A 228,660-nucleotide genomic window follows, 5' to 3' on the forward strand; every position below is an offset into this window, starting at 1 on the left:
TCTGCCTCGCCCGCCGCCGAGCCGACGTCCTGTTCGCCATGCTCCGCGACGGCACCTTCTACGACCCCCAACCCGCCCCGACCCCTTGACCAAAGTCATAGGGGCACCCCCCCGCACGAACGCCGCGTTCGCCGCGCGCATCCGGGCCAGGTGGTCCGGCTTCAGGCGCCCGCCTGGTCGGGCCTCGCGCTCATCGTCACAGGCCTCTGCCTGCACGCCCCGCACTGGACCCCGCCGGAACCCCCGGCTGCGGCTACCGCTTGGGCCAGTGCCACGCCGGCTCGTCCAGAAGCCCCTGCCCCTCGACCACCGTCTGCCCGAACTCCTTGACCAGTTCGATGACTTCGGCCCCGCGCGAGAGTTCGGCGGCCAGCGGGCGGGCGTGGGTGACGACCACGATCTGGGAGTGCTTGGTGGCCGTACGGATCAGGTCGGCGAGCGGGGCGAGCAGGTCGGGGTGCAGGCTCGTTGAGGACGAGCAGCTCGGGCGGGCGCGGGGTGAGCAGCGCCGCGACCCACAGCAGATAGCGCAGGGTGCCGTCGGAGAGTTCGGCGGCGGCGAGGGGGCGGAGCAGTCCGTGCTGGCGCAGCTGGAGTTCGAAGCGGGTGCCGAGCAGGCCGATCTCGACGCGGCTGCCGGGGAACGCGGCGTCCACCGCCTCGTCCAGCGCGTCGCGGTCGCCGATCTCGCGGATCGTCTGGAGCGCGGCCGCCAGGTCGGCGCCGTCGGCGCTCAGCACCGGGGTGCGGGTGCCGACCTGGGCGCTGCGGGCGGGGGCGTGCGCGTCGGTGCGTACGTGGTCGTAGAAGCGCCAGGCGCGGATCTGCTCGCGCACGGCGAGCACGTCGGGGGCGCGCTGCGGGTCGGCGAGCTCGCCGAGCATCGAGTCGTACGGACGGAGCGCGCCGTGCGAACGGTGCCAGGTGCCGTCGGCGGCCCGCACCTTGACGGCGGCGCCCCTGCGCTCCGACAGCAGCGCGGTCGGGCGCAGCACCGGGCCGCTCCAGATCGCCTCCGACTTGATCTCGGGGTCGAGGTTGAACAGGGAGCGGTTGTCGTCCGGGGCGGGGTGGCCGAAGTCGACGGCGTACCCGTACTCGTCGCCCGCGAAGCCGAGGCGCAGGCTGACGGGCTCGCTGCGCACCGTGCCCTGGAGCGGGTGCAGGCCCTCGCGGACCGCGCGGCCCGTCTTCTCGGGACCGGCCCACAGCGTGGAGGGCAGCCCGCCCTCGTGGGCGAGCGCGGCCACGGCGCCGCCCCGGGCCGAGTCGCCGAGCAGCCGCAGCGCCCGGTAGAGGGAGGACTTGCCGGTGCCGTTGGACCCGGTCACGACGTTGAGGCGCCCGAGCGGCACGACGAGCCTTCGCAGGGACCGGTAGTTCTCGACGGCGAGGGTGCGGATCATGCGGTCGAGCCTAAGGAGGGCGGTCCGGGTCCGCCTCCCCGGGCCGCCGCGAAGGCAAGCGGCCGCATGCGAACGGCCCCGGAGGCAGTCATCGCCTCCGGGGCCGTGGCACCACAGCCGGGCCGGGATCAGATCGTCGCGGTGTCGATCACGAACCGGTAGCGCACGTCGCTCGCCAGCACGCGCTCGTACGCCTCGTTGATCTGGTCGGCGCGGATCAGCTCGATCTCGGCGCCCAGGCTGTGCTCGGCGCAGAAGTCGAGCATTTCCTGGGTCTCGGCGATGGAGCCGATCATCGAACCGGCGAGGATCTTGTTGCCGCCGATGAGGCCGAACATGTTGAGCGAGTTCGGCTCCTCGGGGGCACCCACGTTGACGAACGCGCCGCCGGTCTTCAGGAGCGAGAGGTACGCGCCCAGGTCGAGCGGCGCGGACACGGTGGAGACGATCAGGTCGAGGGAGCCCGCGAGCTGCTTGAAGGTGTCCTCGTCGCTGGTCGCGTAGTAGTGGTCGGCGCCCAGCCCCAGGCCGTCGTCCTTCTTGCGCAGCGTCTGGCTGAGCACGGTCACCTCGGCGCCGAGCGCGTGCGCGATCTTCACGCCCATGTGGCCGAGGCCGCCGAGCCCGAGGATGGCGACCTTCTTGCCGGGGCCGGCCTGCCAGCGCTTGAGCGGCGAGTACAGGGTGATGCCGGCGCAGAGCAGCGGGGCCGCGACGTCCAGCGGGATGCTGTCGGGGATGCGCAGGGTGTGGTCGGCGTCCACGACGATGTGCGTGGAGTAGCCGCCGTAGGCGGGCTTGCCGTCCCGGCCGATCGCGTTGTACGTCGAGACGCCGTCCTGGCAGAACTGGTTCTGCCCCGAGAGGCAGGCCTCGCACGTGCCGCAGGAGTCGACGAAGCAGCCGACGCCCGCACGGTCTCCGGCCTGGAACTTGGTGACGGCGGAGCCGACCTCGGTGATCACGCCGGCGATCTCGTGGCCGGGCACCATCGGGAAGATGGCCTCGCCCCAGCCCTCGTTCGCCTGGTGGATGTCGGAGTGGCAGATACCGGCGTACTTGATCTCGATGAGCACGTCGTTCGGTCCCACCGGACGGCGCTCGATGGTGGTGCGCTCCAGGGGAGCCTTGGCGGCGGGGGCGGCGTAGGCGGCGACGGTGGTCATTGCCGTTCTCCTCAGATCTTTGGGGTACGCGGTCCAGCGTGCCCCTTCTCCCGCCCGCCACCCAGGCCCCTGTTCTGCCTACGTCCAGCGTGCGTACCACCGACAGGGTCAGGCTCCCGGTCGTACGACCAGGCCGGTGACCTCGGATACTGGGTGTCATGGACCAGCGCGCCGAACTCAGCGAATTCCTCCGCTCCCGCCGGGCCCGGCTGAAGCCCGAGGACGTGGGGATGCCCGACCACGGGCGCCACCGCAGGGTGCCCGGCCTGCGCCGGGAGGAGCTGGCCCAGCTGGCCGGGGTGTCGGTGGCGTACTACACGCGCCTGGAGCAGGGCAACGCGCAGAACGTGTCGGTGGAGGTCCTGGAGGCGATCGGGCGTGCGCTGCGCCTGACCGACACCGAGCAGAACCATCTGACCCACCTCGCCAAGGGCAAGGCGAAGAAGAAGCGCGCCTCGGCCGCGCGGGCGCACGAGTTCCGTCCGGCGCTGCAGGAGCTGATGGACGCGATGGAGGGCGTGCCCGCGTACCTCGTCGGGCCGCGCCTGGACATCCTCGGCTGGAACCGGATGGCGGCCGCCCTGCTCGGCGACCTGTCCCAACTGCCGCCGCAGGAACGGAACTTGGCGCGCCACGTGTTCCTTGACCCGGCTTCGCGTTCGCTGTACGTCGACTGGCACGCCAAGGCCGTCGACGTGGTGAGCGTGCTGCGGCTGTGCGCGGGCTGCTATCCCGACGACCCGCAACTGACCGCGCTGATCGGCGAGTTGTCGGTCAAGAGCGAGGAGTTCCGCTCGATGTGGGCGGCGCACACCGTCGCCGAGAAGGGGCACGGCGTGAAGCGGCTGCGCCACCCGGTGGTGGGTGAGCTGACGCTGGCGTACGAGACGCTGAAGCTGCCGGACGCGCACGACCTGTCGCTGGTCACCTACCACGCGGAGCCGGGCTCGAAGTCGGCGGAGTCGCTGCGGCTGCTCGGCAGCTGGAGCGCCGAGCAGCCGGTACGAACCTGAAAGGCCCTCGGGTCAGACGGCGGAGCCGGCCTTCCACTGGGCCCAGTTCATGTTCCAGCCGTTGAGGCCGTTGTCGGGCTGGACGGTCTTGTCGTGGGAGTTCTTCATGATGACGACGTCGCCGGTGATCGAGTTGTTGTAGAACCAGGCGGCCATGGTGCCGTCGTCGCCCGCGCCCTTGACGTCGGCCAGGCCGACGCAGCCGTGACTGGTGTTGGCGCTGCCGAAGATGGACTTGGCGCCCCAGTAGTTGCCGTGGATGAAAGTGCCGGACGCGGACAGGCGCATGGCGTGCGGCACGTCCTTGATGTCGTACTCGCCCTTGCCGTCGTCATCGGTGAAGCCGACCGTGGCACCGTTCATGCGGGTCTGCTTGTACTTCTCGGAGATCACCATCTGGCCGTTGTACGTCGGGTGCTCGGGCGAGCCCGCGGAGATCGGGATGGTCTTCACGACCTTGCCGTCCTGGGTGACGGTCATGGTGTGGGTGTTGGCGTCGACGGTGGAGACCTGGTTGCGGCCGATCTTGAAGGTGACCGTCTTCTCCTGGACGCCGGTGATGCCGTTGGAGCCCTCGACGCCGTCCAGGTCCATCTTCATGGTGACGGTCGAGTTCTCCTTCCAGTACTGCTCGGGCCGGAAGTCGAGGCGCTGCGAGCCGAACCAGTGCCCGACGACCTCCTGGCCGCTGCTGGACGAGACCGTGATCTTGGCCTGGACGTCCTTCTTGTTGGTGATCGCCTTGTCGAAGTTGACCGACACCGGCATGCCGACGCCGACGGTGGATCCGTCCTCGGGCGTGAAGTTGCCTATGAAGCTGTTCTTCGGGGAGACGGTGGTGAAGGAGGCGTTCTCGTGCGCCTGGCGCCCCTTGGCGTCCGCCGCGGTCGCCGTGATCTTGTACGTCGCCGAACGCTTCAGGGCCTTCTCGGGCGCCCAGCTCAGGCCGTCGGCGGATATCTTTCCGGCGACCTTGGCGCCGTCGGCGGAGGTCAGCGTCACATCGGTCAGCTTGCCGTCGGCGACGGTGACCTTGGTGTCGCTGTTGATGCCGACGTTGTCCGCGCCGTTCTTGGGCGCGATGGTGATCTTGGCGTCCGAGGTGTCCTTCTCGGCCGCCTTGTCCGCCGCCGCCTGAGCAGACGACGAGCTGTCGGCCTTGGCGTTCGTGCCGCCGCCGTCGTTGCACGCAGAAAGGACCAGTACGCCGCCGAGCACCGCGCACGCCGCCGCGAGACCCTGCTTGCGGCGCTTACTCTCCGTCTTCACACGCTTCTCCATCGTCGCCTCGTCCCCCAAGCCATCACGACTAGAACATCAGACTGCCTGGCGCAGTTCCGCAGTGGGGGTGAATGTGGGGCACACCACGCACCGGCGGACGGGTCGGGGCGGGACGGTACAAGATCACCAAAAGGTCGTTCCCGTACACCTCGCGCCCGCCCGCCCCGCCTCCTCAGCGGCCGTCAGTCCTCGTCATTGCCGTCCTCCTCGTCCAGGTCCCATTCCTCGTCGTCGGGGTCGTAGCCGACCCGCTCGCTGCTCCAGGAGGCCTGGACCAGCTCCGCACCCGGCAGCGCCTCCACGAGGTCCACGGGATCCACGAGGTAGGCGAGTGCCTCCGCTCCGTCTTCCCGTACAGCCGCCTCGGCATGCGCACGTTCCTCGGGCCGCATCGCCGGATCCTCGGCGATGCGCTCCAGGGCGGCCTCCGCCAACTGCCCGGCGTCCTCGATCTCCAGGACCAAATCGACGCGGAGGCGCACATACCGTGATGTCTCTTCTTCGCTCATGCGGGGAGCGTAGGGCTCGAGCGGACCGCGACTTTCCCACGACCCGCTGCTTTCACTAGCATCAGCGCATCCCGCCAATTCGAGGTACTCGCAAGGGGATCGCTCACTTGTCCGTCGCTCGTCGCCCCCTGCTCACCGCCACCGCGGCGGGCACCCTGCTCTGCGCCCTCTGGTTCGTCCCGTCCGCCAACGCGACGGACGAACAGCACCCTTCGACGCCCCCCGCGCACTCCGAGTTCCGGGCCGCCCCCGCCCCAGCCGAAGGCCCCCTCGCGCTGGCCGACACCGGCGGCGCGAACACCTCGCCCTACCTGGTCGGCGGCACGCTGTTCCTGGGACTGGGGGCGGGGTTCGTGACGTACTCGGTCCGCAGATCGAGGACCTGCTGACCTGACTGTGGGTGCCTCAACTTCCGCCGTACGTGCGGAAGTCGGGATCTCTTCCCTTACGGCAAGGGCCGCCCGGGATACGAGATCCAGGGCGGCCCTTGCCGTAGGAGCGGGGGTGGGTCAGGCGAGCGGACCCGTCACCGGCTCGACGGCGGCGACGAGCTTGCCTTCGCGCACGAAGGCGTCGGCGGCGGCCAGGTCGGGGGCGAGGAAGCGGTCCGGGCCGGGGCCCTGGACGCCGGCCGCGCGAACCGCGGTGATGGCGGCCTGCGAGGCCGGCGCGGGGGTGAGGCCCTTGCGCAGCTCGATGCCGCGGGTCGCCGCGTACATCTCGACGGCGATGATGCGGGTCAGGTTGTCGACGGCGGTACGCAGCTTGCGGGCCGCCGACCAGCCCATGGAGACGTGGTCCTCCTGCATGGCGGAGGACGGGATGGAGTCGGCGGATGCGGGCACCGCGAGCCGCTTCATCTCGCTGACCAGGGCGGCCTGCGTGTACTGGGCGATCATGAGCCCGGAGTCGACACCGGCGTCGTCCGCGAGGAACGGCGGCAGGCCGTGGCTGCGGTTCTTGTCGAGGAGACGGTCGGTGCGGCGCTCGGAGATGGAGCCGAGGTCGGCGGCGGCGATCGCGAGGAAGTCCAGGACGTAGGCGACCGGGGCGCCGTGGAAGTTGCCGTTGGACTCGACGCGGCCGTCCGGCAGCACCACCGGGTTGTCGACGGCGGAGGCCAGCTCGCGCTCGGCGACGGTCAGGGCGTACGCGATGGTGTCGCGGCCGGCGCCGTTGACCTGCGGGGCGCAGCGCACCGAGTACGCGTCCTGGACGCGCGGCGCCTCCTCCTCCTGGAAGTGCCCGGTCAGGCCCGAACCCTTGAGCACGGCCAGCATGTTGGCGGCGGAGGCGCCCTGGCCGGGGTGCGGCCGGATGGCGTGCAGCTCGGGCGCCAGGACCTTGTCGGTGCCGAGGAGCGCTTCGAGGGTGAGGGCCGCGGTGATGTCGGCGGAGGTGTAGAGCTTCTTCAGGTCGGCGATGGCCATGCACAGCATGCCGAGCATGCCGTCGGTGCCGTTGAGGAGGGCGAGGCCCTCCTTCTCGCGCAGCTCGACCGGCTCGATGCCGGCCGCGGCGAGCAGCTCACCGGCGGGCTTCACGACGCCGTCGGGGCCCTCGGCGTCACCCTCGCCCATCAGGGTCAGGGCGCAGTGCGAGAGCGGCGCGAGGTCGCCGGAGCAGCCGAGCGAGCCGTACTCGTGGACGACCGGGGTGATGCCCGCATTGAGCACGTCGGCCATGGTCTGCGCGACGGAGGGGCGGACGCCGGTGTGGCCGGAGGCGACGGTCTTCAGGCGCAGGAACATCAGGGCGCGCACGACCTCGCGCTCCACGCGCGGGCCCATGCCGGCGGCGTGCGAGCGCACGATGTTGCGCTGGAGCTGGGCGCGGAGCTCGGGGCTGATGTGCCGGGAGGCCAGGGCACCGAAGCCGGTGGAGACGCCGTACACCGGCTCCGGCTTGGCGGCCAGCGCGTCGACGATCTCGCGCGCCTTGGCCAGCGCGTCGAGCGCCCCGGCGGAGAGCTCGACCTTCGCGTTGCCGCGGGCCACGGCGATGACGTCCTCGGGGGTGGTCCCGGAGGTCCCCACCACGACAGTGTGCATATCCATATTCAGCACCCTACGGATTGAATCTCGTCATGTCACTAGCAGAGGAGGAGGTGGCTCCTTACCGGATCGGACAGCCCTGAGCCCCACGGACGGCCCGCACCCGACCGACCGCACGCGGAAGTGCTCAAACCCCACCGGCGGGACGGCACCGGTCGGGCCGGGAGCGCCAGGGGCGCGGGGAACTGCGCGCCCAGCCACCCACGGTCCGCACCCGACCGCCCGCACGCGGAAGCCCTCAGCTCCGGCCACGGAACCTCCGCCGGTCATGCGGGGCAGAAGGCGGGGCGTCCGCCAGGCGCAGGACCGCTCCGTCCCGGCCCGCCACCACTGGCTTCGCCGAGCGCGCGGCCTTCGCGCGGTACTGGGCCGCGTCCGCGAGGCGGAACAGGCGGCGGGCCGAGCGCATCGGGCCGATGGGGTCGCCCGTCGAGGCCACTCCGCACGCGACCCCCTCGCCCAGCTCCAACTCCCCTGCCCGCAGGCAGAGTTCATCGCTCACGGCCACGACCTCGTCGGCGGAGGGGCCCACCGACAGCAGGCAGAACTCGTCGCCTCCCAGCCGCGCGGCCAGCGCACCCGGCAGCATCGCCCCGCACAGCGACAAGACCGACCCGAAGCGTTCCAGGAGCCGGTCGCCCACCGCATGGCCCAGCGTGTCGTTGACCCGCTTCAGCCCGTTCAGGTCGCAGACCACAAGGCTGACGACCGCGCCGTCGGCCCGGTGCCGCTCGACCGCCTCGTCGAGGCGCATGTCGACCGCGCGGCGGTTGGCGAGCCCGGTGAGCGGGTCGGTGAAGGCCAGGCGGCGCACCTCTTCGAGGCGCTCGGTCTGGACAAGACCGGCGGCGACCACGGAGGCGAGCACCGTGGCGAAGTCCGCGTCGGCCGCATCGAAGACGGGCGCCCCGACGGGCCGCGCCACGTACAACTCGCCCCATGCCCGCCCGTGCATCACGATCGGGGCGACCACGCAGCAGCCCCGGCCGCGCCGGCGCAGCGCCGCGACCCTCCCCCAGCTACCGCTGGGAGGTCCCCCCGCATGTCCGTACCCAGCCCCGCCCCCGGGAGGATCGGCGGCCGTCTCGACCCAGGCGTTGGGCTCGCCGCCGCCGGCCCAGCGCTCGTGCAGGAACTCGGTGATCTCGGGGAACTGGTGCACCGGATACGTCTCGTCCTCGGGGAACTCCTCCTCCCCGTGGGCCCGTTCGCCCTCGTTCACCAGCACCCGAAGGAGCCCCAGCTCGCGCTCCCACACCGAGAGCGCGGTGAAGTTCCCGCCGAGCGCGTCCCGCGCGCCGAGCGCCGCGGCGCGCCAGGACTCCCGCGGCGTGTGCGCCGCGGCCATGGCCTGCGCCAGCGAAACCACGGCCCGCAGCCGGGCATCCTGTCCACCCATTCATCCAGCTTAGGGAGGTTTGGGAGGTTTTGGCCCTTGGAATGTCGGCGCGCATACGCCGTCGCACACACGCCGCCACCGGGGGATCACTCCCCGGGCCACACCGGCTTCCGCTTCTCGTTGAACGCGGCCACGCCCTCCGCGCGGTCACCCGAGAACGCCACCGACCGCCACGCCGCGTCCTCGACCTCCAGGCCGGCCCGCAGGTCGAGTCCCTGGCCGAGCCGCATGGCCCGCTTCGCCGCGCGCAGCCCGACGGGCGAGTTGGCCGCCATCCGCCCGGCGAGCGCGAGCGCCTCCGTACGGGCGTCGTCGGCCAGTACGTCGACGAGCCCCAACTCCCTTGCCTCCGCGGCCTCGACGCGGCGCGCGGTGAAGACCAGCTCGGCGGCGCGGGCCGCGCCGACCCTGCGCGGCAGGAGCTGCGTACCGCCGCCGCCGGGGATGACGCCGACCGACACCTCGGGCAGCCCGACCACGGCGGTCGCGTCGGCCACGATCACGTCGCAGGCGAGCGCCAGCTCGAAGCCGCCGCCGAGCGCGAAGCCGTGCACGGCGGCGACCGTCGGCATGGGCAGTTCGAGCACGCCGGTGTAGGCGGCCCGGGCGGTGGGGCGCTGGCGGACGAGCTCGGCGTCGCTGAAGGAATTGCGCTCCTTCAGGTCCGCGCCGACGCAGAACGCCCGCTCGTTCGTGGAGGTCACCACGGTGACCCGGGCGTCCGGGTCGGCGCCGAGCGCCTCGCAGGCGGCGGCGATGGAACGGGCCATCTCCGTCGACACCGCGTTCATGGCCTTGGGCCGGTCGAGCACCAGCTCGGCGACGTACCCCTCGCGCCGTACGACGACGAACTCCCCGAACCGCTGCTCAGCCATGGAAACCCCTCCGTTAACGAACGTTACGTCGGGGCCGATCCTAGGCTTCGCGGCGGTGCAGGAGCCAGGGCTCCACGACTCCGAGGCCGCGCACCGGGCGCTGCCACATCGGCTGGAGCTGGAAGCGGTACTTCGCGACGGGGGCCGGTTCCTCGCCCTCCTTCTCGGCGGCCAGCGCGTCCTGGGCGGCCTGCGCCTCGGAGACGGGCGCGTCTCCGGTACGGGCCAGCTCCTCGGCGAACGCCCCGTCGACCAGGACGGCGTCCTTGGGGGCTATCGAGGTGAGCCGGCTCGCGAGGTTCACGGTCGTACCGAACACATCGCCCATGCGGGTCGTGACGGTGCCGAACGCGATGCCCACGCGCAGGGCGGGCATCGTCTCGTCGCCGGCCATGGTCTCGATGAGCCGCAGCGATATCTCGGCGGCCGTGCCCGCGTCGTCGGCGGCGAACAGGACCTCGTCGCCCAGCGTCTTGATGAGCCGCCCGCCGTGCGCCGCGACCAGGTCGGCGGCGGTCGTCTCGAAGGCCTCGACGAGCTCGCCGAGCTCCTCCTCCTCCAGCCGCCGGGTGAGCCGGGTGAAACCGACGAGGTCGGCGAAGCCCACCGCGAGGCGGCGGTCCACCATCTCCTCGTCGTCGGCGGCCTGCACGACACGCCCGGTCGCGGCGGCGAGCTGGCGCCGCCACACGTACACCAGGAACTCTTCGAGCTCGGGCAGCAGCAGCTCGACCAGCGGGTACGTGACTTCCGTACGGGTCATGCCGGGCTCGGGCGGCTCGGTGAGACCCTCCAGAAAAGAATCGATCTGCCATTCGGCCAGCCGGGCGGTGGTCTGCCCCGTGGAGCGCGCGACCTGCACCGCCATGGGCTCGCTGAGCAGCCCCGCCTCGACGAGTCCGGCGAGCCGGCGCAGGGCCAGCACATCGGCCTCGGTGAGCGCCTTGGCCTGCCCGATGTCGGCGAACCCCATGGCCCGCCAGAACCGGGACGCCAGCTCCATGGAGACGCCCGCGGTACGGGCCGCCTGGAAGGGCGTGTAGCGCCGGTCGGCACCGAGGATGAGCTGTTCGAGCCGGATGGCGAGCGGGTCGTCGGTGGGCTCGGCGGTGTGGTCGACGGCGTGGTGCGGCGTCGGATACGCGGAGGACGGGGGGTCCGAAGGGGTGCCGGAGGCGCCGCCGGAGCTGCCGCCGGTACCGGTACCGGCGCCCGCACCGGACCGTGTCTCGTCGACGGTCACCGGCCGCCTCCTGCCCGTTGCCTGCGCACTGCCCTGCCGATCTGTCGCTGGATCGGGCTCAACGATACGGCAGGTGTGCCGTAGCTCACGTCCCGGGAGCGACCACTCCACCCGCCTAGGGTGCGGCCGGCCGCAGGTGGACGATGTCTCCCGCCGCCACCGGGCGCTGCACGCCCTCCGCCGTGGCAAGGACCAGCCGTCCGTCGCCGTCCACCGCCACCGCCTCGCCCTCGACCGACTGGCCGCCGGGCAGCTCCGCCCGCACCGTGCGGCCCAGTGTCGCGCAGGCCGCCGCGTACGCCTCCTGGAGGCCGGTTGCCGCCGGGTCGCCCGATGCCGCGCGCCACGAGCCGTACCACTGCTCAAGGGAGCGCAGGACCGCGCGCAGCAGGGTGTCGCGGTCCGTGGAGACGGCTCCGGCGAGCGCGAGGGAGCCCGCGCCGGGAACGGGGAGTTCGTCGGCGCGCAGGGTCACGTTGAGGCCGATGCCGACGACGACGCCGTCCGCGCCGGCCCGCTCGGCGAGGATCCCGCCCGCCTTGCGCTCGTCCCCGTCCACAGTGACAAGGAGGTCGTTGGGCCACTTCAGCGCGGTGTCGACGCCCGCCGCCTTCGCGAGCCCCGTCGACACGGCGACGCCGGTGAGCAGCGGCAGCCACCCCCACCGCTCGACCGGCACCGACGCGCCCGGCTTCAGGAGTACGGAGAAGAAGAGCCCGGAGCGGGCCGGCGCCGACCAGCGCCGGTCCAGGCGCCCGCGCCCCGCGGTCTGCTCCTCGGCGACCAGGACCGCGCCCTCGCCGAGCTCGTCCGCCTTCCCCGCGAGGTCGGAGTTGGTGGAGCCGGTCGCGGTGACCACGTCCAGGGAGGTCCACAGCGCGTCCGGCCGCAGCAGGGCGCGGCGCAGCGCGGTGGCGTTCAGGGGCGGCCGGTCGAGGTCGGACCAGCGGCTGTCGGAAGCGTCCGGGGGTGTCATGCAGCCAGGTTAGGCCGCAATTGCAAGGCGCCCCGGGTGTGGCAAACGCCGCACTGCCGAACCGTATCGGCGCCACTACCCTACGAGTCAGTAGCCAGCCTACGAGTCAACAGCCAGCCACCCCGTGACCAGGCAGGGAGCCGCATCCCGATGTCCGAGCCGGAAAACGCCCAGAGCGACGCCACCGTCGACATCCACACCACCGCCGGAAAGCTGGCGGATCTGCAGCGCCGCATCGACGAGGCGACCCACGCCGGCTCCGCGCGCGCGATCGAAAAGCAGCACGCCAAGGGCAAGTTGACGGCCCGTGAGCGGGTCGACCTGCTCATGGACGAGGGCTCGTTCGTCGAGCTGGACGAGTTCGCCCGGCACCGCTCGACCAACTTCGGCATCGAGAAGAACCGCCCGTACGGGGACGGCGTGGTCACCGGGTACGGGACCGTCGACGGCCGCCCGGTGTGCGTCTACTCGCAGGACTTCACCATCTTCGGCGGCTCGCTGGGCGAGGTCTACGGCGAGAAGATCGTCAAGGTGATGGACTTCGCGCTGAAGACCGGCTGCCCGGTCATCGGCATCAACGACGGCGGCGGCGCGCGCATCCAGGAAGGCGTGGTCGCGCTCGGCCTGTTCGCCGAGATCTTCCGCCGCAACGTGCACGCCTCGGGCGTCGTCCCGCAGATCTCCCTGATCGTCGGCCCGTGCGCGGGCGGCGCGGTGTACTCCCCCGCGATCACCGACTTCACGGTGATGGTCGACCAGACCTCGCACATGTTCATCACCGGGCCCGACGTCATCAAGACCGTCACCGGCGAAGACGTCGGCTTCGAGGAGCTCGGCGGCGCGCGCACGCACAACACGACCTCGGGCGTGGCGCACCACATGGCGGGCGACGAGAAGGACGCGATCGAGTACGTCAAGTCCCTGCTGTCCTACCTGCCGTCCAACAACCTGAGCGAGCCCCCGGCCTTCCCCGAGGAGGCCGACCTGGAGACCACGGACGAGGACCGCGAGCTCGACACCCTCATCCCGGACTCCGCGAACCAGCCGTACGACATGCACACCGCCATCGAGCACGTCCTGGACGACGGCGAGTTCCTGGAGACGCAGGCCCTGTTCGCGCCGAACATCGTCACCGGCTTCGGCCGCGTCGAGGGCTTCCCGGTCGGCATCGTCGCCAACCAGCCGATGCAGTTCGCGGGCTGCCTCGACATCAACGCCTCCGAGAAGGCCGCGCGCTTCGTGCGCACCTGCGACGCGTTCAACGTCCCGGTCCTGACCTTCGTCGACGTCCCCGGCTTCCTTCCCGGGGTCGACCAGGAGTACGGCGGCATCATCCGGCGCGGCGCCAAGCTGATCTACGCGTACGCCGAGGCGACGGTCCCGCTGATCACCGTCATCACCCGCAAGGCGTTCGGCGGCGCGTACGACGTCATGGGCTCCAAGCACCTGGGCGCCGACCTCAACCTGGCCTGGCCGACCGCGCAGATCGCGGTCATGGGCGCGCAGGGCGCGGTGAACATCCTGCACCGCCGCACGATCGCGGCCGCCTCCGACCAGGAGTCGACCCGGGCCGAACTGATCGCGGACTACGAGGACACGCTCCTCAACCCGTACATCGCGGCCGAGCGGGGCTACGTCGACGCGGTGATCATGCCGTCGGAGACCCGCGCCCACATCGTGAAGGGCCTGCGTCAGCTGCGTACGAAGCGGGAATCCCTCCCTCCGAAGAAGCACGGCAACATCCCCCTCTAGGCCCTGGTAAGGAGCCGCTGTGATCAAGGTCGTACGGGGCAACCCGACCCCGGAGGAGCTGGCCGCCGCACTCGCGGTGGTCCAGGCGCGCGCCGCGGCGACGGCTTCGTCCGCGTCCACCGCGGCGCGGACACCGGAGGGGTGGTCCGACCCCGCGCGGATCGCCGGGCGCGCCCTGCCCCGACCCGGGGCTCGTACGTGGGCCCGCACGTACTGGCCGGCGTGAGCGGTCGGCCGGGCTGAGGGGTGCGGGGTTTCCGACGGCGGCCCGTCTGCGGCCTTTCGCGCAGTTCCCCGCACCCCTGAAACCCACCTTCGGCCGCGGACCGCGCGTGGCTGATCGCGCAGTTCCCCGCGCCCCTGCAGGGCGCCCAGCGCTGTCGGTGCCGGGGGCATTTCAGCCTGTCATGGGGGTCCCCCTGGCCCTTAAGGCCTTGGGGGAGTTCGAGGACGAGCGCCGAACAGGCGCGAACGGGGGTGCGGGGGCTCCGCCCCCGCGGGGGTCTGGGGCGCAGCCCCAGGAACCGAACCACCCAACCCCCTGCACGGGCGGGTGGGAAGACGCCCGGGGTCTGGGGCGAAGCCCCAGGGGGTGGTCAGAGGAGCTTGGCCAGCACCTCTGCCATCGCCCGGTACCCCGCGTCGTTGGGGTGCAGCGTGTCCCCCGAGTCGTAAGCCGGTGCGAGCCGATCGGGGTCGGCCTTCGAGGCCAGCGCCTTGTCGAAGTCCGCCACCGCGTCGAACGCACCAGACGTACGGATCCACTCGTTCACCTCGTCACTGACCCGCGCCGAGTGCTCACCCCAGTGGTCCGACCCCTTGAGCGGCAGCAGCGTCGCGCCGACCGCCTTCAGCCCCCTGCTGTGCGCCTGGCGGATCAACTCCCGGTAGCCGTCGATGAGTTGGGCACTGGAGACTACCGGCGCCGGCTTGTACGTGGGCTGCGGTTTCGGCCCCTTCTGGGCCTCGCTGAACCCGATGTCGTTGACGCCTTCGAGGACGACGACCGTCGAGACGCCGGGCTGGTCGAGCACGTCCCGCCCGAAGCGCGCGGCGGACCGCTCCCCGTACCAGGCCGAGTCGTTGAGTACGAGGTTGCCGCCGATGCCCGCGTTGAGGACGGGCCGGCCGGTGCGTTCGGCCAGCGCGTCGGAGTAGCGGCGGTTGGCGCCCGTGGTCGAGCCGAAGCCGTCCGTGATGGAGTCCCCGAACAGGGCGACGCCGTCACGCCTCGCCCCGCCGCCGACCTCGACGCCGGAGAGGTAGTACCAGGACCGACTGGTCGCGGTGAAGGCGCGGCCCGACGGGTCCGCCCGGTGGTCGCCCTCGGCCCGGTAGGTGTCGGCGAAGCCCTGCGCGTGGAAGGTGGCGGGCCCGGTCGTTCCGGCGAAGTAGAGGGTGACGGTCACCGAATCGAGCCGCTCCAGGCCGAGTCGGGCCGCGTCGCTGCGCAGCTCACCGTGCGCCGGGACGCTCACGGACTTCCTGCCGCCGAAGGTCAACTCCCTTACGGAGCCCGGCTGTACGTCCGCACGCTGCCCGGCCTTGGCGACGGTGGCCCCGGTGAGGGCGAGCGGTGAGGTGCCGTACGCGTTGGACAGCCGGATGCGGAGCCGGTCGCCGCCCTCGGTGACCCGCACGACCTGGCGGACGCTCTGGTGCGAGAAGCCCTCCTGCGACCAGTTGGGGGTGAACCCGGTCGAGGGGAGCTGGGGCGACGCGGCCCACGCCGCACCCCACGCGACGGGCCGGGCGGAGGACGGCTGCGCCCCGGCGAGCAGCGCGAGCGCGGCAGCACCGGCGGCCAGCGGGACACCGCCCCGGCGGACCCCCCTGCCGATCCCGACCCCGCCGACCCCGCCCTTGTCGATCCTGGACCTGTTCATGGCGATCTCCCCTGTTCACGACGGACCAACCGCAACCCTTAATGGTTCACTGGTTCCGTTAACTCGGGACAGTAACAGCCCTCGCTTGCTAATGGAACCCGTGGACCGTTTACGGAGCGGGTGGGGGTCGGCCGGTGCGTGCCGCGCATGAACGGGAGATGAAGTACCGGTCCGCAATTGGTCAATTGACACGGGGCATCTTGAGTACCCGTACTCAGGCGCTCCAACAGCCCTGGTCCCACTATCGATTACATGCTGTGGTCAGACCCGGAGAACGAGCCGCCCAAGGAACTGCGCGACGCCCAGGCCATGATGCGCCGGGCGGGCCTGTTCCTCGCCCTGGCCATGGTGATCGCCATGCTCGTGGCCGGCCTGCACTGAGGGGCCGGGGCCGAGTCCGGGCGCCTACGATGGCGCCCATGACTGCTCAGCGCCGCCTCGTCCTCGCCTCCCAATCGCCCGCCCGGCTCGGGCTGCTCCGCCAGGCCGGGCTCGCGCCCGAGGTGATCGTCAGCGGCGTCGACGAGGACGCCCTGACCGCACCCAGCCCCGCCGAGCTCGCCCTCGTACTCGCCGAGGCGAAGGCGGACGCGGTGGCCGGCCGCCCCGAGGCCGCCGACGCGCTGGTCATCGGCTGCGACTCGGTGCTCGAACTCGACGGCCAGGCGCTCGGCAAGCCCGCCGACGCCGAGGACGCGACGGCCCGCTGGAAGTCGATGCGCGGCCGCTCCGGCGTGCTGCAGACCGGGCACTGCGTGATCGACACGGCGACCGGCGAGCGTGCCTCGGCGACCGCGTCGACGGTCGTACGATTCGGCGAGCCCACCGACGCGGAGATCGCGGCGTACGTGGCGAGCGGCGAACCGCTCTACGTGGCAGGGGCGTTCACGCTCGACGGCCGCTCGGCGCCCTTCGTCGACTCGATCGAGGGCGACCACGGAAACGTCATCGGGCTCTCGCTGCCCCTGCTGCGCAAGCTGCTCGCCGAGCTCGGCGTCTCGATCACCGACCTCTGGGTGTAGCGCCGGGGTCAGGCGGCGGCCGGGGCTCCGCCGGGGGCCCCGCCATCCTTGGGCTCGGGCTCGGGGCGCTCCTTCACGTACGCCAGGAGTACGAAGACGAGCAGCGCGAGCACCACCATCAGGTACCCGAAGGCGGCCCAGCCGACCAGGCCGACGGTGAGCGCGCCGAGCACGCCGTGCACCACCGCGCAGGCGATCACCGCGATACGGGCGAAGCGGCCCGGGGCGCGGTCGCGGATGCCGATGGTCAGCAGGACGATGCCGCAGGCCGCGAGGAAGATCCCGAACAGCGCGCCCGCGACCCACGCTCCGGTGGATATCGCGTCCGGATCGAGCCCGGCCATGGACATGTGCTGGTTGTCGGCGACCTTGCCCAGCACCCAGTTGACGAGCACGACGGCGCAGGCCTCGGCGAAGAGAATGAGCGCGGCCACGATGGCGATCGGTCGACGCAGCACGCGCGACACCCCCCTGTTACCCCTAGTACGGCGATGATCCGCACGCTACTAACCGGTAAGGGGTCGTACAAGAGTCTGGACAACAACGGTGGCCGACCCTGGGTGAAGTGCCTCGCCCCGCGAGGGCCGGGTCGCAAAGAATCATTCGGCCATTCGTAGGGACTCCACAAAGAAACCCGGCGACCTGAGGGCCTCGGAGACAGAGACCTTGACCACACCGCACCGCTACTGTGCGGTACGGGAGCCCGGCGTACCGTGGTGCGACAAGGGATTTCGCGACTTGAGCGTGCCTCGAATCACACTCCGTGTGGGCAAGCTCACCATTGGGGATGGGTCGTAAGCCAGTGTGCGGCTTCCCTAAACTCAGCTTGTTTCAAGGAGGGAGCCATCGTGCGCAAGGTGCTCATCGCCAACCGTGGCGAAATCGCTGTCCGTGTTGCCCGGGCCTGCCGGGATGCCGGGATCGCGAGCGTAGCCGTCTACGCCGATCCGGACCGGGATGCGCTGCATGTCCGGGCGGCGGACGAGGCGTTCGCTCTGGGCGGTGACACTCCGGCGGCCAGTTATCTGGACATCGCCAAGGTGCTCGCGGCCGCGGCCGATTCGGGAGCGGACGCGGTCCACCCGGGCTACGGATTTCTCTCCGAGAACGCCGAGTTCGCCCAGGCGGTCCTCGACGCGGGTCTGACCTGGATCGGTCCGCCCCCGCAGGCCATCCGTGACCTCGGCGACAAGGTGGCGGCCCGTCACATCGCCCAGCGCGCCGGTGCCCCGCTCGTCGCGGGCACCCCGGACCCGGTCTCGGGCTCGGACGAGGTCGTCGCGTTCGCCGAGCAGCACGGCCTGCCCATCGCGATCAAGGCTGCCTTCGGCGGCGGCGGCCGCGGCCTGAAGGTCGCCCGCACCCTCGAAGAGGTCCCCGAGCTGTACGACTCCGCGGTGCGCGAGGCCGTCGCGGCGTTCGGCCGGGGCGAGTGCTTCGTCGAGCGCTACCTCGACAAGCCCCGCCACGTCGAGACCCAGTGCCTGGCCGACACCCACGGCAACGTGGTCGTCGTCTCCACCCGTGACTGCTCGCTCCAGCGCCGCCACCAGAAGCTGGTCGAGGAGGCCCCTGCGCCGTTCCTGACCGAGGCGCAGAACGCGGAGCTGTACGCCGCGTCCAAGGCCATCCTCAAGGAGGCCGGCTACGTCGGCGCGGGCACCGTCGAGTTCCTGGTCGGCACCGACGGCACGATCTCCTTCCTGGAGGTCAACACCCGCCTGCAGGTCGAGCACCCGGTCACCGAAGAGGTCACCGGCATCGACCTGGTCCGCGAGATGTTCCGCATCGCCGACGGCGAGGCGCTCGGCTACGACGACCCGGCCGTGCGCGGGCACTCCTTCGAGTTCCGCATCAACGGCGAGGACCCGGGCCGCGGCTTCCTGCCCGCGCCGGGCACGGTGACCGTGTTCGCACCGCCGACCGGTCCCGGTGTCCGTCTGGACGCGGGTGTCGAGTCCGGCAGCGTGATCGGCCCGGCCTGGGACTCGCTCCTGGCCAAGCTGATCGTGACCGGCGCGACCCGTGAGCAGGCGCTGCAGCGTGCCGCGCGTGCGCTGGCGGAGTTCAACGTCGAGGGCATGGCCACCGCGATCCCCTTCCACCGCGCGGTGGTCGCGGACCCGGCGTTCACCGCGGACCCGTTCCGTATCCACACCCGATGGATCGAGACCGAGTTCGTCAACGAGATCCCGGCGTTCACGGCTCCGGCCGACGCAGAGACGGACGAGGAGCCGGGCCGCGAGACGGTCGTCGTCGAGGTCGGCGGCAAGCGTCTGGAAGTCTCCCTGCCCTCCTCGCTCGGCATGACGCTGGCCCGCACCGCCGCGGCCGGCGGCGCCAAGCCCAAGCGCCGCGCCGCGAAGAAGGCCGGTTCGGCTGCCTCCGGCGACACCCTGGCCTCGCCCATGCAGGGCACGATCGTCAAGGTCGCGGTCGAGGAGGGCCAGCAGGTCAACGAGGGCGACCTCGTCGTCGTCCTGGAGGCCATGAAGATGGAGCAGCCGCTGAACGCACACCGCTCCGGCACGATCAAGGGACTCTCGGCGGAGGTCGGCGCGTCCGTCTCCTCCGGCGCGATGATCTGCGAGATCAAGGACTGACGCACAGCGTCCCAGGGAGCCCCGGCCACCTTTTCGGCCGGGGCTCCTGCGTTTCCCCCACCCCGCCCCGCCTCTGGTTGAGCCGGGTTTCCTGGGGCTCCGCCCCAGGCCCCGTTCGCGCCTTGAGGGCGCTCGTCCTCAATCGCCGGACAGGCTGAGATGCTCCGGTGCCGGCCGGCATGGGCGCTGCTAGGGGTCTCGGGAAGGGGTGGGGGCCTCGGGGTCCGGGGCGGAGCACCGGCACAGCTGACCGCCCGCCCCCGGGCGGGCACGGGTGGCATGCTGGGGGCATGGATGGGAAAACGGGGGTTGGGGTTCGGCCCCTCAGGGCCGATGCGCGGCGCAACCACGACCGCCTGCTCGCCGTAGCCCGCACCGCCTTCGCGGAACGCGGCACGGACACCTCCCTGGAGGACGTGGCCCGCAGGGCCGGCGTGGGCATCGGCACCCTGTACCGGCACTTCCCCACCCGCCACGCCCTGCTGAGCGCGGTGTTCCAGAGCGAGGTGGACGTACTCCTCGACCGCTCAAGGGAGTTGCTGGACGCCGAGCAGCCCTGCACCGCGCTCATCGAGTGGCTGCGCGCCATCATCACGCACGCCGGGGTGTACCGGGGCCTGGCCCGCGCCCTCATGTCGGCCTCGGGCGACGCGAGTTCGGCCCTGGCCAGGTGCAGCGAGCCGATGCGGAAGGCGGGCGACGCCCTGCTCGTACGGGCCAGGGAAGCCGGTTCCGTACGAGCCGACGTCACCATCGCCGACCTCATGCAGCTGACCAACGCGATCGCCCTGGCGGCCGAACAGTCCCCGGACGACCCCGAGTTGGCGGACCGCCTGCTCGCCCTGACCTACCGGGGCCTGAAGGGGTAGAAGGCCCCCCGCCTCAGCGCCGCCGCAGATCCGCGACCCGTGCCCGCTCCCCCGGCCCCTGCGGCTCGCCCATGGACGCCGCGCTGCGCAACTGCGGGCCCGCACCGGGGCCGTGGCTGCGGCGCTGGCCGGGGAGCGGCATGTCGCGGCGCGGGGGACGGCCGGGGGTGGACTCGCCGCCCGTGCCCACGGGGCCGGCCACGGCGATCTGCACGCCCTGGTCGGCAAGGGCCTGCAACTCGGTGGCGGCACGGTCGTCGTGGCCCGGCGGCTCGTCGGTGACCAGGCGCGTGATCACGTCGGTCGGCACCGTCTGGAACATCGTGTCGGTGCCGAGTTTGGTGTGGTCGGCCAGGACCACGACCTCCGCGGCGGCCTGGACGAGGGCCCGGTCGACGGACGCCGAGAGCATGTTGGAGGTGGACAGGCCGCGTTCGGCCGTGAGTCCACTCCCCGACAGGAAGGCGCGGGAGACGCGAAGGCCCTGGAGGGACTGCTCGGCGCCACTGCCCACCAGGGCGTAGTTGGAGCCGCGCAGGGTGCCTCCGGTCATGACCACTTCGACCCGGTTGGCGTGCGCCAACGCCTGTGCCACCAAAAGGGAGTTGGTGACGACGGTCAGGCCGGGGACCCGTGCGAGCCGGCGGGCCAGCTCCTGCGTGGTCGTCCCCGCGCCGACCACAATGGCCTCGCCCTCTTCGACGAGGCTGGCGGCGAGGTCGGCGATGGCCGTCTTCTCCGCGGTCGCTAGATGGGATTTCTGCGGGAAGCCGGATTCGCGGGTGAACCCGCCCGGCAGCACCGCACCGCCGTGCCGACGGTCGAGGAGTCCTTCTGCCTCCAGCGCCCGCACGTCCCGCCGTACGGTCACTTCGGAGGTCTGGACGACGCGGGCGAGCTCACGGAGCGATACCGCCCCGTTGGCGCGCACCATTTCGAGGATCAATTGGCGACGTTCTGCAGCGAACACGAAACTGACAGTAACCTGGGCGGCCGAATATTCTCAGCAGTTTGCGCCGAACAACAGAAGATGCACTCAAAGGGGGTCATCGAGTGGTATACGTCCGGACCGGTACTCACAGGCCTCGCGCCGCCCTCGACAACCCCCTGTCCCACCAGGGAAGTTACGCCTCTCCGGCCTTCTTCCGGGTGTGCAGCTGACGGGCCACCTCGGCGATCGAGCCCGACAGCGACGGGTACACAGTGAACGCATTCGCGATCTGCTCGACCGTCAGATTGTTGTCGACCGCGATCGAGATCGGATGGATCAGTTCACTCGCGCGCGGTGCGACGACACAACCGCCCACGATGATGCCGGTGCCCGGCCGGCAGAAGATCTTGACGAAGCCGTCCCGGATGCCCTGCATCTTGGCGCGCGGGTTGCGAAGGAGCGGCAGTTTGACGACGCGGGCCTCGATCTTGCCCGCGTCGACGTCGGCCTGCGTGTAGCCGACGGTGGCGATCTCCGGGTCGGTGAAGACGTTGGAGGAGACCGTCTTCAGGTTGAGCGGGGCCACCGCGTCGCCCAGGAAGTGGTACATCGCGATGCGGCCCTGCATCGCGGCGACCGAGGCGAGCGCGAAGATGCCGGTCACGTCGCCGGCCGCGTACACGCCGGGGGCGGAGGTGCGCGAGACCTTGTCGGTCCAGATGTGGCCGGACTCCTTGAGGCGTACGCCCGACTCCTCCAGACCCATGTTCGCGGTGTTGGGGATCGCGCCGACGGCCATCAGGCAGTGGGTGCCGCTGATGACCCGGCCGTCGGAGAGGGTGACCTCGACGCGGTCGCCGACGCGCTTGGCGGACTCGGCGCGCGAGCGGGCCATGACGTTCATGCCGCGGCGGCGGAACACGTCCTCCAGGACGGCGGCCGCGTCCGGGTCCTCGCCCGGCAGCACCCGGTCGCGGGAGGAGACGAGGGTGACCTTGGAGCCGAGCGCCTGGTAGGCGCCCGCGAACTCGGCGCCGGTGACGCCGGAACCGACCACGATGAGCTCCTCGGGGAGCTCGTCCAGGTCGTACACCTGCGTCCAGTTGAGGATCCGCTCGCCGTCGGGCTGGGCGTCGGGCAGCTCGCGCGGGCTGCCGCCGGTGGCGATCAGGACGGCCTCGGCGGTGAGCATCTCCTCGGTGCCGTCGGCGGCCGTGACGATCACGTCGCGCGTGCCGTCGATGCCCTGGGGGCCCGCGAGCCGGCCGCGGCCGCGCATGACGCGGGCGCCGGCCCGGGTCACCGAGGCGGTGATGTCGTGGGACTGGGCGAGCGCGAGGCGCTTGACGCGCCGGTTGACCTTGCCGAGGTCCACGCCGACGACCCGGGCGGACTGCTCCTCGGGGGGCGTGTCGTCGGCGACGAGGATGCCCAACTCCTCGTACGAAGAGTCGAAGGTGGTCATCACCTCGGCCGTCGCGATCAGGGTCTTCGACGGCACGCAGTCGGTCAGCACCGACGCCCCGCCCAGACCGTCGCAGTCCACGACGGTCACCTCCGCACCGAGCTGGGCGCCCACCAGGGCCGCCTCGTATCCGCCCGGTCCGCCACCGATGATCACGATCCGCGTCACGAAAAAGTCCGCCTCGTAGTGTCGATCCCGGCCTGCCTGCCCGCCCGGCCGGGGGTCCGGGGCGGGGCCCCGGGGGAACGCAGTACGTACCTCATTGTCCCGCACGCTTCAAGTGTCCTCGCCCCGGGGGCGCCATTCGGCCGCCGTGGCGGGATCCGCCGCGGCCCGGATGCGGGCGGGCCGCACGAAGTACCCCCACGGGCCACTGTCGTACCCTCGACACCATGTCGCTCTACGCCGCGTACGCCGGCAACCTGGATCCGCGGCTGATGACCCGCCGCGCCCCGCACTCACCGTTGCGCGGCACCGGCTGGCTCAACGGCTGGCGCCTGACGTTCGGCGGGGAGCAGATGGGCTGGGAGGGCGCCCTCGCGACGATCGTCGAGGCACCCCGCTCGCAGGTCTTCGTCGCCCTGTACGACATCGCGCCGCTCGACGAGGAGTCGATGGACCGGTGGGAGGGGGTCGGGCTCGACATCTACCGCCGGATGCGGGTACGGGTGCACACGCTGGACGGCGAGGAAGCGGCCTGGCTGTACGTCCTGAACGGGTACGAGGGCGGTCTGCCCTCGGCTCGGTACCTGGGCGAGCTCGCCGACGCGGCCGAGTCCGCGGGCGCGCCGCACGACTATGTGATGGAACTCCGCAAGCGGCCCTGCTGAGTCCGGCCCGGAGCCCGGCCCCCTTGAAGACCAAGGTCAGGGCCGGGCTTCGCGCCTTTGCGGCGCGATGGCCGCTGCCGCTTTCGTGCGAAGCCACAAAGGGATCGGACAGGTCCGTTATCCTGCACATCTACGCGCGTAGGACTTCAGCGGTTACGCTCGTGCGCGTAATTCTTCTTTACCGGGGGAAATCCCCCGGACCCGGCCGGACAGTCACCGGGCGGGACGACGTTCCTTCGCGAGGCGAGAGACTCAGTGAACGCATCTGCCACCCCGGACCTGCTCCAGGACCCCCACGCCGCCGCCGACGCCGCCGCCGCGCGTCTGCGCGAGCTCACCGGCGCCGAGACCCACGACGTCGCCCTGGTGATGGGCTCCGGCTGGGCGCCGGCCGTCGACGCCCTCGGCGCCCCCGAGGCCGAGTTCCCCGTGACCGAGCTGCCGGGCTTCCCGCCGCCGGCCGTCGAGGGACACGGCGGCAAGATCCGCTCGTACAAGATCGGTGACAAGCGCGCGCTGGTCTTCCTCGGCCGTACGCACTTCTACGAGGGCCGCGGCGTCGCCGCCGTCTCGCACGGTGTGCGCACCGCCGTCGCCGCCGGCTGCAAGACCGTCGTGCTGACCAACGGCTGCGGCGGTCTGCGCGAGGGCATGCGCCCGGGCCAGCCGGTCCTGATCAGCGACCACCTCAACCTGACGGCCACCTCGCCGATCATCGGCGCCAACTTCGTGGACCTCACCGACCTGTACTCGCCGCGTCTGCGCGCGCTGTGCAAGGAGGTCGACGAGACGCTGGAAGAGGGCGTCTACGTCCAGTTCCCCGGCCCGCACTACGAGACCCCGGCCGAGATCAACATGGTCCGCGTGCTGGGCGGCGACCTGGTCGGCATGTCGACCGTGCTCGAAGCCATCGCCGCCCGCGAGGCCGGCGCGGAGGTCCTCGGGATCTCGCTCGTCACCAACCTCGCCGCCGGTCTCACCGGTGAGCCGCTCAACCACGAAGAGGTGCTCCAGGCGGGCCGCGACTCCGCGGCGCGCATGGGCGAGCTGCTCACCCGGGTACTCGACCGCATCTGATCCCCTTTTCGCGAAAGGCTGACAACGTGACGCAGGACCTGATCGCGCGGGCCCAGGCCTGGCTGGCCGAGGACCCCGACAGCGAGACGCGCGAGGAGCTCGCGAAGCTCATCGAGAGCGCGGACGCCGAGGAATTGGCCGCGCGGTTCAGCGGCACGCTGCAGTTCGGCACCGCCGGGCTGCGCGGCGAGCTGGGCGCCGGGCCGATGCGGATGAACCGTTCGGTCGTCATCCGGGCCGCCGCCGGGCTCGCCGCGTACCTGAAGGCGAAGGGCCAGGGCGACGGGCTCGTCGTCATCGGGTACGACGCCCGCTACAAGTCCGCGGACTTCGCGCGGGACACGGCGGCCGTCATGGTGGGCGCCGGGCTCAGGGCGACCGTCCTGCCCCGGCCGCTGCCGACGCCCGTACTCGCCTACGCCATAAGGCACTTGGGCGCCGTGGCCGGTGTCGAGGTGACGGCCAGTCACAACCCGCCGCGGGACAACGGCTACAAGGTCTACCTCGGTGACGGCTCGCAGATCGTGCCGCCCGCCGACGCGGAGATCGCCGCCGAGATCGACGCGGTCGTCTCGCTGAACGACGTACCGCGCCCCGAGAGCGGCTGGGAGGTGCTCGGGGACGAGGTCCTGGACGCCTATCTGGCGCGTACGGACGCGGTGTTGACCCCCGGGTCGCCGCGCACCGCGAACGTCGTCTACACGGCGATGCACGGCGTCGGCAAGGACGTGCTGCTCGCCGCGTTCGCGCGGGCCGGGTTCCCCGAGCCGGTGCTGGTGGCCGAACAGGCCGAGCCCGACCCGGCGTTCCCGACCGTGGCCTTCCCGAACCCGGAGGAGCCGGGCGCGATGGACCTGGCGTTCGCCACGGCCCGCCGCGCCGACCCCGACATCGTGATCGCCAACGACCCGGACGCCGACCGCTGCGCGGCCGCGGTCAAGGACCGGGACGGCGAGTGGCGGATGCTGCGCGGCGACGAGGTCGGCGCGCTGCTCGCCGCCCACCTGGTCACCAAGGGCGTCTCGGGTGTGTTCGCCGAGTCGATCGTGTCGTCCTCGCTGCTCGGCCGCATCGCCGAGGCCGCGGGGCTCGGCTACGAGGAGACGCTCACCGGGTTCAAGTGGATCGCCCGCGTGGACGGTCTGCGCTACGGCTACGAGGAGGCGCTCGGCTACTGCGTCGACCCCGAGGGCGTGCGCGACAAGGACGGCATCACGGCCGCGCTGCTGGTCGCCGAGCTCGCCTCCGTCCTGAAGGAGCAGGGCCGCACGGTCCTGGACCTCCTGGACGACCTGGCGCTTGCGCACGGCCTGCACGCCACCGACCAGCTGTCGGTGCGCGTCGAGGACCTCACCGTGATCTCGGACGCGATGGCGCGCCTGCGCGAGCAGCCGCCGACCGCGCTCGCGGGCCTGGCGGTCACCAAGGCCGAGGACCTCACCGAGGGGACCGAGGCCCTGCCGCCCACCGACGGTCTGCGCTACTACCTGGAGGGCGCCCGGGTGATCGTCCGCCCGAGCGGCACCGAGCCGAAGCTCAAGTGCTACCTGGAGGTCGTGGTCCCGGTCGGCTCCGCCGACGATCTTGACTCGGCCCGCGCCAAGGGCGCCGAGCTGCTCGCCGGCATCAAGAAGGACCTCGCGGCGGCCGCCGGCATCTGACGGACGGCACGCGACGGAGTGGGGCGGTGGTCGATCGACCACCGCCCCACTCCCGCTTTCGGGTGATTTCACACGGCGGTTGACGCAGCGGTGCGGCATCCGGCGGGGACTTGCGAGAAAGGGTGGCCCGTACCTCTCGCCGTGCCCGAGCCAAGGAGCCGTCGCCGTGTCACCGACCGCACCGCCACCGGCGTCGACCACGGTCCGTCGCCGTCCCGTCCCCGCCGCACGCCGGCACCCGGCCCGGCGCGGCACGGGCGGCCGGCCGCCGGCCGGGGAACGGGCACGGACCGCCCTCGGGTACGCCGGGCCCGCGCTGCTCGGCTATCTCGCGGTCCGCCTCTTCGGGATGCTCGTCCTCGCGAAGTGGGCGCACGTGCGCCACCACGGGATCTGGCCGACGCTCGCCACGTCCTGGGACTCCAACTGGTACCTCGGCATCGCCGACCACGGCTACGTCCACGCGCTGCACGCCGAGCAGCTGAACAACCTGGCCTTCTTCCCGCTGTACCCGTGCCTGGTGAAGGCGGTCGCGGCCGTCACGCCGGGCTCGCGGGCCAGCGTCGGTCTGCTGCTCGCGATCGGGTTCTCGCTGGTCGCCGCGTGCGGGGTGTTCGCGGTCGGCGACCGCCTGCACGGCCGCCGCACGGGCTCCCTGCTCACGGTCCTGTGGGCGGCGCTGCCGGTCGGCGTGGTCCAGTGGATGGGCTACACCGAGTCCCTGTTCACCGCGCTCACGGCGTGGGCGCTGTACTGCGTGCTGGCCCGGCGCTGGGTCTGGGCGGGCTCACTGGCGGCGCTGGCGGGCCTGACCCGCCCCACCGGCATCGCGATCGCGGCCGCCGTCTCACTGACCGCCCTCGTGGCCCTCGTACGCGCCCGCAGGCTCGACCGGCGCCTGGTGCTCGGCGGACTGCTCGCGCCGACCGGCTGGTGCGGCTACGTGGCCTGGGTGGGGCTGCGGCTCGGCCGCTGGGACGGCTATTTCGCGGTGCAGAAGGTCTGGGACAACGAGTGGGACGGCGGCATCGGCACCCTGCGCGACATGCGGTCCCTCCTCGTGTACGCGAACCGGCCGCCGCTGTTCCTGGTCCTGGTCACGCTGATCCTGATCCTGTCCGGCGCGCTGTACCTGCTCTCGCTCGCCGACCGCCAGCCGCCGGCCCTGCTGGTCTTCACGGGCGCGCTGCTCGTGGTCGTCCTCGGCAGCGGCGGCGTCTACTTCCCGCGGGCCCGGTTCCTGGTCCCCGGCTTTCCGCTGCTGCTGCCGGTCGCGCTGGCGCTGGCGCGGGCCCGCCGCACGGTCACCGTCCTGGTGCTCGGCGCGGCCACCCTGTCGTCGGCGTGGCTGGGCGCGTACATGCTCCTGGTGTGGCCGGGCCCGCCGTGAGCGGGGTCAGCCGATGGCGAGCAGGACGACGAACAGCACCGCACCGGCGACCGCCGGCGCGATCACCTCGTACGCCCAGCGGACAACGACCTCGCCCTGTGCGCTCTCGCGCAGGGCGCCCTGTTCGGCGAGGTCGCGCAGGTCCCGGATGGACTGGTCGGCGGGCGCCATGCGCGTCTTGGCAACGCTGACGTCGGCCGTGACCGGGACGCCGATCTGCCCGTCGACCGTCGCGTCCCGCACCTGGCGGCGGGCCGCCCGCTTGCGCTGGCGCAGCGAGACGGGGATCGCCCACAGCTGGTACTTGCCGCCCGCCTGGTCGAAGACCTCGCTGGAGTACCCGGCCCGTACGTCCGCCACGGACGCCCAGGGCAGCGTGATCGTACGGAACGGGTTGCGCACCAGGAGCCGGTCGGCGCCCGCGAACACGGCGGGGCGGAAGCTGAAGGCGACGATCAACGGCACCGCGCAGAGCAGCACGGCGAGCGCCAGCCAGGGGGCGTTGCCGTGGCCCTGGACCACGGCGTCGACGCCGAGCCAGATACCGATCGCAAGCAGCAGCGCGCCGCCGGCGATACCGGCGGGTGAGCGGTAGGTCCGGTCGGCGTAGGCCGGCTCGGCGGGCGGCGTGGGGCTCGTCATGGCCCGATTCTGCCTCAGAGCCAGGGCCCCGGTTCGCTCAGGCCACCAGATCCGCGTACAGGATGATGTTGTCGGGGCGGTGCCCGCCGGTCAGCTCGCCGCCGCAGGTGATGACGCGCAGCTCGGGGCGGTCGGTGTTGCCGTACACCTTCTGGGTCGGGAAGGCCGACTTGTCGACCTGTTCCAGCGCGCGGACCTTGAACTCGGCGGTCTTCCCGTCGGCGCGGGCCACCGAGACGAGGTCGCCGACCTTGACCTTGGAGACGTTCTTCAGGACGGCCGGGCCCTTGACGGTGTCGAAGTGCCCGATGAGTACGGCGGGCCCGGTCTGGCCCGGGGTGACCCCCTTGTCGTACCAGCCGATCTTGTCGGCGTCGGCGACGGAGGGCACCTCGACGGTGCCGTCGGCGGCGAGCCCGAGGTCGAGGACGGGGCCGGCGTCGACCCCGGCCGCCGGGATCCTCACCCGCACCGGCTTGGAGGCGGGCAGCGCGGTGGCTGCCCCGGGGGCGGCGGGGGCGCTGGAGGCGGCGGAGACGGTCGGGGGCGGGGTGGGCTCGGCGGGGCCGGAGCCGCAGCCCGCGGCCGAGACTCCGAAGGCGAGGACGAACAGGGCTGCGGCGGCCGAACGGGTCGCACGGGTGCGGGACATGGGGCGCTCCGGGAGGGCCATGGGGAGGGCGGGCCGCCGGTGGGGCGGCCCGCCCGGGGTGGTCAGATACGGGCGGCGTTGCGGCGACGCAGCACCACGTACCCGCCCGCTGCGACCACGGCGAGGCCCGCGCCGCCCGCGATCAGCGCGGTGTCGTCACCACCGCCCTGCTTGATGTCGGCGCCGGCCGCGACGGCCCCCTTGGGCACGACGGTGGTCTGGCCGCCGTTCTGCGTGGGCGCGTTGACCGGGGTCTTGGCCGCGGTGCCGCTCGCGCAACCGGCCGGGAGCTTGGGGAAGTCGGTGTAGGCGTACGGGGTGTCGCCGCCCTGGGTGCGCTGGCCGAGCTTGGGGGCGGCGGTGTTCGCGCCGTCCACGCGGATGCCCTGGCCGCTGACGGGGTGGGCGCGGTCCACGGTGGCGAACACCTTGAGACCGCTGTCGCGCAGGGACGCCTTCGCGCCCTCGGGGCCGTTGGTGAGCTTCACCGACATCCCGGCGTGGAAGACGCTGGGCACGACCTCGGTCACGGTGCAGCCGGAGCGGCCGTTGATGTACTCCGAATTCACCTTGCCCGTCGAGGAGTTGAGGGTCACGTGCATGCCGTGCACGAACGCGTCGACGTCCTCGCCCTCGGTCTCCATGATCTTGACGACCTTGCCGTTGGTGAGGAACTCGGCACGGTAGTGGTTCGTCGCGAACCGGTGCACCGCAAGGGTCTCGCCGTTGACCAGCTTGTACGTGGCGTCACCGGGGTCGGTGCAGGTCTTGGGCAGCGCCGGGAAGTTCTGCGACGTCCAGGGGGCGTCACCGCCCTGGCTGCGCTGGAAGAAGACCGCCTTGCCGCCCTTGGCCTCTTCGAGCTTGATGCCGTCGCTGAGGTCGGTGGGGTGGGCGCGGTCGACGCTCGCGACGACCTTCCCCTGGTCATTGCGCAGCTCCGCCTTCGGGCCGTTCGCCAGGTCGTTGGTGAGCGTGACGAACATGTACGGCTGGACCGAGGCGACGTCCTTGGTGACGTGGCACGTGCCGGAGGCCGCGGGGGCCGGGGCCGACGTGGCCGCGAAGGCGGCGGCCGGGGTGAGGAAGGCTCCGGCGAGGGCGGCGGTGGCGATCGCGGCGCGGAGCGAGGTGCGGGCGTAGGTCGACATGAACGACTCCATGAAGCAGGGCGGCCGAGCGGCCGGAGAAGGAAGGAGAAGGAGAGGTTGCATGCCGCCTCCTCTGCCGGGTGGGGCCGTTGAGGCTGGGCGGGGCTGCGAAAGAAAATCTATGCAGCACCTGTGCGAGAAGCGTCCGCTCCATGTCACAGGCGCGTGACAGAGCTCACCCCCGCTCACCTGAGCCCCGGGGGCTGTACAGGCAGCTACGCGCGTAGATATGCTCATCTGGTGACCATGCCCACCAATGCACCTGCAGCTGCCTTCGCCGACGCGACCGCGTCCGACGGCGCGCTGCGCCGCTTCCTCCACGGGCTCCCCGGCATCGACCCGGTGGGCCTGGAAGCTCGCGCCGCGTCCCTCGGCACCCGTTCGATCAAGACCTCGGCCAAGGCGTACGCCATCGACCTGGCCATTTCGATGATCGACCTGACGACGCTGGAAGGCGCGGACACCCCGGGCAAGGTCCGGGCGCTCGCCGCCAAGGCCGTCCACCCCGATCCGACCGACCGCACCACCCCGCACACCGCCGCCGTCTGCGTCTATCCGGACATGGTGGCGACCGCCAAGGAGGTGCTGAAGGGCTCGGACGTCAAGGTCGCGTCCGTCGCCACCGCCTTCCCGGCGGGCCGCGCGGCGCTGCCGGTCAAGCTCGCGGACGTACGGGACGCGGTCGCGGCCGGCGCCGACGAGATCGACATGGTGATCGACCGGGGCGCGTTCCTGGCCGGTCACTACCTCAAGGTGTACGAGGAGATCGCGGCCGTCCGCGCCGAGTGCGGCGACAAGGCCCGCCTCAAGGTCATCTTCGAGACCGGTGAACTGTCGACGTACGACAACATCCGCCGCGCCAGCTGGCTCGGCATGATGGGCGGCGCCGACTTCATCAAGACGTCGACGGGCAAGGTGGCCGTGAACGCCACGCCGCCCAACACTCTGGTGCTGCTCGAAGCCGTACGCGACTTCCGCGCCCAGACCGGGATCCAGGTCGGCGTGAAGCCGGCCGGCGGCATCCGCTCCACCAAGGACGCGGTGAAGTTCCTGGTCCTGGTCAACGAGACCGTGGGCGGGGACTGGCTGGACAACCACTGGTTCCGCTTCGGCGCCTCCTCGCTGCTCAACGACCTGCTGATGCAGCGTCAGAAGCTGGCGACCGGCCGCTACTCCGGCCCCGACTACGTGACGGTGGACTGAGACCATGGACATGAAGACACAGACATCTGTTTTTGACTACGCGCCGGCGCCCGAGTCGCGCTCGGTCGTCGACATCGCCCCCTCCTACGGCCTGTTCATCGACGGCGAGTTCACCGAGGCCGCCGACGGCAAGGTCTTCAAGACCGTCTCGCCGTCCACCGAGGAGGTCCTGTCCGAGGTCGCCCAGGCGGGCGCCGAGGACGTGGACCGGGCAGTGAAGGCCGCCCGCAAGGCGTTCGGGAAGTGGTCGGCGCTGCCCGGCTCCGAGCGCGCCAAGTACCTGTTCCGCATCGCCCGGATCATCCAGGAGCGCAGCCGCGAGCTGGCCGTCCTGGAGACCCTGGACAACGGAAAGCCGATCAAGGAGACCCGCGACGCGGACCTCCCGCTGGTCGCCGCGCACTTCTTCTACTACGCGGGCTGGGCCGACAAGCTCGACCACGCCGGGTACGGAGCGAACCCGCGCCCGCTGGGCGTCGCGGGCCAGGTCATCCCGTGGAACTTCCCGCTCCTGATGCTGGCGTGGAAGATCGCCCCGGCGCTGGCCACGGGCAACACGGTCGTCCTGAAGCCGGCCGAGACCACTCCCCTGTCGGCTCTGTTCTTCGCGGACATCTGCCGCCAGGCGGGCCTGCCCAAGGGCGTCGTCAACATCCTCACCGGGTACGGCGACGCGGGCGCGGCCCTCGTCGAGCACCCGGACGTGAACAAGGTCGCCTTCACCGGCTCGACCGCCGTCGGCAAGGCGATCGCCCGCTCGGTGGCCGGCACCTCCAAGAAGGTCACCCTGGAGCTGGGCGGCAAGGGCGCCAACATCGTCTTCGACGACGCCCCCATCGACCAGGCCGTCGAGGGCATCGTCTCCGGCATCTTCTTCAACCAGGGCCAGGTCTGCTGCGCGGGCTCGCGCCTCCTGGTCCAGGAGTCGATCCAGGACGAGCTGCTCGACTCGCTCAAGCGCCGCCTGTCCACGCTGCGCCTGGGCGACCCGCTGGACAAGAACACCGACATCGGCGCCATCAACTCGGCCGAGCAGCTGGCGCGCATCACCGCGCTCACCGAGACGGGCGAGGCGGAGGGCGCCGAGCGCTGGACCGCGCCGTGCGACCTGCCCTCGGCGGGTTACTGGTTCGCCCCGACGCTGTTCACCAACGTCACCCAGGCGCACACCATCGCCCGCGACGAGATCTTCGGCCCGGTCCTGTCCGTGCTGAGCTTCCGCACGCCGGACGAGGCCGTCGCCAAGGCCAACAACAGCCAGTACGGCCTCTCCGCCGGCATCTGGACGGAGAAGGGCTCGCGCATCCTCGCGGTCGCGAACAAGCTCCGCGCCGGTGTCGTCTGGGCCAACACGTTCAACAAGTTCGACCCGACCTCGCCGTTCGGCGGCTACAAGGAGTCGGGCTTCGGCCGCGAGGGCGGCCGGCACGGTCTGGAGGGTTACCTCGATGTCTGAGAAGTCGTCTGAGAAGTCCGAGCCGACGCGTCTCGGCGTCTTCAAGACCTACAAGCTGTACGTGGGCGGGAAGTTCCCGCGTTCCGAGAGCGGCCGGGTGTACGAAGTGGTCGACAGCAAGGGCAAGTGGCTGGCCAACGCGCCCCTCTCCTCCCGCAAGGACGCGCGGGACGCGGTCGTCGCGGCCCGCAAGGCGTTCGGCGGCTGGGCCGGCGCGACCGCGTACAACCGGGGCCAGATCCTCTACCGCATCGCCGAGATGCTGGAGGGCCGCAAGGACCAGTTCGTGCGGGAGGTCGCCGAGGCCGAGGGCCTGTCGAAGTCGAAGGCCGCCGCCGTCGTGGACGCGGCCATCGACCGCTGGGTCTGGTACGCGGGCTGGACGGACAAGATCGGCCAGGTCGTGGGCGGGGCGAACCCGGTCGCGGGCCCGTTCTTCAACCTCTCCACCCCCGAGCCGACCGGCGTCGTCACGGTCCTCGCGCCCCAGGAGTCGTCGTTCCTGGGCCTGGTCTCGGTCATCGCCCCTGTCATCGCGACCGGCAACACCGTCATCGTGATCGCCTCCGAGAAGGCACCGCTTCCGGCGCTCTCGCTCGGTGAGGTGCTCGCCACCTCCGACCTGCCGGGCGGCGTGGTCAACGTCCTGTCCGGCAAGACGGCCGAGATCGCGGCGCCGCTGGCCGCGCACCAGGACGTCAACGCGATCGACCTGACGGGCGCGGGTTCCGACCTCGCGCGCGACCTGGAGATCGCGGCGGCGGACAACCTCAAGCGCGTCGTGCGCCCCAAGGCCGTGGACTTCTCCGCGGACCCGGGCACCGACCGCCTGACCGCGTTCCTGGAGACCAAGACGGTCTGGCACCCGACGGGTTCGCTGGGCGCGTCCGGCTCCGCGTACTGAGCCGACTTGCCCGAGGCCCCCGCCAGTTGGACCGGCGGGGGCCTCGGGCATCTCTCGCGCCGGATACGGACGCGCGGGCTCAGCCGGGCAGCAACCCCGCGGCCTGGCCGGCGACGGGGAGGTCCTTGAGGGCTCCGCCACTCGTCACCGGGCTCGTCGCCATCTCCGTCGAGACGGGCTGGAAGTCCGCGACCTGGGTGCCCACGCCGTTGTTCAGCGGGTCGACCCCGGTGTTGGCCAGCGGGTCGAGCCGCAGCGACTTCGCGGGAGCGATCGCGTAGCCGACCGCCCCGGCCGCGCCCTGCGCGCCCGCCGCGAGGTCGTTGGCCATCGCGCTCTGCCCCGTCGCGGGAGCCTCGGCCACGGGCGCCGCCTGCGCCGCCGAACCCGCGCCGGCCAGGGCCGCGCCGGCCGCGGTGACGGTGAGCCCGGCCCGCAGCAGGGCGCGGTGGCGCAGGGTCCTGGCGGCCTTTGCGGCCTCGTGATGTCCCATGGGATCCCACTCACTCTCGTACGGAAGGTGCGTAATCGCGCGGGCACGAAGCGTAGTTGAGATGTGATGCTCGATACCAACGGCCTCCCCGAGGGGTACCACTCCCGGGTGCATGGCCCACACTGGTGTCCCGTGAGTTCATCTGCCATTCCGACGCGCGTCGTCCTGCTGTCGGGGCCCTCCGGCTCCGGCAAGTCGTCCCTCGCCGCCCGCACGGACCTGCCCGTGCTGCGCCTCGACGACTTCTACAAAGAAGGTGACGACCCGACCCTGCCGCTGGTGGCGGGCAGTGCGGACATCGACTGGGACTCCCCGCTGTCCTGGGACGCGGACGCCGCGGTCCGCGCCATCACCGAACTGTGCCGTACGGGGCGCACCGCCGTGCCGGTCTACTCGATCGCGACGAGTTCCATCACCGGCACCACCGCACTCGGCATCGACCGCACTCCGCTGTTCATCGCGGAGGGCATCTTCGCCGCCGACATCGTGACCCGCTGCCAGGAGCTCGGGGTGCTCGCGGACGCGATCTGCCTGCGCGGGCGGCCCTCCACGACCTTCCGCCGCAGGCTGCTTCGCGACCTGAAGGAGGGCCGCAAGTCGGTGGCGTTCCTGCTGCGCCGCGGCTGGCGTCTGATGCGCGCAGAGCGCGCGATCGTCGCCCGCCAGACCGCGCTGGGCGCCCACCCCTGCGGCAAGGAGGAAGCCCTCGGCCGCATCGCGGGCGCGGCGGCCGGCCGGTGCCGCACGGCGGCCGTGGCATAGCCGAACGCGCGCGAACAAAATGAAGCGGCGGGGCCGATTGGCCCCGCCGCTTCCCCCGTTACCCCGTTACCCCCGTGAGTGGCCCCCGTGTCCCCCGCGGACCACCCGCGTCCCTCCCCCAGACCTTCAGGCCACCAGCTCGCCGAAGGACTCCTCCTCGTCACGGCCGAAGCTGAGGACCTCGTCCTCGCGCAGCCGGCGCAGCGAGCGCCAGATGCTGGACTTCACCGTGCCGACACTGATGTCGAGGATGTCCGCGATCTCCGGATCCGTACGACCCTCGTAGTAGCGCAGGACCAGCATCGTGCGCTGCAGTTCGGGCAGGCGGGCCAGCGCCTGCCAGAGCACCGCGCGCAGTTCCGTGCCGCGCATCGCGTCCGTGTCGCCGGCCGTCTCCGGCAGCTCCTCGGTCGGGTACTCGTTGAGCTTGCGCCGCCGCCAGGCGCTGATGTGCAGATTGGTCATCGTGCGGCGCAGATAGCCGCCGACCGCCGCCTTGTCGCTGATGCGGTCCCAGGCGCGGTAGGTGGAGAACAGCGCGCTCTGCAGCAGGTCCTCCGCCTCGTAGCGGTCGCCCGTCAGGTGGTAGGCGGTTGCGTACAGGGAGGCGCGGCGTTCCTGTACGTAGGCGGTGAACTCCGCCTCCGACAGGCTCTTCCGCTCCCCCGTGACCTCCCGGTACGCCGCCTCCCCGCTCCCCTGCGGCTTGTTCCCCGCGGCCGCAACCGCGGGGCTGTCAATCACCGTCATGTACGACGAGTGCTGACGCCCGGCGCCGCGAGCGCACCCCCGCCCGCTCACGGCGCCGGACTTCTCGGTGCTCCGTACGACGTCGTGGAGACGCGTCACAACTGCGCTGGAGTTGGTGCTGTGCAGTGCGTTCATCTCGCGCCCCCCGTCGGTGGAGTCTTTTTCTTCGGCGTGCTTGGTTACGAGGAAGAGCTTGCCCGGGCCACTTCATCGAGCTGTCTGCCGAGTGTCACAGGCCTGTCACAGCGACCTGTGAACGCGTTGTGGCGGGCCGGGGGCCGGACGGGGGTCGTGCTCCTCTCCCCCATGGGCCAGAATGACCTCTGTGCCTTTCCTGTTGCTGATCGAGGACGACGACGCCATCCGCACGGCCCTCGAACTCTCCCTGTCACGCCAGGGCCACCGTGTGGCCACCGCGGCGACGGGAGAGGACGGCCTGAAACTGCTGCGCGAGCAGCGGCCGGACCTGATCGTGCTGGACGTGATGCTGCCCGGGATCGACGGCTTCGAGGTGTGCCGCCGGATCCGGCGCACCGACCAGCTGCCGATCATTTTGCTGACCGCGCGCAACGACGACATCGACGTGGTGGTGGGCCTGGAGTCCGGCGCCGACGACTATGTGGTCAAGCCGGTCCAGGGGCGGGTCCTCGACGCCCGGATCCGGGCCGTCCTGCGGCGCGGCGAGCGGGAGTCCACCGACTCGGCGGCGTTCGGCAACGTGGTGATCGACCGGGCCGCGATGACGGTCACCAAGAACGGCGAGGACCTTCAACTCACGCCCACCGAGCTGCGGTTGCTCCTCGAACTGAGCCGCCGGCCGGGCCAGGCGCTCTCCCGCCAGCAGCTGCTCCGCCTCGTGTGGGAGCACGACTACCTGGGCGACTCCCGGCTCGTCGACGCCTGTGTGCAGCGGCTGCGCGCCAAGGTCGAGGACGTGCCGTCCTCGCCGACGCTGATCCGTACCGTCCGTGGCGTGGGCTACCGCCTGGACACCCCCTCGTGAACCCGTCGCACCACCCCCGTACCCCCGATAAGCAGGGCAAGTGAAGCGAGCGATACTCGCCGGTCTGCGCTGGACCAGTCTGCGGCTGCGCCTCGTCGTGGTGTTCGCGCTCGTGGCGCTGACCGCGGCCGTCTCCGCGTCCGGCATCGCGTACTGGCTCAACCGCGAGGCCGTGCTGGTCCGTACACAGGACTCGGCGCTCAACGACTTCCGTCAGGGCATGCAGAACCGGGCGGCCTCGTTGCCGCTGCAGCCGGTCGAGCACGACCTGCAGGTGGCCGCCAAGCAGATGGCGGACAGCAGCAACTCCCGTTACAACGTGCTGCTCGTGGCCGAGCGCGCCCCCGGCAAGCCGATCATCGGGGCGTCGAACGTGGACGGCTTCACGCTCGACGACGTACCCAAGTCGCTGCAGGAAGCGGTCGACAAGAAGCAGAAGGTGACGGGGACCAACGCCTACCCGTACCACCTGTTCTGGCAGCGGATCACGCTGCACGGGCACCCGTACCTGGTCGGCGGCACGAAGATCATCGGGGCCGGGCCGACCGGCTACATGCTGGCCCCGCTCGACCAGGAGCGGCGCGACCTCAACTCCCTCGCCTGGTCGCTCGGCATCGCCACCTTCCTCGCGCTGCTCGCCTCGGCGCTGCTCGCGCAGGCGGCCGCCACCACCGTGCTGCGGCCGGTGCAGCGGCTCGGGGACGCGGCGCGCAGGCTCGGCGAGGGCAAGCTCGACACCCGCCTCAGGGTCTCCGGCACGGACGAACTCGCCGATCTGTCCAGGACGTTCAACCGGACGGCCGAGGCCCTGGAGAAGAAGGTCACGGACATGAGCGCGCGCGAGGAGGCGAGCCGCCGCTTCGTGGCCGACATGTCGCACGAGCTGCGTACGCCGCTGACCGCGCTCACCGCCGTCGCCGAGGTCCTCGACGAGGAGGAGGACAGCCTCGACCCGATGATCGCGCCCGCGGTGCGGCTCGTGGTCTCCGAGACCCGGCGCCTGAACATCCTGGTCGAGAACCTGATGGAGGTCACCCGCTTCGACGCGGGCACCGCCCGGCTCGTCCTGGACGACGTGGACATCGCCGACCAGATCACCGCGTGCATCGACACCCGGGCCTGGCTGGACGCCGTCGAACTCGACGCCGAGCGCGGCATCATGGCCCGCCTCGACCCGCGCCGCCTCGACGTCGTGCTCGCCAACCTGATCGGCAACGCCCTCAAGCACGGCGGCTCGCCGGTGCGGGTCTCGGTGCGCGTCGAGGGCGACGAGCTGGTGATCGCGGTACGCGACCACGGGCCCGGCATCCCCGAGGAGGTGCTGCCGCACGTCTTCGACCGGTTCTACAAGGCCAGCGCCTCGCGTCCGCGCTCGGAGGGCAGCGGGCTCGGCCTGTCCATCGCGATGGAGAACGCGCACATCCACGGCGGCGACATCAGTGCCGCCAACTCCCCCGAAGGCGGCGCCGTGTTCGTGCTGCGGCTTCCGCTGGACGCCACCCCGCCCGCCACCGCCGAGACGCCGGAAGGAGGCGCTGAGCAGTGAGAGGACGACGTCGCCGGGCAGCCGCCGCGCTGGCCGGGCTGCTCGCGCTGGGCACCGCGGCCACCGGCTGCGGCATCCGGCCCACCTCGGTGCCCGTCGACGCGGGCCCGGCGCCGTCCCGGGTGCCGTGCGAGGTGCCGGACGGCGCGGTCGCCCCGCAGTTCGAGGGAGTCACCGTGCAGGTCTATCTGGTGTGCGGGGCGCAGTTGGTCACCGCCCAGCGCTCGGTGCGGATCCCGGAGAACAAGGGTGCCGAGGACCGGCTCCGCTTCGCGCAGGCGCTGCTCGACGAGCTCATCGCGCAGCCGTCGGGCGACGAGAAGGACGCCGGGTTCACCACGGAGGTCAAGGGACCGCTCACCGTCACGGCGGCGCACAAGAACGACCCGCCGGGCGCGCTGCGCCTCAGCCGCAACCCGGAGGACCTCTCGGCGCTCGCGCTGTCGCAGGTGGTCTGCACGTACGCGGAGAACACCCCGACGGCGCCCGGCTCCCAGCAGGTGGTCCTCGGCGGCCCCGGCGAGGACCCGGCGCGCCGCTACACCTGCACCTCGGAGATGAAGTCCCGGCCGGACAGCGCGGCCACCCTCGGCGACATCCCCCGCCCCACCCGCACGTAGCGGGTGCCCGGTGGGCCGGGCCGCGGGCGGGCAGCCGGAATCACCCGTCCGCGGCGGAACCGTTCCCGCCGCGGCCCGCGTCTTGGGGGGCGTGCAGCAGCGTCATGGTCAAGGCGGCAGCGCCGTCATCCGGTTCCGCGTGGTGGGGTTCGTCCTCCTCCTCGCGCATCTGCTGCTCGTGGCGTGGACCTCGCTGCGGCCACGGGACGTGATGTGGGTGACGGCCACCAATCTGACGCCGTTCGCCGGCATCAAGGCCGACCTCGCGCTCGGGCCCCTCGAAGCGGCCCACCAGATCGGCGAGGGCCTGCTGCTTCTCGCCCCGCTGGGGGTGCTGCTCCCGATGGTCGGCGGCCGCCTCCAGGTCTCCCCGCTCGCCTCCCTGGTACGCACCGTGCTCACCGGCGCCCTGATCTCGCTCGGCATCGCCCTGCTGCAGACGGCCGTGCCCGGCCAGGTCCCCGATGTGGACTCGCTGCTCCTGAACACCACCGGCATCGCCCTCGCCCACCTCGCGGTGGTGCCGGCGTGGCGGCGGGGCCTCCGCCGCAGGAACCAGCACGAGCGGCCCGCAGCCGTCCTTCGGGAGGAGTCCCCTCAGGGGCGGACCCCGACGATTCCCAGGGTCGGGATCGCCCCTTAGCCCGATGGTTTGCCCGCATTGCGGGCGGGAGCATGGAGACATCGCAAGGGAGCCCACCAAGAAGCGGCTCCCCCACTCCAGCTCCGAAGGAGCCTGCCATGAGCGCCCCTCTTGTCCGCCCGACCGAAGGCCGCCGGATCGGCGGAGTGTGCGCAGCGCTGGCCCGGCGCTTCGGCACCTCCGCGACCACGATGCGCGTGATCTTCCTCGTCTCGTGCCTGCTCCCGGGACCCCAGTTCCTGATCTACCTGGCGATGTGGGCCCTGATCCCCTCCGAGAAGTCCCCGCGCGCCGCCTGGTAGTCCTCGTAGCCGGAGTCTGCGTCCGGACCTCTCAGCCCTCGACGGTCCGGGCCAGCTTGTCGAGCTGCCGGTCGGCGACCTCGTGCGGCACGGTCACCGTCGCGGGCGCCCGCCCGGACACGTTGATCGCCATGAACCGCACGATGGTGACGCCCTGGCGCACCACGACGATGTGCACGGGTGCAGGCGCCCCCTGGACAAGCGCGGATGCCCTCCAGCCGACCGACTCGTCGCCCTTCACCGCGTACGGCACGGCACGCACATCCCGGTACGCAGCCCTGCGGCCGTCGAGGACCGTGCTGAATTCGTTGCCGCAGCGGGCCAGGGCCGTCCTCAGCTCCGTGATCAGGCGCTTCGCGTCCGGTGCGGAGTACGCGGACAGCGAGGCCGATACCGCGAGGCCCGGGGTGTTCCGCGAGCCGAGGCCGCGGCTCACCGTCGCGCGGGCCCGGTCGTCGGGCGCCTCGCCCATCACCTCGGCGAGCGGCGCGCACGCGGCGCGGTCGGCGATCGGGGCGTCCCGGGCGGCGTCGGGCGAGCGATCGCCGGAGACCTCGTATCCGGGCACGTCGCCCGGCTCAAGTGCGGCTCGCTGCAAGGCAGTCGGCGTCCGGTCCCGGCCGCTCACGGATTCGACCGGGCCGTCCGGAGGTCCGGCGCAGGCGGCGCCGAGCAGCGCGGTCAGGGTGAGCACCGCCGCACGGGCGTATGCCTTCGGACGCATGATCACGACCCTACTCACACACCACCGGGGCGCACACCCGGCTCACGGGTGTGCGCCCCGGCAGGGCGCGAGGCCTGCTCAGCCGGTGAGGCCACCGGGCAGGGTGGCGGCGCCGGAGAGGTTGCTCGCCACGGGGCCGGCCGGCATGCCGCCGAGCAGGGTGCCCACCGGGTCGCTGCTCTCCTGCTGCTGAACGGCCGGCGCCGCCTTCTTGGAGCTGGCTGCGGGCATCGCCTTGCCGACCGTGCCGACCGGGGTCCCCGTGGTGACGGTCGACAGCGATCCCAGGTTCGGAAGCGAGGGGACGGCGGAGGCCGTCCCGGCGGCAGCGGCGGCAAAGGCGGCACCGAGGGCAACGACAGCGAGCGTCTTGGCAGACTGCTTCATCAGAAATATGTCCTTGGGGTGGGAAAGGTGAGCGACTCGCCAAGCTAGTCAGCCGAACACCTGGGCCGCAAACACAGCAAAACGGCCGTGAGTTCACACTCACGGCCGTTTTCCTATACCTAAGATCAGCCGCCCGCGACCGCAGAACCACTGGTCGTGGCGGTCTGCTGGAACAGCCATTCGGACTTCAGCTCGGCATATCCGGGCTTGATCACGTCATTGATCATGGCCAGTCGTTCATCGAAAGGAATGAATGCTGATTTCATCGCATTGACCGTGAACCACTGCATGTCCTCCAGCGTGTAGCCGAACGAATTCGTCAGGTGCTCGAATTCCTGGCTCATGCTGGTGCCCGACATCAGCCGGTTGTCGGTGTTCACGGTGGTCCGGAAGTGCAGCTTGCGGAGCAGCCCGATGGGGTGGTCCGCGTAGGAGGTCGCGGCGCCGGTCTGGAGGTTCGAGGTCGGGCACATCTCCAGCGGGATCCGCTTGTCACGCACGTACGAGGCGAGGCGGCCGAGCTTCACGCTGCCGTCGTCGGCGACCTCGATGTCGTCGATGATGCGCACCCCGTGGCCGAGCCGATCGGCGCCGCACCACTGGAGCGCCTGCCAGATCGACGGCAGGCCGAAGGCCTCGCCCGCGTGGATGGTGAAGTGGTTGTTCTCGCGCTTGAGGTACTCGAAGGCGTCGAGGTGGCGGGTGGGCGGGAAGCCGGCCTCGGCGCCCGCGATGTCGAAGCCGACGACGCCCGAGTCCCGGTAGGAGTTGGCGAGTTCGGCGATCTCCAGGGCGCGGGCCGCGTGCCGCATCGCGGTGAGCAGCGCGCCCACCCGGATGCGGTGGCCGTTCGCGCGGGCCCGCCGCTCGCCCTCGCGGAAGCCCGCGTTGACGGCCTCGACGACCTCTTCGAGGGTGAGGCCCTGCTCCAGGTGCTGCTCGGGCGCGTAGCGAACCTCGGCGTAGACGACGCCGTCCTCGGCGAGGTCCTCGGCGCACTCGGCGGCGACGCGGTACAGCGCGTCGCGGGTCTGCATGACGGCGCAGGTGTGCGCGAAGGTCTCCAAGTACCGTTCCAGGGAGCCCGAGTCGGCGGCCTCGCGGAACCAGATGCCGAGCTTGTCGGCCTCGGTCTCGGGCAGTCCCGTATATCCGGTCGCTTCGGCGATGTCGATGATGGTCCCGGGTCGAAGACCCCCGTCGAGGTGGTCGTGGAGCAGCACCTTCGGGGCACGGCTGATCTGATCCGGGGTGGGTACGGATGCGGTCTGGCTCGTCATCTGCGCACTCTAGCCCCTACGCGCGTAGATCACCGGGCGTACGAACGCCGTCGATACGTAACAGTGACCGTGCAGACGGGTGGAGTACACCCGGGCTTCTGAGACTGTTCTGCCATGGCACAGCAAGCGATTCCCCTGCCTGCTGCCCGGCTGGGACGGGCCGTCGGCGCGAGGGGCCCCGGCGCGACGGTCAGCGGTGTGGTCCTCGTGCTCCCGGACGGCGACCCCGTCTCGGCACGCCGGCCCTCCCCCATCGCGTACGCGGCAGCCCTGCCACTGGCCCGCAGGCTGGCCCGGGACGGGCGCGAGGAGGGCCTGGTGGCGCACGCCGTGCACTATCGCGGCCAGGGCTGGAACGGCGGCGACGCCCGGCTCGCCACGGACGCCGACTGGGCCGCGGACGAGGTCGTACGGCGCTACGGAGACGTGCCGGTGTGCCTGGCCGGGCACGGCATGGGCGGCCGGGCGGCGCTGCGCGCGGCGGGCCATCCGGCGGTCAACTCGGTTCTGGCGCTCGCCCCTTGGATCCCCGAGGACGACGTGGCGGCCGAGCTGGAGCCGGTGAAGCAGCTGGTGGGCCGGCGCGTGATGATCGTGCACGGCACCAATGACGCGCGCACCGACCCGGAGCTGTCCTATCGCCTTGCCGAGCGCGTCAAGAAGGCCAACCGCGACACCTGCCGCTTCGAGGTCCACTCCGACGGCCACGCGCTGCGCCAGCACCGCCCCGAAGTCCACGCGCTGGCCGTCGACTTCGTCTTCGGCACGCTGTTCTCGCGCCCGTACACCCGCCCGGTCACGGACGCGTTCGCGGCGCCGCCTCCGCTGGGCCTGCGCATGCCGCTGGCCGCGGGCTTCGGCAAGTCACTCGGCAAGTCCCGCAAAAAATAAGGGAGTCACCCGGATTCGTACCAGCTACTCGGGGATCAGCTTGCCCCGGCGGGACAGCAGGAAGGACTTGAAGGCGGCCACCGGCGGGGCGTCCGGGTGGCCGTCCAGCCAGGCGACCCCGATCTCGCGCACCGCACGCGGGGCGGTGACGGTCAGTTCGACGACGCCCGGCCGGGCGACCGCGGGCGGCGGGAGCAGTGCCACGCCGAGCCCGGCCGCGACCAGTCCGCGCAGCGTCTCGGCCTCCTCGCCCTCGAAGGCGATGCGCGGCGCGAACCCCGCCTCCGCGCACAGGTCGTCGGTGATGCGACGCAGGCCGTAGCCCGGTTCCAGGGTCACGAAGGTCTCGTCGGCGGCCTCCGCGAGCCGCACGCGTTTGCGGCCTGCGAGCCGGTGGTCGTCCGGCACCACCAGGCGCAGCCGCTGCTCGTCCAGGCGCCGGGCCGCCAGGTCGGGCGCGTCCGGCACGGGCGAGGTCAGACACAGGTCGAGCTCCCCGGCCCGCAGCCGCTCGATCATCGCCTCGCCGTAGTTCTGTACGAGGGTGAAGCGGATGCGGGGGTGGTCGACCCGGAAGGCCCGGATGAGGCCCGGCACGGTTTCGGAGCCCATGGTGTGCAGGAAGCCGAAGGCGACCCTGCCGGCCGCCGGGTCGGCGTCCGCGCGCACCGACTCGGCGGCCCGGCCGACCTCGGCCAGCGCCCGCTCGGCGGAGCCGAGGAAGGTGCGGCCCGCGGCGGTCAGCGAGACGGTGCGGCCCTTGCGCGCGAACAGGGCGACGCCCAGGTCCTCTTCGAGGCGGACCATGGCGCGCGAGAGGGTCGACTGGGGCACGCCGAGCTCGTGCGCGGCGCGGGTGACGTGCTCGTGCCGGGCCACTCCCGCGAAGTAGGCGAGGCGCGGCGCCAATGCCATCGCCATGTCTTCTTCGTAACTGTTCAATGACACGCGCGCCCCTGACCTCGCTTGATGCATGAGTGGATCGATTGTCGCCCATCTGTGCATTGGACGCATAAATGCAGGCAGGCCTACGGTCTCCGTATGCCTCCTGCCAGTACCGGGGCGTCCACCACCGTGGGCGCCTCCACCTCGCCTTCCCCGCTCCAGCTCACCCCGGGCGCCGCCGGTTACCGCCGGATGAGCTTCGCGCTCTTCGCCGCCGGTGTCGCCACCTTCGCCCTCCTCTACTCCACCCAGGCCCTGCTGCCGCTGATCTCCGCGGACCTCGGGGCCACGGCGAGCGCGGCCAGCTGGACGGTGTCGGCGGCCACCGGCGCGCTCGCCCTGTTCGTGCTGCCGCTGAGCGCGCTGTCCGAGCGGTTCGGGCGGACCCGGATGATGACGGTGTCCCTGGCGATCGCGGTCGCGGTGGGCCTGCTCGTCCCGTTCGCGCCCAACGTGGGCTGGCTGGTGGCGCTGCGCGCGGTGCAGGGCGCGGCGATCGCGGGGCTTCCCGCGTCGGCGATGGCGTACCTGGCGGAGGAAGTGAAGCCGAAGGCGCTGGTCGCGGCGATCGGCCTGTTCGTCGCGGGCAACTCGATCGGCGGCATGAGCGGACGCATCCTGACCGGCTGGGTGGCGCAGGCCTGGGGCTGGCGCGCGGCGCTGCTCTCGGTGGGCGCGCTGGCCGCGGTGTGCGCGGTGGCGTTCCGCCTGCTGCTCCCCAAGGCCCGTAACTTCACGCCGGGTTCGCTGAACCCGCGCGCCCTGGCCGGTACGGTGCGCGGCCACCTCGCCGACCCGCTCCTGGTGCGCCTGTACGCGATCGGCGCACTGTTCATGACGGTGTTCGGCGCGGTCTACACGGTGATCGGCTACCGGCTCACGGCGGCGCCCTTCAACCTGCCCCAGGGCCTGATCGGCTCGATCTTCCTGGTCTACCTGGTCGGTACGGTCTCCTCGGCCGCGGCCGGCAAGCTGGTGGCCCGGGTGGGCCGCCGGGGCGCCCTGTACCTGGCGGTCTCCACGACGGCGGCGGGCCTGCTGCTCTCGCTCGCGAGCTCCCTGCCCGCGATCCTGGCGGGCCTGGTCCTGATCACGGCGGGCTTCTTCGCGGGCCACGCGGTCGCCTCGTCCTCGGTGAGCCACACCGCCAAGCACGGCCGCGCGCAGGCGTCCGCGCTCTACCAGTCCGCCTACTACCTGGGCTCCAGCGCGGGCGGCACGCTCGGCGCGGTCGCCTTCCACGCGGCGGGCTGGCCGGCCACGGTGCTGCTCGGCATCCTGGCGGTCCTCGGCGTCGTATCGGTCACCCTGTACGGCTCGCACGCGGCCCGCGCCGAGCGCCGCACCCACCGTCTGCACCTGGTCCACGCACGCCACTGACCTGCGCTTTCGTCGGTTCACGCGCGATTGTCAGTGGGGTCGGGTAGCTTCCGAAGTGCTGGTATTTGCGCGGCACGACACGGGGTGGACCGATGAGTGATCTGGCAGCGGCGGATCTGGACGTACGCCTCGAAGGGCACCGCAGGGAGCTGACGGGGTACTGCTACCGGATGCTCGGCTCGGCCTTCGAGGCGGAGGACGCGGTGCAGGACACGCTGGTGCGGGCGTGGCGCAGCATCGACAAGTTCGAGGGCCGCGCCTCACTGCGCTCGTGGCTGTACCGCATCGCGACGAACGTGTGCCTGGACATGCTGACCGCGGGCAGCAAACGGGCCCGCCCCATGGACCTGACGGCGGCGACGCCGGTCGCGGGCGCCCAGCTCAACTCCCGCCCGGAGGTGACCTGGTTGGAGCCGGTGCCGGACGGGCGGGTGCTGCCGACGACCGAGGACCCGGCGGAGGCGGCGCTGGCCCGCGAGTCGGTGCGGCTCGCGTTCGTGGCCGCGCTCCAGCATCTGCCGCCCAAGCAGCGGGCGGTGCTGATCCTGCGCGAGGTGCTCGCGTGGAAGGCGAGCGAGGTCGCCGAGCTGCTCGACACGAGCGTCGCCTCGGTCAACTCGGCGTTGCAGCGCGCCCGTTCAACGCTCGCCGAAGCAGAGCCGAAGCAGTCGGACGCGGCCGATCCCCTCGACGAGGAGCAGCAAAAGCTCCTGGACCGGTACGTGGCGGCCTTCGAGGGCTACGACATGACGGCCCTGACCGCCCTGCTCCACGAGGACGCCACGCTGTCGATGCCGCCGTACGACCTGTGGCTGCGCGGCCACGACGACATCGTGGGCTGGATGCTGGGCGTGGGCGAAGTCTGCCGGGGCTCCCGCCTGCTCCCCACGGTGGCGAACGGAACGCCCGCCTTCGCGCACTACCACCCGGACCACGAGAAGGGCGGGTTCACGCCCTGGGCCCTGATGGTGATCGAGACGAGCGGCGGCAAGGTCTCCGGCATCTGCTCGTTCCTGGACACGGAGCGGTGGTTCCCGCTGTTCGATCTGCCCGCCCGCCTGGACGAGGAGGGCCACCCGGTCCCGGCGCCCTGAGGGGCTCAGTCGACCCCCAGCCCCGCCAGCTCCAGCAGAGCCACGAGCCCCGCCCCCGCATTCCGCATCCGGACGCGGCCCCCGGCCCGCCGGGCGGTGAGCCGCAGCCGGGCCACGGCTTCCACGGCGGCCAGATCCGCCCGGCCCAGTGCGGCGAGGTCGCACACCACCTCGTCGACCCCGGCCCCGTAGAGCGCGCGCAGCCGCTCGCACAGGAGCGGGACGTCGGCGAAGGTGAGGGGGGCGGGGACGACGAGGACGGGGTGTTCGGCGGAGTCGGGGGCTTCCAGGCTCATGCTGGTGAGACCGGCGTGATCGGCGGAACTCATCGGTGGGCCGCCCCGTCGGCTCGGCCTAACGCCCGGGGAAGCCTGCCGTCTCGATCGTCAGGCCGAAGGGCGCGGGCAGCTTGATCGCCTCGCCGAACTTTCCTCCCGCGAGCGTTCGGTAGACATCGCCCTTCGGCTCGCCGTACAGCATCACGGTGGGCCCGCCGGGCGCCCAGCGGTCGATCAACAGGTAGAGCGGTACGCCAGCCTGTGCGTATCCGGCGACCTTCGTGATGCGGTCATGGCTCGCGTTGGACTGTGAGGTGATCTCGACTACCAACTCGGCCACGTCGGCAGGGATGAAGTTCCTGCCGACGGTCAGCGCATCTCTGGGAACCACCAACAGGTCCGGGACGTACATTCCGTGCCGGGACGGGATCGCGACCGCAAGCGTTTGGTAGATGCCCCAGTCCGTAGGGATCACGGGGTAGAGCTGCCGCTGAACAGTGTCAGCGATGTCGTTGTGCTCGATCGATGGCGTTGGTGACAAAGTGACGACCCCCTCGATGATCTCCACCTTGGAGCCCTCGGGTGCATCCGTCTCCTCCCAGAGGCGGACAAGATCGTCCCAGCCCTGGCCGGGCTCGTGGCCAACCGTGAGTGCGCTCACGGCGGTCTCCTTGCGTCGGTTCGTCACGACTCCAGCATGCCGAACGGGACCGGAGGGGGTCCACCGATCCCGTTCACCCGTACGAGGCCACTCCCTGAGCAGGCCCAGCTCAGGCGATGCGCTCCAGCACGATCTGGTTCGCCGTGAACCCCGTACCGGCGGGCGCCACGTCGTACGAACCCGCCACCGATTCCAGCGCGTACTCGAACTTCTCCGGCGTGTCCGTGTGCAGGGTCATCAGGGGCTGGCCCGCGGTCACCGTGTCGCCGGGCTTCGCGTGGAGCTCCACGCCCGCGCCCGCCTGGACCGGGTCCTCCTTGCGGGCGCGGCCGGCGCCCAGGCGCCAGGCGGCGACGCCGATGTCGTACGCGTCGAGGCGGGTCAGGACGCCCGAGGACGGGGCGGTGATCACGTGCTGCTCGCGGGCGACCGGCAGGGTCGCGTCCGGGTCGCCGCCCTGGGCCGCGATCATCCGGCGCCACACGTCCATCGCGGAGCCGTCCGCGAGGGCCTTCGCCGGGTCGGCGTCCTTGATGCCCGCCGCGTCCAGCATCTCGCGGGCGAGCGCGATGGTGAGCTCGACGACGTCGGCGGGGCCGCCGCCCGCAAGGACCTCGACGGATTCCCGGACCTCGAGGGCGTTGCCCGCGGTCAGGCCGAGCGGGGTGGACATGTCGGTGAGCAGCGCGACCGTCTTCACGCCGCTGTCCGTGCCCAACGCGACCATCGTGGAGGCCAGTTCCCGGGCGTCCTCGATGTTCTTCATAAACGCTCCGGTGCCGACCTTCACGTCCAGGACCAGCGAGCCGGTGCCTTCCGCGATCTTCTTCGACATGATCGAGGAGGCGATCAGGGGGATCGCCTCCACCGTGCCCGTCACGTCGCGCAGGGCGTACAGCTTCTTGTCGGCGGGAGCCAGGCCGTCGCCCGCCGCGCAGATGACCGCGCCCGTGGTGTCCAGGACGTTCAGCATCTCCTCGTTGGACAGCAGCGCCCGCCAGCCGGGGATCGACTCCAGCTTGTCGAGGGTGCCGCCGGTGTGGCCGAGGCCCCGGCCCGAGAGCTGCGGCACGGCCGCGCCGCACGCGGCGACCAGCGGGGCGAGCGGCAGGGTGATCTTGTCGCCGACGCCGCCGGTGGAGTGCTTGTCGGCGGTGGGGCGCGAGAGCGAGTCGAAGTTCATGCGCTCGCCGGAGGCGATCATGGCCGCGGTCCAGCGGGCGATCTCGGTGCGGTTCATGCCGTTGAGGAGGATCGCCATGGCAAGGGCGGACATCTGCTCGTCGGCGACCTCGCCGCGCGTGTACGCGTCGATGACCCAGTCGATCTGCTCGGGAGACAGCTCGCCCCGGTCTCGCTTGGTGCGGATGACGGAGATGACGTCCATGGCATTCCTTCCGGCTTGGTGCACGTTGGTACGAACGCGACTCTACGCGCATAGAGGGGAGTTGAAAGTGCGGCCCCGCACCAGGGTGCGGGGCCGCGGGGTTACTTCAGGTGGTCCGGGCCGAAGGCCTGGGGCAGCATGTCCGCCATCGTGAGGACACCCTGCGGGGTCTCCAACAGGAGCTCCGGGCCGCCGAATTCGAAGAGCAGCTGGCGGCAGCGGCCGCACGGCACCAGCACGTCGCCGTGGCCGTCCACGCAGGTGAAGTGCGTCAGGCGGCCGCCGCCCGAGAGCTGGAGCGCCGAGACCAGCCCGCACTCGGCGCACAGGCCGATGCCGTACGAGGCGTTCTCGACGTTGCAGCCGGTCACGGTGCGTCCGTCGTCGACCAGGGCCGCCGCGCCGACCGGGTAGCCCGAGTACGGCGCGTACGCGCGGGACATGGCCTCGCGCGCGGCCGCGCGCAGCGCCTCCCAGTCGGGCGTCGGCGTCACTTGCCCTGGCCCTTCCGGTAGCGCATGCCGTCCGCCTTGGGCATCCGCAGACGCTGGGCGGAGAGCGACAGGACGAGCAGCGTCACGACGTAAGGGGTCGCGCCGACGAAGTCGCCGGGCACGTCGTCGGTCAGCAGGTACCAGACCAGGATGGCCACGGCCACCACCGCGCTGATCGCGGCCTGGAGCATCGCCTTCTTGTACGCCTTCCAGCCCGCCAGCGCCGCGAGGAGGACGACGAGCAGGAGCAGCAGGGCGTGCACGGTGGTGCCGCCGTTGCGCAGCTGGAGCGCGTCGGAGAAGCCGAACAGGCCCGCGCCCATGGCGAGTCCGCCCGGACGCCAGTTACCGAAGATCATCGCGGCGAGACCGATGTAACCACGGCCGCCGGTCTGGCCCTCCAGGTAGATGTGCGAGGTGACCAGGGCGAGGAACGCGCCGCCGAGACCGGCGAGGCCGCCGGAGACGGCGACCGCCGCGTACTTGTAGGAGTACACGTTCACGCCGAGGGACTCGGCCGCGATCGGGTTCTCGCCGCAGGAGCGCAGACGCAGCCCGAAGGCGGTCTTCCACAGGATCCACCAGGTGCCGACGAACAGCAGCACGGCGATGACGGTGACCCAGGAGACCTCGGTGACCAGGCCGCCGAGGATGCCTGCGAGGTCGGAGACGAGGAACCAGTGGTGGTTCTGGATCGACTCCAGGCCGGAGGACAGGCCCGGGATGGTGAAGCTGGGCAGCGCGTCGGCGGGCGGCGACTGCTTGGGGTTGCCGCCCTTGACCTGGGCCTCGCCGTTGTTGAAGAACAGCTTGGCCAGGTACTGCGTCACGCCGAGCGCGAGCAGGTTGATCGCGACACCGGAGACGATGTGGTCGACGCCGAAGGTGATGGTGGCGATCGCGTGGAGGAGGCCGCCGAGGACACCGAAGCCGACGCCCGCGATCAGTCCGAGCCAGGGGCTCGACTGCCAGCCGACCCACCCGGCCCCGAAGGTGCCGAGGATCATCATGCCTTCGAGGCCGATGTTGACCACGCCGGCCCGCTCGGACCACAGACCGGCCAGGCCCGCGAGCCCGATCGGCACGGCGAGACCGAGCGCGGCGCTGATCTGGCCCTCGCTGGTGAGCTGGTCGGCGCCGGTGATGATGCGTACGGCGGAGACGAGGATCAGCGCGCCCGCGATGATCATCAGGACCTGCGCGAGGGAGAACTTGCGCTTGGCGTTGCCCCGCTTGACCCCGGCCGGAGGCGGTGGGGTGGTGGTCGTGTCGGTCGTGACGCTCATGCCGTCACCTCCGTCTCGGTCTTGGCGGCCTGGGCCGCGAGCTCGGCGCCGACGCGCTGCTGCTGGCGCTTGAGGCCGTAACGGCGCACGAGTTCGTAGGCGATCACGACGCACAGGACGATGACGCCCTGGATGACGCCGAGGATCTCCTTGTCGTAACCGATGAATTCCAGATGGTTGGTGGTGCGCTCCAGGAAGCCCCACAGCAGGGCGGCGAGGCCGATGCCGATCGGGTTGTTGCGGCCGAGCAGCGCGATCGCGATGCCCGTGAAGCCGAGCCCGGTGGGGAAGCTGTTGTCGAACTGGTGGGTGTCGTTGAGCAGGGTGGGCATGCCCACCAGGCCGGCCACCAGACCGGAGATGATCATGCTGGTGATGATCATCTTCTTGACGTTGGCGCCGCTCGCGGCGGCGGCCGACTCGGACTGGCCGACGGCGCGCAGGTCGAAGCCGAAGCGGGTGCGGCCGAGCGTGAACCAGTACGCGATGCCGGCGAGCACGGCGACGACGATGAAGCCCCACAGCTGTCCGGCCGGGCCCATGTCGATGGTGAAGAACCACGCCGAGTCGGGCAGCGGCTTGGTCGAGACGAGCGTGCCGGCCGAGTCGAGCTGGCCGAGCCGGCCGGGCTGGATGAGGTAGGCGATGATCGCGGTCGCGATGGCGTTCAGCATGATGGTCGAGATGACCTCGCTGACGCCCCGGGTGACCTTCAGGATGCCCGCGACCGCCGACCACATCGCGCCGACGAGCATGGCGACGACGATGATGACCGGGATCTGCACGATGCCGGGCAGGCTCATCGCGCCGCCGACCACCGCGGCGAGGAAGGCCGCCAGACGGTACTGGCCGTCGACGCCGATGTTGAACAGGTTCATCCGGAAGCCGACGGCCACGGCGATGCCCGCCAGGTAGTACGTCGTCGCCTTGTTGAGGATGTAGACCTGGCTGTCGCTGGCCGAGCCGTACGACAGCATGTCGTTGAAGGCCGGGAACGGGTTCTTGCCGGTGGCGAGGATGACCAGGGCGGTGACGACAAGGGCCGCGACGAGCGCGAGCACGGGGGCCGCGGCCGCGAGGAGCAGCTTCTCCTTGTCGATGCGGGAGGTGAACTTCTTCATCGGTCCTCTCCCCCAGTGTTCTCGTGGTGCTCCAGGTGGCCGGTGGCGGCACCGGTCATGGCGGAACCCAGTTCTTCGGGGGTGATCGTGGCGGGGTCTGCGTCGGCGACCAGACGGCCCCGGTACATCACCCGCAGGGTGTCGGACAGGCCGATCAGCTCGTCCAGGTCGGCGGAGATCAGGAGCACCGCGAGGCCCTCACGGCGGGCCTCCCGGATCTGGTCCCAGATCTGCGCCTGGGCGCCGACGTCCACGCCCCGGGTGGGGTGCGCGGCGATCAGCAGCTTGGGGTGGTGGCTCATCTCGCGGCCGACGATCAGCTTCTGCTGGTTGCCGCCGGACAGGGACGCCGCGGTGACCTCGATGCCGGGGGTGCGCACGTCGTACTCGCGCACGATCCGCTCGGTGTCACTGCGGGCGGCCTTGTTGTCGAGGAGGGGGCCCTTGGAGTTGGGCTTCTCGGTGACGTGGCCGAGGATGCGGTTCTCCCAGAGCGGGGCCTCCAGGAGCAGGCCGTGGCGGTGGCGGTCCTCGGGGATGTACCCGATGCCGTCCTCGCGGCGCTTGCGCGTCGGGGCCGTCGAGATGTCGGTGGTGTCCAGGGTGATGACACCGCCGTCGGGGATGCGCATGCCCATGATGGCCTCGACGAGCTCGGCCTGGCCGTTGCCCTCGACGCCCGCGATGCCGAGGACTTCGCCCTTGTGGATCGTGAAGGAGACCGAGGAGAGCACCTCGCGGACCACGCCGTCGGGGTCGGTGGCCGCCAGGCTCAGGTCGGCGACCTGGAGCATGGGGACCGTGGTGACCGTCGACTCGCGGGTCTCGGGCGAGGGCAGCTCGCTGCCCACCATCAGCTCGGCGAGCTGCTTGGTGGTGGTCGTACGGGGGTCGGCGGTGCCCACCGTGGTGCCGCGCCGGATCACCGTGATCTCGTCGGCGACCGAGAGCACCTCGCCGAGCTTGTGCGAGATGAAGATGACGGTCAGGCCCTCGGCCTTGAGCTCGCGCAGGTTGTCGAAGAGCGCCTCGACCTCCTGCGGGACCAGGACCGCGGTCGGCTCGTCGAGGATGAGGGTGCGCGCGCCGCGGTAGAGGACCTTGAGGATCTCCACGCGCTGGCGGTCGGCGACACCGAGGTCCTCGACCAGGACGTCCGGGCGGACCCCGAGGCCGTACGCGTCCGAGATCTCCTTGATCTTGTTGCGGGCCTTGGCGCCGATGCCGTACAGCTTCTCGCCGCCGAGGACGACGTTCTCCAGGACGGTCAGGTTGTCGGCCAGCATGAAGTGCTGGTGGACCATGCCGATGCCGAGCGCGATGGCGTCGGCCGGGCTGGAGAAGGAGGCCTCGGCGCCGTCGATGGTGATGGTGCCCTCGTCCGGCTTCTGCATGCCGTAGAGGATCTTCATCAGGGTCGACTTGCCGGCGCCGTTCTCACCGCACAGGGCGTGCACGGTGCCCTTGCGGACGGTGATGTCGATGTCCTTGTTGGCGACGACACCCGGGAATCGTTTGGTGATGCCGCGCAGTTCGACGGCGGGAGGGCTGGACGCGTTGATGGCGCACTCTCCTCGTGGGCAGGAGCAGGGGGGCGGGGAGCTTCCGGAGAAGCCTGGAAGCGCACTGACGTACGGCCGGGCTCCCGGCGTAGTAGTTCAGCACACTCCTGGCGCGCCAACTCCGGCCTACGCGCGTAGAGTTGACACTTCGTTACGGCCCGGCGGGCAGGGTGGTCCCTGCTCACCGGGCCGGTTGCGACAAGGGCGGCCGGAGGCCGCCGCGGGTCACGGGGTCGTCTTGACCTTGATGGAGCCGTCGACGATCTTCTTCTTGGCCGCGTCGAGCTGCGGCTGGATGTCGGTGATGAAGCCGCCACTGGTGGCGAGCGAGACACCGTTCTTGGCCAGCGGGTAGCTGTTGGTGCCGACCAGCGGCTTGCCGTCCTTGACCGACTTGATCAGGTCGTAGACGCCGATGTCGACGTTCTTGACGACCGAGGTCAGGATCGAGTTCTTGTACTTGTCGAGCGAGGCCTGCTGGTACTGGTCGGAGTCGACACCGATCGCCCAGGCGCCCTTCTTGCCCGCGACGGCCTCGATCGCACCGGTGCCGGAGGAGCCGGCGGCGGTGTAGATCACGTCGGCGCCGTTGTCGAGCATGCCCTGCGCGGCTTCCTTGCCCTTGTCGGGGCTGGCGAAGCCGGAGGTGTCCGAGCCGTGCGACAGGTACTGGTTGTCGACCTTGACGTCCGCCTTGGTGTCCTTGACGCCCTGGTTGAAGCCCGCTTCGAACTTCTTGATCAGGGGGACGTCCACACCGCCGATGAAGCCGACGTGGCCCGTCTTGGTCTTCAGCGCCGCCGCGACACCGGCGAGGTAGGAGCCCTGCTCCTCGGTGAAGACGATGTTGTCGACGTTCTTGGGGCCCTCGACGACGGAGTCGACGATGCCGAAGGTCGTGTTCGGGAACTTCGCCGCGACCTGCTTCATCGAGTTCGCGTACGCGAAGCCGATGCCGATCACGGGGTTGTAGCCGCCCGACGCCAGGTCGCTCAGTTTCTGGACGCGGTCGGCCTCGGTGTCGGTCGTCTTGGCGGTCAGCTCCTTGACGGAGCCGCCGAACTCGGACTTGGCCTTGTCGATGCCGCGCGCGGCGGAGTCGTTGAACGAGTGGTCACCACGGCCGCCGACGTCGTACGCGACACCGATCTTGACGCCCTTGCCGCCGGCAGACGACGAGGAGGTGCCCGAGTCCTTCTGGGAGGACGTGGAGCCACAGGCGGTGGCGGAAAGCGCGAGCGCGGCGGTGGCGATACCGGCCGCAGCGATCTTGGATACCCGGCGCAAGAGGAGGTCCCTTCAAACCTGAACCGAGGCGCCCCTACCGGCGCTGGTTTCGCGTCGGATCGTAACGCGCGTAGATGTCGCGTAAAGCCCTGTTCGGAAGCCGTTATCGAATCGCCGCGAACAGGGGATGAAGTGTCCGGTTACGAGCGGTTGCCGTCCAGCAGCGCTGCGGCGGTGAAGAGTTCCACACCGACCTTGATGGCGGCTTCGTCCGCGTCGAAATCACCCCGATGGAGGTCAAGCCGGGCATTCGAGCCCGGTGTACGGACCCCGAGGCGGGCCATCGCCCCTGGTACGTGCTCCAGGTACCACGAAAAGTCCTCGCCACCCAGTGACTGCTCCGTGTCCTCGATCGCATACGGTCCCCGGCGCGCCGCCATCGCGTCCCGGAGCAGCTCCGTGATGACCGGATCGTTGACGACCGGGGGCACTCCGCGGACGTAGTTGATCTCCGATTTGGCGCCGTGCAGGGTGGCCACTTCGTCGATCGCGGCGTGTACGAGGTCGGGCGCGTCGCGCCACGCCGCGAGGTCCAGGCAGCGCACGGTTCCGGCCAGCTCGGCGTGCATCGGGATGACGTTGCAGGCGTGGCCGGCCTCGATGCGGCCCCAGGTGAGGGCGAGACCCGCGCGGGCGTCGATGCGGCGGGCGAGCAGCGCGGGCACGTCGGCGGCGACCCGCGCGACGGCGGTCACCAGGTCGGTCGTCAGGTGCGGGCGCGCGGTGTGGCCGCCCGGCCCGTCCAGGGACACCTCCAGGCGGTCGCAGGCGGAGGTGATGGCGCCGTGGCGAAGCCCGATGCGCCCCGCGTCGACGCGCGGGTCGCAGTGGACGGCGATGATGCGGCCCACGCCGTCCAGGACACCCGCCACGATCGCGTCCGCGGCGCCGCCGGGCAGCACCTCCTCGGCGGGCTGGAAGAGCAGCCGTACGGGGGCGGGGAGGCGGCCCTGGCGGTGCAGCTCGGCGAGGACGAGGCCCGCGCCGAGGACGGTCGTGGTGTGCACGTCGTGGCCGCAGGCGTGGGCACGGTCGGGCACGGTCGAGCGGTAGGGCACGCCCGCCTTGGCGTCGGGAATGGGCAGGGCGTCGATGTCCGCGCGGATGGCGAGCATGGGATGCGCACCGTCCCAGCTGCCGATGTCACACATGAGCCCCGTGCCGGATGGCAGTACGCGTGGTTCGAGGCCGGCCGCTTCGAGGCGGGCCCGGATCGCGGCGGTGGTCCGGAACTCCTGGTTTCCGAGTTCGGGGTGCATGTGCAAGTCCCGGCGGAAGGCGATGAGTTCGGCACACAGGGCCTCGCTCAGCTCGCCGGGCAGCGGTGCTTCGCCGGGCAGATCGGCTTCGGACGACTCACGGGACATCAACTGGTTCACCCGTTGAGGGTAGGCCTCGTCAAGGGTCAACTCGCCCGTGATCAACAAAAGTTCAGCCGCATAGGGGAAAGAAAGCTGGTCACAAGGCGCATGTCGATCGTGACAACTGGGTAAAGTAATTCGTCCTTCTGCCCGATGCCCTGGAACGGGCGTTCCCCTGAAGGAGGAGAGCCCCCTCTCCCCAGGGTAGGAGAACCGGGTAGGGGACCAGGGTAGGAGACGGCGGGCCCGGGCCGGGCCGCTGTTGGGTCCCCCCTAGGCCGCCACCGTCGCGAGACCATGGGCTTTGCGTGCCGTCCCCGTCACCCCGTCGAGGAAGCCCTGGGCGCGCGGCGAGGCGCTGTCCGTGAGCCACTTAGGGTCTATGTCGCACACCACGACGGACACCCCCGTGCCCGCGAGCGCGAGCGGCAGGGTGTGGACGACGGTGGAGGGGAAGCTCAGGATCGTCCGGCCCACCGGCCCCCGCCGCGCTATGAGTTCGAGCGGCAGGTCGGGGCGTACGACCTCCAGGCCGGTGCGGGCGTGCAGGGTGTGCAGCTTCTCGGCGGACTCCCGGCGGTGCGCGAAATAGCGCGTCACGCCGTGCGTACGGGCCAGGAGGCCGACCGCCGCGAGGTAGCTCTCGGGGTCGACGACGCCGGTCTCCACGAGTGAAGTCCCCACCAGGTCGGCGCCCTTGGTCAGGCGCGGCGGCCCGAATCCCGCGCGGGTCCAGCCGAACGTGTTGGGGGTGACGGTGATGCCCTCGGGCGCCTCTATGGGCATCGCGCTGAACACTTCGACGCCGCGGCGCCGCGCCGGGGTGAGCCGGCGGCGGGCCGCCGCGGACACCGGCGCGAACAGCAGGTCGCGCGCCCCGGACCGGCTGCCCCGCCGGTGCCAGCGCACCAGCCGTTCGCCACGGGCGAGTTGGGAGACGAACTCCATGGTGGCCGTCCCGTCGTCGACGACCACCAGGTCGCGCGCCCGGGAGACGGTGAGAAGGAGCTGGACGTAGCGCGAGAACGGGTCGCCCATGACGATCCGGTCGGCCCGCCGCAGCATCGGGGTGAGCCCGCCTATCGTGTGCAGCGGAGCCGTGAGCCCGCCCCGGGCCTCCTCCCAGCGCACCCGCATCCCCGCGTCGCGGGCGAGTTCGGCCATCCGGCGCAGCTGGCCGCGCGACATGGGGTCGGTCGGCGAGAGCACCACGACGGTCAGACCCGACAGGTCCGGCGCCCCGGAGCGCTGCTGCGCGGGCACGCCGTCGAGCAGCGGGCCCGGCGAATGGGCCCACTCCAGGACGTTGAGCAGCTGGACCGGGCTCTCCACGAAGGCGACGGTGGCGGAGGTGTCCCGAGGCACGGCGGGCCCGCCCCCTCAGACCGTGGCCGGAGCGCGGTCCGCAGGGGTGTTCTCGCTCTCGGCGGCCTCCGCCTGGGCGACGACACCGGCGACGCGGCGCAGCTTCTTCATGGGGGCGAGCTCGGACTCGTAGACCTTCTTGACGCCGTCGCCGAGCGCGGCCTCGATGGTGCGGATGTCGCGGACCAGGCGGGTGAGGCCGCCGGGCTCGACGGAGGCGGCCTGGTCGGAGCCCCACATGGCGCGGTCGAGGGTGATGTGGCGCTCGACGAAGGCGGCGCCGAGGGCGACCGCGGCGAGCGTGGTCTGGAGGCCGGTCTCGTGGCCGCTGTACCCGATGGGCACGTTCGGGTACTCGGCCATCAGGCTGTTGATCACGCGCAGGTTGAGCTCCTCGGCCTTGGCCGGGTAGGTCGAAGTGGCGTGGCACAGCAGGATGTTGTCGCTGCCGAGCACCTCGACCGCGTGCCGGATCTGCTTCGGCGTGGACATGCCGGTCGAGAGGATCACGGTGCGCCCGGTGGAGCGCAGGGCGCGAAGGAGCTCGTCGTCGGTGAGCGAGGCGGAGGCCACCTTGTGGGCCGGCACGTCGAACTTCTCCAGGAAGGCGACGGCCTCGGTGTCCCACGGCGAGGCGAACCAGTCGATGCCGCGCTTCTTGCAGTGCGCGTCGATGGTGCGGTACTCGTCCTCGCCGAACTCCACCCGGTGGCGGTAGTCGATGTACGTCATCCGGCCCCAGGGGGTGTCCCGCTCGATGTCCCACTGGTCGCGCGGGGTGCAGATCTCCGGGGTGCGCTTCTGGAACTTGACCGCGTCGCAGCCGGCGTCGGCGGCGGCGTCGATCAGGGCGACCGCCTTGTCCAGGTCGCCGTTGTGGTTGATGCCGATCTCGCCGGTGATGTACACGGGGTGGCCCGGACCTGCGGTGCGGCTGCCGAGGGTGCGCAGACGGTTGCTCATGAGGGCGTTCCTTAGCTAAGCGGGGGTGTGGTGGGGCTGTGGGGTGTGGTCGAGCTCGGGTCCGAGGAGCCAGGCGGCGATCTCGCGGATCGCTCCTTCGCCGCCGGGGGTGCGGGTGACGGCACGCGCCGCGGCGCGCACCGAGTCGTGGGCGCTGCCGACGGCCACGGGCCAGCCGGCGAGCGCGAAGCAGGGCAGGTCGTTGACGTCGTTGCCGGCGTAGAGCACGCGGGCCGGATCGATCCCGTTCTCCTCGCACCACTGCTTGAGGGCGAGGTCCTTGCGGTCGATGCCGTGCAGGACGGGGACCTGGAGCTTGCGGGCGCGGGCGGCGACGACGGGGTTCTGCTCGGTGGACAGGACGAGCAGCTTCAGACCGGCCCGGCGCAGCGCGGCGATGCCAAGGCCGTCGCCCCGGTGCACGGCGACGAGTTCGCGGCCCTCGGCGTCGACGAGGACCTTGTCGTCGGTCTGGGTGCCGTCGAAGTCGAGGACGACCGCGTCGACGTCGTCGCAGGTGGGGGTGGGCAGCCGGTCGAGGACCGGGGCGAGCGCACGGGCCCGCTCCAGGTCGTGCGGCTCGTCGATCTCCAGGACCCGGGCGGGGTCGGTGCGCACGAGCGCGGTGCGGCCGAAGAAGCGGTGCTTGTACGTACGGAAGCCTTCGGCGTCCATCGCGTACGCGGCGCCGGTCTCCAGGAAGTCCTGCGGGCGGTCCTGGCGGCGCGGCCGGAACGACTTGTCGTGGCCCATGCCCTGCCCGCCGCCCACCTCGTCCTCGCGCCACAGGAAGCCGTGGAAGGGGGCGACGGTGACGGCGGTCTCGGCGCCGTCCTCGACGACCGCGGCGGCGACGCCCTCGACGTCCTCGCGGGTGAGGAACGGGCTGGTGCACTGCACGAGCAGCACCACGTCGGTGTCGGGGTGGGCGTCCAGGGTGTGCAGGACGGCCGCCTCGCTGGAGGCGGTGTCGCCCGAGATCCCGGCCGGGCGGACGACCACGTCGGCCCCGGCCGAGCGGGCGGCGGCCGCGATCGCCGGGTCGTCGGTGGAGACGACGACGTCGGTGACGAGGCGCGCCGAGCGGCAGGCGAGCACGGCCCGCACGACGAGCGGGACGCCGGCGACGGAGGCCAGGTTCTTGCCGGGCACGCCCTTGGAGCCGCCCCGGGCGGGGATGACGGCGAGGACCTTCGGGGGCGTACTCGCAGAGGGCGTCGGGGACGTCGTCGCGGGTCCCGGTGAGATGGCCATCAGAGTTCTCCCATCCGGCGGATCACGGGCGCGACCCGCTGTACGCCGTGGCGGTAGGCGCCGCGGGCCGCGTCGCGCACGGCGTCCCGGACCAGCCGGCGCAGGCCGGTCGGCTCGTTCGCGGGGGCCGCGCCCGGCAGCGGGGTGCCGTCGGGGGCGAGGTGGTGGCGGGCGAGGATGCCCGGGAGGTAGCCGGGCGCGGTGGCGGCGGTGTAGTACGGGGCGATCGGCGGCAGGCTTTCCTTCGAAAGCAACTCGCTCATTCGCTCCCGTACGTGATCGAAAGCGCGGTGGTACGCCTCGCCCGGGGCCACGCCCTGGGCGGCGAGCCAGCCGGCATCGGGCGTGGGGCGGTGGCCGGCGTCGAGCCGGTCCCAGGAGGCGAGGCAGCCGGAGCCGAGGAAGTGGTGGTTTCCGAGGGCCTCGCGTACGCCGAGGTCGGTGAGGACGGCTGTCGGCACCGAGCGGTGCAGGGACTCCAGGGCAGCGGTCGAGGACACGGTCACCAGGAGGTCGGTGCGGTCCAGGATCTCGCCCATGTTCCCGTACGCAAGGCTGAAGTTGGGCGGTAGGTCCATGCCCTTGGCGAGCTTCTGGAAGGGGTGTTCCTCGATGTGCGTGGTGTGCTCGCCGGGCTTGGAGCGGAGCTTGAGGACGACCTCGCGCCCGGGGTGGCGCCGGGCGTGGTCGACGAGGCGGCGCAATAGGTACTGCCGGTCGGCGCGGCTCTCCGGGACGGAGGGCTGGGCGGCGAAGACGACCGTGTCGCGGCCGGGCTCCTCCTGATACGCGGCTCCGCCCAGGAAGGGCAGCGCGGCCTCGGTGACGGCACAGGCGTCGGCGCCCACCCCCTCGTACACCGCGCGGAAGCGCTCGGCGTCGTGGCGCGAGTTGGCGAGCACGACGTCCGCGCCGTGTCGCAGGAGCAGGCCGTCGGCGAGCTTCTCGTAGACGACGCCGACGTAGCCGGTGACGATCACGGGCCGCCGAGTGTGCCCGGGCCGACGGGCGGCGAGCCCGTGCAGCGCGGCCTGGGCTGCGCCGCCGACGAGCGCGAGCACGACGACGTCGTATGCCCGCTCATCGTCAAACTTCACTGCTATGTCAAGAAATTGAGCCATCGTCACTTCGCGCAGGGCGTCCGGTGACACCCCCACCTCGGCGAGCTGGCGAGGGGTGGGGGTGGCGCGGCCGCGCAGCAGGAAGCCGTCGAGCTCGGGCGCGGCGGGACGGGATGCGGCCCAGTCGCCCTCGGGCACCCGTTCGGCGAGGCGGCGCGCGGTGAGCGCACCCCATTTCCACCGGGTGTCCGAATCCGCGAGAACCGCGATCCGCAGCCGTGAATCGGTACGTGATGGCACGCCGTAGAAACTAGAAAGCCGCGCCGATTCGCGGCCCAACTCAACTGCAACAACTGGTTAACAGCGCAACTACGAAAGGAGTGCGGGACGGGCCGACGGGCCGGTTAACAGTCCCGCCATTCTTCGTTCACCCGGCATCTCTGTGCCGGACAGGACGAATGACGGGCGGCGCCATAGCGTCACCGCCGTGGTCAAGCTCTCCGTCATCGTGCCGTTCTACAACGTGCGCGCCTACGCACCCGACACCCTGAGAAGTCTGCGCGCGAACGCCCGCGACGACTTCGAGTTCCTGCTGGTCGACGACTGCTCGTCGGACGGCACGATCGAGCTGCTCGAACGCGCCGAGCGCGAGCTGCCGGGGGCGGTGCTGCTGAGACACGAACGCAACGGCGGCCTGGCCACGGCACGCAATACGGGCCTCGACGCGGCCGGCGGCGAGTACCTGACGTACCTGGACGGCGACGACTGGCTGACTCCCGGCTACTTCGCCCAACTCCTCTCCTGCATAGAGGAGTTGGGATGCGACTTCATCCGCACCGACCACGTCCAGGTGACCGGCCAGGAGCGTACGGTGCACCGCGTTCCGCACGGCCGGCGCGGCGAGGTGATGTCCCCGCGGGACGCGATCCTGCCCGCCACCCGCTCGACGTCGGTGGACTACGCGTACGCGTGGGCCGGGATGTACCACCGCAGGCTCGCCGAGCGCGGTCTGCTGCACTTCACCGACGGGCTGCGCACCGCCGAGGACCGGCCGTGGATCTGGCGGCTGCACCGCGAGGCGGAGTCGTTCGCGGTGACGGGCCAACTGGGCGTTTTCTACCGACGGGGAGTCGCCTCCTCCCTGACCCAAATCGGCGATGTGCGACAACTCGATTTCATCCGCGCATTCGATCAAGTAATCGAGGAAACGGCGAAGGACCCGAATGCGGCCGAACTGCTGCCGAAAGCCGTGCGGACGTACTGCGCGATCATTTCCCACCATATGAGCAGCATCGAAAGGTTCGAACCTGCCGTGGCGAGAAAACTGCGGGCCATGAGCGCGGCCGCCCTGAGGCGCATGCCGCAGGACCACCTCAAGGACGCGCTGAACTCGATGGACTCCCGCCGCGCCGCCCGCCTGCGCCGCCTGCGCCACCGCCCGGCCACGTCTTCGGCAGGGGCTGCCGCCTGATGCGTACGACTCAGATCTTCGCGGCGTCCACGTTGTACGGGGTGGCCACGCTGGCCGCCGCGATCGACAGCGGGTGCTTCCCCCCGGCGGACCGGCGGCTGCTGCTGATCAGCAACAACGCGCCCGCGCCGGAGATCTCGCCCGCGCTCGACACCATGCCGGGCTTCGCGCAGCTGCGCGGCCGCTTCGACGGGGTGCTCTCCTGGAACGACACGATCGCCCCGTTCCACCCGGGCGGCTGGTCCCCTCGCCCGGACGATGTCCCGTTGTGGGAACGCCAGTTGAGGGTCCTGTGGAACCTGTCGGACGACCGGATCGAGCTCGCCCTGGAGTCCATCCAGGTGAACCCGGCCCAGGCGGTGGCCCAGATCTTCCCCGACGCACCGCTGACGGTGTACGCGGACGGCCTGATGACGTACGGCCCGACCCGCAACAAGCTCGACCCGCTGATCGGCACGCGCGTACGACGCGTACTCCACCTGGACCTGGTCCCGGACCTCACCCCGCTGCTGCTCGGGGAGTTCGGGGTGCCGAGCGAGACGGTACCGACGGCGGCGTTCGTGAAGACGGTGGGTGAACTCGCGGCGGCCGAGGCCGAGTTCGGGCCGGACTCGGACGGTTCCGAACCCGTGGCGCTGCTCCTCGGCCAGTATCTGTCCGCCCTTTCCATACTCACTCCCGCGCAGGAGGAGGAGCTCCATCTGCGGATGCTGCGGGGGGCGGCGGCGCGGGGGCACGGCCGGATCGTCTTCAAGCCGCATCCTTCGGCGCCGCCGGCGTGGTCGCGCGAGCTGGCCCGCGAGGCGGAGTCGCTCGGCGTCCAACTCACCGTCCTTGAGCGCCCGTTGCTGGCCGAGGTGCTGTACGAGCGGCTCTCCCCCGCACTGGTGGTGGGCTGCTTCTCCACAGCCCTGCTCACGGCATCGACGTTCTACGGCATCCCGGTCGCGCGGGTCGGCACGGAGCTGCTGCTCGACCGGCTCGCCCCCTACCAGAACAGCAACCGGGTGCCGGTGACCATCGCGGACGCGCTGCTCCCGCCGCTGGAGCCGGGCCCGGCGCCCGAGGTGGACCTGGCGGGGCTGCTCCCTGCCGTGGGGTACGCGATGCAGCCGGAACTCCGGCCGGACCTGCGGGATGCGGCCGAGCGGTACCTCGCGGGGTCCCTGGACGCGCACACCTGGCGGTACTTCAAGCGCCGCCGCTTGACGGCGCTCGGCCTGCCGGGGGCGATCCCGTCCCAACTGGGCTTCATCCCGCGCAACGCGACGGTGCGGCGGGTGGCTCGGCGGGTGCGGGGGGTTGTGCGGAGGGGGGCGTAGGGGGGTCTCCCACCCCGCCCGTACGCGCGGGGTTGACCGACTCGGGCCTCCCGGGGGCTGCGCCCCGGACCCCCTGCGGGGACTTCGTCCCCTGCACCCCTCCCGGGGGCTCCCCCCCGGACCCCCGTTCGCGCCTTGAGGGCGCTCGTCCTCAAACGCCGGACAGGCCAGGAGTGGGCTGCTGCGGTCCGTGGTCGCCTGCGGGCTGGAGATGCCGGTGCCGGCCGAGGTCCGTACTGCCAGGGGCGCGGGGAACTGCGCGAGCAGCCACCCACGACCCGCAGCCGAACCACCACCCACAGCGGGGGCGGTGGGGCCCGCCCCTCAGCGAAACGGCGTGGGCACCGGCCCGGCACCGGCGACAGGGCCTACGACAGGGGCCAGGCGGCACGCCAAGTTCACCGGCCACGGGGCGAGCATCTCGCGCGAGAGCGCCATGGCCTCCGGCTTTTACTGGACGTTCCGTACGGATTTCCGAGACCCCCTCAAGGAGAATCGTCACACCGCCCCGATTGGCGACTCCCCGAAATCACACGAGGTGCCCCGCACAACACGCCCCCGACCCCGCCCACCACAAAAATTTAAATACCCGAACACCCCCAACGCCAACGCACAGCAAATTCACAGAATTGTGACGCGAAAAGGGGTGCGGGGCCTCCCCGAAGTTTCGGAGGGAAGCCCCGCACCCCTTTTGGCGACCTCTTTAAGGAGGCCTCGCGAACTCTTTGCCCGGCCCGGCGGGATCAGTGACGTTCGCAGACCTTGCGCGCCTTGTGCCAGGTCTTCGTCCAGTACCCGGGGTGGACCCTGCCGTGCCGGTCGCGCGTGGCCTTGTGCCAGGTTTTCGTCCAATACCCCTTGACCACGTGGCACCTCTCCTTGCCAACGTGCGCCGCGGTCACGACCGTGTGCGACGGTGCGGCTTCCGCGACACCGACCGAGGAGAAAGCCACTCCTGCGGTGAGCGCGGCAGTAGCAGCGCCGAGAGCGATCACTCGCTTGAAACCTGCAATCATGACTCCACCTTTCTGCTTAGTAGAACCATCCGACGAGCTGGACAACGACAGTTTTATCACCGATGCCCCGACGGAATGCGAGTAGCGCTCGGGCGCGCGGGAGCGTGAAGAGGTGGCGAGTTAAATCCCGCACGCCCCGGAAAGGCGCCCCCCTTTATCTCACCCTGGCATTGATGACATGTCCAATTCCAGAGGTCGGTACGCGAGCGATTTCAGCGACACCTCCGCGGAAAATGAGGAGGCCGAGGTGCGCCCCGTCCGGAGGTCCGGGGGCGAAGCCCCCGAGAGGGGTGCAGGGGACGAAGTCCCCGCAGGGGCCCGGGGCGCAGCCCCAGGAGGCCCGAGTCGGTCAACCCCGGGCAATGGGCGGGCGGGTGGGCAGACTCACCCCCGAGAGGAGTACACCGCCTCGATCCCCGCCACCACCACCCCCAACCCCTCCTCGAACCGCTCGTCGAACCCCTCGAACATCTCCGCCCCCGCCGCCGCGGCCAGCGGATACGCCGCGAGCAGTGCCGCCCGCTCCGCCACATCGATGCCCGGGCCCCGCTCGCCCGGCCGCGGGTCCGTGCCCTGCTCCTCCTCGACGAAGCCCATCGTGTAGTGGTACGTCGTCATCGCGGCCCGTACCGCGTCGCGGAACGCGAAGCCCGCGTCCAGCATCACGCCGAGGTACACCTCCATGGACTCCGCATGGTCGGTGCCGGTGAAGCGCGCACCCCCGTACACCTTCGCCCCGTCCCGGTACGAGAGCAGCATCGCGCGCAGGGCGCGGTTGAAGGCGCATACCCCCTCCTGCCAGCTGTCGGAGTCCGCGCCGGGCACGCCGTCGGCGGTCATGCGCCGGTGCATGACCGTCGCCATCTCGTCGACCAGGTCCTGCTTGTTCTTGAAGTGCCAGTACAGCGCCGGGGCCTTGACGTCGAGCTCCTTCGCGATGGCGCGCAGGGTGAGCCCGTCCAGGCCCAGCTCGTTCAGGAGCCGCAGCGCGGTGTCGGTGACCTGCGCCCGGTCGATCTTCGTCGTAGCCACCTTGACAACTTAACACCGTTAAGCCCATGCTTCCGAACATGGAACTTAACGCCGTTAAGGAGCCCGCCCCGGCCACCCCTCCCGAGACATCGGCCACCGCCTCCGAGGCTCCGGCCACCCCCCTCCCGACAGCCGGCGCGGCCGCCACCACCGATGTCCTCATCGTGGGCGCGGGCCCCACCGGCCTCACCCTCGCCATCGACCTCGCCCGCCGCGGCGTCCCCGCCCTGCTCGTCGAGAAGGCGGACCGGCTCTTCCCGGGCTCGCGCGGCAAGGGCGTCCAGCCCCGCACCCTGGAGCTGCTCGACGACCTCGGCCTGGCCGAGACCGTGCTGCGGGCCGGCCGCGACTACCCGCGCATGCGCGACTGGGTCGGCCCGGACGGCACCGAGCGCGGCCGCGAGTGGGACATGATCGAGCGCGCCCGGCCCACCGAGCAGGAGCCCTACGCCAACGCCCTGCTGCTGGGCCAGGCCCGCCTCCAGGAGCTGCTGCACGCGCACCTCAAGAGCCTCGGCGGCGATGTCGCCTTCAGCACCGAGGTGACCGCGGCCACCCAGGACACCGACGGTGTCACCGCGTTCCTCGCCGACGGCCGCACCGTCCGCGCCCGCTATCTCGTGGCCGGCGACGGCGGCCGCTCCGGCATCCGGCGCGCGCTCGGCATCGCCATGGAGGGCGAGAGCGTCGACCCCAAGCCGATGCTCGTCGCGGACCTGACCCTCACCGACGACGCCATCGTCGACGACCTCAACTGGCATGTGTGGACGCTCAGTCCGGACGGTGGCGCCGTGCTCTGCCCGCTGCCCGGCGAGCCCAACCTCTTCCAGCTGATCGCCCAGTACTCCGACGAGAACGCCGTCCCGGACACCAGCGACGCCGGGGTCCGCAAACTCGTCGCCGCCCGCACCGCGGTCACCGAGGAACAGATCACCGAGGTGCGCTGGGCCTCAGACTTCCGCCCTCGCGCGGCCCTTGCCGACCGCTACCGCGAGGGCCGGATCTTCCTCGCGGGCGACGCCGCCCACATCCACTCCCCGGCCGGCGGCCAGGGCCTCAACACCAGCGTCCAGGACGCGTACAACCTGGGCTGGAAGCTCGCCCAGGTGCTCCGTCACGGCGCCCCGGACACCCTGCTCGACACGTACGAACAGGAGCGCCGCCCCATCGCCGCCGACGTGCTCGGCATGAGCACGCGGCTGCACCGCACGGCCATCCTCGGCGAGAACAGCCAGCGCCGCTCCGAGGTCCGCCAGCTCGGCCTCGGCTACCGCGGCGGCCCGCTCTCCACCGGCCGCGCGGGCGCCCTGGAAGCCGGCGACCGCGCCCCCGACGGCAGGCTGCCCGACGGCCGGATCTTCGACCTGCTGCGCGGCCCGCACTTCACCCTGCTCGCCTTCGACACCCCCGCCCCCGCCCTCACCGGGGACCTGGTGCGGGTGCACGAACTGGGCGCGTACGAGGCGTACGGACGCGGGCTCTTCCTGGTCCGCCCCGACGGTTACGTCGGCTGGGCGGGCGAGGACGCCACCGGTCTCGACGACTACCTCGCCTCGATCGGCGCGGCCGAACGCCCTTGACCTCAAGTCCGGTTGAGCTTCTACGGTCCTGAGCCATGGACAACGACACGCTGACCACCCCGGGGGCCGACGCATTCACCCCCACCCACGACGACGCCGGGCTCGCCGCCCAGCCCATCGGCTACTGGAGCTGGGCCGCGAGCAACGCGGTGGTGACCCGCATCCGCGGCATGCTCGCCGAGCAGGGCCTCACCCAGCCCCAGTGGTGGATCCTCAACCAGACGACCACGCCCCGCCCGCGCGCCGAGGTGGTGACCATGCTCCAGGGCTACCTGGAGGTGGGCTCCACAGCCATCGCGGACGGCATCGACGAGCTCGTCGCCCGCGGACTGCTCACCCAGGACGTCGACGAACACCTCGAACTCACCGGCGCAGGACGGGAGTTGCGGGAGCGCACCGCCGCCCGTCAGGGCGAGATGCGCGAGCTGATCCACGCCGGGATCACGGACGAGGAGTACGTACGCACCCTCAAGGTCCTCCAGCGCATGATCCACAACGTGGACGGCAAGGCCTGGCACCACTGAGCCGCCCTCCCTGTCGCGCACGTCCCTCCAGCTCTCCTCCGACCGCCAAATCGACGCCCAGGCAAACCCGTCCCGGCACCAGATGAACGTGCCGCGTCGGGCAGCGGAACTCCACCGCCGCGGCCCCGTCTCCGGGCCGCGGCGGCCCTACTCTGTCGACGCCGAGGCCCGCCGGGCCGCAGCGGAACGCCGGGAAGAGGAGCGCCGTGACCAACACCCTGCCGCGGGTACGAAGCACCGGCGGCGGTCAGCCGCAGCGGACGGCGGAGCGCGCCCCGGTGGCGGCTCCGGTCTCCCGGCTCCGCGCGCTCGACGGGCTGCGCCTGGTCGCCGCCCTCATGGTCGCGCTGTACCACTACGGCGGCCGTTCCGGCGACATCAGCAAGGGCTGGGGCGCCTCCCCCAAGAAACTGTTCCCCGCCACCCACGAGTGGTTCTCGTACGGCTGCCTCGGCGTGCAGATCTTCTTCATCATCAGCGGCTTCGTGATCTGCATGAGCGGCTGGGGCCGCCCGCTGCGCTCGTTCTTCGCCTCGCGCGTGGCCCGGCTCTACCCCGCGTACTGGGCGGCTCTGATCATCATCACCGCGGTGTTCGCGCTGCCCTGGGTCGTCTACAGGACGGTCACGCCCAGCGAGTTCATGGTGAACCTGACGATGCTTCAGATGCCGGTCGGGGTGCACCGCGTGCTCGGGGTGTGCTGGACGCTCTGGGCCGAGCTCCGCTTCTACGCCCTGTTCGCCGTGTGTGTCGTCCTGCCCGGCGCGACCCGCCGCCGCGTCGTGCTGTTCTGCGCGGGCTGGACGCTGGCGGCGGCGCTCACCGCCACGGCCGAACAGCCGTTCCTGAGCGCCGTGTTCATGCCCGAGTACGCGCCCTTCTTCATCGGCGGCATGGGCCTGTACCTGCTGCATCGCAACCGCCGGGACGTCACCGCCTGGGGCATCGTCGCGGTGAGCTGGGCCATCGGCCAGCACTACGCGGTCGCGGGCCTGTGGCACAAGCCGAACCCGGCGGCATTCTCCAACCGGCACGCCTCGGTGATCATCGCCATCATCACGCTGGGCTTCCTGCTGGTCGGCGCGATCGCACTCGGCTACTTCCGCTGGGCGAACTGGAGCTGGCTCACCGTGGCGGGCGCGCTCACGTACCCGTTCTACCTGGTCCACGAACACCTGGGCTGGGTGGTGGTGGGCGTACTGCACCGGTCCCTGCACATCCCGGCCCCGGCCACCTTCGCCCTGACCATCGCGGCGATGCTGGCCCTTGCGTGGCTGCTGAACCGCTATGTGGAACGCTGGGCGACACCGATGCTGCGAAGGGCCCTCACGACCCGCGCTGCAACACCTTGACCGACCCGGCTGCTCAGTCGCCGTCCCCGTCGAGCAGGACATTCACGGGCAGCTCCAGGCTCACGCCCACGGACTGCGGCACGATCACGTTCTGGCCCCGCTCGTAGCGGGAGCGGGTCCGGTAGGAATCGCCGACCGGGTCCGTGAGGACGAGAACCTCGCCGTGCTTGCGGTCGGCGATGACGTAGACCGGAATGCCTGCCTCGGCGTACGTCTCCGCCTTGGTGGCCAGATCGTTGCCCCAGTTGGACGACGTCACTTCGAGAACGAGGCGGAAGACGTTCTGGGCGTAGCAGTTCTTCGTGACCAGGGCGTCCTTGTAGTCGGCATCGACGACGGCCCAGTCCGGCTCGGCGTAGTCGTCGGGGCCCGTACCGAGCCACACGCCGATGCCCTGGAGCGACTTCAGACCCGCGTCCCGGCCCCCTGCCTGCCGGAACAGGTAGGCGATCTCGTCCAGAGCCTCTTGATGCGGACCGTCGGGCGGTGGTGTCACGACGATGCTCCCCTTGAGGACCTCCACGCGATGTCCGGGCAGCGCTTCCGAGAGCCGGTCGGCGGCTTCGCCGATCGTCATCTCGTTCAGTATTACGGCCACGGCATCCTCCATTCGGGAGACCACTCTCCACCGAGAGTAACCGGAGACATCCCGCTTTTGCCTGCGGTCACCCGCTCGAGGGACCGCGTCTCGACCAGCCACTCGGAAGGCCTCGTCACACCCCGCTGAGCGACAGCTTCACCGCGAAGCCCAGGAACAGCGCGCCCGCCGCCGACGCCGCGCCCGCCGAGAGGCGCTTGCGGCGGCGGAAGGCGGCTGCCAGGCGCGTGCCGCTGAATATCAGCATCGACAGGTACAGGAAGCTGCCGAGCTGGAGCAGTGCGCCGAGGAGCAGGAAAGACAGGGCGGGGTAGGCGTAGCCGGGCTGCACGAACTGCACGAAGAACGAGATCATGAACAGGATCGCCTTCGGGTTGAACAGGCTCAGCATCAGCGCCCGGCGGTAGGGCCGCTCGCCCGCGGCTTCCGGGGACGCTGCCGCCCGGTCCTCCGGCTGCTCGTGCCGGGAGCGCCACATCGCCACCGCCTGGCGCAGCATGCCTATCGCCAGCCAGCTCAGATAGCCGGCGCCCGCGTACTTGACGGCCGCGAACAGCAGCGGCGTCGCCTGCAGCAGCGAGGCCGCGCCGAGCGCGGACAGCGTCATGAGCACCGTGTCGCCGGTGAAGATCCCCGCGGCGGCCGCGTACCCGGTCCGCACCCCGCGGCGGGCCGCGACGGACAGCACGTACAGCGAATTGGGGCCCGGCAACAGGATGATCAGCACCAGGCCGGCGAGGTAGGTCGGAAGATCGGTCACACCCAGCATGGAGCCGAGTGTCGCACGCGGGTACGACACTCGGCCGGGGTGTCCCACCAAGCGGAATGCCTCGTTCAGGCGGCTGCGTCAGAACGCGTCCGTGGACACGCAAGCCCGCACGGCTGCGTCAGAACGCGTCCGTGGGCACATACGTCCCCCACACTTCGCGCAGCGCGTTGCAGACCTCGCCCACCGTGGCGCGGGCCTTCAGCGCGTCCTTCATCGGGTACAGGACGTTGTCCTCGCCCGCGGCCGCCTTCTTCAGCCCGGCCAGCGCCGCGTCCACCGCGGCCTGGTCGCGCTCGGCGCGCAGGGCCGCGAGGCGGGCCGCCTGCTGGGCCTCGATCGCCGGGTCGACGCGCAGCGGCTCGTACGGGTCCTCGGTCTCGACCTGGAAGCGGTTGACGCCGACCACGACGCGCTCGCCGGAGTCCGTCTCCTGGGCGATGCGGTAGGCGGAACGCTCGATCTCGCTCTTCTGGAAGCCGTGCTCGATCGCGTTGACCGCACCGCCCAACTCCTCGACGCGCTCCATGAGTTCGACGGCCGCCGCCTCCACGTCGTCGGTCATCTTCTCGACGACGTACGACCCGGCGAAGGGGTCGACGGTGGCGGTCACGTCGGTCTCGTACGCGAGGACCTGCTGGGTGCGCAGGGCCAGGCGCGCGCTCTTGTCCGTCGGCAGGGCGATCGCCTCGTCGAAGGAGTTGGTGTGCAGCGACTGGGTGCCGCCGAGCACGGCGGCGAGGCCCTGGACGGCGACGCGCACCAGGTTGACCTCGGGCTGCTGCGCGGTGAGCTGCACGCCCGCGGTCTGCGTGTGGAAGCGCAGCATGAGCGACTTGGGGTTCTTCGCGCCGAACTCGTCCCGCATCACCCGCGCCCAAATGCGCCTGGCCGCACGGAACTTGGCGACCTCTTCGAGGATCGTCGTCCGGGACACGAAGAAGAAGGAGAGGCGCGGCGCGAAGTCGTCGACGTCCATCCCGGCGGCGACCGCGGTGCGTACGTACTCGATGCCGTCGGCCAGCGTGAACGCGATCTCCTGCGCGGGCGAGGCGCCGGCCTCGGCCATGTGGTAGCCGGAGATCGAGATGGTGTTCCACTTGGGGATCTCGGCCTTGCAGTACTTGAAGATGTCGGCGATCAGTCGCAGCGAGGGCTTCGGCGGGAAGATGTAGGTGCCGCGCGCGATGTACTCCTTGAGCACGTCGTTCTGGATCGTGCCGGTGAGCTTGTCGGCGGCGACTCCCTGTTCCTCTCCGACCAGTTGGTACATCAGGAGCAGCAGCGCGGCCGGAGCGTTGATCGTCATCGACGTCGACACCTGGTCGAGCGGGATGCCGCCGAACAGGATGCGCATGTCGTCGACGGAGTCGATGGCGACCCCCACCTTGCCGACCTCACCGGAGGCGATCGCGGCGTCGGAGTCGTGGCCCATCTGGGTCGGCAGGTCGAAGGCGACGGAGAGGCCCATGGTGCCGTTGGCGATGAGCTGCTTGTAGCGGGCGTTGGACTCGACGGCGGTGCCGAAGCCGGCGTACTGCCGCATCGTCCACGGCCGGCCGGTGTACATCGACGGGTACACACCGCGGGTGAACGGGTACGCGCCGGGCTCGCCCAGCTTCTCGGCGGGATCCCATCCGGCGAGGGTGTCCGGTCCGTAGACCGGCTCGATGGGCAGCCCGGATTCCGACTCGCGCGCCATGTGCTGTGCCTCCCGCTAGAGCTTTCCTACTCACTGGTACCCGCCCTCGCGACGGACTGTAGCGGTGGGCGTGCGGCGGGTGGAGAGGCGCACGCTGGGAGCTTGCTCACAGGTTCCGTGATACGACCAGCTGCTTTTGCAACCGTTCGGCGCGGGAATCTGTCTTTGGGGACACCAGAGAATCAGGGGGGCGACCCATGCGCCGGAACCACCAGAGCACTCTCATAGCCAGAACCCTCGCCGCGGCCGCCGTCATCGCGGTGGCCGTCGGATGCAGTCCGCAGAGCTCCAAGGCGGCCGACGCGGGCGCTCCCGCGACGCCCGGCTCGCCGCAGCCCGCGTCATCGGCACCGGCCTCGTCATCCCCCTCCGCCTCCACCGACGACAAGCCGGCCGGCTCGCCCGCTCCCACCGGATCGGCCACCACCGCGGCCAAGCCCGCGCCCAAGGTCCTGATGTCGAACGGCGCCAAGGGCGACCAGGTCAAGGAGCTCCATGCCAGGCTCGCCCAGATCGGCTGGTTCGACGACACCCCGACGGGCACCTACGGGGCCGCGACAACGACGGCCGTCAAGGGCTTCCAGGGCAGGCGCGGGCTCGCCGATACGGGCACGACGGACAGCGTGACCTGGGACAGGCTCGTCGCGATGACGACGAAGCCGACGGCCGAGGAACTGGCCGGCCAGACCGTCAACAAGCCCGCCGCCAAGCTCGATCCGCGCTGCATGACAGGCCGCGTGATGTGCATCAGCAAGACCAGCCGCACGCTGTCCTGGGTGGTCAACGGCAAGGTGCAGTCGACGATGGACGTGCGCTTCGGCTCGCAGTACACGCCGACCCGCGAGGGCGTCTTCAAGGTCTTCGAGAAGAGCCGCAACCACGTCTCGACGATCTATCACACGGCCATGCCGTACGCGATGTTCTTCAGCGGCGGCCAGGCGGTGCACTACTCGTCGGACTTCGCGGCGCGCGGCTACAACGGCGCCTCGCACGGCTGCGTCAACGTCCGGGACAAGGGCAAGATCGCGGCGCTCTTCGACGCGGTGCACATCGGCGACAAGGTCGTCGTCTACTGGTAGCCGCCAGGCCCCTGGTAGGGGCCGGGTCCAGGAAGGGAGGGCGCGGGCGGGACCGGGGGAACGTGTCCCGCCCGCGCCATTCGCGCAGAGCCGTGGGTACGGGGGGAACCCCGGCTCATCTGCGCCGCCGATGACCAGTCGGCTCACTCAGTACTGCGTCACCGTCTCAAAAAACGTTACTGCCGGTTCTGACCTGCGCTTCGGAACGCGGTTTCGAACCCCGCGCGAGCGGGTTTCAGTGCGGTACGGCCGGGGTGGGCATGCCCGGCTTGAGCCAGTCCAGGAGGTGGCTGGGCGGGGTGATCACGGAGCTCTGCTTGCCGCCGCCCCCGCCGCCGTTCTTGCCGGAGCCGTCGCCCTTCCCCTTGCCTTTGCCGTTGTCGCCCGGGGCCCCGTCACCCGCACCGCCGGGCTTGCCGCCCTTGCCGTCGAGCAGCAGATCGCAGAACGCCTTCACCGCGGCCGGGCCGTGCGCCGCGGACTCCAGGCTGCGGCGCTTGGCCTGGTCGATCTTGCCCGAGCGGTAGTCGCGGCAGTCGTCGGCCGTTTGGGCCAGCCACTGGCCGCTGCCATCGTTGTCGCCGCCCGGGCCGCCGGGCTGCGGGCTGCCGTTCTCGCCGGTGTCACCGCTGCCGCCCGCGGCCGAGCCGTCGGGGCTCGCCGAGTGCGAGGAGTCGCCGGGCGTGCCAGGGCCGGTGGACGGCCCGTGCCGGTCGGGCGTCGGGGAGCCCGGGGGCAGCGAGTGCGAGGGCGAGGTGGCGATCGGGCCCGGGGTCACGTCGGCGGAGACGGTCGAGGCGGGCGTGGGGTCCTGCTCGTCGAACGCGAAAGGCCCCGGCAGTACGCCGGTGCCCGCGGCGACGGCGACCCCGCCGAGCGCGCAGCAGGCCAGCGCGGCCGCGAGGCCGAGCCGCACCGGGGCGAAGCGTCTGCGCCGGGGCGCCGGATGCACCTCGGCGACGCGTCCGACCCGTACGACACCGAGGGCTTCCGCGTCGGCGGCGCCTTCGGTGCGGGCCTTGCGGAAGGCGGCCAGGGCGGCCGCCTCGCCGGGGAGTTCGGTGGTGGCCGGCTCGTTGTGGGCGAGGGAACGCAGCAGGGCCGAGAGCCGTTCGGCCTCGGCGCGGGCCCGCTCGTCACCGGGCTCGACCCCTTCGCCGCGCAGCAGTCGCTCGGCGGCATCCCCGTCAAGCCACTCGTCAGCCATCACATGTCCTTCTGCGTCCGGGCGCGCGATTGCGTCACACCGCGTTCCGGCGCACGCTGCGACGGCACGGCACCCAGCTCCTCCACATCCTGGGCCACGTCCCCCGGGGGGCCGTCCGCGCCGAGCAGTTCAGCAAGCCGCTTCAGGCCCCGGTGCGCGGCGGTCCGCACCGCGCCGGGCCGTTTGCCCAGGGTCTGCGCCGCGCTCTTCGCGTCCAGACCGACCACGACGCGCAGCACCACGGCCTCGGCCTGGTCCTGCGGGAGCTGGGCGATGAGCGCCATCGTACGTCCGGTGCCGAGCGCCTCCATCGCCTCGTCCGCGGTGTCCGACGCGGCGGCGTGCGAGGCCAGCTCGCTCTCGTCGCCGCCGACGGCGGGCCTGCGGCCGCGCATGCGGATGTGGTCGAGCGCCCGGTTGCGGGCGATGCGGGCGGCCCAGCCGCGGAACCGGTCGGCGTCGCCCGTGAAGCGTTCCAGGTCACGGGCGATCTGGAGCCAGGCCTCGGAGGCCACGTCCTCGGTGTCGGGTTCGCCGACCAGCGTGCGGACATAGGCGAGCAGGCGCGGGTGCACAGCACGATAGACAGCACGGAAGGCTTCCTCGTCCCCGTCCTGCGCCCTGAGCACCGCGGCGGTCAGCTCCGCGTCGTCCCCCAGCAATCCTTGCACCCTGTCTTGGCTGGCTTGTCCTGATGTCACCGCTGGTCACCACTGTCGCGTCCCCAAACGCGAATCAGCACGCTACGGCCTCGGCGCCCCATAAGTCCATGACTTGTACAACCTGCAACAACCCGCTGACACAGCGGGGTGTGACAGAAAACGCACGCTCGGCGCTGAAGCAAGTACGGGGTCGCCACAACGACCCCGCCGGAAGACGGCCGGGGCCTCTCCTGTGGGGGGTGGCGGCCCCGGTCGTCCTCCGCACCCCGCGTCCGGACCGGCATCTCAGCCGAGCCGGTCGGCCAGGGCCTTGAATTCCTCCCAGTCCATCGCCGGCGTTCGCGTGTCCCACAGCTTCTGGGCCGTCGCCCGCAGCGGCAGCCGGATGCCGCGCGCCACCTGCTCCTCGGTCTGCGCGCCCGGGTTGTCCGACCAGACGGCGAAGCGCCCGCCCAGGATCTGCCCGGCGTACTTGGCGTCCACGGGCTTGGTGCCGCGCACCACCGACGGCGTCCACTCCTCGTAGATCCGCTTGCCCGTCGGATACTTGTAGCTCCCCGGCTCGCCCAGGACGTAGTACAGGTACTCGTCGTTGAGGTTGACCAGCGGGCGCCCCTCGGCGAGGTACTCCTCCGGCGCGCGCTCCCCGGCCTCCTTGCCGGTCCAGTACTCGACCTCGCGGCCCTGGTCGGCGGCCACCTTGCCGCCGGGGAAGAACCCGTCGTTCCACGCCTTGAAGGTGCGGCCCGGGCCGGCCGAACGGAGCGCCGCCGCACGGTCGTTGAGCCAGCCCGTCGCCAGGTCCTCGATGTCCGCCTTCGGCCCGTACTTCGCGCGGGCGGCCGCCACGAGAGAGGGAAAGACGGTTTCGGGGGTGGTCGGCGCCTTCACCGCGAGCGCCTGGTACTCGTCGCCGCCCAGGTGCCAGTACGCCCCGGGGAACAGGTCGGCGTACTCGCGCAGCAGATCGTCCACGATGCGCCCCGACTCGGGGTTGGCGATGTCGATGGCACCCCTGACCGGCTTGCCGTCCTTGTCGCGCAGCTGGAGACCGGGGTGGGCGGCGAGCACCGCGCCGAGGTGGCCCGGCGAGTCGATCTCGGGGACCACCGTGATGTGCAGCTTGGTGGCCAGCGCCACGATCCGCTGCACCTCGCGCTTGCTGAGGTGGTCGCGCGAGACGACCTCGGGGTGACTGGAGGACTCGATGCGGAAGCCCTGGTCGTCGGAGAAGTGCAGGCCGAGCTGATTGAGCTTCAGGTCGGCCATCTGCCGCAGCTGGTCCTCGATCCAGGCCGCGCTGTAGTGCTTGCGCGCGATGTCGAGGTTGAGCCCGCGCTGCGGCTTGTCCGGCCGGTCCTCGACGACGCCCTCGGGCATCACCCCGCCGCCCTTGAGCGCCTGCTTGAGGGTGCGGGTGCCGTAGAACACCCCGGCGTCGTCCGGCCCGGTGATCCGCACCCGGCGGTCCCGGGTGGTCAGCGTGTACGACTCGGGCGCGGCCTTCTGGCCCTTGGCCGGCGGGGCCAGCGCCAGCTCGATGTCGCCCTCGCGCGGCTGCCCGCCGGTCGCGTAGTCGACGCCGAGCTCCTGCGCGAGCAGCTTGCCCTCGTCGGTGAGGCTCTCGCTGCCGACGGCCACGATCACCCGCGACGAGTCGACCGGCCGGAAGCCGGGGCCGCGCGCGGGCCGGTGTTCGCGTACCGACGGGATGGTGCGGGGCAGCGAGGAGATCGGGTAGATCGGCGACGGCGAGGGCAGCACCGAGGAGGCGCGCTTGTTGTCGGCCGGGCCGCCGTGTCCTCCGTGGGTGTCGTCGTCCGGCCAGACGGCGATGATCAGCGCGAGCACCGCGATGCCCGCGAGGGCCACCTTCAGCACCAGCGCCCGTCGGCCGCGCGGCCGGTGCAGCCAGGCCGGACGGGACCGCGGCGCACGCGGCTGGGAGGCGCGCGCCTCGGACGACGGCGAGGACGACCGCTCCGGGTCGCCGGGCCCCGGCATCCGGGCCCGTGACATCCTGAAACGCGACATCACTCAGAAACCTCCCGTCCAACGACAGTAAGGGCGAATCCGGGCAGCCCGGATACCGCACCGACAACTGGGGTGAAGGTACGCCGAAGTGCCCGGGTGATCGTCCACCGTGCACGCAGCGGCTTGCCCGTCCGGGTGAAATTCGCGCAACCGTCGCACGGCCTTTGCTCCACGTGGATAGCGTGGCGGCACTCCCACCTCCCTTGCCACTCCAGTCTCCGTGCTCCGCAGCCCGTCCTGTTCCGTACTACCCGTCCCGCGCAGTGTTTCGAGGAGCCCACGCTGTCCAGCGATTCCCACGCCGGCCCCCGGAAGCGACCGCCGACACTCCATCACACTCCTCGTGCCCAGGGGCGGGCGGCCATACCGAATCAGGTGCGGGGCACATCCGTTCCGGCGGCCCCACCTCGGCCCGGCGGCCTCGACGGTTTCAACCGCGCTCCCCAGGGCTCCGCCGAAGCGGACCTGCTCGCCTGCTGCGCGAGCCGTCGCTGGGCCACCCGGATCGCCGCCCACCGCCCCTACCCCGACCTCGACGCGCTGCTGGCCGCGGCCGACGAGGCCAGCTACGACCTGAGCGGCAACGACCTCGCAGAAGCCCTGGCCGACGAGTCCTCGCCCGGCCTGCACGACAGCGCACCGCAGTCCGCGCACACCGCGCTGCGGGCGGCGCACGCCGCGTACGAGAGCAGTTTCGGGCACGCCTTCGTGATCTGCCTCGACGGGTTCAGCCCGACCGAGCATCTCAACCAGGTGCTGAGCGGGATCCGGCTGCGGATGAACAACGACCCGGACGAGGAGCGCTCGATCGCCGCCGACGAGCTGCGCCGGCTCGCCCGCGCCCGACTCGCCCATCTTGTGGCCGACCATCCCGAACACCTCATGGCCAACCAGCCCGAATCCGACACCCCCGGCCCCGCACACCGCGTTCTCTAGGCCGTACGAGCCTGTTTGATTGCCTGTTTGATCACACCTATGGACCCGGCGCAAGGGAACCGACATCACGTCGCTACGATGACCGGGGCCGGTGGACCGTACCCGGCCGGGTCAGACCGACACTGAAGCCGGCCGGCCCTACACACCGCTCCCGGAGGGTTCTTCCGTGCCGGCTGGAACGCTGTACCGCGGCCGGGAAGGAATGTGGTCCTGGGTGGCTCATCGAGTCACCGGCGTCCTCATTTTCTTCTTCCTGTTCGTACACGTCCTCGACACCGCTCTCGTGCGTGTCTCCCCCGAGGCGTACGACAAAGTCGTGGCGACTTACAAGACGCCCATCGTCGCGTGCCTGGAGTACGGCCTCGTGGCCGCCATCCTGTTCCACGCGCTCAACGGCCTGCGCATCATCGCCGTGGACTTCTGGTCCAAGGGCCCGCGTCTCCAGAAGCAGATGCTCTGGACCGTCGTGGTCATCTGGCTCGTGCTGATGGTGGGCGCGCTCTACCCGGTGCTCGGCCATGCCGCTCGTGAACTGTTCGGGAGCTGAGGACTGAGATGTCTGCCGAAACCTCTTCCGCTGCCGCGATCGGGGAAGTCGAGGGCGTGAGCCTGTACGACACCGATCACCCGGCCCCGCTCATCGAGGCCCCGCGCAAGCGCACCAAGAAGACCCCGAAGTCGACCCGTACGAACTTCGAGCTCTACGGCTGGCTGTTCATGCGGCTGTCCGGCATCGTGCTGGTCGTCCTGGTCCTCGGTCACCTGCTGATCCAGCTCGTCCTGGACGGCGGCGTCTCCAAGATCGGCTTCGCCTTCGTGGCGGGCCGCTGGGCGTCCCCGTTCTGGCAGATCTGGGACCTGACCATGCTGTGGCTGGCCATGCTGCACGGCGCCAACGGCCTGCGCACCGTCATCAACGACTACGCGCAGCGGGACAACACCCGCTTCTGGCTGAAGATGCTGCTCTACACCGCCACGGTGTTCACCGTCCTGCTGGGCACGCTGGTGATCTTCACCTTCGACCCGAACATCCGCTAGGCCACGGGCTGAGGGACTGAGGAATTCTCTGATGAAGATCCACAAGTACGACACCGTCATCGTCGGCGCCGGCGGCGCCGGCATGCGCGCGGCCATCGAGTCGACGAAGCGCAGCCGCACCGCCGTGCTGACGAAGCTCTACCCCACCCGCTCCCACACGGGCGCCGCGCAGGGCGGCATGGCCGCCGCGCTCGCCAACGTGGAGGAGGACAACTGGGAGTGGCACACCTTCGACACGATCAAGGGCGGCGACTACCTGGTCGACCAGGACGCCGCCGAGATCCTGGCGAAGGAGGCCATCGACGCCGTCCTCGACCTGGAGAAGATGGGCCTGCCCTTCGGCCGCACGCCCGCCGGTGAGATCGACCAGCGCCGTTTCGGCGGTCACTCCCGCAACCACGGCGAGGCCCCTGTCCGCCGTGCCTGCTACTCGGGCGACCGCACCGGCCACATGATCCTCCAGACCCTCTACCAGAACTGCATCAAGGAGGGTGTGGAGTTCTTCAACGAGTTCTACGTCCTCGATCAGCTCATCGTGGAGGAGGACGGCGTCAAGAAGTCCGCGGGCGTCGTCGCCTACGAGCTGGCCACCGGTGAGATCCACGTCTTCCAGGCCAAGTCGGTCATCTACGCCTCCGGCGGCACCGGCAAGTTCTTCAAGGTGACGTCCAACGCGCACACCCTGACCGGCGACGGCCAGGCCGCGTGCTACCGCCGCGGGCTGCCCCTGGAGGACATGGAGTTCTTCCAGTTCCACCCGACGGGCATCTGGCGCATGGGCATCCTCCTGACGGAGGGCGCCCGCGGTGAGGGCGGCATCCTCCGCAACAAGGACGGCGAGCGCTTCATGGAGAAGTACGCGCCGGTCATGAAGGATCTCGCGTCCCGTGACGTCGTGTCCCGCTCCATCTACACCGAGATCCGCGAAGGCCGTGGCTGCGGTCCCGAGGGCGACCACGTCTACCTGGACCTGACGCACCTCCCGCCGGAGCAGCTCGACGCCAAGCTCCCGGACATCACGGAGTTCGCGCGTACGTACCTGGGCATCGAGCCGTACACGGACCCGATCCCGATCCAGCCCACCGCGCACTACGCCATGGGCGGCATCCCGACGAACGTCGAGGGTGAGGTCCTGAGCGACAACACCACCGTCGTCCCGGGCCTGTACGCGGCCGGCGAGGTCGCGTGTGTGTCGGTGCACGGCGCCAACCGCCTGGGCACCAACTCGCTGCTCGACATCAACGTGTTCGGCAAGCGCGCCGGCATCGCGGCCGCCGAGTACGCGCACACCGCGGACTACGTCGAGCTTCCGGAGAACCCGGCGGCGCAGGTCCAGGCTCAGGTCGAGAACCTGCTGTCGGCGACCGGCACCGAGCGCGTCTCGGTCATCCGCAAGGAGCTGCAGGAGACCATGGACGCCAACGTCATGGTCTTCCGCACCGAGCAGACGATCAAGACGGCGGTCGAGAAGATCGCCGAGCTGCGTGAGCGCTACAAGAACGTGTCCGTCCAGGACAAGGGCAAGCGGTTCAACACCGACCTCCTGGAGGCCATCGAGCTGGGCAACCTGCTCGACCTGGCCGAGGTCATGGCTGTCTCCGCCCTGGCGCGCAAGGAGTCCCGCGGCGGTCACTACCGCGAGGACTACCCGAACCGCGACGACGTCAACTTCATGCGCCACACCATGGCGTACCGCGAGGTCGCGGACGGCGGCAAGGACTCGATCCGCCTCGACTACAAGCCCGTCGTCCAGACCCGCTACCAGCCGATGGAGCGTAAGTACTGATGGCAACCCCGACGATGGACAAGCTCGCGGCGCTGGAGGCGGACAACGGTTCGCACCTGATCACCGTCACCTTCCGCATCCGCCGCTTCAACCCGGAGATCTCCGAGGAAGCGACGTGGGAGGACTTCCAGCTGGAGATCGACCCGAAGGAGCGTGTGCTCGACGGTCTCCACAAGATCAAGTGGGAGATGGACGGTTCGCTGACCTTCCGCCGCTCCTGCGCCCACGGCATCTGCGGTTCCGACGCCATGCGCATCAACGGCAAGAACCGCCTCGCCTGCAAGACGCTGATCAAGGACATCAACCCGTCCAAGCCCATCACCATCGAGGCCATCAAGGGCCTCACGGTCCAGAAGGACCTGGTCGTGGACATGGAGCCGTTCTTCCAGGCGTACCGCGACGTGATGCCCTTCCTCATCACGAAGGGCAACGAGCCGACGCGCGAGCGTCTGCAGTCGCCGGAGGACCGCGAGCGCTTCGACGACACGACGAAGTGCATCCTGTGCGCGGCCTGCACCTCCTCCTGCCCGGTCTTCTGGAACGACGGCCAGTACTTCGGCCCGGCCGCGATCGTGAACGCGCACCGCTTCATCTTCGACAGCCGTGACGAGGCGGGCGAGCAGCGCCTGGAGATCCTCAACGACAAGGACGGCGTGTGGCGTTGCCGCACCACGTTCAACTGCACGGACGCGTGCCCCCGAGGCATCGAGGTCACGAAGGCCATCCAGGAAGTGAAGCGCGCGCTGATCACGCGGCGGTTCTAGCTTTCTGTACGGCTCGTACGTACATGCTGGGGCCCCGCCCCCGGAAGTTCGCTTCTGGGGGCGGGGCCTTTTGCGTTGCTACTTTCCGGTGGGCAGCCGGATCGTACGGACGAGCGGGGCGCCCTCGTACAGGTCCGGATCCACGGTCAGTACCGGGCAGCCCTCCGGCCACTCCACCGAGGGGCGAGCCAGATGGACGGCGTGCGCGAGGCGCCAGTCGAGCCCGCTGCGGACCAGTGCCCCCACGGTGGACGCACCCGCGAAGTCCAGCGCCACGATGTCCACGGCCTCCAGGGCTCCCAGATGCTCGGCGACCCCTTCACGTTGCGAATCCGCCGCCGCGAGGCAGAGTGCGGGGATGTAGACGTGCCGGGTCGCAGCGTGCTCCGTGTTCGACACGAACTGCGAGGCCAGGCGGTTGCCCGCCCCGAGGGCGAGGAGGGCCGACTCGTCGTAGACGACAGCCATGCTGGCGCTCACAGGCTGTCCACCTCGCGCCCGGCCTCCAGGTCCTGCCAGACCTTCTCGGCCCGGTCGTGGTCCGTCTGCGTGAGCTTCACACCGAAGTGCTTCTCGCAGTACGCCTTGGTGGCCTCGTAGCGGGCTGCCAGCTCCTCCTTGGTCGGAGTCGCCCCGGCCAGCTCGCCGAGCAGGTCGCGCATGGTCATCCCACGTTCACGGGCGAGCACCATGAGGCGGTCGCGGACGGCAGGGTCAACCTTGATCGTGGTGTCGGCCATGACGACAGTATACCTCCGGTATACCGAGGTGGGCCTCTCAAGCTGAAGAGTCACGACATGCCTTTCCTTGAGGAACCGGCCTGGAGAGCTCCGGGCCGGAAGTTCTACCCCGCTACGGCCGTCACCCTCAGGGATGAATTCCGGTACGGGGAAGTGGAGTTGGCGACAGGGGGGCGCCTACGTCCTCCCACTCCGCGGAGAAGCCCCCGCACCAGGGAGAAGAGGAGGTCGGGGCGATGTGTCAGCGCGGCCGCGGCGCGCCAGGAGGTGGCGCGGGTCGCGCCTGAGCACGTTGCCGAAGACGGAAGGGGCCCGTGTGGGCGCTGTACGGTAAAAGCGCATGAGGAGGTAGGTCCTTGTGTCGGCCCCCGGGTGTTCGCGCACCGCGGGGGCTTTCCATGTTCCACTGGCCGCTGTTCGCGGTGTCGGCGACTGTACAGCCACGCTGAGTTAGCGGCGCAAGTCCCAACTCCCGCCCCGAACAGGGCGGTTAACCCCCTCGAACACGCGGTCTGACCTGCGGCTCGCCCAGCCGGGCAGGCGTCAGGGCCGGCGCCTCGCAGTTCACCCGCCCGGGTGAAGAAGTCCCCGTTGCGTAACCTTCGGAACAGAGCGCTACGACGTCGGCAGCACCGGCGAGACCGGGCGCTCGAAGAACGTCTCCAGGGACACCGTCGCCTGCGTGCCGCTCACGCCGTCGATCGCGTACAACCGGCGCAGGACGTCCTGGAGTTGTTCGGTCGTCGATGTGCGCACCTTCACCAGGACCGAGGCACTGCCCGCGATCACGTGGGCCTCCTGGATTTCGGGGATGGCCGCGAAGGCCGCCGCCGAGTCGCCCATCCATGACGTCGAGTCGACCATGACGAAGGCGAGTACGCCCTGGCCGAGCGCCGCGGGGTCCACCTCGACCGTCGTGCGCCGGATCACGCCGCGCTCGCGCAGCTTGCGTACGCGTTCGTGTGCGGCGCCGGCCGAGAGGCCGACCTCTTTGCCCAGTGCCGCGTACGCCGTGGTCGCGTCCTGCTGGAGCAGGGCGATCAGCCTGCGGTCGATCTCGTCCACGTTTCCCATGGCGAGACCATATCCCGTTCTGACATAGTCACTATCGATCGAATGTCATTCAATATCGATGTGTCAGGGGGAGATTGTGTCCGATCAGTTCCGTACACCGCTGTACGAGATCCTGGACGAGCGGTTCCGTACCGGGCGATGTGCCGTCGGGGACGACCGGCTCGAAGTGCTCTACGACAACTGCCGCTGGGCCGAGGGGCCGCTCTATCTGCCGGCCTGGCGGCAGTTCGTCTGGAGCGACATTCCCAACGACCGGATGCTGCGCTGGGACGAACACACCGGCGCCGTCTCCCTCTTCCGCTCCCCCGCCGGACATCCCAACGGCAACACGCTCGACCGCGAGGGGCGCCTCATCACCTGCGAGCAGGGCAACCGCCGGGTCACCCGTACCGAGCCCGACGGGCGGATCACCGTGATCGCCGACCGCTTCGAGGGCAAGCGGTTCAACAGCCCCAACGACGCGGTCGTCCACTCGGACGGATCCATCTGGTTCTCCGACCCCGACTTCGGCATCACCAGCGACTACGAGGGCATCCGCGCCGAACCCGAGATCGGCGGCTGCCACGTCTACCGCGCCGACCCCTCGACGGGCGAGGTGCGGCTCGTCGCGGACGGGTTCGAGGCGCCCAACGGGCTCGTCTTCTCATCCGACGAGAGCCAGTTGTACGTGTCCGACACGCGGGGCGGGTGCGTTCGGGTCTTCGATGTGCTGGAGGGCGGGGTGCTCTCCACCGGCAGGGTTTTCGCCGAGGCGTCCGACGGGGTGAGCCGGTTCGACAACCTGCGGTTCGACGACGGCGGGCGGCTCTGGGCGGCCGCCATGGCGGGCGGGGTGCACTGTTACGACCCCGACGGCACGCTCATCGGCCGGCTCCTCGTCCCCGAGCCCGTCTCCAACATCGCCTTCGGCGGACCCAAGAACAATCGGCTCTTCATCACCGCCAATACGTCTCTCTATTCGGCGGTGATGGGGGTTACCGGACTGCCGCGTGTGAGGGGTTGAGGGTTCCGTCCCCTCGGGGCCGGAACCCTGCGGGATCGGCCCGGGGCTGTCCGATTAGGCTCTTGCCGTGCCAGCAGAGAACGCGCCCGAAGAGACGGACCCCGATGCGGCCGGGTCCCGCCCCGCGAAGGGCGAGCAGACCCGCACACTCATCCTGGAGACCGCGATGCGGCTGTTCCAGGAACGGGGGTACGACAAGACCACGATGCGGGCCATCGCGCAGGAGGCCGGGGTCTCGGTCGGCAACGCGTACTACTACTTCGCCGGCAAGGAACATCTGATCCAGGGCTTCTACGACCGGATCGCGGCCGAGCACCAGGCGGCGGTGCGGGACGTCCTGGACACCGAGACCGACCTGGAGGCCCGGCTCGCCGGGGTGCTGCGGGTCTGGCTGGACATCGCCTCGCCGTACCACGAGTTCGCGGCGCAGTTCTTCAAGAACGCGGCGGATCCGGACAGCCCGCTCAGCCCCTTCTCCTCGGAGTCGGAGCATGCGCGGGAGGCGGCGATCTCCGTGCACCGGGAGGTGCTGGCGGGCACGAAGACGAAGGTGCCGGCCGAACTCGTGGATGTGCTGCCGGAGTTGATGTGGCTGTCGCAGATGGGGCTCGTCCTGTACTGGGTCTTCGACCGGTCTCCCGGGCGGGAGCGGAGCTATCGCCTCGCGGGGCGGGGAGCGAAGCTGACCACCCGGGGGGTGGCGCTGGCCCGTTTCCGGGTGCTTCGGCCGCTGGTCCATGAGGTGCATGAGCTGTTCACGGACTTCCTGCCGGGCATGTCCCAGGCGGCGGCCTCCCGAAAGCGGGGCTAGCCCCTCGCCCCGGCCCGACGGCGTGCGCCGGGGCTCCGCCCCTGACAGCATCGATCCTGGCCCGCGCTGGCACCTTCAGCTCGTCCGGTCCTCTTGCGCGCCGGCCGTACAGGCATACCCAGCCTGTACGGCGCTTGAGGACGAGCGCCGTTCGGGCGCGAACGGGGGTGCGGGGGCGGAGCCCCGGTGGGGGTGGGGTGTTACAGGCCCAGGGCCAGTTTCACCTCTCCGGCCACGCCCACCACATCCCCCGCCGGAGACACCTCGTACCCCGGATGCGTCCGCACCCACTTGTCCTCCAGCGCGTACCAGTCGACCGGCGTCGGCGGCCGCCCCGTTGTGAGGGAGGTCGACAGGGTGGCGAAGTACGTGCGCCAGCGCAGGGTGTACAGGCCGCCCACCAGGCCGGACCACTCCCGGTTCGCATAGTCGCGCAGCCCGCCGCCGTTCGCCGCCCCGCGCGGCCCCCACACCGTGAGCAGCGACACCGCGTCGTACGCGAGCTGGTCCTTCTCCGACGCCGTCGCCCCCCACGACCGCGCGTCCGCGACCCAGCGGCCCAGCAGATGACCCCGGTCGGTCGCCACCACCCGCTCAAGCAGGGCCAGGCAGCGGAACCACTCCCCCGTCAGCCCGTCGAACCGCTCCTTGTTCTTCGACTCGTACGCCTCCCGGATCTGCGGGAGCAGGACCCTGGAGCGGTTGGACAGGGTCTGGCGCGTTACGTCCATCAGGTCGTAGCGGTAGGCGGTCGTGCTGCGCAAAGGTGGTGCCACCGCCAGCAACGCCGGCAGTGCGGCGTCGAACTCGTCCGCGTCGTAACGGAGTTGCTGCGGCGACCACGAGGCCGCCGACTTCACCGTCAGGCTCGGGCGGGCGCCGAACAAACCGTCCGCCCCCTCGCTCCACGAGTCCTCCCGTGTCGTGCCGTACGCCGTGCGGCGAAGGACGTCCCACGCCTGCGCCGCGTGCGAGTCGGCGGCGCCGTAGCGGTACGTCGGCCATTGCCCGAACCACGTCTCCAGGTCCAGCGGGCCGTCCGTCCAGGGCAGGTCGGAGAAGAGGGCGAAGGCGGCCGGGTTGTTGTCCGCGCCCTCCGGCATCAGTGCGATGCCGTCGAGTGCGCTGTCCGGTTTGGTACGCCAGCTCTCGTACAGGGAAGCCCAGTCGGGGGTGTTGGCGCCCATCGCCGTATGGCCGCCGAAGTTCCAGATGGAGCCGAACGCGTACGGCGCGCCCTCCCAGGACTGTTCGCGGTCGGTGACGGACGGGAAGCGGTCGGACAGGCCGTCGACGATGAACAGCTTCGTCTTGTCGACCGCTTCGATGATTTCGCGGTGCGGGTTCTCCTGCCAGCCGAGCAGGTTCCAGATCGCCCCGGGGTGGGCGGTGCGCAGCGCCTTCTCGACGGCCTTGGCGGCCGGGCCGATGGGGACGTCGCCCGGGGTGCCGCCCTCGTGCAGCAGGTCCATCTTGTACATGGAGGTCGCGCCGAGCAGTTCGGTCTGTACGCGGTAGAACGTGGCCGCGATGCGGGCGAAGTGGTCGGAGCGCGGGTCGAGCCAGTCGGGACGGTTGAAGCCCACCCAGGTGCCCTGCGGTACGACGTGCGCGCCCGGGTTGCGGGTGGCGAAGCTGGGCGGGACCGTACCGAAGTAGCCGGGCAGCACCGGGGTCATGCCGAGTTCGCGCAGCCGGTTGACGATGCGGGCCGCCAACTTGGCGCGCTGGTCCATCAGTTGCCCGGACACCGGGCCGCCGAAGCCCGACATGTTCTGGAGCAGCCACCACGGCTGATGGGAAGGACCCGGGATCCACGATCTCAACTCGGCGTCCGCGTAACCGTGCTGGAGGAAGGTGCGGTGGTAGACGGAGTCCGCGCCGAGGTAGACGAGCACCTCGTTGTAGCCGTGCAGGGCCAGGACGTCGAGCTCGCGCTCCCAGTACGTCCAGTCGTGATAGGTGCCGGTGTAGCCGTCGTTGGTGTCGTTGAAGACGAAGCGGTGGGTGACGTTGGCCGTTCTCTCGATGGGCTCGGGCACGGCCGGGAGCCGGTCCGGCAGCCGGGTCTGTTCGCCCGCCCAGGAGATGTGGGCGTGCGCGACCTGTCTCAAGTACGTGTGGAATCCGGTGAGTTGGACGGCCGGGGTGCTGCCCTCGACGAGGATCCGGCCGGCCCCGCCCGAGACGCGGAAGCGGTCGCGGCCGGCCGCGCGCGGCACCGTACGGAAGGTGACCTGGTCGCGGTGGCCGGGCAGCAGCCGGGCCAGCGCCCGCGCGGCGGGTCCCTTGGCGGCCGCGGCCCCGGCCTCGGCGGCGAACCCGGCCTCGGTGCCCGCCCCGAGGGCGAGGGCCGATCCGGCGAGTGAGCTCAGGAGCGTACGACGGGAAAGGCGCATCCCCCGACGGAAGCAGCGTGTCCCGGCGGGGTCAATGGAGCAGAACCGGTGACTCCTTGGACAAAAGCCCTTTGGGTGAACTGCTTCATTTCAAACCCCGCCGACGCCATGGGTTCCAACCCGCCACTTCCGGTTCCCCGGTTCGAACCCGCCGCTTCCAGCACTCCCTTCCGGCAGGCCTCAGATCCAGCCCAGTTCCCACAGCCGCCACACGCCCGTACCGTCCGACAGGTACTGCGAGCCGCTGACGTCCTTGCTGCCCAGGACGTAGTTCTTGCCCTGCCACAGCGGGATCAGCGGGACGTCCTCGGCGACCTTCTCCTGGAGCGCCTTGAAGTCGTCGGCGGCCCGGCCGCGGTCGGTGAACTCCTGGGTGCGCTGGATGATCCGGTCGGTCTCCTTGTCGGAGTAGCCGTTGTGGAGGCTGTTGCCGGTGCCGACGAGCGGCTGGCCGAAGTTGTCCGGGTCGGGGAAGTCGGCGAGCCAGCCGGCCGTGTACGAGTCGTACTTGCCCACGGCGTAGTTCTGCTGCATCGTCGTCCAGTCCGGCTCGGCGATCAGGTCGACCTCGAACAGGCCGTCCCGCTCCAGCTGCTTCTTGAGCTGCTCGGCCTCCGCGCCGTTCGCGCCCAGCTTGCGGTACGCCATGGTGAAGCGGACCGGAAGCTGCTCGCCCTTCAGGAGCGCCTTCGCCCTGACCGGGTCCGGCTTCGGGTAGGCGTCGAAGAACGCGGTGCTGTGCCCGGTGAAGCCCTGCGGGATCAGCGAGAAAAGCGGGTCTACGGTGCCGCTGTAGACGGCGTTGGCGAGCGCCTCGCGGTCGACGAGGGCGGCCGCGGCCTCGCGCACCTTGGTCTTGGAGACCGGGCTCGGCGACTTCAGGTTGAAGTTGAGCTCGCGGATGTCGTAGCCCGGCGAGGTCGTGATGCGCAGGTCGGACCCGGGCGAGAGCTTGGCGAGCACCTCGGGCGGCATCTCGCGGTGGGTGACGTCGACCTGCTTGGCCTGCCAGGCGGCGTTCAGCTGGTCGGCCTCGGCGAAGTAGCGGACCGTGACGGGCAGCCCCTGCTTGGTGACCGCGCCCTTGTACCCGGGGTTGGGTTCCAGGCGCGCGCTGACCGGCTTCCCGTCGGAGTCCTTCTTGTACTCCTTGAGCAGGTACGGCCCGGAGCCGATCACCGAGTTCTCCTTGCGCAGCCCGTTCGCCGGGTACTGGCTGCTGTCGACGATCGAGCCCGCGCCGGTGGCGAGCTTGGAGGGGAAGGTGGCGTCCTTGCTCTTCAGGTTGAAGGTGACCGTGTCCCCCTCGGCCTGCACCGAGCCGAGCATCGAGAACAGCGGGGCGGGGCCCAGCTTGTCGGCGATCTTCAGCATCCGGTCGAAGGAGAACTTCACGTCCTCGGCCGTCATCCTGCGCCCGCTGGAGAAGCTGACGTCGTCGCGCATCACACAGCGGTACGTCTGGAGCTTCTGCCCGACGAAGGTGCAGCTCTTCGCGGCGTCCGGGACCGGGGTCGTGCTGCCCTGCTTGAAGGTGAGCAGCGACTGGTAGACGTTGTTGTAGATCGCCCAGGAGCCGGCGTCATAGGCGCCCGCCGGGTCGAGCGAGGTGATCACGTCGGTGGTGCCGACGACGATGGGGTCCTTCTTCGCCGTGTCGGACGGCAGCAGCTGCCATCCGCCCACTCCGGCGACCACTACAGCCGCACCTGTCACCACAATCCGCATACGGATCGACCGCATCGCCGTGCTCTCCTCGGAACGCCCCACCCCTGGTCGGCGCACGGAGCCAGCACGCTGCGCCTGTGATGACGCTCACCCAATCACACGACCTTCACATTGTGGAAGGGTCAACCTTCCACTCACAGCTACTTGCCGGCGGGCGTGACGGAGCTCTCGGCGGCGGCCGCCTGTTCACCCCTCAGGTGGCGCAGCGAACGGAACCCGATGGCTCCCACGCCCGTCCCCAGGAGAAACGAGGTGACGGCGAGCGTCAGGTGGACCCAGAAGTAGGCGGTCGGGTCCCCGGCGGCGTCGAAGGCGAGCCCGCTGCCGTCCTTCCACAGGTTCTTCACGAAAGTGGTCCAGATGACCCAGCTCCACGCGCCGAAGGCGAGCAGGAACCAGGAGAGAGGGCGGCTGAGTTTCATGCGTCCAGTATCGGCGTCGGCCGCCGGGCACCTCCGGCCGGGTGGGAGCTCCCGGCGGGTCATCCATACGATGATCGGATCGGTGGCCGCAGCCTGTACGTTCTCGAGCGTGTCTGCCGTGAACGTTTCCCAGAGGACCGCGTCCCCGAGTCCCGCGTCCGAGAACACCGCGTTTGAGAAGAGCGGGCTCGAGAAGAGCGCGTCAAGCCCTCTCGGATCGCGTCTTCGCGTGTCCGGGCGGCCCGCCTCGCTCGCGCTGTCCCTCGCCGTGGCCTCGGCCGCCGTGCTGCCCGCCCTCGCCGCGGGCCCCGCCGCCGCGCTGCCCCGGGACGACAAACCCTCCCCGACCGCCACGCCCGGCGCCCCGGGCAAGCCCAACAGCGACCCGCCGCCCGCGGACATGTCGAAGGTCGGCGGCGACCAGCTGGGCCAGGCCGGCACCCAGGTGCGGCTCGGCGCCGGCGCGCCCGTGCTGCCCAAGGACGTGACCGCCCGGTCCTGGATCGTCGCGGACGCCGAGAGCGGGCAGGTGCTCGCCTCGCACAACGCGCACTGGCGGCTGCCGCCCGCCTCCACCCTGAAGATGCTGTTCGCGGACACTGTGCTGCCCAAGTTCCCCCGCGACCAGCAGCACACCGTCACCCCGGACGACCTCGCCGGAATGGGCCCGGGCAGCAGCCTGGTCGGGGTGAAGCCGAACCTGTCGTACTCGGTGCACGACCTGTGGCTCGGGGTCTTCCTGCGCTCGGGCAACGACGCCGTGCACGTGCTCGCCTCGATGAACGGCGGCGTGCCCAAGACCGTCCAGGACATGCAGGCGCAGGCCGACGAGCTCCAGGCCCTGGACACCCGGGTCGTCTCGCCGGACGGCTACGACATGCCGGGCCAGGTCTCCAGCGCGTACGACCTGACGCTGTTCGCCCGCTCGGGGCTGCAGAACAAGGACTTCCGCGAGTACTGCTCGACGGCGACCGCGAAGTTCCCCGGCGCCGAGGGCAAGGACAAGAAGCGCGAGACGCTCGAGATCCAGAACACCAACCGGCTGCTCACCGGCGACTTCGGGCTCGCCCCGTACAAGGGCATCGCGGGCGTCAAGAACGGCAACACCACCAACGCGGGCTCGACCTTCACCGGGGTCGCGGAGCGGGGCGGCAAGGTGCTGCTCGTCACCGTCATGAACCCCGCGTCGGGGGAGAGCCAGGCCGTCTACAAGGAGGCGGCCCGACTGCTCGACTGGGGGTTCGCGGCGAACGGGAAGGTCACCCCGGTCGGCGAGCTGGTCCCGCCGAAGTCGGCGACGGCCGGCACCGGGACCGGGTCGGGCAACGCTCAGGGCAGCGCGAAGAACCGGACCGGGCAGGCCGCCCCCGCCAAGGGCGAGAGCGGCGGGATCGGTGTCGCCCTCGGCGTCGCGGGCGGCGCGCTGGTCCTCGTCGCGGGTGCGATCTTCCTGCTCAACCGGCGCTGGCCGATTCGGAAGCGGTGAGAGCCGGTCTCAACCCCGTCCGGACCCGGACGGGGTTGAGACGCAGGATCCGTCCTCCGGGTCGTCCTCCTTGGCCGGGGTGGCCGTCCAGGCCGCGCAGAACAGGAGCAGCTTCGCCGTGAAGTTGATCCAGAGCAGCAGCGCGATGGGCACCCCGAAGGCCCCGTACATGCTCTTGGCGGCGACGCCCTTCATATAGCCGCCGAGCAGCATCTTCAGGAACTCGAAGCCGACCGCGCCGAGCAGGGCGGCCACCATCAGGCGGCGGCGCGGCGGGTTCACCCCGGGCAGCAGCGTCAGGACGTACAGCAGGAGCAGGAAGTCGGCGAGGACGGCGACGACGATCGCCGCGATGCGCAGCAGCACCCCGCCCGCGGCGCTCTGGTCGATGCCGAGCCGGCCGGCGGTCCAGCCGATCGCGGTGGAGCCGATGGAGGACGCGGCCCAGGAGGCGAGGCCCGCGCCGCCGAGGCCGAGCAGGATGCCGCCGTCCTTGAGCTTGCGCAGGATCGGGTTCTCGCCCTCGTCGGCCTCCTCCATCTCCCACACCGCGCGCAGACAGCCGCGCATCTGCGAGATCCAGCCGATTCCGGTGAGGAGCAGCAGGGCGCCCGCGACGACGCCGACCGTGCCCGCGTTGTCGATGAGCCCCTGGAGGTCGAGCTGGTCGGAGATGCCCGGAACCTGTTCGGCGATGGTGTTCTGGAGCTTGTGCACCTGCCCGGTGGACAGCAGCGCGGCCGCGACGGCGGCGCCGACGGTCAGCAGCGGGAAGACCGCGAGGAAGCTGATGAAGGTGATGGCGGCGGCCAGCCTGGACCAGTAGACCCGGTCGAGCCGCTCGTACGAACGCCAGGCGTGCGTCCGCATGAGCCGGGCGATCCAGGGCCCGACAACGGGAAGTTTCTTCAGCCAGTCCATGACGTACGACTACCCTCTCCGGTACGGAAAACGAGGGTCCTTGTACCCCAGAACCGCAGGCAGGTGGCTAGGGCCATGCCGAAAACCGCACCCGAAAGGGTGTCGGCGCGGGGCGAGGTGAAGCCGAGGCCGTAGTGCGAGACGGCGATGCAGAGCAGCTGCACGAGGGCGCCCGCGATGTTCACCGCGAAGAACACGGCGTACTCGCGCCAGCCGACCCGGCGCCCGCGGTAGGTGCCGAAAGCGTTGCCGAGGTAGGCGACCGTACAACCGGCCACAAAGGAAAGGGACTTGGCCGCGATCGGGTCCCAGCCGAGCCCGGAGCGCAGCCACACGAACAGGCCGAGGTCGGCGGCGTACGCGCAGACCCCGGCCAACGCGAAGCCGATCACCTCGGACCTGGCGACCCTCACAGATCGGCCACCGCGAGCGCGTACATCGTGATCCAGGCCAGGCCGATGACCGCGAGCGCGCGGTCGCGCAGGACGACATCCTCGGGCGCCCCCGCGCTCCCCCGGTCGGCGAAGACGGCGTAGCGCAGGATCGCCCCGATGAAGGGGACCATCGACAGCTGCCGCCAGGGCAGCAGCGATCCATTCGACACGCCGCCGCTCTCCAGCGCCCACATGCAGTACGCGAGGACCGCGACACCGGCGGCGAGCTGCCACACGAAGCGCAGATAGCCGGTGGTGTACGCGTTCAGGAGCGAGCGGGTGGCGGCCCCGTGCCCCTCCATCTGGAGGGCCTCGGAGTACCGCTTGGCGGAGACCATGAACAGCGCGCCGAACCCGGCGGTGATCAGGAACCAGCGGGACAGCGGAATGCCGAGCGCGACCCCGCCGGTCATCGCCCGCATCAGGAACCCGGTGGTGACCACCACGAGGTCGACGACCAGGACGTGCTTCAGCTTGACGCAGTACGCGAGTTGCATGACGACGTACGCGGTGAGCAGCGTGGCCGTCATCGCGTTGCAGGTCAGCGCGGCGGCCAGCGGGGCGAACACGGCGAGGATCCCGCCGGCCGCGTAGGCGACCCCGACGGGCACCCGGCCGGCGGCGACCGGGCGGTGGCACTTGTCGGGGTGGGCGCGGTCGGCCTCGGCGTCACGGGCGTCGTTGATGAGGTAGACGGCGGAGGCGGAGGCCGTGAACAGGACGAAGACCATGGAGAGTTGGGCGATGACGTGCGGGCTGGTCAGCCGTCCGGCGGCGGCGGGGGCGGCCACCACGAGCAGGTTCTTGACCCACTGGCGGGGCCGCGCGGTGCGCACCAGACCGCCGGGCAGTGCGAGCAGGCGCCGGGCGGCCGAGACCGGCCCCGCCCCGTCGAGGAGTGCCGTGCCGGGCTCGGTCATCGGCGCCCCCTTTCGAGCGGTTCGCGCATCCAGGCCGCGCCGGCCCGCGCGGTGACACCGCCGAGCAGGGCGCCCGCCGCGATGTCGCTCGGGTAGTGCACCCCGGCGACCATGCGGGACACGCACATCGCGGCGGCCAGCGGCGGCACGAGGCGCGCCCCGGCGGGCCGCAGCGCCCCGTACGCGACGGCGGCCGCGACCGCGGAGCTGGCGTGCGAGCTGGGGAAGGAGTGCCGCCCGGCGGTACGCACCAGGGGATCGGCCGCCGGGAGTTGCGGTCGGGGCCTGCGCACGACGCGCTTCGCCCCCATGCTGGCCAGGTGGGCGGCGGCGACCAGGGCGGTGCCGCGCAGCCAGGAGCCGCGCCGGTCCCGGTCGACGGCGGCCGCGGCGAGCCCGGCCGCGAGCCACAGCGCGGCGTGCTCACCGGCCCGGGACAGCGCCCGGGCGGCGGCGGCCACCCGCGGATCCGTGCCGCAGTCGCGCAGTGCGGCCAGGAGCCGCTGGTCGGCGTCGGTGCACGACGACTTCTGCATCTGCCACCCCTCTTCCGTGACGTCGGCCCGCCAACTGGCCGTAGGCCACGGGCGACTCTCCTGCGCGGGGGACGGCGATTCTTGGACGAATGAGCTTGACACTCAGATAATCACCCATTTCGGTTAGCGGTTTATCGGCTGCATAGATACGAGGAAGACCTCACAGGGGCGGAGGAGGTTCTGACAAAAGGGATGCTGTAGGCGATACCGTCGCATTCATGTCTGCCGACACGTCACCCGACACCGTGCCCGCACCTCCCGGCCCGCCGACGTCCGTGAGCGGCTGGGGCCGCACCGCCCCCACGACGGCGCGGCTGCTGCACCCCCGGAGTTACGAGGAGGCGGCCGCCGCCGTGCGGGCGTGCGGGGCACGCGGCGCGATCGCCCGCGGGCTGGGCCGGGCGTACGGGGACGCGGCACAGAACGCGGGCGGCGCCGTCCTCGACATGACCGGCCTCGACCGCATCCGCACCGTCGACGCCGAGGCGGGCGTCGTCGTCTGCGACGCGGGGGTGAGCCTGCACCGCCTGATGGAGGTGCTGCTGCCGCTCGGCTGGTTCGTGCCGGTGACACCGGGCACGCGCTACGTCACGGTCGGCGGGGCGATCGGCGCCGACGTCCACGGCAAGAACCACCACGTCTCGGGCTCCTTCGCCCGCCATGTGCGCGAGCTGGAACTGCTCACCGCGGACGGCACGGTACGGACCGTCACGCCGGGCAGCGAGCTGTTCGACGCGACGGCCGGCGGGATGGGCCTGACGGGCGTGATCCTGCGCGCGACGGTCCAACTCCTGCCCGTACGAACCTCGTTGATGGCGGTGGACACCGAACGAGCCGTCGATCTGGACGACTTGATGACCCGCCTCCAGTCGGGGGACCACCGCTACCGGTACTCGGTGGCGTGGATCGACCTCCTCGCGCGGGGCGCCAGGACCGGGCGTTCGGTGCTGACGCGCGGTGAGCACGCGCCGCTCGACATGCTGCCGCCCCGCGCCCGCCGCACCCCGCTCGTCTTCCGGCCGCGCCGGCTTCCGCCCGCCCCCGCCTTCCTGCCGGAGGGGCTGCTCGGCCGCGCCTCCGTCTCGGCGTTCAACGAACTCTGGTACCGCCGGGCGCCCAGGCACCGTACGGGCGAACTCCAGCGCATCTCGACGTTCTTCCACCCACTGGACGGGGTGCCGCACTGGAACCGCGTGTACGGGCGGGGCGGCTTCGTGCAGTACCAGTTCGTCGTCGGGTACGGGCACGAGGAAACCCTGCGTGCCATCGTCCACCGCATCTCGCGGCACGGCTGCCCCTCCTTCCTCGCCGTCCTCAAACGCTTCGGCGAGGCCGACCCCGGCTGGCTCTCCTTCCCCCTGCCCGGCTGGACCCTGGCCCTCGACATCCCCGCGAACCTGCCGGGCCTCGGCGCCCTCCTCGACGAACTGGACGAGGAGGTGGCGGGCGCGGGCGGCCGGGTCTACCTGGCGAAGGACGCGCGGATGCGGCCTGAGGTGGTGGAGCGGATGTACCCGAAGCTGCCCCGATTCCGTTCCCTGCGGCGGGAGTTGGACCCGGAGGGAGTCTTCCGTTCGGACATGAGCCGACGCCTGGGCCTGTGAGCCTCTACGGGCCGCTCGGCCCCCTCCCCCTCAGTCACATCTGGCCCTGCCGGGCCGCCCGACACCTTACGGAGCCCTGATGAAGGACGCATTCGGTACCCCGCAGTCCCTGCTCGTGCTCGGCGGCACGTCCGAGATCGGGCTTGCCACCGCCCGGCGCCTGGTGGCCCGCCGCACCCGTACGGTCTGGCTCGCGGGCCGGCCCTCCCCCGCCCTGGAGGCGGCGGCGGCCGAGCTGCGGAAGCTGGGCCCGGACGTCCACACCCTCGCCTTCGACGCGCTCGACTCCGAGGCGCACGAGGTCGCCCTCGGCAAGGTGTTCGCCGAGGGGGACGTCGACATGGTGCTGCTCGCGTTCGGGGTGCTCGGCGACCAGTCCCGCGACGAGGGCGAGCCGCTCGCCGCGGTGCGGGTCGCCCAGACCAACTACACCGGCGCGGTCTCGGCGGGCCTGATCTGCGCGAAGGCCCTCCAGACGCAGGGCCACGGCTCGCTGGTCGTGCTGTCCTCGGTGGCCGGCGAACGCGCCCGCCGCAGCAACTTCATCTACGGGTCGAGCAAGGCGGGGCTCGACGCGTTCGCCCAGGGTCTGGGGGACGCGCTGCACGGCACGGGGGTGCACGTCATGGTCGTACGCCCCGGCTTCGTCCGTACGAAGATGACGGCGGGGCTGTCCGAGGCGCCCCTGGCCACGACCCCCGAGGCGGTCGCCCTGGCCATCGAGGCGGGGTTGCGGCGGCGGGCGGAGGTGGTGTGGGTGCCGGGGGTTCTGCGGGTGGTGATGTCGGCGCTGAGGCACGCCCCGCGCGAGGTATTCCGCCGCCTCCCGGTATGACCCGGTGTCGCTTGCCCTTCCGCCCACCCGTGACGGGGGTGGAAAAGTCGGGCTCCTGGGGCTGCGCCCCAGACTCCCGCGGGGGCTCCGCCCCCTGCACCCCCGTTCGCTCCTGAACGGCGCTCGTCCTCGAACTCCCCCAAGGCCTCAAGGGCCAGGGGACCCCCATGACAGGCTAAATGCCCGGTGCGGGCCGACAAGAACGGTGCTGGGGGCGCGGGGAACTGCGCGACCGGCCACCCACAGCCCGCAGGCGGGAGGAGGGGCCACCGGGGTCGGGCGGAGCCCCGGGGCACGTCGGCGGGTCAGCGCAGCGAGGGGTGGTCCAGGGTCGTGGCCTGGGCCGGGACGGACAGGGCTCCCAGGCCGAAGGGGTAGTCGTGGAGCTTGCGCCAGACCCCGTCCGGGCCCTGCTCGTAGAGGGCGAACCCCTCGCACACCCAGGACGCCGAGAACCCCGACAGGGACTCGTACGCCAGATCCATCGCCGCCTCGGAAATACCGTGCGCCACCGTCACGTGGGGGTGGTAGGGGAACTGGAGCTCGCGCACCAGCGGCCCCGCCTCGTCCCGTACCCGCTGCTGGAGCCACGCACAGTCGCCCGCACCCTCGACCACCTTGACGAAGACGACCGGGGACAGGGGCCGGAACGTCCCGGTGCCCTCGAGCCGCATCGCGAACGCCCGGCCCGCCGCCGCGACGGCGGCCAGGTGCGCCTCGATCTCCGGCAGGCACTCCGCCTCGACCTCGTGCGGCGGAAGCAGGGTGACGTGTGTGGGGATGCCGTGCGCGGCGGGATCCCCGAAGCCCGCGCGCCGCTCCTGGAGCAGGCTGCCGTACGGCTCCGGGACCGCGATCGAAACGCCGAGCGTTACGGTCCCCACGTCGTTCTCCTCATGGTCTCGGTCGGATGCTGTCTGCTGTGCAGTGTGAGTGTGACGGGATTGCCGTCGGCTGACCAGAGCCCCTCGGCAGGGCTCCGGCCGGGCCGTCCGGTTCAGTGCTTGGCGGGCAGCAGGCCGACCCTGTCGTACGCCGCCGCCAGCGTCTCGGCAGCCACCGCGCGGGCCTTCTCGGCGCCCTTGGCGAGCAGCGAGTCCAGCGTCTCGGGGTCGTCCAGGTACTGCTGCGTACGCGTGCGGAACGGCGTGACGAACTCCACCATCACCTCGGCGAGGTCCGTCTTGAGCGCCCCGTACATCTTGCCCTCGTACTCGGCCTCGAGGTCGGCGATCGTCTTGCCGGTGAGCGTGGAGTAGATGGACAGCAGGTTGGAGACACCGGGCTTGTTCTCGGTGTCGTACTTGATCACCGTGTCCGTGTCGGTGACCGCGCTCTTGACCTTCTTGGCCGTCGTCTTCGGGTCGTCGAGCAGGTTGATGAGGCCCTTCGGCGTCGACGCCGACTTGCTCATCTTGATCGACGGGTCCTGGAGGTCGTAGATCTTCGCCGTCTCCTTGAGGATGTACGGCGCCGGGACGGTGAACGTCTCGCCGAACCGGCCGTTGAAACGGTCGGCCAGGTCGCGGGTGAGCTCGATGTGCTGGCGCTGGTCCTCGCCGACCGGGACCTCGTTGGCCTGGTAGAGCAGGATGTCGGCGACCTGGAGGATCGGGTACGTGAAGAGGCCGACGGTCGCGTTGCCCGCGCCCTGCTTGGCCGACTTGTCCTTGAACTGCGTCATCCGGCTGGCCTCGCCGAAGCCGGCCAGGCAGTTCATGATCCAGGCGAGCTGGGCGTGCTCGGGGACGTGGCTCTGGACGAACAGCGTGCAGCGCTCGGGGTCGAGACCGGCGGCAAGGAGCTGGGCCGCGGCGAGCCGGGTGTTGGCGCGCAGCTCGGCCGGGTCCTGCGGAACGGTGATCGCGTGGAGGTCCACGACCATGTAGAACGCGTCGTGGGACTCCTGCAGCGCCACCCACTGGCGGACCGCGCCGAGGTAGTTGCCGAGGTGGAACGAGCCTGCGGTGGGCTGGATTCCGGAGAGCACGCGGGGACGAGTCGAGGGCATGCTCACCATTCTCTCAGGTGCGCGGGGTCGGCCGGAAACCCCGCGCTTGTGACCGGCCCCACAGCGTGACCCACCCCCATCTCAGATACAGGGGCTCCGCCCCCGGGCCCCGCTCCTCAAACGCCGGAGAGGCTGAGTGGGCTGCTCTCGACTGCGGACCGTGCGTGGTTGCTCGCTCCCTCAAGTTCTCGGCTTCGCTCGAACAGGGGAGTCCCCCATCGCGGCGGAGCCGCACATGTCACAGCCCCGGGCCCCTAACAGCGCCCATGCCGGCCGGCACCGGAGCGCTTCAGCCCGTCCGGCGATTGAGGACGAGCGCCCTTCAGGCGCGAACGGGGTCTGGGGCAGAGCCCCAGGACCACCGACTGGCCGCAGCCGAACGACACCCCCGGAGGGTCTCGGGAAGGGGCGGGGTGGGGATCAATCCAAGGGCAGGCCGGGCGCCGGGTACGCCGACAGCAGGTCCGCCACCTCCGCCCGGATCGTCGACAGGGCCGCCTCGTCGCCGGCGCGCGCCGCCGTCACCCCCCGGTCGATCCACTCCGCCACCAGCGGCATGTGCGAGACGTCCAGCCCCCGCGACGTCAGCGAAGGCGTACCGATGCGGATCCCGGAGGGGTCGAAGGGCTTCCGGGGGTCGTACGGGACCGTGTTGTAGTTGACCACCAGACCCGCCCGGTCGAGCGCCTTCGCCGCCACCTTCCCCGGCACGTCCTTCGGCGTGAGATCCATCAGGATCAGATGGTTGTCCGTGCCGCCCGACACGAGGTCGAAGCCCTGGGCGAGCAGCGCCTCCGCGAGGGCCCGCGCATTGGCCACCACCTGGTGCGCGTACGCGCAGAACGCCGGCTGCGCCGCCTCGTGCAGGGCGACGGCGATCGCCGCGGTGGTCTGGTTGTGCGGGCCGCCCTGGAGCCCGGGGAAGACCGCCTTGTCGAGGGCCTTCGCGTGCGATTCCCGGGACATCAGCATCGCGCCCCGCGGACCCCTGAGAGTTTTGTGGGTGGTGGTCGAGATGACGTCCGCGTACGGGACCGGGGACGGGTGGGCGCCACCAGCGATCAGGCCCGCGATGTGCGCGACGTCCGCGACGAGCACCGCGCCCGCCTCCCGCGCGATCTCCGCGAACGCGGCGAAGTCGATCGTGCGGGGCAGCGCCGTACCGCCGCAGAAGATCAGCTTCGGGCGCTCCTTGAGGGCGATGTCGCGCACCTCGTCGAAGTCGATCAGGCCGGTGTCGGCGCGCACCCCGTACTGCACGCCCCGGAACCACTTGCCGGTTGCCGAGACGCCCCAGCCGTGTGTGAGGTGGCCGCCCATCGGCAGGGCCATGCCCATCACGGTGTCGCCGGGCTCGGCGAACGCGAGGTACACAGCGAGGTTGGCGGGCGAGCCCGAGTACGGCTGGACGTTGGCGTGCTCGACGCCGAACAGGGCCTTGGCGCGGTCGACGGCCAGCCGCTCGACCTTGTCGATGTTCTGCTGGCCCTCGTAGTAGCGGCGGCCCGCGTAGCCCTCGCTGTACTTGTTCTGCAGTACCGTCCCCGAGGCCTCAAGGACCGCCGTCGAGACGTAGTTCTCGCTGGGGATCAGGCGCAGGGTGTCCGACTGGAGCCGTTCCTCGGCGGCGACGAGCGCGGCCAGCTCCGGGTCGGTGGCAAGCAGGGCGGGGTGGGAAAGGGGAAGGCTCATGGCGTCCTCCGGGGTCCGTTGACAGGTTCCCGGGGTGCCCAGGCGGGCGGCACCTCGTGCGGCAGGCCGCGCACGGCTCCCCCGGGGTCGCTTCCCCGCTCGCCAGTCGCCGTGCGTACCGAACACCCTACCGGCCACCTCCGACGGCAAGGTTTCTTCGTCCGGCATCCGAGCGACGATAGAAGAGGGCACCACCAACGCCCCATGCCGCATGACGATCGGAGAACCCGTGTCGACACACGCCGTGACCGAAGACGCCATCCGTTCCGCCGAGGCACACAGTGCGCACAACTACCATCCCCTGCCCGTCGTCGTCGCCTCCGCCGAGGGCGCCTGGATGACGGACGTCGAGGGGCGGCGCTATCTCGACATGCTGGCCGGCTACTCGGCGCTCAACTTCGGCCACGGCAACCGCCGGCTCATCGACGCGGCGAAGGCCCAGCTGGACCGTGTGACCCTGACGTCGAGGGCGTTCCACCACGACCGCTTCGCCCAGTTCTGTACGGAGCTCGCCGAGTTGTGCGGCAAGGACATGGTGCTGCCCATGAACACCGGGGCGGAGGCGGTGGAGACCGCCGTGAAGACCGCCCGCAAGTGGGGCTACAAGGTCAAGGGCGTACCGGACGGGCAGGCGAAGATCGTGGTCGCCCGGGACAACTTCCACGGCCGTACGACCACGATCGTCAGCTTCTCCACCGACCCGGAGGCCCGCGCGGACTACGGCCCGTACACGCCGGGCTTCGAGATCGTCCCGTACGGCGATCTCGACGCGATGCGGGCGGCGGTCACCGACAACACCGTGGCCGTGCTCCTGGAGCCCATCCAGGGTGAGGCCGGCGTGCTCGTCCCGCCGGCCGGATACCTTTCGGGCGTCCGGGAGTTGACCCGCGAGCGGAACGTGCTGTTCATGGCGGACGAGATCCAGTCCGGGTTCGGCCGCACCGGGAAGACGTTCGCGTGCGAGCACGAGGGCGTGGTGCCGGACGTGTACATCCTGGGCAAGGCGCTCGGCGGTGGCGTGGTCCCGGTGTCGGCGGTCGCCGCGTCGTCGGAAGTGCTCGGCGTGTTCCGGCCGGGCGAGCACGGCTCGACGTTCGGCGGGAACCCGCTGGCCTGCGCGGTCGCCCTGGAGGTCATCGCGATGCTGCGCACCGGGGAGTACCAGCAGCGCGCCACCGAGCTCGGCGACCATCTGCACCACGAGCTCGGCCTGCTGACCGGCGCGGGCGCGGTCGAGGCGGTCCGCGGGCGCGGGCTGTGGGCGGGCGTCGACATCAATCCGTCGTACGGAACGGGCCGGGAGATCTCGGAGAAGCTGATGGACCGCGGGGTCCTGGTCAAGGACACCCACGGCTCGACGATCCGGATCGCCCCGCCCCTGGTCATCAGCAAGGAGGATCTGGACTGGGGCCTCGACCAGCTGCGCGCGGTCCTGGCGGAGCGATAGCCGCCAACTCCCTTATGCGGATGGGCAGTCGGATCCCGAGCAGAAGGCGCTGAGCGCGGTCTTCAGGGTCTGCTCCTGCTCGGGCCACGCCTCGGCGGGAGCCGCGGAGAGTACGGCGTAGTGCTGGCCGCCGGGCGTCAGGAACGCGTAGTCCACCACCTGGCGCCGGTGGCCGAGCTGCTGGTTGTCGTACGCGTAGACGAGCCGCGCGGCCTGCCGGGCGACCCCGGGCACGCTCGCGTCGTTGCCGAGGCCGATCTCCTGGTACCCGGGGTTCTTCGCCAGCTCCCCCGAGGTCTGCTTCAGCGCGTCGTACGGGCTCAGGCCCGCCTCGGAGACGAGGTACACCTGGATGAGGCGGGTGCGGTCGGCGGAGTTGTAGAAGACCCCCTTGGGCCCCTGGTCCTCGCGGGTCCAGCCCTGCGGTACGTACAGCCTGAACCCCTTCGGATCCTGGGCGAGTTGGAACCCGGCGGGCACGGTGGCGCCGGGCGAGGCGGATGCCGGGGCGGAGGGGCTGCCCGTGTCGTCGCCGGTACGGTCCGGAGTACCGGAGGGCTCGCCGGAGGCGGACGGGCTCGCCTCGACCTTCGGGTGGTGCGTCCCGCCGCGGGCGAGGAGCCAGCCGCCGCCCGCGCCGGCCACCACGACGAAGACCATCGCCGCCACGACGACGGCGACGGGCACGCGCCGACGGGCACGCGGCTCGGGGAGCGCGGGTGGGACCGGGTGCGCGCCGTCGTACGGGTCGTAGGGGCCGGGGACCGGGGGCGACGCCTGCGGGACCGGCGGAGGTACGGGCGGTGGAGGCACGGGCGGGGGCGGTGGAGCCGCCGGGGAAGCGGCGTCCCGTACCGTCTCCCACTTCTGGGTGGCCGCGTTCCAGCGGACCTCGTCGCGACCGCCGCTCACCGGGGCCTCACATCCCGATCAGGTCGCGGACCCGCTGGACCAGCGTCTCGCCCGAGGCGAGGAGGCCCGTGAGGGCGGTGGCGCCGGTGAGCAGCTCGCCGAGGCGGGCGAGGCGGCCCGGGGTCGCCTGCCCTTCGGCGCGGATCTCGTCCTCCGCCCCGGCGAGTTCGGCGTCCAGGGCGCGGGTCTGGTCGTTGCGCACGAGCTGGGCGAGTCCGGCCCTGAACTCGACGATGGCGTCGAGGAGTTGGAGGTGGGCGTCGTCGGGTGCGGCCGGGCGGTAGACGCTGGACACCTTGTTGTGGTCGCCGACCGAGACGGACCCGGTCACCCCGCTGATGTGCACGGATCGCTGGTTCCGCTGCGTATTGCCGTCATCCGGTGTGGTCATCTCAGCCCTCGTTCCTGACGGTGTTGTGGTCGCCGACGCTGATCGCTCCCCGGGAGTTCTCGATCATGACGCCGCCCTGGGCGACGTTGACGATCTTCTGCTCGAACTGCCCGGTGTCGTACCCGGCTTCGTACAGGGCGCTGCGCACGCCGCTGGTCACCCGGTCCTCGATGGACTTCACGTAACGCCGGTAGTCCATCGCCTGGAAGAGGGAGGCCTCGGGCGCCGCGGCCAGTTCGCGCACCGAGCGGGCGGGGCCGTCGGGCAGCGCGCGGCCGTGTCCGCCGGTGAGGCGGTGCCAGGTGGAGCCGATCGCGCGGCCCACCACGTGCAGCGAGCGGAACGCGGAGCCCGGGGTGCGCACGAGCGCCCAGGCCGCCTTGCCCGGCGGGGTGCGGCAGTTGAAGTCGTGGGCCGCACGGTCGGCGCGGAAGAAGTCCTCGCGCAGCGGGGGCAGGACGTGCGGCGCGATCTCCAGGACCAGCATGCCGCCCTGGGTGTGGACGCGTACGAACACGGTCGTGACGAGGTGTTCCTCCCAGCCGCCGACCCGGATCCGCAGGAAGTGCCTGCGCGCCTCGCCGCCCTCCTCCAGGGCGGCGGCGCGGTGCTGCTCGAAGTCGCCGTCGCGGTAGGGGGCGTGGGCGCGCGAGGGGAGCCCTTCGACGGGCAGGAAGACGTACTCGGTGACTTCGAGCTGGCGCAGCCGGTCGCGTACGGCTAGGGCCTCGGCGGCCACCGTCGGCGCGGGGATGCGGAGCTGGGCGATGAGGGGTTCGACGATGCGCAGGATCTCGGCGTTGCTCACCCGGGCCGGACGCCGGTCGCCGAGCGACTTGCGCGGGCGCAGCTGGATGGTGACCGACCAGGGTTCGAACGGGTCGCCCGCGCCGCGGAAGGGGGCGTCGGCGCGGTAGACCGCGAGGGGCGCGTGCTGCTCGACGCGGATCATCGCGGCGAGGCGCTTGAGCCGCCCGTTGTCGTTGTTCTGCGCGGGGTCGGCGGCGAAGTCCTGGAAGCCTTCGGGCGACAGCTCGCCCGCCATGATCCGGGCGAACTGGAGCCGCTGGAGGGCGACGCAGAGTGCGAGCACCGCGATGCAGCCGACGACGCCCCAGGCGAGCCCGGGGCTGAAGCCCTGGCTCGCGGCGTCGAAGGCGCCGCCGCCGAGCAGCCGGGCGGGGCCGGTGACAGCGGTGGGCACGGAGTTGGCACCCTCGAAGCCGCCGCCGAAGGCGTCGTACCCGCCGACGCCGCTGCTCCCGTACCGGTACGCGCCGTTGCGCACATCGGAGTCGAACCCGCCGAACAGCGAGATCACCAGGACGACGCCGAACAGCGCCAGGAGCACCCGCGCCCACCACCGCAGGAGGAACGCGGGGACGGTGCGGTACCAGGGGGCTGGGCTTGCGGTGCCTCGGATGAGGCGGGCGATGCCGAGCTGGAGGCAGGGGCCGAGGATCAGGAGGAGGGCGGCCTGGGTGACGACCACGCCGAGTACCCAGACCACCAGGATGCCGAGCGCCCAGGCGATCTCCAGGTTCCGGGCGCGCAGCGCGTGCGCGAGGACACGGGCGGCGTCGAAGCCGAGGGAGGGGGCGGTGACGCGCTCCTCGTGGACGTACAGCTCGTCGATGACGGCGTCGCGGTACTCCTCGTCGAGGTAGGTGCCGGCGGCCATGAGGCGGCTGGCCTCGCTGAGCGAGGGGTGCACCGGCGGGAGCCCGCCGGGCTGTCCCGTCGCCTGCGCCTGCTGCGGCACCTGAGCCTGCGTCATGTCCTGCTCCCCCGAAGAACGATCGACGTACGCCACATTCCTTCAACTTGCTTCACAAGAAGGGAAGTTGCGGGCGCAGCCAGGGTGGACATGGTAGCGACGCGATGCAGCGCGCGCCGCCCTGTTCACACCCTCCCCACGGGTTCTCGCGAGGCACGCGGGAGGGGCACAGGGAGCGCGAAGGGGGCGCATCGGGGGCGGCGGCCCGGCCTTGGGGGCCACGAGCGCGGGGCCGACCGGAAGCAACGGCCGCCATTGACAAGGGAGTTGGTCTGGACCAATGATGCCGGTCATGCCGAGACCCCGCATCGCCCGTCGCCACGCTCGTCGCGCCGCCCTCGCCGTCCTCGCACCCGTGCTGCTGCTCATCGGCCTCGCCGGGCCCGCGCGGGCGGACGACGCCTGGCCCGAGCCGGTGCCCGTCGTCTCCCATGTCGACACGACGGACCCGGTCGTCTTCATCACCATCGACGACGGCTGGAACCACGACCCGGCCGCACAGAAACTCCTCCTGGACCGCCAGGTCCCGGCATCCCTGTTCCTGCTGCCGGGGGCGTACGCGTACGACCCCGGGTACTTCCGCACACTGCTCGACCACGGGCCGGCCGCCGTCGAGAACCACACGGTGAACCACCCCGACCTGACGACGCTGCCGCAGGCGGGTCAGAAATCCGAACTGTGCGGCGCGCGCGAGCAGGCCCTCGCCCGGTTCGGCCTCGCACCACGGCTGGCCCGGCCGCCGTACGGCACGTACGACGCGACGACTCGGCGGGTGGCCCGGGAGTGCGGGGCGAAGGCGCTGGTCACCTGGACGTACGACTTCACGACGTGGTCCGGGGCGACCCCGCCGACCCCCTCGCTGCGGGCGGGGGACATCGTGCTGCTGCACTTCAACGACACGGTGTACACGGACTTGGCGCGGGCGCTGGCCGCGGCGGACGGGGCAGGGTTGCGGGTGGCTCCGCTGCGGGCCTACGTGCCCGAGTAGCGTCCTGGAGCCGGGACCCGGGCAGGGGCAGGGGAGCCGAACCGGGTCAGCGGATCACGTGCGGGACGAACCTCGCGTACTCGTCCGTCACCGGCCCCGCCGACTCCCGGATGCCAAGCCCCGCCGGCTCGGACTCCACCACCCACGCCCCCAGCACCACCCGGTTCCCCGAGAAGTCCGGCAGCGGGGCCAGCTCCTGGTAGCAGCAGGGCTCTTCGGGCCGGGCCGGGGCGGACCCCCGGGGGTGCAGCGTGACGCCCGCGCCCTCTCGGCCGAGCAAGGGCTTAGCGACGTAACCCCGGCCGGAAGCCAGGTCCCGCGGCCCGTCCAGGTACGCCGGAAGCAGGTTCGGGTGCCCCGGGTACAGCTCCCACAGCACCGCGAGCAGCGCCTTGTTGGAGAGCAGCATCTTCCACGCCGGCTCGATCCAGCACGTCGTCCCCGTGCCGCCCCCGTTGTCGAGCGTGTCGAGGACCTGCGGCCCGAACGCGTCCGAGGCCAGCCACTCCCACGGGTACAGCTTGAAGCAGGCCCGGATGAAGCGGAGGCGGTCGTCAACGAAGCGGCCGGTGATGCTGTCCCAGCCGATCGACTCGACCGACAGCGCCTCCGTGTCGAGGCCCGCCTGCTCGGCCGTCTCGCGCAGATAGGCGACCGTCATGAGGTCCTCGCCGAGCTCGTCGGTGTCGGAGTGGGCGAAGTGCACGGGCCCGGGCGGCAGCAGCGGAGCCTGCCGCTTCCACGCCTCGACGAGGCGCTCGTGCAGCGAGTTCCACTGGTCGGCGCCGGGGAAGCGGTCCTCCATCCAGAACCACTGCGCGCTCGCCGCCTCGACCAGCGAGGTCGGGGTGTCCGCGTTGTACTCCAGCATTTTCGCCGGGCCGGTCCCGTCGTACCGCAGGTCGAACCGGCCGTATATGGAAGGGAGTTCGGCCCGGCGCCGCCACGACTCGGCGACCAGGTCGGCCAGCCGGCCGTCCATGATGCCCAGGTCCGCGAAACGGCCCCTCTCGACGATGTGGGCCGCCGCGGCCAGGCACATGTCGTGCAGTTCCTCGACGGTCTCCTCCAGCGCCTCGACCTCGGGCAGCGTGAAGGAGTAGTACGCGCTCTCGTCCCAGTACGGACGCAGCGAGTCGTCGGGGTAGCGGGTCAGCGGGTAGATCAGGCCCTGTTCCTCGACGGTGCGCTGCCAGTCCGGGCGCGGCTCTGTGCAATGCCGTTCCATGCTCCGGCCCCTCAACCGCCGCTGGAGTCGCCGTGGCCGCCGAACCCGCCGCGCGAGACGCCAGACTTGTCGAAGGAGCCGCCGGAGACCTTGCCGCTGCGGCTGGACCCGCCGTAGTAGTACTGACCGGTGCCACCGCTCTTGCACTCGTACTTCGGCAGTTCCTTGTACGTGACCGGATTGACGCAGCGCCGGTCCGGTTCGTCGCTGCACGCGGTGAGCGTGGCGGCGAGCACTCCCATCCCGCCGAGCACCACCGTCGCGGACCTGAACCTTCGCATCGCGGATCTCCCCCCGTTCTCGTACCGACTTCGCTGTGGGACGCGTTCCGGCCACACACTAGTTCCCGGCCATCGGCGACCTGCCCCCGGGCTTTCCCCGCCCGCCGGGCCTGCGGCTACAGTCCCCCCTGTGTTCTTCGGGATGATCTGCGCCCTTGCGTCCGCGGTCTGCTTCGGTACGGCCACCGTCCTCCAGGCCGCCGCGACGCGCGCCGCCGAGCCGAGTACGGGGGCGGGCGCCGGTTCCGGTGTCGACGCGGCGCTGCTCCTGCGCGCCGTACGCCAGTGGCGCTATGTCGCCGGTCTCGCGCTCGACGGCCTCGGCTTCGTCTTCCAGATCCTCGCGCTGCGCTCGGTGCCGATCTACGCGGTGGGCGCGGCGCTCGCCGCCTCGCTCGCGGTGACGGCGGTGGTCGCGGCCCGCATCCTCAAGGTCCGGCTCTCCGGTACGGAGTGGGCGGCGGTCGGGGTGGTCTGCGCGGGCCTCGCCATGCTCGGCCTGTCGTCCGGCGCGGAGGGCAAGGAAGCGGGCCCGGCCTCCCTGCACTGGTGGCTGCTCGGCGTGGCCGCCGCAGTACTGCTCGCGGGCGCGGTCGGGGGCCGGCTGCCGAACCGCGCCCGGGCCCTGGTCCTCGGGCTCGGCGCGGGCTGTGGTTTCGGCGTGGTCGAGGTCGCGGTCCGGCTCATCGACGACCCCTTCGACCTGACGAATCCCGCGCTTTACGCCCTGCTGCTCGGCGGCGGCGCCGCGTTCCTGCTGCTCACCTCGGCGCTTTCGCGCGGCTCGGTCACCACGGCGACGGCGGGCATGGTCATCGGCGAGACCATCGGCCCGGCCCTGGTCGGCGTGGCCTGGCTCGGCGACCGCACCCGGGACGGACTCGGCTGGCTGACCGTCACCGGCTTCGCGGTGGCGGTGGCGGGAGCACTCGCCCTGGCCCGCTTCGGCGAGGCCCCGGAGCCGGAGCCCTCGCTCCAGGACGTACGGGACCACTGAAACCGGCCCCGCTTCCACCAGCTCCGGCCGGGCGGCCCAGCCCCCTCTACGGCAGCACGTTGCACAGCGCGTCCAGCGCCCCCGTCCACCCCGAGTCCGACGGCGTCCCGTACCCCACCACCAACGCGTCCCGCTCCGGGGCGAGTTCGGGGTGGCGGTAGCGGGAGAGGCCTTCCAAGGCCAGGCCCTGCCAGGTGGCGGCCCGGATGATGGAGCGCTCGGTGCCGGGCGGGAGTTCGACCAGCGCGTGCAGCCCGGCCGCGATGCCGCTGACCCGCGCCTCGGGGGCGCGCTCGGCGAGCGCGGTCACCAACTGGTCGCGGCGGCGCCGGTAGTGGAGCCGCATGCCGCGCACATGACGGTCGTACGCGCCGGACCGGATGAACTCGGCGAGCGTCAGCTGGTCCAGCGAGCCGTTCGCCCACTCCCCGCCCTTGGCCTGGACGACCTCGTCCACGAGGTGTCCGGGCAGCACCATCCAGCCCAGGCGCAGGCCCGGCGCGAGGGACTTGCTCGCGGTGCCGAGGTAGACGACGTGCTCGGGGTCGAGGCCCTGGAGCGCGCCGACCGCCTTGCGGTCGTAGCGGAACTCCCCGTCGTAGTCGTCCTCCAGGATCAGCCCGCCCGTGGTGCGCGCCCAGTCGACGGCCGCCGCCCGCCGGTCGGGCAGCAGCGGCACCCCGATCGGGAACTGGTGCGCGGCCGTCATCAGCACCGCCCCCACCCCCTTCATCGCCCCCAACTCCTCCGTACGGGTGCCCAGTTGATCGAGAGGCAGCGCCGGGGTGCGCAGGCCCGCGTCGGTCAGCACCTTCCAGTGGAAGTCGAGGCCGTACGACTCGACCGCCGCCTCCCGCACCCGGCGGGTCCGCAGCACCTTCGCCATCAGCATCAGGCCGTGCAGGAATCCGGAGCAGACGACGATGCGGTCCGGCGAGGCGTACACGCCGCGTGCCCGGGCCAGATAGTCCGCCAGGACCGTGCGCAGCTCGACGCGGCCGCGCGGATCGCCGAGGCCGAAGGCCTCGTGCGGGGCGTCGGTGAGCGCCCGGCGGGCCGCCTTGAGCCACTCGGCGCGCGGAAAGGAGGCGACGTCGGGCGAGCCCGGCATCAGGTTGTACGTGGGCTTGCGGCGGGTCGGCAGGCGCCGGGTGTGGCTCCGGTCGGGGCGGGCCACGGCACGCTGGGCCACCGTCGTCCCGGAGCCCTGGCGCGCGGTGAGCCAGCCCTCGGCGACCAGTTCGGCATAGGCGTCGGCGACCGTGTTGCGGGCGATCCCGAGATCGGCGGCGAGCGAGCGCGAGGACGGCAGCCGGGTGCCGGGGGTGAGCCGTCCGCCGCGTACGGCTTCGCGCAGCGCGTCCGTGAGGCCCGAGCGCAGGCCCGCGCCGCCCACGTCGATGTGCAGATCGACACCGAGAGTTTCCGGAGAAGTGGCCCAGGATTTCACCATGGGAATGGACCATACCTGGGTGCCACACGCCCCGTACCTTCGTTCCATGACCACGAACGAGACCAAGTCGTACGCACCCGAGCAGCCCCCGCGCCTCCAGTGGGCCAAGGCCGCGCCCGAGGTCTACAAGGCCATGATCAAGCTGACCGCCGCCGCCGAGCGCGGGCTCGACCCGGTGATCGCCGAGCTGGTCAAGATCCGCGCCTCGCAGCTCAACCACTGCGCCCTGTGCCTCGACATGCACACCAAGGACGCGATCGCGGCCGGCGAGTCGGTGGAGCGGATCGTGCAGCTCAGCGCCTGGGAGGAGTCGGCGCACTTCTACACGGAGAAGGAGCTCGCCGCGATCGAGCTGACCGAGGCGATCACGGTCCTCACCGACGGCTTCGTACCGGACGAGGTGTACGACAAGGCCGCCGAGCACTTCGAGGAGACCGAGCTCGCGCAGCTCATCGCGACCATCACCATGATCAACGCCTGGAACCGCTTCGGCGTGACCACCCGCGGCGCGGCCGGCCACTACACCCCGGGAATGTACAAGTGAGCCCAGGCGCAAGGGAGTTCCAGGTCCCCAAGGACGTCTACCTGAGCCTCGCGGAGCTCAGCGCGGCCGCCAAGCGGGGCCTGGGCGACCCGGTCCTCGCCGAGCTGGTGATGATCCGCGCGTCCCAGCTCAACCACTGCGCCTTCTGCCTGGACATGCACCTCGCGGCCGCCCGCAAGGCCGGCGAGGCTGAGGAGCGGCTCGGGCTTCTGGCGGCGTGGGAGGAGGCCGGCGACCTGTTCACCCGGCAGGAGCGCGCCGCCCTCGCCCTCACCGAGGCGGTCACCCTCCTCACCGCCGGTTTCGTACCCGACACGGTGTACGAGAAGGCCGCCGAGCACTTCACCGAGACCCAACTCGCCCATCTCATCGCGGCGATCACCGTCATCAACAGCTGGAACCGCCTGATGGTGACCCGCCGCACGGCACCCGGAGAAACCGAATGGCACAGCTGAACCCTGCCGCCGCCTTCCGCGCCCTGCACCAGGGGCGCACCCCCGGCGATCCGCTGATCCTGCCGGGACCCTGGGACGCGGCCAGCGCCCGGGTCTTCGAGGAGGCGGGCTTCCCTGCCCTGGCCACGCCGAGCGCGGGGGTCTCGGCGTCACTGGGGTACGAGGACGGTTCGACGCCGGCGGACGAGATGTTCGCCGCCGTCACCCGGATCGTGCGATCCGTGTCGGTCCCCGTCTCGGCGGACGTCGAGGGCGGCTACGGCCTCGACCCCAAGGAGCTGGTGGACCGGCTCCTGGAGACGGGCGCGGTCGGCTGCAACCTGGAGGACTCCGCCCAGGGCGCGCTCAAGGACCCGGCCCGGCACGCCGACTGGCTGGCCGAGGTGCGCGCGGAGGCGGGCGACCGGCTGTTCATCAACGCCCGCGTCGACACGTACATCCGCGGGCTGCCCGAGCTGGACGCGACGATCGCGCGGGCCCGGGCGTACGTGGCCGCGGGCGCGGACGGCGTCTACCCCTTCGCAGCCCCGGCCGAGCACCTGCCGGAGATCGCGAAGGCGGTGCCGGTTCCGGTGAACATGGCGGTCCTGCCGGACGCCCCGGGACCGCGCCGCCTCGGCGAACTGGGCGCGGGCCGCATCACGTTCGGCCCCGGCCTCCAGATCCGCGCGACGAACGCGCTGCGGGACATCGCCCGCCAGGTGCGCGAGCTGTAGCCGCCGTACGCAGATGAGGGTGCTCCTGGCCTTGCTCGGGCCGGGGGCACCCTCATGTGCGTACCGGCTACTCGTCGTCCGGCTCGTCCTGGGCGCGCAGGCCCGCCACCCACATCGGCATCAGCCAGTGCACGACCAGGATGCCGAGGAGTGCCGGTAGAGCCACTGCCTCCAGGTTCCCGCCCGCGAGCCGGTACCCGCCTACGGCTGCGACGGTGGCGAACAGCAGCCCGGTGGTGATCCGGTGGGCGCGGGCCAGGACCTCGCTGCGCTCGGCGCGCTGGCGCTCGTCCAGGGCCCGGCGGCGCAGTTCGAGCAGACCGCGCGTCGAGGAATTGATGGCGCCGGTGGCCAAGCACCACGGCAGCAGCAGAGCGACCAGCAGGCAAGCCGCGACTATCGAAGCGTCGAGCAGGGCCGCTAGAAAGGCCGCCACGTACGCGGCGGTCAGTGCGATGTGGCCGACGACCAGCACCCTCCTGCGGCCCGCGGTCGCGTACAGCGGCGCCGCCGCGCGCCGGTTCATGGTCTGCTGCATCCACCGGTCGTAACGCGTCAGCTGTGCGTTCATCACTGGTTCCTCCCGTAGGCCTCGTCGGTGAGCGGGCGGAAGGGCTTCAGGGAGAACAGCGCCTCCACCGGAAGCCCGAAGTACTCCGCGATCTTCAACGCCAGGTCGAGGCTCGGGTTGTACTGCCCGCGCTCGATGTAGCCGATGGTCTGGTAGTGGGCGCCCACTGCCTCGGCCAGGCTCTGTCGCGACACCTTCCGCTCGGCACGCACCATCGCCAACCTGTTGTGCACCTGCTCGCTCATGTATAAGAAGTACTACATTGATGAGTAGAAGCACAACGAGCGGGGAGTCTTCATGTTGGGGCGCAAAGAGCTTTCGGTCCTGGTCCTTCGCGACGCGAACCACATCGCGCAGGAGCTGCGGGAGGCGCTGACCAGTGCGGGCGAGGCGGAGCGGCCCGGCCTTGAGGCTGCCCTGCGGATCGCCGAGCGGGCGGCCGCCGTGCCGGACCGCGAGCTGCGCGCCCGCTGGGTGCGCGAGCAGCGGGCCTCGGTCGGCTACACGGGTCCGGACGACGAGTCGGTGCACGCCGTCAAGGCGCTGCGCCAGGCACAGCCGGGGCTCGGCCTGCGGTCCGCCGTACAGCTGACGAAGGACGCGGCGGCGAAGTAGCGGGAAACGGGCGAAGCCCCGGCAGTGGCTGCCGGGGCTCCGTCGAAACGCGTGCTGCTGGGCTCAGATGAGGCCGAGCTCGCGGACCGCGTCGCGCTCCTCGGCGAGCTCCTTGACGGAGGCGTCGATGCGCTTGCGGGAGAACTCGTTGATGTCCAGGCCCTGGACGATCGAGTACTTGCCGTCCTTCACGGTGACCGGGAAGGAGGAGATGAGGCCCTCGGGGACGCCGTAGGAGCCGTCCGACGGGATGCCCATGGAGGTCCAGTCGCCCTCGGCGGTGCCGTTGACCCAGGTGTGCACGTGGTCGATGGCAGCGTTGGCGGCCGAGGCGGCCGAGGACGCGCCACGGGCCTCGATGATCGCCGCGCCGCGCTTGGCGACGGTCGGGATGAACTCGTCGGCCAGCCACTGCTCGTCGTTGACGACCTCGGCCGCGTTCTTGCCGGCGATCTCCGCGTGGAAGATGTCGGGGTACTGGGTCGCCGAGTGGTTGCCCCAGATGGTCAGGCGCTTGATGTCGGAGACCGTGGTGCCGGTCTTCTTCGCCAGCTGCGAAATCGCCCGGTTGTGGTCCAGACGGGTCATGGCGGTGAAGCGCTCGGCCGGTACGTCCGGGGCCGAGGCCTGCGCGATGAGCGCGTTGGTGTTGGCCGGGTTGCCGACGACGAGGACCTTGATGTCGTCCGCGGCGTTGTCGTTGATGGCCTTGCCCTGCGGCTTGAAGATGCCACCGTTGGCGGACAGCAGGTCGCCGCGCTCCATGCCCTTGGTGCGCGGGCGGGCGCCGACGAGCAGGGCCACGTTGGCACCGTCGAAGGCGACGTTCGCGTCGTCCGTGATGGTGATGTTGCGGAGCAGCGGGAAGGCGCAGTCGTCGAGCTCCATGGCGGTGCCCTCGGCGGCCTTCAGGGCCGGGGTGATCTCCAGGAGGCGCAGGTTGACCGGCACGTCCGGGCCGAGCAGGTGACCGGAGGCGATGCGGAAGAGCAGCGCGTAGCCGATCTGGCCGGCCGCGCCGGTGACGGTGACATTCACGGGAGTGCGGGTCATGGCGATCTCCGTTAGAAACAGCGGGTGGTGGGGTGGTTGCCCCTCGTTTCCGGGCACCCCGTACGCCGGAAACCTGACGTGCGACCGTCTGAATCTTGACGTGAAGAGATGTCCAGCGGTCAGGCTATCCGACCCTGGGCGTCCCACACCCCCGTACACCTGTGGGACGCCTCACGCTGATCGATCATTGACCGGTAGTGGCCGTTCCCGCCTTGCCCGTGGCGCCCGCGGCGGCCTTTCCGGCGGCGCAGCCGCTCTTCCCGCTCTTCAGCGTGGCGCACGCCTTCGCGGCCGCCGGGCCGCTGACGGCGAGCATCTTGGTGTACGTGTCGCGGTACGCGTCCGCCACCACCGCCTCCCCCGCCGTGCCGCCCGAGCTGATCTGCACCCGGTCCCCCGGGGCGACCTGCTTGAGGCGGGCCCAGGCCGCCCCGCACGTCCTGCTGTAGCGCACCTCGACGACCGCGACGCCGACCTTGGCGCTCCCTACCGTCTGGACCAACTTGTCGGTGCAGCCCATCACTTCGGGGTCCTGACCGGTGCAGGAGGCGGCCACGCACTTGACCCCGGCGGGCAGCACGGGCGCCGGCGCGGAGTGGGTCGGGGTGGGCTTGGCCTGCTGCTTGCCGTCGCTCTTGCCGAGGTCGGTGAGGAGCACGGCGGACGTGATGACGAGCAGCGCGCCGACCACCCCGGCCAGGAACATGACGATCCGGCGCCGGTGGTGGCCCGGGGCGGCGGGCGGCTTGGGGGCCCACTGCTTCGCCTGTTTCGGCCGCCGGTCGGTGAGCCCCGCGCTGGGCGTGTGGGCGCGCACCCCTCCCGGCGGCTCGGCCGGCCCGAACTCACCCAGCGCGGCCCGCGCCTGGGCGACCTGCGTGGCCCCCATGGTGCGGTCGTGCCGCTGCTCGGAGCGGCTCCAGGCCCGCTCGGCCAGCTCCCACATGGTGGTCAGATGGACGGGGTGGGTGCCGGTCACCTCGGCGAGCGCGAGGACGGCGGCCTTGGGGGCGAGGAGGCGGCCGCCGAGATACCGCTCCCAGGACGTCTTGCTGTACCCGGTCCGGTCGGCTATGGCGGCGACGCTGAGCCCGCTGCGGTCCACCAGCCTGCGCAGCTGGCTCGCGAACTCCCGCACCTGCGGGTCGAGTTCCTCCGGCAGCGCCTTCCAGCGAGGCATCGCTTCCCCCAATTTCCGTCACTACCCCCAGGGATGCACGGGCCCAGGATGTCAGTTCCCGCAGTGGTGCGCACCGGGACGAAGGAGGTGACTGATGCGTCCACAGCGGTACGGCCAGCGGCGCCCGCACCCGGAAGGTGAGCGGCAGCCCGGCGAGTGCGACAAGCAGATGTCCCCAGGCGTCCAGCGGATCCCAGCCCCGGCTCCCGGACTCCTTGCCGAGCACCGCGGAGGCCCCGGTGAGGGCCGGGCGGCAGGCCTCTACTGCCGCTGCTCCAGGGGGATTTCAACCCGGCGAGGGACGACCGGGGGCCGCACCGGCCGTAGGTTTTCCAGCAGCGGGACGGCGGCGCCCCGCACTCGCCGGGGGAGAGTGCGGGGCGGCTCGGTCCTTCGCCCTACCTGACCGTGAAGTGAACCGCGTCCTCGAGGAACGGCACGTTCAGCCACGGACGGGGCTGGGCCATCAGGGACAGCAGCACGATGGCAAGGCCGAGAACCCCGTACGTGGTGATGTCCGTGAAGCGGGACCGGACGGCCAGCATGCCGACCGACGGCAGCGTCCAGCGCAGGGCCGCGCCCGCCAGGAGAGCGGCGCCGATGATGACGAGCCCGACCCGGAAGGCCTGGCCGAACGGTTCGGTCGCCACCATGAGGAGCCCGAGGCCGACCGCGACCAGAACGGAGAGCAGCGGCCACTGGCGGGCGGGTGCGGACGCGTCCCCGGGTGCGGCACGGCCGCCGCCCTCGGGGCGCGCGGTGTCCCGTGTGACGGACGGGAACCGTCGCGAGCCGCCCTTGCGGGGCCGCGCCGGGGGCATGTCCGCGGCGGACTCGCCCGCGGCCGACGGCTCCGCGTCCTTGGACGGCTCGGGACTCGTACCAGCACCCATGGGCCTCAGGCCTTTCCGGTCAGCCCGCGTCGGCGGCGAGCTCGGCCGCCTCGACGACGTTGACGAGCAGCTGGGCACGGGTCATCGGGCCGACGCCGCCCGGGTTCGGCGAGAGCCAGCCGGCGACCTCGGCGACGCCCGGGTGCACATCGCCGACGATCTTGCCGCTCTCGTCGCGGCTGACGCCGACGTCGAGCACGGCCGCGCCCGGCTTCACGTCCTCCGGCTTGATGAGGTGCGGGACCCCGGCCGCGGCGATGACGATGTCGGCCTGCTTGAGGTGCGTCGACAGGTCACGGGTGCCGGTGTGGCACTGGGTGACCGTCGCGTTCTCGGAGCGGCGGGTGAGCAGCAGCGGCATGGAGCGCCCGATGGTGACACCGCGTCCGACCACGACGACCTCGGCCCCGTTGATCTCCACACCGTGCTTGCGGAGCAACTGGATGATGCCGTACGGAGTGCAGGGCAGCGGGCCGGGCTCGTTGAGGACGAGGCGCCCGAGGTTCATCGGGTGCAGACCGTCGGCGTCCTTGGCCGGGTCCATCAGCGCCAGGATGCGGTTCTCGTCGATGCCCTTGGGCAGCGGCAGCTGGACGATGTAGCCGGTGCACGCGGGGTCCTCGTTCAACTCCCGCACCACCGCCTCGATCTCGTCCTGCGTCGCGGTCGCGGGCAGCTCGCGCTGGATGGAGGCGATGCCGACCTGTGCGCAGTCGCGGTGCTTGCCCGCGACGTACTTCTGGCTGCCGGGGTCCTCCCCGACGAGTACGGTCCCCAGGCCGGGCGTGACGCCCCGTTCCTTCAGGGCCGCCACACGGACGGCCAGTTCGGATTTGATCGCTGCGGCGGTGGCCTTGCCATCGAGAATCTGGGCGGTCATGTTTCCCATTCTTTCAGGGCGACGCTTGATCGCCCAAGTTGCACTTGCACAACACATCCAGCAACCGGCTGGACAAACTTATGTCTCGTTTAGAACGATGATCCGCGCAGTGCCGCGGGCAGTGCCGGGGGGCAAACCGCTCAGAACAGCTATTCCTCCGCTCGGGCCGCGTCGTCCCCGCAACACCAACGGAGGAAAATCCGTCATGAGCTTCGGCGACCCGAACAACCCCTACGGGCAGCAGCCCCAGCAGCCCCCGCAGGGCGGCAACCCGTACGGCCAGCAGCAGGGCCAGCCCGGCTACGGCTACCCGCAGGGCCAGCAGGGGGTGCCGCAGGGCGTGCCGCCGCAGCAGGGCTACGGTTACCCCCAGGCCCCCGGCCAGGCGCCACAGGGCTACGGTTACCCGCAGGCGCCCGGCATCCCCGGTGGACAGGCCCCCGAGGGCTACGCCAATGTGCCGGGCTTGGGTGTCGTCGAGGTCGGCAGCTACGGCGCCCGCTTCGGCGCCCGTCTGCTCGACATGATCTTCGCGTACATCGTGGTGATCATCCTCAACCTGATCATCCTCGGGTCCGCCTTCGGCACCGGCACCAAGAGCAGCGGTGTCGCCGTGGGCGCGATGCTCGGTTCGATCATCGTGTCGTTCCTGACGTTCATCTTCTACGACGTCATCTTCGTCTCCACGATGGGCACCACCCCGGGCAAGAAGATCCTCGGCATGCGGATCGTCAACTCCCGCACCGGCCAGAAGCCCAACTTCGGTGCCGCCCTGGTTCGTTGGGGCTTCCCCATCGGCCTCGGCTACATCACGTGCTTCCTCGGCTACGTGCTGATCGTCATCTCGCCCTTCTTCGACAACACCGGGCAGCTGCGCGGCTGGCACGACAAGGCCGCCAACACCCTGGTCATCAAGGGCTGATCACCCGGACCAGCACCCCGGGCCGCGCTCCTTCCGAGGGGCGCGGCCCTTCGCGTGTGCGGGGTCGGTGCGGGGTCAGTGGAAGAAGTGGCGCGTTCCGGTGAAGTACATCGTCACGCCCGCCTTCTTCGCCGCCTCGACCACCAGCTCGTCGCGGACCGAGCCGCCGGGCTGGACCACGGCCTTGACCCCGGCGTTCGCCAGGATCTCGAAGCCGTCGGGGAACGGGAAGAACGCGTCGGAGGCGGCGTACGAGCCCCGCGCGCGCTCCTCGCCGGCCCGCTCGACGGCGAGCTTCGCGGAGTCGACCCGGTTGACCTGGCCCATGCCGACACCGACCGAGGCGCCGTCCTTGGCGAGCAGGATCGCGTTGGACTTGACCGCGCGGCAGGCGATCCAGGCGAAGGCGAGTTCCTTCAACTCGGCCTCGGACAGGGCCGCTCCGCTGGCCAGCGTCCAGTTCGCGGGGTCGTCGCCCTCGGCCTGGAAGACGTCGGTCTGCTGGAGCACCGCGCCGCCGGAGACCGCCTTGAGGTCACCGGGCTGGTGCGGGGTGCCGTCCACCTTGAGCACCCGGATGTTCTTCTTGCGGGCCAGCACCTCGACGGCGCCGTCCTCGTAGTCCGGGGCCGCGATGACCTCGGTGAAGATCTCGGCGACCTGCTCGGCCATCGCCACCGTCACCGGCCGGTTGACGGCGATGACGCCGCCGAACGCGGAGAGCGGGTCGCACTCGTGGGCCTTGCGGTGGGCCGTGGCGAGGTCGGCGTCGACCGCGATGCCGCACGGGTTGGCGTGCTTGATGATCGCGACGCAGGGCTCGTCGTGGTCGTAGGCGGCGCGGCGCGCGGCCTCGGTGTCCACGTAGTTGTTGAAGGACATCTCCTTGCCGTGCAGCTGCTCGGCGTTGGCGAGCCCGCCCGGCTGTCCGTCGGTGTAGAGGGCCGCGGCCTGGTGCGGGTTCTCGCCGTAGCGCAGGGTCGACTTGCGCTCCCAGGTGCCGCCGAGGAACTCGGGCAGCGCGGCGTCGCCCTCCTCGGGCGCGTACACATTGGTCATCCAGGACGCCACGGCCACGTCGTACGCGGCGGTGTGCTGGAACGCTTCCGCCGCCAGGCGCTTGCGGGCGGTGAGGTCGAAGCCGCCGTTCTTGACGGCGTCGAGCACGGCCGCGTACCGCTGCGGGCTGGTGACGACGGCGACCGAGGGGTGGTTCTTGGCGGCGGCGCGGACCATCGAGGGCCCGCCGATGTCGATCTGCTCGACGCACTCGTCGGGGCTCGCGCCGGAGGCGACGGTCTCCTTGAACGGGTACAGGTTGACGACGACCAGCTCGAAGGGGCGCACGCCGAGCTCGTCGAGCTGCGCGCGGTGCGCGTCCAGGCGCAGGTCGGCGAGGATGCCCGCGTGCACCTTCGGGTGCAGCGTCTTGACCCGGCCGTCCAGGCACTCGGGGAACCCGGTGAGCTCCTCGACCTTGGTGACCGGCACCCCGGCGGCGGCGATCTTCGCGGCGGTCGACCCGGTGGACACCAGCTCGACCCCGGCCGCGTGCAGCCCTTGCGCCAGCTCCTCAAGACCCGTCTTGTCGTAGACGCTGACCAGCGCCCGCCGGATGGGCTTGACGGTGTCCGTACTAACCGAGTTCACCGATCTGAACCTTTCGTCCCTCAATGCGGTAGCCGTTACGGGCCAGGCGCCCCACGACATCGACGAGCAGCGCTCGCTCGACTTCCTTGATCCGCTCGTGCAGAGCGGCTTCATCGTCCTCGTCCCGGATCTCGACCACGCCCTGGGCGATGATCGGGCCGGTGTCGACGCCGTCGTCGACGAAGTGGACGGTGCACCCGGTGACCCTGGCGCCGTACGCGAGCGCGTCGCGGACGCCGTGGGCTCCGGGAAAACTGGGCAGAAGCGCGGGGTGGGTGTTGACCACACGCCCCCCGAACCGGGCGAGGAATTCCTTCCCCACGATCTTCATGAACCCGGCCGAGACGACCAGGTCCGGCGCGTACGCGGCGGTCGCCTCCGCCAGCGCGGCGTCCCACTCCGCGCGCGAGCCGTGGTCCTTGACCCGGCACACGAAGGTCGGGATCCCGGCCCGCTCGGCGCGCTCCAGCCCGGCGATGGAATCCCGGTCGGCGCCGACGGCCACGATCTGGGCGCCGTATCCGTGCGGATCGTCGGCGATGGCGTCGAGCAGGGCCTGCAGATTCGTGCCGGACCCGGACACCAGGACCACAAGGCGGGCAGGGCGGTGCGTTTCGGGCGGTGAAGGGGACGCGGAGGGGGGCGGGGAGGCCACAGCGGGGCTCTTTCTCGCGGTCGTACGTCTTTGTGTGGTCGTACGAACGAATCGTGCCCCTCGATACGGGGAACTCTACGAAAGCGCCGACCGTCAGCAACGATACCGGCACACCGGACGGCCCCCACGGGACGGGGGCCGGACCGCCAGGTAGCGTCTGGGAGGACGCCGCGAGACGAGACCTGTCTCACTTACTTGTTTCACTTACATGCGAGATGTGACCCCCTGGCCCGACCGGCCGGTCGCGGGTCCGAGGGGAAGACGTTCACCAGATGCCGGACCGACGCCACCAGCTGTTCGCAGCCCGCCAGTCCTCCACCCCCGGCTCCCCTCACTCGACGGACCCGGGGAACTCGGGGCCGCAGGGCACGGGAAGCGGCACGGGAGCGGGCCCCGCCGACGACAACCCCTTCGCCCCGCCGCCCGAGGGCCGCCCCGACCAGCCCTGGCAGCCGCGTCGCCCGGAATCGGGCGAGGGCCATGACCACCAGCAGGGTTCGCCCTGGGGCAGCCAGTGGAGCAACCAGCAGCCCGGCCGCGCGCCCGGCGGCTTCGGCCAGCGCCCCGAGCGTCCGGAGGGCGGCCCGGGCCAGAACCCGCCGCCGCCCGGCCCGCGCTGGGACCCCACGGACCCGGCCCAGCGCCGCGCCCGCTACGCGCTGCTCTCCGGGATGTGGGCGTTCTTCTTCGCCCTGTTCGACATGCCGGAGATCTCCCTCCTCCTGGGGGCGCTCGGCCTGTACTGGGCGATCAGCTCCCTGCGCGCCAAGCCGAAGCCCCCTCAGGCGCCGTCCGCCACGTCCCCGGCTCCCGCCGCTCCCGCCGTCCCGGCCCCGCCGCAGGGCAGGCCGCAGATGACGGCGGCGGTGACGGGCCTGGTCACGGCGGTCCTGGCGCTGACGGTGGTGGCGTCGACCTACACGATGCAGATCGTCTACCGCGACTACTACACGTGCGTGGACGACGCCCTGACCAAGTCGGGCCAGTTGGCCTGCAACGACCTCCTCCCGGAGAAGCTGGTCCCGCTGTTCGGGGTGAAGGAGTAGCCCTGGGCTCACTCGGGCTCGGTGCGGCCCGAGCCCGGGGATTCGGTGTCGCGTACGGGGTCGGGCTTCGGGGTGGGGTCCGCGAGCGGTCCTCCCGGTACCGGCCCGGCCCCGAGATCCCGCCCCTCCGGCGTACGAGAAGCGGGGCCCCACGTGCCGGGTTCCGGTGCCGGGTCCACCGGCAGCCCCAGATACCGGCGCAGCTCGGCGTCGACCTCCGCTACCGTCCCGGCATCAAACCCCGTTCGGGGCGGGAGGCCTGCGGGCCTGGGTGCCGGGTTCGTGGGCAGGGGGAGGTCCGGCGGAAGTCCGGGACCACTTCTCGGCGCTGACCCGGCGTCAGCATCCAGCCCCTCCGGCGGGCGGGGACCGGAGCCCGGGGTGGGCCCCCAGGTGCCGAGCCCCCGTGCCGGGTCGGCCGGCAGCGCACGATCCGGTCGCAGTCCGGGATCGTCTTCCGGTGCTGACGCCGCATCAAGACCCAATTCCTCCGGCAGGCGAGGAGTGAGGCCGGGGGCCGGGCCCCAGTCGCCCGGCCCCCGCACCGGGTCCGCCGGCAGCCCGAGGTACCGGCGCAGTTCGGCGTCCGCTTCGGGTACCGACGCGGTCCCGCCCCCCAGCCCCTCGGGCGTTCGCGGAGCGGGGTCCGCGGTGGCGCCCGGGTTCGGGAACGGGCGGGGCGGGGAAGAAGGCGCTCCGGCCCCCGCCAGGGACGTGTCCGCCATCAGCCCGCCCGACGCCTCCTTCAGCGCGGCCCACCGCGCCTCCCGGGCCCCGTCCTCGTGCCACAGCCCGGCCCCGTCCACCGGCGTGAAGTCGTAGTCGTAGTCGGTCCCGCCCCCCTGGGTGGCCGGCGCCGCAACCGCCTTGCGCCGACGCGGCAGCCGCGGCAGCCGTGCGAGCACCCCCGCCATCCGGTCCCGCACGGTGCGCCGCTCGGCGGAAACCCACCTCCGGCACCCCCTCAGGATCACCGCGCCGGGCACCCCCACACCCGTCGCCCACAGCAGCGCCGCGCACCCGGCACGCCACCAGACCGGCCCCAGCGCGGCCAGCGCCCCCGTGCCCAGCGGCCCGCCCGCCATCGCCGCGAGCAGCGCGAACGCGCACCCGCACAACACCGCCCCGAGCAGGGCGGCCCGCGCGGTCTCCCGACGCCCCCACCCTTCGGCGGCGGCCACCCGCGAGGTGAACCCGGCCAGCACCAGCCCCGCCGCCAGCGGCACCACCGCCGCGGCCCAGTTCCACCAGGACCCGTGCCCGCCGGTCGGCACCGCCGCGAGCAGCGGGAAGTGCGGCAGCGCGGGCGTACCCACCACGCCCAGCGGGCTCGCCACCGCCCCCGTACCGACAGCGAAGCCGGGACCGAGGCCGTACGAGGCGCCCCACACCGCCGCGTTCGGCACCAGCGCGACGCCGAGCAGCAGCAGCGCGAACCGCCCCGAGGAGTCCTCCGCGAGCCGCAGGAACGCGTCCTGGGCGACGCCGAGGTGCCAGACGAGCCCGGCCCCCGCGAGCAGTGCGCCGCCGCCGAGCAGCGCGGAGGTGGCGGCCCCGGCGGCCCGCGCGGCAACACTCGTACGAGCGGCCAGGAGCATGCGCCGTACCCACGCCGGAACACGGTCCGGGAGCGGCCCGAGCGGGCGGCCGTGCGCGGTCCAGACGCCGGCCCCGACCGCGAGCGCCACAGTGAGCGGCAGGTGCAGCATCGCGCTGAGCGGGGCTGCGGGCAGCGGTCCGGTGACCGCATACAGCACGGCGGCGACCGCGATCGCGAGGTATCCGCCGGTCACGCCCCAGAACACGGTCCGCGCGGAGGGCAGCGGCCCGAGGCTGCCGTCCTCGTACGCCTCGTCCTCGTCGGGCAGCCGCACGTCTCGGGCCGCGCGGTGGGCGAGCCAGATCGGCAGCACCGTCAGGAGCAGCGGAACCAGGCCCACCGGGGCCGGTGTGCCGCTCAGGGTTGCGGGCCTGACCAGCTGCGCGCCATGGGCGAGCAGCCACAGGGAGGCGGCCGTGCGCAGGGCGCCGCCGAGCCCGTTGTCGGGGTAGGGGGAGCAGATCCACAGCATCATCACGAGCACGGCCAGGGCGCCGAGCCCGAGCCCCGCCGCGATCGCGCCGCGCAGCAGACAGGTGGCGAGTACGGAGGGGCGCGCCTGGGCGGAAGACAACGGCAGGCTGCGGTCGGTCACTTGGGTCACCCGGGCCATGCTGCCAACGACACGCGCTTTCTGCGCGTAACCGGCGAATGGCCGATGTGTCGCTCAATATACGGTTATGTACTTTTTCACCCGGGGCGATTCGAGCTGCGTCGCCAAGGGTGCAACAGCCGCTACGGCCTTCGCGGGGAGCCCTGGGAGCCCTTCATGACACAGAGCACGGCCGATACCAATGACACCGGTGCCAGGCCTCCCCTGCCCACCCCCAAGGAACGGCGCCGCCTGCGGGAGGCGAAGGACCTGAGCGAGGCGCAGATCGCGACGGCCATCGGCGTCACGCGGGCGACCGTGCGCTCCTGGGAGACCGGCCGCACCACGCCGCGCGGCCGCAAGGGCGACACCTACGCCCGGCTGCTCGCCGGCATCGAGGCGGAGATGGCGGCGGTGGCCGGCGAGGACGACCGCGCCCCGGGCGACGACGGAAAGGACTCCGGCTCCGGCGGGCACGACACGGCCCGTCCGGCCGTCGCCGCCCGGGCCAAGGCGGTGAAGGGGACCAAACAGCCCGCGAAGCCGCACGCGGCGAAGACCCGCCCCGAGCCGGCCGCGAAGAAGGCCGCGAAACCCCCCACCACCCCGCACGCCCGCCACGAGCACACGGCCCCGGCCCCCGCTCCGGCCGCCTCCGTGCCCGGCCCCGCCGAAGAGGCGCTGAAGTCCGGCGCGCCGACCGGGGGCGCCGCCCACGCCTTGCCGGAGCAGCCGCCCGAGCCGGAGACCGCCGAGCCCGAGGGCGAACACGAAGCACCCGCCCCGCCGGCCGACCCGGACCCGAACCCGGGCGCGGACCCGGATCAGACCACCCCATCGGTCCCGCGCACGCCCGCCGAGGCGTTCGACGCGCTGTACTGCTCCACCGCCTCCGGCCTCGCCCGGCAGGCCTACCTGCTCACCGGGCGGACCCGGCTTTCGCGCGAATCGGTGGAGCGCGCCTTCCATCTGGCCTGGGAGAACTGGCCCGAGGTCGCCACCGACCGTGACCCGGCGGGGTGGGTGCGCGCGGCGGCGTACGAATACGCGATGGCCCCCTGGCACCGCTTCCGGCGCGCCCACAAGCACCCCGACCAGCCGCCCACCGAGCCCGAACGCCGGGCTCTGCTCGACGCGCTGCTCGATCTGCCGCCCGCCTACCGGCGCACGGTGCTCCTGTACGACGGCCTCGGGCTCGATCTGCCGGAGACCGCCGCCGAGACGGAGGCCAGCACCCCGGCCGCCGCGAGCCGCCTCCTTACGGCGCGGAACGCCATCGCCCGCCGGGTGCCCGCGGCGGCCGGGGCCACGACGCCGGAGGCCCTCTCGTCCGTACTGCGCGAACGCATCGCCGACCTCGCGGCCGCCGGGCCCGCCTCGGTCACCGCGCTGCCGTCCGCTCCGGTCGTACGCAAGGGGAGCGAGCGGCGCCGCCGGTTCTGGACCCGGGCCGCGATCGCCTTCACCACGCTGATCGTCGGGGCGACGATGTTCACCGTGGCGACGGTGCCGCAATTCCACGTGCTTCCGGTGCCGCCCGGCGAGCGCGTCTCCGGCGTCCCTGCGGTCAGCGGCCCGCAACGGCTGACCGGCGAGGACATCGAACTGCGCGACAAACTGCGCACGGCACCGGCCCGCGGCCCGTACCGCCTGGTCCCGGACATCGGCTGACGGCCCGTTCCCGGGTACGCACGAGGGCCCGCACCCCCCGAGGAGTGCGGGCCCTTCATGCGTACCCGAGGAGCTGGGCTCCGCGAGACGGTGCTCAGCCGGCGAGGATGGCGCGCGCCAGCTTGGCGGTCTCGGTCGGCGTCTTGCCGACCTTGACGCCGGCGGCCTCAAGGGCCTCCTTCTTCGCCTGGGCGGTGCCGGAGGAGCCGGAGACGATGGCGCCGGCGTGGCCCATGGTCTTGCCCTCGGGCGCGGTGAAGCCCGCGACGTAGCCGACGACCGGCTTGGTGACGTTGGCCTTGATGTAGTCGGCCGCACGCTCCTCGGCGTCGCCGCCGATCTCGCCGATCATCACGATCAGGTCGGTGTCGGGGTCGGCCTCGAACGCGGCGAGCGCGTCGATGTGCGTGGTGCCGATGACCGGGTCGCCACCGATGCCGACGGCGGACGAGAAGCCGATGTCGCGCAGCTCGTACATCATCTGGTAGGTCAGCGTGCCGGACTTCGACACCAAGCCGATACGGCCCGGCTTGGTGATGTCGCCCGGGATGATGCCGGCGTTGGACTGGCCCGGCGTGATCAGACCGGGGCAGTTCGGGCCGATGATGCGGGTCTTGTTGCCCTTGGAGTTCGCGTACGCCCAGAAGGCGGCCGAGTCGTGCACGGCGATGCCCTCGGTGATGACCACGGCGAGGGGGATCTCGGCGTCGATGGCCTCGACGACGGCGGCCTTGGCGAAGGCCGGCGGCACGAAGAGGACGGAGACGTCGGCGCCCGTCTTCTCCATCGCTTCCTTGACGGAACCGAAGACCGGGACCTCGGTGCCGTCGAAGTCGACGGAGGTGCCGGCCTTGCGGGGGTTCACGCCACCGACGATGTTGGTGCCGTCGGCCAGCATGAGCTTGGTGTGCTTCATGCCCGTGGCGCCGGTCATGCCCTGGACGATGACCTTGCTGTCCTTGGTGAGGAAGATAGCCATGGTGGTGTCTTAACCTCTTCCCTTACTTCGCAGCCGCGAGCTCGGCGGCCTTGTCGGCCGCGCCGTCCATGGTGTCCACACGCTGCACCAGCGGGTGGTTGGCGTCGCTGAGGATCTTGCGACCCAGCTCCGCGTTGTTGCCGTCGAGACGGACGACCAGCGGCTTGGTGACCTCTTCGCCCTTCTCGGCGAGCAGGGCCAGCGCCTGGACGATGCCGTTGGCGACCTCGTCGCAGGCGGTGATGCCACCGAAGACGTTGACGAACACGGACTTGACGTCCGCGTCGCCGAGGATGATCTCCAGGCCGTTCGCCATCACCTGGGCGGACGCGCCGCCGCCGATGTCGAGGAAGTTGGCCGGCTTCACGCCGCCGTGGGCCTCACCGGCGTACGCGACGACGTCCAGGGTGCTCATGACGAGACCCGCGCCGTTGCCGATGATGCCGACCTCGCCGTCGAGCTTCACGTAGTTGAGGTTCTTGGCCTTGGCGGCCGCCTCGAGGGGGTTGGCCGCGGCCTTGTCCTCAAGAGCCTCGTGGTCGGGCTGACGGAACTCGGCGTTCTCGTCCAGCGACACCTTGCCGTCGAGGGCCAGGATGCGGCCGTCCTTGGTCTTGACCAGCGGGTTGACCTCGACGAGGAGCGCGTCCTCGGCGACGAAGGTCTTCCACAGGGTCACCATGGCCTCGGCGACGCCCTCGGCCACGTCGGCCGGGAACTTCGCGAGGGCCACGATCTCGCGGGCCTTCTCGATGTCGACGCCGTCGACGGCGTTGACCGGGACCTTCGCGAGGGCCTCGGGGGTCTTCTCCGCGACCTCCTCGATGTCCATGCCGCCCTGCACCGACGCCATGGCGAGGAAGGTGCGGTTGGTGCGGTCGAGGAGGTACGAGACGTAGTACTCCGCCTCGATCTCCGGGGACAGCTCGGCGATCATCACCTTGTGGACCGTGTGGCCCTTGATGTCCATGCCGAGGATGTCGGTGGCGCGGGCGACGGCCTCGTCCGCGTCGGCGGCCAGCTTCACGCCGCCGGCCTTGCCGCGGCCACCGACCTTCACCTGCGCCTTGACGACCGACTTGCCGCCGAGACGCTCAGTGGCCTCGCGCGCCGCCTCAGGCGTGTCGATCACTTCACCGGCCAGCACCGGTACACCGTGCTTGGCGAAGAGGTCCCTCGCCTGGTACTCGAACAGGTCCACGCGCGTCCGTCCCTTTTCAGTGGTATCGCGGTTCCGTTGTCTGCTGGGCGTGCCGCGAAGGGCAACGTGACGGCGCTGTCACTGAGGGAGGCGTACACGGTGTCCGAGCACGCGGCATGTCCGTCTCGCAGGTTATCTCTGCAGGACGTAGGTCCCTAAATCACAGATCACACCTGGGCGGTGATACCTGTCACAGATCACCTGCTCAGGGCGCGCCCAGGCGGGGCCCCGCTCACGCCTCGGGTATCGGGAGCGGCCGCCGCTCGATCGCCGCGGCCATCACCTCGGGGAACAGGTCCGGGGTGCAGGCGAAGGCGGGGGCGCCCAGCGCGGCCAGGGCCGCGGCGTGCTCGCGGTCGTAGGCCGGGGCGCCTTCGTCGGAGAGTGCGAGCAGGGCCACGAACTGCACGCCCGACGCCTTCATGGCGGCGACCCGCTTCAGCATCTCGTCCCGTATCCCGCCCTCGTAAAGATCGCTGATGAGAACGACCACGGTGTCGGCAGGGCGGGTGATCTGCGACTGGCAGTAGGCGAGCGCCCGGTTGATGTCGGTGCCTCCGCCCAGCTGGGTGCCGAACAGCACGTCGACGGGATCGTCGAGCTGATCGGTCAGATCGACGACAGCCGTGTCGAAGACGACCAGTCGGGTGGCGATCGAGCGCATCGAGGCAAGAACAGCACCGAAGACGGAGGCATAGACGACAGAGGCCGCCATCGAGCCGGACTGGTCGATGCACAGCACGACGTCCTTCTTCACGCCCCGCGCCGCGCGCCCGTAGCCGACCAGCCGCTCGGGCACGACGGTGTTGTACTTGGGCAGGTAGTTCTTGAGGTTGGCCCTGATGGTGCGGTCCCAGTCGATGTCGCGGTGGCGGGGCCGGCTGATGCGGGCGCTGCGGTCGAGGGCGCCGGTGAGGGTGGCCCGGGTGCGGGTGGCGAGCCGCTTCTCCAGGTCCTCGACGACCTTGCGCACCACCGCGCGGGCGGTCTCCCGGGTGCTCTCGGGCATCGCCTTGTTGAGCGAGAGCAGGGTGCCGACAAGGTGGACGTCGGCCTCGACGGCCTCCAGCATCTCCGGCTCCAGGAGGAGCGTGGCGAGCCCGAGCCGCTCGATGGCGTCGCGCTGCATGACCTGCACGACCGAGCTCGGGAAGTACGTACGGATGTCGCCGAGCCAGCGCGCGACGGACGGCGCGGACGCCCCGAGCCCGGCACCGCGGTCCTTGCCCCCGCTCCTGGCGCCGCCGTAGAGCGCGCCGAGCGCCCCGTCCATGGCGGCGTCCTGCCCGGCCAGGGCGCACCCTGTCCCCTCGGCGCCGGGCTCCCCACCGAGCACGAGCCGCCAGCGCCGCAGCCGCTCGTCAGCACTTGGTTGCATGCTGGTCATCAATTCCCCATCCCCACAAGGCAGTTGAAGTAACCAAGGCCATCAGGTCAGGCAAAGCTGTCCGATCTACAGAGGTCTCTGGAACCATGGCGACCCAGCAACAGAGCCACCAACGGGAGTACGGCATCGGCGCGCGCGGCATCGAGCCCGGCCCCGAATCCGGGCACGCCGGCGTCACCGGGTCCGGTCCGCACGCCGGGTCCGCGCCGCACCAGCTCCCCGAGCGTGCGCCGCACGCCCGCTTCGTAGGCGGCGAACGTCCTGCGCAGCAGGGGCAGTACGTCGGTGAACGCGTCCGGCGCCACACTCGTCAGCCAGCCGTCGACCAGGCCGAGCAGCCGCTCGTCGTGCACCAGGAGCATGCCGCCCCCGCCGACGAACCCCTCGATCCAGGCGGCCGCGTCGGCGGGCGGCGTACCCGGCGAGAGCGCGAGCCCCATGTGGCGGGCGGCGTCCTCACCGGCTATCCGCCCGTCGTCGAGCAGCAGCCGCACCGCGCGGCCCCGAATGAGCCCGGGAACGGTGTCCCGCGAGGCGAGCCGGCCGAGCACTCCGCACCAGCGCTCACGGAGGCGGTCCGGATCCGGCAGGAGACCCATAGCGGCATGGACGGCATCCAGATGAGTGCGCATCTCGGCGGCACCGTCCCCGTCCAGACCGGCGCAGGCGGGCGGCAGCCCGACGCAGATGCGCTCGGCGAGGCCGGCCGCGACCTCGGCGAGCCCGGCGGTCGTGGTGCCGCGCACGTCGCCGTAGCGCAGCGTGCGGGCGAGGGCGGGCAGGGCCTGGGCGAGATGGGCGACGTCGGTGTCGAGCGCGGCCCGGTCGGCAAGGGCGCGCATCACCACAGGCAGCGCGTCCGGCAGCTCGGCAAGCAGACAGAGCTCGGCAAGCGAGGTGATGGCGCCCAAAGCGGTCGCCCCCGCCGCATCCGACTCGGCCTTGGCCGTGGCGGCACCCGAGACGGTGGTGCCCCACACCCCTGCCTCGGCGACCCGCACCGACAGCTCGGGCTCCCAGCGCAGCCGCCAGCTCTCCCGGAAGGTGCCGGTGGAGCGGGACTGGGCCGGCTCGCCCCAGCCGATGCCGAGCAGCCGCAGCCGGTGCAGCAGCCGGCTGCGCCCGGCATCGGTCTCCTTGCGCAGGTCGAGCTCCAACTCCCGCTCCAGCGCCTCCGGTTTGAGCCGCAGGCCGCGCTGGGTGCGCACGAGATCGCGCTGGAGTGGCACGGCGGGCGCGGCGTCGGGCACCTCGCCGAGCGCCTCCCCCACGACGAGCCGCTCCCGGATCAGGCCGAGCGGCACGTCGGAGCCCTCGCACATCACGGCCCTTACGGCGTCGGTCGTCTCGGCGAGGCCGGGCAGCGGGCGGCCGCGCATCGCGGCGAGCGTCCCGGCGAGCCGGACGGCCTCGATGACATGGGCGGAGGAGACCTGGCGGTCCTCGGCGCGGAGCAGCCCGGCGACCTTGGTCATCCAGCGCTCGACGGGCCGGTCGGGGGCGCTGAACAGGTGCCCGTACCAGCCGGGCGAGTCGATGCCCGCGCCGTACCCGCTGCGCCGGGCGAGCCGACGGTGCGTCCAGGGCACCCAGGTCAGCTCGGTCTTGACCTTGGGCAGCCCCTTGAGGAGGGCGCGGTCGGCGGCCGCGGTGAACTTCCCGGCCAGCGCCGGCACGTGCCAGGCCCCGCAGACAACAGCAACCTGATCCCCGAACTCCCTTACAGCAGAACGCATTTGGGTCCGCATATAAGCCTCGCGAACCAGATCCACCGCATGACCACCATCGCCGTAGGCCTCGCGCAGCACGGCCATGGCCTCGCCAAGGGCAGCGAAGGGCGCCCGGGGATCGGCCGCGGCGTCGCGGTGCTCGACGACGTCCTCCCACCAGCGCTCGGGATCGTCGTACCCGGCGGCCTCGGCAAGCGAGCCGAGGGGATCGACCCGAGGCCCGCCCTCCTCCTCGGCCGACTCCACGGCTAGCGAATGAGAAGCAGGCAGATCAATGAACCGAACCTGCGCCCCGTGCTCCAGACCCCACCGAAGGGCGACCCACTCCGGCGAGAACTCGGCCATGGGCCAGAAGGCGGACCGCGCCGGGTCGTCGACGACATGGGCGAGCAGCGCGACGGGCGGCCGCATGGCCTCATCGGCAGCAAGGCCGAGCAGAGCATCCCCTTCGGGCGGCCCCTCGACGAGCACGGCCCGCGGCCGGGCGGCCTCCAACGCGGCCCGCACGGCACGCGCAGACCCGGGCCCGTGATGACGCACGCCAAGCAGCAGGGGCCCGGTCATGCAGACACCTCGCGGCAGGCGCGGTAGAAGTCCTTCCAGCCGTCCCGTTCGCGGACCACGGTCTCCAGGTACTCCTGCCAGATGACGCGGTCGGCAGCGGGATCGCGTACGACAGAACCAAGAACGCCGGCAGCCACGTCACTCGCCCTGAGCACGCCGTCGCCGAAGTGGGCGGCGAGCGCGAGGCCGCCGGTGACCACGGAGATCGCCTCGGCCGTGGAAAGCGTCCCCGAAGGGGATTTGAGCTTGGTGCGCCCGTCAGCAGTCACACCCTCCCGCAGCTCACGAAAGACGGTGACAACCCGATGGATCTCCGCCATGCCGTCGGGCACGGAGGGCAGGTCGAGCGAGCGGCCGAGCTGGTCGACACGGCGCGAGACGATGTCGACCTCGTCCTCCGCGGTGGCGGGCAGCGGCAGCACCACCGTGTTGAAACGCCGCCGCAACGCGCTGGACAGCTCATTCACACCGCGATCGCGGTCATTGGCGGTGGCGATCAGATTGAAACCCCGCACGGCCTGGGTCTCGGCGCCCAACTCCGGGATGGGCAGTGTCTTTTCGGACAGGATCGTGATCAGCGTGTCCTGTACGTCCGCGGGAATGCGGGTCAGTTCCTCGACCCGGGCGGTCATGCCCTGCGCCATGGCCCGCATGACGGGGCTGGGCACGAGAGCGTCGCGGCTCGGCCCGTGGGCGAGCAGCTGCGCGTAGTTCCACCCGTACCGAATGGCTTCCTCCGGAGTGCCCGCAGTGCCCTGCACCAACAAGGTGGAGTCACCGCTGACAGCGGCAGCGAGGTGCTCGGACACCCAGGTCTTGGCGGTGCCGGGGACGCCGAGCAGGAGCAGCGCGCGGTCGGTGGCGAGGGTGGTGACGGCGACTTCGACGATGCGGCGCGGGCCGACGTACTTCGGCGTGATCACGGTGCCGTCCGAAAGGACCCCGCCGAGGAGATAGGTGGCGACCGCCCAGGGCGAGAGCCGCCAACGGACCGGGCGGGGCCGGTCGTCGACGGCGGCCAGCGCCGCGAGTTCACCCGCGAAGGCGTGCTCGGCGTGCGGCCGCAGGGCCTCTTCCGCAACGCACTCCGCACGGGATTGACGATTCTCGGACTCGGTTTCGGACACGGTCATGGCTCCCCCTCCAGATCGTTCGAGACGTTCGATCGGCTTGTGGTCACAACCGTGCACCACGCCACTGACAATGGCCGCCCAGCACTGAATCGCCGCAGGTCAGTGCCGATTGTCAGTGGTCGCCCGTACCTTCGGGGACATGACTCAGCAGGGGGCGCGCTGGACGTCGGAGCAGGTGCTCGCACTGGCACCTGACGAGGCGTCACGCAAGGCGGGAAGCAGGCTCGGCACGGCCGGGCCGTGGTCGGAGAGCGGGTGCGACGGCGCGGGGGCGGTGTGGGGCCTGTGCAAGGGCAGCGGAAGCAAGCCGTACCGGACGGTGATCGACACAAGTGGCCCGGGATACAAGTGCAGTTGCCCGAGCCGGAAGTTCCCGTGCAAACACGCGATAGGCCTGCTGCTCCTCTGGTCGACCGACGAACAGCCGATGCCGGCCGGAGCGGCGCCGGACTGGGCGGAGCAGTGGCTGAAGGGAAGGCGGTCGAAGGGGTCGGACCAGAGTCCAACAGATCCAAACGTCACGCCGGTTGACGAACGGGCGACCAGACGGAGAGCCGAGAAGCGAGCGGACCGGATCACCACCGGAGCCACGGAACTGGAGCAACGTCTGGCGGATCTGCTGAGTGGTGGCCTTGCGGCAGCGGAGCGTCCCGGGTACGGCCTGTGGGAGGAGACGGCCGCCCGCATGGTCGACGCCCAGGCCCCCGGACTGGCCGCACGGGTCAGGGAGTTGGGCGCGATACCGAGTTCGGGCCCCGGCTGGCCGACGCGACTGCTCGAAGAGTGCGCACTGCTGCACCTCCTGGACCGCGCCTGGCTCGGCCGGGAAGGACTGCCGGACGCTCTGGCCGCGACGGTCCGTTCACGCGTGGGCGCGCCCACGGCCCCCCAAGGCCCGGCGATCCGGGACAACTGGCAGGTCCTCGCCCAGTACGACACGGGGGACGCGAAGCTCACGACGCGCCGGATCTGGCTGTACGGAAAGGAGTCGGGCCGCTCGGCACTGGTCCTGGACTTCGGTGCGGCCGGCCGGGCCCCGGGGATCGCACTGCCGGTCGGCCAGACGATGGACGCCGACCTGACGCCGTACCCGGGCCAGCTGAGGGCAGCCCTGGGAGAGCGGTACACCGCACCGTCCGGGCCCGACGACCCGCCTCCGGGCGTCACGGTGACAGAAGCAGTGGAGCGCTACGGCCGAGCCCTCCTGAACGACCCCTGGCTGGACGCGTACCCGGTAACCCTGGCAGGAGCGATACCAACCCCACCCCAGAACAACGAAACAAGCTGGGAACTAACCGACGCCAAGGAGGAGTTGGCCCTCCCGATATCTCAGTGCGCGGCAGCGCGCCCGGCCCTGTGGAAGCTGATGGCGCTGTCCGAAGGCGCCCCGACAACGATCTTCGGCGAATGCGGCCACAGGGGCTTCACCCCGCTGGCTGCGTGGCAGGCGGGCACAAGGGAACTCGTGGCACTGACCTGACGTATTGGGGTGTCTGAACGGCGACCGAGGCATCACGGGCGGGCGCGTGTCCGACCGGGGGGACGTGGTGGGGTGCCCCCGCAAGGAGGAGCGCCGGTTCTGGGGGGATGTTCGGTGGGCGGAACTGCGCGACGTATGAGGAGGTACCCCGCCGCACTCACGCCCCCCACCCCCGGCAGTGCGCTCCATACCGGCGATGCCGCAGCCCCGGCCCACGACATATGCCCGCACGGCCGACCGAAGGGCGGCGCCACCCCCACAGGCCGCCCCCCCTGCCGACCCCAGGGCGGCGCAGCCCCATCGAGCCGCCCGACGAGGCGAAACCAAGCGAAACGAAGCCATGGAAAGGGGACTGGATGTCCGGCTCTACTAGCTCCTGGGAGGAGCTGGTGACCTCGGCGCTCCTTGGCACCGACCGGCGCCCGGCAGTCGGCAGGCCCGAGGAACTTCTCGATGCCGCCGCGACGCAGACCGTGCGACGCAGGGCGGGGCTGGTTCCGGCGCGCGCGGGAGTACGTCCGCAGGCCGCGCCACGCGACGAGCGGCCCGAACTGCCGGAGGCGGCCCGGCGGCGGCTTGCGATGCTGCTCGCCGACCGTTCGGCGCCCGCGCATGCCGGGGGCAGGCGCGGGAGTGCCCCCGATCTGGGCGAGCTGCTCCCGCAGTGGCTGGCCATCGCCAACGAGCGGGGCCTGCGCGCACCGTCCGAGCTGCTGCCCACGCTCCTCGACGCGGCCCGGGCCCGCACCGACCTGCGCCCCCAAACCCTGACGTTCGCGGGCCCGCGCGGGCTGTGGCTGGCCCGGCTCAACCCGGAGTGGCGCTTCGCACTGCGCGGCGCGTCGGGCAGCGCGGCGCTGCCCGACCCCGGGGACTCCGAATCCGTACAACTCCTGTGGGAAGAAGGCCTGTTCGCGGAGCGGGTGGCGCTGCTCGCGGCGGTACGAGCCTACGACCCGGAGGCCGGGCGGGCGCTGCTCGCCGCGACCTGGGCGACGGAGCGGGCAGAGGACCGGCTGATGTTCCTGGACTCGCTGCGCGACGGGCTCGCGGCCGCGGACGAGCCGTTCCTGGAACGGGCGCTGGCCGACCGGAGCCGCAATGTGCGGGCGACGGCGGCGGAGCTGCTCTCGGCGTTGCCGGGTTCGGCGCTCGCGCGAAGGATGGCGCAGCGGGCGACGTCCTGTGTGTCTCTGGACCGGACGGGCGATGGGCCGCTGGTCTCGGTGGAGGCGCCGCACGAGTGCGATGCGGCGATGCAGCGGGACGGGGTCGCGCCGAGGCCTCCGGCGGGGCGGGGTGAACGGTCGTGGTGGCTGGGCCAGTTGGTGGAGTCGGCACCGCTGGACACGTGGCCGGTGAGGCTGGGCGGACGCACGGCCCGCGACATCGTGGCGCTGCCCGTGGCCGACGACTGGGGCGACGAACTGCATGCCGCGTGGTGCAGGGCGGCGGTGCGGCAGCGGGATGCGGAGTGGTCCCGGGCTCTGCTCGGTGAGCCGTCGGCTCCGCCCGGCGAGGGCGCGGGTACGGCGTCCTTGGCGGAGCGGGCCAAGCTCCTGTCGATCCTGGCGGAGGACGAACGGGCGGCCTGGGTGGCCCGGTTCATATCCGCGCATGGCCTGTCGGAGGCGTTCCAGCTGCTCGGGGTCTGTGTGGTGCCGTGGGCGGGGGCGTTGGGGCGGGCAGTGGTGGACGCGCTGGAGATCGCCCGGGACGCGGGGAGCTATCCGTGGAGCTTCAGCGGGGTGATGGGCCTGGCGGAGCGCTGCCTCGATCCTTCGGAGTCGCCCCGTCTGGAGGCCCTGACGGCCACACCACCGGAGGGGGAGGGGGCGTCGCCGGGGGCCGGGGGGTACTGGGCGGAGGCGTTTCAGCGGCTGGTGGCGACGTTGCGCTTGCGCGCGGCGATGCGGGATGAACTGTGCGGCTAGCCGGCCCGGGGGCTCAGCCCCCACTCCCCCCCTCGCCGGAGGAGCTGAACGGGGCGGACGCGGAGCCCTTTGTGTAGTTCCCCGCGCCCCGGAAAACCCCGCTCGACCTGCGGTCCGTGCGTGGTTGCTCGCGCAGTTCCCCGCGCCCCTGGCGGGTTGACGCCGGCCCGCACCGGGCATTTCAGCCTGTCATGGGGGTCCCCCTGGCCCTCGAGGCGCGAACGGGGTCCGGGGCGGGGCCCCAGGGGCCCAGGGCAACCCCTATGCCCCCGCCGGCTGCCGCACGTTCGCGTTGACCCAGGTGACGATCGACGCCGTGGTCGCGCCCGGAGTGAAGATCTCGGCCACCCCGAGTTCCTTCAGCGGCGGGATGTCGGCCTCGGGGATGATGCCGCCGCCGAAGACCTTGATGTCCTCCGCGTCGCGCTCCTTCAGGAGCTCCAGCACCTTCGCGAACAGCGTGTTGTGCGCACCGGAGAGGATCGAGAGGCCGATCGCGTCGGCGTCCTCCTGGATCGCGGTGTCGACGATCTGCTCGGGCGTCTGGTGCAGCCCGGTGTAGATGACCTCCATGCCGGCGTCACGCAGCGCCCGCGCGATGACCTTGGCTCCGCGATCGTGACCGTCGAGACCCGGCTTGGCCACCACCACGCGGATCGGACCAGTTACACCCATCACTGCCTCCACATGTCCCACCTGCGCACCCCCGTGCCGAAGGGCCGGGGAAGTGAACGAACGTTATCCACAGCATCCCGCAACCCGCCGTTTCACGGTGGAGAGGGAGGGGGAAATCACACGTGGGACACGTTCGTTTTGCACCGTACCCGCATCAGTCGGCCCACCGGCACCGGCCGGACGGCGCTCGTGACGGGGTGGGCGCGGGCGCAAGGGGAGCCGCTACGAAGGCGCCGCACCACCGTGCTGTCAGCCGCGCAGCACGGTGGTCCGGCCCCTCGTATTTCGGGGCCGGCTCAGGCAGGGCCTTCACAGGCGGAGCCCCATGAGGGCATACGGGGGACGGAGCGGCCTTCTGTGTGCCATTCGGGAGGTCGCCGCCGTGCAGTTCTTTTCGTTACTGCCGCTGTGTGTGCGCCGGGCGTGGCTGTCGGCGGCACTGATCAGGGCCACCGCGCTGGATCTGGCCGTGCTGGCCGGGCACCTGCTCCTGTATCCCTCGGGCCTGGCCCCCGAGCGGCATCCCGCGCCGGATCCGGCCGCCGCGCCGCAGCTGCCGACAGCCGGCCGCTCGCACCCGCCCGTGGTCCTGCTGCACGGCTTCATCGACAACCGGTCCGTGTTCGTGCTGTTGCGCCGTTCACTGGCCCGGCACGGCTGGCGGCATCTCGAATCGCTCAACTACTCGCCGCTGACCGGCGACATCAGGGTCGCCGCGGAGTTGCTCGGCCGCCATGTGGAGGAGATCTGCGCCCGCACCGGCCACCGCGAGGTGGACGTTGTGGGGCACAGCCTGGGCGGCCTGATAGCCCGCTATTACGTGCAGCGCCTGGGCGGCGACCTCCGGGTCCGTACGCTCGTGACGCTGGGCACCCCGCATTCCGGCACGCGCTCGGCACAGCTCGCGCATGCGCACCCGATCGTGCGGCAGATGTGCCCCGGCTCGGAGCTCGTGGAGGAACTGCGCAGGCCGGCGCCCGGAATCCGGACCCGGTTCGTGAGTTTCTGGAGCGACCTGGACACACTGATGATTCCGGTCGAGACGGCCCGCATCGAGCACCCGGATCTGATCGCGCAGAACGTCAGGGTGACGGGGATCGGTCATCTGGCGATGCCGGTTCACCCGGCCGTCGCGGCGGGGGTGCGGCAGGCGCTGACCGCCGGGGAACCGGAGGCCGCGGCCGAGGACGCGTTCTCGGTGGCCTGAGCGGAACGCCCCCCGAGCCGGAGCGGCACCGCCCGACAAGGCCACCCCACCGTCTGCCCGCACCTCCCGAGAAGGTCACCCCTCACCGGCCGCCGGAACCGCCCGGGAAAGTCGCCCACCGCCGGCCGCCCGCACCGGCCCAAGGGCCCCTCCCCCATGGCCGGATTCAGCCCCCACACATCTCCGAACACCCTCGCCCGTCCCCGCTCCACCCCCGCCCCACCCCCGCAGCAACGTATCCGCACCCCAACGCCCGTCGAACGAACTCCGAACACAGGGCCAAACCTCTGCCCACAGTCCACCGAAAGGCGGCTGATTGCCCGTTTCCCGTAACCAAGAAACCTGCCGAAGATTGTCGGTCTCGCATACCGCCGGGTACAGTCACGCCACTGCTGTCCCCGGGACCCCCGCCCCTTCGGGACCCGGCCGCAGGTTCTGTTGCCGAGGCGAGAGAGAAGTTGGTGACTGACCAGCACGCCCACGCCGGGTACGTCGGACACGACGGTTACCTCAGCGGCAGCAGCGGCCATGACGGCAACGGCGCCCACACCGCGAGCACCGGAAGCTACGGCACCGATCCGCTCTTCGGCGCGATGCAGGGCGGCTACGCCGACCAGAACGGCTACGCGGCAGGCCGGACGGGCCAGTTCGACACCGGCGCCTTCGCCACCCCGTACGACACCACCGGCCAGTGGACGGTTCCGGCCCAGGCCACGGCGTACGAACCGGACGGCGCGACCAGCACGTTCAACGACACCGGAACGTTCAGCACGAGCACGTTCGAGGCCGGGACGTTCAGCACCGGCACGTTCGACACCGGCGCGTTCGACACCGGCGCCTTCCAGACCAGCGCCTTCGGTACCGGCCGGTTCGACACCGGCACGTTCACCACCCCGGTCTTCCCCACCCAGAGCTCCGGCACCGAAACGTTCCATACGGGCGCCTTCGACACGACGGGCCAGTGGGACGCCAACGCGTGGAACCAGGCGCAGGACACCGGTCAGTACGACAACACCGCGTTCACCTCGGCGTACGACACGACGGGCCAGTGGACGGTGCCCGGCACGCAGTCCGAGACCGGCACGTACGACGCGACCGCGTGGAACGCGATGGCGACGGCGACGGCGGCCACGACGACGATGCCCGCCCAGCACGAGCCCCAACTCCCTTACGAGACGGCCGAGTTCCTCCAGACGGAGCTCGCGGACGCGTTCGCGGACGAGTATGCCGAGGCGTTCACGGACGAGCCCGCCCCCGAGCCGGAGCCCACCGAGCTGCCCGGCCCGGCCGTCCCCGGTTCGCGCGCCGAGGCCCGCCGCAATGCCGGCCGTCGGCGGCGCAGCCCCGCCAAGCGTTCGGCTCTGCTGACCGTCGCGGTGCCGTCCGTGTGCGTGATGGGGGTCGCGGGTGTCGCGGTCGCCTCCGTCGGCGGGCTCGGCGGCGGCAAGGACGACGGCGCCACCGTGACGGCCGCGGCCGACCCCGCGTCGGTCAAGCCGGTCGCCGCCAACACCAAGCTGGACACCCAGCTCGCCAATCTCAGCGCCGACGCGAACAGCTTCGCCGACCGGGCCAGCCGGACGCAGGAACGTATCGACCTCAAGGCCCGCCAGGACGCGGAGAAGAAGAAAAAGGAGGACGCGGCCGCCGCGAAGGAGGCCGCGCGCCCCAAGTTCGTCCTGCCGGTGACGCAGAAGGGCCTCAGCGCGTACTACGGGCAGGCCGGCGTCAACTGGATGTCGGTGCACACCGGCATCGACTTCCCGGTCTCGTACGGCACGCCGGTGATGTCGGCGATCGACGGCACGGTCCGCACGCAGTGGAACAGCGCGTACGGAAACATGGCCATAGTGACCGGCGCCGACGGCACCGAGACCTGGTACTGCCACCTGTCCAGCACCAAGATCCGCTCGGGTCCGGTGAAGGCCGGTGACGTCATCGCGTACTCGGGGAACTCGGGCAACTCCACCGGGCCGCACCTCCACTTCGAGGTGCGGCCGGGCGGCGGCTCGTCGATAGACCCCCTGCCGTGGCTGCGCAGCCACGGCCTGGACCCGACGTGACCAAAAGCTCGGTCAGAGCTTTTCCACCGGCGCGTACCGCAGCAACAGCTTCTTCGGGCGTTCGTCGCCGAAGTCGATCGTGGCCTGGGCATCCGAGCCCGAACCCGTCACCGACATCACGGTGCCCAGGCCGAACTGGTCGTGCGTGACGCGGTCGCCGACCGACAGGGCGATCACCGGCTTGTCGTTGCCGCGCCGCGTCGCGAAGCCCGAGGGACCCGCCTTGGAGCGCGACGAGGACAGCGAGTTGCCGATCCCGCCGCCGAGCGACTTGCCCGACACGGGGCCCGCCGGGGCCGCCATCGGACCGGTGCGCTTCCACTCCAGGTGCTGGACCGGGATCTCCTCCAGGAAGCGCGAGGCCGGGTTGTACGCGGGCTGGCCCCAGGCGCTGCGCATCGAGGAGCGGGTCAGATACAGCCGCTCCCGGGCGCGCGTGATGCCGACGTAGGCAAGGCGGCGCTCCTCCTCCAGCTCCTTGACCTGGCCGAGCGCCCGCATGTGCGGGAAGACGCCGTCCTCCATGCCGGTGAGGAACACGACGGGGAATTCGAGGCCCTTGGCGGTGTGGAGCGTCATCAGGGTGATGACTCCGGAGCCGTCTTCCTCCTCGTCGGGGATCTGGTCGGAGTCGGCGACCAGGGCGACCTTCTCCAGGAACTCGGCGAGCGTGCCCGCGCCCGCCCCTTCCTCACCGTCGGCGTCCCTGCGTTCCTGCTCGAACTCCAGGGCCACGGCGGCCAGTTCCTGAAGGTTCTCGATGCGGGTCTCGTCCTGCGGATCGGTGGAGGCCTGCAGCTCGGCGAGGTAGCCGGTCCGTTCGAGGACGGCTTCGAGGACGACGGCGGGTCCGGCGCCGGAGTCCACGATCGTGCGGAGCTCCTCCATCAGCGTGTTGAAGCGCTTGACGGCGTTGGCCGAGCGGGCGGCCATGCCGTACGCCTCGTCGACGCGGCGCAGCGCCTGCGGGAAGGTGATCTTCTCGCGCAGCGACAGGGCGTCGATCATCGCTTCGGCGCGGTCGCCGATGCCGCGCTTGGGCACGTTGAGGATCCGCCGCAGCGGGACGGTGTCCTCGGCGTTCGACAGGACGCGCAGATAGGCCAGGATGTCCCTGACCTCCTTGCGCTCGTAGAAGCGGACGCCGCCGACGACCTTGTAGGGCAGGCCGACCCGGATGAAGATCTCTTCGAAGACACGGGACTGCGCGTTGGTGCGGTAGAAGACCGCGACGTCGCCCGCCTTGGCCTCGCCCTTGTCGGTGAGCCGGTCGATCTCGTCGGCGACGAACTGCGCCTCGTCGTGCTCGGTGTCGGCGACGTACCCGGTGATCTGCGCGCCCGGTCCCGCGTCCGTCCACAGGTTCTTGGGGCGGCGGCTCTCGTTGCGCTCGATCACCGCGTTGGCGGCGGACAGGATCGTCTGCGTGGAGCGGTAGTTCTGTTCCAGGAGGATCGTCGTCGCGCTCGGGTAGTCCTCCTCGAACTGGAGGATGTTGCGGATCGTCGCGCCGCGGAAGGCGTAGATCGACTGGTCCGCGTCACCCACTACGCACAGCTCGGCCGGGGCCTGCGCCTCGCCGGAGGGGCCCACCAGCTCCCGTACCAGCGTGTACTGGGCGTGGTTGGTGTCCTGGTACTCGTCGACCAGGACGTGCCTGAAGCGCAGCCGGTAGTGCTCGGCCACGTCCGGGAAGGCCTGGAGGAGGTGGACCGTCGTCATGATGATGTCGTCGAAGTCCAGCGCGTTGGCCTCGCGCAGCCTCGCCTGGTACATCGCGTAGGCCTGCGCCAGCGTCTTCTCGAAGCCGTCCGCGGCCTGGCCCGCGAAGGTCTCCTCGTCGATCAGCTCGTTCTTCAGGTTGGACACCTTGGCGCTGAACGACTTCGGCGGGAAGCGCTTGGGGTCCAGGTCCAGGTCGCGGCAGACCAGCGCCATCAGGCGCTTGGAGTCGGCGGCGTCGTAGATCGAGAACGATGAGGTGAAGCCGAGCCTCTTCGACTCGCGGCGCAGGATCCGCACGCAGGCGCTGTGGAACGTCATGACCCACATCGCGTTGGCGCGCGGGCCGACCAGCTGCTCGACGCGCTCCTTCATCTCGCCCGCGGCCTTGTTGGTGAAGGTGATCGCGAGGATCTGGCCGGGGTGCACCCCCCGGGTCGCCAGGAGGTGGGCGATGCGGTGCGTGAGCACCCGCGTCTTGCCGGAGCCGGCGCCGGCCACGATGAGCAGCGGCGAGCCCGCGTGCACCACGGCGGCGCGCTGCTGTTCGTTCAGCCCCTCCAGGAGGGCCGCCGCGTCGATCGCCGGGCGCGGGGCGCCGCCGCGGTAGTACGCGTCACGGTCCGCGGGCGCGTCGAACCGGCCGCCGAACAGGTCGTCCGGCACCGCTTCCGGTGCGTGCGACTCCTCGGGCGGCGGCGGGTGCTCCTCCTCGGAGGGCTGGAGGTCCGCCAGGAAGCTGTCGTCAAAGAGGCTGCTCATCGTCTCCCGAGTCTAGGCCGCCCCTCTGACACTCCGCGGCCGCCTTCGGAGAGACGGTTCGTGACTACGCACCGTAAAGGTCACGGGAATGTATCGGGCCTGTCGGACATCAACCTTCCCAGGGGCCACGGGAGTTGGCTAGCGTGCCGCAGCAAGCCGGGGAACGCCCCCGTCCGGAACGCTCCGGAAGGAGGTGTCGGCCTTGCCCTCACACCGCAAGCCGCGCACTCGAATAGGCACTACCGCGCCCGCCCTGGGCGTGACGACGGCCGCGCTCGCCTCGGTGAGCCTGCTCGCGCAGAGCGCGGACGCCGCGCCCGCCGGGCCGAAGCCGAGCATCGAAGAGGTCCAGAAGAAGGTCGACGACCTGTACAGACAGGCGGATCTCGCCACCCAGAAGTACGACGCGGCCAAGGAGGCGACGGCCGCCCAGCGGGCCAAGGCCGACGCGCTGCTCGACCAGGTGGCGGCCGGCACGGCGAAGCTGAACGACACCCGCCGGGTGATCGGCAGCTACGCGGCGGCCCAGTACCGCGACGGCGGGGTCACCCCCACCATGACGCTGCTGTTCTCGGACGACCCGCAGGCCTTCTTCGACCGGAACCAGCTGATGGGGCGGCTCTCCGACGAGCAGCACAGGACGCTGAGCACGTTCGAGTCGCAACGCGCGGCGAACGCCAAGAAGCGGGCCGAGGCGAGCCGGAGCCTGGCCGCGCTGACCACCTCGCAGCAGACCCTGCGCGCCGGCAAGCAGGACGTGCAGACCAAGCTGGCGGCCGCCCGCACGCTGCTGTCGACGCTGACCGCGCAGGAGAAGGCGCGGCTCGCCGCGATCGAGAAGAAGAAGCAGGACGAGGCCGAGCGCCAGGCCGCCGAGCTGGCCGCGCAGCAGGCGGCCGCCGCCGCGAAGAAGAAGGCCACCCCGCCCGCAGGCCACGCGCCTTCCTCACCCTCGTCGCCCTCGGCGCCTTCCGCGCCCGCCACGACCAAGGCGGCCAAGGCGCTCGCCTTCGCCCGCGCCCAGATGGGCAAGCCGTACGTGTGGGGCGCGACCGGCCCGGCCTCGTACGACTGCTCGGGGCTCACCCAGGCCGCGTGGAAGGCGGCCGGGGTGGATCTGCCGCGCACCACCTGGGACCAGGTGAAGACGGGCACCCGGGTCGCGACGGCCGATCTGCAACCCGGTGACCTGGTCTTCTTCTATGACGACATCAGCCATGTCGGCATGTACATCGGCAACGGCATGATGATCCACGCGCCGCACTCCGGGGCGTACGTACGCGAGGAGTCGATCTACTACATGCCGATCTACGGCAGCGTGCGGCCCGCGTGACGCGGGCGGCCGGGCCTCAGGTCCAGAGCAGCGCGATGAAGATGTTCGCGACGGTGAGGCCGCCGACCACGCCGAACGCGGCCTTCTCGACCTTCTCCTCGTCCCGCTTCACATAGACCAGGCCCAGGATCACGATCAGGAGCGCGAGCTTCACGCCGAGCTTGACGGTGTTCAGGGTGTGGTCGTCGGCCTGGTTGAGGCCGACCAGGGCGACGCCGGTGACCAGCATGGTCAGCGCGCCGTGCAGCATCGCCGGGACGAAGCGGGCGGTGCCCGCGCTCATCGCCTTCATCTGCGTCAGGAATCCGCCGAGCAGCGAAGCGATGCCGATGATGTGCAGGCCGACGACGACCTTGATGAGTACGTCCATGGGCCGGAGCCTAATTCCCGCGTAGCAGGCGCCATGCAGCGGGTGGGGCCCAACCGGCACTTCGGTCACAGCAGGCACGCACCCCGCGGGCCATCGCCCCGGCTTCGGTCGATGCCGGTCGCACGAGCGCCGGAAAGAGGCACTTGCTGTCATTGCGTCGCTCGGCCGTGTCGCCCAGGTTTAGCGTCCTCCCCCAGGTGGCCGACTCCCCACCGCCGCCCGCTCCACCGGGCGGCTGTCGGTCACCACCGCCGAAAGATCCGGCGGCGGGCCGCTCCCCCTGTGCGGTCCGTCGTCGGAACGGCTCCCCTCCCCGGAGCCGCAGCGCGGAAGCACTGCCGTACGGAAGGACGTGAAGGCCCTCGTGGCTGCGCACCGAAAGCCCAAGCAGCATCCGCTCACCGGCCCCGCCGCCCGCACCGCCGCGACGCTCGCCCTGGCGTCGGCGGCCACCGCCACCCTCTTCGAGGGCTCCGGGCACGCCGATGCGAAGCTCACTCCGGCGCAGGTCAAGGCCAAGGTCGACCAGCTGTACCAGGACGCGGAGGTCGCGACGGAGGCGTACGACGGCACGAAGGAGAAGGCCGACGCGACCGAGCGTTCGCTGAACGAGCTGCGCGACGAGGCCGCCCGCAAGACCCAGCAGCTCAACACCGCGCGCAACGCGCTGGGTTCGCTGGCGGCCGCGCAGTACCGCAGCGGCACGGTCGCCCCCGAGCTCCAGCTGATCCTCTCCTCCGACCCGAAGCGGTACCTGGACGACGCCGCGATGGCCGAGCGCGCCGGGGACCGGACGGCGGTCGCGGTGGCCGGGGTGCAGAAGCAGCTCGGCGAGCTCGACCGGCTGCACACGACCGCCGACGGGAAGCTCGCGGAGCTGCGCGCCCAGCAGGCCACGCTGCGGAAGCACAAGAGCGACATCCAGTCGAAGATCACCTCCGCCGAGGCGCTGCTCGCCCAGCTCACCGCCCCGGAGCGGGCCGCCTACGAGCAGCCCGACGCGGCCCCCGCCGACACCCGTGCCAGCCGCTCGGCCGACGCTCCGCGCGCGCCGATCGCGGCGCCCACCGAACGCGCCGCGGCCGCCGTCGCCTTCGCCTACAGCGCGCTCGGCAAGCCGTACGTGTGGGGCGCGACGGGTCCCTCGTCCTTCGACTGCTCGGGCCTGACCCAGGCCGCCTGGCGATCGGCCGGGGTGCAGCTGCCGCGCACCACGTACACCCAGATCAACGCGGGCAGCCGGGTACCGCGTTCCCAACTGGAGCCGGGCGACCTGGTGTTCTTCTACTCGGGGATCAGCCATGTCGGGCTCTACATCGGCGGCGGGCAGATGATCCACGCACCGCACCCGGGGGCTCCGGTACGGATCGCGCCGATCGACCAGATGCCGTTCGCGGGCGCCGCCCGGCCCGCGTGACGCGGTACTTGACCAGACGTCAAACTCCTTGCCCGGCCTCGACCTTGGCGCCCGCGCCCATCTCCTTGGTCAGCCAGCGGAAGACGTCGGGAACCTGGGTCTTCCACACCGCGCTCGCATGGCCGCCGCCGTTGAGCTTCACCACGGTCACCGCGGTGGGCGCCTTGGCGGCCTTTTTCAGGGCGAGCCCGTCGTTGTAGCCGTCGGTCTGCTCACCGGAGACGAACAGCGAGATCCGCGGCGGGGTCTTGGCGTGCTTGAGGATCCACAGCGGGTTGGTCTCCTCGCGCAGCTTGGCGTCCTTCGCCGTGATGGAGTCCTTCTCGGCGGCCGGGTCGTTGTAGCCCGACAGGTCGACGCCGGCTCGGTAGCGGTCGGGGTGCTCGACGGCGAGCTTGGCCGCGCAGTGGGCGCCCGCCGAGTACCCGGCGACGGCCCAGCCCTCCGCGCGGGTGTCGGCCCGGAAGTTGTCGGTGACCATCTTGCGGACGTCCACGCTCAGCCAGGTGTCCGCGTTCACGACCCCCGGCACGTTCGCGCAGCCGGTGTCCTTGCCGTCCAGGAGGGTGGTGCGCGGCGAGACGAGGATGAAGGGCGCGACCTCGCCCTTCTCCATCATCGGCGTGAGCTGCTCCTGCGTCTTGAGCGTGCCGAACCAGGCGCCTATCGACCCCGGGTAGCCGGGCAGCAGCTCGACGACGGGGAAGGTCTTGTCCTTGTACGCCGGGTCGTTGTACTGCGGCGGCAGCCACACCGCCACATCGCCCTCGACCCCGGAGACCTGCCCCTTGAGCGTGGTCTTCACGACGCCCTTGCCGACCTTGTTCGTGTAGGGCTCGAACTTCTGCTTCACCTTGGGCTGGTCGGCCGCGTTCCTGCCGCCGGTGCCGTCGGGGCCGAGGTCGGGGGCGGCGTTCACGTGGTTGCCGCCGCCGAGGAGGTCGTCCCAGGTGTCGTACAGGCCGTTGGCGTTGTTGACGAAGAGGAAGACCACGAGGATCGCGGTGACCTGGGCGAAGCCCAGCATGAGGAGCCGCGAGATCCAGCGCAGGAAGGCCGGCCCGCCGATTCTGGTCCACAGGACGAGCGGCAGCAGCAGGGCTGCCACCGCCGCGAGGATCGCGATCACGAGGAAGGGGGTTCCGGTCAGGCTCATCACGCCCCCCTAGAGGGGTGACCGCGAACACCAGTTGCCCGATTTACCAGCGTTTTACCAAAGGGTGACGCCCCGTGCCCCTTACTTCTCACCCCGTACGCCACCGGCGCCCGTGGCCTGCACGACCGCCGCGTCGCCAGTGCCGCCCTGGGGCCGCAGACCACCCTTGGCGTCCTGCACGACCTTCGCGTTCTGTACGCCGCTGACCTGGCCGGACAGCCAGCGGAACACCTCCGGCAGGAGCGGCTTCCACACCACGTTCAGATGGCCGCCGCCGGTCTTCTGTACCCACACCTGGGTGGGCGTCTTCGCGGCCCGGCGCAGCGCGAGCGCGTCCTCGTAGCCGTCGCGGGGCTGGCCGGTGAGGAAGAGCGAGGTCTTCGGCGGGCGCTTGGCGTGGGTCAGCATCCACAGCGGGTCGGTCTCGCGCCGCAGCGCCGGGTCGGCCGCCGTGATCGAGGCGGACTCGGCGGCCGGGTCGTTGTAGCCGGACAGCGAGATGCCCGCGCGGTAGCGGTCGGGGTGCTCGATCGCGAGCTTCGCCGAGCAGTGGGCGCCGGCCGATATCCCGGCGACGGCCCAGCCGTCCGCGCCCGTCTCGGCCCGGAAGTTGTCGGTGACCATCTTGCGGACGTCCACGCTCAGCCAGGTGTCCGCGTTCACGACGCCCGGCACGTTGGCGCAGCCGGTGTCCTGCCCGGCGAGCAGCGAGGTGCGCGGCGCGACCAGGATGAACGGCTTGACCTCGCCGTCGGCCATCAGCGGCCGCAGCTGCCCGGTGACGTCGAGGTTGGTGAACCAGTCCTTGGCCGAGCCGGGGTAGCCGGGCAGCATCTCGACCACGGGGAAGTCCTTGGTCTTGTACGCCGGGTCGTCGTACTGCGGCGGCAGCCACACGTACACCTCGCCGTCCGCCCCCGAGACCCGGCCGGTCAGATGCGTGACCTGGACTCCGGTGCCCAGATTCGCGTCGTCGACCGGGGTGAAGTGCTGCTTGACGCGCGGCTCCTTGGCGATGCTGCGCCCGCCGGTGCCGTCGACGCCGAGATCGGGGGCCGCGCCGACGTGGCTGTCGGTGCCGAGGAGGTCCCCCCAGGTGTCGTACAGGCCGTTCGCGTTGTTGACGGCGACGAACACCACGACGACCGCCGAGGCCTGGGCGATGAGCACCATGGACAGCCGCACGGCCCCGCGCACCACGACCGGCCCGCCGACCTTGTGCCAGACAAGCAGCGGCACCAGTACGGCGAGCGCGGCCACCACGATCGCGGTGACGAAGAAGGGGGTCCCGGTCAGGCTCATCACGTCCGGCAAGAGTGACATGAGCGCGCCCGGGTTGCCGGTTTTGCCATGGTTTTACGAAGATAAACTGCCGGCCACCCCCGTACGGCGCCAGTCACGCTCAGACCAGCCGGCGTGCCGTGGCCCAGCGGGTCAGCTCGTGTCGGTTGGACAGCTGGAGCTTGCGCAGCACGGCCGAGACGTGCGACTCGACCGTCTTGACGGAGATGAACAGCTGCTTGGCGATCTCCTTGTAGGCGTACCCCCGGGCGATCAGGCGCAGCACCTCGCGCTCGCGCTGCGTGAGCCGGTCCATGTCCTCGTCGACCGGCGGCGCGTCCGTGGAGGCGAACGCGTCCAGGACGAAGCCCGCCAGGCGCGGCGAGAACACCGCGTCGCCGTCCTGCACCCGGAAGATCGAGTCGACCAGGTCGGTGCCGGTGATGGTCTTGGTGACGTAGCCGCGGGCGCCCCCGCGGATCACGCCGATCACGTCCTCCGCCGCGTCCGAGACGGACAGCGCGAGGAAGCGGACCGGATTCTCGGCGGCCGCCATCATGGCCGCCGAGCGGCGCAGCACCTCGACGCCGCCGCCGCCGGGCAGGTGCACGTCGAGCAGCACCACTTCGGGGCGGGTCGCGGTGATCACCGTGATCGCCTGGTCGACGTCGGCGGCCTCACCGACCACCTCGACGCCCGTGCTCTCGGTCTGGCCGATCTCCGCCTGGACTCCGGTGCGGAACATCCGGTGGTCGTCGACGAGGACCACCCTGACGTGGCGGTCTGTCGTTTCCTCGGTCATCCCTGTGCCCTCTCCATCTCCAGCTCGACCTCCGTGCCCCCGCCGGGCACCGAACGCAGCCTCGCCGTACCGCCGTTGCGCTGCATCCGGCCGATGATTGATTCTCGTACGCCCATCCGGTCGGCGGGCACCGCGTCGGGATCGAATCCGGGGCCCCGGTCCCGTACGGAGACGAAGACCGTGCGGCCTTCGACCTCCGCGTACACCTGGACGGCGCCGCCCTCGCCACCGTACTTGGCCGCGTTCACCATCGCCTCGCGCGCGGCCTGCATCTGTGCGGTCAGGCCGTCGTCCAGCGGGCAGTCGCCCACGACGACGACCTCCAGGGGGACGCCGTGCTTGTCCTCGACCTCGGCCGCCGCCTTCTTGACGGCCTCGGCGAGCGTCGCGGGTTCCTCCTCCTTGCCGGTGCCCTCCGGCTTGTACAGCCAGGCGCGCAGCTCGCGTTCCTGCGCGCGGGCCAGGCGCCGCACCTCGCCGACGTTCTCCGCGTTGCGCTGGATCAGGGTCAGGGTGTGCAGCACCGAGTCGTGCACGTGGGCGGCGACCTCGGCGCGCTCCTGGGCCCGGATGCGCATCAGGCGCTCCTCGGACAGGTCCTGCGTCATGCGCACCAGGTAGGGCCCGGCGAGCAGGGCGATGCCGGCGAGCACCGCTATCGCCGCGGTCAGTACGTTGCCCAGCTGTGCGGCCGAGCCGTTGACCACCACGAAGCCGGTGAGCCCGGTGCCGACCAGGGCGACCCCGGCGAGACCCCGGGCCACCGGGAGCCACCGGCTGCGGCGGGCGCCCTCGGTCCAGCGGGCCCGGCGCGTGTTGTCGGCCTGGCGCCACACCAGGATGACGCCGACGCCGATGAGGATGCTGGGGAAGACGTACGGGTTGGCCCAGCCGCCCACGTCCACCTTGGACGCGAAGATCGCGGCGCCGAATACCAGCGCGATCAGCGCGACGACCTGACCCTTGTCGGGCTTGCGCAGCCTGCGCCGGCCGTCCGGGCTGACCTCGAACGCGGAGCGCGGCCCGGCCGTCGTACCGCCGAGGCCCAGCGGCACCACGAACCAGAACACCGCTTAGAGCAGCGCGCCCAGGCCGTTGATCGAAAGCAGCCCCAGGAACGCCACCCGCACCCACACCACCGGGAGCCCGAGGTGCCCGGCGAGGCCGCGCGCGACGCCGCCGAGCATCCGCCCTTCGGCGGAGCGGTACAGCTTGCGGACCGGCGCTTCGTCGGCCTCGGACGGCGACAGGCGGGGGGTGGCGACTGGCATGCCCCGATCGTCACACGGCCACCGGCCGACGGGCATCAGGGTTGGCCCCCAGGCTTCCCTGAGGACAGCCCCCCCTCGCGCGGGGGAGGCCACCTCCCCCGCGCGAGGAGCCGACCGCCCCGTCAGGGGGCCGCCCCTTCCCTTCGGGGGCGAAATCAGGGTGAGGCCAGGGTCGGGGCGGGTGCCGTGGGTCGCGCGGGCCCGTCACCATGTACGTATGAGCACGCCGACCGAGACGCCCCTCGCGCCGCCCGATCCGGCCGCCGCGGCCCCGCAGCTGCGCCGCAGCAGCCGCAACAAGGTCATCGGCGGAGTCTGCGGCGGCCTCGGCCGCTACTGCGACCTCGACCCGGTGATCTTCCGGATCGCGCTCGGCGTGCTGTCCGTGACCGGCGGCCTCGGCCTGGTCTTCTACGGGTTCGCCTGGCTGATCGTGCCCATGGAGGGCGAGGACGAGAACGAGGCCCGCCGCCTGCTCACCGGCCGCGTCGAGGGTGCGGCTCTGGTGGCCGTACTCATGGCCCTGGCGGGCTGCGGGATCTTCCTCACCATGCTGAGGAACGGCTCGGTGGTGACGTTCGCCGTGCTGCTCGCGCTGCTCCTCGCGGGCGCGGCCGTCTGGTCGCAGCGCCGCTCCACCACTCCTGCGGACACCCCGCTCGACCCGGTCGCGGCCCAGGCCGTGGCGGACGCGCCGCCCGAGACGAAGGCGCCGCCCGCGCCGTCCCCGCCGTCCTGGTGGCGGGACCCGATCGTCAAGGACGGCACCACCGGGCCGGTCCCGGGCGGCTATCTGTGGGGCCCCGCGGACGCGGACGCGCCGCCGGTCTCCAAGGCCACCCGCAGGGCCGCGAAGGCGGCGGTACGGGCGAGCCGGGGCCCGCGTCCCATCGGCGGGCTGATCTTCCTCACCGCGCTGCTCGCCTTCGGCGCCGGGTTCGGCGGCGCCTGGGACCACCAGCCGCTCGGGACCGGCCTGCAGATCGGGTTCGCGGCCGCGCTCGGGGTGTTCGCGCTCGGCCTGATGCTGAGCTCGTTCCTGGGCCGTACGGGGTTCGGCACGGTGTTCCTCGCGGTGCTCACGGCGGCCCTGCTCGCCGGGTCCGCGGCGCTGCCCAAGTCGATCGACTCGCACTGGGCCCGCACGGACTGGACGCCCGCCGCGATCAGCGACGTGCGGCCGGGCTATCACCTCGGCACCGGCGTCGGCACCCTCGACCTGAGCCGGATCGCCGTGCCGCCCGGGCAGACCGTGACGACCGGCGCGGAGGTCGGCGCGGGCAGGGCGAAGGTCGTCGTACCGAAGGACGTGACAGTGAAGGTGACCTTCGACATGGGCCTCGGCGACATCCGGCTGCCCGGCGAGAACCCGGACGACATCCAGGTCACACCGGGTGAGAAGCGGACCGCGACGCTGGCTCCGCCCGCCGGGGCCAAGCCGGCCGGGACGCTCGAACTCCATCTCAAGGTCGGCGTCGGCCAGGTGGAGGTGGACCGTGCTGCGTCATGAGTTCCGCCCCGGCCGGCTCGTCGCCGGGCTCGCGCTCGCCGCGACCGCCGTCCTGTTCGCGGGGGACGCGGCCGGGCAGTGGAACACCCCCTCGCCGGTGGCGATCCCGCTGGTCTGCGGGGGTCTCGGGATCGCCTCGCTGGTGAGCTGGATCGACTACGGGGTGCGCAAGCGGCGCCGGTTGGCGAGGAGCGCGTCGGCGGAGAGCAACGGCGTCCCGGCCAGTACGAGCGGCAGCCAGGCCATCAAGTAGGCCAGGTCGTTGCCGTAGTAGTACGGGTTGGTCTGCCAGCTCACCGTGAGCCACAGGGAGAGCGAGATCAGCGCGCCGCCCAGTGCGGCGAGCCGCCCGAAGAGGCCGACCAGCATGCCGATGCCGACGGCCAGCTCGCCGAACGCGATGGCGTACCCGAACCCCGCGGGGCTCTTCAGGGCGAGGTCCACGAGGGCGGGGATGGCGGAACTGTCCCGCACGCCGTGCATCAGGTCGCCGATGGAGCCGGTGCCGGTCGCGTGGAAGAACGCGCTGTCCGTGAGCTTGTCGAGGCCGGCGTAGATGAAGGTCACGCCGAGGAAGATCCTCAGCGGCAGCAGTGCGTACGTGCGGGCCGTGGCCTGCCAGCCCTTGGCCTGGTCCGCCCCGGCCCCCACCCTGGTCGCAAATCCATGTGCCATGGCTGATCCCGCCTCCATCCAATTCGGCTGTCACCAGACGATACGGACGAGGGGAACGGGTGTCTCATTCCCACCCCGGACGCGCGTTCCCAGCACCGACCGAGCCGAGCTTCCCGGGGCTCCGCCCACCCGTGCGCGGGGGGGGCTGGGAAGGCTGAGCCCCGGGAGGGCTTAGGGGAGGGGGCTGATCGGGGTCTGGGGCGGAGGCCCAAGGGGGTGAGGGGCGCGCCCCTTCGAGTCCGCGGCACGGGCGGGCGGGGAACCTCCTACTCGGCCACCTCCACCTGCACCCCGTTCGACTCCACCCCCGCCGCCGTCACCACCCGAACCTCCACCCGCCCCGCCTCCACATCCACCGGAACCGGCACCGTCAGCACCCCGTCCGTCGGGTTCGCGAAGCCGCCCGGGACGGGGATCAGGGGGACGTGCACGTGGACCGGCCCGATGCGGACCACCATCCGGGCCAGCCGGTCCGGCGTGCCCGCGCCCGGCGGGACGAACCCCGCCCCGCGGATCTCGATGTCGTCCCCGGTACGGATCGGCGCGTCCAGGTCCCCCGCCTCCCGGGCCCGTACGACGGAAAGGACCACCGGACGGCCCCCCTCCGCGTACTTCCCCGCGAAGTACGTCATCGCGGAGATCAACACCAGGACCGCCAACCCCCAGGGCAGGTCCGGAAGTTGATCGGGTCGGCGGGCCAGACGTACCGCCGCGAACAGCACCGCGACCAGCGTCACCGCCACGTACTGCGCGTCCGCGAAACTGCCCCGCCCCGCGTCGTCGGCGAGGAGGTCGGCCCCGCGCGGCCGGTCGGCGCGTACCTTCTGGAGCCGCTGCCCGTGGATGCGCACCGTGACGACCCGGCGGACCACCACCGCGATCAGCGACACAAGGAACACGACCGTCAACAGGCCCGCGCAGCGGGACAGTTCGAGACCGTGTAAGACCTTCTCGCGCCCGGCCGGGCCGGAGGCCGCGGCCAGGCGCAGTGCGAGGAGCAGGACCGCGGAGGCCGCGAAAAGGACCCACGCCGCCGCGACCGCCCTTGATGTGGAGAGGCGGTTGTCCTCGCCGAGCACGGGCGCGAGGAGGCCGCCACGCGAGCGGTGGAGGTACGCCACCGCCGTCAGCAGGACCGCCGCCACCAGCGCGCAGAGGAGGCCGGCGGTGCGGGCCGCCGTCCAGCCCGCACCGATGGCTGTGGCGGTCTCGGCGAGACAGAGGGCGAACACGCCGCCCCAGACCGTCGTCAGCGTGCCGCGCCACACCCGTTCCGGCCAGGCCCGGCCCGCCTCCCGGCCGCATTCGGCGACGAGGCGCGCGGACTGGGTGAGCTCGTCGGAGACCCACTGGCGGGACGCCCCGGCGGAGTGGGCGAGCGCGGCGGGCAGCCCTTCGCCCGCGGCGAGCCCGTCCCGCTTGGCGAGGAACGCCGCCACCGCACGCCGGTGCCCGTCCCGCGCGCCGTGCGCGCAGTCACCCCCGCATTGCCGAGCCTCCTGCACTGCCACCGGGAACTCCGTCCGTGCGCCAAACCCCTTGAACCGTAAGCGAATTGTCGCGCACCAAAGCCGCCCGGCGGTCGGCACCGCCTGGCCGGGCGGGTGATTGACGCACGATCAAATTGACGTACTACGACAGGAGTTCGGGCTCGGCCCGGCTGATCTGCCGCCACAGCGGCTGGTAGTTGATCCACGCCACGAGATCACTGCCGAGCTGGTCCCGGGTCGCCACCGCGTCCCGCCGGTCGATGAGTACGGGCTTGCCGGCCGCCCGCGCCGCGAGCTGCACCCGCGCGCAGCGCTCCATCGAGATGAACCACCAGGCCGCCGCGTCCACCGAGTCCCCGACCGTGAGCAGCCCGTGGTTGCGCAGCACGACCGCCTTGTACGAGGCGAGCGCCGCCGCGATCCGCCGGCCCTCCTCGGTATCCACGACCACCCCGGTATAGGCGTCGTACACGGCGTGGTCCTCGAAGAACGCGCAGGCCTCCTGCGTGTACGGCTCGACGAACTCGCCCAGGGCCGCGAGCGCCCGCCCGTACGCCGAGTGCGTGTGGACGACGGCGACCGCGTCGGGGCGGGCCCGGTGCACCTCGGCATGCACGGTGAACGCGGCCTGATTGACGTGGTGGCTCCCCTGCACGACCTGCCCGTCCCCGTTGGCCAGGACCAGCTCGCCCGCGGTGACATGCGCGAACGGCACCCCGAACGGGTTCACCCAGTAGCAGTCCGCCAGCTCCGGGTCCCGCGCGGTGACATGGCCCGACACGCCTTCCTCGTACCCGAACCGGGCGAAGAGTCTCAGCGCCCCCGCGAGCCGCTCCTTGCGGTGCTGCCGCTCATCGGCGGGGCTTTCGTGCACGGGCGGCAGATCGAACCGCAGCTGGTCCACCGGTATCGGCTGCGGTATCGGCTGGGGCATCTCAGTCATGGCCGGAAGCTACCTCGCGTTACCGCAGGTGAACAGAGTCGTGCGGCCCCGGCCTCAACAACGACGGCGCCGCCCCCGCGAGGGGCGACGCCGTCCGTACAGCCGTGGGGACTACTCCCACTCGATCGTGCCCGGCGGCTTGCTCGTCACGTCGAGGACGACGCGGTTGACGTCGGCGACCTCGTTGGTGATGCGGGTGGAGATCTTCGCGAGCACGTCGTACGGCATCCGCGTCCAGTCCGCCGTCATGGCGTCCTCGGAGGACACGGGGCGCAGCACGATCGGGTGGCCGTAGGTGCGGCCGTCGCCCTGGACGCCGACGCTGCGGACGTCCGCGAGCAGGACCACCGGGCACTGCCAGATCTCGCGGTCGAGGCCGGCCGCGGTCAGTTCCTCGCGGGCGATGGCGTCGGCCTCGCGGAGCAGGTCGAGACGGTCCTTGGTGACCTCGCCGACGATGCGGATGCCGAGGCCGGGGCCGGGGAACGGCTGGCGCTGGACGATCTCGTCCGGCAGGCCGAGCTCCTGGCCGACCATGCGGACCTCGTCCTTGAACAGCTTGCGCAGCGGCTCGACGAGCTCGAACTCGATGTCGTCGGGCAGGCCGCCCACGTTGTGGTGCGACTTGATGTTCGCGGTGCCGGTGCCGCCGCCGGACTCCACGACGTCCGGGTACAGCGTGCCCTGGACGAGGAAGGCGACCTCGGGGCCGTCCTCCTGGAGGATCTCCAGCTGCGCCTGCTCGAAGACGCGGATGAACTCGCGGCCGATGATCTTCCGCTTGGTCTCCGGGTCGGAGACCCCGGCGAGCGCGGTGAGGAACCGCTCCTGCGCGTCGACGACCTTCAGCTGGACGCCGGTGGCGGCCACGAAGTCCTTCTCGACCTGCTCGGTCTCGCCCTTGCGCATCAGGCCGTGGTCGACGTACACGCAGGTCAGCTGGGAGCCGATGGCCTTCTGGACGAGGGCCGCGGCGACCGCGGAGTCCACGCCGCCGGACAGGCCGCAGATCGCGCGCTTGGTGCCGACCTGCTCGCGGATGAGGGCGACCTGCTCCTCGACGACGTTGTGCGTCGTCCAGGTCGGCTCGATGCCCGCGCCGCGGTAGAGGAAGTGCTCCAGAATCTGCTGGCCGTGCGTGGAGTGCAGCACCTCGGGGTGGTACTGGACGCCGTACAGCTTCTTCTCATCGTTCTCGAAGGCGGCGACCGGGACGACGTCCGTGGAGGCCGTCACCGTGAAGCCCTCGGGGGCGGCCGAGCAGGCGTCGCCGTGCGACATCCACACCGACTGCTCGGCCGGGGTGCCCTCGAAGAGGGTGGAGCCGAGCTTGGAGACGGTCAGCGGGGTGCGGCCGTACTCGCGGGCGCCGTTGTCGTCGACCGTGCCGCCCAGCGTCGTCGCCATCAGCTGGAAGCCGTAGCACATGCCGAAGACCGGCACCCCGGCCTCGAAGATCGCGCGGTCCAGGCGCGGGGCCCCCTCGGCGTACACGGAGGACGGGCCGCCGGAGAGGATGATCGCCTTCGGGTTCTTGGCCAGCATCTCGGCCACGGGCATGCTGCTCGGGACGATCTCGCTGTAGACCCGGGCCTCGCGGACGCGGCGGGCGATGAGCTGGGCGTACTGCGCGCCGAAGTCGACAACCAGGACGACGTCCGGGTTGCTGTCGGGCGCGGCTGCGGAGGGTGCTGCTGGCACGGGTGGCGGCCTTCCGGCGGTGGGAGGGGGTCGGTATTTGTCGATTCTACCGGGGCGGGCGGTGGCCGGTTCGTCTCACCATCCGAACCCGGATTGGCCCGCCTCCCGGGCATCGGTCCATACTGTGCCCATGCGCAAGCACCAGACCTTCGTCTTTACCTATGGCACCCGGCCCGCCGGACGCCATGGGTCGTGCTGCTTGAGCAACTGACAAGCGAACTTCCACAGAGCGCCCCGGGCCGACAAGGCCCGGGGCGCCCTGTTTGTTTCCGGTCCTTGCCGATCCGGGGCGCCGCACCGAATTCCGAGGAGCCCCCGTGAACATGTCCGTCACCGAGAAGACCGGCGCCCGCACCGACGAGGCCGCGGCCGTGATCACCGGCGCGCGCGAGCGCATCGACGCGCTGGACGACCACATCATCGGCCTCGTCCAGGAACGCATGGCCGTCTCGGCCGTCATCCAGGAGTCCCGCATCGCCTCCGGCGGCCGCCGGGTCAACCTGAACCGCGAGATGGAGGTCCTGGCCCGCTTCCGCGACGCCCTGGGCAAGCCCGGTACCGCGCTCGCGATGACGATGCTGGAGCTGTGCCGGGGCCGTATCTGAGTTCGGGCGCTCCTCACCCGTACGGCGCCGTGACCGCCCCCGGCCCGGCTTCGTTGGTGGGGTGTCCGTGCCAGCCAGGGGCGGGCCCGAAAGAAACCACGCGTGGCTCCGCTGGGGCGTGTGACGCACTTGCAAGTGCGTCGTGGGACCTCGCCCCGGTGTGCGTGACCGGACGGCAGGGGACAGCAGCCCGGTCACCCCATAGGGGCGGCCGGCTCCGGGGACGCCCGGGGCCGGCCGCACCCGGTCGGAACGGTTGCGCCGGGCGCAGCCCGTCCAGCACGACGCGAAGCCAAGTCCCGCACCCCGTTGCCCATGGTCGGCACCACTCGCGCGCCCCGAACGCGCCGGGTCGGCCACCTCGGCACCCACAGACCAGCGGCGCACCCCCCGGCGCCGCCCCGCGGCACCGACGCTGCCCTGACGTCGGTGCTGACGGCCCGGAGCCCCGTCGGCCACCACGTACGCATCGGCTGTACGTGCTGGCCGTCGGGGCTCTCCGTTCGGTCGGCCTTCGTTGAGTCGGCCTTGGGGTCGGCCCTCGCTTGGTCAGCGGGACAGGACGTAGCACATCCCGAACCGCTTCGCGGCGAAGTTCCAGCCCCCTTCCGACGGCGACTGGTACCACATCTTGCCCGGCTCGACGGACTCCGCGCGCCATGCGCTCGGGATCTCGTCGTACGCGGATCGACAGGCCGCGCCCACCTTCTCCTTGACGCGCGCGGAGCCCGGGAAGCCGCCGCCCGGCAGCGCTTCGCGGGCGAAGACGCGGGCGTCGTGCGGCGGGCCGCAGTCCGCCTTGACCACGTAGCCCTGCGCGGGCATCCCGGTGCCGAAGTCGACGCAGTCGCCCGCCTTGGCCGTTGTCAGCAGGACCACCGATCCGCCCGCGGGGATCACCTTGTCGGTGGCCGGAACGGTGGCAGGAACCGAGGTCCCGTAGCCGTTCAGCGTCAGCTTCACACTGAGGCCCTGCACCCCGGCGAGCGAGCTGTCCGGATCCTTGCTGAGCAGGGGCGAGAGGTCGGTTTCGGCGGAGGTGATCCTGCCGCTCGCGTCCGCGCTCACCGTCAGCGGGACCCGGGTCCGCGGGTTCGTCCCGCTCAGACCCTCCTCGGTGACGGTGCTGTGCAGCAGTCCGTACGCCGCCCGCGCTTCGAGGCCGGTGCGGTAGCGGCGGCCACCGTCGGGCAGCACCTCCTCCTTGACCTCCTTCACGTTGGAGACGACCTCTAGCAGCGTTCCGCCGAAGGCGGCCTCGCCCCCGCGCCGCGTCTTGATCGTGTTGGCGGTGTTCTCGGTCGGGTCGAACTCGAAGACGTCCGCCGCGTCGTACCGCAGCCAGTACCCGGCCGTGGCCGAGCGGTAGTCGATGCGCTGGCGGTCAATGACCAGCCGGGCCGCCTGGTCGGTCCTGCGGCGATGCGTGTCGACATTGCCCAGCGCCTTCGCCGCCTCCTCGGGGAACCCCTCCCCCACGGTCCAGCCCAGCGAGCCGTCCGCGCGGCCGCCGTCGAAGTCCAGCTTGCCGGTGGTTTTCAGGACCGCGTCGGCGCCCTTCGCCGAGAAGGTGACGGTCTGGGTGAACGTCGCGTTCTTCGCCGCCTTGGTCCGGCCGAGCGCCGCGTACGGGCGGGCGTCCAGGGGCTTGGAGAAGACGGGGTGGGTGGACGAGGCGCTGGGTGCCGCCGGTTTCGCGGCGGGGGCGGACGGGCCGCAGGCGGCAAGGAGCAGCACCCCCAACGCCGTCGCGGCACCGGCCGCCGCAGTACGTGTTCTCATGTCAACTCTCCATGCTCACAAGGGAGTTCGGGAGGAAGGGGCAGGACTCACGTGCGGCTGACCAGGCCGCAGCCCTCCGGGCGGTCCGGCGTCAGCTCCCGGCTGCGGTCGTACGGGTCGACGGCCGAGCCGCTCGGGCTGGGGCCCGACGGGGTCTCGTCGGCGAAGTCGGGGTGGAGATAGCCGTCGTTGCTGTCGCAGGCCGAGTTGGCGATGTCCACGTCGTACTTGACGATCCAGAGCTTTCCGGCGGTGGACCGCATGACGGACGGGTCGGAGACCTGGACGTCGAGGATGCGGCGCACGATCGTGCGGGCCACCTCCGTCGAGCCCGGCGCCGTCTTCACCAGCGGGTAGACGAAGGTGTAGTCGGCGTGCACGACGACCCCGCTCTTCGCGTCCTTGCCGACCGTCATCCGGCCGCGGGTCTTGACCACGTCCCCGACGAGCTTGAGCTTCCTGGGGTCGAACCGGCTGAAGAAGTTCAGCGGGTCGTGGTCCTTGTCCGGCTTGGCCAGGTCGGTGGTGAAGCGGCCGAGGACGTCCTTCTGCAGCGGGTCGATGAGCGCGAGGGCGGCGTCGGGGCGGCCGCCGCGCAGGGTCGCCGGGTTCAGGTTCGCGTCGATCAGGAGGTCGCGGGTGCGGGTCAGGCCCGCGGCCACCTGCTCCTTGGAGAGCCCGCCCAGGGCGGTGGCTTCCGGCAGCTCGATACCGGCGGCGCCGTCCGCGTACTGCACCGCGGGCGAGCCGCGGAACGGCTCCTTCAGGGTGGGATGGTCCGGGTCGGAGAAGGAGGGGGCGGCGGTGGGCGCGGCGGTCTCCGGCGGGAGCTGGGCCGTCGCCGTCTCGCCGGAGCTGTCGTCGCCGGTGATCAGGGACAGCGCGCGGGAGGGGTTCAGGGCGACAAGGAGGACGCCCGCGGCGACGAAGATGCCGAGAACGCCCCACATGCGGCGCCTGCGCCCGGCGCGCCCGTTCATCTCCTGCCAGGCGGGGCCGGTGCGCCAGCCCTCCGGCTCGGCGGGGCGCTTCCTGCCCTTGCGGCCGCGGGACTGGCTCTCGGCGGCCTCCTGCTCCCTGCGCAGCCGCTCGGCCACCATCCGGGCCCGCGCCGAGGGCTCCTTGGGCGCGGACTTCCTGATGTCCTGCTCGGTGTCGCGGACGAACTGCTCCCAGATCTCGTCCGGCATCCCCTCCGGCAGCGAGTCGTCGCCCGACGACCCCTTCGAGCTCGGCGGCTTCTCGCTCACTTCTGGTGACCCCTCTTGGCATGTCCTGCACAGCGCGCACCGCAGCACACGCCGCGGCAGCGGTTCGACATGCGGAGCCGCGCGAAGGTTGCCGCCAAGGAGGGGTGCCGTGGATCACATAAGGATTTCGTGAAGGCAGGACAACCATTCACAGGAGTCACAGGTCATGCATGCGGAACCAACAGCCTCGCCCGTGTTCTGTTCACGCCGGTGGGGCTCCACCAGGTCTCCGCATACGTGAGAGGCGCTGCACTCGGAGGGGGGTGCAGCGCCTCTTGCCGTGCGGGACCGGCGGCGTTACTCGTCCGCCTTCGGCGGGACCGCCGGGATCCCCAGGAACGGCAGCTTCAGGGCGCCGAACGCCTCCGCCGGGACCGCCGGTGACTTCGGCTCGACCGGGGCAAGGCGGACATAGGCGGCGCCCTGCGCGGGGCGCGGGTCCTCCTCGCCCTTGTTCGGCCAGAACGACATCGCGCGCTCGGCCTGTGCGGTGATCGTGAGGGACGGGTTCACGCCGAGGTTCGCCGAGACGGCCGCGCCGTCGACTACCGAGATGCCGGGGTGCCCGTACAGCCGGTGGTACGGGTCGATCACGCCGGTCTCGGCGGAGTCGCCGATCGGGCAGCCGCCCAGGAAGTGCGCGGTGAGCGGGGTGCCCATGAGCTCGCCGACGTTCGAACCTGCGAAGCCGTTGATCTCCGCGGCGATCGCGTTCGCGCCCTCGGTGGCCGCCCGGATCTGCTTGGGGTTGGGCGCGCCGTGACCCTGCTCGGCGGTCAGCAGACCCTTGCCGACTCCGTCCGGCTTGAGATGGGTGGTGAGCGAATTGTCGAGTGACTGCATGACCAGGCCGATGATCGTTCGCTCGGACCAGCGGTGGTTGCTGATCGAACGTGCGAGGAGCAGGGGGTGCTTCGCCGCGTTGCCGAGCCAGTTGCGCACCCGGTTGACCCCGTACGGCACCTGGAGGATCGACATGCCGCCCATCGCGTTCGAGCCCTTGCCGTAGCGGACCGGCTCGATGTGGGTGTTCTCGTCCGGGTGGATCGAGGAGGTGATGGCGACGCCCCGGGTGAAGTCGACCCTGGGCGCGCCGTGCTGCCTGCGATAACGGCGGCTGGTGGTCTGCGCGCCGACGAGCGCCTCGGAGTTGGTCCGGGTCAGCTCGCCCAACCTCTTTGATATGTACGGGAGTTGGCCGCTCGCCTTCATGCGGTGCAGCAGGGTCTGGGTGCCGTAGGTGCCGGCCGCGATGACGACGCGGCGCGCGGTGAACAGCCGGCCCGCCGAGTTCTTGCGGTCGGTGGGCAGGGTGGCGACGGCGTGGCCGCCGCGCGAGTCGCCGGTCACCGAGACCACGGTCGTCATGGGGTGGACGACCGCGCCCGCCTTCTCGGCGAGGTGGAGATAGTTCTCGTTGAGGGTGTTCTTCGCGCCGTGCCGACAGCCCGTCATGCACTCGCCGCACTCGATGCACGCCTTGCGCGAGGGACCGGCCCCTCCGAAGTACGGGTCGTCAACTGCCGTGCCGGGCTTGGCCTTTGACGTACCGTCGCCGTCCTGGCCGTCGCCGAAGAAGACGCCGACGGGCGCCATGTGGAAGGTGTCGCCGACGCCCATGCGCTGGGCCGCGGCCCTGAGGTGGACGTCGGAGGGCGTCATCGTCGGGTTGAGCCGCACCCCGAGCATGCGCCGGGCCTGGTCGTAGTACGGCGCCAGTTCGTCCTGCCAGTCGGTGATGCCCTTCCACTGCGGGTCGTCGAAGAACTGCTTCGGCGGCACATAGAGGGTGTTGGCGTAGTTGAGGGAGCCGCCGCCGACGCCGGCGCCGCCGAGCACCATCACATTGCCGAGCAGGTGGATGCGCTGGATGCCGTACAGGCCGAGCTTCGGCGCCCACAGGTAGTTCTTGATGTCCCAGGAGTTCTTGGGGAGCGTGGCCGGGGTGAAGCGGCGGCCCGCCTCCAGGACGCCGACCCGGTAGCCCTTCTCGGTGAGCCGCAGCGCCGTCACCGAGCCGCCGAAGCCCGAGCCGATCACGACGACGTCGTAGTCGTAGCCGTGGTCGCCCCCGCCGTCCTCGTCCGGTTTCTGGGCTGGGGGTACCTGGGACATGGCTCTCCTCGTGCACAGGGGCGGGCTGGTTTGCGTGTGGGAGCTAGCGCAGGCGCAGGGCCTTCATCGCCTTGAGGCTGCGGCTCATGAAGGCCGCGTACCTCTCGTCGTCCATGCCGAAGGACGGGGCGAGGGGGAGGATGCGCTGCTGGGCGATGGTCTGGGCCTCGGTGTACTTGAGGATGCCCTCGGAGCCGTGCCGGCGGCCGAGCCCGGATTCCTTCATGCCGCCCATCGGCGACTGGACGCTGCCGTACGCGGGCGCGTACCCCTCGTTGATGTTGACCGTGCCGGTGCTCAGCCTGGCCGCCACCTCGTGGCCGCGGCGCGAATCCTTCGTCCACACCGAGGAGTTGAGGCCGTACGGCGTGCCGTTGGCCTGCTCGACGACCTCGTCCTCGTCCTTGAAGCGGTAGATCGAGACGACCGGGCCGAAGGTCTCCTCGGTGCACACCGCCATGGGAGCCTCGACGCCGTCGAGGATGGTCGGCTCGTAGAAGAGCGGGCCGATGTCGGGGCGGGCGACGCCGCCCGCGACGAGCTTGGCGCCCTTGGCGACGGCCTCCTCGACGTGCCGGGTGACGGTCTCCAGCTGGCGCTCACCGACGAGCGAGCCCATGTCCGCTCCGTACGCGAGAGATCGACCGAGCCGCATCGCCTTCGTCCGTGCGGCGAATCGCTCGACGAAGGCGTCGGCGATCGATTCGTGAACGTACAGTCGCTCGATCGAGATGCAGAGCTGTCCGGCGGAGGAGAAGCAGGCGCGGACAGCGCCCGCGGCGGCCTTCTCCACGTCTGCGTCGTGGAGGACGAGCATGGCGTTCTTGCCGCCCAACTCCAGCGACACGCCGACCAGTCGGGCCGCGGCGCCCTGCGCGACCTCGCGGCCGGTACGGGTCGAGCCGGTGAAGGAGACGTAGTCGGCGTGCTTGACGACCTCGGGTCCGACGACCGGCCCTTCCCCGAGGACGACCTGGAAGACCTCGGCCGGAAGGCCCGCCTCGATCAGCAGGTCGCGGGCCCACAGGGCGGTCAGGGCGGTCTCGGTGTCGGGCTTCATCACGACGGCGTTGCCGGCGACGAACGCGGGCAGCGCGTCGCCCACCGACAGTTCGAGCGGGTAGTTCCAGGGCGCGATCTGCCCGACGACGCCGCGCGGCTGACGCAGCTCGGTGACCTTGGTCAGGGTGGGCACCACTCCCGTGTGCCGCTTGGCCTTGAGGTACGACGGGGCCTTGCGCCCGTAGTGCCGGGCGGCGACGGCGACCGCCTGCACCTCTTCGTGCGCGTGCAGGCGCGCCTTGCCGGTCTCCAGCTGGATCAGATCGAGCACCTCGGCCTGGCGGGCGAGCACCAGGTCGTGGAAACGGAGCAGCACGGCGGCGCGGGCGCGGACCGGCGTCGCGGCCCAGGCGCGCTGCGCCGCGCGGGCGCGCGCGAAGGCCTCGGCGACGTCCTCGGGCGTGGACTCGGGCAGGTCGGCCAGCTTCTCCCCGGTGAACGGGGTGTGGTTGGCGGTCCGTCCGGAGCCGGCCACACCCCGGGTGAGCTGGGCGACCAGCTGGCCCGTGACCACATCGGCGGCGGTGCGCGCGCCTGCTGGGGCCGGGGCGACCGGGTTGGTGCCGGCGGGCTTGAGGGTGGTCGTGGGCGAGGCCTGCGAGTCCGTCATGGGGGTGAGCGTATGCCCGCCGGAGCACTTTCGGTACCCGTCGGTAACGGGTTTTCGGACCCCCGGTAACCCCGCCAGCGATCACTGGCTGCATAAGTGCTGATCAGCGACTTACGGCCACCGGGAGCCCCAGGGGTCACAGGTCGGGTTACAGGTCGTGGATCTTCAGACCGTCGGCGACCCGAGTGAACAGCTCCTCGCCGTCCTTGGCCGCCTTGCCCGCGGCCGGCATCGAGACCCGCAGCCGCCAGTAGGCGGTGCCCTGTCCGGGCACGAGCAGCTCGTGGTAGCGATAGCGGGTCGGGTTGGGGTCGGAGGAGGCCGAGTTCGGGGTGTAGTCGGTGACGATGTCGTACGCCTGTCGGCCCTGGTGCTTGACGGTGGCGGTGGTCACCTTGCCGTTGGTGAACTCGATGCCGTTCCTGCCGCCCTTCTCGTAGTACGTCTTCCACGCCCCGGGGTCGGCGGGCAGCGTGTTGTGGGTCTTGTCGGTGGCCGGGTCGAGCCGGTCCACATAGATCTGGAAGACGGCGCTCGGGTCCTTGTAGTTGACGTTGTCGCCGTCGGTGCCCTGAGTGCGCGCGTAGTCGTCGGGGACCGTGACGTCCGCGTGCAGCACCTCGTTCTCGGGCCGGACCTGCCACCCCGCGGGCAGACCGCCGCCGCCGAACGGGCTCGCCAGGAGCAGCACGACCGCCACGGCTGCCGCCAACACCCCGCCACCGAGGCCGAGTTGAGCCTTGCGGTTGTCGACGAGGACCGGCGGCACCCAGCGGCTCCCGCCGGTGGGCGCCCCGTCGCCCGCGTACAGCCGGGTCGCCGCGAGCGGAGCCGGGGCCGCGGCCGGTTCCAGCGTCGCGCGGATCTCGGCGGCGCCCGGCCGGGCCGCCGGGTCCTTGCGCAGGAGCTGCATGACGAGGGTGCCGAACGCGCCGGAGCCCCGGGCGGGCATCTGCGGTTCGGCGGAGAGCACGGCCTGGAGGGTGGCCGGGGTGTTGCTGCGCCGGTACGGCGACATGCCCTCGACCGCCGCATACAGGACGACGCCGAGCGACCAGAGGTCGGACTCGGGGCCGGGACGCTGGCCGAGGACCCGTTCCGGGGCGATGAATTCGGGCGAGCCGACGAACGCGCCGGTCTCGGTCAGGCCCTGCTCGCCCTCGACCTGGGCTATGCCGAAGTCGGTGAGCACGACCCGGTCGCCACGCCCGAGCAGTACGTTGTCCGGCTTGACGTCGCGGTGCAGGACGCCCGCCTCGTGGGCCGCCGACAGCGCGCCGAGTACGGCAAGGCCGATCCTGGCGGCCTCGCGGACGTCGAGGGTGCCTTCCTGGAGCCGGTCGGCGAGCGACTGGCCGCGCACCAGCTCCATGACGATCCAGGGCTTGCCGTCCTCCATGACGACGTCGTGCACGGTGACCACGCAGGGGTGGTCGATGCGGGCGGCGGCGCGGGCCTCGCGCTGCATGCGCAGGTATACGTTGGCCCGTTCCCGCTCCCCCAAGTGGTCGGGCACCCGGGGCTCCTTGACCGCGACCTCCCGGTCGACCACCTCGTCGCGGGCCCGCCAGACCGTGCCCATGCCGCCGTGCCCGAGCCGTCCCACCAGGCGGTATCGGCCGCCGAGCAGCCGCCCCGTGCCGTCGCCGGTGCCGTCGGGGCGTTGCTGCTGCGTCGGCGCGTACGGCTTCGGTTCGTAGGGCTTCTGCTGCGGTACCGGAGCGGGCTCCGGGGGCCGCAGGCCGTAGCTGGTGGGCTCGTTCGCCCGTCCCCCATCGTCTCTCATGCCCACATCCTGACGAACGGCGGCGCGGGGTGCCACATCGGGCCTTGTGCGGATGCACAGCCGTGACAGAAGCGGGCGGACGAGGGCGGCTCAGGGGCCGGGGACGAAGGAGTCGAGCGCGGTGTCGAAGGTCCGCTTCGCCTCGTCGATCCGGCCGACCGGCGCCGACACCCACACGTCGTAAAGGCGCCCGAAGTTTTCCCAGCACTCGTCGTAGGTGTGCCGGGCGCCCTCGGCCTGGGTGAAGCCGTTCCAGGTGAACTCCCACAGCGCCGCGTCGCGCCCGTGGTGGGTGGTCGCGGTGACCTTGCCCTCGCGGTAACCGGGGTTGCTGGTGGGCCCGTTCGCCGCCGCGAGCTTCATGACGCCGAGCGGGCCGCCGGACACCGCGTTCTGGATGCGGATGCCGATCCGGAGGGCGCCGTCGGGCGACTTGTAGAACACGCGCTGCTCGTCGGTGGTGCGCACGTACCCCTCGGGCAGGGCGAGCGCGAAGCCGTCCGGGTCGCGGACGAAGCGGAATCCGTCGGGCACCGGCGGCGGGCCCTGCCGCGGGGGCGGCGGAGGAGGCGGGGGCGGTCGCCAGGAGGCGTCCGGCGGGGCGGCGCCGGTGCTCGGCGCGGACTGCTCCACCGAGGTGCGTCCCCCTCCCACGTCGCCGAGCGCGAGGACCGCGACGGCCGCGCCCGCCCCGGCGAGCACGATCACAAGGGCGGCCCCGACCAGCACACTCCGGGCCTGCCAGGGTCGTGCGACGGGTGAGGGCGATGTGACGGGTGTGGCGAGGGGTTCGGGGGCCGGCGGCACCGGCTGGTCGACGCGCTCGGTCGGCACGTAGCGCGGTCTGGGGGTGCTGCCCGTCGCCGCGAACGTACGCAGCAGCGACTCCGCCTCCACCGCGCCGAGCCGGTGCACGGGGTCGCGCTCCAGGAGGCCGTGGACGACGGGGAGCAGCGGGCCGGCGGCCCGGGGCGGGCGGATCTCGTCGAGGACGACGGCGTGCAGGACGCCGCCCAACGAGTCGCGATGGAAGGGGGATTCGCCGCTCAGGGCCGCGCACAGGAGCGCGCCGAGGGACCACAGGTCCGACTCGGGCCCGGCGTTCGCGCCCTGCATCCGCTCGGGCGCGGTGTATTCGGGCGAGCCGACGAACGCGCCCTCCTCGCTGATGGTCGAGGTGCCCGGCACCTGCGCGATGCCGAAGTCGGTGAGCACGACGCGTCCGCTGTCCTCCTCGATGAGGACGTTGGCGGGCTTGAGGTCGCGGTGCAGGACGCCCCGGGCGTGGGCGGTGGCGAGCGCGCCGAGGAGGGCGACCCCGATGCGCGCGGCCTCCTGGACCCCGACGGGCCCGGCCGAGGCGAGCCGGTCGGCGAGCGAGCCGCCGTCGACGAGCTCCATCACGATGTACGAACGCCCGCCCGCGCCTTCGTGGCCGGCCTCCTCGACGACGTCGTGGACGACGATGACGTGCGGGTGCTTGATCTGGGCGACCGCGCGGGCCTCGCGCAGCGCGGCGGTGGCGGGCGCGCCGCCCTCGGGGTGCAGTTCCTTGACGGCGACCTGGCGGCCGAGCAGTTCGTCCTGCGCGCGCCAGACCGTGCCCATCCCGCCCCGGCCGAGCCGCCCCCCGAGGCGGTAGCGCCCCGCCACCAGGCGGGAGTTGGGACGGTCTTGGGGCTCTTTCGGATCCTGCTCTGCTGTGGGCACCGGGTTCCCCCTCGATCTCCCCGCACAACGTGCAGGGCCCATCATGCCGCACCCCGGGCGGGCTCCGACGGTGTTCCCCGCAGGTGGGAGCAGCCGGGTCAGCCGCCGTTGGAGGAGGTGGGCTGCCAGCTCTGGAGCACCGTGTCGAACTGCTGGCGGATGGTCGCCCAGTCCTCGTCGGGGCCCGACATGTAGATGGCGTACTCGGGCTTGCCCCCGTCCGCGTAATACATCTGGTCGATGGCGTGCCGCTTGCCGGGGAAGTCCTGCTTCTCGTAGTAGGTGAACTCCCAGAGGGAGGACCTCTCCTGGTCGCGGAAGGTGTTGCTGTGCAGGGTGAGCCGCTTGTACTGCAGCCGCTCCTTCAGCGTCTTCTCCAGGTTGAGCATGTGCATGTACGGGTTCTCGAAGTCGGGCACCTTGTCGACGCTGATCCGGATGCGGTGCCTGCCGTTGTCCGGGGTGTAGTCGATCTCGGTGCCGTCCATCTGCCGCTTCCAGCCCTTGGGCACGAGCATGCTGAAGCCGGCCGGGTCATTGACCCGCTGGAAGCCGGCGGGCACCGACTGGTCGCCGCCCGGCTTGCCGCTGGAGTCGGTCGTGGTGGGCGAGCCGGAGTTCTGTGCGCTGCCACCGCCCGACCCGCCCTTGCCCTCCTGGTACTTCATGTACGCGAATCCCGTCGCCACGCCGACGACCGCGGCCAGCACGACAACCAGCGCCACGGTGCGCCAGCGGCGCCTGCGCGGCGCGGGCCGGGTGACGGTCTGCGCGGCGGGCCGTTCGGGGGCCGGGCGCGGGACCGCGTTGAGCTCGGTGGGCCCGGTCCGGGACTCGGCGGCCGAGCGCATGTCCCGCTCCGACAGCTGACGGGTCGGCACATAGGCCTGGGCCCCCTTGGAGGCACGCCCCTCCATCGCGTCGAGGAACATCCGCTCGGCCTCCTCGACCGAGGGGCGGTCCTCCGGCTGCTTGCGGAGCAGCGCGACGATCACGGGGGCGAGCGCTCCGGCCCGGTCGGGCGCCGGAGGTTCGTCCTCCACCACGGCCTGCATGGTGGAGATCGGCGAGTCCCGGCGGAACGGCGACTCACCCTGCACGGCGGCGTACAGGGTGGCGCCGAGCGACCACAGGTCGGAGGCGGGGCCGGGGTGGGCGCCCTGGACCCGCTCGGGCGCCAGGTAGTCGATGGAGCCTACGAGTTCGCCGGTCTTGGTGATGGTGACGTCGCCCTCGATGGCGGCGATCCCGAAGTCGGTGAGCAGCACCCGCCCGTCGCCGGCGAGCAGCACGTTGCCGGGCTTAACGTCCCGGTGCAGGACGCCGGCCGCGTGGGCCGCGCGGAGCGCGCCGAGGACGTGCAGCCCGATGCGGGCGGCCTCGCGCGCGTCGATGCGGTGGCCGTCGGCGGCCTTGACCGCGTCGGCGAGCGAAGGCCCGTCGACGTACTGCATGACGATCCAGGGCCGGTTGTCGTGGTCGAGGACGTCATGGACGGTGACCACGCCGGGGTGGGTGATGCGGGCGGCGGCGCGGGCTTCCTTCTGGGTGCGCGCGTGCAGGATCGCCCGGTCGGCCTCGGCCACGTAGAGGGCGGCGGTGAGTTCCTTGACGGCGACGGTGCGGTGCAGCACCTCGTCGTGGGCGCGCCAGACCTTGCCCATGCCGCCGCGGCCTATCGCGTCGCCGAGCCGATAGCGCCCGGCGAGCAGCAGCCCCGCGCCGGAGCCGTTCGTGCTGTGAGTGTTTTCCACGTCCCCCGCCCGCCCAGACCTTTCCTACGAGGTCAGATTACGGAGCGGAATCCGGCCAGGGAACCTCGGGGCACCCAACCGTGACCATACGGACCGTTGGTCCCGCGGTGATCGGGTCTTTCGGCCGTGTTCCGCGGCGTACAAAACCGTCGAATCCCGTGCGCGCGGGGCGATTTCGGGGACTGCGCAGCGTGACCGGATGTCAGCGGGTGGCCTGGTAGGCGCCGGTGGCCTGCCCGAAGATCTCCGTCACTTTGTCACGCTGTGCCTCCGGACCGATGACCTGGACCACGTGATATCGGCCATTGACGATCATGGCGAGATTGCGCACATAGACCTGGCGGCCGTTGCTGTCGCGCCAGGTGAACTGCCCCTCGGCCATGGACCGCTGCCCCACGTCGATGCGCCGCAGACCGGTGGAGGTGGACCAGCTGGAGTCCCTGAAGGGCTGGAGTTCGCGCTCCTTGTCGGCCTGGTAGACCAGCGGATCCGGGCCGTTGTCCTTCACCGAGTCCCGCCCGGGAACGACGATCAGGGTGAAGTCACCACCGACATAACGGACTTGCCCGGAATCGTTCATCGGCTGCCGCCGCCAGCTCTTGTCGACGCCGACCTGGAACCCCTCGGCGTCCTTGCGCACGGCGTAACCGGCGGCCGGGGTGGCGCCGGTCCCGCCGGGCCCGGTGGTCTGCGTCTGCTGCGAGGGCGGCGTGCCGCCGGGCGCGGGCACTTGGGAGGCAGGGCCGGGGCTCTGCTGACCGTCGGTGTGCGGCGGGGTGACGCTGCCGGTGTTCTGCGCGGAGCCCGACCGCGGCATGAAGAGCACAGCGTACGCGATCGCCGCGGCGAGCAGCACCAGAATGAGCAGGAGGAGCAGCCGGCCGAGCGACCTCGGTCTCCGGCTCCGTGACGCGGCCTGGCGGTGCCGGCCGTGCTCGGCGGCCGGGGCGACGGGCACGGGGGCGGCGGCGCGCCGTCTGCGCCGTACGAGTTCGCCGCGGCGGCGCAGGATGGGGAGCCGCCTGGCGTCGGGCACGATGAGCGGGGCGATGCGGGTGCCCGCGTCCGGCTCGGGCGCGGACCGCACCAGCGAGCGCAGCCAGCCGCGCAGCTCCTCGAACTCCGGCCGCTCGGTGGGGTCCTGGCGCAGCAACGATTCGACCACCGGCCGCAGCGGCCCGCACTCCTCGGCGTACGCGGGCGGCTCGCCGCACACCATCTGGACGAGCTCGGCCGCGCTCTCCTCCGGGTAGGGGGCGTGGCCCTGCACGGCACGGAACAGCAGGGCGCCGAGCGCCCAGAGGTCGGTGGCGGGGCCGATCGGCGGGGCGAGCCGCCAGTTCTCGTGCACGGGCCCGGCCTGCTCGGGCGCCCAGCGCTCGGTGACCGCCCCCACCACGGCCATCCGCGTGTGCCGGGCCCGCTCGGCGGCGAGCCGGTTGGCGGGGCCTCGGTAGGGGGCGTCGGCCGGGCCGGTCCGCTGTTCGGGGCCGGGTGTCCGTCCCTTGACCACCGGGACGGGCAGCGGGGCGGCGGGGTGCGGCGCGGCGGGGTGCGGCTGACGCTGCGAGTCGGCCCGGAAGGCGTCGGCCCGGAACCCCGGGGGCAGGGCGGGGGTTCTGGGGACGGGAGCGGAGGCGGCCGACGCCGAGTTGCCTGAACTCCCTTGTGAATTGCGGGAGTTGTCGTCACGGGCGGACGGGCTCTGGGTCTCCGCTGCCCGGCGCGGGGTGGGGCGCGGGACCCAGCGTCCGGTCACCGGGTCGTACTGGCGGCGGGTGCGGCCGGAGTCGGGGCCCTGGTCCTCGGCGTACGGGCTGGCGGGGGCGCCGCTCGGGACCCGTACGCCTCGTACGGGGTCGTACATGCCCTGGTCTCCGGGGGCGTCGGGGGTCGCCCAGCTCCCTTCGAGCCCGGCCTGGCGGGCCTGTTCGGAGGGAGGCGTGCCCTCGGGCGCGCCGTCCGGGGCGGGACGCTGCACCGGGAGGTCCGTCCCGGTGCGGGCCGCGGCCCTGGCGCCCGCGCGGTACGCGGCGATCACCCCGGCCCGCGCGGCGGCCCCGGGCGGCGCGGGACGCGGGTCGGGATCGCTGTCCGAAGTGCGGCTCGGTGCGGCTTCGCCGGGGCCCGCCGAGCGCTCGGCCGGTGGCGCCTCGCCGAACCCGTCGCCGTCGGGCGGGAGCGGCACCGGGGCGTACCCGCACAGCGCCTCCTCGGCGGCGCCGGCCGCGAGGCCGGTCAGAACGACCCGGCCGTCGTCGCAGATCAGCACCGTACGGGCGGTGATGTTGCGGTGCGTCCAGCCGTGCGCGTGCAGCACCGCGAGCGCGGTCAGCACATCGGAGGCGACCTCGGCCGCGCGGAAAGGGTTCAGCGGACGATCGGCGAGCAGCGCCGACAGCGGGCGCGCGGCGACCAGTTCGCTGACGATCCACAGCGAACCGTCCTGCGCGAACACGTCGAAGACCTGGTCGAGGCGGGGATGGTCGGGAATCCGGGCGGCCGCCTGGGCCGCCTCGACGGCCCGGCGAACGGCCGGATCGGCGGGCCGCCGGGTGGTCCGCCCATAGCCGGGCGCGGCACCGTACCCGCTCCCGCTCATATAGGCGTCGGGTGTCCCGTACGCGTCGTCGCCGTCGAGCACCTCGGCGTCGACGACCTCGGGCAACGGAACCTGCCGGACCAGGACTTCCTGTCCGCTGTATGTGTCGAAGGCGCGCGTCTCGACGAGGTCGTAGGTGTCGTCGGGGGGCAACGGCAGCCGATAGCGGTCGGCGAGCACCCGACCCGCATAGTCGTCCACGACGCCTCCCCACAGCGCGCTGTTCCCCCGGACCACGGACCTCAGTCCTGCCGCATGCCGTCAATTCCGGTCGTTTACCGGCTCATTGTGGCTGCGTACGGTCCGCGGGCTCTCACGATACGTGGCCCCGCCTCATCACGTCCGGGGGATGGACGTTTCCCCGGGCGGGGTCAGGCGGGCTGGAAGGTGGCGAAGAACGCCGCCAGCGTCTGCTGGGTCTCGGGCTTCGACCAGTCCGCATCCTTGGCCGAGAACATGATTCCGTAGCCCTGGCTGAGGCTGACGACGAAGCCCCGGTCCACCGAGTGGTACTTGGCTCCGCTGTCGTCGTCGTAGGTGAACTCCCAGTCGGCGGCCGGCCAGCCCCGGTAGTTCGCCGCGGCTATCTTCACCCGCTTGTAGCCCGGCCTCGTCATGGACGACTCCTGGTCCGTCCAGTCCGCCACCGGGTTCGACTTGGGGCTGTCGGTCCAGCCGATCAGGAGGCGCTGGCCGTTGGGGCCGTTGAACCGGACGCCCGCGTCGTCGGTCTTGCTGTACGACCAACCCGCGGGCAGGCCTATGGAGAAGCCCTGGCTCGACTTGTAGGGAGTGGTGACCCCACTGCCCGTGCCACCGCCCGTGCCAGCGCCCTTGTTGCTGTCGCCGGTGCCCGTGCCGGTGTCGTCGCCCTTGTCGTCGCCCTGTCCGGCCGTGGCCGTGGAGCCCTGGCCGGACGGGGTGCCGCCGCCGGACGGCTTCTGGCTGCCGGTGCCCTGCTTGCTGTTCGCCGGGGAGCCGGCGGTCGCGGGCCCACTGGCAGTCGGCTTGTTGCTCTTCGACTTGCCTGCGGAATCGTCTCCTCCGCTGAGCGAGACGGCGAGCACCGTGCCGAGTATGACGAGCGCCGCGACGACCGCGATGATCACCAGGGTGCGGCGCGGCACGACATCGGTGAGCGGCGCGCGCTGCGGCGGCACCGGGCCGGACGGCGCCCCGGACTTGGGCCGCGGCGCGGGTACCGCCTTGTTCCGGACGTCCCGCGCCTCGCGGGCGACCTGAGCCTTCTCCTTGGCGGACGCCTTGGCCTCGGCCGCCGCGTTCCGCACGGACTTGAGCGCGCCGCGCACCCGCTCGGCGGCCGCGTCGGTCTTCGGCTCACCGGGCAGCGGCGGCAGCGGAACCACCCGGGTCGCCTCGGGCGACACCGGCTCGGGAGCGGGCTCCGGGCTCTCCGGGGCGTTGAGCACCTCGGTGAGCAGCTTGCGCGCGGCAGCGTTGTCGAGCCGCTGCGCCGGGTCCTTCGCGAGCAGCCCGTAGATGACCTGCTCAAGGAGCGGCCCCGCGTTCTTCGGCGGATCGACCGGCTCGGTCATCACCGCGGTCAGCGTCGCGATCGCCGAACCCTTGTCGTACGGGGGCACGCCTTCCACGCTCGCGTACAGCAGCCCGCCGAGCGACCAGAGGTCGGCGGCCGGACCGGGCTTGTGGCCACGGGCCCGCTCGGGCGAGATGTACGAGGGCGCGCCGACGAGCATGCCGGTGGAGGTGATGGAGGGGTCGCCCTCCACCTGCGCGATGCCGAAGTCGGTCAGCACGACCCGGCCGTCCTCGGCGATCAGCACGTTCGACGGCTTGACGTCGCGGTGCAGGATGCCTTCCCGGTGCGCGGAACGCAGCACGTCGAGGATCGCGAGCCCCACCTCTGCGGCCCGTCGGGGCGTCAGCGTCCCGTCCTCGCGCACCGCTTCGGCGAGCGACTTGCCCTCGACGAGCTCCATCACGATCCACGGCCGGTCGTCCTCGTCCACGACGTCGTAGACGGTGACGGCGGCGGTGTTGCGGATCCGCGCGATCGCCTTGGCCTCGCGCAGGGTGCGCGTGATGAGCCGGCGCTTCTCGTCCTCGTCGATGCTGGACGGGAAGCGGAGTTCCTTGACGGCGACGGTCCGCCCCAGCGTCTCGTCGACGGCCCGCCAGACCGTTCCCATCCCGCCGCGCCCGAGCACCCCACCGAGCCGGTACCGGCCCGCGAGCAACCGGCCTTCACCGCCGCCCTTCTTGGGGGCTTCTGCTGCGGCAGCCGGCTTGGCGCCAGCGGGGCGGGGAGCCGACTTGGCACCGGTGGAGGGGGTGGCGGGCTTGGCGTTGCCCGAGGGGGAGGTGGGCTTCGCGAGCGACTTGGCGTCCCCGGCCTTGGTGGCCGTGGGCTTGGTGTCCGTGGGCTGCGCGCTCGACTTGGCGTCGTGGGACTTGGTGGTCGGCTCGGCGTCGTCGATCCGCGGGCTCGGCCCGGCTGCCCGCTTGGCAGCCGACTCGGCCTCGGCGGGCCGGGAACCCGACTTGGCCTCCGCGTCCTTGTTGCCCGGCTCGGCTTCGGAGGTGTTGGAGTCCGGCTTCGCATCGGCGGGCTCGGAGCCCGACTTGACGTCCCCGGCCTTGGCAACCGGCTTGGCCCCGGAGACCCCGGAGCCCGGCTTGGCATCGGGCGAGCCACCCTCCGCGCTCGGCTCGGCAGCCGCAGCCGGGGCGCCCGGCTTCGCACCCTCCGCCTTGGCGCCCGGCTTCGCAACCGGCTTGGCGACCGACGTCCGGGGGTCCGGCTTGGTCTCCCGGGCAGCGGCATCCCGGCCGCCGCCCGCAGCGCCGGGCTTCGCATCCTCCGCCCGGGAACCCGAATTGCCCTTCGGGGCAGCCGCATCCCGCCCGGCGTCCGACGGCTTGCCCGCCGCCTTCGCCGGGCGCTGCCCGGACTTCGTGCCCGCCTCGCCCGAGGCGGACTCTGCGGGCGTCGACGACGCCCCCGGTTCCTGCCGCTCGTCCCGCTGGGGTTCCCGCGACTGCTCCGCCTCCGACATGCGTCCCCTCTGCGATTCCTGATCTTCGCCCGCGCCGGCCTCGGCCCGCGGCCCGCCGCGACCTGCCTCGTGGAGGCGGCCCGGCTCACCGCTCCGACCTGCTTGTCCTGCCGGGTGCCCGGCCGCACCGGAGCCGCTCTCGAACCCGGCGTCCGCGCGAGGCCCGTAACCCGCCCTGGCAGAGCCCCCATTGTCCCTCACGCCAGGACCGGTGATGGTCCCGGGTCCGCCGTCCGCCAAGATGGCTCCGAAGGAAGGGAAGCCCGCCATGCCGACGCTCCGGGCGCTGCTCGCCGCACCGCTGGCCACAACGCTGACCACGGCGCTGTGCGTGCTCGGCACGACGCCGCTGACCGGCGAAGAAGCCCCTTCCGCCGCGCGCACCGCATTGGCCCGCCTGGTCACCGACGGCGGCGCCCCGGCCGCCGCCCTGCTCGCCGAAGACGCCTCCGGCACCCGGTACCGCACCGCGGGCACCGCCCTCGGCCGCGCCGACCACTTCCGTGCGGGCAGCGTCACCAAGACGTTCGTGGCCACCGTCGTGCTCCAGCTGGCCGCCGAGGGCAGGCTGGGACTCGACGACACCGTGGACCGGTATCTGCCCGGGCTTGTGCGCGGGCACGGCAACGACGGCCGCCACCTCACCCTGCGCTCCCTGCTCTCCCACACCAGCGGACTCTTCAACTACACGGCGGACACCACCGTTCCGGTTCCACTGGGCCCCGACGAAGCCATCCGCACCGCGCTCGCCCACTCCCCCGGGCCGCTGGGCACGTATGCCTACTCGAACACCAACTACGTGCTGCTCGGCCGGATCATCCAGGCCGTCACCGGCCGCACCTACGCCGCCGAAGCCGAACGCCGCATCATCACCCCCCTCCATCTCACCGGCACCTCCTTCCCGGGCGCCCGCACCACGCTCCCCGAACCACACGGCCGGGCCTACACCCCCGGCGGCCGCGACGTCACCGAACTCGACCCGCGCCAGGCGGGCGCCGCCGGCGAGCTGATCTCGACCCTCGCCGATCTCAGCCGTTTCTACGCGGCCCTCCTCGACGGCCCCCTGCTGCCCGCGCCCCAGCGGCGCGAACTGCTCGGCACCTCGGCCACCCGGGGCGTCTACGCCCTCGGCCTCTACCCCCAGCGGCTCTCCTGCGGCCTGACGGTGTGGGGGCACAACGGCCACATTTCCGGCAGCTACGTGCGCGCCGCCACCACCCCCGACGGCCGCCACACCATCGTCTTCCGTATCAACACCGATGCCCTCACCGACCCCTCTCTCGAACTCGCCCTCCTCGATGCCGAGTTCTGCCCGGCACCGAGCCCCTAGAACCGAGTCCCTAGACCGGCGCGATGTCCGGCGCGCCGAGCCGGGCCGCGTCCGCCGTCAGGTCGTCCGGCTGACGCTGCGACTCCCGCTCCGCCTCCACCCGCTTCTCGTAGTGCTCCACCTCCTTCTCGATCTGCTTCTTGTCCCAGCCGAGCACCGGCGCCATCAGCTCCGCGCACTCCCGGGCCGAGCGCGTACCCCGGTCGAAGGTCTCGATCGAGATCCGGGTCCGCCGGGTCAGCACGTCGTCGAGGTGGCGGGCGCCCTCGTGCGAGGCGGCGTAGACGATCTCGGCGCGGAGATAGTCGTCGGCCGCGGCGAGCGGCTCGCCGAGCGCCGGATCGGCGGTGATCAGCTCCAGAAGGTCCTCGGCCATCGAGCCGTACCGGTTCAACAGGTGCTCCACGCGCACCACATGGAGCCCGGTCCTCGCCGCGATCCTGGCCCGCGCGTTCCACAGCGCCCTGTAGCCCTCGGCGCCGAGCAGCGGCACGTCCTCGGTGACGCAGGCCGCCACCCGCTGGTCGAGCGCGTGCACCGCCTCGTCGACGGCGTCCTTCGCCATCACCCGGTACGTCGTGTACTTGCCGCCCGCCACGACCACGAGTCCCGGCACCGGATGCGCGACGGTGTGTTCGCGCGAGAGCTTGCTGGTGGCGTCGGACTCCCCGGCGAGCAGCGGCCGCAGACCGGCGTACACACCCTGCACGTCGTCCCGGGTCAATGGCACCGCGAGCACCGAATTGACGTGTTCCAGGAGGTAGTCGATGTCGGCGCTCGATGCCGCGGGGTGCGCCTTGTCGAGGTCCCAGTCGGTGTCGGTGGTGCCGATGATCCAGTGCCGGCCCCAGGGGATGACGAAGAGCACGGACTTCTCGGTCCGCAGGATCAGCCCCGTATTCGAGTGGATCCGGTCCTTGGGCACCACCAGGTGGATGCCCTTCGAGGCCCGTACATGGAACTGCCCCCTCTCCCCGATCAGCGCCTGGGTGTCGTCGGTCCACACCCCTGTCGCGTTCACGACCTGCTTGGCGCGGATCTCGTACTCCCCGCCCGCCTCTCCATCCTGCACCCTGGCACCGACAACGCGTTCGCCCTCGCGCAGGAAGCCCACCACCCGGGCCCGGTTGGCGACGTGTGCCCCGTACGAGGCGGCGGTGCGCACCAGGGTGGTCACATAGCGCGCGTCGTCCATCTGGGCGTCGTAGTACTGCAACGCTCCGACCAGCGCGTCCTTCTTCAACGCGGGGGCGACCCGCAGCGCGTGGCGGCGGCTCAGATGACGGTGCGTCGGCAGCCCTCTGCCGTGCCCGGACGACACGGACATCGCGTCGTAGAGGGCCACGCCCGAGCCCGCGTACAGCCGCTCCCAGCCCTTGTGCTGCAAGGGGTAGAGGAACGGGACCGGTTTCACCAGGTGGGGTGCGAGCCGTTCGAGCAGCAGCCCTCGTTCCTTGAGGGCTTCGCGCACGAGGGCGAAGTCGAGCATCTCCAGATAGCGCAGGCCGCCGTGGATCAGCTTGCTGGAGCGGCTTGAGGTGCCCGATGCCCAGTCCCGCGCTTCGACCAGGCCGGTGGCCAGGCCCCGGGTCGCCGCATCGAGTGCCGTGCCCGCTCCGACCACCCCCGCGCCCACGACCAGCACATCCAGCTCGCGTTCGGCCATGGCGGCGAGCGCCTGTGCGCGCTGCTCGGGTCCCAGTGTCGCTGTCCTCACGGCTTGCCTCCCGTGGATCGGGGTGGTCGCGCGGACCGGGTGGTCCGGCCCACATCCTCGATTCTGGACGGGACCACCGACATCGGCCACCGCCTGTGGACAACACTCGGATTGCCGCGCCCTCCCAATGCCGTAAATCGGTCATATTTCCTCTTAGTCTGACATTCCGCACGCTCGTTCTGTCCACAGGGCTTGCGCTCCATGTCCCCTCCGGCTAAGGGAAAGGACGGCCACATGCCCGCAGATCTCGCCGTCATCGGACTCGGCCACCTGGGCCTGCCCCTCGCCCAAGCCGCCGTCGCCGCCGGCATCCAGACCGTCGGATACGACACGGATCCATGCGCCGTCGCCGAACTCAACGCCGGACGCACCCACGTCGACGGTTCGCTCACCCCCGCCGACCTGCGCCGGATGCTCGCGGGCGGCTTCCGCACCGCGCTGGACCCGGCCGAGCTGGGCCGGGTCCGTACCGCCGTCATCTGCGCGCCCACCACCTTCGGCGCCGACCGCACCCTCGACCTCCGCGCGGTCGCCGAGGCCGCCCGCGCGCTAGCCGGGCGGCTACGGCCGCACACCACCGTCATCCTGGAGTCGGCCGCGCACCCCGGAACCACCGGGGAGTTCCTGCGCCCGCTCCTGGAAGAGGGCTCCGGCCTGCGGGCCGGGCGCGATTTCCACCTCGCCTACTCGCCGAGCCGCACCGACCCCGGCAACCGCACCCACAGCTTCGCGGCGACCCCGAAGGTCATCGGAGGGCTCACCCCCGCCTGCACGGAGTCGGCCGCCGCGTTCTACGGCCGCCTCACCGACAAGGTGGTCCGGGCCCGGGGCCTGCGCGAGGCCGAGATGTCCAAGCTCCTGGAAACCAACTTCCGGCACGTCAACATCGCCCTGGTCAATGAAATGGCCGTGCTCTGCCACGACATGGGCATCGACGTCTGGGACGTCATCCGCTGCTCGGAGACCAAGCCGTTCGGCTTCCAGGCCTTCCGTCCGGGACCGGGCGTGGGCGGCCACGGCATCCCGCTCGACCCGGCCCCGCTGCCGTACGCGGGCCTGCGCATGGTCAGCCTTGCCCGCGAGATCAACGCGCACATGCCCGGCTACGTCATCCAGCGCTCCACCACGCTCCTGAACGAGCACGGCAAGTCGGCCCGCGGCGCCCGCATCCTCCTGCTCGGCGTCACCTACAAGCCGGACTCCGGCGACCAGGAGGGCTCCCCCGCCCATGAGATCGCCGGGCGGCTGATGGATCTGGGCGCGCAGATCACGTACCACGACCCCCATGTGCCGACCTGGCGCGTCCACGACCAGCCGGTGCCGCGCGCGGACTCGCTCTACGAGGCCGCCGCCCACGCCGACCTGACGGTGCTGCTCCAGCACCACCACACGTACGACCTCCAGGGCCTGGCGGTCAAGGCGCAGTTGCTTCTGGACACCCGCGGCGCGACCCCGGCGGGGGCCGCCCACCGGCTGTGAAATCCTTGCGAATCAACGGCCCCCTGGCTGCTACTCTGCGGCGTTCACTTGTCGCACAGCTGTGCGCTTCGTCCCAGGGGGGACCACCTATGAGCCAGCCCGTCACGCCGCCGCCCCAGCCTTCCGGCCCTGAGCCGGACTTCGGATACCCGGCGGCCCCCGTGGCCCCGACACCGGTACGGGGGCCCGGCAACCTGGTGGGCGGCGCGCTCGCCGGCTTCGCGGCCGCCGTCGTCACCGGGCTGGCCTACGGCCTGATCACCGGCGCCATCGAGCGACAGTTCGGCTATGCGGCCTTCGGTATCGGCTTCGCGGTCGCGCTCGCAGCCTTCAAGGTGGGCGGGCGCAGCTTCTGGCTGTTCGTGATCTCGGCGCCCCTGGCAGTGGGCGCCACCTTCTTTGGCCAGCTCCTCGCGGTCGCGACGATCGAGACCAAGGGCACCTCCGAGTCGGTCACCGACGTGTTCCTCAGCCACTTCGGAGTGCTGCTCGACGCGTGGTCCCACGACCAGAGCATCCTGCGGTACGGGTTCCTCGCGCTTGCTGTCGTCGGCGCATGGGCGGGAGCCAGCCGCGCGACCGAGTAAAGCGAGCGATAGAAGAAGGGCCCGTACCGCTCGCCGCGGTACGGGCCCTTCTTCTCTGCGCCCGGCACGCCCTTATGCGGGCGCGACGCGGCCCAAACGTCAGCGCTTGTGCTGTGCGTCCGCCACCGTGACCTCGACCCGCTGGAACTCCTTGAGCTCGCTGTAGCCGGTCGTCGCCATCGAGCGGCGCAGGGCGCCGAACAGGTTCATCGAGCCGTCCGGCGTGTGCGAGGGACCGGTGAGGATCTCCTCGGTGGTGCCGACGATGCCCAGGTCGACGAGCTTGCCGCGCGGCACGTCCTCGTGGACGGCCTCCATGCCCCAGTGGTGGCCGCGGCCCGGCGCGTCGGTGGCGCGGGCCAGCGGGGAGCCCATCATCACCGAGTCGGCGCCGCAGGCCACGGCCTTCGGGATGTCGCCCGACCAGCCCACGCCGCCGTCCGCGATGACGTGGACGTACCGGCCGCCGGACTCGTCCATGTAGTCGCGGCGGGCCGCGGCGACATCGGCGACGGCGGTGGCCATCGGGACCTGGATGCCCAGGACGTTGCGGGTGGTGTGCGCGGCGCCGCCGCCGAAGCCCACCAGGACGCCGGCCGCGCCGGTGCGCATCAGGTGCAGGGCCGCGGTGTACGTGGCGCAGCCGCCGACGATGACCGGGACGTCCAGCTCGTAGATGAACTGCTTCAGGTTGAGCGGCTCGGCGGCGCCCGAGACGTGCTCGGCCGACACGGTGGTGCCGCGGATGACGAAGATGTCGACACCCGCGTCCACGACGGCCTTGGAGAACTGGGCGGTGCGCTGCGGGGAGAGCGCGGCGGCGGTGACGACACCGGAGTCGCGCACCTCCTTGATGCGCTGCCCGATCAGCTCTTCCTTGATGGGCGCCGCGTAGATCTCCTGGAGGCGGCGGCTGGCGGTCGCCTCGTCCAGGTCGGCGATCTCGTCGAGCAGCGGCTGCGGGTCCTCGTACCGGGTCCACAGGCCCTCGAGGTTCAGCACGCCGAGGCCGCCGAGCTCACCGATGCGGATCGCCGTCTGCGGCGAGACCACGGAGTCCATGGGGGCGGCCAGGAAGGGCAGCTCGAAACGGTAGGCATCGATCTGCCAGGCGATCGAGACCTCCTTCGGGTCCCGGGTACGCCGGCTCGGGACGATGGCGATGTCGTCGAACGCGTACGCCCTGCGGCCGCGCTTGCCGCGCCCGATCTCGATCTCAGTCACGTTGTGTGGGCCTTTCCCTCTACGTCTGCATGCCCCAGTATCCCCGACATACGGGCGAGGGGCGGCCCCGGGAACTCCCGGGGCCGCCCCTCGTCGGGTGCCGCGTGCTACTTCCTGCTGTAGTTCGGCGCCTCGACGGTCATCTGGATGTCGTGCGGGTGGCTCTCCTTGAGGCCCGCCGAGGTGATCCGGACGAACTTGCCGTTCTGCTGAAGCTCGGGGACCGTACGGCCGCCGACGTAGAACATCGACTGCCGCAGACCGCCGACGAGCTGGTGCACGACCGCGGAGACCGGGCCGCGGTAGGGCACCTGGCCCTCGATGCCCTCGGGGATCAGCTTGTCGTCGGTGGACACGGTCTCCTGGAAGTACCGGTCCTTGGAGAACGAACGCTGGTCGCCGCGGGTCTGCATCGCGCCGAGCGAGCCCATGCCGCGGTACGACTTGAACTGCTTGCCGTTGATGAAGAGCAGCTCGCCCGGGGACTCCTCGCAGCCCGCGAGCAGCGAGCCCAGCATCACCGTGTCGGCGCCCGCGACCAGGGCCTTGGCGATGTCGCCCGAGTACTGCAGGCCGCCGTCGCCGATGACCGGGATGCCCGCGGCCTTGGCGGCGAGCGAGGCCTCGTAGATCGCGGTGACCTGCGGGACGCCGATGCCGGCGACGACGCGGGTGGTGCAGATGGAGCCGGGGCCGACGCCGACCTTGATGCCGTCGACACCCGAGTCGATGAGCGCCTGGGCGCCGTCACGGGTGGCGATGTTGCCGCCGATGAGGTCGACGCCCGAGGAGTTCGACTTGATCTTGGCGACCATCTCGCCGACCAGGCGGGAGTGGCCGTGCGCGGTGTCCACGACGATGAAGTCGACACCGGCGGCGATCAGCGCCTGGGCCCGCTCGTAGGCGTCGCCCGCGACACCGACGGCGGCGCCGACGAGCAGCCGGCCGTCCTTGTCCTTGGCGGCGTTGGGGTACTTCTCGGCCTTGACGAAGTCCTTGACCGTGATGAGGCCCTTGAGGATGCCCGCGTCGTCGACGAGCGGCAGCTTCTCGATCTTGTGGCGGCGCAGCAGCTCCATGGCGTCCACGCCGGAGATGCCGACCTTGCCGGTGACCAGCGGCATCGGGGTCATGACCTCGCGCACCTGGCGGCTGCGGTCCGACTCGAAGGCCATGTCGCGGTTGGTGACGATGCCGAGCAGCTTGCCCGCCGAGTCGGTCACCGGGACGCCGCTGATGCGGAACTTGGCGCACAGCTCGTCGGCGTCGCGCAGCGTCGCATCCGGGTGCACCGTGATCGGGTCGGTGACCATGCCGGACTCGGAGCGCTTCACCAGGTCGACCTGGTTGGCCTGGTCCTCGATGGAGAGGTTGCGGTGCAGCACACCGGCGCCGCCCTGACGGGCCATGGCGATGGCCATGCGCGCCTCGGTGACCTTGTCCATCGCCGCGGAGAGCAGCGGGACGTTCACCTTGATGTTCTTCGAGAGGTACGAGGAGGTGTCGATCTGGTCGGGCGCCATGTCGGACGCGCCCGGCAGCAGCAGCACGTCGTCGTATGTCAGCCCGAGCGTCGCGAACTTCTCGGGCACTCCGTCGACGTTTGCAGTCATGACACCTTCCCCAATGGCCTTGATCGGTGCGGATGTCCATGCTAACGGGCTGTGCGGGTGTCTCATTCCACGAGCAAGATCATCGCGATTCTTTGTATGTTCGCACGTGGTTGGCAGGGGGTTGGCGCGCCTGTCACGCGCCCAAGGACGGCCTACTGCTCGGCGAGCGCTCGCAGCCTGCTCAGCGCGCGGTGCTGGGCGACCCGGACCGCGCCGGGCGACATGCCCAGCATCTGCCCGGTCTCCTCGGCGGTGAGGCCGACGGCGACCCGCAGCACCAGGAGCTCGCGCTGGTTCTCCGGAAGGTTGGCCAGGAGCTTCTTGGCCCATTCCGCGTCGCTGCTGAGCAGCGCGCGCTCCTCCGGGCCGAGCGAGTCGTCGGGCCGCTCCGGCATCTCGTCGGACGGCACGGCCGTCGAACCGGGGTGGCGCATCGCCGCCCGCTGGAGGTCGGCGACCTTGTGCGAGGCGATGGCGAAGACGAAGGCCTCGAAGGGGCGCCCGGTGTCGCGGTAGCGCGGCAGCGCCATCAGGACGGCGACGCAGACTTCCTGGGCGAGGTCCTCGACGAAGTGGCGAGCATCACCCGGCAGCCGGTTGAGCCGGGTGCGGCAATAGCGCAGCGCGAGGGGGTGGACATGCGCGAGCAGATCGTGCGTCGCCTGCTCGTCGCCGTCGACAGCACGGTGGACGAGTGCACCGATGACCCCGTGGGCCGCAGCCTCGTCGTCGCGCATCGATCCATGGTGCCCCGGCGTCGTCCCCTCCGTGGCACCGCGTCCGTAGTTGTGCACCGAAGCGTTATGAGCGGGTGCGCCGGAACTCATCCCCTGCACCCCCCTCCCGCTCGACCGACCTGTCCCCGAGGAACTCCACACCTACAAGGATGCGGCATCGCGGCGGAAGCATCACCTACTGCTGCCGTTCGCGGGGCGACCGGGCCCGCCCGCCCGACGGCGGACGGGGCTCCGACCGGCTGTTGCACCTGCCGTCAGCGCACCAGGCCCCAGCGGAAACCGAGCGCGACGGCGTGCGCCCGGTCCGAGGCGCCGAGCTTCTTGAACAGCCGTCGGGCATGCGTCTTGACCGTGTCCTCGGAGAGGAACAGCTCGCGGCCGATCTCGGCGTTGGAGCGGCCGTGGCTCATGCCTTCGAGCACCTGGATCTCCCGCGCGGTGAGCGTGGGCGCCGCGCCCATTTCGGCCGACCGCAGCCTGCGCGGAGCGAGCCGCCAGGTCGGGTCGGCGAGCGCCTGGGTGACGGTCGCCCGCAGCTCGGCGCGCGAGGCGTCCTTGTGCAGATAACCGCGGGCCCCGGCGGCGACCGCGAGCGCGACCCCGTCGAGATCCTCGGCGACCGTGAGCATGATGATCCGGGCGCCCGGGTCTGCGGACAGCAGCCGGCGGACGGTCTCCACGCCGCCCAGACCGGGCATGCGTACGTCCATCAGAATCAGGTCCGAGCGATCGGCACCCCAGCGGCGGAGGACTTCCTCGCCGTTGGCCGCCGTCGTCACACGCTCGACGCCGGGCACGGTCGCAACCGCGCGGCGGAGCGCCTCGCGGGCAAGCGGGGAGTCGTCGCAGACGAGGACTGATGTCATGGCCGCCCTCCGCAGCTGATGCGCGTCACCTTGAGCCTCCAGGCTGGGTACATGTGTCACCTGTGCGATTGACGCCCTCGGACACCTGCCCGAGCGCTTGTTGTTTCAATCGCCTCCGCACTCTCAACGACGGTCACTCGAAAGAGTTACGGGTCGGACGGGCACGTTCGGCACTCTACGTGAGGAAGCGCGCACACAGGAGAGTGTCGCAGACTGTCCGTCCAACTTTTGGAGCTATGCCCCATTTAGCGGCTTTTCTTCCCTTTTTCTGGTGTCTGCGGCTAGATTCCCAATGAGTCATATTTACATCTACTTACACAGGAGATGTACCTTCGTCGGTACCTACGTTTCGGATGAGCCCCTGTGCACACCCGTCCCGTACCGGCCCGCCCATCCGCCTCAGCACGGTTTCAAGGGGACAAGAGCCATGGCAGATTTCTCCCGCCTTCCCGGACCGAACGCCGATCTGTGGGACTGGCAGCTCCTCGCGGCCTGCCGTGGGGTCGACAGCTCGCTCTTCTTCCACCCGGAAGGCGAGCGCGGCGCGGCACGGAGCGCGCGCGAGAGCTCGGCGAAAGAGGTGTGCATGCGCTGCCCGGTGCGTGCACAGTGCGCGGCTCACGCCCTGGCCGTGCGAGAGCCCTACGGCGTGTGGGGCGGGCTCACCGAGGACGAGCGCGAAGAGCTCATGGGCAGGGCGCGCAACCGCCTGGTGACGGCCGCCGCACCGGCCGGCGGCGGCATGGGCCCCTCCTAGGCACTCCGGCGCGGACCGGATCAGAAGAAACGTTTCTGCATCGTTTGGTCCAGCGACGGGTTTGGTCCAGCGACGGGTTTGACCCGGCTACGGCCGCAAAGCGGCGGCTTGTGGCCGCGCCCCCTTGTCGCGCCTAGCCGCGGGCGGCGGCCCGGGTCAGCTGGTCCAGCGTGGCCGCGACGGCCGGGACCTGTGCCAGGTCGGGCAGCGTGAGAGCGACGATCTCCCGCTCGACGGCGGGCTCGACGGCGACCGTGCGCGCACCCTTGGGCCGTACGGATTCGATGGCGAGCTCCGGCATCACCGCGACACCCAGCCCCGCACCCACCAGGCCGATCACCGCCGGGTAGTCGTCGGTCGCGAAGTCGATGCGCGGGGTGAACCCGGACTCCTCGCAGACCTCCACCAGTTGGCGCCGGCAGCGCGGGCAGCCCGCGATCCAGGGCTCGTCCGCCAGGTCCCTGATGGCGACGGTGCCTGCCTCGGCCAGTGCGTGCCCCTCGGGCACCAGGCCGACCAGGCGGTCGACGAGCAGCGGGCGCACCACCAGGTCGTCCCACTCCGTGGCGTTCGAGCCGTACCGGAAGGCGAGCGCGATGTCGCAGTCGCCCTCGCGGAGCATCTCCACCGAGCGCGGCGGCTCGGCCTCGACGAGCGAGACCCGGGTGCCCGGGTGGGCCGCGCGCAGGGCGGCGAGCGCGGTCGGCACGAGCGTGGAGGACCCGCTCGGGAAGGAGACCAGGCGCACCCGGCCGGCCCGCAGCCCGGCGATGGCGGCGACCTCCTCCTCCGCCGCGGTCAGCCCGGCGAGGATCCCGGCGGCGTGCCGGACCAGGACCTCGCCGGCCTGGGTCAGGCGCATCTCGCGGCCGGTGCGGATCAGGAGCGGGGTGCCCGCGGACGATTCGAGGGCCTTCATCTGCTGGCTGACGGCGGGCTGGGTGCAGCCCAGCTCGCGGGCCGCCGCCGAGAAGGAGCCGGTGGCGGCGACGGCGCGCAGGACGCGGAGATGACGGGCCTCGATCATTCCTCAAGCATAAGCGAATCTTGGAGAGCGCGGCGATAAATCGGTCGCTGCTTTGGGTTTGGCTCGGCTAGCGTGCCGCCATGGAGCTTCTGTCTGTGAATCTGGGCCGCGCCAGGGCCGCCGGCTACACCGACGCCAAGGGCGGCGTCACCGGCATCGACAAGCGGCCGGTGAGCGGCGCGGTCCGGGTGTTCGCTCCGGGCCCCAAGGGTGTGGGCGCCAGCGGTGTCGAGGGCGACGACGTCTGCGACCTGCGCCACCACGGCGGTGACCACCAGGCCGTCTACGCCTACGCCCGCGAGGACCTGGACGTCTGGGCCGAGGAGCTCGGCCGCGACCTGCCCAACGGCTCGTTCGGCGAGAACCTCACGACGTACGGCGTCGATGTGAACGATGCCCGGATCGGCGAGCGCTGGCGGATAGGCCGCGACGTGGTCCTCGAAGTCGCCTCCGGACGGATTCCCTGCCGGACGTTCGGGGGCTGGCTCGATCAGAAGGGGTGGGTCCGGCGCTTCACACAGGCGGCGGTTCCGGGCGCGTACTTCCGGGTGATCGAACCGGGCGAGATCCGTGCGGGCGATGCGATCGAGGTGATCGAGCGACCGGATCACGAAGTTTCGGTGACCTTTTGGTTCCGGGCGTTCACGACCGAGCGGGCGCTCCTTCCGCGCACCCTTGCGGCGGGCGACGCCCTGGAGCCCGAGGCGATCGAGACCGTACGGAAGTACCTGGCCAAGCAGGGCTCATAGCGGCCGGAGCCCGAGCCGCTCCCCTCAAGATCGCCACAAACCCCTCAAAGGCTGTCGCTATTGGGCCAGTTCATGCGGGTCACGACCGGTTGGGCGGCCGGGCGGGGGCGGTCATCGCATGCCCACCGGGGGCATTAACGTGCGCCTATGACGACTGCACTGATTACGGGAGCAACGGCGGGCATCGGCGCGGCGTTCGCGCGGCGCCTCGCGGCCGACGGACACGATCTGGTGCTGGTGGCCCGGGACACCAAGAGGCTGAGCGAGCAGGCCACCGAGTTGCACGACCGGCACGGCATCGAGGCCGAGGTGCTGACCGCCGACCTGTCCACGGAGGACGGGATCGCCGCGGTCGAGGCGCGGCTCTCGCAGCCCAGGCAGCCGGTCGATCTCCTGGTCAACAACGCCGGGTTCGGCAACAAGGGCCGCTATCTCGAAGTGTCCATGGCGGACGAACTCACCATGATCAAGGTGCACATCGAGGCCGTTCTCAGGCTGACCTCGGCAGCGACCGCCTCGATGCGCGAGCGCGGACGCGGCGGGGTCGTGAACGTGGCCTCGGTCGCCGCCTTCGTGCCGCGCGGCACCTATGGCGCGTCCAAGGCGTGGGTCGTGCAGTTCACCCAGGGCGCGGCCCGGGACCTCGCCGGGTCCGGGGTGCGCCTGATGGCGCTGTGCCCGGGCTTCGTGCGAACCGAGTTCCACCAGCGGGCCGGCATGGGCACCGACAACATCCCGGGCTGGCTGTGGCTGGACGCCGACAAGCTGGTGGCCGCCGCGCTGACCGACCTCGCGCGCGGCAAGTCGCTCTCGATCCCCGACCCGCGCTACAAGGCGCTGATGGGCGCGGTGAAGCTGGCGCCACGCGGCCTGCTCGGCGGCATCACCTCCAAGACGGGCCGGAAGTACGGCCCGAAGTGAGCCGGCCGCCGTGGCCGCGAGGGCCGCGGCGGGGCCTCACCTGTCCTCCGTACGGACGGTCGGGGAGGCGGAGTCGAGCACGAGCCGGCAGGTGGTTCCGTTCTGCCAGGTCACCCGGACGGTGTGGCCGGTGACCTGGATGTCGGCGAGGGTGTGGACCGGGCTCGGGTCCGGCTCGGCGGTGAGGGAGGCGAGCGCGATGAACAGGGATGCCGCGCTGCCGGTAGCTCCGTGGAGCGCCCGGATGTCCGAGGCGGGCCCGAACAGGGTTGATCCTGCGGCCAGTTGGCGCACCTCTGCCCCGTAGCCGTGCACGGGGTGCAGCTGGGCGGTGCGGCCGGGGGTGGTGGCCCAGCCGGTCTGGCGGACGGGGGTGCCCGGCTCGGCCCCGGTGACGAGGTGGGCGCGGAGTTCGGCGCGGCCGTGCGCGAGGGTGACCGAGACGATCCGCACGCCGGGCGGGCCCGGCCGCGGCTCGGACAGGGATGCCGCCCAGCCGGGACCGCTGCCGAGCGGGACGGCCGGGCCCCGGGTGGTGGACTCCCCCTCTGCCAGCAGCCCGAAGTGGTTGTCGGGCACGCCGTCGGAGGTGGGTCCGGTGGCGGTCGAGTAGGCGAAGCGGGAGTACCAGGGGTCCTCGTCCGCGCCGCCGTCCACGTGGTGGTTGCTGCCGTGGTTGTGGAGGCGGATCAGGCCGTCCGCGGCCGTCGACTGGATCAGCAGGCCCGGCGGGCCGAGGGTCATGGTGGCGTCCTCGGTCTCGGCCGGCAGCGGCTCCTCGACGGCCGTCCATACGGGGTGCTCGGGCGGCAGCAGCAGTCCGAGGTAGCCCTTGGACGCCCAGTACGGGGATGCGGGGCCCGAGTAGTGCTGGATCGCCGGTGGGTACGGGCCGTGCCAGCCCAGGGTGAGCAGCCCGGCGGCGTCGGTCGCGCCCCGGCCTTCGGGCCGGTCGAGGAAGTACTTCAGGGTGCCCGAGGCCAGTCGGCGGGTGGCTCCGGGGCTGAGCGGGGTGTGACCGGTGAGCGCGCCGAGCCAGGGTGCGGCCGCGGCGGCGAACCGGTAGGTCAGCGATCGCCCGTACGGCATCGGCGCGCCGTCGGCGCCGAACAGGCGGCTGTGGGCGTCGAGTTGGGCGTGCAGCCGGGGACCGTAGCGGTCCAGCAGGTCCTGGTCGTCACTCAGATACCCGTGCAGGACGGGATAGAAGTGGAGGGCCCAGGCGTTGTAGTGGTCGAAGGAGCGGTTCGGTCCGTCGCTGTACCAGCCGTCACCGAGGTACCACTGGTCGATGCGTTCCAGGGCGCGCTCGATGGTGGCCTTGGCACGGTCTGTCTCGATGCCGGCGTCCTGGAGGAATCCGGCGACGGTGAGGCCGAACAGCCACCAGTTGTTGTCGATCGGGGACGGACCGAGGGCGGGCAGCAGCCAGTCGACGGCGCGCCGGCGGGTGCGGTCGTCGAGCTTGTCCCACAGCCAGGGGCGGGTGAGGCGGAGGCCGAGGGCGACGGAGGCCGCCTCGACGATCGCCTGCCGTACGTGGGTGGTGAGCGGCCAGGCGTCGGGAGACTCCGGGCCCAACTCACCGGTCTTGACGGGCAGTCGAGTACCCGAGGCGAGCCCCTCGGCGTAGCGGTCGAGGTGGCCGTGGGGGTCGTCGCCCCGGGCCCCGGCCACGCGGAGCGCTGCGAGCAGCCAGGTACGGGCATAGCCTTCGAGCCCGTCGGAGCGCGGCCCCGACCAGCCGGCCCGGGCGCCGGGCAGATTGATCAGCCCCCACCGGGGCGAGGCGTAGGGCCGCACGGCCAGGAGCAGTCGATCCGCCGACCGCTCCCAGTGCGCACGGGTCCAGCCGGTGTAGGGGCTGAGCTCCCGGTTCTCGGACGGGGTGGGCATGGTGTCCCCCTGAAGCTGAAGACGGAGGCGGAGCGCGAGCGCCCCGGCACCCGTCCCGTGCCGGTGAATCTCTGGGAACTTAGAACTCCGTCTGATCGAACGTCAATGGATCGGACCGAATGATCGAAACTCCCATCGTTCGATCACGTTGCATTAGGGTCTGGGCCCAACCGGGCCGCCACACCGCGAAGGGGATGCCGCTGTGCGTGAAAGTGCTGCTGAACGTCATGACCGACTGCTGGGGCTGGTGCGCGGGCGCGGCTCGGCGCGGGTGTCCGAGCTCGCCGCGCAGTTGGGGGTCTCGCCGGTGACCGTGCGGCGGGACGTGGAGTTCCTCGCCAACGAGGGGCGGCTCGACCGGGTGCACGGGTCGGTGTCCTGGCCCGGCACCGGGGAGGCCGCCCACCCCCAGGCCCCGGCCCGCCTCCCGTCCCAGGGCCCCGGCGCGCGCGAGCTCGTCATCGGCATGCTGGCGCCCAACGCCACGTACTACTTCGCCGAGGTCATCCGGGGTGCGCACGAGGCGGCCGCCGCCGCGGGGGCGCGGCTCATCCTGCGGATCTCGGACTACCGGCCGCAGGAGGACGCGGGGCGGGCGGCCGGGCTGCTCGCGGCCGGGGCCGAGGGCCTCCTGATCGCGCCGGGCTGGAAGGAGCCGGACGACCCGGTCGAGCACGGCGCCTGGATCGCCGGCCTCCCGGTGCCCACCGTGCTCCTGGAGCGGCGCGGTGTGCCCGGCCGGGAGCTGGACGACCTGGACCGGGTCTGCTCGGACCACAGCCACGGCGTGCTCCTCGCGGTGCGCCATCTGCTGGGGCTGGGGCACAGCACGCCCCTGCTCGTGGCCCGCGCGGACAGCCCGACGGCGATCGCGGTGCGCGCCGGATACCGGTACGCGCTCGACTCGCTCGGCCTCGAGCCGCCGCTGCCGGTGATCGGTTCGGTGTCGGCCGAGGCGGATCCCGCCGGGTTCGAGCGGGCCGTGCAGGCGCTGCGTACCGCGGTCCTGGCCGGGCAGGCCACGGCGGCGCTCGTGCACAACGACGTGGACGCGATCCGGATCGTGCAGCGCCTGGCCGAACTGGGCGTACGGGTGCCGGAGAACCTGGCGCTCGTGGCGTACGACGACGAGGTGGCCGCCCTCGCGGACATCCCGCTCACCGCGGTCGCGCCGCCCAAGCACGAGGTCGGGCGGTACGCCGCCGAGCTGCTGATCGAGCGCCTGCGCGGCACGCCGACGGCGGGTTCGGGCGGGCCCGAAGAGGCCCCGCGGCGCCATGTCGACCTGCTGCCGAGGCTGCGCGTGCGGGCTTCATGCGGGGCACCCTCCGCCACTTTGGGGAGCCCCGTGAGCGTTCGGTCCTGAGCCGCGGCCGTCCTCCGCGACGACTCACACCGTCGACGCCACACACCCCCACCCCTCGCTCCCTCGACACCACACGCGACCGTTCGAAACCGTCCAGGATCATTCAATCCCTCTCTGATCTTTTTTCGATCAATCGAACTTTCGCTCTTGACTTCGGTCAGAACTGGGCCAAGGATCGCGGCCATCGCCTCGTCCCCTCACGTTCAGGAGCCGTTCCGTGAGCCGCAGTTGGACCAGATCGGCCTCCGCCCTCGTCGGCACCGCCACCGCTCTCGCCGTGCTCACGGCCTGCGGTGGCGGGGACAGCAAGTCGGACGGCGCGGGAAAGGGCACCGCCGACAAGCCCGTCACCATCACGTTCTGGGCCTGGCAGAAGGGCTCCAAGGACGTGGTGGACGCCTTCAACGCCTCCCACAAGAACATCCGGGTGAAGTTCGAGGAGATCCCCTCCGGAAACGCCGGCGGCTACGCCAAGATCTCCAACGCGGTGAAGGCCGGCAACGCCCCGGACCTCGTCACCGTCGAGTACCCGATGCTCCCGGAGTTCGTCAGCCAGGGCTCGTTCCAGGACATCAGCAAGTACGTCACCGACGACGTGAAGAAGCAGTTCCTGCCGCAGTCGATCCAGCAGACCACGCTCGGCGGCAAGAACTGGGCGATCCCCTTCGACGCCGCGCCCCAGGCGTACTTCTACCGCAAGGACTTCTTCGAGAAGAACAGGATCGAAGTCCCCAAGACCTGGGACGAGTTCAAGGCCGCCGCCCAGAAGGCCAAGGCCGCCGACCCCAAGGCGCGCATCGGCACGTTCTTCCCGGACGACCCGACCACCTTCGAGGCGATGGCCTGGCAGGCCGGCGCCCAGTGGTTCAAGGCCGACGGCGATACCTGGAAGCTCAACACCGCCGACGCCGCCACCCACAAGGTCGCCGACTACTGGCAGGGCCTGATCGACGACAAGCTCGTACAGAACGCGGTCTCCTTCAGCCCCGAGTGGACGGCCTCGCTCAAGGACGGCTCCACCGTCGGCTACCTCGGCGCCTCGTGGGGCGCGGGCGTCCTCAAGGGCACCGTGCCCGACCAGAGCGGCAAGTGGGCGGTGGCCCCCGTGCCCACCTGGGACGGCAAGCCGGCCAGCGGGATGCTCGGCGGCTCCACCTGGGCGGTGACCAAGGGCAGCACGAAGACCGAGGCGGCCCTCGAATTCGCCCAGTGGATGTCGACCACTCCGGAAGGCATCGACGCCCGCATCAAGTCCGGAACGTCGAGCGCCTTCCCGGCCGACGTCGCGCTGCGCCCGACCGCCAAGAAGGCCTTCGACACGAGCTTCTACGCCGGCCAGGACATCTACCGGCTCTTCGACTCCGCAGGCAGCTCGATCAACGCCAACTGGGGCTGGGGACCGAGCATGGGCACCACCAACACCACGCTCAAGGACCAGCTCGGCAAGGTCGCCGGCGGATCCGTGAAGATCACCGACGCGATCGGTGCCGCCCACGACGCCACCGTCACCGAGCTGAAGAAGCGCGGACTGAAGGTCGAGGGCTGACCGGATGAGGCCCGGCACCACGGCCGCCGACACCGGGCCGCACCCCGACACGGCTGCCGCACGCACCGCAGCCGCACACACCGAAGGGGCACCCGTGACGGCCGCACGCAAGGCGTCCCGGACCCGGCGGGCGCGGGGCCGGGCCACCGGCGCCGCGGCCGGCGTGCTGCTCACCCCCTTCTTCGTCCTGTTCACCGCCGTGACGGTGGTGCCGATCGGGTACGCCCTCTGGCTGAGCCTGTTCACCGAGAAGCAGTCCGGGCTCGGCTTCGGCGGCGCCACCTCCGTGTTCAGCGGGCTCGACAACTACACGGCAGCGCTTGGCGACCGGGCCTTCCGCGAGGGCTTCTGGGTGCTCGCCGGCTACTGCGTCGTGTACATCCCGCTGATGGTCGCCGGCGCCCTCGCGCTCGCGCTGCTGCTCGACTCGACGCTGGCCCGCGCCCGCCGCTTCTTCCAGCTGGCCCTGTTCCTGCCACACGCCGTGCCCGGCATCATCGCCGCGCTGGTCTGGGTCTACCTCTACACCCCGGGCCTCAGCCCCGTCGTGAAGGCGATGAACTCCGGCGGCATCGGCTTCGACTTCTTCTCCTCCGGCGGCACGCTCCCCTCCGTCGTCAACATCGCGCTGTGGGAATGGCTCGGCTACAACATGGTGATCTTCTACGCGGCGCTCCAGGCCATCGACCGCTCCGTCCTGGAGGCGGCCACCATGGACGGTGCGGGCGAGTGGCGCACCGCGTTCGGCATCAAACTCCCGCTGATCCGCGCCTCGTTGGTGATGGTGTCGCTCTTCACCGTCATCGGCTCGCTCCAGCTCTTCACCGAGCCGCTGATCCTCAACCAGGGCGGCAGTTCCACGGTCACCTCCACCTGGACGCCCAACATGTACGCCTACACCGCCGCGTTCAGCCGCAACGACTACGGCCTCGCCGCCGCCTCGGCCGTGCTCCTCGCGCTCGCCGCGGCCCTGCTCTCCTTCGTCGTCACCCGCCTCACCAACCGGAAGGGGGCCAAGGCATGACCTCCCCCGCCGCCATACCCGGGCAACGGAGCCGCTGGCTGTCCAGGACCGCGGTCAACGGCACGCTGCTGCTCTCCGTTCTCTACACGCTGTTCCCCCTGGTGTGGCTGGTCACGGCCGCCACCAAGGACACCGGCGGCCTGCTGTCCGGCGAGGCCTTCTCGTTCAAGGGTTTCGACCTCGGCCACAACCTGTCGCAGCTCGCCTCGTACAACGACGGCGTCTACTTCCGCTGGTACCTCAACTCCCTGCTGTACGCGGGCGGTGGCGCCGCCGTGTGCGCGCTGGTCAGCGTCGCCGCGGGGTACGCCTTCGACAAGTACGCCTTCCGCGGCAAGGAGAAGCTGTTCGGCGTCGTGCTGCTCGGCGTGCTCGTGCCCACCACCGCGCTCGCCCTGCCCATGTACCTGCTGGCGAGCAAGGTCGGCCTGGTCAACACGTACTGGTCGGTGCTGATCCCCGTTCTGGTCAACCCGTTCGGGGTTTATCTGTCCCGGGTGTTCAGCGCGAGCTACATCCCCGACGAGGCCCTGGAGGCCGCCCGTATCGACGGGGCGGGCGAGCTGCGCACGTTCTGGTCGATCGGTCTGCGCATGGTGATGCCGGGCTTCGTGACCGTGTTCCTCTTCCAGTTCACCGCGATCTGGAACAACTTCTTCCTCCCCCTGGTCATGCTCAGCGACCAGAAGCTCTTCCCGCTGAGCCTCGGTCTGTACGCCTGGAACAGCAACACCCATGCCGAGCCGAGCTACTACCCTCTCGTCGTCACCGGCTCCCTCCTCGCCGTCATCCCCCTGATCGTCGCCTTCGTCTCCCTCCAGCGGCACTGGAGGGCCGGGCTCGCCGCCGGCAGCGTCAAATGACCGGCCCGGACACCCCGTTACCCCTGGCCAGCGCCTCGTGAGGAGCCCGAGTCCCACCATGCACCACACCACTGACAATCGGCCCGCTCTGCTGCTCGCGATGGGGCCCGGCATCGCGGACCGCCTCCTCACGGACCGCCACCGCACCCGGCTCGCCGCCCTCGCCCGCACCGACCCGTACCTGGTCGCCGACGACCTCGCCGCGCCCACCGCACCGGTCGCCGCCGCCCTCGCCGAGGCCCGGATCCTGCTCACCTGCTGGGGCGCGCCCCCGCTCACCGCGGACGTCCTGGACGCGGCCCCCCACCTGCGCGCGGTGGTCCACGCGGCGGGCTCCGTCAAGCACCACATCACCGACGCCTGCTGGGAACGCGGCATCGCGGTGACGTCGGCCGCCGCGGCCAACGCCCTGCCGGTCGCCGAATACACGCTGGCCGCGATCCTCTTCGCGGGAAAGGACGTGCTGCGCTCGGCCCAGCGCTACGCCGAACTGCGCACCACCCCCGAGTGGTTGAGCGAGACCGGACGCACGGGGAACTACCGCCGCACCGTCGGCCTGATCGGCGCGTCCCGCATCGGCCGCCGCGTCATCGAGCTGCTGCGCCCCTTCGATTTCGAAGTCCTCCTGTACGACCCGTACGTGAGCGGAACCGAAGCGGCATCGCTGGGCGTTGAACAGGTGTCCCTGGACGAGCTGTGCTCCCGCAGCAGCGTCGTCTCCGTCCACGCGCCCCAGCTCCCCGAGACCCATCGCATGCTCGGCGCCCGCCAACTGGCCCTGATGCCGACGGGTGCCACGCTGGTCAACACCGCGCGCGGCTCCCTGGTCGACGAGCCCGCCCTGCTCGCCGAGCTTCTCTCGGGCCGCCTGCACGCGGTCCTGGACGTGACGGATCCCGAACTGCCGCCCCGGGAATCCCCGTTGTACGACCTGCCGAACGTCCTGCTGACCCCGCACATCGCGGGCTCGCTGGGCAACGAACTGCACCGCATGGCGGACCGGGCGCTCGACGAGGTGGAGCGGTTCGCGGCCGGTGTGCCGTTCGCTGATCCCGTACTCCCGGCGGCGCTGCGCCACTCGGCGTGAGCCGCTCTCCACGGAGCAAACGGGCCAAATATCACTAAACTGGACGTAATGCACCCCGAGCCGGCCGGGAGGAGCCATGACATTCGCACAGGTGATCGACTTCAAGACCGAACGGTTCAGTGACCTGGACCGGCTCATGGACCGCTGGGTCGAACAGACCAAGGGCAAGCGGACCGCGTCGCACAGCCTCCTCGGCAAGGACCGCGCCGACGGGAACCACTTCGTCGAGGTCATCGAATTTCCCTCGTACGAGGAGGCGATGGCGAACTCGAAGCTCCCGGAGACCGACCGGATCTTCGCCGAGATGGTCGCGCTCTGCGACGGCGCGCCCACCTTCACGGACCTGGATGTGGTGCGCAACGACCAGTTGAACGCGACAACCGCCCGCCGCTTCTTCCACGAGATCGTCGTGGGCGGCAACCTCGACGCGATCGACGAGGTGTTCGCGGCCGACTACGCCGACCACGACATCATCAAGGAGCAGGACACGGTCGTCGGCCGCGACGAGCTGCGCAGCGACGTCACCGGATGGCGGTCGGCCTTCGACTTCGCCTTCGACCTCGACCGGCAGATCTGCGAGGGCGACGACGTGGTGACGCTGTGGACCTTCACGGGCACCCACACGGGCGACTTCCAGGGCATCCCGGCCACCGGCAAGCAGGTCACCATGACCGGCACCACGATCTTCCGGTTCAAGAACGACACGATCCAGGAAGGCTGGTGGCACTACGACATCATGGGGCTGATGAAGCAGCTGGGCCTCATGGGCTGAGCAGCCGGGACCTCCCGCAACGGGGGCAACCGGGGCAACGGGGAAAGCCCCCGCTCCCGCCGAAACGGCGGGAGCGGGGGCCTTCACACGTACTGCGGGCCCGACGTCGCAGACGTCAGTGGCTGTGGCCGTGACCGTGGCCGTGACCGGCGTCGGCCTCTTCCTCGGCCGGCTTCTCGACGACCAGGGTCTCGGTCGTGAGCAGCAGGGACGCGATGGAGGCGGCGTTCTCCAGGGCGGAGCGGGTGACCTTGACCGGGTCGATGACGCCGGCCTTGACCAGGTCGCCGTACTCGCCGGTGGCGGCGTTGAAGCCGAAGCCCTTGTCGAGCTCGCTCACCTTGGAGGTGATGACGTAGCCCTCGAGGCCGGCGTTCTCGGCGATCCAGCGCAGCGGCTCGACCACGGCGCGGCGGACGACCGCGACACCGGTGGCCTCGTCGCCGGCCTTGTCCAGGTTGCCGTCCAGGACCTTGGCGGCGTGCACCAGGGCGGAGCCACCACCGGAGACGATGCCCTCCTCGACCGCGGCGCGGGTCGCGGAGATGGCGTCCTCCAGACGGTGCTTGCGCTCCTTGAGCTCGACCTCGGTGGCGGCACCGACCTTGATCACGCACACGCCGCCGGCCAGCTTCGCGAGGCGCTCCTGGAGCTTCTCGCGGTCCCAGTCGGAGTCCGTGGCCTCGATCTCGGCCTTGATCTGGTTGACGCGGCCCTCGACGTCGGCGCTGTTGCCGCCGCCGTCGACGATCGTGGTGTCGTCCTTGGTGATGGTGACGCGGCGCGCGGTGCCGAGCACCTCGAGACCGGCCTGGTCGAGCTTGAGGCCGACCTCTTCGGCGATGACGGTCGCACCGGTGAGGGTGGCGATGTCCTGCAGCATGGCCTTGCGACGGTCGCCGAAGCCCGGGGCCTTGACGGCCACGGCGTTGAACGTGCCGCGGATCTTGTTGACGACCAGGGTGGAGAGCGCCTCGCCCTCGACGTCCTCGGCGATGATCAGGAGCGGCTTGGAGGCGCCGGCCTGGATGACCTTCTCCAGGAGCGGCAGCAGGTCCTGGATCGAGGAGATCTTGCCCTGGTTGATCAGGATGTACGGGTCGTCGAGGACGGCCTCCATACGCTCCTGGTCGGTGACCATGTAGTGCGAGAGGTAGCCCTTGTCGAAGGCCATGCCCTCGGTGAACTCGAGCTCCACACCGAAGGTGTTGGACTCCTCGACGGTGATGACACCGTCCTTGCCGACCTTGTCCATGGCCTCGGCGATGAGCTCGCCGATCTGCTTGTCCTGGGCGGACAGCGCGGCGACGGCGGCGATGTCGGTCTTGTCCTCGATCGGACGGGCGGTCGCGAGGAGCTCGTCGGAGACGGCCTTGACCGCGGCGTCGATGCCCTTCTTCAGGGCGGCCGGGGAGGCGCCGGCGGCGACGTTGCGCAGGCCCTCGCGGACCAGCGCCTGGGCCAGGACGGTCGCGGTGGTGGTGCCGTCACCCGCGATGTCGTTGGTCTTGGTCGCCACCTCCTTGACGAGCTGGGCGCCCAGGTTCTCGTACGGGTCGTCGAGCTCGACCTCGCGCGCGATGGTGACACCGTCGTTGGTGATGGTGGGGGCACCGAACTTCTTGTCGATGACGACGTTGCGGCCCTTGGGGCCGATCGTCACCTTGACGGTGTCGGCAAGCTTGTTGACGCCGCGCTCAAGGGCGCGACGGGCGTCCTCGTCGAACTTCAGGATCTTCGCCATGGGAGCGGTTCAGCCCTCTCGAAAACTCGGGTTAATGACACTGCGCCCCTCGCCGCCCGGCAATCAGCGGGGTGACCAGGGGCGCAGCTCTCAAAGCATTCGCTTCGAACTCGAAGTACTCGCGTACTTCGGTGAATTACTTCTCGATGATCGCGAGCACGTCGCGGGCCGAGAGGACGAGGTACTCCTCGCCGTTGTACTTCACCTCGGTGCCGCCGTACTTGCTGTACAGCACGATGTCGCCGGTGCTGACGTCGAGCGGAAGACGCTCGCCGTTCTCGAAGCGGCCCGGACCCACGGCCAGGACGACGCCCTCCTGGGGCTTCTCCTTGGCGGTGTCCGGAATGACCAGGCCGGAGGCCGTGGTCTGCTCGGCGTCGAGCGGCTGGACCACAATGCGGTCCTCGAGCGGCTTGATGGCAACCTTGGAGCTGGCGGTCGTCACGATCCGGTCTCCCCCTTCGGAGATCTCACGGGGTTAACTGTCTGGGGTGGCGACCAGGTGGATCCGTCGTCGCGGGTGCCGGACCTGCCCGTCGCTACTTGGCACTCTCCGGTGGGGAGTGCCAGAAGCGAGACTAGGACGGTGATTAGCACTCGGTCAAGCGGAGTGCCAATCTGCCACCGCCACGGCGGACGCTTCCCGGCCTTCCAGCCACCTGTGTGACCCTGGACGGCATGCGCATTCTGGTCGTCGAGGACGAAACCGGGCTCGCCGACTCGCTGCGTCGGGGCATCTCCGCCGAGGGCCACTGGGTCGACCTCGCGCACGACGGCCACCGCGGCCTCGATCTGGCGCTCACCGGCGGGTACGACGCGATCGTGCTCGACCTGATGCTGCCGGGGCTCAGCGGCTACGAGATCTGCCGCCGGATGCGGCGGCTCGGCGATCCCACCCCCGTCCTGATGCTGACCGCCAAGGACGGCGAGTACGACGAGGCCGACGGGCTCGACTCGGGCGCCGACGACTATCTGGCCAAGCCCTTCTCGTTCGTGGTGCTGCTCGCCCGGCTCCGCGCGCTCGGCCGCCGGGCCGGGGCCGCGCGCCAGGACACCCTCCAGGCCGGCGACCTCACCCTGGATACCGCCGCCCGGCGCTGCCGGCGCGGCGAGCGCGAGATCGAGCTGACCGCCCGGGAGCTGGCCGTCCTGGCCTGCCTGATGGCCGAGCCGGGCCAGGCCGTCGCCAAGCAGCACATCCTGGACGAGGTCTGGGACAGCGGCGCGGGGCCGGACGGCGGGATCGATCCGAACATCGTCGAGGTCTATGTCTCTTCGCTCAGGAAGAAGATCGATTCTCCGTTCGGCCGTCGATCGATCCTGACCGTGCACGGGGTCGGCTACCGGATGGCGCCCGATGGGGGCTGAGCCGCACAAGCTCATGAAGTGGCCGCTGCCCCGGACCGTGCGGGGAAAGGTCGCCGCGGCCGCCGCCCTCGCGATGGCGCTGCTGCTCGCCGCGGGCGGCATCTGGCTCTACATCGTGCTGCGCTCCAACCTCCTCGACAACACCACCGGCCGCACCGAGCTGGCCGCCCGCAAGGTCGCCGCCCAGGTGGACAACGGGACCGTACGAGCACAGCTGCCGCCGCCGGACGACGGCGTCGACCTCGTCGTCGTGCTCGACGAGCGCGGCCGGGTCACCGCCGCCAGCCAGGAGACCGGCGCCGCCGGGGAGCTGGCCGGTCTGCGCCCGCCGGACGGACAGGACTCGGCCTCCCGGCTCCTGAAGGACGCGGGCCGCCACGAGGTCGCCGTCGTCGTACGCGCCCAGATTCCCGGCGGCCCCGCGAGCTATGTGTACGGGATGACCGTGCTCAGCGACGTCGACGACGCGACCGGCGCCATCGGGTGGGCCCTGTTCGCCAGCGCCCCGCCGCTGATCGCGCTCGCCGCCGCCATCGCCTGGGCCGGCACCGGACTCGCGCTGCGCCCGGTGACCTCGATCCGCACCGAGCTCGCCGAGGTCAGCTCCAGCGAGCTGGACCGGCGGGTCCCCGACCCCGGCGGCGCCGACGAGATCGCGCTGCTCGCCCGGACCGTGAACGCCACCCTCGACCGGCTCGAACAGGCCCATGTCCGCCAGCGCGAGTTCGTCGCCGACGCCTCGCACGAGCTGCGCAACCCGATCGCCGCGGTCCGCTCCCGGCTCGAAGTCGCCCTGGCCGCACCGGACTCGGCCTCGGTGCGAGCCGCGCTAGACGACACCGAGCGGCTCCAGCGGATCGCCGCCGACCTGCTGCTCCTGGCCCGCCTCGACGCCCACCCGCAGCCCCTGGCCGAGCCCGTCGACCTGACGCTGCTCGCGGCCGAGGACACCGCCCGCAGGCGGGCCGCCCGGGTCCCGGTCGAGCTGCACGCGGACGCTCCCGTGCCGGTGCGCGGCGACCCGGCACAGCTGGAGCGGATGCTGGCCAACCTCGTCGACAACGCGGTGCGTCATGCCCGTACCGCGGTACGGGTGCGGGCCGCCCGGCAGGGAGCGGACGCGGTCCTCGAAGTCGCCGACGACGGGCCCGGCATCCCGGCCGCCGACCGGTCCCGGGTCTTCGAGCGCTTCGTACGCCTGGACACCGCCCGCGCCCGCGAGAGCGGCGGCACCGGGCTCGGGCTCGCGATCGCCCGCGAGATCGCGCGGGCCCACGGCGGGGAGCTGTCGGTGGGGGCGGGCCCGGGTGCGACGTTCACCGTGCGGCTGCCGGGGAGCCCCCTGAAAGCAACGGGGTCCTGAAGGCGCCTTCAGGACTCTCAGGATTCCTTCAGCGCCCGGGGCACAGCATCGGTCGGCGTGAGCCACCGTCGAATGAGCCGCAGCCGAACCAACCGCCGTCGCAAGAAGCGTTCCGGCCCGATGCGCCTGGTGCGCACGCTCGCCCTGGCCGCCGTCGTCCTGGTGCTGTGCGCCCTGGCCGGCGGCTGGTACCTCTACCGCGATCTGGCCGGGAGCATCGGCACCTCGCACGCGCTCGGCGACAACGCGCCCAAGTCGGTGGGCGGGGACACCAACATCCTGCTGATGGGCCTGGACAGCCGCAAGGACCAGAACGGCGACGACCTGCCGCCCGAGGTCCTCGACAAGCTGCACGCGGGCAGTTCCGACATCGGCGGCTACAACACCAACACCCTGATCCTCCTTCACGTGCCCGGCGACGGCAGCAAGGCGAAGGCGTTCTCGGTGCCTCGCGACGACCTGGTCGACATACCGGGCCACGGCCAGGACAAGATCAAGAAGGCGTACGGCCTGGAGAAGGCCCGCACCGAGGACAAGCTGGCCGCGCAGGGCGTCACCGACAAGGGGAAGCTGGAGACGGCGGGCCGCGAGGCGGGCCGCCGGGCCGAGATCGAGACCGTACGCGCCTTCCTGGGTGTGCCCATCGACCACTTCGCCGAGGTGAATCTCGCCGGGTTCTACCACCTGGCCGACGCCCTCGACGGGGTGACGGTCTGTCTGAAGAAGCCCGTGAAGGACAAGTACTCGGGCGCCGACTTCCCGGCCGGGAAGTCGACCCTGAACGGCCGGCAGTCCCTCGCGTTCGTGCGGCAGCGGCACGGGCTCGACGGCGGCGACCTGGACCGTACGCGTCGCCAGCAGGCGTTCCTCGCCTCGGCGACGCAGAAGCTGGACTCCGTCGGCACGTTCACCGACCCGGTCCGCCTCCTGAATCTGCTGAACGTGGCCAAGCAGGACCTCGTGACCGACAAGGGCTGGGACCTGATGTCGTTCATCAAGCAGGCCAGGAACGTATCGGGAGGGAATGTGGCATTCACGACACTTCCGATCGAGCGATTCGCCAAACACCGGGGCGAAGACGTCAATATCGTCGATCCGGTGAAGATCAAGCAGATAGTCGCGGAACAGACCAATCCGGTTCATTCGACGCCGCCCAGCGCACCCGAGGGCTCCCCGGCGCCGAGCAAGGCGCCACCCGCGCCCGCGCCCCCGGTCATCGACGGCGGCGGCATCCCGTGCGTCGACTGATCCGGGCCGGCGGTTCGGGCCCGGTCGCGGTCCGGCGCCGCCGCTCCGAGGCGCTGCTCCTGCTGCTGGTCGTCGCCGTGACCACGTTCGGTCACGCGGCGGCCGCGACGGCCATGACGGGGCAACTACCGCGCGCCACCTACGAGTTCGGGATCAGCATGGCGCTGATCGCGCTCGCCGGACACCTCACCGTGCGCCGGTACGCCGCGTACGCCGACCCGCTGATCCTGCCGCTCGCCCTGCTCCTTTCGGGCATCGGCCTGGTGCTGCTCTACCGGCTCGACCCCACGTACGCGCACAAGTTCAAGGCGGAGGCCACCGCCTCGGGCCAGCTCATCTGGACGGTCATCGGCTTCGCGGCCGCGCTCGCCACCCTGGCCGTGCTGCGCGACCACCGACGGCTCCAGCGCTACATCTACCTCTGCATGGCCACGGCCCTGGTGCTGCTCATGGCCCCGGCGTTCTTCCCCGGCGACACCTATGGCGCCAAGCGCTGGATCTACCTCGGCCCGTTCTCGCTGCAGCCCGGCGAGTTCGTCAAGATCATGATCGCGGTGTTCTTCGCGGGCTATCTCGTCGTCCACAAGGACTCGCTCGCGCTCACCGGCCGCAAGATGCTCGGGGTCAGGCTGCCGCCCGGCCGCCAGCTCGCACCGATCCTGACCATCTGGGTGGTCAGCCTGCTCGTCCTGGTCTTCGAGCGCGACCTGGGCACCTCGCTGATCTTCTTCGGCCTGTTCGTGGTGATGCTGTACGTCGCCACCCAGCGCACCAGCTGGATCCTGACCGGCATCGTGATGGCGGCGGTCGGGGCGTTCGTGGTCGGCTCGACGGAGCCGCACGTCAAGGGCCGCATCGTCGCCTGGCTGCACCCCTTCGACATCTACAAGCCGCCCGCCGAACGCCCGCCGGGCCTCGTCTCCGACCAGGCCGCCCAGGCCCTCTTCGGCTTCGGCAGCGGCGGCATGACCGGCACCGGCCTCGGCCGCGGCCACCCCGAACTCGTCGGCTTCGCGGGCCGCAGCGACTTCATCCTCACCACGGTCGGCGAGGAGCTCGGCCTGGCCGGGACGATGGCGGTCCTCGCCCTGTACGCGCTGCTCGTGCAGCGGGGTCTGCGTGCCGCGCTCTCCGCGCACGACGGCTTCGGCAAGCTGCTCGCGACGGGCCTCGCGGCGGCCCTCGCGCTCCAGGTGTTCGTGGTGGCGGGCGGGGTGACGGGCCTGATCCCGCTGACCGGCAAGGCGCTGCCGTTCCTCGCCAAGGGCGGCTCGTCCCTGGTCGCCAACTGGCTGATGATCGCGCTGCTCATCCGGATCAGCGACAGCGGCGAACGGCAGCGCGAGGCCGAACTGGGCCCACCGGAGCGGGAGTTGGCGCTCGAACCCTTGAGGGAAGGCACTCGGGCATAGGTGCTCGGCGACCGGCGCTCAGAGGTACAGGGCCGGGCGGGCGGCGACCGCCCGTGTGTCGGGGCCGACGCGCGGCACGACCTTGCGCGCGGCCCTGCGCCCGAGCCGCTCGAAGGGCGCGGCGGGCGCGGTCGGCTCCGTACATCCGGTCAGCGGGCAGAGCAGCGCACCGGCGGCGAGCAGCCCGGCCAGGCCGGCCCGGAGCCGGTGCGCGCGCTTCACCGCCGCTCCTCGGGAAAGGTCACACGTAGTCCTCCAGACGGGCCACGGCGTACCCCTTGTCGGTGATCACCTTCATCACCTGCCGGACCATGTCGGGCATGGTCCCGTTCCAGTCCTGACGGCCGCGGAAGTGGGTCAGGACGATGTCGCCGGGGTGCAGGTCGCGGTCCCACTCGCGCCATTCCATGTGGTCGGTGAAGGCCTCGGCGGCCCACAGCGGCGCGGCCTTGATGCCGCAGGACTGGGCGGCCCTGAGGGTGTCCTCGTTGTAGTTGCCGTACGGCGGCCGGAACAGCCGGGGCCGCACGCCCGCCCACTGGCCGATCTTGTCCTGCTGGTCGCAGATCTCGTGCCGCTGCTCGTCGTAGGAGAGCGCGGGCATGTAGCGGTGGTTGAGGGTGTGGTTGTTGAGCGTGACCCCGAGGCCCTGCATCTTCCTGAAGTAATCGTGGTCGTCCTTGACCAGGTAGTCGCTGAGGAACGCGCTGTAGGGGATGCGGAGTTCCTGCATCATCTTCAGGAAGGTGGGGTCCTTCTCGGCGCCGTCGTCGATCGTGAGGAAGACGATCCGGTCCTTGGTGGGGACGGTGGTGAAGACCGGCGGCAGCGAGTCTCCGCCGTCCGTCTCGAACCCGGGGCGGTTGGTGATCCTCGGCTTGACGGCGGGCGGCGGGGGCGCGAGCAGCGGCGGTTTGGCCAGGCCCCACTTCTTGACGGCCGCGAGCCGGGCGGCCTCGGCCTGCTTGAGCTGGTCGGCGTGGTCGACGGGGCCCTTCTTGGCGGCCTCGGCGCCGGGGCGGCCGACCTCGCCGTCCTCGGCGGAGCAGCCCGAGGTGAGCAGGGCGGCACCGAGGGCGAGGGCAAGACAGGCGACCTTCGTCCTGGATTTTCCTTTTTGTCGTACTAGCTGCATGGCGCCGCATCCTGTCAGGCGCGGGCCCCGCGACCCGGACGACACAGCCGCCGGCGGCCGCACCATCGCCCGCCTGGCCCACAGCGGGGCGGTGGCTGGACGACAATGACGGGGTGAACGACCTCGACACCTTCTCCCTGCTGCTCACCGAAGAGGGCCGCACCCTGCTCGCATCGCTGCGGGACTACGACCCGTCCCAGGAGCTGGCGGTCGCCACCCGGCTGCGCCGCGATCACGACGCGGGCCTGGTGTCGGCGGCGCTCGGGCAGGCGCGGCTGCGGCAGCGGGCGGTGGCGAAGTTCGGCGCGGCGGACGCGCACCGGATGTTCTTCACGCCGAACGGCGTCGAGCAGTCGACCCGCACCTCGGTCGCCACCCACCGCGCGCAGGCCTTCGCCTCCCACGGCGTACGCAGCGTGGCGGACCTGTGCTGCGGCATCGGCGGCGACGCGCTGGCCCTCGCGCGGGCCGGGATCTCGGTCCTCGCGGTCGACCGCGACCCCCTGACGGCGGCCGTGGCCCGCGCCAACGCGGAGGCGCTGGGCCTCGCGGACCTGATCGAGGTGCGGTGCGCGGACGTCACGGACGTGGATACGTCGGGATACGACGCGGTCTTCGTGGACCCGGCGAGGCGCGGCGGCCGGGGCCGCATCTTCGACCCCGAGGCGTACTCGCCCCCGCTCTCGTGGGCGACCTCGGCCGCCCTCGCCGCCCCCTTCGCCGCGCTGAAGATCGCCCCCGGCATCCCGCACGAGGCGATTCCGCCGCAGGCCGAGGCGGAGTGGATCTCGGACGGGGGCGACGTGAAGGAAGCGGTGCTGTGGTTCGGCACCGGGGTGACCCCGGGCGCCTTCCGCGCCACCGTGCTGCCGGCGGGCGCCGCGCTGTGGGCCCCGGCCCCGCTCGAAGCGCCGCCGGTGGGCCCGGTGGGCCGCTACCTGTACGAGCCGGACGGCGCGGTCATCCGCGCGCACCTGGTCGCCGAGATCGTCTCACGGTGCGGGGGCCGTCTGATCGACGAGACGATCGCGTACGTCACGAGCGACGCGCCGTACGTGTCCCCGTACACCTCGGCGTACGAGATCACCGACCAACTCCCGTTCAACATGAAGAAGTTGAAGGCGTTGTTGCGGGAGCGGGGGGTGGGGGTGCTGACGGTGAAGAAGCGGGGGTCGGCGGTGGAGCCGGAGGAGGTGCGGCGCAAGGTGAAGCCCTCGGGGCCGAACGCGGCGACCGTCTTCCTGACACGGGTGTCCGGGGCGCCGACGATGCTGATCGGAAACCCGGTCGCCCGCCCCACCCCGCCCCTCCCCTAAACCCTCCGGGGGTGGACAGGGGGAAGGTTCGTCTCCCGGGGCTCCGCCCCAGACCCCGTTCACGCCTGAAGGGCACTCGCCCTCAAACGCCGGACGGGCTGAACTACCCCGGTGCGGGCCAGCATCAACCCTGCCAGGGGCGCGGGGCTGTGAGATGTGCGGCTCCGCCGCGATGGGCCCCCTGTTCGAGCGAAGCCGAGAACTTGGGGGAGCGAGCAATCACGCACGGTCCGCAGCCGAAGGAGTCTTGAGGGCGCGGGGAACTGCGCGACAAGCCACGTACGGCCCGAGTCCGAAGGCGGCTTTTAGGGGCGCGGGGAACTGCGCGCTCAGCCACGTACGGCCCGAGTCGGAAGGCGGGTTTCAAGGGGCGCGGGGAACTGCGCGACGGGTTTCAGCCGACCCGCACTCAGATTCCGGCCCCCCCGAGCGGAGCGCCTAGTCGAGGTCGGTCAGCTCGTCCGCGTACACCTGGGACAGGGGCTGAGGCCCCACATACTGCTGGCAGTTGCACTGCCCCGACTCAAAACGCAGCGGCTTCTTGGACTCGTCCCAGGCGACCGGAACCTCAACCCGCTCATGACACTTCCCCGCCTTGTCATGCTTGGCCAAGTGGTGCGTGCACCCACACACCGGCTCCGGCGGCTTGTGCGCGGCCTCCACGGCGAGACGTTCCTGCTTGGCCGCCTCAAGCCGCTCCATCTTCCGCTCGTGCCGAGTGCGCAGCGCGGTACGGGCGTTGTCGATCGCCCAGCCGAACCCGCCCATCCAGAAAACGATCAGAATCCACCAGTACCAGGCCATTGCGGCCGTCCTTCCCCCGGGATGTGTCACCGCAGCATCTGCGGCGCCCCAAGGATAGGCCTGAGGTCAGCGCGTTGCCCCGGGGGCCAGGGAGCGCAGCACCCAACGCCGGTGCGCGGCCGCCTTCACGACGCCGACAAGTCCGGTCAGCCAGCAGATGAGGCCGAGCCCCATGCCGTAGACGACGAGCGCGTACGTGTCGTGGCCCGGGTCGGCGGTCGCGGGCAGCACCAGACAGACGGCGAGGCCTCCCGCGCACAGCAGCACCGAGGGAACCAGCCAGGCCAGGCTCAGGCCCGGCCTGCGCAGGTTCCGGTCGAGCACGGGATCACGGTCCAACTCGGCCCACTGGCGCAGGAGTTCACGGATCCGGCGGTCCTTGCGCAGCCCGAACCCGACGGCGAACCCGGTCGGGATCATCACGCCGAGCCCCAGCAGCAGGAACACCCCGCCGACGATCGCGGTGAGGACGTCGGTGAGCGAGGTGAGCGCCGCGCCGACCAGCGACCAGCCGAGTGCGAAGAGCGCCGCCCACAGCCAGTGCAGCCCGAGCCGCCCCGCCCCCAAGTACCCCTTGACCAGGGCCTCCAGGACTTGCGCCCGGTCGGCGAGCAGCGCGTTGCGGTCGGGCCAGGCGCGTATCTCGACCGGGGGCGGCGAAGGCGGAAGCGGCGAACGGGGCGACATGCGCCAGAGATTATCGGGGCCGGCCCGGGCCCCGGCCCCCACCCCGCGCCATGTTCACAACAGTTAGCCAGTAAGCGGCCCCCCCCTGGGGCACCACGCGGTTAGGGGCGCGGGGAACGGCGCGACCAGCCACGACGGTCCGCAGCCGAAGAACCGCCTCTCCGACGGCCACGGCACCCCGCCAAGGGGCACGCACGCGCCGCGTCACGCGTCCCGCATCGCCTGAAGGTCCAGCTTCTTCATGCCCATGACCGCCGCCATGACCCGGTCGGACTTCTCCGCGCCCTGGCCGAGCAGTTCGGGCAGTTCGGCGGGGACGACCTGCCAGGACAGGCCGTACTTGTCCTTCAGCCAGCCGCAGGGTCCCTCTTCGCCGCCCTCGCCCAGCCGCGTCCAGAACCGGTCGATCTCCTCCTGGGTGTCGCAGGCCACCGAGAGCGAGATCGCCTCGGTGAAGGAGAACTGCGGGCCGCCGTTGCGGGCGGTGAACTTCTGGCCCGCGAGCTGGAAGTCGACCGTCATGACCGAGCCCGGCTCGCCCGGCGTCGACGCCGAGTAGTGCGTGATCCCCACGATCTTCGAGTCTCCGCCGAAGATCGAGACGTAGTGGTTGGCGGCTTCCTCGGCCTGGCTGTCGAACCAGAGGAAGGTGGTGATCTTCTGGGTGATCTTCGCGGACATCCTCGGCCTCCTTGGCGTTGCCCGGCCCCCTCTGGGCGGCATCAACAGGTAGACCGGCCCCGCCCGCGAAACTCATCGCCGTACGGCCCGGAAAATCGCCGCCTCTTCGCGGCCCGGCCGTATCAGCAGATCACCGCGGCCACCGGGCGGCAACATTTCCCGGAACACCCCCCGAGGGGCCGGGGCCGAAGCCCCGGCCGCAGCGGGCCGGGGGCCTAGGGTCTGTCCGGCGGATCTGGTCGCCCGCAGTGCGGCTCAGCTCTTCAGTGCTGGTGAGCGGGGGCCTGGTGCGTCCAGCTGCAAGGCGGAGGAGGGCGGCGACGCGATGGGGGTCCCCCCTGGTCGAGCGGAGCCGAGACCTTGGGGGAGTCGGCAACCGACGACAACGCCGTGGGGGTCCCCCCTGGCCCATTAGGCCTTGGGGGAGGGCGTGCCAGGCCCCCGCGTCCCAGACAAGATCCGCCGGACAGGCCCTAGCCCTCGGCGATCTCCCGCACCTCCGAGGTGACGTCCCACTCCGTGCCGTGGATCTGCAGGAACCGCTTGGTCCACTCCAGCGCCTCCGCCTTGTCCTTGGCCTGGATGAGGGCGTATCCGCCGATGACCTCCTTGGACTCGGTGAACGGGCCGTCGGTGACCGTCAGTTCGCCGCGGTTCCAGCGGAGCCGGGTGCCCTGGGCGGAGGGCGTGAGCCCCGCGGTGTCGAGCAGGACCCCGGCCTTGGTCATCTCGCCGATCAGGTTGCCCATCTGCTCCATGAGCTCGGGGCTGGGGCCGCCCGCGGGGGTGTTGTTCTCGTCGATGCGAACCATGGACAGGTAGCGCGGCATGACCTTCTCCGTTCGTCGGAATGCGTACGGTGCGGGGATGTTTTCCCCGCCTCTCACTCATACGTCGAACGGGAGACGGCCCGATCGACACCGCCCCGGAAATCCGCCGGATTTTTTTCCGGAGCCGGTCATGGGCTCGTGAGGATCACGAGCTGCTGCGTCGCCCGGGTCATCGCCACATAGCGGTCGACCGCCCCCTCGATGCCCTCGCCGAACTCCGCCGGGTCGACGATCACGACCAGGTCGAATTCGAGGCCCTTCGACAGCTCCGGTGTCAGCGAGCGGACCCGGGGCGTGGCCGGGAAGGCGGAATCCCCGATCACGCAGGCGACCCCGTCGGCGTGCTCGGCGAGCCAGTTCTCCAGGACCCGGTCAAGGTCCGCTACGGATCCGTGGACCACCGGGACGCCGCTGCTGCGAATGGACGTCGGCACGTTGGCGTCCGGGAGCGCGGCCCGGATGACCGGCTCGGCCTCGGTCATGACCTCTTGTGGCGTGCGGTAGTTGATGCTGAGCGAGGCCACGTCGTTGCGGTCGAGGCCGATCCGCTCCAGGCGCTCCTGCCACGACTCGGTGAAGCCGTGCCGGGCCTGCGCGCGGTCGCCGACGATGGTGAAGCTGCGGGACGGGCAGCGCAGGAGCAGCATCTGCCATTCCGCGTCGGTGAGTTCCTGGGCCTCGTCCACGACGATGTGTGCGAACGGTCCGGCGAGGAGGTCGGATTCGGCGGTGGGCAGGGCGCTCTCGTCGATCAGGGTGTCCTGGAGGTCCTTGCCGCGCAGCATGCGCAGCGCGCCTTCGCTCTCGTCGCCGGCCGAGTTGAAGTTGGAGGCTGAGATGATCTCGTCGATGACGCCGGACATGCGCTCGCGTTCGGCGGCGACCACGGCGTCGTGCTGCCGCTTGCGCCGTTCCGCCTCACGGTCGCCGAGCCGCAGCCTCGCCGCGTCCAGGAGCGGCAGGTCGGACACCGTCCAGGCCTTGGCATCCGCGCGCCGCAGCTTGCGTACGTCGTCGGGGGCGAGCCAAGGCGCGCACATCCGCAGATAGGCGGGCACCGACCACAGGTCGCCGACGACGTCGGCCGCCTCAAGGAGCGGCCACGCGCTGTTGAGGGTCTCGACGAGCTCCCGGTCCTGGCGCAGTACCTTGCGGAACTCCTCGGGCGTGACGTCGTCGCCGTCGTGCTGGTCGAACAGGATCGACACCAGCGCCTCCCACACCAGCTCGCGGCCCTCGTTGTGCGGGGTGCCCGGGCCCGGCGCGTCGAACGCCTCGGCCCAGTCGTCGGCGGTCAGCCGGACGTCGGACCAGGGCGTGGTGACCGTCATCGCCCGGGTGGGCGGGTCCTCGTAGAACCGGACGGCCGTCTCGACCGCCTTGACCATGTCGGCGGACGCCTTCAGGCGGGCCACCTCCGGGTCGCTCTCGTCCTTCGCCTCGGCCCCCGCGGTGACGAGGTCCCGCAGGATGCAGGTCTGCACGCCCTCCTCGCCGAGGCTGGGCAGGACGTCGGCGACGTAGTCCAGGTACGGGCGGTGCGGGCCGACGAACAGGACGCCGCCGCGGCGGTGACCGATGCGCGGGTCGGAGTACAGCAGGTAGGCGGAGCGGTGCAGGGCGACGACGGTCTTGCCCGTACCGGGGCCGCCGTCGACGACGAGGGCGCCGCGCGAGCCCGCCCGGATGATGGCGTCCTGGTCGGACTGGATGGTGGAGAGCACGTCGCGCATCCGGGACGAGCGGTTGGTGCCCAGGCTCGCGATGAACGCGGACTGGTCGTCGAGGGCCGCGTGCCCTTCGAGCCCGTCGGCGCTGAACACCTCGTCCCAGTAGTCGCTGATCCGGCCGCGGGTCCAGCGGTAGCGGCGGCGGCTCGCCAGGCCCATCGGCTCGGCGTGGGTGGCCGCGAAGAACGGCTCGGCGGCGGGGGAACGCCAGTCGAGCAGCAGCCGGCGGCCCTCGCTGTCGGTGAGGCCGAGCCGTCCGATGTAGAGGGGCTCGGAGTCGTCCGCGCCGACGATGCGGCCGAGGCACAGGTCGAGGCCGAAGCGGCGCAGCGCGCGCAGGCGGCCGGTCACGTGGTGAACCTCGACGTCCCGGTCCATCACGGCCCGGCCGACGCCGCCGGGCGCCTTGCGCAGGGTGTCGAGGCGGTCGGACAGCTCGGCGATCGTCTGGTCGAGGCTCGCCGCGATGGCGGCGAAATGCCGCTCGTCGTCGGCGATCAGGGCCGGATCGGCCCTGGCGGCAAGGCGGTCGGGAAGGTCGAAGGCGCTCGTGGTCAGGTGGTCCATGCCATCGGTTCCGAACAGCACACGCACTGAGTGAATCTCCCGTTTCCGCAGGTGGTGGCCTTAGGCGAGAGATTGTGCGGCACGATGGGGGCCTTGCCGCAAGCCCCCCGGTGCGCTATATCTTGAGAGTGGCAAGGAGAGTATTCACTCCTTGCCTTCTTCTTTTTGTGCTGTTGCCCGATGAACGCGGTGTGCCGCCCGTCGATGGACGCGGCCCGGTCATGACCGACCGGAGCCTCCTAACCTCCTAGACGTAGTCCTCCAGGCGGGCCACCGTGAAGCCCTGCTCCTGGATGTGGCGGAGCATGTTCGCGGTCATCTCCGTCATGGACGCGCCCTTGAGCTCCTTGGGGCCGCGGAAGTGCGCCAGGATGATGTCGCCCGGGTGCAGCTTCTTGTCACCGCGCTGGTACTGCATGTTCGTGATCTGCATCGACTCGCGCCACAGGATGATGGCCTGGATGTCGCAGGACTTGGCGGCGGCCCGGGTGTTCTCGTTCCAGTTGCCGTACGGAGGCCGGAAGAGCCGGGGCGCCGTGCCGTACTCCTTGCCCAGCTTCTTCTCCTGGGTGCATATCTCGTTCTTCTGCGCGGCCTCGCCGAGGGTGCGCATGTTGGGGTGCGAGAGCGTGTGGTTCTCGATGGAGTTGCCGAGTGCCTGCAGCGGCTTGAAGTAGCCGTAGTCGCTGCGGATGATGTCGTCGGTCAGGAACATCGTGAAGGGGATCTTCAGGTCCTTCATCATCTCGACGAACTTGGGGTCCTTCTCGGCCCCGTCGTCGAACGTCACGAAGACGATCTTGTCCTTGGTGGGGATGTCGCTCACCACCGGCACCTCGCCGGGCTTCGCCTTCACCGGCTTCTCGGCCGGGGGCGCGGGCGGCGCGGCGAACGGCTTGAGGCCCCACTTGCGGTACGCGGCCTCGGTGCCGGACGTGTCGGTCCCCGGGGACGCCGTATCGCTGCCCTTCGCGGACGGCGCGGAGGCGGAAGGCGTGCTGCCCGACCCGCCGCCCGACGAGCAGCCCGCGACCATCAGAAGTCCGAGGACGGCCGCACCGACCGCCTTCTTGCGCACGAGCCAGCCCATGTTCCATTACCCGTCCGTTTCGGCCATCACCTGCTCCTAGCTTGATGCCGAAAACGGTTGCGGGGTTGCCTTGAACGATCGGGAAGCGACACGCGCCGCGTCGGGAAGGCGGCTCAGCCGACCGATTCGAAGCGCCAGCGGTGCACCGGCCTGGCCACCAAATCCCCACCGGGTTCCGGAAGTTCGGGCAGCTCGGCATCGTAGGGCGCGTCCCACCAGGTGATGACGAGGACCCGGTCTCCGGGCGCGCGCAGGACCTCGCGGCGCAGTGGCGAACCGGCCACGGTCTGCTCCCCCACCCAGGCGAGGAGCTCGGCGCCGCGGCCCTCGGCGGCCCGGGCCTCCCACATCAGCGCGACGGTCATGAGTACAGGTTCTTCTTGCTGACCTCGTGCACATGGTCGTGATCGTGGGAATGGGCGTGTGCCTCGCCCGGTACGTGCGGCTCGGTCACCGGGAGCGAGGAGTCCGCCGAGAGCTCCAGGTCGGAGGCGGGCCGGTTGCGGGCCACCATTTCCGCGCCGAGGGCCGCGACCATCGCGCCGTTGTCCGTGCACAGCCCGGGCCGCGGCACCCGCAGCCGGATGCCGGCCCGCTCGCAGCGCTCCTGGGCGAGCGCGCGCAGCCGGGAGTTGGCGGCGACGCCGCCGCCGATCATCAGGTGGTCGACACCCTCGTCCTTGCAGGCCCGTACGGCCTTGCGGGTCAGCACGTCCACCACGGCCTCCTGGAAGGACGCGGCGACATCGCGGACCGGGACCTCCTCGCCCGCGTTGCGCTTGGCCTCGATCCAGCGGGCCACGGCGGTCTTGAGGCCCGAGAAGGAGAAGTCGTACGCCGGGTCGCGCGAGCCGGTCAGGCCGCGCGGGAACGCGATCGCCTTCGGGTCGCCCTCCTTGGCGAGCCGGTCGATGACCGGGCCGCCGGGGAAGCCGAGGTCGAGCACCCGGGCGATCTTGTCGAAGGCCTCGCCCGCGGCGTCGTCGATGGTGGCGCCCATCGGGCGGACGTCGGAGGTGATGTCGGGGGCGAGCAGCAGCGAGGAGTGGCCGCCGGAGACGAGCAGCGCCATCGTCGGCTCGGGCAGCGGCCCGTGCTCCAGCTGATCGACGCAGATGTGCGAGGCGAGGTGGTTGACCCCGTACAGCGGCTTGTTCAGGGCGTACGCGTACGCCTTGGCGGCCGAGACGCCGACGAGCAGCGCGCCCGCGAGCCCGGGGCCCGCGGTGACCGCGATGCCGTCGAGGTCCTTCGCCGAAATCCCGGCGGTCTTCAGGGCGCGCTCGATGGTCGGCACCATCGCTTCGAGGTGGGCCCGCGACGCGAACTCGGGGACCACGCCGCCGAACCGGGCGTGCGTGTCCACGCTGGAGGCGATGGCGTCGGCGAGCAGGGTCGTACCGCGCACGATGCCGACGCCGGTCTCGTCGCAGGAGGTCTCGATGCCCAGTACGAGCGGTTCGTCAGCCATCAGTCAGTCTCTTCTGTTCCTTGGACGTGTTCCTGGACGTTCAGCCGCATCACGAGCGCGTCGACGTTGCCCGGCTGGTAGTAGCCGCGTCTGAAGCCGATGGGCTCGAAGCCGAAGCGCTCGTAGAGCTTCTGGGCCCGGGTGTTGTCCACGCGCACTTCGAGCAGGACCTCGTCGCACTCGAAGGCGGTGGCGTGCTTGAGCAGATCGGTCAGGAGGCGGGCGCCGAGCCCGGTGCCCCACTGGTCGCGGGCGGCGGCGATGGTCTGCACGTCGGCGAGGTCGCCGGCCGCGGCGAGCCCGGCGTACCCCACGAGCCGCCCCTCGGCGTCCTCGGCGACCACATAGCGGCGGGTTGCGCCCGGCCCGCGCGCGTGCGCGAGCTCGGACCAGAACATCCCCGCCGACCAGGCGTCCTCGGGGAACAGCTCGTGTTCGAGTTCCAGCACGGGCGCGATGTCCCACCAGCGCATCTCGCGCAGAACGGCCCCGCTCACTTGGGGGTGACCACCTTGTAGTTCTTGGGCACCTGCGCGTCCGGCCGGCGCAGGTACAGCGGCGTCGGCGGCAGAAAGGCCGAGCCCTCGGCGAGCTTCTCGGCGGCGAGGGCGGCGAGCGCGCCCGCCGACTGGTACTCGGGGCCGCGCGCCTGGGGGAAGGACTCCGGGTAGAGCAGGGCGCCCGCGCCGACGACGGGCAGGCCGCTCAGCTCGTCCGCGATGTCGGCGGGCCGGTCGACGCCGGGCTCGCCCGCGCGCGTACGGAAGTCTTCGTACCTGGCCCAGTACACCTCCTTGCGGCGGGCGTCGGTGGCGACCGCGAAGGGGCCCTCGATGCCCGAGGCGTAGGCGAGGCCGTCCAGGGTGCACAGGCCGTGGACGGGGACGCCGAGCACCGAGCCGAACGTCGCGGCGGTGACCAGGCCGACCCGCAGGCCGGTGTAGGGGCCGGGCCCGACGCCGACGACCAGGTCCGTCACGGCGTCGAGTTTCAGGCCGGCCTCGGCGAGCACCCGGTCGACGGCGGGCAGCAGGAGCTCCCCGTGCCTGCGGGCGTCGACCTGACTCGACTCGGCGACGACGGCGGTGCCGTCGTGCAGGGCGACGGTGACGGCGGGGGTGGCGGTATCAACGGCGAGCAAGAGCACGCGAACAGCCTACGACCAAGGCGGCGGGGGCACGGCGTCCTGCCCAAGCCGTCACGTGCTGCTACCGTCAGCCGCAGGTATGACCGTAGGCATGCATGTACGTACGAAAGGGGAAGTCCAGGTGGCAAGGAGCAGCACGGGGTTCGTGGCCGGGCTGACCGCGGCCGCTCTCGCGGTGGTCGGCTTCCTCGCCTACCAGGCCTCGGCGAGCGCGCCCCCGCGGTCCGCGCTCGCGGCTCCCGGCACCAGCGGGTCCCCGTCCGTGAAGCCGTCGAACGCGCCGCCCGCCGGCTCCCCCGCCAACAAGCCCGACCTCGCGGTGCCGGCGAATTCCGGCACCGGTGTCCGTGTCGTGTACGCGCTCGGTGCGAAGCGGGTGTGGCTGGTGGGCGTGACGAAGACGCCGAAGACGTTCGCGGTCGTGCCGTCCAGCATCAGCCCGAAGCCCGGCACGTACGCCGTGCTCTCGCGGACCGGCGGCAAGATCACCGGCTCGGACGGGGTGATGGTCGAGCACGTCGTGCGGTTCGCCATCAACGAGAACGTGACGATCGGCTTCAGCTCCGCGGTGGACGGCTCGATGACGGGCCCGAAGACGGACAAGAAGGCCGGCGGGATCCGCATGACGCGGGCGGACGGCAACGCGATGTGGACTTTCGCGACCCGCAACTCGAAGGTCGTCGTCGTCCCGTAGGCGCCTGGAGCCCGGCCCGACGAACAACCCGATAGGACTAAGCGGCGTCCCGCCGCGCGTCACCCTCGTCGGCCGCCGGGGCGCTCTCGCGCGGCGGCGTCGAAACGGCGGTGGCCGCGGCGCACGAGGCGAGCAGATCGTGTATCGACACCCCGAGCGGCACCGGGACGCCCCGCGGGGCCTGCGGCTTCGCTTCGCGTTCCGGCACGGTCATGGCGGCCTCCTGGGGCTGCGGAAGAAGGCGCGGTTAGGTAGACCTAACCAGGTCTCTGTCTCCATGTGACCATGCCCGGTGCGACCGGCGCAACACTTTGCCGACGTCTTGTCGGAATGTACGGCCCGCTCCAGCCGCACCCGGCCGCGGCCTCAGAGACTCTCGACCCCGGCGCCGGCCCAGCGGGGCCCGATCCCGGTGACGGTGACGACCCTGCGGTCGTCGTCCGTCTCACCCACGACGCGGTCGATCAGGACCTGGAGCCGGTCGTCGGACAGCTCCTCGACCTTGCCCTCGCCCCACTCGACGACCACCACGGACTCGGGCAGCGACACGTCGAGGTCGAGGTCCTCCATCTCGTCGAGGCCGCCGCCGAGCCGGTACGCGTCCACGTGCACCAGGGCGGGCCCGCCGACCAGCGAGGGGTGGACGCGGGCGATGACGAAGGTGGGGGACGTCACGGCGCCGCGCACGCCGAGGCCCTCGCCGAGGCCGCGGGTGAGGGTCGTCTTGCCGGCGCCGAGCTCCCCGGTGAGCATCACGAGGTCGCCCGGGCGGAGCAGTTTGGCGATGCGGCGGCCCAACTCCTGCATTTCGGAAGGGGAGTTGAGGGTGAGGCGGGTGCCGGCGTCAGCCGCCGGGCTGCTGTGCGGTGCTTCCATACGTCCCAACGTTAGCGGCCTGCGGCACCGCGCCGACCCGGGCCAGGAGGTCCGCGAGGCGGTCGGTGACCGTCTCGGGGTGCTCCAGCATCACCAGGTGCCCGCCGTCCGGCACGATGACCAGCTCCGCGTCGGGCAGCAGATCGGCGATGGCCTCGCTGTGCGAGCTGGGGGTGACCAGGTCGCGGTCGCCTGCCAGGACCAGGACGGGGACCTCCGCGAAGATCGCCAGGGCGGCTGTCTTGTCGTGCTCGGAGAAGGCCGGATAGAACTCCGCGACCACGTCGATCGGGGTGCTCTCGATCATCCGCTCGGCGAACCGGGCCACCGCCGGGTCGACGTCCCTGGAGGAGAACGAGTAGCGCTTGATCATGCCCGCGAACAGGTCGGCCGTCGCCCGCCGCCCCCGCTCCACCAGCTCGGCCTGCGAGCCGAGCGCCTTGAGCACGCCCGGCAGCACCCGGCGCACCGCGTTGACCCCGGCCACCGGGAGCCCGTAGTTGACCTCGCCGAGCTTGCCGGAGGACGTACCGACGAAGCCGACGCCGACCACGCGGTCCCGGATCAGCTCGGGGTACTGGTCGGCCAGGGCCATGATCGTCATGCCGCCCATGGAGTGGCCGACCAGGACGAGCGGACCCTCGGGAGCCGCCGCGTCGATGACGGCCTTCAGGTCGCGGCCGAGCTGGTCGATGTCGACCGGAATGCCGTCGCGCTGGGCCTTGCCGCGGTCCGAGCGGCCGTGGCTGCGCTGGTCCCAGTGCACCGTGCGCAGCACCCCGCGCAGGGCCGCCCGCTGGAAGTGCCAGGAGTCCTGGCTGAGGCAGTAGCCGTGCGAGAACACCACGGTGACCGGGGCCGGGACCTTGCGCCCGAACAGCCGGCGCTTGCGCGAGCCGTTGGCGCCCGCCTCCGGTTCGACCTCGTCGGTCTCGTAGTAGAGGACCGTGCCGTCGTCGGCGACCGCCCGGCCGGGCATGCCCCGCAGTGATCCGTAGGGCCCGGACGCGTCGAGCGCGAGCCGTGCCTTTCTGCGCATGCCGCGCCCGACGGTGAGGCGCTCTATGGCGACACCCGCCGCCGCGCCCGCCGCGACCACGCCTATCGCGGCCCCCGCGATCCCGGCAAGGCGCCAGTTCCCCACCGCCGACTGGGCATCCTGGACCGCGGATACGACGGCGTCCCCCGTGCTGCTCTCGCTCACCGTGCCGCTCCGCTCTTACTCGTCGTCGTCGGAACACTCATTCACGTAGACGCGGGGCACCCGTGAACCGATGCGCGTCACGATCTCGTAGCCGATGGTGTCGGCCGCCCGCGCCCAGTCCTCGGCCGTCGGCTCCCCGTGGTCGCCCGGCCCGAACAGCACGGCCCGGTCGCCCGGCTCCACCCTGTCCCCCTCAAGGTCGACCACGAACTGGTCCATGGCAATGCGGCCCGCCGCGGTACGTACTTTCCCGCCCACCAGAACCGGACCGCGCCCGGAGGCGTGCCGCGGGATGCCGTCGGCGTAACCGAGCGGGACGAGGCCGAGGGTGGTCTCGCTCTTCGTGACGTAGTGATGCCCGTAACTGACGCCGTGACCCGCCGGCACCTGCTTGGCGAGCGCCACCGAGGCCGACAGGGTCATGACCGGCCGCAGCCCCAGCTCGCGCGCGGTGCCGAGCTCCGGCGCGGGCGAGATGCCGTACATGGCGATGCCGGTGCGTACGAGGTCGAAGTGGGACTCGGGGAGGGTGAGCGTGGCCGGGGAGTTGGCGATGTGCCGCACCTCGGGGGTGATGCCCGCCTTCTCCGCGAACGCGGTCATCTCCTGGAACACCGAGAGCTGGGCCGCGATCGAGGGGTGGCCGGGCTCGTCGGCGCAGGCCAGGTGCGACCACAGGCCGGTGACGGTGACCTCGGGGGCGGCGAGCGCCGCGTGGACGAGTTCCGGCCAGTCGGCGGGCTGGCAGCCGTTGCGGCCGAGCCCGGTGTCGGCCTTGAGCTGAATCCTGGCGGTGAGTCCGGCGCCGCGAGCGGCCTCGACGACCTCCCGCAGCGCCCACGTGCCACTGACCGAGACGTCGATGTCGGCCTCGATGGCCTCGCGCCAGGGGCCGCCCGGCGTCCACAGCCAGCACATCATCGGGCCCCCGATGCCGGCCGCGCGCAGCGCCAGCGCCTCGTGCGGCGTGGCGGTGCCGATCCACGCGGCGCCCGCCTCCTGTGCCGCCCTGGCACACGGCACCGCGCCGTGCCCGTACGCGTCCGCCTTCACCACGGCCATGAGCTGCGCGCCGGGCGAACAGGCGCGCAGCGTACGCACGTTGGCGCGCAGCGCGCCCAGGTCGATCTCGGCGCGGGCGCGCCCGGCGGGGTATTGAGTCATCGCGGTCATCGCGCCAAGTCTCTCAGAGCGCACGGGGACTCGGATTGTGCCGCAGGACACATTGGCGGGGGCGGGCTCAGGTGCCCTCGCGGTGCCCCCACACGTAGACGCCGTCGCCCTGGCGCAGGGCGTCCCACAGTTTGCGCGCGTCATCGAGGCCCAGGTTCACACACCCGTGGCTGCCCTCGGAGGTGTACACGCTGTGGTAGACGGCGTGGAAGGCCTGCCCGCCGTCGAAGAACTGGGCGTACGGCATGGACTGGTGGTAGATCGTCGACCAGTGGTTCTTGTGCCGCCAGTAGACCTTGTGCCACCCGCCCCGGGTGGGCAGCGAGGCCCGCCCACTACGAATGGGCACAGGCCCGAAGGTGACTTTGTTCCCCGTCTGCACCCACATCAACTGCCGCGCCAGATCCACGCAGGCCACGCGCTGGGCCTTCACGGGGCACTGGTGCGCGGCGTTGGGATTCTTGCGCGCGGACAGGAACTGCATCCGGGACCAGGTGACCGGCCCGGCGAACCCGATGGCCGGCGAAATCCCCTGCGCCTGCTGGAACTTGCGGACCTCGGCGCAGTCGGCGGCGGACTGCCGCCCGTCCACCGTGAGTCCGAGCCACCGCTCGATCTGCTTCTGGTACGGCCCGGCCTTGGCGGTACAGCTACCGGGCTCGGCGGCGACTTCACTCTGCGGCACGTACTCGACGAGCCGGTACGCCCCCTCGGGCGCGGCCACCGGTTCGAGCCGGTCCTCGGCGGCGCTGGGCTGGTAGACGAGCGGGGGCAGCGCCTGATCGGGGGTGTCGAGCGGCCCCGCCTGCGGGTCGAGCGCCTCCCCGCGCACGAGGACCTCGGGGATGCCGGGGGCGGCGTTGCCCGGCGCGGGGTCGCCGGGGGCGGGCGGAGCGGGGTCGCCGGGGGCGGAGGTGCCCGGTGCGGGGTTGCCCGGCGCGGGCGGGACGGGGGGTGCGGGGACTGCGAGTCGGCGGGGTGGCGGGGGCAGGGGGACGCCGGTGCTGGGGGCGGCGGCCCCGAGCGCGAGGGTGGCGGCGAGCACCAGCCCGCAGGCACCGAATTTCTGCCGTTTCTGGGCTTTATGCACTTTCTGGGTTTTCTGACGAGTTTGTCCTGGGTTCATAGGCCCAGAGAACCCCCGGCTCCGGGCGTGTCGCGGAAGCCGCGCGGCGGATGTCACCCGGTGGCGGGGGTTGCCCTGGTGGCGGCGGGCCGCGGGAGGTCCCGCCAGGCCCAGGACGGCCCTCGAAAACCCGGCCGGTCGGCGGGCCGGGCCGTCACCCGCCTGTGGACGGCCGGGCATCCCGCCAGGCGCAGCACCGGGCCGCGAACTCCTCCACACTGGCGAAGACCCGGTCGGGGGTGGCGGGCTCCGGCCCGCCGGGGGCCGCGGCGAACGCCGCCGCGAGGGCCGCCGCCTGCACCCCGCCGCCGCGCCCGCCCACGTAGCCGAACTCGGCGAGCGCGCTCCAGAGATCACCGCGGTGCCGCCGCAGGGCCTCGGCGAGGCGCTGCGGGCCGCAGGCCTCACCGGGCACGGCGTACGAGGACGCCTCGCCAATCCTCAACAGACCTGCGGCGGAAGCGAGTTGACCGTCCTCGACGGCAACGACCTCCCTCTCGACCACCGCGATCCGCTCGACGGCCCCGAGGCCGGCGGGCACAGGCTGGACGACCGCGGTGAGCTCCGCGGCCATGGCCGGGGGCGAGGGTACGAGCACGGCGGCGGGCCCGAGGAGCAGGGCGGCGATGCGGCCGGGTTCGAGGGTGACGTGGGGGTGGCTCATGCGGGCCATGAAACAGCCGGGGGTGGTGGAGAGCGGCACGCACACGCGGGGCGCGGCCGAGCCTCTTCGGCGGGGTCTGGCACCGTTCGACCTGCGGACCGTGCGTGGTTGCGCGCGCAGTTCCCCGCGCCCCTGGGAGGTTCGGCCTTTGCGGGGCGCCCGTGCGGCCAGGCCCGACCCTGCCGACGAGCAGGCCCCGACGCCCTTCGGACTGCGGACCGTGGGTGGCGGGTCGCGCAGTTCCCCGCGCCCCTGGCGTGGCTGACCTTGGCGGGGTACCCATGCGGGCATACCCAGCCTGTCGTGGGGTCCCCCCCCCTCCGGGCCCTTAAGGCCGTGGGGGAGTTTGAGGACGAGCGCCCTTCAGGCGCGAACGGGGTCTGGGGCGGAGCCCCAGGAAAACCGGCTTCACCTCTTTCCCACCCCCGGAGGGTCCAGGGAAGGGGCGGGGTGGGGCGGGGCCCTCTCACCCGCCCGACGCGGCCACATCCCGCCAAACCCCCGGCACCGCCCCAGCCACCCCATACGCAGTCGCGGGCGCCCCCTGCGAGGCATGGCGCCCGGCCAAGCCATGGAGATAGGCCGCCACCGACCCCGCATCCCTCGCCCCCAGCCCCGCCGCAAGCAACGACCCCGCAAGCCCGGACAGCACGTCCCCGCTCCCCGCCGTGGCCAGCCAGGACGTACCGGTCGGGTTGACCCGTACCGGGCCGTCCGCGTCCGCGACCAGCGTGGTCGACCCCTTGAGCAGCACCGTCGCCCCGTACCGCGAGGCCAGCTCGCGCGCCGAGGCCAGCCGCTCCGCCTCGACCTTCTCGCGCGGCACCCCGAGCAGCGCGGCCGCCTCGCCCGCGTGCGGGGTGAGCAGGGTGGCCGCCGGGCGGCCCCGTACCGCGTCGGGGTCCAGGCACCGCAGCCCGTCCGCGTCCACAAGGACCGGCACGTCCGAGCCGAGCACCTCATCGACACCAGGACCGTCACCCAGCCCGGGGCCGACCACCCACGCCTGCACCCGCCCGGCCTTCGCGGGCGAGCCGTCCGACACGAGGGTCTCGGGGAAGCGCGCGATGACCGCGTCGCCGCCGGGCCCGACGTACCGCACCGCCCCGGCCCCGCCCCTCAGCGCGCCCGCGACCGCGAGGACCGCCGCGCCGGGATAGCGGGCCGAACCGGCGACGATGCCGACGACACCCCGGCGGTACTTGTCGCTCTCGGCGCCCGGAGTGGGCAACAGGTCTGCCACGTCGGCGTGTTGGAGGGCCTCGACGGAGGGGACGGAGGGCAGGTCGAGCCCGATGGGGATGAGCCGGACGGCCCCCGCGTACTCGCGCGCCGGGTCGATGAGCAGCCCCGGCTTGTACGCCCCGAACGTGACGGTCGCGTCCGCCCGCAGCGCCTCGCCGGGCACCTCCCCGGTGCCCGCGTCCACACCGCTGGGGAGATCGACGGCGACGACGACGGCGTTGGACCCGCGGGCCGCCCGGGCGAGCGGAATCGCGTCGGGACGCAGCCCTCCGCGGCCGCCGATGCCAGTGATGCCGTCCAGTACGAGATCGGCGACGGCAAGCACCTCGAAGGGGTCGTCGGCGACGCGGCCGCCGGCCCTCAGCAGCGCCGCAAGCCCTTCGGGGTGGGCGCGGTCCGGGTTGAGCAGCACCGCGCCGACGCCCGCGCCCCGGCGGGCCAGGCGGGCCCCGGCGTACAGGGCGTCGCCGCCGTTGTCCCCGCTGCCGACGAGCAGCACGACCCTGGCGCCGTAGACGCGGCCCAGCATGTCCGCGCAGGCTGCGGCGAGGCCGGCGGCGGCGCGCTGCATGAGTGCGCCGGGTGGGAGGAGGGCCATGAGCTCGCCCTCGGCGGCCCGAACGGTGTCGACGTCGTAGGCAGTACGCATGCCGCCAACTCTCCCCCGCCCGCCCTTTTCCCGAAACCCGCCGGGCCGGGGGCCCGGCCCCCGGCCAACGCCCTGGGCCTCCGCCCCAGCGCCCCGAAACCCGCCGGGGGCGGAAAGCCCAGACGGGTGGCCGCTTCCCCCCGGCCGCGACGTGCGGCCCGCAGGTGGCCCGGTCACTCCCCCAAGTTCTCGGCTTCGCTCGAACGAGGGGGGACCCCCCTCGCGGCGGAACCTCACGTGCCACAGCGGGAAGGGGTGGGGTGGGGAAGACTCAGCCCTCCGCGATCACCACCGCGGAAGCGACCCCCGCATCATGGCTGAGCGAAACATGCCAATGCCGAACCCCCAGCTCCGCCGCCCGCGCGGCGACAGACCCCCGCACCCGGAGCCGCGGCTGCCCGCTCCCCTCCACGTACACCTCCGCATCCGTCCACAGCAGCCCCGCCGGCGCCCCCAGAGCCTTCGCCAGGGCCTCCTTCGCCGCGAACCGCACCGCGAGCGAGGCGACCCCGCGCCGCTCACCACTCGGCAGTATCAACTCGCTCTCCACGAACAGCCGTTGGAGCATCGCGGGGGTCCGCTCGATGGACTCCCCGAACCGCTCGATCTCGGCCACGTCGATCCCCACACCGATGATCACTCGTTCACTCCACCGTCACGGACTTGGCCAGGTTGCGAGGCTGGTCGACCTCGTTGCCCCGCGCCGTGGCCAGCTCGCACGCGAAGACCTGGAGCGGCACGGTCGACACGAGGGGCTGGAGCAGCGTGGGCGTGACCGGGATGCGGATCAGATGGTCCGCGTACGGCGCCACCGCCTCGTCCCCCTCCTCCGCGATCACGATGGTCCGCGCCCCGCGCGCACGGATCTCCTGAATATTGGAAACGATCTTGTCGTGGAGCACCGACCGCCCCCTCGGCGAGGGAACGACCACCACCACCGGCAGATCCTCCTCGATCAACGCGATCGGCCCGTGCTTCAGCTCCCCCGCCGCGAACCCCTCCGCATGCATGTACGCCAGCTCCTTGAGCTTCAGCGCGCCCTCCAGGGCGACCGGGTAACCCACGTGCCGGCCCAGGAACAGCACCGTGTTCTTGCCGGCGAGCGAGCGCGCCAACTCCCTTACGGGCTCCATGGTTTCTAGGACGCGGTCGACCTCGGTGGCGATCGCGGCGAGGTCGTGGACGACGGCCCTGATCTCGTCGCCCCACTTGGTCCCGCGCACCTGGCCGAGGTACAGCGCGACGAGGTAGCAGGCGACCAGCTGGGTGAGGAAGGCCTTCGTGGAGGCGACGGCGACCTCGGGGCCGGCGTGCGTGTACAGGACCGCGTCCGACTCGCGCGGGATCGTCGACCCGTTGGTGTTACAGATCGCGAGCACCTTCGCACCCTGCTCGCGGGCGTGCCGCAGCGCCATCAGGGTGTCCATGGTCTCGCCGGACTGCGAGATGGCGATGACCAGCGTGCGCCGGTCGAGGATCGGGTCCCGGTAGCGGAACTCGCTGGCCAGCTCCGTCTCGCACGGGATCCGCGTCCAGTGCTCGATCGCCAGCTTCGCGATCATCCCCGCGTGATAGGCGGTCCCGCACGCCACGATGACGACCTTGTCGACCTCGCGCAGTACGGAGTCGGGGATGCGCAGCTCGTCCAGGGTCAGCGAGCCCGCCGCGTCGATCCGGCCGAGCAGCGTGTCGGCGACGGCCTTGGGCTGCTCGGCGATCTCCTTGAGCATGAAGTAGTCGTAGCCGCCCTTCTCGGCGGCGGAGGCGTCCCAGTCGACGTGGTACGCCCGGGTCTCGGCCGGCGCGCCGTCGAAGTCGGTGACCACCACGCCGTCCCGGCGCAGCTCGACGACCTGGTCCTGGCCGAGTTCGATGGCGGAGCGGGTGTGCGCGATGAAGGCGGCGACGTCCGATGCGAGGAAGGCCTCCCCCTCGCCGACGCCCACCACGAGCGGCGAGTTGCGCCGCGCGCCCACGACGACGTCCGGCTCGTCCGCGTGTACCGCGACCAGCGTGAACGCGCCTTCGAGCCGTCGGCACACCTGTCGCATGGCCTCGGCCAGGTCCTCGGCCGAGGAGTGGCACTCGGCGAGGAGGTGGGCGACGACCTCGGTGTCCGTCTCGGAGGCGAGCTGGTGGCCGCGCTCGGCGAGCTCGGCCCGCAGCGCGGCGAAGTTCTCGATGATCCCGTTGTGTACGACGGCGACCCGCCCGGCGTTGTCCAGGTGCGGGTGCGCGTTGTCGTCGGTCGGCCCGCCGTGCGTGGCCCACCGGGTGTGCCCGATGCCGGTCGAACCGGCGGGCAGCGGCGCCTCCAGGAGCGCCTTCTCCAGATTGACCAGCTTCCCGGCCTTCTTGGCCGCGGCGAGCCCGCCGTCCGCAAGGACCGCGACACCCGCCGAGTCGTATCCGCGGTACTCAAGACGCTTGAGCCCGGCCACGACGACGTCCAGCGCCGACTGCCCGCCTACGTAACCCACGATTCCGCACATAGAAACCCCTCCATGGCCGCCCGACCAGCGGCTTAAGGTGTCACTTACCGCCCCTGACGCCCTCTGGGGAACCGGTGGGGAGGTCCAGCTCCCACCGGCCCACGCATCGAGCGCTTCGAGGCCACGAGTGCCCGAGTCCGGCCTCACGCGCGAGTCGTGCGCGTACGTTCCCGTACGTGCGCGGCATGAAAGCCGGGTCCTCATGACCGAGCCACCTTGCCACGAGAACCGGCGACTCCCCGCTTCCAACACCGTCGCGGCGCAGGTGTGGCGCACACCATGCAGCCCGACGCCTCCCTCCCACGCGCGCGGGCCCGGGAGCAGGGGCCGCCCTTTCATGCCGCACGGCCCACGTGACCCACCCCACCCCCCACGCACGTCATACAGCCGCAACAATGGACCCGTGATCACTTCGCCGCCACGGAGCGCCCACCGCAAGCCGGATGCGACTCCCTACGTGGACCTCACTCGCGCAGAGTGGAGCGCCCTGCGCGACAAGACGCCGCTGCCGCTCACCGCCGACGAGGTCGAGCGGCTGCGCGGGCTCGGTGACGTCATCGACCTCGACGAAGTGCGCGACATCTATCTGCCGCTGTCCCGGCTGCTCAACCTGTACGTGGAGGCCACCGCCAATCTGCGCGGCACCCTCAACACGTTCCTGGGTGACGCGGGCAACGGGCACGGCACCCAGCGCGGCACCCCGTTCGTCATAGGGGTGGCGGGGTCGGTGGCCGTCGGCAAGTCGACCGTGGCGCGCCTGCTCCAGGCGCTGCTGGCCCGCTGGCCCGAGCACCCCCGCGTCGAGCTGGTCACCACCGACGGGTTCCTGTACCCGATGGCCGAACTCCAGCGCCGCGGCCTGATGTCCCGCAAGGGCTTCCCCGAGTCGTACGACCGCCGGGCCCTGACCCGGTTCGTCGCGGACATCAAGGCGGGCAAGGACGAGGTCACCGCGCCCGTCTACTCGCACCTGATCTACGACATCGTCCCGGACGAGCGCCTCGTCGTACGCCGCCCGGACATCCTCATCGTCGAGGGCCTCAACGTCCTGCAGCCCGCCCTGCCCGGCCAGGACGGCCGCACCCGGGTCGGCCTCGCGGACTACTTCGACTTCAGCGTGTACGTGGACGCGCGCACCGAGGACATCGAGACCTGGTACCTCAACCGCTTCCGCAAGCTGCGCGAGACCGCCTTCCAGAACCCGTTCTCGTACTTCCGCAAGTACACCCAGGTCTCCGAGGAAGAGGCCCTCGACTACGCCCGGACGACCTGGCGCACCATCAACCGGCCCAACCTGGTGGAGAATGTGGCCCCCACGCGCGGCCGCGCCACCCTCGTCGTCCGCAAGGGGCCCGACCACAAGATCCAGAAGATCTCGCTCCGCAAGCTCTGAACACGCGCAAGCCCGACCCGGCGAGGAAACGTGCTGCACCTGCGACTGATCGTGCCGGCCGACCGCACCGACGAGGTCGTACGCACCGTGGAGTCGACGGTCGGCACCGCGCATCTGGCAGTGCTCCCGGGGGGGGCGGCCCGCAACCCGGCCGGCGATCTCGTGCTGTGCGACGTGGCGCGCGAGGCCGGGGACTCCCTGATCGCCGAGCTGCGGGCCATCGGCCTCGACCGGGACGGTTCGATCGCCGTCGATCACATCGAGCTCTCGATCTCCAAGCGTGCCGACAAGGCCGAGGCGGAGGCCCCGGGCGAGGGCGCGGACGCGGTGCTGTGGGAGTCGCTGACCGACGCCACGCACGAGGAGTCCACGCTCTCGGTCACGTACGTGGCGTTCCTCGCCGTCGCGACGATGCTCGCGGCGTGCGGGGTGATGCTCGACTCCTGTCCGGCACGCTCACGCTGCTCGCCCAGAAGTTCCTCCGGGCGAGCCAGCGCAAACGCCAACTCCCTTAGCCCAGCGCCGACTTGACCACATCGGCGAGGCGGCCGGCCACCGAGCGGGCCTGCTCGATGTCGGCGGCCTCGACCATCACGCGGACCAGCGGCTCGGTGCCCGAGGGGCGGAGCAGCACCCGGCCGGTCGCGCCCAGCTCGCGCTCGGCCTCGGCGACGGCCGCGCCCAGCTCGGCGGAGGTGGACACGCGGGACTTGTCGACGTCGGGAACGTTGACCAGGACCTGGGGAAGCCGCTCCATGACCCCGGCGAGGTCGGCGAGCGTGCGGCGGGTGGCCGCGACACGGGCGGCCAGCATCAGGCCGGTCAGCGTGCCGTCACCGGTGGTCGCGTGGTCCAGGATGATCACGTGGCCGGACTGCTCGCCGCCGAGCGCGTACCCGTGCTCCTTCATCGACTCCAGGACGTAGCGGTCACCGACCGCCGTCTGGACGAGCTGGATGCCCTCGCGCTCCATGGCGATCTTGAAGCCCAGGTTGGACATGACGGTGCCGACGACGGTGTTGCCGCGCAGCGTGCCCGCCTCGCGCATGGCGAGGGCGAGGACCGCGAGGATCTGGTCGCCGTCGACCTCGTTGCCCGCGCCGTCCACGGCCAGGCAGCGGTCGGCGTCGCCGTCGTGCGCGATGCCGAGGTCGGCGCCGTGCTCGACGACGGCCGCCTTCAGGAGGCCGAGGTGGGTGGAGCCGCAGCCGTCGTTGATGTTGAGCCCGTCCGGCTCGGCACCGATCGTGACGACCTCGGCGCCGGCCCGCGTGAACGCCTCCGGCGAGACTCGGGCGGCCGCGCCGTGCGCCTCGTCCAGGACGACCTTGAGACCGTCGAGGCGGTTGGGCAGCACGCCGATGAGGTGCGCGACGTACCGGTCGAAGCCCTCGTCGTAACTGCGGACGCGGCCCACGCCCGAGCCGGTCGGGCGCTCCCACGGCTCGCCCGTGCGGTGCTGCTCGTAGATCGACTCGATGCGGTCCTCCAGCTCGTCGGCGAGCTTGTGGCCGCCGCGCGCGAAGAACTTGACACCGTTGTCCGGCATGGCGTTGTGGCTGGCCGAGAGCATCACGCCGAGGTCGGCACCCAGCACGCCGGTGAGGTACGCCACCGCGGGGGTGGGCAGCACACCGACCCGCAGGACGTCCACGCCCGCGCTCGCGAGGCCCGCGACGACCGCGGCCTCCAGGAACTCTCCCGACGCGCGGGGGTCCCGCCCGACCACGGCGGTCGGCCGGTGTCCCTCGAAGGTCCCCGCTTCGGCGAGCACATGTGCCGCCGCCACCGACAGACCGAGCGCGAGCTCAGCCGTCAGATCCGAGTTGGCGACACCGCGCACGCCGTCCGTGCCGAAGAGTCGTCCCACGTCTGTCCTCCGAAAACCTGAAAGTGCGGGGTAGATAACTGCCGGGGGTGAATAGACGAACGCCCCGGCAGCACGGAAGGTGCTGCCGGGGCGAACGAAAGCCGTAGTGGCAGGCGCGGATTTAGCGCTTGCTGTACTGCGGGGCCTTACGGGCCTTCTTGAGACCGGCCTTCTTGCGCTCGACCGCACGGTCGTCGCGGGAGAGGAAGCCGGCCTTCTTGAGGGCGGGGCGGTTGTTGTCGACGTCGGCCTCGTTCAGCGCACGGGCCACGCCGAGGCGCAGGGCGCCGGCCTGACCGGACACGCCGCCACCCGAGATGCGGGCGATGACGTCGTAGCGGTTGTCGAGCTCGAGCACCTTGAAGGGCTCGTTGACTTCCTGCTGGTGGACCTTGTTCGGGAAGTAGTCCTCGAGCGTACGCCCGTTGATCTTCCACTTGCCGGTGCCCGGAACGATCCGGACGCGGGCGATGGCGTTCTTGCGACGACCCAGGCCGGCGGCCGGCTGCGGGTCACCGAAGCGCGAAGCCATCGACTCGGTGGTGTACTCGCCCTCGACGGGGACCTCGGACTCGAAGGTGGTGACCTCCGCGTAGGTCTCTTCGCCCTCGACGGGGGTCTCGACAGTGGTCTCGGCCACGATGCTCCTCAGATTCTTTTCTGTCTTAGGGGGTGGCCGGAACTACTGCGCGACCTGGGTGATCTCGAACGGCACCGGCTGCTGGGCAGCGTGGGGGTGCTGGTCGCCCGAGTAGACCTTCAGCTTCGAGAGCATCTGACGGCCCAGGGTGTTCTTGGGGATCATGCCCTTGATGGCCTTCTCGACGGCCTTCTCCGGGTTGTTCGCCAGGAGGTCGTCGTAGCGCACCGAGCGGAGACCGCCCGGGTAGCCGGAGTGGCGGTACGCCATCTTCTGGGTCTTCTTGTTGCCGGACAGGTGAACCTTGTCGGCGTTGATGATGATGACGAAGTCACCCATGTCCATGTGGGGCGCATAGACGGGCTTGTGCTTGCCTCGGAGAAGGTTCGCGGCGGTGGTCGCCAGACGACCCAGGACGACGTCCCGGGCATCAATGACGTGCCACTGGCGAGTGATGTCGCCGGGCTTGGGGCTGTACGTACGCACTTCGTAGCCTTCGCTTCTTCAGTGGATGGGGTCCAAACACATTGCACCCTGAAGCGATCATGCAGCTGGGACCCACAGTGCCGGGAACGCTGCCCGTATGCGAGTCACTGGTAACTGCTCCAGAGAACCTGCGTAAGAGCTCTTCGCTTGAGAACGACCAAGCCAATACGCATAACAAACCAGAAGACTACCCGGGCGCCCCCGGGCGGGTCAAAACCGCCCGGGAGGCACCTGGCCGCATTCCGGCGAACCGGGCCCTGACCTGCTCAAACGCGCTAGCGGGCCCGCTCCACCCGGCGCTCGTCCCACACCGGTTCGGTGGTCTCCCGCACCACGCCGTCCGAGCCGAAGACCAGATAGCGGTCGAACGTCTTCGAGAACCAGCGGTCGTGGGTGACGGCGAGCACCGTGCCGTCGTACGACTCCAGACCGTCCTGGAGGGCCTCCGCCGACTCCAGGTCGAGGTTGTCGGTGGGTTCGTCGAGCAGCAGCGCGGTCGTGCCGGCGAGCTCCAGGAGCAGGATCTGGAAGCGGGCCTGCTGGCCGCCGGACAGCTTGTCGAAGGGCTGGTCCCCC

General features: G+C 71.4%; 207 protein-coding genes, 2 pseudogenes and 1 riboswitch (1 of these 210 only partly in view). Of the genes and pseudogenes, 79 read left to right on the top strand and 130 right to left on the bottom strand.

Features of this window, described 5'->3' with window-relative positions; translation table 11 throughout:
- Positions 1-161: 161 nt before the first annotated feature.
- Both IE206_RS16320 and IE206_RS16325 read right to left on the bottom strand, forming a co-directional pair.
- The gene (locus IE206_RS16320) at positions 162-1,406 is read right to left on the bottom strand and encodes an AAA family ATPase (protein ID WP_226598874.1); all 1,245 of its coding nucleotides are present in this window, start codon (positions 1,404-1,406) and stop codon (positions 162-164) included.
- Positions 1,407-1,534: 128 nt separating this feature from the next.
- The gene (locus IE206_RS16325) at positions 1,535-2,572 is read right to left on the bottom strand and encodes an NAD(P)-dependent alcohol dehydrogenase (protein WP_189962901.1); all 1,038 of its coding nucleotides are present in this window, start codon (positions 2,570-2,572) and stop codon (positions 1,535-1,537) included.
- A 158-nt stretch (positions 2,573-2,730) separates the two neighbouring features.
- Here IE206_RS16325 and IE206_RS16330 point away from each other — a divergent pair, with 158 nt between their 5' ends.
- Positions 2,731-3,585: a helix-turn-helix domain-containing protein gene (locus tag IE206_RS16330; protein WP_189962902.1), complete on the top strand. Its 855-nt coding sequence runs from the start codon at positions 2,731-2,733 to the stop codon at positions 3,583-3,585.
- Between the two features lie 12 nt (positions 3,586-3,597).
- On the opposite strand, the gene IE206_RS16335 is transcribed toward IE206_RS16330, so the two are convergent.
- Positions 3,598-4,866, bottom strand: a complete 1,269-nt coding sequence (locus tag IE206_RS16335) for a L,D-transpeptidase (protein ID WP_189962903.1) — start codon at positions 4,864-4,866, stop codon at positions 3,598-3,600.
- 182 nt (positions 4,867-5,048) lie between these two features.
- The gene (locus tag IE206_RS16340; protein ID WP_189962904.1) at positions 5,049-5,375 is read right to left on the bottom strand and encodes a hypothetical protein; all 327 of its coding nucleotides are present in this window, start codon (positions 5,373-5,375) and stop codon (positions 5,049-5,051) included.
- Between the two features lie 107 nt (positions 5,376-5,482).
- On the opposite strand from IE206_RS16340, the gene IE206_RS16345 reads away from it, so the two are divergent.
- A complete protein-coding gene (locus tag IE206_RS16345) occupies positions 5,483-5,764 on the top strand; it encodes an LPXTG cell wall anchor domain-containing protein (protein ID WP_189962905.1) in 282 nt (93 codons plus the stop codon).
- Positions 5,765-5,884: 120 nt separating this feature from the next.
- Here IE206_RS16345 and hutH read toward each other — a convergent pair whose 3' ends face one another.
- From hutH to IE206_RS16370, 5 genes are all read right to left on the bottom strand, one after another.
- The gene (gene hutH, locus IE206_RS16350; protein WP_189963121.1) at positions 5,885-7,426 is read right to left on the bottom strand and encodes a histidine ammonia-lyase; all 1,542 of its coding nucleotides are present in this window, start codon (positions 7,424-7,426) and stop codon (positions 5,885-5,887) included.
- 241 nt (positions 7,427-7,667) lie between these two features.
- Positions 7,668-8,828, bottom strand: a complete 1,161-nt coding sequence (locus IE206_RS16355) for a GGDEF domain-containing protein (RefSeq protein WP_189962906.1) — start codon at positions 8,826-8,828, stop codon at positions 7,668-7,670.
- 86 nt (positions 8,829-8,914) lie between these two features.
- Positions 8,915-9,703: an enoyl-CoA hydratase/isomerase family protein gene (locus IE206_RS16360; RefSeq protein ID WP_189962907.1), complete on the bottom strand. Its 789-nt coding sequence runs from the start codon at positions 9,701-9,703 to the stop codon at positions 8,915-8,917.
- Positions 9,704-9,743: 40 nt separating this feature from the next.
- Entirely contained in the window at positions 9,744-10,946 is a 1,203-nt protein-coding gene (locus tag IE206_RS16365) for an adenylate/guanylate cyclase domain-containing protein (protein ID WP_189962908.1), read from the bottom strand.
- A 115-nt stretch (positions 10,947-11,061) separates the two neighbouring features.
- Positions 11,062-11,922, bottom strand: a complete 861-nt coding sequence (locus IE206_RS16370; protein WP_189962909.1) for a biotin--[acetyl-CoA-carboxylase] ligase — start codon at positions 11,920-11,922, stop codon at positions 11,062-11,064.
- Between the two features lie 150 nt (positions 11,923-12,072).
- On the opposite strand from IE206_RS16370, the gene IE206_RS16375 reads away from it, so the two are divergent.
- Together IE206_RS16375 and IE206_RS16380 are read left to right on the top strand one after the other, a co-directional pair.
- Positions 12,073-13,674 carry an acyl-CoA carboxylase subunit beta gene (locus tag IE206_RS16375; RefSeq protein WP_189962910.1) on the top strand — a complete coding sequence of 534 codons (1,602 nt, stop codon included), beginning with the start codon at positions 12,073-12,075 and terminating at the stop codon, positions 13,672-13,674.
- Between the two features lie 19 nt (positions 13,675-13,693).
- Positions 13,694-13,900, top strand: a complete 207-nt coding sequence (locus IE206_RS16380) for an acyl-CoA carboxylase epsilon subunit (RefSeq protein WP_189962911.1) — start codon at positions 13,694-13,696, stop codon at positions 13,898-13,900.
- A gap of 370 nt (positions 13,901-14,270) precedes the next feature.
- Here the strand turns inward: IE206_RS16380 and IE206_RS16385 are convergent, their stop codons facing one another.
- Complete coding sequence (locus IE206_RS16385; protein ID WP_189962912.1) at positions 14,271-15,560, bottom strand: SGNH/GDSL hydrolase family protein; 1,290 nt, start codon at positions 15,558-15,560, stop codon at positions 14,271-14,273.
- A 252-nt stretch (positions 15,561-15,812) separates the two neighbouring features.
- On the opposite strand from IE206_RS16385, the gene mmpB reads away from it, so the two are divergent.
- Both mmpB and IE206_RS16390 read left to right on the top strand, forming a co-directional pair.
- Positions 15,813-15,941, top strand: a complete 129-nt coding sequence (gene mmpB / locus IE206_RS43170) for a morphogenic membrane protein MmpB (RefSeq protein WP_264198151.1) — start codon at positions 15,813-15,815, stop codon at positions 15,939-15,941.
- Positions 15,942-15,970: 29 nt separating this feature from the next.
- On the top strand, positions 15,971-16,582 hold the full coding sequence (locus tag IE206_RS16390) for a Maf family protein (RefSeq protein ID WP_189962913.1): 612 nt from the start codon (positions 15,971-15,973) through the stop codon (positions 16,580-16,582).
- Between the two features lie 8 nt (positions 16,583-16,590).
- Here IE206_RS16390 and IE206_RS16395 read toward each other — a convergent pair whose 3' ends face one another.
- On the bottom strand, positions 16,591-17,037 hold the full coding sequence (locus IE206_RS16395) for a hypothetical protein (protein ID WP_226598881.1): 447 nt from the start codon (positions 17,035-17,037) through the stop codon (positions 16,591-16,593).
- Positions 17,038-17,430: 393 nt separating this feature from the next.
- Between IE206_RS16395 and IE206_RS16400 the strand changes: the two genes are divergently transcribed.
- The gene (locus IE206_RS16400) at positions 17,431-19,185 is read left to right on the top strand and encodes an acetyl/propionyl/methylcrotonyl-CoA carboxylase subunit alpha (RefSeq protein WP_189962915.1); all 1,755 of its coding nucleotides are present in this window, start codon (positions 17,431-17,433) and stop codon (positions 19,183-19,185) included.
- 290 nt (positions 19,186-19,475) lie between these two features.
- Positions 19,476-20,054 carry a TetR/AcrR family transcriptional regulator gene (locus tag IE206_RS16405; protein WP_189962916.1) on the top strand — a complete coding sequence of 193 codons (579 nt, stop codon included), beginning with the start codon at positions 19,476-19,478 and terminating at the stop codon, positions 20,052-20,054.
- Between the two features lie 13 nt (positions 20,055-20,067).
- On the opposite strand, the gene IE206_RS16410 is transcribed toward IE206_RS16405, so the two are convergent.
- Together IE206_RS16410 and IE206_RS16415 are read right to left on the bottom strand one after the other, a co-directional pair.
- Positions 20,068-21,024 carry a DeoR/GlpR family DNA-binding transcription regulator gene (locus IE206_RS16410; protein ID WP_189962917.1) on the bottom strand — a complete coding sequence of 319 codons (957 nt, stop codon included), beginning with the start codon at positions 21,022-21,024 and terminating at the stop codon, positions 20,068-20,070.
- 154 nt (positions 21,025-21,178) lie between these two features.
- On the bottom strand, positions 21,179-22,618 hold the full coding sequence (locus IE206_RS16415; protein WP_189962918.1) for an NAD(P)H-quinone dehydrogenase: 1,440 nt from the start codon (positions 22,616-22,618) through the stop codon (positions 21,179-21,181).
- Between the two features lie 224 nt (positions 22,619-22,842).
- Between IE206_RS16415 and IE206_RS16420 the strand changes: the two genes are divergently transcribed.
- From IE206_RS16420 to IE206_RS16435, 4 genes are all read left to right on the top strand, one after another.
- Positions 22,843-23,280: a gamma-glutamylcyclotransferase family protein gene (locus IE206_RS16420; protein WP_100575073.1), complete on the top strand. Its 438-nt coding sequence runs from the start codon at positions 22,843-22,845 to the stop codon at positions 23,278-23,280.
- 255 nt (positions 23,281-23,535) lie between these two features.
- Entirely contained in the window at positions 23,536-24,357 is an 822-nt protein-coding gene (locus IE206_RS16425; RefSeq protein ID WP_053728284.1) for a purine-nucleoside phosphorylase, read from the top strand.
- 26 nt (positions 24,358-24,383) lie between these two features.
- A complete protein-coding gene (locus tag IE206_RS16430; protein ID WP_189962919.1) occupies positions 24,384-26,018 on the top strand; it encodes a phospho-sugar mutase in 1,635 nt (544 codons plus the stop codon).
- Positions 26,019-26,184: 166 nt separating this feature from the next.
- The gene (locus IE206_RS16435; RefSeq protein WP_189962920.1) at positions 26,185-27,408 is read left to right on the top strand and encodes a putative hexosyltransferase; all 1,224 of its coding nucleotides are present in this window, start codon (positions 26,185-26,187) and stop codon (positions 27,406-27,408) included.
- Positions 27,409-27,414: 6 nt separating this feature from the next.
- Here IE206_RS16435 and IE206_RS16440 read toward each other — a convergent pair whose 3' ends face one another.
- From IE206_RS16440 to IE206_RS16450, 3 genes are all read right to left on the bottom strand, one after another.
- Entirely contained in the window at positions 27,415-28,050 is a 636-nt protein-coding gene (locus IE206_RS16440) for a PH domain-containing protein (RefSeq protein WP_189962921.1), read from the bottom strand.
- Positions 28,051-28,087: 37 nt separating this feature from the next.
- Positions 28,088-28,702 (bottom strand): class F sortase, encoded by a 615-nt coding sequence (locus tag IE206_RS16445; protein ID WP_226598875.1) that lies wholly within the window; start codon positions 28,700-28,702, stop codon positions 28,088-28,090.
- A 62-nt stretch (positions 28,703-28,764) separates the two neighbouring features.
- Positions 28,765-29,853 (bottom strand): hypothetical protein, encoded by a 1,089-nt coding sequence (locus IE206_RS16450; RefSeq protein WP_189962923.1) that lies wholly within the window; start codon positions 29,851-29,853, stop codon positions 28,765-28,767.
- 246 nt (positions 29,854-30,099) lie between these two features.
- Between IE206_RS16450 and deoC the strand changes: the two genes are divergently transcribed.
- The 3 genes from deoC to IE206_RS16465 are packed head-to-tail and all read left to right on the top strand — an operon-like array spanning position 30,100 to position 33,416.
- The gene (gene deoC / locus IE206_RS16455) at positions 30,100-31,056 is read left to right on the top strand and encodes a deoxyribose-phosphate aldolase (protein ID WP_189963122.1); all 957 of its coding nucleotides are present in this window, start codon (positions 30,100-30,102) and stop codon (positions 31,054-31,056) included.
- A 10-nt stretch (positions 31,057-31,066) separates the two neighbouring features.
- Positions 31,067-32,512 carry an aldehyde dehydrogenase family protein gene (locus tag IE206_RS16460; RefSeq protein WP_189963123.1) on the top strand — a complete coding sequence of 482 codons (1,446 nt, stop codon included), beginning with the start codon at positions 31,067-31,069 and terminating at the stop codon, positions 32,510-32,512.
- Positions 32,505-33,416 (top strand): aldehyde dehydrogenase family protein, encoded by a 912-nt coding sequence (locus tag IE206_RS16465; RefSeq protein WP_189962924.1) that lies wholly within the window; start codon positions 32,505-32,507, stop codon positions 33,414-33,416. Before IE206_RS16460 ends, IE206_RS16465 begins: the two co-directional genes overlap by 8 nt.
- Positions 33,417-33,495: 79 nt before the next feature.
- On the opposite strand, the gene IE206_RS16470 is transcribed toward IE206_RS16465, so the two are convergent.
- Positions 33,496-33,909, bottom strand: a complete 414-nt coding sequence (locus IE206_RS16470) for a hypothetical protein (RefSeq protein WP_189962925.1) — start codon at positions 33,907-33,909, stop codon at positions 33,496-33,498.
- Positions 33,910-33,975: 66 nt separating this feature from the next.
- Here IE206_RS16470 and IE206_RS16475 point away from each other — a divergent pair, with 66 nt between their 5' ends.
- Complete coding sequence (locus IE206_RS16475) at positions 33,976-34,671, top strand: uridine kinase (RefSeq protein WP_189962926.1); 696 nt, start codon at positions 33,976-33,978, stop codon at positions 34,669-34,671.
- A 126-nt stretch (positions 34,672-34,797) separates the two neighbouring features.
- Here the strand turns inward: IE206_RS16475 and IE206_RS16480 are convergent, their stop codons facing one another.
- Positions 34,798-35,556 (bottom strand): SigE family RNA polymerase sigma factor, encoded by a 759-nt coding sequence (locus IE206_RS16480; RefSeq protein ID WP_189962927.1) that lies wholly within the window; start codon positions 35,554-35,556, stop codon positions 34,798-34,800.
- Positions 35,557-35,746: 190 nt separating this feature from the next.
- Here IE206_RS16480 and afsQ1 point away from each other — a divergent pair, with 190 nt between their 5' ends.
- From afsQ1 to IE206_RS16505, 5 genes are all read left to right on the top strand, one after another.
- Positions 35,747-36,424, top strand: coding sequence for a two-component system response regulator AfsQ1 (gene afsQ1, locus IE206_RS16485; RefSeq protein ID WP_189962928.1), 678 nt, complete (start codon positions 35,747-35,749; stop codon positions 36,422-36,424).
- Positions 36,425-36,464: 40 nt separating this feature from the next.
- Positions 36,465-37,970, top strand: coding sequence for an ATP-binding protein (locus IE206_RS16490; RefSeq protein WP_189962929.1), 1,506 nt, complete (start codon positions 36,465-36,467; stop codon positions 37,968-37,970).
- A complete protein-coding gene (locus IE206_RS16495) occupies positions 37,967-38,590 on the top strand; it encodes a hypothetical protein (RefSeq protein WP_189962930.1) in 624 nt (207 codons plus the stop codon). The genes IE206_RS16490 and IE206_RS16495 overlap by 4 nt, the downstream gene beginning before the upstream one ends.
- Before the next feature lie 91 nt (positions 38,591-38,681).
- A complete protein-coding gene (locus tag IE206_RS16500; RefSeq protein WP_189962931.1) occupies positions 38,682-39,233 on the top strand; it encodes a VanZ family protein in 552 nt (183 codons plus the stop codon).
- A gap of 98 nt (positions 39,234-39,331) precedes the next feature.
- Positions 39,332-39,535: a PspC domain-containing protein gene (locus IE206_RS16505; protein ID WP_189962932.1), complete on the top strand. Its 204-nt coding sequence runs from the start codon at positions 39,332-39,334 to the stop codon at positions 39,533-39,535.
- Between the two features lie 31 nt (positions 39,536-39,566).
- On the opposite strand, the gene IE206_RS16510 is transcribed toward IE206_RS16505, so the two are convergent.
- The 3 genes from IE206_RS16510 to IE206_RS16520 form a co-directional block, all read right to left on the bottom strand.
- Positions 39,567-40,259, bottom strand: a complete 693-nt coding sequence (locus IE206_RS16510; RefSeq protein WP_189962933.1) for a hypothetical protein — start codon at positions 40,257-40,259, stop codon at positions 39,567-39,569.
- Between the two features lie 78 nt (positions 40,260-40,337).
- Positions 40,338-40,646, bottom strand: a complete 309-nt coding sequence (locus tag IE206_RS16515) for an ATP-binding protein (RefSeq protein ID WP_189962934.1) — start codon at positions 40,644-40,646, stop codon at positions 40,338-40,340.
- Between the two features lie 125 nt (positions 40,647-40,771).
- Positions 40,772-41,926 carry an adenosine deaminase gene (locus tag IE206_RS16520; protein ID WP_189962935.1) on the bottom strand — a complete coding sequence of 385 codons (1,155 nt, stop codon included), beginning with the start codon at positions 41,924-41,926 and terminating at the stop codon, positions 40,772-40,774.
- Between the two features lie 114 nt (positions 41,927-42,040).
- On the opposite strand from IE206_RS16520, the gene IE206_RS16525 reads away from it, so the two are divergent.
- A complete protein-coding gene (locus IE206_RS16525; protein WP_189962936.1) occupies positions 42,041-42,817 on the top strand; it encodes an alpha/beta hydrolase in 777 nt (258 codons plus the stop codon).
- A gap of 24 nt (positions 42,818-42,841) precedes the next feature.
- Here the strand turns inward: IE206_RS16525 and IE206_RS16530 are convergent, their stop codons facing one another.
- Complete coding sequence (locus IE206_RS16530) at positions 42,842-43,738, bottom strand: LysR family transcriptional regulator (RefSeq protein WP_189962937.1); 897 nt, start codon at positions 43,736-43,738, stop codon at positions 42,842-42,844.
- Between the two features lie 120 nt (positions 43,739-43,858).
- Between IE206_RS16530 and IE206_RS16535 the strand changes: the two genes are divergently transcribed.
- Together IE206_RS16535 and IE206_RS16540 are read left to right on the top strand one after the other, a co-directional pair.
- Positions 43,859-45,142: an MFS transporter gene (locus IE206_RS16535; RefSeq protein ID WP_189962938.1), complete on the top strand. Its 1,284-nt coding sequence runs from the start codon at positions 43,859-43,861 to the stop codon at positions 45,140-45,142.
- Between the two features lie 92 nt (positions 45,143-45,234).
- Positions 45,235-46,236, top strand: a complete 1,002-nt coding sequence (locus IE206_RS16540) for a sigma-70 family RNA polymerase sigma factor (protein ID WP_189962939.1) — start codon at positions 45,235-45,237, stop codon at positions 46,234-46,236.
- Between the two features lie 5 nt (positions 46,237-46,241).
- On the opposite strand, the gene IE206_RS16545 is transcribed toward IE206_RS16540, so the two are convergent.
- From IE206_RS16545 to IE206_RS16605, 13 genes are all read right to left on the bottom strand, one after another.
- A complete protein-coding gene (locus tag IE206_RS16545; protein ID WP_226598860.1) occupies positions 46,242-46,565 on the bottom strand; it encodes an STAS domain-containing protein in 324 nt (107 codons plus the stop codon).
- Between the two features lie 25 nt (positions 46,566-46,590).
- Positions 46,591-47,175 (bottom strand): Uma2 family endonuclease, encoded by a 585-nt coding sequence (locus IE206_RS16550; protein WP_189962940.1) that lies wholly within the window; start codon positions 47,173-47,175, stop codon positions 46,591-46,593.
- 109 nt (positions 47,176-47,284) lie between these two features.
- A complete protein-coding gene (locus tag IE206_RS16555; RefSeq protein ID WP_189962941.1) occupies positions 47,285-48,562 on the bottom strand; it encodes a thymidine phosphorylase in 1,278 nt (425 codons plus the stop codon).
- A 101-nt stretch (positions 48,563-48,663) separates the two neighbouring features.
- Positions 48,664-49,056: a cytidine deaminase gene (locus IE206_RS16560; RefSeq protein ID WP_189962942.1), complete on the bottom strand. Its 393-nt coding sequence runs from the start codon at positions 49,054-49,056 to the stop codon at positions 48,664-48,666.
- A complete protein-coding gene (locus IE206_RS16565) occupies positions 49,053-50,342 on the bottom strand; it encodes an ABC transporter permease (protein WP_189962943.1) in 1,290 nt (429 codons plus the stop codon). Before IE206_RS16565 ends, IE206_RS16560 begins: the two co-directional genes overlap by 4 nt.
- Entirely contained in the window at positions 50,339-51,463 is a 1,125-nt protein-coding gene (locus tag IE206_RS16570) for an ABC transporter permease (protein ID WP_189962944.1), read from the bottom strand. The genes IE206_RS16565 and IE206_RS16570 overlap by 4 nt, the downstream gene beginning before the upstream one ends.
- Positions 51,460-52,995: an ABC transporter ATP-binding protein gene (locus tag IE206_RS16575; RefSeq protein WP_189963125.1), complete on the bottom strand. Its 1,536-nt coding sequence runs from the start codon at positions 52,993-52,995 to the stop codon at positions 51,460-51,462. Before IE206_RS16575 ends, IE206_RS16570 begins: the two co-directional genes overlap by 4 nt.
- A gap of 255 nt (positions 52,996-53,250) precedes the next feature.
- Positions 53,251-54,312, bottom strand: coding sequence for a BMP family lipoprotein (locus IE206_RS16580; protein ID WP_189962945.1), 1,062 nt, complete (start codon positions 54,310-54,312; stop codon positions 53,251-53,253).
- 140 nt (positions 54,313-54,452) lie between these two features.
- Positions 54,453-55,679, bottom strand: a complete 1,227-nt coding sequence (locus tag IE206_RS16585; protein WP_189963126.1) for an amidohydrolase — start codon at positions 55,677-55,679, stop codon at positions 54,453-54,455.
- Between the two features lie 267 nt (positions 55,680-55,946).
- Positions 55,947-57,038, bottom strand: a complete 1,092-nt coding sequence (locus IE206_RS16590) for a hypothetical protein (RefSeq protein WP_189962946.1) — start codon at positions 57,036-57,038, stop codon at positions 55,947-55,949.
- Between the two features lie 15 nt (positions 57,039-57,053).
- Complete coding sequence (locus IE206_RS16595; RefSeq protein WP_189962947.1) at positions 57,054-58,001, bottom strand: N-acetylneuraminate synthase family protein; 948 nt, start codon at positions 57,999-58,001, stop codon at positions 57,054-57,056.
- Positions 58,002-58,016: 15 nt separating this feature from the next.
- Complete coding sequence (locus IE206_RS16600) at positions 58,017-59,255, bottom strand: acylneuraminate cytidylyltransferase (RefSeq protein WP_189962948.1); 1,239 nt, start codon at positions 59,253-59,255, stop codon at positions 58,017-58,019.
- A complete protein-coding gene (locus tag IE206_RS16605) occupies positions 59,255-60,616 on the bottom strand; it encodes a DUF6716 putative glycosyltransferase (RefSeq protein ID WP_189962949.1) in 1,362 nt (453 codons plus the stop codon). The genes IE206_RS16600 and IE206_RS16605 overlap by 1 nt, the downstream gene beginning before the upstream one ends.
- Positions 60,617-60,803: 187 nt before the next feature.
- Here IE206_RS16605 and IE206_RS16610 point away from each other — a divergent pair, with 187 nt between their 5' ends.
- Positions 60,804-61,787: a glycosyltransferase family 2 protein gene (locus IE206_RS16610; RefSeq protein WP_189962950.1), complete on the top strand. Its 984-nt coding sequence runs from the start codon at positions 60,804-60,806 to the stop codon at positions 61,785-61,787.
- Entirely contained in the window at positions 61,787-63,109 is a 1,323-nt protein-coding gene (locus IE206_RS16615) for an alpha-2,8-polysialyltransferase family protein (protein ID WP_189962951.1), read from the top strand. Before IE206_RS16610 ends, IE206_RS16615 begins: the two co-directional genes overlap by 1 nt.
- 743 nt (positions 63,110-63,852) lie before the next feature.
- On the opposite strand, the gene IE206_RS16620 is transcribed toward IE206_RS16615, so the two are convergent.
- Positions 63,853-64,125 (bottom strand): hypothetical protein, encoded by a 273-nt coding sequence (locus IE206_RS16620; protein WP_189962952.1) that lies wholly within the window; start codon positions 64,123-64,125, stop codon positions 63,853-63,855.
- Between the two features lie 384 nt (positions 64,126-64,509).
- Positions 64,510-65,157: a TetR/AcrR family transcriptional regulator C-terminal domain-containing protein gene (locus tag IE206_RS16625; RefSeq protein ID WP_189962953.1), complete on the bottom strand. Its 648-nt coding sequence runs from the start codon at positions 65,155-65,157 to the stop codon at positions 64,510-64,512.
- A 38-nt stretch (positions 65,158-65,195) separates the two neighbouring features.
- Here IE206_RS16625 and IE206_RS16630 point away from each other — a divergent pair, with 38 nt between their 5' ends.
- From IE206_RS16630 to IE206_RS16640, 3 genes are all read left to right on the top strand, one after another.
- Positions 65,196-66,737 (top strand): FAD-dependent monooxygenase, encoded by a 1,542-nt coding sequence (locus IE206_RS16630; RefSeq protein ID WP_189962954.1) that lies wholly within the window; start codon positions 65,196-65,198, stop codon positions 66,735-66,737.
- 35 nt (positions 66,738-66,772) lie between these two features.
- A complete protein-coding gene (locus tag IE206_RS16635; protein ID WP_189962955.1) occupies positions 66,773-67,261 on the top strand; it encodes a MarR family winged helix-turn-helix transcriptional regulator in 489 nt (162 codons plus the stop codon).
- A gap of 206 nt (positions 67,262-67,467) precedes the next feature.
- Positions 67,468-68,613: an acyltransferase family protein gene (locus IE206_RS16640; protein ID WP_373300927.1), complete on the top strand. Its 1,146-nt coding sequence runs from the start codon at positions 67,468-67,470 to the stop codon at positions 68,611-68,613.
- Positions 68,614-68,626: 13 nt separating this feature from the next.
- Here IE206_RS16640 and IE206_RS16645 read toward each other — a convergent pair whose 3' ends face one another.
- The 3 genes from IE206_RS16645 to IE206_RS16655 all read right to left on the bottom strand — a co-directional run bounded on the left by IE206_RS16645 (position 68,627) and on the right by IE206_RS16655 (position 71,679).
- Positions 68,627-69,211, bottom strand: a complete 585-nt coding sequence (locus tag IE206_RS16645; protein ID WP_226598859.1) for a Uma2 family endonuclease — start codon at positions 69,209-69,211, stop codon at positions 68,627-68,629.
- Between the two features lie 115 nt (positions 69,212-69,326).
- Complete coding sequence (gene leuE / locus IE206_RS16650; protein ID WP_189962957.1) at positions 69,327-69,980, bottom strand: leucine efflux protein LeuE; 654 nt, start codon at positions 69,978-69,980, stop codon at positions 69,327-69,329.
- Between the two features lie 118 nt (positions 69,981-70,098).
- A complete protein-coding gene (locus IE206_RS16655) occupies positions 70,099-71,679 on the bottom strand; it encodes an acyl-CoA mutase large subunit family protein (RefSeq protein ID WP_189962958.1) in 1,581 nt (526 codons plus the stop codon).
- 197 nt (positions 71,680-71,876) lie between these two features.
- On the opposite strand from IE206_RS16655, the gene IE206_RS16660 reads away from it, so the two are divergent.
- The gene (locus IE206_RS16660) at positions 71,877-72,758 is read left to right on the top strand and encodes a L,D-transpeptidase family protein (protein ID WP_189962959.1); all 882 of its coding nucleotides are present in this window, start codon (positions 71,877-71,879) and stop codon (positions 72,756-72,758) included.
- A 235-nt stretch (positions 72,759-72,993) separates the two neighbouring features.
- Here the strand turns inward: IE206_RS16660 and IE206_RS16665 are convergent, their stop codons facing one another.
- The 3 genes from IE206_RS16665 to IE206_RS16675 form a co-directional block, all read right to left on the bottom strand.
- Positions 72,994-73,965, bottom strand: coding sequence for a hypothetical protein (locus IE206_RS16665; protein ID WP_189962960.1), 972 nt, complete (start codon positions 73,963-73,965; stop codon positions 72,994-72,996).
- Complete coding sequence (locus tag IE206_RS16670) at positions 73,965-74,627, bottom strand: RNA polymerase sigma factor (RefSeq protein ID WP_189963128.1); 663 nt, start codon at positions 74,625-74,627, stop codon at positions 73,965-73,967. The genes IE206_RS16665 and IE206_RS16670 overlap by 1 nt, the downstream gene beginning before the upstream one ends.
- Positions 74,628-74,912: 285 nt before the next feature.
- Positions 74,913-76,646, bottom strand: a complete 1,734-nt coding sequence (locus tag IE206_RS16675; RefSeq protein ID WP_444545508.1) for a beta-N-acetylhexosaminidase — start codon at positions 76,644-76,646, stop codon at positions 74,913-74,915.
- Positions 76,647-77,036: 390 nt separating this feature from the next.
- Between IE206_RS16675 and IE206_RS16680 the strand changes: the two genes are divergently transcribed.
- From IE206_RS16680 to IE206_RS16700, 5 genes are all read left to right on the top strand, one after another.
- Positions 77,037-77,597, top strand: coding sequence for a 2-oxo-4-hydroxy-4-carboxy-5-ureidoimidazoline decarboxylase (locus IE206_RS16680; protein ID WP_308433930.1), 561 nt, complete (start codon positions 77,037-77,039; stop codon positions 77,595-77,597).
- A gap of 166 nt (positions 77,598-77,763) precedes the next feature.
- Positions 77,764-78,144 (top strand): succinate dehydrogenase, cytochrome b556 subunit, encoded by a 381-nt coding sequence (sdhC, locus tag IE206_RS16685; protein ID WP_189962961.1) that lies wholly within the window; start codon positions 77,764-77,766, stop codon positions 78,142-78,144.
- Between the two features lie 8 nt (positions 78,145-78,152).
- Entirely contained in the window at positions 78,153-78,635 is a 483-nt protein-coding gene (locus IE206_RS16690; RefSeq protein ID WP_053728383.1) for a succinate dehydrogenase hydrophobic membrane anchor subunit, read from the top strand.
- A gap of 31 nt (positions 78,636-78,666) precedes the next feature.
- Entirely contained in the window at positions 78,667-80,421 is a 1,755-nt protein-coding gene (gene sdhA, locus IE206_RS16695; protein WP_189962962.1) for a succinate dehydrogenase flavoprotein subunit, read from the top strand.
- Positions 80,421-81,185, top strand: a complete 765-nt coding sequence (locus tag IE206_RS16700; RefSeq protein ID WP_053728381.1) for a succinate dehydrogenase iron-sulfur subunit — start codon at positions 80,421-80,423, stop codon at positions 81,183-81,185. Before sdhA ends, IE206_RS16700 begins: the two co-directional genes overlap by 1 nt.
- Positions 81,186-81,263: 78 nt before the next feature.
- Here the strand turns inward: IE206_RS16700 and IE206_RS16705 are convergent, their stop codons facing one another.
- From IE206_RS16705 to IE206_RS16715, 3 genes are all read right to left on the bottom strand, one after another.
- The gene (locus tag IE206_RS16705; RefSeq protein ID WP_229853196.1) at positions 81,264-81,665 is read right to left on the bottom strand and encodes a PIN domain-containing protein; all 402 of its coding nucleotides are present in this window, start codon (positions 81,663-81,665) and stop codon (positions 81,264-81,266) included.
- The gene (locus tag IE206_RS16710; protein ID WP_229853197.1) at positions 81,662-81,925 is read right to left on the bottom strand and encodes a hypothetical protein; all 264 of its coding nucleotides are present in this window, start codon (positions 81,923-81,925) and stop codon (positions 81,662-81,664) included. The genes IE206_RS16705 and IE206_RS16710 overlap by 4 nt, the downstream gene beginning before the upstream one ends.
- Before the next feature lie 615 nt (positions 81,926-82,540).
- Complete coding sequence (locus IE206_RS16715) at positions 82,541-82,990, bottom strand: Lrp/AsnC family transcriptional regulator (RefSeq protein WP_189963132.1); 450 nt, start codon at positions 82,988-82,990, stop codon at positions 82,541-82,543.
- Between the two features lie 85 nt (positions 82,991-83,075).
- Here IE206_RS16715 and IE206_RS16720 point away from each other — a divergent pair, with 85 nt between their 5' ends.
- Both IE206_RS16720 and IE206_RS16725 read left to right on the top strand, forming a co-directional pair.
- Positions 83,076-84,002: an SMP-30/gluconolactonase/LRE family protein gene (locus IE206_RS16720; RefSeq protein WP_229853198.1), complete on the top strand. Its 927-nt coding sequence runs from the start codon at positions 83,076-83,078 to the stop codon at positions 84,000-84,002.
- 166 nt (positions 84,003-84,168) lie between these two features.
- Positions 84,169-84,813, top strand: a complete 645-nt coding sequence (locus IE206_RS16725; protein WP_189963133.1) for a TetR/AcrR family transcriptional regulator — start codon at positions 84,169-84,171, stop codon at positions 84,811-84,813.
- 200 nt (positions 84,814-85,013) lie between these two features.
- On the opposite strand, the gene IE206_RS16730 is transcribed toward IE206_RS16725, so the two are convergent.
- From IE206_RS16730 to IE206_RS16740, 3 genes are all read right to left on the bottom strand, one after another.
- Entirely contained in the window at positions 85,014-87,212 is a 2,199-nt protein-coding gene (locus IE206_RS16730) for an alpha-N-acetylglucosaminidase (protein WP_189962965.1), read from the bottom strand.
- A gap of 180 nt (positions 87,213-87,392) precedes the next feature.
- Entirely contained in the window at positions 87,393-88,955 is a 1,563-nt protein-coding gene (locus tag IE206_RS16735) for an ABC transporter substrate-binding protein (protein WP_189962966.1), read from the bottom strand.
- A gap of 125 nt (positions 88,956-89,080) precedes the next feature.
- A complete protein-coding gene (locus tag IE206_RS16740) occupies positions 89,081-89,362 on the bottom strand; it encodes an SCO4848 family membrane protein (protein ID WP_189962967.1) in 282 nt (93 codons plus the stop codon).
- A 229-nt stretch (positions 89,363-89,591) separates the two neighbouring features.
- On the opposite strand from IE206_RS16740, the gene IE206_RS16745 reads away from it, so the two are divergent.
- Positions 89,592-90,848 carry a D-alanyl-D-alanine carboxypeptidase family protein gene (locus tag IE206_RS16745; RefSeq protein WP_506005476.1) on the top strand — a complete coding sequence of 419 codons (1,257 nt, stop codon included), beginning with the start codon at positions 89,592-89,594 and terminating at the stop codon, positions 90,846-90,848.
- Between the two features lie 9 nt (positions 90,849-90,857).
- On the opposite strand, the gene IE206_RS16750 is transcribed toward IE206_RS16745, so the two are convergent.
- The 4 genes from IE206_RS16750 to IE206_RS16765 are packed head-to-tail and all read right to left on the bottom strand — an operon-like array spanning position 90,858 to position 93,659.
- Positions 90,858-91,769 carry a YihY/virulence factor BrkB family protein gene (locus tag IE206_RS16750; protein ID WP_189962969.1) on the bottom strand — a complete coding sequence of 304 codons (912 nt, stop codon included), beginning with the start codon at positions 91,767-91,769 and terminating at the stop codon, positions 90,858-90,860.
- Entirely contained in the window at positions 91,757-92,182 is a 426-nt protein-coding gene (locus IE206_RS16755) for a GtrA family protein (protein WP_308433931.1), read from the bottom strand. Before IE206_RS16755 ends, IE206_RS16750 begins: the two co-directional genes overlap by 13 nt.
- Positions 92,179-93,123, bottom strand: coding sequence for a decaprenyl-phosphate phosphoribosyltransferase (locus IE206_RS16760; protein ID WP_189962970.1), 945 nt, complete (start codon positions 93,121-93,123; stop codon positions 92,179-92,181). The genes IE206_RS16755 and IE206_RS16760 overlap by 4 nt, the downstream gene beginning before the upstream one ends.
- Entirely contained in the window at positions 93,120-93,659 is a 540-nt protein-coding gene (locus tag IE206_RS16765) for a phosphatase PAP2 family protein (RefSeq protein ID WP_189962971.1), read from the bottom strand. Before IE206_RS16765 ends, IE206_RS16760 begins: the two co-directional genes overlap by 4 nt.
- A 218-nt stretch (positions 93,660-93,877) precedes the next feature.
- On the opposite strand from IE206_RS16765, the gene dprE1 reads away from it, so the two are divergent.
- Positions 93,878-95,263 (top strand): decaprenylphosphoryl-beta-D-ribose oxidase, encoded by a 1,386-nt coding sequence (dprE1, locus tag IE206_RS16770; RefSeq protein WP_189962972.1) that lies wholly within the window; start codon positions 93,878-93,880, stop codon positions 95,261-95,263.
- Positions 95,264-95,342: 79 nt separating this feature from the next.
- Positions 95,343-96,098 (top strand): decaprenylphospho-beta-D-erythro-pentofuranosid-2-ulose 2-reductase, encoded by a 756-nt coding sequence (gene dprE2 / locus IE206_RS16775; protein WP_189962973.1) that lies wholly within the window; start codon positions 95,343-95,345, stop codon positions 96,096-96,098.
- Positions 96,099-96,403: 305 nt separating this feature from the next.
- Here the strand turns inward: dprE2 and IE206_RS16780 are convergent, their stop codons facing one another.
- The 3 genes from IE206_RS16780 to glyA all read right to left on the bottom strand — a co-directional run bounded on the left by IE206_RS16780 (position 96,404) and on the right by glyA (position 99,801).
- Complete coding sequence (locus tag IE206_RS16780; RefSeq protein WP_189962974.1) at positions 96,404-96,982, bottom strand: 2'-5' RNA ligase family protein; 579 nt, start codon at positions 96,980-96,982, stop codon at positions 96,404-96,406.
- Positions 96,983-97,095: 113 nt separating this feature from the next.
- Positions 97,096-98,109 carry a tryptophan--tRNA ligase gene (gene trpS / locus IE206_RS16785; protein ID WP_189962975.1) on the bottom strand — a complete coding sequence of 338 codons (1,014 nt, stop codon included), beginning with the start codon at positions 98,107-98,109 and terminating at the stop codon, positions 97,096-97,098.
- 420 nt (positions 98,110-98,529) lie between these two features.
- Positions 98,530-99,801, bottom strand: a complete 1,272-nt coding sequence (glyA, locus tag IE206_RS16790; protein ID WP_189962976.1) for a serine hydroxymethyltransferase — start codon at positions 99,799-99,801, stop codon at positions 98,530-98,532.
- A gap of 29 nt (positions 99,802-99,830) precedes the next feature.
- Positions 99,831-99,921, bottom strand: a riboswitch (ZMP/ZTP riboswitch).
- Between the two features lie 91 nt (positions 99,922-100,012).
- On the opposite strand from glyA, the gene rocD reads away from it, so the two are divergent.
- On the top strand, positions 100,013-101,248 hold the full coding sequence (gene rocD, locus IE206_RS16795; protein ID WP_189962977.1) for an ornithine--oxo-acid transaminase: 1,236 nt from the start codon (positions 100,013-100,015) through the stop codon (positions 101,246-101,248).
- Positions 101,249-101,260: 12 nt separating this feature from the next.
- On the opposite strand, the gene IE206_RS16800 is transcribed toward rocD, so the two are convergent.
- From IE206_RS16800 to IE206_RS16810, 3 genes are read right to left on the bottom strand one after another with little or no spacing between them, the layout of a single operon-like run.
- Positions 101,261-102,160 (bottom strand): serine/threonine kinase C-terminal domain-containing protein, encoded by a 900-nt coding sequence (locus IE206_RS16800; RefSeq protein ID WP_189962978.1) that lies wholly within the window; start codon positions 102,158-102,160, stop codon positions 101,261-101,263.
- A gap of 7 nt (positions 102,161-102,167) precedes the next feature.
- A complete protein-coding gene (locus IE206_RS16805) occupies positions 102,168-102,551 on the bottom strand; it encodes a hypothetical protein (RefSeq protein ID WP_189962979.1) in 384 nt (127 codons plus the stop codon).
- Position 102,552: 1 nt separating this feature from the next.
- Positions 102,553-104,328, bottom strand: a complete 1,776-nt coding sequence (locus IE206_RS16810; protein WP_189962980.1) for an AbeC-like domain-containing protein — start codon at positions 104,326-104,328, stop codon at positions 102,553-102,555.
- 292 nt (positions 104,329-104,620) lie between these two features.
- On the opposite strand from IE206_RS16810, the gene IE206_RS16815 reads away from it, so the two are divergent.
- Positions 104,621-105,316 (top strand): polysaccharide deacetylase family protein, encoded by a 696-nt coding sequence (locus tag IE206_RS16815; RefSeq protein WP_189962981.1) that lies wholly within the window; start codon positions 104,621-104,623, stop codon positions 105,314-105,316.
- Between the two features lie 46 nt (positions 105,317-105,362).
- Here the strand turns inward: IE206_RS16815 and IE206_RS16820 are convergent, their stop codons facing one another.
- A complete protein-coding gene (locus tag IE206_RS16820) occupies positions 105,363-106,544 on the bottom strand; it encodes a glutathionylspermidine synthase family protein (protein WP_189962982.1) in 1,182 nt (393 codons plus the stop codon).
- 11 nt (positions 106,545-106,555) lie between these two features.
- Positions 106,556-106,825 carry a hypothetical protein gene (locus IE206_RS16825; protein WP_053728362.1) on the bottom strand — a complete coding sequence of 90 codons (270 nt, stop codon included), beginning with the start codon at positions 106,823-106,825 and terminating at the stop codon, positions 106,556-106,558.
- A gap of 142 nt (positions 106,826-106,967) precedes the next feature.
- On the opposite strand from IE206_RS16825, the gene IE206_RS16830 reads away from it, so the two are divergent.
- Entirely contained in the window at positions 106,968-107,822 is an 855-nt protein-coding gene (locus IE206_RS16830) for a DMT family transporter (protein WP_189963135.1), read from the top strand.
- A gap of 46 nt (positions 107,823-107,868) precedes the next feature.
- Here the strand turns inward: IE206_RS16830 and pdxR are convergent, their stop codons facing one another.
- On the bottom strand, positions 107,869-109,275 hold the full coding sequence (pdxR, locus tag IE206_RS16835) for a MocR-like pyridoxine biosynthesis transcription factor PdxR (RefSeq protein ID WP_189962983.1): 1,407 nt from the start codon (positions 109,273-109,275) through the stop codon (positions 107,869-107,871).
- A 46-nt stretch (positions 109,276-109,321) separates the two neighbouring features.
- Here pdxR and IE206_RS16840 point away from each other — a divergent pair, with 46 nt between their 5' ends.
- Genes IE206_RS16840 through IE206_RS16850 form a run of 3 tightly spaced genes read left to right on the top strand, consistent with a single transcriptional unit; the run spans position 109,322 to position 110,990 of the window.
- Complete coding sequence (locus IE206_RS16840) at positions 109,322-109,819, top strand: carboxymuconolactone decarboxylase family protein (protein WP_189962984.1); 498 nt, start codon at positions 109,322-109,324, stop codon at positions 109,817-109,819.
- The gene (locus IE206_RS16845) at positions 109,816-110,274 is read left to right on the top strand and encodes a carboxymuconolactone decarboxylase family protein (RefSeq protein WP_229853199.1); all 459 of its coding nucleotides are present in this window, start codon (positions 109,816-109,818) and stop codon (positions 110,272-110,274) included. Before IE206_RS16840 ends, IE206_RS16845 begins: the two co-directional genes overlap by 4 nt.
- Positions 110,262-110,990 (top strand): isocitrate lyase/PEP mutase family protein, encoded by a 729-nt coding sequence (locus IE206_RS16850; protein WP_189962985.1) that lies wholly within the window; start codon positions 110,262-110,264, stop codon positions 110,988-110,990. The genes IE206_RS16845 and IE206_RS16850 overlap by 13 nt, the downstream gene beginning before the upstream one ends.
- A gap of 67 nt (positions 110,991-111,057) precedes the next feature.
- Here IE206_RS16850 and IE206_RS16855 read toward each other — a convergent pair whose 3' ends face one another.
- On the bottom strand, positions 111,058-111,561 hold the full coding sequence (locus tag IE206_RS16855; RefSeq protein WP_189962986.1) for a hypothetical protein: 504 nt from the start codon (positions 111,559-111,561) through the stop codon (positions 111,058-111,060).
- Complete coding sequence (locus IE206_RS16860; RefSeq protein WP_053728356.1) at positions 111,561-111,806, bottom strand: helix-turn-helix transcriptional regulator; 246 nt, start codon at positions 111,804-111,806, stop codon at positions 111,561-111,563. The genes IE206_RS16855 and IE206_RS16860 overlap by 1 nt, the downstream gene beginning before the upstream one ends.
- A 52-nt stretch (positions 111,807-111,858) precedes the next feature.
- Here IE206_RS16860 and IE206_RS16865 point away from each other — a divergent pair, with 52 nt between their 5' ends.
- Positions 111,859-112,176: a hypothetical protein gene (locus tag IE206_RS16865; protein WP_189962987.1), complete on the top strand. Its 318-nt coding sequence runs from the start codon at positions 111,859-111,861 to the stop codon at positions 112,174-112,176.
- A 63-nt stretch (positions 112,177-112,239) separates the two neighbouring features.
- Here the strand turns inward: IE206_RS16865 and IE206_RS16870 are convergent, their stop codons facing one another.
- From IE206_RS16870 to IE206_RS16885, 4 genes are all read right to left on the bottom strand, one after another.
- Positions 112,240-113,229: a malate dehydrogenase gene (locus IE206_RS16870; protein ID WP_189962988.1), complete on the bottom strand. Its 990-nt coding sequence runs from the start codon at positions 113,227-113,229 to the stop codon at positions 112,240-112,242.
- 184 nt (positions 113,230-113,413) lie between these two features.
- Entirely contained in the window at positions 113,414-114,409 is a 996-nt protein-coding gene (locus IE206_RS16875) for a helix-turn-helix domain-containing protein (protein ID WP_189962989.1), read from the bottom strand.
- 398 nt (positions 114,410-114,807) lie between these two features.
- On the bottom strand, positions 114,808-115,311 hold the full coding sequence (locus tag IE206_RS16880; RefSeq protein ID WP_373300933.1) for a DUF3017 domain-containing protein: 504 nt from the start codon (positions 115,309-115,311) through the stop codon (positions 114,808-114,810).
- 10 nt (positions 115,312-115,321) lie between these two features.
- Entirely contained in the window at positions 115,322-116,182 is an 861-nt protein-coding gene (locus IE206_RS16885; RefSeq protein ID WP_189962991.1) for a bifunctional methylenetetrahydrofolate dehydrogenase/methenyltetrahydrofolate cyclohydrolase, read from the bottom strand.
- Between the two features lie 205 nt (positions 116,183-116,387).
- On the opposite strand from IE206_RS16885, the gene IE206_RS16890 reads away from it, so the two are divergent.
- Positions 116,388-117,104 (top strand): RDD family protein, encoded by a 717-nt coding sequence (locus tag IE206_RS16890; protein WP_189962992.1) that lies wholly within the window; start codon positions 116,388-116,390, stop codon positions 117,102-117,104.
- A 75-nt stretch (positions 117,105-117,179) separates the two neighbouring features.
- On the opposite strand, the gene purH is transcribed toward IE206_RS16890, so the two are convergent.
- Both purH and purN read right to left on the bottom strand, forming a co-directional pair.
- Positions 117,180-118,814 (bottom strand): bifunctional phosphoribosylaminoimidazolecarboxamide formyltransferase/IMP cyclohydrolase, encoded by a 1,635-nt coding sequence (gene purH / locus IE206_RS16895; protein WP_189963137.1) that lies wholly within the window; start codon positions 118,812-118,814, stop codon positions 117,180-117,182.
- On the bottom strand, positions 118,741-119,409 hold the full coding sequence (gene purN / locus IE206_RS16900) for a phosphoribosylglycinamide formyltransferase (RefSeq protein WP_189962993.1): 669 nt from the start codon (positions 119,407-119,409) through the stop codon (positions 118,741-118,743). The genes purH and purN overlap by 74 nt, the downstream gene beginning before the upstream one ends.
- A 272-nt stretch (positions 119,410-119,681) precedes the next feature.
- Here purN and IE206_RS16905 point away from each other — a divergent pair, with 272 nt between their 5' ends.
- Positions 119,682-120,455 carry a hypothetical protein gene (locus IE206_RS16905; RefSeq protein WP_229853200.1) on the top strand — a complete coding sequence of 258 codons (774 nt, stop codon included), beginning with the start codon at positions 119,682-119,684 and terminating at the stop codon, positions 120,453-120,455.
- Between the two features lie 8 nt (positions 120,456-120,463).
- Here the strand turns inward: IE206_RS16905 and IE206_RS43175 are convergent, their stop codons facing one another.
- Positions 120,464-122,650 (bottom strand): cell division protein PerM, encoded by a 2,187-nt coding sequence (locus tag IE206_RS43175; protein ID WP_189962994.1) that lies wholly within the window; start codon positions 122,648-122,650, stop codon positions 120,464-120,466.
- A 174-nt stretch (positions 122,651-122,824) separates the two neighbouring features.
- On the opposite strand from IE206_RS43175, the gene IE206_RS16915 reads away from it, so the two are divergent.
- The gene (locus IE206_RS16915) at positions 122,825-124,318 is read left to right on the top strand and encodes a helix-turn-helix domain-containing protein (protein WP_189962995.1); all 1,494 of its coding nucleotides are present in this window, start codon (positions 122,825-122,827) and stop codon (positions 124,316-124,318) included.
- Positions 124,319-124,412: 94 nt separating this feature from the next.
- Here IE206_RS16915 and sucD read toward each other — a convergent pair whose 3' ends face one another.
- From sucD to IE206_RS16940, 5 genes are all read right to left on the bottom strand, one after another.
- A complete protein-coding gene (gene sucD / locus IE206_RS16920) occupies positions 124,413-125,297 on the bottom strand; it encodes a succinate--CoA ligase subunit alpha (protein ID WP_189962996.1) in 885 nt (294 codons plus the stop codon).
- Between the two features lie 22 nt (positions 125,298-125,319).
- A complete protein-coding gene (sucC, locus tag IE206_RS16925) occupies positions 125,320-126,498 on the bottom strand; it encodes an ADP-forming succinate--CoA ligase subunit beta (RefSeq protein WP_189962997.1) in 1,179 nt (392 codons plus the stop codon).
- 232 nt (positions 126,499-126,730) lie between these two features.
- On the bottom strand, positions 126,731-127,885 hold the full coding sequence (locus tag IE206_RS16930; protein WP_189962998.1) for a VWA domain-containing protein: 1,155 nt from the start codon (positions 127,883-127,885) through the stop codon (positions 126,731-126,733).
- Positions 127,886-127,932: 47 nt separating this feature from the next.
- Positions 127,933-130,179, bottom strand: coding sequence for a DUF5682 family protein (locus IE206_RS16935; RefSeq protein ID WP_189962999.1), 2,247 nt, complete (start codon positions 130,177-130,179; stop codon positions 127,933-127,935).
- The gene (locus tag IE206_RS16940) at positions 130,176-131,312 is read right to left on the bottom strand and encodes an ATP-binding protein (RefSeq protein WP_189963000.1); all 1,137 of its coding nucleotides are present in this window, start codon (positions 131,310-131,312) and stop codon (positions 130,176-130,178) included. Before IE206_RS16940 ends, IE206_RS16935 begins: the two co-directional genes overlap by 4 nt.
- A gap of 139 nt (positions 131,313-131,451) precedes the next feature.
- Between IE206_RS16940 and IE206_RS16945 the strand changes: the two genes are divergently transcribed.
- Both IE206_RS16945 and IE206_RS16950 read left to right on the top strand, forming a co-directional pair.
- Positions 131,452-132,792, top strand: a complete 1,341-nt coding sequence (locus tag IE206_RS16945; protein ID WP_189963001.1) for an SWIM zinc finger family protein — start codon at positions 131,452-131,454, stop codon at positions 132,790-132,792.
- A gap of 356 nt (positions 132,793-133,148) precedes the next feature.
- Positions 133,149-134,726, top strand: a complete 1,578-nt coding sequence (locus tag IE206_RS16950; RefSeq protein WP_189963002.1) for a DUF5691 domain-containing protein — start codon at positions 133,149-133,151, stop codon at positions 134,724-134,726.
- 261 nt (positions 134,727-134,987) lie between these two features.
- Here the strand turns inward: IE206_RS16950 and icmB are convergent, their stop codons facing one another.
- Positions 134,988-135,401, bottom strand: a complete 414-nt coding sequence (gene icmB / locus IE206_RS16955; protein ID WP_189762011.1) for a coenzyme B12-dependent isobutyryl CoA mutase small subunit — start codon at positions 135,399-135,401, stop codon at positions 134,988-134,990.
- Positions 135,402-135,783: 382 nt separating this feature from the next.
- Here icmB and IE206_RS16960 point away from each other — a divergent pair, with 382 nt between their 5' ends.
- Together IE206_RS16960 and IE206_RS16965 are read left to right on the top strand one after the other, a co-directional pair.
- Positions 135,784-136,608, top strand: coding sequence for an alpha/beta hydrolase (locus IE206_RS16960; RefSeq protein ID WP_226600090.1), 825 nt, complete (start codon positions 135,784-135,786; stop codon positions 136,606-136,608).
- A 461-nt stretch (positions 136,609-137,069) separates the two neighbouring features.
- Positions 137,070-138,671 carry a M23 family metallopeptidase gene (locus tag IE206_RS16965; protein WP_189963004.1) on the top strand — a complete coding sequence of 534 codons (1,602 nt, stop codon included), beginning with the start codon at positions 137,070-137,072 and terminating at the stop codon, positions 138,669-138,671.
- Between the two features lie 12 nt (positions 138,672-138,683).
- Here the strand turns inward: IE206_RS16965 and pcrA are convergent, their stop codons facing one another.
- Positions 138,684-141,155 (bottom strand): DNA helicase PcrA, encoded by a 2,472-nt coding sequence (gene pcrA, locus IE206_RS16970; protein ID WP_189963005.1) that lies wholly within the window; start codon positions 141,153-141,155, stop codon positions 138,684-138,686.
- 202 nt (positions 141,156-141,357) lie between these two features.
- On the opposite strand from pcrA, the gene IE206_RS16975 reads away from it, so the two are divergent.
- The gene (locus IE206_RS16975) at positions 141,358-142,488 is read left to right on the top strand and encodes a C40 family peptidase (RefSeq protein WP_189963006.1); all 1,131 of its coding nucleotides are present in this window, start codon (positions 141,358-141,360) and stop codon (positions 142,486-142,488) included.
- 16 nt (positions 142,489-142,504) lie between these two features.
- Here the strand turns inward: IE206_RS16975 and IE206_RS16980 are convergent, their stop codons facing one another.
- Positions 142,505-142,858: a hypothetical protein gene (locus IE206_RS16980; protein ID WP_189963007.1), complete on the bottom strand. Its 354-nt coding sequence runs from the start codon at positions 142,856-142,858 to the stop codon at positions 142,505-142,507.
- 364 nt (positions 142,859-143,222) lie between these two features.
- Here IE206_RS16980 and IE206_RS16985 point away from each other — a divergent pair, with 364 nt between their 5' ends.
- Positions 143,223-144,275, top strand: a complete 1,053-nt coding sequence (locus IE206_RS16985) for a C40 family peptidase (protein ID WP_189963008.1) — start codon at positions 143,223-143,225, stop codon at positions 144,273-144,275.
- Between the two features lie 19 nt (positions 144,276-144,294).
- On the opposite strand, the gene IE206_RS16990 is transcribed toward IE206_RS16985, so the two are convergent.
- The 4 genes and pseudogenes from IE206_RS16990 to IE206_RS17005 all read right to left on the bottom strand — a co-directional run bounded on the left by IE206_RS16990 (position 144,295) and on the right by IE206_RS17005 (position 148,785).
- Positions 144,295-145,431, bottom strand: coding sequence for an alpha/beta hydrolase (locus IE206_RS16990; protein WP_189963009.1), 1,137 nt, complete (start codon positions 145,429-145,431; stop codon positions 144,295-144,297).
- 81 nt (positions 145,432-145,512) lie between these two features.
- On the bottom strand, positions 145,513-146,754 hold the full coding sequence (locus tag IE206_RS16995) for an alpha/beta hydrolase (protein ID WP_308433932.1): 1,242 nt from the start codon (positions 146,752-146,754) through the stop codon (positions 145,513-145,515).
- A 79-nt stretch (positions 146,755-146,833) separates the two neighbouring features.
- Positions 146,834-147,514, bottom strand: a complete 681-nt coding sequence (locus IE206_RS17000) for a LuxR C-terminal-related transcriptional regulator (protein ID WP_189963010.1) — start codon at positions 147,512-147,514, stop codon at positions 146,834-146,836.
- Positions 147,511-148,785: pseudogene (locus tag IE206_RS17005) on the bottom strand (PspC domain-containing protein). The gene IE206_RS17000 and the pseudogene IE206_RS17005 overlap by 4 nt, the downstream one beginning before the upstream one ends.
- A 217-nt stretch (positions 148,786-149,002) precedes the next feature.
- Here IE206_RS17005 and IE206_RS17010 point away from each other — a divergent pair.
- Both IE206_RS17010 and IE206_RS17015 read left to right on the top strand, forming a co-directional pair.
- Positions 149,003-150,295, top strand: coding sequence for a PspC domain-containing protein (locus tag IE206_RS17010; protein ID WP_189963011.1), 1,293 nt, complete (start codon positions 149,003-149,005; stop codon positions 150,293-150,295).
- On the top strand, positions 150,282-150,548 hold the full coding sequence (locus IE206_RS17015) for a hypothetical protein (RefSeq protein WP_189963012.1): 267 nt from the start codon (positions 150,282-150,284) through the stop codon (positions 150,546-150,548). The genes IE206_RS17010 and IE206_RS17015 overlap by 14 nt, the downstream gene beginning before the upstream one ends.
- Here IE206_RS17015 and IE206_RS17020 read toward each other — a convergent pair.
- From IE206_RS17020 to guaA, 4 genes are all read right to left on the bottom strand, one after another.
- On the bottom strand, positions 150,452-150,970 hold the full coding sequence (locus tag IE206_RS17020; RefSeq protein WP_189963013.1) for a DoxX family protein: 519 nt from the start codon (positions 150,968-150,970) through the stop codon (positions 150,452-150,454). The two genes, IE206_RS17015 and IE206_RS17020, sit on opposite strands and share 97 nt — an antisense overlap.
- A 266-nt stretch (positions 150,971-151,236) precedes the next feature.
- Positions 151,237-152,481 carry a hypothetical protein gene (locus IE206_RS17025; protein WP_189963014.1) on the bottom strand — a complete coding sequence of 415 codons (1,245 nt, stop codon included), beginning with the start codon at positions 152,479-152,481 and terminating at the stop codon, positions 151,237-151,239.
- 121 nt (positions 152,482-152,602) lie between these two features.
- A complete protein-coding gene (locus tag IE206_RS17030) occupies positions 152,603-153,394 on the bottom strand; it encodes a class II aldolase/adducin family protein (protein WP_373300934.1) in 792 nt (263 codons plus the stop codon).
- A gap of 120 nt (positions 153,395-153,514) precedes the next feature.
- Positions 153,515-155,104: a glutamine-hydrolyzing GMP synthase gene (gene guaA, locus IE206_RS17035; protein ID WP_189963016.1), complete on the bottom strand. Its 1,590-nt coding sequence runs from the start codon at positions 155,102-155,104 to the stop codon at positions 153,515-153,517.
- A 323-nt stretch (positions 155,105-155,427) separates the two neighbouring features.
- Between guaA and IE206_RS17040 the strand changes: the two genes are divergently transcribed.
- The gene (locus IE206_RS17040; RefSeq protein ID WP_189963017.1) at positions 155,428-155,709 is read left to right on the top strand and encodes a chorismate mutase; all 282 of its coding nucleotides are present in this window, start codon (positions 155,428-155,430) and stop codon (positions 155,707-155,709) included.
- A gap of 549 nt (positions 155,710-156,258) precedes the next feature.
- Here IE206_RS17040 and IE206_RS17045 read toward each other — a convergent pair.
- The 9 genes from IE206_RS17045 to IE206_RS17085 all read right to left on the bottom strand — a co-directional run bounded on the left by IE206_RS17045 (position 156,259) and on the right by IE206_RS17085 (position 173,418).
- Positions 156,259-157,491, bottom strand: coding sequence for a hypothetical protein (locus IE206_RS17045; protein WP_189963018.1), 1,233 nt, complete (start codon positions 157,489-157,491; stop codon positions 156,259-156,261).
- Between the two features lie 47 nt (positions 157,492-157,538).
- Positions 157,539-158,741 (bottom strand): hypothetical protein, encoded by a 1,203-nt coding sequence (locus IE206_RS17050; protein ID WP_226600094.1) that lies wholly within the window; start codon positions 158,739-158,741, stop codon positions 157,539-157,541.
- A 297-nt stretch (positions 158,742-159,038) separates the two neighbouring features.
- A complete protein-coding gene (locus tag IE206_RS17055; protein ID WP_189963019.1) occupies positions 159,039-160,856 on the bottom strand; it encodes a GMC family oxidoreductase N-terminal domain-containing protein in 1,818 nt (605 codons plus the stop codon).
- 43 nt (positions 160,857-160,899) lie between these two features.
- A complete protein-coding gene (locus IE206_RS17060; RefSeq protein ID WP_189963020.1) occupies positions 160,900-162,528 on the bottom strand; it encodes a succinic semialdehyde dehydrogenase in 1,629 nt (542 codons plus the stop codon).
- Positions 162,529-162,676: 148 nt separating this feature from the next.
- Positions 162,677-164,314, bottom strand: a complete 1,638-nt coding sequence (locus tag IE206_RS17065; RefSeq protein WP_189963021.1) for a serine/threonine-protein kinase — start codon at positions 164,312-164,314, stop codon at positions 162,677-162,679.
- Positions 164,315-164,404: 90 nt separating this feature from the next.
- A complete protein-coding gene (locus IE206_RS17070) occupies positions 164,405-166,024 on the bottom strand; it encodes a serine/threonine-protein kinase (protein ID WP_226600095.1) in 1,620 nt (539 codons plus the stop codon).
- Positions 166,025-166,122: 98 nt separating this feature from the next.
- Positions 166,123-167,778 carry a serine/threonine-protein kinase gene (locus tag IE206_RS17075; RefSeq protein WP_226600096.1) on the bottom strand — a complete coding sequence of 552 codons (1,656 nt, stop codon included), beginning with the start codon at positions 167,776-167,778 and terminating at the stop codon, positions 166,123-166,125.
- A 202-nt stretch (positions 167,779-167,980) separates the two neighbouring features.
- Complete coding sequence (locus tag IE206_RS17080; protein WP_189963023.1) at positions 167,981-170,581, bottom strand: serine/threonine kinase C-terminal domain-containing protein; 2,601 nt, start codon at positions 170,579-170,581, stop codon at positions 167,981-167,983.
- A gap of 170 nt (positions 170,582-170,751) precedes the next feature.
- A complete protein-coding gene (locus tag IE206_RS17085; protein ID WP_189963024.1) occupies positions 170,752-173,418 on the bottom strand; it encodes a serine/threonine-protein kinase in 2,667 nt (888 codons plus the stop codon).
- Between the two features lie 268 nt (positions 173,419-173,686).
- On the opposite strand from IE206_RS17085, the gene IE206_RS17090 reads away from it, so the two are divergent.
- Positions 173,687-174,748 (top strand): serine hydrolase domain-containing protein, encoded by a 1,062-nt coding sequence (locus IE206_RS17090; RefSeq protein WP_189963025.1) that lies wholly within the window; start codon positions 173,687-173,689, stop codon positions 174,746-174,748.
- A gap of 10 nt (positions 174,749-174,758) precedes the next feature.
- Here the strand turns inward: IE206_RS17090 and IE206_RS17095 are convergent, their stop codons facing one another.
- Positions 174,759-176,465: a glycerol-3-phosphate dehydrogenase/oxidase gene (locus IE206_RS17095; RefSeq protein WP_189963026.1), complete on the bottom strand. Its 1,707-nt coding sequence runs from the start codon at positions 176,463-176,465 to the stop codon at positions 174,759-174,761.
- 234 nt (positions 176,466-176,699) lie between these two features.
- Here IE206_RS17095 and IE206_RS17100 point away from each other — a divergent pair, with 234 nt between their 5' ends.
- Both IE206_RS17100 and IE206_RS17105 read left to right on the top strand, forming a co-directional pair.
- A complete protein-coding gene (locus IE206_RS17100) occupies positions 176,700-177,944 on the top strand; it encodes a nucleotide sugar dehydrogenase (RefSeq protein ID WP_189963027.1) in 1,245 nt (414 codons plus the stop codon).
- An 89-nt stretch (positions 177,945-178,033) separates the two neighbouring features.
- The gene (locus tag IE206_RS17105) at positions 178,034-178,531 is read left to right on the top strand and encodes a hypothetical protein (protein WP_189963028.1); all 498 of its coding nucleotides are present in this window, start codon (positions 178,034-178,036) and stop codon (positions 178,529-178,531) included.
- Positions 178,532-178,630: 99 nt separating this feature from the next.
- On the opposite strand, the gene IE206_RS17110 is transcribed toward IE206_RS17105, so the two are convergent.
- The 4 genes from IE206_RS17110 to IE206_RS17125 form a co-directional block, all read right to left on the bottom strand.
- Positions 178,631-179,755 (bottom strand): GuaB3 family IMP dehydrogenase-related protein, encoded by a 1,125-nt coding sequence (locus tag IE206_RS17110; RefSeq protein WP_189963029.1) that lies wholly within the window; start codon positions 179,753-179,755, stop codon positions 178,631-178,633.
- A 107-nt stretch (positions 179,756-179,862) separates the two neighbouring features.
- Positions 179,863-181,368: an IMP dehydrogenase gene (guaB, locus tag IE206_RS17115; RefSeq protein WP_189963030.1), complete on the bottom strand. Its 1,506-nt coding sequence runs from the start codon at positions 181,366-181,368 to the stop codon at positions 179,863-179,865.
- Positions 181,369-181,520: 152 nt separating this feature from the next.
- Complete coding sequence (locus tag IE206_RS17120) at positions 181,521-182,105, bottom strand: sigma-70 family RNA polymerase sigma factor (protein WP_114037140.1); 585 nt, start codon at positions 182,103-182,105, stop codon at positions 181,521-181,523.
- A gap of 254 nt (positions 182,106-182,359) precedes the next feature.
- Positions 182,360-182,971 (bottom strand): response regulator transcription factor, encoded by a 612-nt coding sequence (locus tag IE206_RS17125; protein WP_003948568.1) that lies wholly within the window; start codon positions 182,969-182,971, stop codon positions 182,360-182,362.
- Between the two features lie 427 nt (positions 182,972-183,398).
- Here IE206_RS17125 and IE206_RS17130 point away from each other — a divergent pair, with 427 nt between their 5' ends.
- A complete protein-coding gene (locus IE206_RS17130; protein WP_189963031.1) occupies positions 183,399-183,728 on the top strand; it encodes a WhiB family transcriptional regulator in 330 nt (109 codons plus the stop codon).
- Positions 183,729-183,861: 133 nt separating this feature from the next.
- On the opposite strand, the gene IE206_RS17135 is transcribed toward IE206_RS17130, so the two are convergent.
- The gene (locus IE206_RS17135; protein ID WP_189963032.1) at positions 183,862-184,755 is read right to left on the bottom strand and encodes a LysR family transcriptional regulator; all 894 of its coding nucleotides are present in this window, start codon (positions 184,753-184,755) and stop codon (positions 183,862-183,864) included.
- A gap of 80 nt (positions 184,756-184,835) precedes the next feature.
- Here IE206_RS17135 and IE206_RS17140 point away from each other — a divergent pair, with 80 nt between their 5' ends.
- On the top strand, positions 184,836-185,504 hold the full coding sequence (locus IE206_RS17140; RefSeq protein ID WP_189963033.1) for an MOSC domain-containing protein: 669 nt from the start codon (positions 184,836-184,838) through the stop codon (positions 185,502-185,504).
- Positions 185,505-185,651: 147 nt separating this feature from the next.
- The gene (locus tag IE206_RS17145; protein WP_189963034.1) at positions 185,652-186,425 is read left to right on the top strand and encodes an SDR family NAD(P)-dependent oxidoreductase; all 774 of its coding nucleotides are present in this window, start codon (positions 185,652-185,654) and stop codon (positions 186,423-186,425) included.
- A 36-nt stretch (positions 186,426-186,461) separates the two neighbouring features.
- Here the strand turns inward: IE206_RS17145 and IE206_RS17150 are convergent, their stop codons facing one another.
- Positions 186,462-188,321: a DUF2264 domain-containing protein gene (locus IE206_RS17150; RefSeq protein ID WP_189963035.1), complete on the bottom strand. Its 1,860-nt coding sequence runs from the start codon at positions 188,319-188,321 to the stop codon at positions 186,462-186,464.
- A gap of 202 nt (positions 188,322-188,523) precedes the next feature.
- Here IE206_RS17150 and IE206_RS17155 point away from each other — a divergent pair, with 202 nt between their 5' ends.
- The 6 genes from IE206_RS17155 (at position 188,524) to IE206_RS17180 (ending at position 194,979) form a co-directional block, all read left to right on the top strand.
- On the top strand, positions 188,524-189,687 hold the full coding sequence (locus IE206_RS17155) for a substrate-binding domain-containing protein (RefSeq protein ID WP_189963036.1): 1,164 nt from the start codon (positions 188,524-188,526) through the stop codon (positions 189,685-189,687).
- A gap of 217 nt (positions 189,688-189,904) precedes the next feature.
- Positions 189,905-191,233: an ABC transporter substrate-binding protein gene (locus IE206_RS17160; protein WP_189963037.1), complete on the top strand. Its 1,329-nt coding sequence runs from the start codon at positions 189,905-189,907 to the stop codon at positions 191,231-191,233.
- A 4-nt stretch (positions 191,234-191,237) separates the two neighbouring features.
- Positions 191,238-192,257 carry a carbohydrate ABC transporter permease gene (locus IE206_RS17165; RefSeq protein WP_189963038.1) on the top strand — a complete coding sequence of 340 codons (1,020 nt, stop codon included), beginning with the start codon at positions 191,238-191,240 and terminating at the stop codon, positions 192,255-192,257.
- Positions 192,254-193,120, top strand: a complete 867-nt coding sequence (locus IE206_RS17170) for a carbohydrate ABC transporter permease (RefSeq protein ID WP_189963039.1) — start codon at positions 192,254-192,256, stop codon at positions 193,118-193,120. Before IE206_RS17165 ends, IE206_RS17170 begins: the two co-directional genes overlap by 4 nt.
- 58 nt (positions 193,121-193,178) lie before the next feature.
- On the top strand, positions 193,179-194,207 hold the full coding sequence (locus IE206_RS17175) for a hydroxyacid dehydrogenase (protein WP_189963040.1): 1,029 nt from the start codon (positions 193,179-193,181) through the stop codon (positions 194,205-194,207).
- A gap of 76 nt (positions 194,208-194,283) precedes the next feature.
- On the top strand, positions 194,284-194,979 hold the full coding sequence (locus tag IE206_RS17180) for an ester cyclase (RefSeq protein WP_189963041.1): 696 nt from the start codon (positions 194,284-194,286) through the stop codon (positions 194,977-194,979).
- 115 nt (positions 194,980-195,094) lie between these two features.
- On the opposite strand, the gene groL is transcribed toward IE206_RS17180, so the two are convergent.
- Together groL and groES are read right to left on the bottom strand one after the other, a co-directional pair.
- Positions 195,095-196,723, bottom strand: coding sequence for a chaperonin GroEL (gene groL / locus IE206_RS17185; RefSeq protein WP_189963042.1), 1,629 nt, complete (start codon positions 196,721-196,723; stop codon positions 195,095-195,097).
- A gap of 136 nt (positions 196,724-196,859) precedes the next feature.
- The gene (groES, locus tag IE206_RS17190) at positions 196,860-197,168 is read right to left on the bottom strand and encodes a co-chaperone GroES (protein WP_053727656.1); all 309 of its coding nucleotides are present in this window, start codon (positions 197,166-197,168) and stop codon (positions 196,860-196,862) included.
- Positions 197,169-197,401: 233 nt separating this feature from the next.
- Between groES and IE206_RS17195 the strand changes: the two genes are divergently transcribed.
- The 4 genes from IE206_RS17195 (at position 197,402) to IE206_RS17210 (ending at position 202,114) form a co-directional block, all read left to right on the top strand.
- Positions 197,402-198,091 (top strand): response regulator transcription factor, encoded by a 690-nt coding sequence (locus IE206_RS17195; RefSeq protein ID WP_189963043.1) that lies wholly within the window; start codon positions 197,402-197,404, stop codon positions 198,089-198,091.
- Entirely contained in the window at positions 198,081-199,454 is a 1,374-nt protein-coding gene (locus IE206_RS17200; RefSeq protein WP_189963044.1) for a sensor histidine kinase, read from the top strand. The genes IE206_RS17195 and IE206_RS17200 overlap by 11 nt, the downstream gene beginning before the upstream one ends.
- 72 nt (positions 199,455-199,526) lie before the next feature.
- On the top strand, positions 199,527-200,702 hold the full coding sequence (locus IE206_RS17205) for an LCP family protein (RefSeq protein WP_226600098.1): 1,176 nt from the start codon (positions 199,527-199,529) through the stop codon (positions 200,700-200,702).
- On the top strand, positions 200,690-202,114 hold the full coding sequence (locus IE206_RS17210) for an FtsW/RodA/SpoVE family cell cycle protein (RefSeq protein WP_226600100.1): 1,425 nt from the start codon (positions 200,690-200,692) through the stop codon (positions 202,112-202,114). Before IE206_RS17205 ends, IE206_RS17210 begins: the two co-directional genes overlap by 13 nt.
- Before the next feature lie 18 nt (positions 202,115-202,132).
- Here the strand turns inward: IE206_RS17210 and IE206_RS17215 are convergent, their stop codons facing one another.
- A complete protein-coding gene (locus IE206_RS17215) occupies positions 202,133-202,336 on the bottom strand; it encodes a hypothetical protein (RefSeq protein ID WP_189963045.1) in 204 nt (67 codons plus the stop codon).
- Between the two features lie 19 nt (positions 202,337-202,355).
- Complete coding sequence (locus tag IE206_RS17220; protein WP_189963046.1) at positions 202,356-203,249, bottom strand: polysaccharide deacetylase family protein; 894 nt, start codon at positions 203,247-203,249, stop codon at positions 202,356-202,358.
- 113 nt (positions 203,250-203,362) lie between these two features.
- Here IE206_RS17220 and IE206_RS17225 point away from each other — a divergent pair, with 113 nt between their 5' ends.
- Positions 203,363-204,565 carry a class I SAM-dependent methyltransferase gene (locus IE206_RS17225; RefSeq protein WP_373300930.1) on the top strand — a complete coding sequence of 401 codons (1,203 nt, stop codon included), beginning with the start codon at positions 203,363-203,365 and terminating at the stop codon, positions 204,563-204,565.
- A gap of 438 nt (positions 204,566-205,003) precedes the next feature.
- Here IE206_RS17225 and IE206_RS17230 read toward each other — a convergent pair whose 3' ends face one another.
- The 10 genes from IE206_RS17230 to tsaB all read right to left on the bottom strand — a co-directional run bounded on the left by IE206_RS17230 (position 205,004) and on the right by tsaB (position 213,572).
- The gene (locus IE206_RS17230; RefSeq protein WP_189963047.1) at positions 205,004-205,369 is read right to left on the bottom strand and encodes a hypothetical protein; all 366 of its coding nucleotides are present in this window, start codon (positions 205,367-205,369) and stop codon (positions 205,004-205,006) included.
- Positions 205,370-205,435: 66 nt separating this feature from the next.
- Positions 205,436-206,056: a hypothetical protein gene (locus IE206_RS17235; protein ID WP_189963048.1), complete on the bottom strand. Its 621-nt coding sequence runs from the start codon at positions 206,054-206,056 to the stop codon at positions 205,436-205,438.
- A 204-nt stretch (positions 206,057-206,260) separates the two neighbouring features.
- Entirely contained in the window at positions 206,261-206,737 is a 477-nt protein-coding gene (locus IE206_RS17240) for a VOC family protein (protein ID WP_189963049.1), read from the bottom strand.
- 473 nt (positions 206,738-207,210) lie between these two features.
- Positions 207,211-207,567, bottom strand: coding sequence for a YciI family protein (locus IE206_RS17245; RefSeq protein WP_189963050.1), 357 nt, complete (start codon positions 207,565-207,567; stop codon positions 207,211-207,213).
- Positions 207,568-207,695: 128 nt separating this feature from the next.
- On the bottom strand, positions 207,696-209,864 hold the full coding sequence (gene helR / locus IE206_RS17250; protein WP_189963051.1) for an RNA polymerase recycling motor ATPase HelR: 2,169 nt from the start codon (positions 209,862-209,864) through the stop codon (positions 207,696-207,698).
- A gap of 247 nt (positions 209,865-210,111) precedes the next feature.
- The gene (locus IE206_RS17255; protein ID WP_189963052.1) at positions 210,112-210,954 is read right to left on the bottom strand and encodes a polysaccharide deacetylase family protein; all 843 of its coding nucleotides are present in this window, start codon (positions 210,952-210,954) and stop codon (positions 210,112-210,114) included.
- 113 nt (positions 210,955-211,067) lie between these two features.
- Positions 211,068-211,319 carry a hypothetical protein gene (locus IE206_RS17260; RefSeq protein ID WP_189963053.1) on the bottom strand — a complete coding sequence of 84 codons (252 nt, stop codon included), beginning with the start codon at positions 211,317-211,319 and terminating at the stop codon, positions 211,068-211,070.
- Positions 211,316-212,425: a tRNA (adenosine(37)-N6)-threonylcarbamoyltransferase complex transferase subunit TsaD gene (tsaD, locus tag IE206_RS17265; RefSeq protein WP_189963054.1), complete on the bottom strand. Its 1,110-nt coding sequence runs from the start codon at positions 212,423-212,425 to the stop codon at positions 211,316-211,318. The genes IE206_RS17260 and tsaD overlap by 4 nt, the downstream gene beginning before the upstream one ends.
- Positions 212,425-212,898, bottom strand: coding sequence for a ribosomal protein S18-alanine N-acetyltransferase (gene rimI, locus IE206_RS17270; protein WP_189963144.1), 474 nt, complete (start codon positions 212,896-212,898; stop codon positions 212,425-212,427). Before rimI ends, tsaD begins: the two co-directional genes overlap by 1 nt.
- A gap of 20 nt (positions 212,899-212,918) precedes the next feature.
- On the bottom strand, positions 212,919-213,572 hold the full coding sequence (gene tsaB, locus IE206_RS17275; RefSeq protein WP_189963055.1) for a tRNA (adenosine(37)-N6)-threonylcarbamoyltransferase complex dimerization subunit type 1 TsaB: 654 nt from the start codon (positions 213,570-213,572) through the stop codon (positions 212,919-212,921).
- A 145-nt stretch (positions 213,573-213,717) separates the two neighbouring features.
- Between tsaB and IE206_RS17280 the strand changes: the two genes are divergently transcribed.
- Positions 213,718-214,266, top strand: a complete 549-nt coding sequence (locus IE206_RS17280; RefSeq protein ID WP_373300935.1) for a hypothetical protein — start codon at positions 213,718-213,720, stop codon at positions 214,264-214,266.
- Positions 214,267-214,303: 37 nt separating this feature from the next.
- On the opposite strand, the gene IE206_RS17285 is transcribed toward IE206_RS17280, so the two are convergent.
- The 9 genes from IE206_RS17285 to glmS form a co-directional block, all read right to left on the bottom strand.
- Complete coding sequence (locus IE206_RS17285) at positions 214,304-214,480, bottom strand: hypothetical protein (protein ID WP_189963057.1); 177 nt, start codon at positions 214,478-214,480, stop codon at positions 214,304-214,306.
- Between the two features lie 152 nt (positions 214,481-214,632).
- Positions 214,633-215,142, bottom strand: coding sequence for a tRNA (adenosine(37)-N6)-threonylcarbamoyltransferase complex ATPase subunit type 1 TsaE (tsaE, locus tag IE206_RS17290; protein ID WP_189963058.1), 510 nt, complete (start codon positions 215,140-215,142; stop codon positions 214,633-214,635).
- Positions 215,111-216,346: an alpha/beta fold hydrolase gene (locus IE206_RS17295; RefSeq protein WP_189963059.1), complete on the bottom strand. Its 1,236-nt coding sequence runs from the start codon at positions 216,344-216,346 to the stop codon at positions 215,111-215,113. The genes tsaE and IE206_RS17295 overlap by 32 nt, the downstream gene beginning before the upstream one ends.
- 15 nt (positions 216,347-216,361) lie before the next feature.
- Positions 216,362-217,510 carry an alanine racemase gene (gene alr / locus IE206_RS17300; RefSeq protein ID WP_189963145.1) on the bottom strand — a complete coding sequence of 383 codons (1,149 nt, stop codon included), beginning with the start codon at positions 217,508-217,510 and terminating at the stop codon, positions 216,362-216,364.
- Between the two features lie 76 nt (positions 217,511-217,586).
- The gene (locus IE206_RS17305; protein ID WP_373300931.1) at positions 217,587-218,609 is read right to left on the bottom strand and encodes a L,D-transpeptidase; all 1,023 of its coding nucleotides are present in this window, start codon (positions 218,607-218,609) and stop codon (positions 217,587-217,589) included.
- Positions 218,610-218,799: 190 nt separating this feature from the next.
- Positions 218,800-219,309 carry a hypothetical protein gene (locus tag IE206_RS17310; RefSeq protein ID WP_189963061.1) on the bottom strand — a complete coding sequence of 170 codons (510 nt, stop codon included), beginning with the start codon at positions 219,307-219,309 and terminating at the stop codon, positions 218,800-218,802.
- 466 nt (positions 219,310-219,775) lie between these two features.
- A complete protein-coding gene (locus IE206_RS17315) occupies positions 219,776-221,203 on the bottom strand; it encodes an NAD(P)H-hydrate dehydratase (protein WP_189963062.1) in 1,428 nt (475 codons plus the stop codon).
- A 271-nt stretch (positions 221,204-221,474) separates the two neighbouring features.
- Positions 221,475-221,843 (bottom strand): holo-ACP synthase, encoded by a 369-nt coding sequence (locus IE206_RS17320; protein ID WP_189963063.1) that lies wholly within the window; start codon positions 221,841-221,843, stop codon positions 221,475-221,477.
- Between the two features lie 4 nt (positions 221,844-221,847).
- Positions 221,848-223,695, bottom strand: coding sequence for a glutamine--fructose-6-phosphate transaminase (isomerizing) (glmS, locus tag IE206_RS17325; RefSeq protein WP_189963064.1), 1,848 nt, complete (start codon positions 223,693-223,695; stop codon positions 221,848-221,850).
- 403 nt (positions 223,696-224,098) lie between these two features.
- Between glmS and coaA the strand changes: the two genes are divergently transcribed.
- Complete coding sequence (gene coaA, locus IE206_RS17330; protein WP_189963065.1) at positions 224,099-225,088, top strand: type I pantothenate kinase; 990 nt, start codon at positions 224,099-224,101, stop codon at positions 225,086-225,088.
- 30 nt (positions 225,089-225,118) lie between these two features.
- Positions 225,119-225,532, top strand: a pseudogene (locus IE206_RS17335) (DUF389 domain-containing protein); the annotation flags it as partial.
- A 67-nt stretch (positions 225,533-225,599) separates the two neighbouring features.
- Here the strand turns inward: IE206_RS17335 and glmM are convergent.
- The 4 genes from glmM to IE206_RS17355 all read right to left on the bottom strand — a co-directional run.
- The gene (glmM, locus tag IE206_RS17340; protein WP_189963066.1) at positions 225,600-226,958 is read right to left on the bottom strand and encodes a phosphoglucosamine mutase; all 1,359 of its coding nucleotides are present in this window, start codon (positions 226,956-226,958) and stop codon (positions 225,600-225,602) included.
- 121 nt (positions 226,959-227,079) lie between these two features.
- Positions 227,080-227,598, bottom strand: a complete 519-nt coding sequence (gene rpsI / locus IE206_RS17345) for a 30S ribosomal protein S9 (RefSeq protein WP_189963067.1) — start codon at positions 227,596-227,598, stop codon at positions 227,080-227,082.
- A 42-nt stretch (positions 227,599-227,640) separates the two neighbouring features.
- Positions 227,641-228,084 carry a 50S ribosomal protein L13 gene (gene rplM / locus IE206_RS17350; RefSeq protein ID WP_053727625.1) on the bottom strand — a complete coding sequence of 148 codons (444 nt, stop codon included), beginning with the start codon at positions 228,082-228,084 and terminating at the stop codon, positions 227,641-227,643.
- Between the two features lie 275 nt (positions 228,085-228,359).
- Positions 228,360-228,660: the end of an ABC-F family ATP-binding cassette domain-containing protein gene (locus tag IE206_RS17355; protein ID WP_189963068.1), read on the bottom strand. Its footprint extends 1,322 nt past the window's final position; only the last 301 of its 1,623 coding nucleotides appear in the window; its start codon lies off the right edge, out of view; it ends in the stop codon at positions 228,360-228,362.

This window comes from Streptomyces violascens, assembly GCF_014649955.1.
In the GTDB taxonomy this organism is placed as follows: domain Bacteria; phylum Actinomycetota; class Actinomycetes; order Streptomycetales; family Streptomycetaceae; genus Streptomyces; species Streptomyces violascens.

Coding starts and splice junctions, on each gene's coding strand:
- deoC (WP_189963122.1), top strand. CDS start 30,100: ATGCCCACCAATGCACCTGCAGCTGCCTTCGCCGACGCGACCGCGTCC.
- IE206_RS16370 (WP_189962909.1), bottom strand. CDS start 11,922: ATGACACCCCCGGACGCTTCCGACAGCCGCTGGTCCGACCTCGACCGG.
- IE206_RS16535 (WP_189962938.1), top strand. CDS start 43,859: ATGCCTCCTGCCAGTACCGGGGCGTCCACCACCGTGGGCGCCTCCACC.
- IE206_RS16930 (WP_189962998.1), bottom strand. CDS start 127,885: ATGACCAGCATGCAACCAAGTGCTGACGAGCGGCTGCGGCGCTGGCGG.
- IE206_RS16530 (WP_189962937.1), bottom strand. CDS start 43,738: ATGGCGATGGCATTGGCGCCGCGCCTCGCCTACTTCGCGGGAGTGGCC.
- IE206_RS17195 (WP_189963043.1), top strand. CDS start 197,402: ATGCGCATTCTGGTCGTCGAGGACGAAACCGGGCTCGCCGACTCGCTG.
- IE206_RS16540 (WP_189962939.1), top strand. CDS start 45,235: ATGAGTGATCTGGCAGCGGCGGATCTGGACGTACGCCTCGAAGGGCAC.
- IE206_RS16390 (WP_189962913.1), top strand. CDS start 15,971: ATGGCGCCCATGACTGCTCAGCGCCGCCTCGTCCTCGCCTCCCAATCG.
- IE206_RS17090 (WP_189963025.1), top strand. CDS start 173,687: ATGCCGACGCTCCGGGCGCTGCTCGCCGCACCGCTGGCCACAACGCTG.
- IE206_RS16870 (WP_189962988.1), bottom strand. CDS start 113,229: ATGACCCGCACTCCCGTGAATGTCACCGTCACCGGCGCGGCCGGCCAG.
- IE206_RS16460 (WP_189963123.1), top strand. CDS start 31,067: ATGAAGACACAGACATCTGTTTTTGACTACGCGCCGGCGCCCGAGTCG.
- IE206_RS16475 (WP_189962926.1), top strand. CDS start 33,976: ATGCTCGATACCAACGGCCTCCCCGAGGGGTACCACTCCCGGGTGCAT.
- IE206_RS16515 (WP_189962934.1), bottom strand. CDS start 40,646: ATGAAGCAGTCTGCCAAGACGCTCGCTGTCGTTGCCCTCGGTGCCGCC.
- trpS (WP_189962975.1), bottom strand. CDS start 98,109: ATGCCCTCGACTCGTCCCCGCGTGCTCTCCGGAATCCAGCCCACCGCA.
- IE206_RS16325 (WP_189962901.1), bottom strand. CDS start 2,572: ATGACCACCGTCGCCGCCTACGCCGCCCCCGCCGCCAAGGCTCCCCTG.
- IE206_RS16825 (WP_053728362.1), bottom strand. CDS start 106,825: ATGCGAAGGTTCAGGTCCGCGACGGTGGTGCTCGGCGGGATGGGAGTG.
- IE206_RS16630 (WP_189962954.1), top strand. CDS start 65,196: ATGGAACTTAACGCCGTTAAGGAGCCCGCCCCGGCCACCCCTCCCGAG.
- IE206_RS16620 (WP_189962952.1), bottom strand. CDS start 64,125: ATGATTGCAGGTTTCAAGCGAGTGATCGCTCTCGGCGCTGCTACTGCC.
- IE206_RS17130 (WP_189963031.1), top strand. CDS start 183,399: ATGGCAGATTTCTCCCGCCTTCCCGGACCGAACGCCGATCTGTGGGAC.
- IE206_RS16990 (WP_189963009.1), bottom strand. CDS start 145,431: ATGAGCCTGACCGGAACCCCCTTCCTCGTGATCGCGATCCTCGCGGCG.
- IE206_RS16690 (WP_053728383.1), top strand. CDS start 78,153: ATGTCTGCCGAAACCTCTTCCGCTGCCGCGATCGGGGAAGTCGAGGGC.
- IE206_RS16600 (WP_189962948.1), bottom strand. CDS start 59,255: ATGGCCATCTCACCGGGACCCGCGACGACGTCCCCGACGCCCTCTGCG.
- sucD (WP_189962996.1), bottom strand. CDS start 125,297: ATGGCTATCTTCCTCACCAAGGACAGCAAGGTCATCGTCCAGGGCATG.
- IE206_RS16480 (WP_189962927.1), bottom strand. CDS start 35,556: ATGAACGCACTGCACAGCACCAACTCCAGCGCAGTTGTGACGCGTCTC.
- IE206_RS16855 (WP_189962986.1), bottom strand. CDS start 111,561: ATGAACGCACAGCTGACGCGTTACGACCGGTGGATGCAGCAGACCATG.
- IE206_RS16450 (WP_189962923.1), bottom strand. CDS start 29,853: ATGTCGACCTACGCCCGCACCTCGCTCCGCGCCGCGATCGCCACCGCC.
- IE206_RS17285 (WP_189963057.1), bottom strand. CDS start 214,480: ATGACCGTGCCGGAACGCGAAGCGAAGCCGCAGGCCCCGCGGGGCGTC.
- IE206_RS16935 (WP_189962999.1), bottom strand. CDS start 130,179: ATGACCGGGCCCCTGCTGCTTGGCGTGCGTCATCACGGGCCCGGGTCT.
- IE206_RS17040 (WP_189963017.1), top strand. CDS start 155,428: ATGTCCGTCACCGAGAAGACCGGCGCCCGCACCGACGAGGCCGCGGCC.
- rimI (WP_189963144.1), bottom strand. CDS start 212,898: ATGCGCTGGTGGGACATCGCGCCCGTGCTGGAACTCGAACACGAGCTG.
- IE206_RS16510 (WP_189962933.1), bottom strand. CDS start 40,259: ATGCGTCCGAAGGCATACGCCCGTGCGGCGGTGCTCACCCTGACCGCG.
- IE206_RS16830 (WP_189963135.1), top strand. CDS start 106,968: ATGATCTGCGCCCTTGCGTCCGCGGTCTGCTTCGGTACGGCCACCGTC.
- alr (WP_189963145.1), bottom strand. CDS start 217,510: ATGACTCAATACCCCGCCGGGCGCGCCCGCGCCGAGATCGACCTGGGC.
- IE206_RS16520 (WP_189962935.1), bottom strand. CDS start 41,926: ATGACGAGCCAGACCGCATCCGTACCCACCCCGGATCAGATCAGCCGT.
- IE206_RS17140 (WP_189963033.1), top strand. CDS start 184,836: ATGGAGCTTCTGTCTGTGAATCTGGGCCGCGCCAGGGCCGCCGGCTAC.
- IE206_RS16940 (WP_189963000.1), bottom strand. CDS start 131,312: ATGACCGTGTCCGAAACCGAGTCCGAGAATCGTCAATCCCGTGCGGAG.
- IE206_RS16865 (WP_189962987.1), top strand. CDS start 111,859: ATGTTGGGGCGCAAAGAGCTTTCGGTCCTGGTCCTTCGCGACGCGAAC.
- IE206_RS16440 (WP_189962921.1), bottom strand. CDS start 28,050: ATGACGAGCCCCACGCCGCCCGCCGAGCCGGCCTACGCCGACCGGACC.
- IE206_RS16950 (WP_189963002.1), top strand. CDS start 133,149: ATGTCCGGCTCTACTAGCTCCTGGGAGGAGCTGGTGACCTCGGCGCTC.
- IE206_RS16875 (WP_189962989.1), bottom strand. CDS start 114,409: ATGCCTCGCTGGAAGGCGCTGCCGGAGGAACTCGACCCGCAGGTGCGG.
- IE206_RS17105 (WP_189963028.1), top strand. CDS start 178,034: ATGAGCCAGCCCGTCACGCCGCCGCCCCAGCCTTCCGGCCCTGAGCCG.
- IE206_RS17315 (WP_189963062.1), bottom strand. CDS start 221,203: ATGCGTACTGCCTACGACGTCGACACCGTTCGGGCCGCCGAGGGCGAG.
- guaB (WP_189963030.1), bottom strand. CDS start 181,368: ATGACTGCAAACGTCGACGGAGTGCCCGAGAAGTTCGCGACGCTCGGG.
- IE206_RS16565 (WP_189962943.1), bottom strand. CDS start 50,342: ATGAGCGTCACGACCGACACGACCACCACCCCACCGCCTCCGGCCGGG.
- IE206_RS16840 (WP_189962984.1), top strand. CDS start 109,322: ATGACCACGAACGAGACCAAGTCGTACGCACCCGAGCAGCCCCCGCGC.
- IE206_RS16340 (WP_189962904.1), bottom strand. CDS start 5,375: ATGAGCGAAGAAGAGACATCACGGTATGTGCGCCTCCGCGTCGATTTG.
- IE206_RS16700 (WP_053728381.1), top strand. CDS start 80,421: ATGGCAACCCCGACGATGGACAAGCTCGCGGCGCTGGAGGCGGACAAC.
- IE206_RS17060 (WP_189963020.1), bottom strand. CDS start 162,528: ATGACGGACTCGCAGGCCTCGCCCACGACCACCCTCAAGCCCGCCGGC.
- IE206_RS17100 (WP_189963027.1), top strand. CDS start 176,700: ATGCCCGCAGATCTCGCCGTCATCGGACTCGGCCACCTGGGCCTGCCC.
- IE206_RS16375 (WP_189962910.1), top strand. CDS start 12,073: ATGTCCGAGCCGGAAAACGCCCAGAGCGACGCCACCGTCGACATCCAC.
- IE206_RS16655 (WP_189962958.1), bottom strand. CDS start 71,679: ATGGCGCGCGAGTCGGAATCCGGGCTGCCCATCGAGCCGGTCTACGGA.
- IE206_RS17000 (WP_189963010.1), bottom strand. CDS start 147,514: ATGACCGAGGAAACGACAGACCGCCACGTCAGGGTGGTCCTCGTCGAC.
- IE206_RS17170 (WP_189963039.1), top strand. CDS start 192,254: ATGACCTCCCCCGCCGCCATACCCGGGCAACGGAGCCGCTGGCTGTCC.
- icmB (WP_189762011.1), bottom strand. CDS start 135,401: ATGGGTGTAACTGGTCCGATCCGCGTGGTGGTGGCCAAGCCGGGTCTC.
- dprE1 (WP_189962972.1), top strand. CDS start 93,878: ATGTCTGCCGACACGTCACCCGACACCGTGCCCGCACCTCCCGGCCCG.
- IE206_RS16760 (WP_189962970.1), bottom strand. CDS start 93,123: ATGACCGAGCCCGGCACGGCACTCCTCGACGGGGCGGGGCCGGTCTCG.
- IE206_RS16995 (WP_308433932.1), bottom strand. CDS start 146,754: ATGTCACTCTTGCCGGACGTGATGAGCCTGACCGGGACCCCCTTCTTC.
- IE206_RS16660 (WP_189962959.1), top strand. CDS start 71,877: ATGCGCCGGAACCACCAGAGCACTCTCATAGCCAGAACCCTCGCCGCG.
- IE206_RS16570 (WP_189962944.1), bottom strand. CDS start 51,463: ATGAAGAAGTTCACCTCCCGCATCGACAAGGAGAAGCTGCTCCTCGCG.
- IE206_RS16980 (WP_189963007.1), bottom strand. CDS start 142,858: ATGGACGTACTCATCAAGGTCGTCGTCGGCCTGCACATCATCGGCATC.
- IE206_RS17180 (WP_189963041.1), top strand. CDS start 194,284: ATGACATTCGCACAGGTGATCGACTTCAAGACCGAACGGTTCAGTGAC.
- IE206_RS17120 (WP_114037140.1), bottom strand. CDS start 182,105: ATGCGCGACGACGAGGCTGCGGCCCACGGGGTCATCGGTGCACTCGTC.
- purH (WP_189963137.1), bottom strand. CDS start 118,814: ATGTCGTGGGGCGCCTGGCCCGTAACGGCTACCGCATTGAGGGACGAA.
- IE206_RS17125 (WP_003948568.1), bottom strand. CDS start 182,971: ATGACATCAGTCCTCGTCTGCGACGACTCCCCGCTTGCCCGCGAGGCG.
- IE206_RS16815 (WP_189962981.1), top strand. CDS start 104,621: ATGCCGAGACCCCGCATCGCCCGTCGCCACGCTCGTCGCGCCGCCCTC.
- IE206_RS16355 (WP_189962906.1), bottom strand. CDS start 8,828: ATGGGTGGACAGGATGCCCGGCTGCGGGCCGTGGTTTCGCTGGCGCAG.
- IE206_RS16585 (WP_189963126.1), bottom strand. CDS start 55,679: ATGTCCCGTGAGTCGTCCGAAGCCGATCTGCCCGGCGAAGCACCGCTG.
- IE206_RS16735 (WP_189962966.1), bottom strand. CDS start 88,955: ATGCGGTCGATCCGTATGCGGATTGTGGTGACAGGTGCGGCTGTAGTG.
- IE206_RS17205 (WP_226600098.1), top strand. CDS start 199,527: ATGAGCCGCAGCCGAACCAACCGCCGTCGCAAGAAGCGTTCCGGCCCG.
- IE206_RS16915 (WP_189962995.1), top strand. CDS start 122,825: ATGACACAGAGCACGGCCGATACCAATGACACCGGTGCCAGGCCTCCC.
- IE206_RS16615 (WP_189962951.1), top strand. CDS start 61,787: ATGCGTACGACTCAGATCTTCGCGGCGTCCACGTTGTACGGGGTGGCC.
- pcrA (WP_189963005.1), bottom strand. CDS start 141,155: ATGAGCAGCCTCTTTGACGACAGCTTCCTGGCGGACCTCCAGCCCTCC.
- glyA (WP_189962976.1), bottom strand. CDS start 99,801: ATGAGCCTTCCCCTTTCCCACCCCGCCCTGCTTGCCACCGACCCGGAG.
- IE206_RS17020 (WP_189963013.1), bottom strand. CDS start 150,970: ATGGCACATGGATTTGCGACCAGGGTGGGGGCCGGGGCGGACCAGGCC.
- tsaD (WP_189963054.1), bottom strand. CDS start 212,425: ATGGCTGACGAACCGCTCGTACTGGGCATCGAGACCTCCTGCGACGAG.
- IE206_RS16750 (WP_189962969.1), bottom strand. CDS start 91,769: ATGGACTGGCTGAAGAAACTTCCCGTTGTCGGGCCCTGGATCGCCCGG.
- IE206_RS16445 (WP_226598875.1), bottom strand. CDS start 28,702: ATGTCCCGCACCCGTGCGACCCGTTCGGCCGCCGCAGCCCTGTTCGTC.
- IE206_RS16595 (WP_189962947.1), bottom strand. CDS start 58,001: ATGAGCAACCGTCTGCGCACCCTCGGCAGCCGCACCGCAGGTCCGGGC.
- IE206_RS17010 (WP_189963011.1), top strand. CDS start 149,003: ATGAGCACGCCGACCGAGACGCCCCTCGCGCCGCCCGATCCGGCCGCC.
- IE206_RS16710 (WP_229853197.1), bottom strand. CDS start 81,925: ATGGCCGACACCACGATCAAGGTTGACCCTGCCGTCCGCGACCGCCTC.
- IE206_RS17045 (WP_189963018.1), bottom strand. CDS start 157,491: ATGAGAACACGTACTGCGGCGGCCGGTGCCGCGACGGCGTTGGGGGTG.
- IE206_RS17240 (WP_189963049.1), bottom strand. CDS start 206,737: ATGTCCGCGAAGATCACCCAGAAGATCACCACCTTCCTCTGGTTCGAC.
- IE206_RS16555 (WP_189962941.1), bottom strand. CDS start 48,562: ATGGACGTCATCTCCGTCATCCGCACCAAGCGAGACCGGGGCGAGCTG.
- IE206_RS17030 (WP_373300934.1), bottom strand. CDS start 153,394: ATGCCCCAGCCGATACCGCAGCCGATACCGGTGGACCAGCTGCGGTTC.
- IE206_RS16545 (WP_226598860.1), bottom strand. CDS start 46,565: ATGAGTTCCGCCGATCACGCCGGTCTCACCAGCATGAGCCTGGAAGCC.
- IE206_RS17135 (WP_189963032.1), bottom strand. CDS start 184,755: ATGATCGAGGCCCGTCATCTCCGCGTCCTGCGCGCCGTCGCCGCCACC.
- IE206_RS16860 (WP_053728356.1), bottom strand. CDS start 111,806: ATGAGCGAGCAGGTGCACAACAGGTTGGCGATGGTGCGTGCCGAGCGG.
- dprE2 (WP_189962973.1), top strand. CDS start 95,343: ATGAAGGACGCATTCGGTACCCCGCAGTCCCTGCTCGTGCTCGGCGGC.
- IE206_RS16810 (WP_189962980.1), bottom strand. CDS start 104,328: ATGACGCAGGCTCAGGTGCCGCAGCAGGCGCAGGCGACGGGACAGCCC.
- helR (WP_189963051.1), bottom strand. CDS start 209,864: ATGGACCACCTGACCACGAGCGCCTTCGACCTTCCCGACCGCCTTGCC.
- IE206_RS17260 (WP_189963053.1), bottom strand. CDS start 211,319: ATGACCGTCGCGCTGATGTGGGAGGCCCGGGCCGCCGAGGGCCGCGGC.
- IE206_RS16890 (WP_189962992.1), top strand. CDS start 116,388: ATGAGCTTCGGCGACCCGAACAACCCCTACGGGCAGCAGCCCCAGCAG.
- groL (WP_189963042.1), bottom strand. CDS start 196,723: ATGGCGAAGATCCTGAAGTTCGACGAGGACGCCCGTCGCGCCCTTGAG.
- IE206_RS16850 (WP_189962985.1), top strand. CDS start 110,262: ATGGCACAGCTGAACCCTGCCGCCGCCTTCCGCGCCCTGCACCAGGGG.
- glmS (WP_189963064.1), bottom strand. CDS start 223,695: ATGTGCGGAATCGTGGGTTACGTAGGCGGGCAGTCGGCGCTGGACGTC.
- IE206_RS16905 (WP_229853200.1), top strand. CDS start 119,682: ATGCCGGACCGACGCCACCAGCTGTTCGCAGCCCGCCAGTCCTCCACC.
- IE206_RS16420 (WP_100575073.1), top strand. CDS start 22,843: ATGTCGCTCTACGCCGCGTACGCCGGCAACCTGGATCCGCGGCTGATG.
- IE206_RS17245 (WP_189963050.1), bottom strand. CDS start 207,567: ATGCCGCGCTACCTGTCCATGGTTCGCATCGACGAGAACAACACCCCC.
- mmpB (WP_264198151.1), top strand. CDS start 15,813: ATGCTGTGGTCAGACCCGGAGAACGAGCCGCCCAAGGAACTGCGCGAC.
- IE206_RS16320 (WP_226598874.1), bottom strand. CDS start 1,406: ATGATCCGCACCCTCGCCGTCGAGAACTACCGGTCCCTGCGAAGGCTC.
- IE206_RS16765 (WP_189962971.1), bottom strand. CDS start 93,659: ATGCAGAAGTCGTCGTGCACCGACGCCGACCAGCGGCTCCTGGCCGCA.
- rocD (WP_189962977.1), top strand. CDS start 100,013: ATGACGATCGGAGAACCCGTGTCGACACACGCCGTGACCGAAGACGCC.
- IE206_RS16470 (WP_189962925.1), bottom strand. CDS start 33,909: ATGGGACATCACGAGGCCGCAAAGGCCGCCAGGACCCTGCGCCACCGC.
- IE206_RS17085 (WP_189963024.1), bottom strand. CDS start 173,418: ATGTCGGAGGCGGAGCAGTCGCGGGAACCCCAGCGGGACGAGCGGCAG.
- IE206_RS17145 (WP_189963034.1), top strand. CDS start 185,652: ATGACGACTGCACTGATTACGGGAGCAACGGCGGGCATCGGCGCGGCG.
- IE206_RS16360 (WP_189962907.1), bottom strand. CDS start 9,703: ATGGCTGAGCAGCGGTTCGGGGAGTTCGTCGTCGTACGGCGCGAGGGG.
- tsaE (WP_189963058.1), bottom strand. CDS start 215,142: ATGGAAGCACCGCACAGCAGCCCGGCGGCTGACGCCGGCACCCGCCTC.
- pdxR (WP_189962983.1), bottom strand. CDS start 109,275: ATGGTGAAATCCTGGGCCACTTCTCCGGAAACTCTCGGTGTCGATCTG.
- IE206_RS16820 (WP_189962982.1), bottom strand. CDS start 106,544: ATGGAACGGCATTGCACAGAGCCGCGCCCGGACTGGCAGCGCACCGTC.
- hutH (WP_189963121.1), bottom strand. CDS start 7,426: ATGCACACTGTCGTGGTGGGGACCTCCGGGACCACCCCCGAGGACGTC.
- IE206_RS17235 (WP_189963048.1), bottom strand. CDS start 206,056: ATGTCGCCCCGTTCGCCGCTTCCGCCTTCGCCGCCCCCGGTCGAGATA.
- IE206_RS16725 (WP_189963133.1), top strand. CDS start 84,169: ATGCGGCTGTTCCAGGAACGGGGGTACGACAAGACCACGATGCGGGCC.
- IE206_RS17055 (WP_189963019.1), bottom strand. CDS start 160,856: ATGTCCCAGGTACCCCCAGCCCAGAAACCGGACGAGGACGGCGGGGGC.
- leuE (WP_189962957.1), bottom strand. CDS start 69,980: ATGCTGGGTGTGACCGATCTTCCGACCTACCTCGCCGGCCTGGTGCTG.
- IE206_RS16885 (WP_189962991.1), bottom strand. CDS start 116,182: ATGACCGCCCAGATTCTCGATGGCAAGGCCACCGCCGCAGCGATCAAA.
- IE206_RS16635 (WP_189962955.1), top strand. CDS start 66,773: ATGGACAACGACACGCTGACCACCCCGGGGGCCGACGCATTCACCCCC.
- IE206_RS17150 (WP_189963035.1), bottom strand. CDS start 188,321: ATGCCCACCCCGTCCGAGAACCGGGAGCTCAGCCCCTACACCGGCTGG.
- IE206_RS16335 (WP_189962903.1), bottom strand. CDS start 4,866: ATGGAGAAGCGTGTGAAGACGGAGAGTAAGCGCCGCAAGCAGGGTCTC.
- IE206_RS16385 (WP_189962912.1), bottom strand. CDS start 15,560: ATGAACAGGTCCAGGATCGACAAGGGCGGGGTCGGCGGGGTCGGGATC.
- IE206_RS17175 (WP_189963040.1), top strand. CDS start 193,179: ATGCACCACACCACTGACAATCGGCCCGCTCTGCTGCTCGCGATGGGG.
- IE206_RS16330 (WP_189962902.1), top strand. CDS start 2,731: ATGGACCAGCGCGCCGAACTCAGCGAATTCCTCCGCTCCCGCCGGGCC.
- IE206_RS17310 (WP_189963061.1), bottom strand. CDS start 219,309: ATGAGCCACCCCCACGTCACCCTCGAACCCGGCCGCATCGCCGCCCTG.
- IE206_RS16665 (WP_189962960.1), bottom strand. CDS start 73,965: ATGGCTGACGAGTGGCTTGACGGGGATGCCGCCGAGCGACTGCTGCGC.
- IE206_RS17165 (WP_189963038.1), top strand. CDS start 191,238: ATGAGGCCCGGCACCACGGCCGCCGACACCGGGCCGCACCCCGACACG.
- IE206_RS16675 (WP_444545508.1), bottom strand. CDS start 76,646: ATGTCACGGGCCCGGATGCCGGGGCCCGGCGACCCGGAGCGGTCGTCC.
- IE206_RS16525 (WP_189962936.1), top strand. CDS start 42,041: ATGGCACAGCAAGCGATTCCCCTGCCTGCTGCCCGGCTGGGACGGGCC.
- IE206_RS17220 (WP_189963046.1), bottom strand. CDS start 203,249: ATGCAGCTAGTACGACAAAAAGGAAAATCCAGGACGAAGGTCGCCTGT.
- IE206_RS16505 (WP_189962932.1), top strand. CDS start 39,332: ATGAGCGCCCCTCTTGTCCGCCCGACCGAAGGCCGCCGGATCGGCGGA.
- IE206_RS17200 (WP_189963044.1), top strand. CDS start 198,081: ATGGGGGCTGAGCCGCACAAGCTCATGAAGTGGCCGCTGCCCCGGACC.
- IE206_RS16945 (WP_189963001.1), top strand. CDS start 131,452: ATGACTCAGCAGGGGGCGCGCTGGACGTCGGAGCAGGTGCTCGCACTG.
- IE206_RS16465 (WP_189962924.1), top strand. CDS start 32,505: ATGTCTGAGAAGTCGTCTGAGAAGTCCGAGCCGACGCGTCTCGGCGTC.
- sdhA (WP_189962962.1), top strand. CDS start 78,667: ATGAAGATCCACAAGTACGACACCGTCATCGTCGGCGCCGGCGGCGCC.
- IE206_RS16740 (WP_189962967.1), bottom strand. CDS start 89,362: ATGAAACTCAGCCGCCCTCTCTCCTGGTTCCTGCTCGCCTTCGGCGCG.
- IE206_RS16405 (WP_189962916.1), top strand. CDS start 19,476: ATGGATGGGAAAACGGGGGTTGGGGTTCGGCCCCTCAGGGCCGATGCG.
- IE206_RS17065 (WP_189963021.1), bottom strand. CDS start 164,314: ATGAGAGACGATGGGGGACGGGCGAACGAGCCCACCAGCTACGGCCTG.
- IE206_RS16730 (WP_189962965.1), bottom strand. CDS start 87,212: ATGCGCCTTTCCCGTCGTACGCTCCTGAGCTCACTCGCCGGATCGGCC.
- IE206_RS17230 (WP_189963047.1), bottom strand. CDS start 205,369: ATGGCCTGGTACTGGTGGATTCTGATCGTTTTCTGGATGGGCGGGTTC.
- IE206_RS17255 (WP_189963052.1), bottom strand. CDS start 210,954: ATGGGCTGGCTCGTGCGCAAGAAGGCGGTCGGTGCGGCCGTCCTCGGA.
- IE206_RS16805 (WP_189962979.1), bottom strand. CDS start 102,551: ATGACCACACCGGATGACGGCAATACGCAGCGGAACCAGCGATCCGTG.